Origin of the sequence: Flavilitoribacter nigricans DSM 23189 = NBRC 102662 (assembly GCF_002646595.1) — a bacterium.
GTDB lineage: Bacteria > Bacteroidota > Bacteroidia > Chitinophagales > Saprospiraceae > Flavilitoribacter > Flavilitoribacter nigricans.
Genome location: NZ_PDUD01000024.1, coordinates 1 through 230686, shown reverse-complemented (window position 1 = coordinate 230686; position 230686 = coordinate 1). Strand labels below are relative to the sequence as shown.

At 51.5% G+C, this 230686-nt stretch carries 195 protein-coding genes; 104 read left to right on the top strand and 91 right to left on the bottom strand.

Going from position 1 to position 230686, the window contains the following annotated elements; genetic code table 11:
• Window positions 1-300: 300 nt before the first annotated feature.
• On the bottom strand, window positions 301-2379 hold the full coding sequence (locus CRP01_RS20145; protein ID WP_170110464.1) for a penicillin acylase family protein: 2079 nt from the start codon (window positions 2377-2379) through the stop codon (window positions 301-303).
• Window positions 2380-2662: 283 nt separating this feature from the next.
• On the opposite strand from CRP01_RS20145, the gene CRP01_RS20140 reads away from it, so the two are divergent.
• The 10 genes from CRP01_RS20140 to CRP01_RS20095 all read left to right on the top strand — a co-directional run bounded on the left by CRP01_RS20140 (window position 2663) and on the right by CRP01_RS20095 (window position 14559).
• A complete protein-coding gene (locus CRP01_RS20140; RefSeq protein ID WP_143473464.1) occupies window positions 2663-3790 on the top strand; it encodes a mandelate racemase/muconate lactonizing enzyme family protein in 1128 nt (375 codons plus the stop codon).
• A 283-nt stretch (window positions 3791-4073) separates the two neighbouring features.
• A complete protein-coding gene (locus CRP01_RS20135; RefSeq protein ID WP_099151888.1) occupies window positions 4074-5321 on the top strand; it encodes an efflux RND transporter periplasmic adaptor subunit in 1248 nt (415 codons plus the stop codon).
• A gap of 49 nt (window positions 5322-5370) precedes the next feature.
• A complete protein-coding gene (locus tag CRP01_RS20130; RefSeq protein WP_099151887.1) occupies window positions 5371-6831 on the top strand; it encodes a TolC family protein in 1461 nt (486 codons plus the stop codon).
• A 41-nt stretch (window positions 6832-6872) separates the two neighbouring features.
• Window positions 6873-7538: an ABC transporter ATP-binding protein gene (locus tag CRP01_RS20125; RefSeq protein ID WP_099151886.1), complete on the top strand. Its 666-nt coding sequence runs from the start codon at window positions 6873-6875 to the stop codon at window positions 7536-7538.
• 95 nt (window positions 7539-7633) lie between these two features.
• On the top strand, window positions 7634-8875 hold the full coding sequence (locus CRP01_RS20120; protein WP_099151885.1) for an ABC transporter permease: 1242 nt from the start codon (window positions 7634-7636) through the stop codon (window positions 8873-8875).
• Window positions 8872-10062 carry an ABC transporter permease gene (locus CRP01_RS20115; RefSeq protein ID WP_099151884.1) on the top strand — a complete coding sequence of 397 codons (1191 nt, stop codon included), beginning with the start codon at window positions 8872-8874 and terminating at the stop codon, window positions 10060-10062. The genes CRP01_RS20120 and CRP01_RS20115 overlap by 4 nt, the downstream gene beginning before the upstream one ends.
• A gap of 130 nt (window positions 10063-10192) precedes the next feature.
• Window positions 10193-11557 (top strand): sigma-54-dependent transcriptional regulator, encoded by a 1365-nt coding sequence (locus CRP01_RS20110; protein ID WP_099151883.1) that lies wholly within the window; start codon window positions 10193-10195, stop codon window positions 11555-11557.
• Window positions 11558-11699: 142 nt separating this feature from the next.
• Complete coding sequence (locus CRP01_RS20105; protein WP_099151882.1) at window positions 11700-12209, top strand: DinB family protein; 510 nt, start codon at window positions 11700-11702, stop codon at window positions 12207-12209.
• A gap of 50 nt (window positions 12210-12259) precedes the next feature.
• Window positions 12260-13555, top strand: coding sequence for a sensor histidine kinase (locus tag CRP01_RS20100; RefSeq protein ID WP_099151881.1), 1296 nt, complete (start codon window positions 12260-12262; stop codon window positions 13553-13555).
• Between the two features lie 161 nt (window positions 13556-13716).
• Window positions 13717-14559 carry a sterol desaturase family protein gene (locus CRP01_RS20095; RefSeq protein ID WP_099151880.1) on the top strand — a complete coding sequence of 281 codons (843 nt, stop codon included), beginning with the start codon at window positions 13717-13719 and terminating at the stop codon, window positions 14557-14559.
• 97 nt (window positions 14560-14656) lie between these two features.
• On the opposite strand, the gene CRP01_RS20090 is transcribed toward CRP01_RS20095, so the two are convergent.
• The 4 genes from CRP01_RS20090 to CRP01_RS20075 all read right to left on the bottom strand — a co-directional run bounded on the left by CRP01_RS20090 (window position 14657) and on the right by CRP01_RS20075 (window position 21274).
• Window positions 14657-15139 carry a hypothetical protein gene (locus CRP01_RS20090; protein ID WP_143473463.1) on the bottom strand — a complete coding sequence of 161 codons (483 nt, stop codon included), beginning with the start codon at window positions 15137-15139 and terminating at the stop codon, window positions 14657-14659.
• 238 nt (window positions 15140-15377) lie between these two features.
• A complete protein-coding gene (locus CRP01_RS20085) occupies window positions 15378-16244 on the bottom strand; it encodes a hypothetical protein (RefSeq protein ID WP_099151878.1) in 867 nt (288 codons plus the stop codon).
• Window positions 16245-16328: 84 nt separating this feature from the next.
• Window positions 16329-17948 (bottom strand): SusD/RagB family nutrient-binding outer membrane lipoprotein, encoded by a 1620-nt coding sequence (locus tag CRP01_RS20080; RefSeq protein WP_099151877.1) that lies wholly within the window; start codon window positions 17946-17948, stop codon window positions 16329-16331.
• Between the two features lie 71 nt (window positions 17949-18019).
• Window positions 18020-21274 (bottom strand): SusC/RagA family TonB-linked outer membrane protein, encoded by a 3255-nt coding sequence (locus tag CRP01_RS20075; RefSeq protein ID WP_099151876.1) that lies wholly within the window; start codon window positions 21272-21274, stop codon window positions 18020-18022.
• Between the two features lie 692 nt (window positions 21275-21966).
• Here CRP01_RS20075 and CRP01_RS42370 point away from each other — a divergent pair.
• The 5 genes from CRP01_RS42370 (at window position 21967) to CRP01_RS20055 (ending at window position 29636) form a co-directional block, all read left to right on the top strand.
• Window positions 21967-22107 (top strand): hypothetical protein, encoded by a 141-nt coding sequence (locus CRP01_RS42370; RefSeq protein WP_170110463.1) that lies wholly within the window; start codon window positions 21967-21969, stop codon window positions 22105-22107.
• A gap of 74 nt (window positions 22108-22181) precedes the next feature.
• Window positions 22182-27098 (top strand): hypothetical protein, encoded by a 4917-nt coding sequence (locus CRP01_RS20070; RefSeq protein ID WP_143473462.1) that lies wholly within the window; start codon window positions 22182-22184, stop codon window positions 27096-27098.
• Between the two features lie 53 nt (window positions 27099-27151).
• Window positions 27152-28108 carry a hypothetical protein gene (locus CRP01_RS20065; protein ID WP_099151874.1) on the top strand — a complete coding sequence of 319 codons (957 nt, stop codon included), beginning with the start codon at window positions 27152-27154 and terminating at the stop codon, window positions 28106-28108.
• Window positions 28109-28159: 51 nt separating this feature from the next.
• Window positions 28160-29038 (top strand): HD domain-containing protein, encoded by an 879-nt coding sequence (locus CRP01_RS20060; protein ID WP_099151873.1) that lies wholly within the window; start codon window positions 28160-28162, stop codon window positions 29036-29038.
• Between the two features lie 49 nt (window positions 29039-29087).
• Entirely contained in the window at window positions 29088-29636 is a 549-nt protein-coding gene (locus tag CRP01_RS20055) for a GNAT family N-acetyltransferase (RefSeq protein WP_099151872.1), read from the top strand.
• Window positions 29637-29649: 13 nt separating this feature from the next.
• Here CRP01_RS20055 and CRP01_RS20050 read toward each other — a convergent pair whose 3' ends face one another.
• Window positions 29650-31065: a hypothetical protein gene (locus tag CRP01_RS20050; protein WP_099151871.1), complete on the bottom strand. Its 1416-nt coding sequence runs from the start codon at window positions 31063-31065 to the stop codon at window positions 29650-29652.
• A gap of 218 nt (window positions 31066-31283) precedes the next feature.
• Here CRP01_RS20050 and CRP01_RS20045 point away from each other — a divergent pair, with 218 nt between their 5' ends.
• The 4 genes from CRP01_RS20045 to CRP01_RS20025 all read left to right on the top strand — a co-directional run bounded on the left by CRP01_RS20045 (window position 31284) and on the right by CRP01_RS20025 (window position 34307).
• Entirely contained in the window at window positions 31284-32396 is a 1113-nt protein-coding gene (locus tag CRP01_RS20045) for a T9SS type A sorting domain-containing protein (protein ID WP_099151870.1), read from the top strand.
• Window positions 32397-32419: 23 nt separating this feature from the next.
• Complete coding sequence (locus tag CRP01_RS20040; protein ID WP_099151869.1) at window positions 32420-32941, top strand: PepSY-like domain-containing protein; 522 nt, start codon at window positions 32420-32422, stop codon at window positions 32939-32941.
• A gap of 335 nt (window positions 32942-33276) precedes the next feature.
• Window positions 33277-33807, top strand: coding sequence for an NADPH-dependent FMN reductase (locus tag CRP01_RS20030; protein WP_099151962.1), 531 nt, complete (start codon window positions 33277-33279; stop codon window positions 33805-33807).
• Entirely contained in the window at window positions 33804-34307 is a 504-nt protein-coding gene (locus CRP01_RS20025; RefSeq protein WP_099151867.1) for a hypothetical protein, read from the top strand. The genes CRP01_RS20030 and CRP01_RS20025 overlap by 4 nt, the downstream gene beginning before the upstream one ends.
• An 8-nt stretch (window positions 34308-34315) precedes the next feature.
• Here CRP01_RS20025 and CRP01_RS20020 read toward each other — a convergent pair whose 3' ends face one another.
• Window positions 34316-34684 (bottom strand): YraN family protein, encoded by a 369-nt coding sequence (locus CRP01_RS20020; protein WP_099151866.1) that lies wholly within the window; start codon window positions 34682-34684, stop codon window positions 34316-34318.
• A 747-nt stretch (window positions 34685-35431) separates the two neighbouring features.
• Window positions 35432-39376: an HYR domain-containing protein gene (locus tag CRP01_RS20015; RefSeq protein WP_170110462.1), complete on the bottom strand. Its 3945-nt coding sequence runs from the start codon at window positions 39374-39376 to the stop codon at window positions 35432-35434.
• Between CRP01_RS20015 and CRP01_RS42365 the strand changes: the two genes are divergently transcribed.
• On the top strand, window positions 39375-39641 hold the full coding sequence (locus tag CRP01_RS42365; RefSeq protein ID WP_170110461.1) for a hypothetical protein: 267 nt from the start codon (window positions 39375-39377) through the stop codon (window positions 39639-39641). The genes CRP01_RS20015 and CRP01_RS42365 overlap by 2 nt on opposite strands.
• 167 nt (window positions 39642-39808) lie before the next feature.
• On the opposite strand, the gene miaE is transcribed toward CRP01_RS42365, so the two are convergent.
• The 4 genes from miaE to CRP01_RS19990 form a co-directional block, all read right to left on the bottom strand.
• Window positions 39809-40393: a tRNA-(ms[2]io[6]A)-hydroxylase gene (gene miaE, locus CRP01_RS20005; protein ID WP_099151961.1), complete on the bottom strand. Its 585-nt coding sequence runs from the start codon at window positions 40391-40393 to the stop codon at window positions 39809-39811.
• Between the two features lie 324 nt (window positions 40394-40717).
• A complete protein-coding gene (locus tag CRP01_RS20000; RefSeq protein ID WP_099151863.1) occupies window positions 40718-41284 on the bottom strand; it encodes an HD domain-containing protein in 567 nt (188 codons plus the stop codon).
• The gene (nadC, locus tag CRP01_RS19995) at window positions 41284-42138 is read right to left on the bottom strand and encodes a carboxylating nicotinate-nucleotide diphosphorylase (protein WP_099151862.1); all 855 of its coding nucleotides are present in this window, start codon (window positions 42136-42138) and stop codon (window positions 41284-41286) included. The genes CRP01_RS20000 and nadC overlap by 1 nt, the downstream gene beginning before the upstream one ends.
• A gap of 117 nt (window positions 42139-42255) precedes the next feature.
• Complete coding sequence (locus CRP01_RS19990) at window positions 42256-42999, bottom strand: outer membrane beta-barrel protein (protein ID WP_099151861.1); 744 nt, start codon at window positions 42997-42999, stop codon at window positions 42256-42258.
• 217 nt (window positions 43000-43216) lie between these two features.
• Here CRP01_RS19990 and gldB point away from each other — a divergent pair, with 217 nt between their 5' ends.
• Window positions 43217-44251 (top strand): gliding motility lipoprotein GldB, encoded by a 1035-nt coding sequence (gene gldB, locus CRP01_RS19985; protein ID WP_099151860.1) that lies wholly within the window; start codon window positions 43217-43219, stop codon window positions 44249-44251.
• Window positions 44252-44526: 275 nt separating this feature from the next.
• A complete protein-coding gene (locus CRP01_RS19980) occupies window positions 44527-47115 on the top strand; it encodes a tetratricopeptide repeat protein (RefSeq protein WP_099151859.1) in 2589 nt (862 codons plus the stop codon).
• 345 nt (window positions 47116-47460) lie between these two features.
• Here CRP01_RS19980 and CRP01_RS19975 read toward each other — a convergent pair whose 3' ends face one another.
• Window positions 47461-48171, bottom strand: a complete 711-nt coding sequence (locus tag CRP01_RS19975; protein WP_099151858.1) for a zinc ribbon domain-containing protein — start codon at window positions 48169-48171, stop codon at window positions 47461-47463.
• A gap of 189 nt (window positions 48172-48360) precedes the next feature.
• Between CRP01_RS19975 and CRP01_RS19970 the strand changes: the two genes are divergently transcribed.
• Both CRP01_RS19970 and CRP01_RS19965 read left to right on the top strand, forming a co-directional pair.
• Window positions 48361-49401 carry an aldo/keto reductase gene (locus CRP01_RS19970; RefSeq protein WP_099151857.1) on the top strand — a complete coding sequence of 347 codons (1041 nt, stop codon included), beginning with the start codon at window positions 48361-48363 and terminating at the stop codon, window positions 49399-49401.
• Window positions 49402-49461: 60 nt separating this feature from the next.
• Window positions 49462-49659 (top strand): hypothetical protein, encoded by a 198-nt coding sequence (locus tag CRP01_RS19965; protein ID WP_099151856.1) that lies wholly within the window; start codon window positions 49462-49464, stop codon window positions 49657-49659.
• Window positions 49660-49700: 41 nt separating this feature from the next.
• Here the strand turns inward: CRP01_RS19965 and CRP01_RS19960 are convergent, their stop codons facing one another.
• Both CRP01_RS19960 and CRP01_RS19955 read right to left on the bottom strand, forming a co-directional pair.
• Window positions 49701-50351, bottom strand: coding sequence for a response regulator (locus CRP01_RS19960; RefSeq protein ID WP_233752719.1), 651 nt, complete (start codon window positions 50349-50351; stop codon window positions 49701-49703).
• Between the two features lie 420 nt (window positions 50352-50771).
• A complete protein-coding gene (locus CRP01_RS19955; protein WP_099151855.1) occupies window positions 50772-52736 on the bottom strand; it encodes a tetratricopeptide repeat-containing sensor histidine kinase in 1965 nt (654 codons plus the stop codon).
• 92 nt (window positions 52737-52828) lie between these two features.
• Between CRP01_RS19955 and CRP01_RS19950 the strand changes: the two genes are divergently transcribed.
• Window positions 52829-53527 carry a hypothetical protein gene (locus tag CRP01_RS19950; protein ID WP_099151854.1) on the top strand — a complete coding sequence of 233 codons (699 nt, stop codon included), beginning with the start codon at window positions 52829-52831 and terminating at the stop codon, window positions 53525-53527.
• Between the two features lie 163 nt (window positions 53528-53690).
• On the opposite strand, the gene CRP01_RS19945 is transcribed toward CRP01_RS19950, so the two are convergent.
• Window positions 53691-55031 (bottom strand): aspartate kinase, encoded by a 1341-nt coding sequence (locus CRP01_RS19945; protein ID WP_099151853.1) that lies wholly within the window; start codon window positions 55029-55031, stop codon window positions 53691-53693.
• A 126-nt stretch (window positions 55032-55157) separates the two neighbouring features.
• Here CRP01_RS19945 and CRP01_RS19940 point away from each other — a divergent pair, with 126 nt between their 5' ends.
• The gene (locus CRP01_RS19940; protein ID WP_099151852.1) at window positions 55158-55817 is read left to right on the top strand and encodes an aspartate kinase; all 660 of its coding nucleotides are present in this window, start codon (window positions 55158-55160) and stop codon (window positions 55815-55817) included.
• A 25-nt stretch (window positions 55818-55842) separates the two neighbouring features.
• Here the strand turns inward: CRP01_RS19940 and CRP01_RS19935 are convergent, their stop codons facing one another.
• On the bottom strand, window positions 55843-56619 hold the full coding sequence (locus CRP01_RS19935) for a hypothetical protein (RefSeq protein WP_143473461.1): 777 nt from the start codon (window positions 56617-56619) through the stop codon (window positions 55843-55845).
• A 321-nt stretch (window positions 56620-56940) separates the two neighbouring features.
• Between CRP01_RS19935 and CRP01_RS19930 the strand changes: the two genes are divergently transcribed.
• A complete protein-coding gene (locus CRP01_RS19930; RefSeq protein ID WP_099151850.1) occupies window positions 56941-58194 on the top strand; it encodes a hypothetical protein in 1254 nt (417 codons plus the stop codon).
• Window positions 58195-58390: 196 nt separating this feature from the next.
• Here the strand turns inward: CRP01_RS19930 and CRP01_RS19925 are convergent, their stop codons facing one another.
• Complete coding sequence (locus CRP01_RS19925; RefSeq protein ID WP_099151849.1) at window positions 58391-59893, bottom strand: hypothetical protein; 1503 nt, start codon at window positions 59891-59893, stop codon at window positions 58391-58393.
• Window positions 59894-60584: 691 nt separating this feature from the next.
• Window positions 60585-62087 carry a hypothetical protein gene (locus tag CRP01_RS19915; protein ID WP_099151847.1) on the bottom strand — a complete coding sequence of 501 codons (1503 nt, stop codon included), beginning with the start codon at window positions 62085-62087 and terminating at the stop codon, window positions 60585-60587.
• Between the two features lie 588 nt (window positions 62088-62675).
• Between CRP01_RS19915 and CRP01_RS43205 the strand changes: the two genes are divergently transcribed.
• The 13 genes from CRP01_RS43205 (at window position 62676) to CRP01_RS19855 (ending at window position 74071) form a co-directional block, all read left to right on the top strand.
• The gene (locus tag CRP01_RS43205) at window positions 62676-62798 is read left to right on the top strand and encodes a hypothetical protein (RefSeq protein ID WP_262510331.1); all 123 of its coding nucleotides are present in this window, start codon (window positions 62676-62678) and stop codon (window positions 62796-62798) included.
• A 79-nt stretch (window positions 62799-62877) separates the two neighbouring features.
• Window positions 62878-63375 carry a hypothetical protein gene (locus CRP01_RS19910; protein ID WP_099151846.1) on the top strand — a complete coding sequence of 166 codons (498 nt, stop codon included), beginning with the start codon at window positions 62878-62880 and terminating at the stop codon, window positions 63373-63375.
• A gap of 218 nt (window positions 63376-63593) precedes the next feature.
• Window positions 63594-63914 carry a hypothetical protein gene (locus CRP01_RS19905; protein WP_099151845.1) on the top strand — a complete coding sequence of 107 codons (321 nt, stop codon included), beginning with the start codon at window positions 63594-63596 and terminating at the stop codon, window positions 63912-63914.
• Window positions 63915-63955: 41 nt separating this feature from the next.
• Window positions 63956-64273 (top strand): hypothetical protein, encoded by a 318-nt coding sequence (locus tag CRP01_RS19900; protein WP_099151844.1) that lies wholly within the window; start codon window positions 63956-63958, stop codon window positions 64271-64273.
• Window positions 64274-64481: 208 nt separating this feature from the next.
• Window positions 64482-65258 (top strand): GLPGLI family protein, encoded by a 777-nt coding sequence (locus CRP01_RS19895; RefSeq protein WP_099151843.1) that lies wholly within the window; start codon window positions 64482-64484, stop codon window positions 65256-65258.
• 18 nt (window positions 65259-65276) lie between these two features.
• Entirely contained in the window at window positions 65277-67970 is a 2694-nt protein-coding gene (locus tag CRP01_RS19890) for a carboxypeptidase regulatory-like domain-containing protein (RefSeq protein ID WP_099151842.1), read from the top strand.
• Window positions 67971-68181: 211 nt separating this feature from the next.
• A complete protein-coding gene (locus tag CRP01_RS19885; protein ID WP_143473460.1) occupies window positions 68182-68652 on the top strand; it encodes a hypothetical protein in 471 nt (156 codons plus the stop codon).
• Window positions 68649-68918: a hypothetical protein gene (locus CRP01_RS19880; RefSeq protein WP_099151840.1), complete on the top strand. Its 270-nt coding sequence runs from the start codon at window positions 68649-68651 to the stop codon at window positions 68916-68918. Before CRP01_RS19885 ends, CRP01_RS19880 begins: the two co-directional genes overlap by 4 nt.
• Window positions 68919-68998: 80 nt before the next feature.
• On the top strand, window positions 68999-69745 hold the full coding sequence (locus CRP01_RS19875; RefSeq protein WP_099151839.1) for a GLPGLI family protein: 747 nt from the start codon (window positions 68999-69001) through the stop codon (window positions 69743-69745).
• 36 nt (window positions 69746-69781) lie between these two features.
• Window positions 69782-70549 (top strand): GLPGLI family protein, encoded by a 768-nt coding sequence (locus CRP01_RS19870; RefSeq protein WP_099151838.1) that lies wholly within the window; start codon window positions 69782-69784, stop codon window positions 70547-70549.
• 6 nt (window positions 70550-70555) lie between these two features.
• On the top strand, window positions 70556-73225 hold the full coding sequence (locus CRP01_RS19865) for a carboxypeptidase-like regulatory domain-containing protein (RefSeq protein WP_170110460.1): 2670 nt from the start codon (window positions 70556-70558) through the stop codon (window positions 73223-73225).
• A 32-nt stretch (window positions 73226-73257) separates the two neighbouring features.
• Entirely contained in the window at window positions 73258-73623 is a 366-nt protein-coding gene (locus CRP01_RS19860; RefSeq protein ID WP_099151836.1) for a four helix bundle protein, read from the top strand.
• Between the two features lie 115 nt (window positions 73624-73738).
• Complete coding sequence (locus tag CRP01_RS19855) at window positions 73739-74071, top strand: hypothetical protein (RefSeq protein ID WP_099151835.1); 333 nt, start codon at window positions 73739-73741, stop codon at window positions 74069-74071.
• A 60-nt stretch (window positions 74072-74131) separates the two neighbouring features.
• Here CRP01_RS19855 and CRP01_RS19850 read toward each other — a convergent pair whose 3' ends face one another.
• Window positions 74132-75181: an endonuclease/exonuclease/phosphatase family protein gene (locus CRP01_RS19850; protein ID WP_099151834.1), complete on the bottom strand. Its 1050-nt coding sequence runs from the start codon at window positions 75179-75181 to the stop codon at window positions 74132-74134.
• 491 nt (window positions 75182-75672) lie between these two features.
• On the opposite strand from CRP01_RS19850, the gene CRP01_RS19845 reads away from it, so the two are divergent.
• Both CRP01_RS19845 and CRP01_RS19840 read left to right on the top strand, forming a co-directional pair.
• Window positions 75673-77895: a patatin-like phospholipase family protein gene (locus CRP01_RS19845; protein WP_099151833.1), complete on the top strand. Its 2223-nt coding sequence runs from the start codon at window positions 75673-75675 to the stop codon at window positions 77893-77895.
• Window positions 77896-78139: 244 nt separating this feature from the next.
• Complete coding sequence (locus CRP01_RS19840; RefSeq protein WP_099151832.1) at window positions 78140-79186, top strand: aldo/keto reductase; 1047 nt, start codon at window positions 78140-78142, stop codon at window positions 79184-79186.
• A 41-nt stretch (window positions 79187-79227) separates the two neighbouring features.
• Here the strand turns inward: CRP01_RS19840 and CRP01_RS19835 are convergent, their stop codons facing one another.
• From CRP01_RS19835 to CRP01_RS42855, 5 genes are all read right to left on the bottom strand, one after another.
• Window positions 79228-79581, bottom strand: coding sequence for an iron chaperone (locus CRP01_RS19835; protein ID WP_099151831.1), 354 nt, complete (start codon window positions 79579-79581; stop codon window positions 79228-79230).
• Window positions 79582-79588: 7 nt separating this feature from the next.
• A complete protein-coding gene (locus CRP01_RS19830) occupies window positions 79589-80158 on the bottom strand; it encodes a dihydrofolate reductase family protein (RefSeq protein WP_099151830.1) in 570 nt (189 codons plus the stop codon).
• Between the two features lie 91 nt (window positions 80159-80249).
• A complete protein-coding gene (locus tag CRP01_RS19825) occupies window positions 80250-81182 on the bottom strand; it encodes a 2-hydroxyacid dehydrogenase (RefSeq protein ID WP_099151829.1) in 933 nt (310 codons plus the stop codon).
• A 122-nt stretch (window positions 81183-81304) separates the two neighbouring features.
• On the bottom strand, window positions 81305-82198 hold the full coding sequence (locus CRP01_RS19820) for a serine hydrolase (RefSeq protein ID WP_099151828.1): 894 nt from the start codon (window positions 82196-82198) through the stop codon (window positions 81305-81307).
• Window positions 82199-82290: 92 nt separating this feature from the next.
• Window positions 82291-85116, bottom strand: a complete 2826-nt coding sequence (locus tag CRP01_RS42855) for an alpha/beta hydrolase domain-containing protein (RefSeq protein WP_222845780.1) — start codon at window positions 85114-85116, stop codon at window positions 82291-82293.
• Between the two features lie 186 nt (window positions 85117-85302).
• Between CRP01_RS42855 and CRP01_RS19810 the strand changes: the two genes are divergently transcribed.
• Complete coding sequence (locus tag CRP01_RS19810; protein WP_099151827.1) at window positions 85303-85881, top strand: hypothetical protein; 579 nt, start codon at window positions 85303-85305, stop codon at window positions 85879-85881.
• A gap of 14 nt (window positions 85882-85895) precedes the next feature.
• Here the strand turns inward: CRP01_RS19810 and CRP01_RS19805 are convergent, their stop codons facing one another.
• The 3 genes from CRP01_RS19805 to CRP01_RS19795 form a co-directional block, all read right to left on the bottom strand.
• Window positions 85896-87866 (bottom strand): choice-of-anchor Q domain-containing protein, encoded by a 1971-nt coding sequence (locus CRP01_RS19805; RefSeq protein ID WP_143473459.1) that lies wholly within the window; start codon window positions 87864-87866, stop codon window positions 85896-85898.
• Between the two features lie 47 nt (window positions 87867-87913).
• Window positions 87914-89590, bottom strand: a complete 1677-nt coding sequence (locus tag CRP01_RS19800; protein WP_099151825.1) for a choice-of-anchor Q domain-containing protein — start codon at window positions 89588-89590, stop codon at window positions 87914-87916.
• Between the two features lie 186 nt (window positions 89591-89776).
• Window positions 89777-91972: a DUF5916 domain-containing protein gene (locus CRP01_RS19795; protein ID WP_099151824.1), complete on the bottom strand. Its 2196-nt coding sequence runs from the start codon at window positions 91970-91972 to the stop codon at window positions 89777-89779.
• A gap of 305 nt (window positions 91973-92277) precedes the next feature.
• Between CRP01_RS19795 and CRP01_RS19785 the strand changes: the two genes are divergently transcribed.
• The 4 genes from CRP01_RS19785 to CRP01_RS19770 all read left to right on the top strand — a co-directional run bounded on the left by CRP01_RS19785 (window position 92278) and on the right by CRP01_RS19770 (window position 94648).
• Window positions 92278-92676 carry a helix-turn-helix domain-containing protein gene (locus tag CRP01_RS19785; protein WP_099151822.1) on the top strand — a complete coding sequence of 133 codons (399 nt, stop codon included), beginning with the start codon at window positions 92278-92280 and terminating at the stop codon, window positions 92674-92676.
• Window positions 92677-92723: 47 nt separating this feature from the next.
• Window positions 92724-93107 (top strand): VOC family protein, encoded by a 384-nt coding sequence (locus CRP01_RS19780; RefSeq protein ID WP_170110459.1) that lies wholly within the window; start codon window positions 92724-92726, stop codon window positions 93105-93107.
• Between the two features lie 158 nt (window positions 93108-93265).
• Window positions 93266-94063 carry a nuclear transport factor 2 family protein gene (locus CRP01_RS42850; protein ID WP_222845779.1) on the top strand — a complete coding sequence of 266 codons (798 nt, stop codon included), beginning with the start codon at window positions 93266-93268 and terminating at the stop codon, window positions 94061-94063.
• A gap of 27 nt (window positions 94064-94090) precedes the next feature.
• The gene (locus tag CRP01_RS19770) at window positions 94091-94648 is read left to right on the top strand and encodes a GNAT family N-acetyltransferase (protein ID WP_099151820.1); all 558 of its coding nucleotides are present in this window, start codon (window positions 94091-94093) and stop codon (window positions 94646-94648) included.
• Between the two features lie 8 nt (window positions 94649-94656).
• Here CRP01_RS19770 and CRP01_RS19765 read toward each other — a convergent pair whose 3' ends face one another.
• Window positions 94657-95226 (bottom strand): DJ-1/PfpI family protein, encoded by a 570-nt coding sequence (locus CRP01_RS19765; RefSeq protein ID WP_233752718.1) that lies wholly within the window; start codon window positions 95224-95226, stop codon window positions 94657-94659.
• 137 nt (window positions 95227-95363) lie between these two features.
• Between CRP01_RS19765 and CRP01_RS19760 the strand changes: the two genes are divergently transcribed.
• The gene (locus CRP01_RS19760; RefSeq protein WP_099151819.1) at window positions 95364-95801 is read left to right on the top strand and encodes a VOC family protein; all 438 of its coding nucleotides are present in this window, start codon (window positions 95364-95366) and stop codon (window positions 95799-95801) included.
• A 59-nt stretch (window positions 95802-95860) separates the two neighbouring features.
• Here the strand turns inward: CRP01_RS19760 and CRP01_RS19755 are convergent, their stop codons facing one another.
• Window positions 95861-96340 carry a toxin-antitoxin system YwqK family antitoxin gene (locus CRP01_RS19755; RefSeq protein WP_099151818.1) on the bottom strand — a complete coding sequence of 160 codons (480 nt, stop codon included), beginning with the start codon at window positions 96338-96340 and terminating at the stop codon, window positions 95861-95863.
• 148 nt (window positions 96341-96488) lie between these two features.
• Entirely contained in the window at window positions 96489-97388 is a 900-nt protein-coding gene (locus CRP01_RS19750) for a winged helix-turn-helix domain-containing protein (protein WP_222845778.1), read from the bottom strand.
• 170 nt (window positions 97389-97558) lie between these two features.
• Here CRP01_RS19750 and CRP01_RS19745 point away from each other — a divergent pair, with 170 nt between their 5' ends.
• Window positions 97559-98782 carry a metallophosphoesterase gene (locus CRP01_RS19745; RefSeq protein ID WP_099151817.1) on the top strand — a complete coding sequence of 408 codons (1224 nt, stop codon included), beginning with the start codon at window positions 97559-97561 and terminating at the stop codon, window positions 98780-98782.
• A gap of 55 nt (window positions 98783-98837) precedes the next feature.
• Here CRP01_RS19745 and CRP01_RS19740 read toward each other — a convergent pair whose 3' ends face one another.
• Window positions 98838-99518 (bottom strand): transposase, encoded by a 681-nt coding sequence (locus CRP01_RS19740; protein ID WP_099151816.1) that lies wholly within the window; start codon window positions 99516-99518, stop codon window positions 98838-98840.
• 192 nt (window positions 99519-99710) lie between these two features.
• Here CRP01_RS19740 and CRP01_RS19735 point away from each other — a divergent pair, with 192 nt between their 5' ends.
• Window positions 99711-100319 carry a HupE/UreJ family protein gene (locus CRP01_RS19735; RefSeq protein ID WP_099151815.1) on the top strand — a complete coding sequence of 203 codons (609 nt, stop codon included), beginning with the start codon at window positions 99711-99713 and terminating at the stop codon, window positions 100317-100319.
• Window positions 100320-100496: 177 nt separating this feature from the next.
• Here the strand turns inward: CRP01_RS19735 and CRP01_RS19730 are convergent, their stop codons facing one another.
• Window positions 100497-101327 carry a mechanosensitive ion channel family protein gene (locus tag CRP01_RS19730; protein WP_222845777.1) on the bottom strand — a complete coding sequence of 277 codons (831 nt, stop codon included), beginning with the start codon at window positions 101325-101327 and terminating at the stop codon, window positions 100497-100499.
• 85 nt (window positions 101328-101412) lie between these two features.
• Window positions 101413-102102 carry a DUF2461 domain-containing protein gene (locus CRP01_RS19725; protein WP_099151814.1) on the bottom strand — a complete coding sequence of 230 codons (690 nt, stop codon included), beginning with the start codon at window positions 102100-102102 and terminating at the stop codon, window positions 101413-101415.
• Between the two features lie 331 nt (window positions 102103-102433).
• Here CRP01_RS19725 and CRP01_RS19720 point away from each other — a divergent pair, with 331 nt between their 5' ends.
• The 3 genes from CRP01_RS19720 (at window position 102434) to CRP01_RS19710 (ending at window position 108422) form a co-directional block, all read left to right on the top strand.
• On the top strand, window positions 102434-103429 hold the full coding sequence (locus tag CRP01_RS19720) for a sugar phosphate nucleotidyltransferase (RefSeq protein ID WP_099151813.1): 996 nt from the start codon (window positions 102434-102436) through the stop codon (window positions 103427-103429).
• Between the two features lie 103 nt (window positions 103430-103532).
• A complete protein-coding gene (locus CRP01_RS19715; protein ID WP_099151812.1) occupies window positions 103533-104369 on the top strand; it encodes a tetratricopeptide repeat protein in 837 nt (278 codons plus the stop codon).
• Window positions 104370-104567: 198 nt separating this feature from the next.
• Window positions 104568-108422: a metallophosphoesterase gene (locus CRP01_RS19710; RefSeq protein ID WP_170110458.1), complete on the top strand. Its 3855-nt coding sequence runs from the start codon at window positions 104568-104570 to the stop codon at window positions 108420-108422.
• Between the two features lie 121 nt (window positions 108423-108543).
• Here the strand turns inward: CRP01_RS19710 and CRP01_RS19705 are convergent, their stop codons facing one another.
• From CRP01_RS19705 to CRP01_RS19695, 3 genes are all read right to left on the bottom strand, one after another.
• Window positions 108544-109188 (bottom strand): ClpP family protease, encoded by a 645-nt coding sequence (locus tag CRP01_RS19705; protein ID WP_099151810.1) that lies wholly within the window; start codon window positions 109186-109188, stop codon window positions 108544-108546.
• A gap of 119 nt (window positions 109189-109307) precedes the next feature.
• Complete coding sequence (locus CRP01_RS19700) at window positions 109308-109574, bottom strand: hypothetical protein (RefSeq protein ID WP_099151809.1); 267 nt, start codon at window positions 109572-109574, stop codon at window positions 109308-109310.
• Window positions 109555-110097 carry an RNA polymerase sigma factor gene (locus CRP01_RS19695; protein ID WP_099151808.1) on the bottom strand — a complete coding sequence of 181 codons (543 nt, stop codon included), beginning with the start codon at window positions 110095-110097 and terminating at the stop codon, window positions 109555-109557. The genes CRP01_RS19700 and CRP01_RS19695 overlap by 20 nt, the downstream gene beginning before the upstream one ends.
• A 380-nt stretch (window positions 110098-110477) precedes the next feature.
• Between CRP01_RS19695 and CRP01_RS19690 the strand changes: the two genes are divergently transcribed.
• The gene (locus CRP01_RS19690) at window positions 110478-112166 is read left to right on the top strand and encodes a DEAD/DEAH box helicase (protein WP_099151807.1); all 1689 of its coding nucleotides are present in this window, start codon (window positions 110478-110480) and stop codon (window positions 112164-112166) included.
• A 244-nt stretch (window positions 112167-112410) separates the two neighbouring features.
• On the opposite strand, the gene CRP01_RS19685 is transcribed toward CRP01_RS19690, so the two are convergent.
• Window positions 112411-114210, bottom strand: a complete 1800-nt coding sequence (locus CRP01_RS19685; RefSeq protein ID WP_099151806.1) for an acyl-CoA dehydrogenase family protein — start codon at window positions 114208-114210, stop codon at window positions 112411-112413.
• A gap of 256 nt (window positions 114211-114466) precedes the next feature.
• Window positions 114467-115246, bottom strand: a complete 780-nt coding sequence (locus CRP01_RS19680; protein ID WP_099151805.1) for a DUF547 domain-containing protein — start codon at window positions 115244-115246, stop codon at window positions 114467-114469.
• A 165-nt stretch (window positions 115247-115411) separates the two neighbouring features.
• On the opposite strand from CRP01_RS19680, the gene CRP01_RS19675 reads away from it, so the two are divergent.
• On the top strand, window positions 115412-116212 hold the full coding sequence (locus CRP01_RS19675) for an alpha/beta fold hydrolase (RefSeq protein ID WP_170110457.1): 801 nt from the start codon (window positions 115412-115414) through the stop codon (window positions 116210-116212).
• Between the two features lie 3 nt (window positions 116213-116215).
• Here the strand turns inward: CRP01_RS19675 and CRP01_RS19670 are convergent, their stop codons facing one another.
• The 5 genes from CRP01_RS19670 to CRP01_RS19650 all read right to left on the bottom strand — a co-directional run bounded on the left by CRP01_RS19670 (window position 116216) and on the right by CRP01_RS19650 (window position 120091).
• Window positions 116216-117337: a DUF4097 family beta strand repeat-containing protein gene (locus tag CRP01_RS19670; RefSeq protein WP_143473456.1), complete on the bottom strand. Its 1122-nt coding sequence runs from the start codon at window positions 117335-117337 to the stop codon at window positions 116216-116218.
• Window positions 117321-117869, bottom strand: a complete 549-nt coding sequence (locus tag CRP01_RS19665; protein WP_099151802.1) for a hypothetical protein — start codon at window positions 117867-117869, stop codon at window positions 117321-117323. The genes CRP01_RS19670 and CRP01_RS19665 overlap by 17 nt, the downstream gene beginning before the upstream one ends.
• A 74-nt stretch (window positions 117870-117943) precedes the next feature.
• On the bottom strand, window positions 117944-118540 hold the full coding sequence (locus tag CRP01_RS19660; RefSeq protein ID WP_099151801.1) for an RNA polymerase sigma factor: 597 nt from the start codon (window positions 118538-118540) through the stop codon (window positions 117944-117946).
• 231 nt (window positions 118541-118771) lie between these two features.
• Window positions 118772-119449, bottom strand: coding sequence for a metallophosphoesterase family protein (locus tag CRP01_RS19655; protein ID WP_170110456.1), 678 nt, complete (start codon window positions 119447-119449; stop codon window positions 118772-118774).
• Window positions 119450-119590: 141 nt separating this feature from the next.
• Complete coding sequence (locus CRP01_RS19650) at window positions 119591-120091, bottom strand: GNAT family N-acetyltransferase (RefSeq protein WP_099151799.1); 501 nt, start codon at window positions 120089-120091, stop codon at window positions 119591-119593.
• Between the two features lie 237 nt (window positions 120092-120328).
• Here CRP01_RS19650 and CRP01_RS19645 point away from each other — a divergent pair, with 237 nt between their 5' ends.
• The 6 genes from CRP01_RS19645 (at window position 120329) to cutA (ending at window position 123717) form a co-directional block, all read left to right on the top strand.
• Entirely contained in the window at window positions 120329-120952 is a 624-nt protein-coding gene (locus CRP01_RS19645) for a GyrI-like domain-containing protein (RefSeq protein ID WP_099151798.1), read from the top strand.
• 85 nt (window positions 120953-121037) lie between these two features.
• Complete coding sequence (locus tag CRP01_RS19640) at window positions 121038-121490, top strand: DUF1801 domain-containing protein (RefSeq protein WP_099151797.1); 453 nt, start codon at window positions 121038-121040, stop codon at window positions 121488-121490.
• A complete protein-coding gene (locus CRP01_RS19635) occupies window positions 121487-121954 on the top strand; it encodes an NUDIX domain-containing protein (protein ID WP_099151796.1) in 468 nt (155 codons plus the stop codon). Before CRP01_RS19640 ends, CRP01_RS19635 begins: the two co-directional genes overlap by 4 nt.
• Window positions 121955-122085: 131 nt before the next feature.
• Entirely contained in the window at window positions 122086-122601 is a 516-nt protein-coding gene (locus CRP01_RS19630) for a peroxiredoxin family protein (RefSeq protein WP_099151795.1), read from the top strand.
• Window positions 122598-123155 carry a GNAT family N-acetyltransferase gene (locus tag CRP01_RS19625; RefSeq protein WP_099151794.1) on the top strand — a complete coding sequence of 186 codons (558 nt, stop codon included), beginning with the start codon at window positions 122598-122600 and terminating at the stop codon, window positions 123153-123155. Before CRP01_RS19630 ends, CRP01_RS19625 begins: the two co-directional genes overlap by 4 nt.
• A gap of 247 nt (window positions 123156-123402) precedes the next feature.
• Window positions 123403-123717, top strand: coding sequence for a divalent-cation tolerance protein CutA (cutA, locus tag CRP01_RS19620; RefSeq protein ID WP_099151793.1), 315 nt, complete (start codon window positions 123403-123405; stop codon window positions 123715-123717).
• Here cutA and CRP01_RS19615 read toward each other — a convergent pair.
• The 5 genes from CRP01_RS19615 to CRP01_RS19595 form a co-directional block, all read right to left on the bottom strand.
• Entirely contained in the window at window positions 123714-125126 is a 1413-nt protein-coding gene (locus CRP01_RS19615) for an alginate O-acetyltransferase AlgX-related protein (protein WP_170110455.1), read from the bottom strand. The genes cutA and CRP01_RS19615 overlap by 4 nt on opposite strands.
• Entirely contained in the window at window positions 125123-126535 is a 1413-nt protein-coding gene (locus CRP01_RS19610) for an MBOAT family O-acyltransferase (RefSeq protein ID WP_099151791.1), read from the bottom strand. Before CRP01_RS19610 ends, CRP01_RS19615 begins: the two co-directional genes overlap by 4 nt.
• 74 nt (window positions 126536-126609) lie before the next feature.
• Entirely contained in the window at window positions 126610-127599 is a 990-nt protein-coding gene (locus tag CRP01_RS19605) for a T9SS type A sorting domain-containing protein (protein ID WP_099151790.1), read from the bottom strand.
• Window position 127600: 1 nt separating this feature from the next.
• Window positions 127601-128143, bottom strand: coding sequence for an RNA polymerase sigma factor (locus tag CRP01_RS19600; protein ID WP_099151789.1), 543 nt, complete (start codon window positions 128141-128143; stop codon window positions 127601-127603).
• Window positions 128144-128328: 185 nt separating this feature from the next.
• Window positions 128329-128973 carry a porin family protein gene (locus tag CRP01_RS19595; protein WP_099151788.1) on the bottom strand — a complete coding sequence of 215 codons (645 nt, stop codon included), beginning with the start codon at window positions 128971-128973 and terminating at the stop codon, window positions 128329-128331.
• 109 nt (window positions 128974-129082) lie between these two features.
• On the opposite strand from CRP01_RS19595, the gene CRP01_RS19590 reads away from it, so the two are divergent.
• A complete protein-coding gene (locus tag CRP01_RS19590) occupies window positions 129083-129457 on the top strand; it encodes a bleomycin resistance protein (protein ID WP_170110454.1) in 375 nt (124 codons plus the stop codon).
• Between the two features lie 28 nt (window positions 129458-129485).
• On the opposite strand, the gene CRP01_RS19585 is transcribed toward CRP01_RS19590, so the two are convergent.
• Window positions 129486-130139, bottom strand: coding sequence for a porin family protein (locus tag CRP01_RS19585; protein ID WP_099151786.1), 654 nt, complete (start codon window positions 130137-130139; stop codon window positions 129486-129488).
• Between the two features lie 179 nt (window positions 130140-130318).
• Here CRP01_RS19585 and CRP01_RS19580 point away from each other — a divergent pair, with 179 nt between their 5' ends.
• Window positions 130319-131095, top strand: coding sequence for a cobalamin-binding protein (locus tag CRP01_RS19580; protein WP_099151785.1), 777 nt, complete (start codon window positions 130319-130321; stop codon window positions 131093-131095).
• Here CRP01_RS19580 and CRP01_RS19575 read toward each other — a convergent pair.
• Window positions 131085-131624: an OsmC family protein gene (locus tag CRP01_RS19575; protein WP_099151784.1), complete on the bottom strand. Its 540-nt coding sequence runs from the start codon at window positions 131622-131624 to the stop codon at window positions 131085-131087. The genes CRP01_RS19580 and CRP01_RS19575 overlap by 11 nt on opposite strands.
• Before the next feature lie 395 nt (window positions 131625-132019).
• On the opposite strand from CRP01_RS19575, the gene CRP01_RS19570 reads away from it, so the two are divergent.
• On the top strand, window positions 132020-133075 hold the full coding sequence (locus CRP01_RS19570; protein WP_099151783.1) for a hypothetical protein: 1056 nt from the start codon (window positions 132020-132022) through the stop codon (window positions 133073-133075).
• Between the two features lie 4 nt (window positions 133076-133079).
• Here CRP01_RS19570 and CRP01_RS19565 read toward each other — a convergent pair whose 3' ends face one another.
• Window positions 133080-133670: a GNAT family N-acetyltransferase gene (locus CRP01_RS19565; protein WP_099151782.1), complete on the bottom strand. Its 591-nt coding sequence runs from the start codon at window positions 133668-133670 to the stop codon at window positions 133080-133082.
• A gap of 347 nt (window positions 133671-134017) precedes the next feature.
• Here CRP01_RS19565 and CRP01_RS19560 point away from each other — a divergent pair, with 347 nt between their 5' ends.
• The 4 genes from CRP01_RS19560 (at window position 134018) to CRP01_RS19545 (ending at window position 139995) form a co-directional block, all read left to right on the top strand.
• Entirely contained in the window at window positions 134018-134491 is a 474-nt protein-coding gene (locus CRP01_RS19560; RefSeq protein WP_099151781.1) for a hypothetical protein, read from the top strand.
• Window positions 134492-134626: 135 nt separating this feature from the next.
• Window positions 134627-138031 carry an amidohydrolase family protein gene (locus CRP01_RS19555; protein WP_099151780.1) on the top strand — a complete coding sequence of 1135 codons (3405 nt, stop codon included), beginning with the start codon at window positions 134627-134629 and terminating at the stop codon, window positions 138029-138031.
• 612 nt (window positions 138032-138643) lie between these two features.
• The gene (locus CRP01_RS19550; RefSeq protein ID WP_099151779.1) at window positions 138644-139219 is read left to right on the top strand and encodes a Crp/Fnr family transcriptional regulator; all 576 of its coding nucleotides are present in this window, start codon (window positions 138644-138646) and stop codon (window positions 139217-139219) included.
• Between the two features lie 155 nt (window positions 139220-139374).
• Window positions 139375-139995, top strand: coding sequence for a hypothetical protein (locus CRP01_RS19545; RefSeq protein ID WP_099151778.1), 621 nt, complete (start codon window positions 139375-139377; stop codon window positions 139993-139995).
• Between the two features lie 189 nt (window positions 139996-140184).
• Here CRP01_RS19545 and CRP01_RS19540 read toward each other — a convergent pair whose 3' ends face one another.
• The 8 genes from CRP01_RS19540 to CRP01_RS19505 form a co-directional block, all read right to left on the bottom strand.
• On the bottom strand, window positions 140185-142116 hold the full coding sequence (locus CRP01_RS19540) for an adenylate/guanylate cyclase domain-containing protein (protein ID WP_143473455.1): 1932 nt from the start codon (window positions 142114-142116) through the stop codon (window positions 140185-140187).
• 157 nt (window positions 142117-142273) lie between these two features.
• Window positions 142274-142768: a T9SS type A sorting domain-containing protein gene (locus CRP01_RS19535; protein ID WP_170110453.1), complete on the bottom strand. Its 495-nt coding sequence runs from the start codon at window positions 142766-142768 to the stop codon at window positions 142274-142276.
• A gap of 179 nt (window positions 142769-142947) precedes the next feature.
• Entirely contained in the window at window positions 142948-144696 is a 1749-nt protein-coding gene (locus tag CRP01_RS19530; RefSeq protein ID WP_099151775.1) for a tail fiber domain-containing protein, read from the bottom strand.
• 215 nt (window positions 144697-144911) lie between these two features.
• The gene (locus CRP01_RS19525) at window positions 144912-145991 is read right to left on the bottom strand and encodes a winged helix DNA-binding domain-containing protein (protein WP_099151774.1); all 1080 of its coding nucleotides are present in this window, start codon (window positions 145989-145991) and stop codon (window positions 144912-144914) included.
• Window positions 145992-146063: 72 nt separating this feature from the next.
• On the bottom strand, window positions 146064-146492 hold the full coding sequence (locus CRP01_RS19520) for an SRPBCC family protein (RefSeq protein WP_099151773.1): 429 nt from the start codon (window positions 146490-146492) through the stop codon (window positions 146064-146066).
• A 140-nt stretch (window positions 146493-146632) separates the two neighbouring features.
• Window positions 146633-147451: an SDR family oxidoreductase gene (locus CRP01_RS19515; RefSeq protein WP_099151772.1), complete on the bottom strand. Its 819-nt coding sequence runs from the start codon at window positions 147449-147451 to the stop codon at window positions 146633-146635.
• Window positions 147452-147513: 62 nt separating this feature from the next.
• A complete protein-coding gene (locus tag CRP01_RS19510) occupies window positions 147514-148266 on the bottom strand; it encodes a helix-turn-helix transcriptional regulator (protein WP_099151771.1) in 753 nt (250 codons plus the stop codon).
• Window position 148267: 1 nt separating this feature from the next.
• Complete coding sequence (locus CRP01_RS19505) at window positions 148268-148621, bottom strand: MmcQ/YjbR family DNA-binding protein (RefSeq protein ID WP_143473454.1); 354 nt, start codon at window positions 148619-148621, stop codon at window positions 148268-148270.
• Between the two features lie 178 nt (window positions 148622-148799).
• On the opposite strand from CRP01_RS19505, the gene CRP01_RS19500 reads away from it, so the two are divergent.
• Complete coding sequence (locus tag CRP01_RS19500) at window positions 148800-149378, top strand: outer membrane beta-barrel protein (protein ID WP_099151769.1); 579 nt, start codon at window positions 148800-148802, stop codon at window positions 149376-149378.
• A gap of 81 nt (window positions 149379-149459) precedes the next feature.
• Here the strand turns inward: CRP01_RS19500 and bla are convergent, their stop codons facing one another.
• Window positions 149460-150236, bottom strand: a complete 777-nt coding sequence (gene bla / locus CRP01_RS19495; RefSeq protein WP_099151768.1) for a subclass B1 metallo-beta-lactamase — start codon at window positions 150234-150236, stop codon at window positions 149460-149462.
• 63 nt (window positions 150237-150299) lie between these two features.
• Here bla and CRP01_RS19490 point away from each other — a divergent pair, with 63 nt between their 5' ends.
• Window positions 150300-150764, top strand: a complete 465-nt coding sequence (locus CRP01_RS19490; protein ID WP_233752717.1) for a GNAT family N-acetyltransferase — start codon at window positions 150300-150302, stop codon at window positions 150762-150764.
• A gap of 3 nt (window positions 150765-150767) precedes the next feature.
• Here the strand turns inward: CRP01_RS19490 and CRP01_RS19485 are convergent, their stop codons facing one another.
• The 3 genes from CRP01_RS19485 to CRP01_RS19475 all read right to left on the bottom strand — a co-directional run bounded on the left by CRP01_RS19485 (window position 150768) and on the right by CRP01_RS19475 (window position 153272).
• On the bottom strand, window positions 150768-151109 hold the full coding sequence (locus tag CRP01_RS19485; protein WP_170110452.1) for a darcynin family protein: 342 nt from the start codon (window positions 151107-151109) through the stop codon (window positions 150768-150770).
• Window positions 151110-151296: 187 nt separating this feature from the next.
• The gene (locus CRP01_RS19480) at window positions 151297-152670 is read right to left on the bottom strand and encodes a Gfo/Idh/MocA family protein (RefSeq protein WP_099151766.1); all 1374 of its coding nucleotides are present in this window, start codon (window positions 152668-152670) and stop codon (window positions 151297-151299) included.
• Between the two features lie 314 nt (window positions 152671-152984).
• On the bottom strand, window positions 152985-153272 hold the full coding sequence (locus CRP01_RS19475; RefSeq protein ID WP_099151765.1) for an antibiotic biosynthesis monooxygenase family protein: 288 nt from the start codon (window positions 153270-153272) through the stop codon (window positions 152985-152987).
• A 437-nt stretch (window positions 153273-153709) separates the two neighbouring features.
• On the opposite strand from CRP01_RS19475, the gene CRP01_RS19470 reads away from it, so the two are divergent.
• On the top strand, window positions 153710-154774 hold the full coding sequence (locus CRP01_RS19470) for a YncE family protein (RefSeq protein WP_099151764.1): 1065 nt from the start codon (window positions 153710-153712) through the stop codon (window positions 154772-154774).
• Between the two features lie 222 nt (window positions 154775-154996).
• Here the strand turns inward: CRP01_RS19470 and CRP01_RS19465 are convergent, their stop codons facing one another.
• The 3 genes from CRP01_RS19465 to CRP01_RS19455 all read right to left on the bottom strand — a co-directional run bounded on the left by CRP01_RS19465 (window position 154997) and on the right by CRP01_RS19455 (window position 159383).
• The gene (locus CRP01_RS19465; RefSeq protein ID WP_143473453.1) at window positions 154997-155932 is read right to left on the bottom strand and encodes a coiled-coil domain-containing protein; all 936 of its coding nucleotides are present in this window, start codon (window positions 155930-155932) and stop codon (window positions 154997-154999) included.
• A gap of 506 nt (window positions 155933-156438) precedes the next feature.
• Window positions 156439-158676 (bottom strand): ATP-binding protein, encoded by a 2238-nt coding sequence (locus tag CRP01_RS19460; RefSeq protein WP_099151762.1) that lies wholly within the window; start codon window positions 158674-158676, stop codon window positions 156439-156441.
• Window positions 158677-158681: 5 nt separating this feature from the next.
• Window positions 158682-159383, bottom strand: coding sequence for a LytR/AlgR family response regulator transcription factor (locus CRP01_RS19455; RefSeq protein ID WP_099151761.1), 702 nt, complete (start codon window positions 159381-159383; stop codon window positions 158682-158684).
• A 271-nt stretch (window positions 159384-159654) separates the two neighbouring features.
• On the opposite strand from CRP01_RS19455, the gene CRP01_RS19450 reads away from it, so the two are divergent.
• Window positions 159655-160593 carry a serine hydrolase gene (locus tag CRP01_RS19450; RefSeq protein ID WP_233752716.1) on the top strand — a complete coding sequence of 313 codons (939 nt, stop codon included), beginning with the start codon at window positions 159655-159657 and terminating at the stop codon, window positions 160591-160593.
• A gap of 320 nt (window positions 160594-160913) precedes the next feature.
• On the top strand, window positions 160914-163754 hold the full coding sequence (locus CRP01_RS19445; RefSeq protein WP_099151760.1) for an Npt1/Npt2 family nucleotide transporter: 2841 nt from the start codon (window positions 160914-160916) through the stop codon (window positions 163752-163754).
• 68 nt (window positions 163755-163822) lie between these two features.
• Here CRP01_RS19445 and CRP01_RS19440 read toward each other — a convergent pair whose 3' ends face one another.
• Window positions 163823-165082, bottom strand: a complete 1260-nt coding sequence (locus tag CRP01_RS19440) for a serine hydrolase (RefSeq protein WP_099151759.1) — start codon at window positions 165080-165082, stop codon at window positions 163823-163825.
• Between the two features lie 45 nt (window positions 165083-165127).
• The gene (locus tag CRP01_RS19435) at window positions 165128-168028 is read right to left on the bottom strand and encodes a PEP/pyruvate-binding domain-containing protein (protein WP_099151758.1); all 2901 of its coding nucleotides are present in this window, start codon (window positions 168026-168028) and stop codon (window positions 165128-165130) included.
• Window positions 168029-168295: 267 nt separating this feature from the next.
• On the opposite strand from CRP01_RS19435, the gene CRP01_RS19430 reads away from it, so the two are divergent.
• The 3 genes from CRP01_RS19430 (at window position 168296) to CRP01_RS19420 (ending at window position 171460) form a co-directional block, all read left to right on the top strand.
• A complete protein-coding gene (locus CRP01_RS19430; protein ID WP_099151757.1) occupies window positions 168296-169210 on the top strand; it encodes a hypothetical protein in 915 nt (304 codons plus the stop codon).
• Between the two features lie 186 nt (window positions 169211-169396).
• Window positions 169397-170572 carry an adenylosuccinate synthetase gene (locus CRP01_RS19425; protein ID WP_099151756.1) on the top strand — a complete coding sequence of 392 codons (1176 nt, stop codon included), beginning with the start codon at window positions 169397-169399 and terminating at the stop codon, window positions 170570-170572.
• A 102-nt stretch (window positions 170573-170674) separates the two neighbouring features.
• Entirely contained in the window at window positions 170675-171460 is a 786-nt protein-coding gene (locus CRP01_RS19420) for a hypothetical protein (RefSeq protein WP_099151755.1), read from the top strand.
• Here CRP01_RS19420 and CRP01_RS19415 read toward each other — a convergent pair.
• From CRP01_RS19415 to CRP01_RS19405, 3 genes are all read right to left on the bottom strand, one after another.
• Entirely contained in the window at window positions 171447-172253 is an 807-nt protein-coding gene (locus CRP01_RS19415; RefSeq protein WP_099151754.1) for an enoyl-CoA hydratase/isomerase family protein, read from the bottom strand. The two genes, CRP01_RS19420 and CRP01_RS19415, sit on opposite strands and share 14 nt — an antisense overlap.
• An 83-nt stretch (window positions 172254-172336) precedes the next feature.
• Window positions 172337-173287 carry a bile acid:sodium symporter family protein gene (locus tag CRP01_RS19410; RefSeq protein ID WP_099151753.1) on the bottom strand — a complete coding sequence of 317 codons (951 nt, stop codon included), beginning with the start codon at window positions 173285-173287 and terminating at the stop codon, window positions 172337-172339.
• Window positions 173288-173682: 395 nt separating this feature from the next.
• Entirely contained in the window at window positions 173683-173964 is a 282-nt protein-coding gene (locus CRP01_RS19405) for a hypothetical protein (protein ID WP_143473452.1), read from the bottom strand.
• Between the two features lie 26 nt (window positions 173965-173990).
• Here CRP01_RS19405 and CRP01_RS19400 point away from each other — a divergent pair, with 26 nt between their 5' ends.
• Complete coding sequence (locus CRP01_RS19400) at window positions 173991-174452, top strand: Hsp20/alpha crystallin family protein (RefSeq protein WP_099151751.1); 462 nt, start codon at window positions 173991-173993, stop codon at window positions 174450-174452.
• 991 nt (window positions 174453-175443) lie between these two features.
• Here the strand turns inward: CRP01_RS19400 and CRP01_RS19395 are convergent.
• A complete protein-coding gene (locus CRP01_RS19395; RefSeq protein WP_099151750.1) occupies window positions 175444-176028 on the bottom strand; it encodes a DUF3109 family protein in 585 nt (194 codons plus the stop codon).
• Window positions 176029-176295: 267 nt separating this feature from the next.
• Here CRP01_RS19395 and CRP01_RS19390 point away from each other — a divergent pair, with 267 nt between their 5' ends.
• The 5 genes from CRP01_RS19390 to CRP01_RS19370 all read left to right on the top strand — a co-directional run bounded on the left by CRP01_RS19390 (window position 176296) and on the right by CRP01_RS19370 (window position 182001).
• Complete coding sequence (locus CRP01_RS19390; RefSeq protein WP_099151749.1) at window positions 176296-177630, top strand: citrate (Si)-synthase; 1335 nt, start codon at window positions 176296-176298, stop codon at window positions 177628-177630.
• Between the two features lie 275 nt (window positions 177631-177905).
• A complete protein-coding gene (gcvH, locus tag CRP01_RS19385; protein WP_099151748.1) occupies window positions 177906-178298 on the top strand; it encodes a glycine cleavage system protein GcvH in 393 nt (130 codons plus the stop codon).
• A 170-nt stretch (window positions 178299-178468) separates the two neighbouring features.
• Entirely contained in the window at window positions 178469-178822 is a 354-nt protein-coding gene (locus tag CRP01_RS43465; RefSeq protein ID WP_099151747.1) for a VanZ family protein, read from the top strand.
• Between the two features lie 12 nt (window positions 178823-178834).
• Window positions 178835-179752, top strand: a complete 918-nt coding sequence (locus CRP01_RS19375) for an energy transducer TonB (RefSeq protein WP_099151746.1) — start codon at window positions 178835-178837, stop codon at window positions 179750-179752.
• Window positions 179753-180195: 443 nt separating this feature from the next.
• Window positions 180196-182001, top strand: coding sequence for a tetratricopeptide repeat protein (locus tag CRP01_RS19370; protein WP_233752715.1), 1806 nt, complete (start codon window positions 180196-180198; stop codon window positions 181999-182001).
• Window positions 182002-182104: 103 nt separating this feature from the next.
• Here the strand turns inward: CRP01_RS19370 and rpmH are convergent, their stop codons facing one another.
• Window positions 182105-182260: a 50S ribosomal protein L34 gene (gene rpmH, locus CRP01_RS19365; RefSeq protein WP_099151745.1), complete on the bottom strand. Its 156-nt coding sequence runs from the start codon at window positions 182258-182260 to the stop codon at window positions 182105-182107.
• Between the two features lie 344 nt (window positions 182261-182604).
• On the opposite strand from rpmH, the gene CRP01_RS19360 reads away from it, so the two are divergent.
• The 3 genes from CRP01_RS19360 to CRP01_RS19350 are packed head-to-tail and all read left to right on the top strand — an operon-like array spanning window position 182605 to window position 185604.
• On the top strand, window positions 182605-183069 hold the full coding sequence (locus CRP01_RS19360; protein ID WP_099151744.1) for a DUF2141 domain-containing protein: 465 nt from the start codon (window positions 182605-182607) through the stop codon (window positions 183067-183069).
• Complete coding sequence (locus CRP01_RS19355) at window positions 183054-184529, top strand: glycosyltransferase family protein (protein ID WP_099151743.1); 1476 nt, start codon at window positions 183054-183056, stop codon at window positions 184527-184529. The genes CRP01_RS19360 and CRP01_RS19355 overlap by 16 nt, the downstream gene beginning before the upstream one ends.
• 31 nt (window positions 184530-184560) lie before the next feature.
• A complete protein-coding gene (locus CRP01_RS19350; protein ID WP_099151742.1) occupies window positions 184561-185604 on the top strand; it encodes a zinc-dependent alcohol dehydrogenase family protein in 1044 nt (347 codons plus the stop codon).
• Window positions 185605-185642: 38 nt separating this feature from the next.
• On the opposite strand, the gene CRP01_RS19345 is transcribed toward CRP01_RS19350, so the two are convergent.
• The 4 genes from CRP01_RS19345 to CRP01_RS19330 all read right to left on the bottom strand — a co-directional run bounded on the left by CRP01_RS19345 (window position 185643) and on the right by CRP01_RS19330 (window position 190445).
• Complete coding sequence (locus CRP01_RS19345) at window positions 185643-186134, bottom strand: hypothetical protein (protein WP_099151741.1); 492 nt, start codon at window positions 186132-186134, stop codon at window positions 185643-185645.
• A gap of 316 nt (window positions 186135-186450) precedes the next feature.
• The gene (locus tag CRP01_RS19340; protein WP_099151740.1) at window positions 186451-187332 is read right to left on the bottom strand and encodes an aldo/keto reductase; all 882 of its coding nucleotides are present in this window, start codon (window positions 187330-187332) and stop codon (window positions 186451-186453) included.
• Between the two features lie 172 nt (window positions 187333-187504).
• A complete protein-coding gene (locus CRP01_RS19335) occupies window positions 187505-189214 on the bottom strand; it encodes an FAD-dependent oxidoreductase (RefSeq protein WP_099151739.1) in 1710 nt (569 codons plus the stop codon).
• Between the two features lie 40 nt (window positions 189215-189254).
• Window positions 189255-190445 carry a tyrosinase family protein gene (locus CRP01_RS19330; RefSeq protein WP_099151738.1) on the bottom strand — a complete coding sequence of 397 codons (1191 nt, stop codon included), beginning with the start codon at window positions 190443-190445 and terminating at the stop codon, window positions 189255-189257.
• 233 nt (window positions 190446-190678) lie between these two features.
• Between CRP01_RS19330 and CRP01_RS19325 the strand changes: the two genes are divergently transcribed.
• Window positions 190679-191830, top strand: coding sequence for a serine hydrolase domain-containing protein (locus tag CRP01_RS19325; protein WP_099151951.1), 1152 nt, complete (start codon window positions 190679-190681; stop codon window positions 191828-191830).
• Between the two features lie 19 nt (window positions 191831-191849).
• Here CRP01_RS19325 and CRP01_RS19320 read toward each other — a convergent pair whose 3' ends face one another.
• The 7 genes from CRP01_RS19320 to CRP01_RS19295 form a co-directional block, all read right to left on the bottom strand.
• A complete protein-coding gene (locus CRP01_RS19320; protein WP_170110451.1) occupies window positions 191850-193589 on the bottom strand; it encodes a SulP family inorganic anion transporter in 1740 nt (579 codons plus the stop codon).
• Between the two features lie 162 nt (window positions 193590-193751).
• A complete protein-coding gene (locus tag CRP01_RS19315) occupies window positions 193752-194132 on the bottom strand; it encodes a DUF983 domain-containing protein (RefSeq protein ID WP_099151736.1) in 381 nt (126 codons plus the stop codon).
• Window positions 194133-194148: 16 nt separating this feature from the next.
• Window positions 194149-194322 (bottom strand): hypothetical protein, encoded by a 174-nt coding sequence (locus tag CRP01_RS42360; protein ID WP_170110450.1) that lies wholly within the window; start codon window positions 194320-194322, stop codon window positions 194149-194151.
• 49 nt (window positions 194323-194371) lie between these two features.
• Window positions 194372-195664, bottom strand: a complete 1293-nt coding sequence (locus CRP01_RS19310; RefSeq protein ID WP_143473451.1) for a porin — start codon at window positions 195662-195664, stop codon at window positions 194372-194374.
• Window positions 195665-195668: 4 nt separating this feature from the next.
• Window positions 195669-197402 carry a SulP family inorganic anion transporter gene (locus CRP01_RS19305; protein WP_099151734.1) on the bottom strand — a complete coding sequence of 578 codons (1734 nt, stop codon included), beginning with the start codon at window positions 197400-197402 and terminating at the stop codon, window positions 195669-195671.
• 72 nt (window positions 197403-197474) lie between these two features.
• Complete coding sequence (locus CRP01_RS19300; RefSeq protein WP_233752714.1) at window positions 197475-198128, bottom strand: Crp/Fnr family transcriptional regulator; 654 nt, start codon at window positions 198126-198128, stop codon at window positions 197475-197477.
• 323 nt (window positions 198129-198451) lie between these two features.
• Window positions 198452-200989 (bottom strand): WD40/YVTN/BNR-like repeat-containing protein, encoded by a 2538-nt coding sequence (locus CRP01_RS19295; RefSeq protein ID WP_170110449.1) that lies wholly within the window; start codon window positions 200987-200989, stop codon window positions 198452-198454.
• A 250-nt stretch (window positions 200990-201239) separates the two neighbouring features.
• Here CRP01_RS19295 and CRP01_RS19290 point away from each other — a divergent pair, with 250 nt between their 5' ends.
• From CRP01_RS19290 to CRP01_RS19250, 9 genes are all read left to right on the top strand, one after another.
• The gene (locus tag CRP01_RS19290; RefSeq protein WP_099151732.1) at window positions 201240-203756 is read left to right on the top strand and encodes an OmpA family protein; all 2517 of its coding nucleotides are present in this window, start codon (window positions 201240-201242) and stop codon (window positions 203754-203756) included.
• A 134-nt stretch (window positions 203757-203890) separates the two neighbouring features.
• Window positions 203891-204355: a hypothetical protein gene (locus tag CRP01_RS19285; RefSeq protein WP_099151731.1), complete on the top strand. Its 465-nt coding sequence runs from the start codon at window positions 203891-203893 to the stop codon at window positions 204353-204355.
• A 699-nt stretch (window positions 204356-205054) separates the two neighbouring features.
• On the top strand, window positions 205055-205648 hold the full coding sequence (locus CRP01_RS19280) for a hypothetical protein (protein WP_099151730.1): 594 nt from the start codon (window positions 205055-205057) through the stop codon (window positions 205646-205648).
• A gap of 216 nt (window positions 205649-205864) precedes the next feature.
• Window positions 205865-206551 carry a DUF6090 family protein gene (locus CRP01_RS19275; protein ID WP_099151729.1) on the top strand — a complete coding sequence of 229 codons (687 nt, stop codon included), beginning with the start codon at window positions 205865-205867 and terminating at the stop codon, window positions 206549-206551.
• Window positions 206552-206562: 11 nt separating this feature from the next.
• A complete protein-coding gene (locus tag CRP01_RS19270) occupies window positions 206563-207561 on the top strand; it encodes a 2-hydroxyacid dehydrogenase (protein ID WP_099151728.1) in 999 nt (332 codons plus the stop codon).
• A gap of 106 nt (window positions 207562-207667) precedes the next feature.
• On the top strand, window positions 207668-208363 hold the full coding sequence (locus CRP01_RS19265; protein ID WP_099151727.1) for a pseudouridine synthase: 696 nt from the start codon (window positions 207668-207670) through the stop codon (window positions 208361-208363).
• Window positions 208364-208495: 132 nt separating this feature from the next.
• The gene (locus tag CRP01_RS19260; RefSeq protein WP_099151726.1) at window positions 208496-209596 is read left to right on the top strand and encodes an alkaline phosphatase family protein; all 1101 of its coding nucleotides are present in this window, start codon (window positions 208496-208498) and stop codon (window positions 209594-209596) included.
• A gap of 124 nt (window positions 209597-209720) precedes the next feature.
• On the top strand, window positions 209721-210590 hold the full coding sequence (locus CRP01_RS19255) for a tetratricopeptide repeat protein (protein ID WP_143473449.1): 870 nt from the start codon (window positions 209721-209723) through the stop codon (window positions 210588-210590).
• A 96-nt stretch (window positions 210591-210686) separates the two neighbouring features.
• Window positions 210687-211631 (top strand): carbon-nitrogen hydrolase family protein, encoded by a 945-nt coding sequence (locus CRP01_RS19250; protein WP_099151724.1) that lies wholly within the window; start codon window positions 210687-210689, stop codon window positions 211629-211631.
• 42 nt (window positions 211632-211673) lie between these two features.
• Here the strand turns inward: CRP01_RS19250 and CRP01_RS19245 are convergent, their stop codons facing one another.
• Together CRP01_RS19245 and CRP01_RS19240 are read right to left on the bottom strand one after the other, a co-directional pair.
• Window positions 211674-212963 (bottom strand): hypothetical protein, encoded by a 1290-nt coding sequence (locus tag CRP01_RS19245; RefSeq protein WP_099151723.1) that lies wholly within the window; start codon window positions 212961-212963, stop codon window positions 211674-211676.
• 171 nt (window positions 212964-213134) lie between these two features.
• Window positions 213135-214103: a sugar phosphate isomerase/epimerase family protein gene (locus CRP01_RS19240; protein WP_099151722.1), complete on the bottom strand. Its 969-nt coding sequence runs from the start codon at window positions 214101-214103 to the stop codon at window positions 213135-213137.
• Between the two features lie 219 nt (window positions 214104-214322).
• Here CRP01_RS19240 and CRP01_RS19235 point away from each other — a divergent pair, with 219 nt between their 5' ends.
• Window positions 214323-215744 (top strand): purine-cytosine permease family protein, encoded by a 1422-nt coding sequence (locus CRP01_RS19235; protein WP_099151721.1) that lies wholly within the window; start codon window positions 214323-214325, stop codon window positions 215742-215744.
• Between the two features lie 98 nt (window positions 215745-215842).
• Here the strand turns inward: CRP01_RS19235 and CRP01_RS19230 are convergent, their stop codons facing one another.
• Window positions 215843-216865: a hypothetical protein gene (locus CRP01_RS19230; protein WP_099151720.1), complete on the bottom strand. Its 1023-nt coding sequence runs from the start codon at window positions 216863-216865 to the stop codon at window positions 215843-215845.
• Between the two features lie 86 nt (window positions 216866-216951).
• Window positions 216952-217764 carry a helix-turn-helix domain-containing protein gene (locus CRP01_RS19225; protein ID WP_099151719.1) on the bottom strand — a complete coding sequence of 271 codons (813 nt, stop codon included), beginning with the start codon at window positions 217762-217764 and terminating at the stop codon, window positions 216952-216954.
• A 181-nt stretch (window positions 217765-217945) separates the two neighbouring features.
• Between CRP01_RS19225 and CRP01_RS19220 the strand changes: the two genes are divergently transcribed.
• On the top strand, window positions 217946-218941 hold the full coding sequence (locus CRP01_RS19220; RefSeq protein ID WP_099151718.1) for a phosphotransferase: 996 nt from the start codon (window positions 217946-217948) through the stop codon (window positions 218939-218941).
• Between the two features lie 36 nt (window positions 218942-218977).
• A complete protein-coding gene (locus CRP01_RS19215; RefSeq protein ID WP_099151717.1) occupies window positions 218978-220315 on the top strand; it encodes an ADP-ribosylglycohydrolase family protein in 1338 nt (445 codons plus the stop codon).
• A gap of 173 nt (window positions 220316-220488) precedes the next feature.
• On the opposite strand, the gene CRP01_RS19210 is transcribed toward CRP01_RS19215, so the two are convergent.
• Window positions 220489-221136: a GNAT family N-acetyltransferase gene (locus tag CRP01_RS19210; protein ID WP_233752713.1), complete on the bottom strand. Its 648-nt coding sequence runs from the start codon at window positions 221134-221136 to the stop codon at window positions 220489-220491.
• 339 nt (window positions 221137-221475) lie between these two features.
• Here CRP01_RS19210 and CRP01_RS19205 point away from each other — a divergent pair, with 339 nt between their 5' ends.
• The 6 genes from CRP01_RS19205 to CRP01_RS19180 all read left to right on the top strand — a co-directional run bounded on the left by CRP01_RS19205 (window position 221476) and on the right by CRP01_RS19180 (window position 230234).
• Window positions 221476-222183 carry a hypothetical protein gene (locus CRP01_RS19205; RefSeq protein ID WP_099151716.1) on the top strand — a complete coding sequence of 236 codons (708 nt, stop codon included), beginning with the start codon at window positions 221476-221478 and terminating at the stop codon, window positions 222181-222183.
• Window positions 222184-222245: 62 nt separating this feature from the next.
• Window positions 222246-222896 (top strand): PAQR family membrane homeostasis protein TrhA, encoded by a 651-nt coding sequence (trhA, locus tag CRP01_RS19200; RefSeq protein WP_099151715.1) that lies wholly within the window; start codon window positions 222246-222248, stop codon window positions 222894-222896.
• A 482-nt stretch (window positions 222897-223378) separates the two neighbouring features.
• Window positions 223379-224002: a TetR/AcrR family transcriptional regulator gene (locus CRP01_RS19195; protein WP_099151714.1), complete on the top strand. Its 624-nt coding sequence runs from the start codon at window positions 223379-223381 to the stop codon at window positions 224000-224002.
• 152 nt (window positions 224003-224154) lie between these two features.
• Complete coding sequence (locus CRP01_RS19190; protein ID WP_170110448.1) at window positions 224155-225552, top strand: TolC family protein; 1398 nt, start codon at window positions 224155-224157, stop codon at window positions 225550-225552.
• A gap of 55 nt (window positions 225553-225607) precedes the next feature.
• Window positions 225608-226786 (top strand): efflux RND transporter periplasmic adaptor subunit, encoded by a 1179-nt coding sequence (locus tag CRP01_RS19185; protein WP_099151712.1) that lies wholly within the window; start codon window positions 225608-225610, stop codon window positions 226784-226786.
• A complete protein-coding gene (locus CRP01_RS19180) occupies window positions 226779-230234 on the top strand; it encodes an efflux RND transporter permease subunit (protein ID WP_099151711.1) in 3456 nt (1151 codons plus the stop codon). The genes CRP01_RS19185 and CRP01_RS19180 overlap by 8 nt, the downstream gene beginning before the upstream one ends.
• Window positions 230235-230316: 82 nt before the next feature.
• Here CRP01_RS19180 and CRP01_RS19175 read toward each other — a convergent pair whose 3' ends face one another.
• Window positions 230317-230559, bottom strand: coding sequence for a hypothetical protein (locus tag CRP01_RS19175; RefSeq protein WP_099151710.1), 243 nt, complete (start codon window positions 230557-230559; stop codon window positions 230317-230319).
• Between the last annotated feature and the right edge of the window lie 127 nt (window positions 230560-230686).

The window sequence follows — 230686 nt, the reverse complement described above, 5'->3', positions numbered from 1 at the left end:
CAATTTGTAATAAAGATATCTTTGAGCTCTCTTATTAAACACCGTTTAGCCGGAAGAGTTGGTTTTTTATCCCATGGTTTGAATAATGCGTAATATAATTGATTAGCAAAGTTTTGTGTTTAATTTTTCGGCAAAATGATAGCCTTTTACAGGCTACTTCCAAAAAACCTTATTGGGTAGAAAATGAGATCTGTGATAGCATATTTTACCGGTCCGAAAAGCCGCATTTCGGCAGGGTAGGCAGGGGCCTGCAAAAGTTTTTTATTATTGCCAATGCCGGAACGGAAAAAGTACCTGCAATCACTGCGGATGATAGATCCGTTTGGCTTCGGCCAGGATCTTTTCTTTATCCAGGGTCATGGTTTTGAGCTGTTGTTGGGTAAAGAGCGGCATCTGGTCGGTGTAGTGTGTGCTGCCGGCTTTAGACGAGGCTCCGAAAGCGTTGACGGTTTCCAGTTCCACCCCCTGTTCGGAAAAGCGAGCTAGTTGAATGTAGGACTCTCCAACGAAGGGGCGGATCACTCCGTTCTTTTGGGTTTGACTGTAAATGGCGCCGAGCACATCCGGCGCTCCCGGCATCGGTAGGGAAACGTCACCGCGCGAGTGCCGCTGCAATTGAGCCAGCGGAACGGTACGACTCCCGAAATGCTCCTGAAAATAATCCCGGGAATGGCGTATGGCTTCTACCAGCTTGGCCTCATCCAGTTCCGGGCCCGTGCGCAGGCTGCTTTCACCCCGCAACTGTGGGTGTTGTTGCAGATATTTCAGCGAAACGATAAAAAGGGAAGCGGCGTGGCTCTCCAGTGTAGCGGCCCGGTCCCAGTTGTGGAGCAGGTCGATCTCGGCCCGGATATCCGGGTATTTTTCGGCAGCGAGGTGGAAGATCGGTTCCAGACGCGGATACGCCTCGAGCGGGCTGGTATAACTGACATCGTATTTAATCTTTTTAAAATCCTCGTAATCGAGTTGGTCATACTGTTCGATCAACTCAGCGAAGCGCACCCCGCGATTGGTCTGAACCTCAGCGGGCCGGTAGCCCATCGTGGCGGGCACCTGATCCGGGCGGGGATTTTCCTCCGGAGCGGTAGAAAGGAACGGGGAATGGTTACAATTGTAAACATAGCCGGCCGCCGGGTCGAGCACCTGCGCCAGGCTATCCAGCGGGTAGTAATTGTCGGCCCAGAGGGTAGCGGAAGTATCTCCGGGCAGCACTCCGCGCCAGTTATACTTTGGGTCTCTCACCGGGAAGCGACCGTTGCTCACGTAAAAGATGTGGTCGTCCCGATCGGCGTATACAATATTGGTGCTGATGATGGCCTGCATATTCAGGGCGGCGCGGAAACTTTCCCAGTCGGTAGCCTTATTCATGCGGTACCACTGTTCGGCGGCCCGGATGTCACGATTGGCGGGGAAACGCAGTGCGAAAACGCCCTGGCCGGTCTTAAAGGTGACGCCGTATTTGCTTTTGTAGAATTTTTGTTTCGCTCCCACCGGGATCAGTCCCAGTAGTTTGATGCGGGCTTTGGTATGGTAGGGCTCCAGGCTAAGCCATTCCCCGTCGAAGCGGTACTGATCTTCGTTTTCCGGATGCATCGTGAGTTGGTAGACATCCGCAAGGTCGCCGTGATTAACGGTATGAGCCCAGCCCAGATAGGGATTGGCTCCCAAAAAGATACTGACCCCGCCGGGGAAGGTAGCACCGAGAATATTCCAGCCTTCTTCGCTGCACAGGTGGGCCTCGTACCAGGAGTTCATACCTTCCATCGGCTGGTGCGAATTAATAGCGAGATAGGTTTTGCCGTCCCTGGTTTTTTGGCGACTGATGGCGAAAGCATTGGATCCGCGACCTTCTTCCGACGTGATCACCGGGAGCCGTTCCTGCAGTATTGCACCGAGGTCGCGGTCGATCCCGGACATCAGACTCATCCCGAGAATGTAGATCTCGATGATCTCCTTCGGATGAACGGGAAAGAGTTTTTTGTGTAGTACTTCCTGGGGATGCGCTGCGGCGTAGGCATTGATCCCGGCGGCGTAGCCGGCCAGCACCTCCCGGAATTCCGGACTGAGGTCGCTTTCGAAACGTTCTTCCACGATCTCCTTACTGTCCATCAGGTGTACGGCGACATCCATAAATGCCCCCTGTTTTCCCATAACCAGTCCGGCCAGGTTTCGGACCGGAAGGAGTTGTTCCTGGATGGTTCGGAAGTCGTCTTCGGCCGTAGCCCAGGCAAAACCGTAGGCAACTTCGGCATCCGTAGGCGCGAAAATATGCGGTACGCCCCACTCGTCGCGGGCGATAGTGATGCGCTCCGGATCAACCTGCGCACTGACGGTAAAAAAGAAGAATAAAGCGGGGATGGAAAAAAATATTCTGATCATCATCATTTAACACTTGGGAAGGAACAATTTTTTCTTTTTGAGAATTGATTTAAGAACAATGTAGTCGTATAGAAAGACCTGATAACCAAAACCCAATACCTATGAAACTATTTATTTGCCTATCTTTCCTGTGTGGCGTCATTTACGAATACCGGCGCAACAAACACAATGCCTGGTAAAGGATTGCGGAATGATCAAATATACGGAATAGTACCCTGCTGGCGCAATCCTTCCGGTAGACAAATTTGGGCCATCTTGGCCGTTACTTTCTAAAAGCATTTTTGTGGAAATTGCGTCTGTGCGTTTTCGGGCTATTCAGATCCCGCTTAACTTCCGCTTTGAACAATCCAACAATAGCGGTACGTCCAGTTCCCGGTCGGCGATCGTAGAGATCCGGACCCGCTCCGGCGTTTCCGGCTTTGGCGAATCCTGTCCCCGCACTTACGTTACCGGGGAAAGTATGGAAGACGTGGCCCGGGAAATAGGAATACTGGAGGAGGAACTGCTCCGGACTCCCATCGAATCTTTGGAAGCGCTACACCTCCGCCTGCAAGCTTGGGCGGCGCGCGGCATTGGCCCGAGTACCCGTTGCGCCCTCGAACTGGCCTGGCTGGATGCCTGGAGCCGCAGCGAAAGCAAAAGCCTGCGGGAGTTGCTGGGTATCTCTTACAGCGGTTCTCTGCAATACAGCCTCATCCTGCCTTTTCTTTCCCTGAAAAGTATGGAAAAATTGCTGCCCCTGTTGCAACGATTGCAACCTGCGGCCATAAAGCTCAAAGTAGGCACCGACCAGCCGGATACTATCGCCAAGATAGATCTGTTGCGGAATTTTTTCGGAGAGGACATGCCCATTCGCTTCGATGTGAACGGTGCCTGGGATCTCGATCAAGCCAGGCAGTTTATTCCCGAATTACTGGCGCTCAACATCCATTCTTTCGAACAACCCACCCCGCCGGAAGACCTGAAAAGTCTGCAAATACTCACTCGCCTGTACGGTAAAGATGCCCAGATCATGGCCGATGAATCCCTGCTTGATCTGGCTGGGGCCCGTCGACTGGCCGCAGAAAAGATATGCAATCATTTTAATCTAAAGATCTCTAAACTGGGAGGTATCCAGTCCAGCCTGGAAATCTACCGGCTGGCCCGGGAGAACGGCATCCCCTGTCAGTTGGGTGCCCATTTCGGAGAAACCAGTATACTCACCGCTGCGGCCGCTTTGCTGGGTAGTCTGGTGGACGGAGCGCTGAGCAATACGGAAGGTGCACTGGGAGAGTTGCTGCTGGCGGAAGATATCGTGCAGCCTCCGATTCAGCATCGGGTCGGCGGAGTGCTGCCTCTGGCCGGTCTTTGGCCGGAGCCCGGTCTGGTCGGAAAGATCCACCCGGAGCGCCTGGAAAAGTATACGGTTTAACCATTTTTACTCCCTGCTTAACGAGCTTTACCACTCCTACATTAAATTCCGCATTGGTGTAGGGCTTAGCATTTTCCAATTCCATTCTTACCTGCCGATCCATTTCCCGTACGATAGGCGCCTCTTCGTAGTTTAAATCCATCGTCCGATATCGGACAATCCGTTCGGAATCAAACGCTTTCGTGATGATTGGTTTAATTTAAATACCTGATTTTCATTGCTTTATGTTTTGGCACGCTGCTTGGATTAGTATAGGTGAAAATCGAACAAAAACATTGAGTATATGGATCGTCCGGTAGAAGAAAGAATTCAGCGACAACGAACGTACAGGCGACTTTGGCAGATCGGCCTGGCCCTGATCGTAGTGGTGGCTGGTATTTGGGGATTGCGCAAAATGCTGGGGGGAAAGGTAGACCAGGATCGTCTGCGGGTAGCGGTGGCCGAAACCGGACCGATCAGCAATACGCTGAGCGCGATGGGGGAGGTGATCCCTGCCTACGAGCAGGTGGTGACCAGCCCCATCCAGGCAGACATCCGGGAAGTACTCATTGAAGTCGGCCGGCAGGTAGAACCCGGCGATCCGATCCTCCTGCTGGACAAATCTTTTTTCCTACTCAATTTTGATAAGCAGAAGCAGGAACTGGATCTCCAGGAGAACCGGATTGATAAACTCCGTTTTGCCCTTGCCAAAGATCAGTTTGACCTCGAGATCAAAGACTCCATCAAAGCCCTGGAGATTTACAGCCTGGAAGCTGCGGTGGAAAGTGCAAAGCGCCTGAAACAGATCGGAGGTGGCACGGACGAAGGAGTAGACGAAGCGGTATTGCGCCTCAAGATCGCCCGGCTGGAGAAGAAACAACTGGAGAATGACCTGCTCATTCGGCGGCAGTCTACCAGTACGGAGGTAAAGGAACTGGAGATCCAGGCAAATATTCAGCGCAACAGTATTCAGGAAATGGAAGAAAAGCTGAAGCGGGCCGAAGTGGTGGCATCGCGTCCGGGAGTACTGACCTGGGCCAACGAAAATATTGGATCCACCGTCAGCGAAGGAGAAACCCTGGCCCGCATCGCCGATCTGGGCAGCTACAAAGTGACCGGTACGCTATCGGACGTTTACGCCGAACGGATCAGTCCGGGCCAGGCAGTAAACATCCGGCTGAGTGAAGCGGAAACCATCAGCGGCCGGATCACTAATATCCGGCCCACCGTGGAAAACAACCTGATCAGTTTTGATATCCAGCTGGATGAACCCGATCATGCTGCCCTGCGCCCCAATATGCGCGTGGAGCTCTTCATCATCACGGCCACCAAACCGCAGGTGATCCGGGTGGCGAACGGTCCGGCTTTCAAAGGACGCAACGAGCAGGCGCTATTTGTAATGCGCAACGGTGTGGCCGAAAAACGTATGGTCCGGATCGGACTGGCCAATTCCGATTACGTCGAACTGGAAAATAATATTGCTGCGGGAGAAACCATCGTCATCAGCGACATGAGCCGCTACGAGCACATGGATAAGGTCGACGTCAGATAAGTCCGTTCCATCCGGTATTTACGTTCCGGTGAACCCATAAAAAGATAAAATGCACTGTAAGATCACCCTGTTGTTTTTATTCATCATCGCCTGCTGCGGTCCGAACGTACGGGCTCAGGAAGGCACCCGACTGTCATTAGAGGACGCTATCCGCCTGGCGCAGCAACAATCCATCGCTGCCCGGCGGGCAGCTACCCGCAAGACCTTCAGTTACTGGGAGTGGAGAAATGCCCGGGCGGACCTCAAACCCCAGATCGTACTGGGCGGCACCCTACCCGGTTTTACCCGTACTTTTCAGGAGATCGTGCAGCCGAACGGATCGGTTGATTTCCAATCGGTCTCCAACCATAACGGGGTACTCGATCTGTCGATCAATCAGGAAGTGCCGTTTACCGGCGGAAGCCTTTTCATCGGGACCTATCTACAGCGGTTTGACGACTTCATTAAGGATACGACCCTCTACAATGGGGCACCCATTCAGATCGGATTTTCCCAGCCGTTGTTCCAGTTCAACGCGCTGCGCTGGCAAAAAAAGATCGCTCCCCTGGAATACCAGGAATCCCAACAACAATTTGCTGCGGATATGGAGGAACTGGCCATTGATGCCGTAGACCGCTTTTTCAGTCTGATGGTCGCCAGTATCGATCTGCAGATGGCCCGGACGAACGAAGCGAATACCGATACGCTCTACCGCATTGTACTCGAAAAAGAAGCCCTGGGAAAGGCCTCCCGCAATGATGTGCTGCAAACCAAACTGGAAGGTCTGAAAGCCCGTAAGTCGGTAGCGGTGGCTGAGCAGGATTATGCAACCGGACTGCAGCAACTCAATGCTTTTTTCGGCGGCACACCGGTTGAGGCCCGCCGGCCGGTACTGCCCGAGGAATTGCCGGAACTGACCGTATCTTTGGACAGGGGACTGGACGAGGCGATGAAGAACCGGCCGGAATACACGGCTTTTCAACGCCGTCTGCTGGAAGGGGAACGGGATGTCGCCGAGGCGCGAGGGAATACCGGTTTTTCTGCGGAACTGGTTGCCAACTTTGGTCTTTCCAAAAGTGGCGGCAGACTGAATGATGTGTATACCCGGCCGCAGGATCAGGAACGCATTTTTCTCCGCTTTACCCTGCCCATTGTGGACTGGGGGCGGGCTGCCGGGCAACGGGAACAGGCGCTGGCCAATCAGCAGTTGACTATTTTTGAGGTGGAACAGGACCGGCAGAATGTCGAACAGGGACTGATCACCTGGATCACTTTACTGGAGATGTACCGGCAACAGGTGAGCCTCAACCGCGAAGCGGATGAGATCGCTTCGGACCGCTACCAGATCGCCCAGGATCGCTTTGTACTGGGCAACCTCAGCATTACCGAATTGGGGATCGCGCTGCAGGAAAATGTGAAGGCCCGCCGGGACTATATCCAGTCGCTCTGGAATTTCTGGCGTACCCACTACACCGTGCGCGCGCTGACCCTTTACGATTTTGAACAACAGCAAAAAATAAGCTATCCGTAATTATCCGGTACCGAAAAACGTACCACATACCTCTTAACATCATGATAGAACTAGCGAACATCGAAAAGATCTACCGCACCAAAACGGTGGAGACCGTAGCGCTCAACAACATCAACCTGGAAGTAGACGGCGGAGAATTTCTCTCCATTATGGGTCCCTCCGGTTGCGGTAAAAGTACCCTGCTCAACATCATCGGACTACTGGACGAACCTTCCGGGGGGCGGGTCGCCATCAGCGGGGAGGATTTTGCCCGCTTTACCGACAAACAACTGGCGCGGTTTCGCAATCAGACCATCGGATTCATTTTTCAGAGTTATCACCTGATCAGTGATCTGCCGGTAGTAGATAATGTAGAACTCCCGCTGCTGTACCGGAACATTTCCGGCAAGGAGAGAAGAAGACTGGCGGCGGAAGCCCTGGAAAAGGTCGGCCTCAGTAATCGCATGCAGCATTTCCCGAATCAGCTTTCCGGGGGGCAGAAGCAACGGGTGGCCATCGCCCGTGCCATTGTCGGGCGTCCTAAACTGATCCTGGCCGATGAACCGACCGGCAACCTGGACAGCGTGATGGGCAACGAAGTAATGGACATTCTGCTGCAACTCAACGAGCAGGACGGTACCACCATCATCATGGTGACCCACGATGAAAGTATGGCCCGGAAAACCAATCGGCTGGTGCGTTTATTTGACGGCAGCCAGGTAGTATAAACCGGATGTCGATCGGTGATCGATTATTGTAATAAAAAGTTAGGCGAAGGGCAGATGGATCTACCTCCTGCTCCTGGCTCCGCAAATACTTAATTATGTTAAAAAATTATCTCAAAATAGCCTGGAAAGTACTGGGCCGGAATAAGTTTTTCACTTTTGTGAGCTTATTCGGCATCAGCATCACCCTCGCCATTTTAATGGTCGTGACGACTTTCATGGACCATATCCTCAACCCGAAATATCCGGAAGTGAACCGGGACCGCTCTACCATTGTACGCCGCGTGCAGCTCAGTACCGAAGATGGGAACAGTATGTCCATCAGCGCCGCCAGCTTTTACTTCATGGACCGCTACGTGCGCAAATTGAAAACGCCGGAGCTGGTTGCGATAGCATCCAACAACAATTCGGTCAATACCTTTGTGGACGGCCGAAAGCTATCGCTCCAACTGATCCATACCTGCGAAAACTTTTGGAAGGTCAACGAATTCAAATTCCTGGAAGGAGGGCCGTATACCCGGCAGCACATCGAGGATAACGCCTTCGTAGCCGTTATTTCGGAAGCCACCCGGGATGCCTATTTCGGAGAAGGGACGCAGGCCGTCGGAAAATGGATAGAGGCAGATAATACACGTTACGAGGTGGTTGGTGTAGTCAAGAATGTACCGATTTTCCAAAATTTCTCCCACAGTGACCTGTACGCCCCCTACAATACTTCCAAGATCGATCTGCAGCAGTACGGATTCACCGGAAATTACGTGGCGATGCTCATGGGGCACGACGAATCGGACATCCCGGCCATTAAAGCGGAGTTCGACGAAATGGTGGCCGGTATAGAGATCCCCAAAAGCGAATGGTACGACAAACTGGATACCTATACAGATACCTATCTGGGTGTGATGACCCGGCAGATGTTCCGGAGTGAAAAATCCGAGGAGGGATTATTTTATACGCTGCTGTTTGCCGCCATGTTCCTGTTCATGCTGTTGCCGGCCCTTAATCTGGTCAACCTGAACAGCAGTCGCATCATGGAGCGGGCTTCGGAGATCGGCGTGCGCAAAGCCTTTGGCGCTACTTCGGCGGTACTGACGGTGCAGTTTATCGTGGAAAATATTCTGCTGTCCCTGCTCGGCGGAGCCATCGGCCTGGTCATGGCCTGGGGCATCCTGGAATTATTCGAAGCTACCGGCTGGTTGAAGCACGCCGAGTTGAGCATCAATTTCAATGTCTTCCTGATCGGATTGTTGCTCACCGTATTCTTCGGTTTTCTGTCGGGGGTATTACCGGCTTTGAGAATGTCTAAAATGCAAATTGTTCACGCTATAAAAGGAGACGTATGATCCGGCACTTATTCAAACTGATGTGGAATCAAAAGCGAAAGAACCTGGGATTGCTGGCGGAGGTCTTCTTTTCCTTTCTGGTGATTTTCGCGGTATTTACTTTTCTGGTACACAATTACCAGCGTTATCAGGAACCGTTGGGGTTCTCCTACGACCGGATCTGGACCCTGCGCTTCAATCCCAACCGGGAAAAAGACGCCACCCAGGAAGCATACGAGAAGCGGGTGGCCGGTCAGTTGAAGCAGATCGACCAGATCCTGAAAAATTATTCGGAATTTGAATCGTATACTTTTTTCAGCGGCAACCTGCCCTATGTGGGTAGTCAGCACCTGGTGGGCATGACCTACGACGGCAAGGAGACCAATCCGTACGTATACGCTACCGACGAACGCTTTCCCGCAGTGATGGACATTTCCGTGGAGCAGGGTAAATGGTTTCGCGATGCCGAAGCGGTGCAGGAGGGCATTACACCCATTGTGATCAACCGGCAGTTCCGGGACTATTATTTTGCGGAGGAGAATCCGATCGGCAAACGGATGACCAATGAAGACGAGGAGGCTACCCACGTGGTAGTGGGGATGATCGATAACTTTAAGCAACAGGGAGAATTCTCCAAAGCTTATCCGGCATTTTTCAAACCGCGCCGCGAGGATCCTACCACGGCCATGCTGATCAAGGTGAAACCGGGAACGGATGCGGCGGTAGAAGCCCGCCTGTTCGATGATATTCAGCAGATCACCAAAGACTGGACTATCGATATTCGCTACCTGGATGAACTGCGCCGCCTGGTGCTCATGGAAACCTGGATCCCGTCTCTGCTTTTCCTGATCATCTGTGGTTTCCTGATCTTCAACGTGGCGCTCGGCCTTTTCGGGGTGGTTTGGCAGAACATCAACAAACGCAAACAGGAGATCGGGGTACGGCGGGCCATGGGGGCTACCAAATTCGGTATTCGCACCCAGATCATCGGCGAGACCGCCGTGCTGGCGACCCTGAGCCTGGTGTTGGGGATCTTTTTTGCGATCCAGTTCCCGCTTTTAAAAGTCTTCAATCTGCCGGCGGAAGTCTATATCGTTGCAATTCTGATGGCGATTGTGTTTATTTATCTCATTGTATTCATTTGTTCCTTTTATCCGAGCTTGCTGGCGGCGAAATTACAACCGGCCGTGGCTTTGCATGAGGAGTAGCGAAGTGTTGGGGTGATGAAGTTTTGATGTGTTAATGTTTTGAAGTGTTATGGTGTTGGTGTGTTGCGGTTTGTCGATGTAAGCATATCAATTGCTATATATCACTACATTACAACCTTAAAGATCCAGAATGGTCCTGATTATCGATGACGACATTGCGGTACAAAAATCCCTGGCGCTACTCTTACGGCAGCAGGGGCTGGAATCCGATACGGCGGGTAATGAGCGGGAAGCTCTTGCCAAATTAGCGGAGCGGATGCCGGACCTGATCCTACTCGATATGAACTTTACGGTCGATACCACCGGGGCCGACGGTCTGGCTACCCTGCGGCGTATTCGTGCACTCAATCCGGTGGTGCCGGTGATCCTGATCACGGGTTGGGCAACCATGGAACTGGCCATAGCGGGCATGAAGACGGGGGCCAACGACTTCATTGCCAAACCCTGGGATAACCAACATATGCTCCAGTCGGTAAAAACGGCCCTCGAACTGCAGCGGCCACCGGCTACTTCCAAAAACCGGAAACAACTCGATCAGCAGTTTAATTTTGAGCACATTGTCGGGCAGGATCCGGCCTTCCTGCAGGTCCTGGAAACCATCGGCCGGGTAGCGGCGACGGATGCTTCGGTCCTTATCCTGGGCGAAAGCGGTACGGGAAAAGAGCTGATCGCCGAGGCCATTCACGAAAATAGCCGGCGTCGGCAGCACCCCTTTGTCAAGGTCAATCTGGGGGGCATCTCTACCACCTTATTTGAAAGTGAACTCTTCGGGCACAAACGCGGGGCATTCACCGATGCGCGTTTCGACCGGAAAGGGCGCTTTGAAATGGCGCATACCGGTAGTATATTTCTCGATGAGATCGGCGAGCTGGATCTGACCAGCCAGGTGAAACTGTTGCGTGTATTGCAGGACCGGAAGTTTGAGGTGCTGGGCAGCAGTCAGACCCGGAGCGTGGATATTCGCCTCATCAGCGCGACCAACCGCGACCTCGCCGAAATGGTGGCGGAAGGTAACTTTCGCGAGGATCTTTTTTACCGGATCAATCTCATCACCGTAAAGTTGCCGCCCCTGCGGGAACGACCGGGTGATATCCCGTTGCTGGCGCGCTTTTATCTCGACAATCTCCGGGAATTGTACGATCGCCCCGATCTGGAGATCTCTAAAACAGCCATGGCCTGGCTGCAGCAGTATCCCTTTCCGGGAAATATCCGCGAATTAAAAAACCTGGTGGAACGTACGGTTCTGATCACACCGCGAAATTTTTTGGAGGTGGAAGATTTTCGGACCCAACTCAGCGCTACGGCCAAAAGGAGCGGCGCGGACGACCTGCCCGTAGTGGGCAGCATGACGCTGGAGGAAATGGAAAGAGAAATGATCCAGCGGGCTCTGGACCACTACGACCAGCACATCACCAATGCGGCCAGGGCGCTGGGTCTGACCCGAAGTGCTTTATACCGGCGACTGGAAAAGTACGGGATCGATTTTGAGCGGTAGTCTCACCTGCTTAAACGCATTTGGCCGCCAGCCGGACGGTTTAAGGAAAGTTTCTAAAGAGAATGGAGTAATTTTAGGCTGGTTCCATATTGGGAGCCCGACTGTTTAAAACCATCCTTATTCTTCACTGAATCCATTCGCCATGACCGCAGCACAAATTACCCAACGCCTTGAGGACAATGCCGCCGTATTCCAGGCCCTGCTGGAGCCCGTACCCGAAGCGCAATATCGCTGGAAACCTACACCCGAAAAATGGAGCCTGTTGGAGGTGATCTGTCATTTGTACGATGAAGAGCGGGAGGACTTTCGCACCCGCACCCGTTACGTCCTGGAACAACCGGAAGTAGCGCTACCGCCGATCGATCCGGTGGGCTGGGTGACTCAACGTAACTACGGCAACCAGGACTATACTCAAAAAATACAGGCCTTTCTATCCGAGCGGGCGCAGTCTGTAGAGTGGTTACGCGGACTGGAAAGTCCGGCCTGGGGCAACACCAACGTTCATCCGCAGGGGGGAGAGCGCTCGGCCTTTTTCTTTCTGAGCAACTGGCTGGCCCACGATTACCTGCATATCCGGCAGATCAATCGCCTGAAATACGAGTATTTTGAGACCCACTGCAACAATTCCCTGGCCTATGCCGGAAATTGGTAATTCGCCCGGGATACCGGATCTTGCGTCTCCACAGCTTTAACGTTCTGTATATGACCCTACGCTCCAAATACATTCTCTTTATTACGCTCATCCACCTGGTAGCGCTCGTGATGTCCTTTCTGATCTTCGAGGAGCAGAAGTTATGGTTTATCCTTTCCGAGGGTATCTTGCTGATCTCGCTTTATTTTGCCATCCGCCTGTACCGGGAACTGGTGCAGCCTATTGGTTTACTAAGTCGGGGTATGGATGCCCTTCAGGATCGGGATTTCAATGTGAAGTTCCAGCCTACCGGTCAGATCGAGACGGATAAACTGATCAGCGTTTACAATCAGATGGTCGACCGGCTCCGGGAGGAACGCACCGCCCAGGTGCAGCAGCATTTTTTTCTGGACAAACTCATCAGTACTTCCCCGGTGGGAACTATTATCCTTGATTTTGAAGAGCATATCGCTACCCTTAATCCCCGTGCGGAGCAATTCCTCGGGCTGACACAAAAGCAGGCGAAAGGAAAAAAACTTGACGACCTGAACCCCGAGCTGGCCGGCGCTCTGGCCCAACTGGCCCCGGATAGCTCGGAAACCTTTTCCATCGATGGGATCGCTACTTTTAAATGCCATAAGGCCCATTTTATTGACCGGGGATTCCCGCATTATTTTATCACCATTGAGGATCTGACGACCGAAAAACTGCGGATCGAAAAACAGGCCTACGGCAAGGTGATCCGGATGATGGCGCACGAGGTCAATAACTCCATCGGGCCCATCAATTCCATTCTGGAATCTTTACTCCATTACGATACGGATCTGCCGGAAGGGGAGCGGAGTACCTACCGGGAAGTGATCGAGGTGGCACGCGACCGGAATCAGCGACTTAACGTATTCATGCGGAACTTTGCCGATGTGATCCGGCTGCCGCCGGCCCGTCTGGAACGGCAGGATATCCGGCCGCTCCTGCAGCAGGTGACCACGCTGATGCAGTACCAGACGGAGGAACGCCGGATAGAATGGCGGCAGGAATTGCCCGATAAACCGGTGATCCTGGCCATCGATAAAGAACAACTGGAACAGGTGCTGATCAATATTATAAAAAATGCCATCGAGGCCATTGAGCGGGAAGGGACCATTATCATCCGCCTGGACCGGCATTCCCTCCAGGTGATCGATAATGGCATCGGTCTGCCACCCCGGGACGACGGGCAATTATTTTCTCCATTTTTCAGTACCAAATCCCAGGGGCAGGGGGTAGGACTTACGCTGAGTAAAGAAATTCTGATCAATCACCACTTTACGTTTTCCCTGAGAACGGCAGCAGACGGACAGACCGTTTTTTCCATACAGTTCGGATGAACAAAAATTATTAATTTTGGTGGAAGATTAATTGAATTCAGGGAGAGGTTTAGGTTATAGCACCATGATTTTACCGCGGTTCCCGGCAGGGCAACCTGACACCGGTACCTGCCCGTAGCGGGAAACTTCTTCCGGCCAGTATTTCCGACAACAAAACAAATATGGAAGCTCTAATCGAGTATTTTACCAATATTCCTTCCTCGCACCGGACACTTTTTCTGGTGAGCGGTCTGACGATCTTCTGGATGATCGAAAGTGCCGTTCCGCTATTCTCCTTCAAGTACAATAAGTGGAAACACGCCGGAATCAATATTTTTTTCACCCTGACTACGGCTATTATCAATTTTGCCATGGCTTTCATCCTGGTGAAATCCAGCGACTGGGTGGTCGCCAATGAATTCGGCCTGATCCAATGGGTGAGCATGCCGGTGTGGTTGTACACGATAGTGGGGCTGATGTTGCTGGATCTGATCGGGGCTTATGCCGTGCACTATATCGAACACCGGGTAAAATGGATGTGGCGTTTTCACCTCATCCACCATACGGATCAGAATGTGGATACGACCACGGCCAATCGGCACCATCCCGGAGAAAGTGTATTCCGTTTCGTCTTTACCACAGTCGCCGTATTTATCGTCGGTGCTCCCATGTGGATGGTATTTTTATACCAGACCCTCTCCGTGATCCTCACGCAATTCAATCATTCCAATGTGCGTATGCCGGAATGGCTGGATCGTACGCTGGTCTGGGTGATCTGCACGCCCAATATGCACCGGGTACACCACCATTATCGACTTCCGTATACCGACACCAATTTCGGGAATATCTTTTCCATCTGGGACCGGATCTTCGGCACCTATATCGAAGCGCCCAATGAAAAACTGAAATACGGGGTGGATACCTTTATGGCCCCGGAGGAAGCAAACAATGTCGGCACGCTATTGAAAATCCCATTTATGCGGTATCGGAATACGATCCAGTATGATGAGGATGAAAAATTGTAAAACAGGAATGCGTAGAAATGGGAACCGGTCCTGAAGTTATCCTAACTCCAGAACCGGCATTATTATCTAACCCAGGTGATAGATTTACCAGAAGGATCTATTTATTCGCCGTGGCCAACTTGGTCGAGATCTTGATCACGCCATTTTTACCGGTTTCTCCGTACGCATTGGTTTCCGAATAGCTCTTCAGTACCTTGATCGAAACTATATCCTGGACATTGATACTACGAGCCGCATCCGCATAGGTATTGCCTACGATGGTCTCATCTACAATGAAGAGGGGCTCCACATCCTGAAGGACGGTAGTCTCTCTTTGCTGAGGCGAGCTTTTACCTGCTTCCTGCACAAATGTGGTACCTTTTGAAGATCGACTGGAATTAACTCCCCGTACCGTGACTTTAATATTATTGGAAGAACCGACGACTTGTAGCCCGCTTTGTACCCGTAAAGCATCGGCCAGCGTGCTCATACTGGAGTAGTCGACCTGGCGGTCTGTACTACCCATGGATTGGTTAGATCCGCAGGCTACCCAAAAACAAAGGCAAAAGAATAAACCAAATAGTTGATATCTATTTTTCATAGAGTTTGTAATTTTTAGAATAGGGCTGACCGGTAAATTCATCTTACTGTATTATTGGACAAAATGAAAAAGACAATGTGATCCCCACTAAAGCTAACCTCAAAGCGGAGCAGGCTCACCCCCTCACCCCATCTCCTCGTCTCCCCCTCTCCCGCTCTCCCACATCCCACATCGTCCATTTACTCTGAAAAAATACACCACAATACAGCACTCTACCCGTCAGCCCAATTGAATTAATCTAACTAGCCAGAGGAGGCCAGTCGTTCCCATCCTGACGGGTCAATTCTACGGTACCGCCATCGCCATACGTATTTTCCCACTCTATCGTTAGGGTAGGGCCATCCACGGCAATGATGTTGTAGATATAAGAATCGCCGTACTGATCTTCTCCGGATACGGTAATGATATTACAGGCATCCCCAATCGTAATGCCGGTAACGGGAGTATCCGCCCAGCAGTTGGGGAAGAGGCCGAAAGAACCGTCTGTCGTCGAGTACTGTCCCTCGGAAACTTCCTCCCAGGTGACCGTGGTCATCAGGGTAGATTCCGTACAGGGACCGCCACCCGGTCCGGTGACCTGATTGGTGTGCACCACATCAAAAGTACCGGCCAGTGAAGAAGGGCAGATCAGGTTGATGCTGAAACTCATCGCGTTGCGTTGCCCCGGATTATTAAGGTCGCCGGTAAAGTCATTGGAAGTAAAAACCGTACCGTCTTCCCGGGTCACGGCCGCTTCAAAATCCAGGCGTCCTTTAAATTCATCCAGATCCAAACCGGCTACCGTGGCCAGTTCCTGCGCCGTGAAGGCGAGAGTAGCCGGTAAGGTGCGGGTTTCGTAAAGATCGAAGGGCCCGATATTTCCCGTAGAGGTGACCAGGGTAAACTCCAGCTCATAAGCCGTTACATTATCCGAAGGAGCTACCAGCGTAGCTTCGAAAGCTGGATTGGGATCGGTAGTAAGGTCAAGGATAAAGGTCAACTCTTCGTCAAAACGAACGAAGCCTCCCTTGGGAACACTATCGTGGAAGGCCACATAATCGCTTTCACATCCGGCCATTAACAGGGCTACGATGCAAAGTGGTATATAAAAAAGCGTTTTTCTCATTATCAATTGTTTTATGGTAGTTGGATAAGTTTACAGATACGGATCAGGTCTATTTGATGAGTATCTGCGGGAACACAGCGCTATTTACTCGACAAAACCAGGAGGGTTATTGTCCCAGAAAACCTGGGTGGCCACCGTAGTTTTAGCGGTAATATTCTGGTTCCGGTTCACGACTACACTTGGATACAGGAAGGACCGGATAAATGGTCCGGACTGCTGGTTAAGCGGCAGCTGAATATCCGCCGGTTTGCCGGTCCGCCGGTAATTGTTATATGCTTCCAGACCATTGCCGTACAGCGCGATGTAATACTCGTCAATGATTATGTTCAGGCGCTCATCGTCGGTAGTGGCGGCATCATAAGCCGTAAGTACATCTTCCACGTAGGTATCGATATCCGATTCGGTGGCTGCAAAGTCGGCATCGATCAGATTATCCGGAGCAAAGCTGACAACCTTGTCAATGGCCTCTCGTATCCCGGATTCCAGCAATTCGCGGGGATCACCGTCGGTACCCAAGGTCAGGGCTGCTTCCGCGAGCATAAACTTCACCCAGGAGGATTGCATGTACGGATGGATCCCCGCTCCCTGCAGACCATCGCTAAAGGAAGCGATCGCATCGTCATCAGCGTCAAATTTGCCACCGGCCGGATAAATACCAAAAACAGTACGTAATTGATTATCCGGAGGAATACCGTCGTTGTCGATATGATCACGACCCCAATAGCCGCCACCTGCGTTACAGAATACCATACCCTCTGGATAGTGATCCGGCATCCGCTCTACGATGCAGGGTAATTCGTTTACATCGGAAGAAATGGTAAGGGTTTGCCGGTAGAAGTAGTAACGGGTCCGGGGATCGGGAATACTTTTATCGGTCAGCAGCTTATTCATGAAGTAATTGGACATATAATCTGCCGCTCCTCCGTAATTGTCGCTAAAGTAAGGATGCCGGCTATCCGGGATAGTAGTGGTATTGGAAGAAAAAGGGTGTTCCCAATCACCGGAAGCATCTTCGATCAGGCTTCCGGCCGCCAGCGTATTGATCTCGGAAGCGGCATTGCTGTCTACCAGACGGGTAGTAAGAGCGATGCGCAGTTTCAGTGTATTCACCAAAGCCGTCCATTTGTCTACATCTCCGCCGTAGTAGAGATCATTGGCGGGGGTGTTCAGGGACGTAGCTGCAAAATTATCCAGGGCCATGTCGAGCAGACTTTTTGCCTCTGCGTATACATTGGCGCCGTCATCCACCGTCGGCAAAAAGTTATCGCTTCCGGCAAAAGCCTCACTCAGCGGAATATCACCGAAGAAATCGACTAGTGAGATCAAGGTGTAAGCTTTGATCGTCCGGGCGATCCCGGCGTGGATAAAGAGTTCACGCTCTTCCGCCAGCGTCATTAGATTATTGGCGTCACTCATGATCCCGAGATAGGCCTGCTGCCACATATCATCGAAGTCCTGCGGCTGATAGGCCGATTCGTAGGTGGAAGCCCGGGGCTCCATGGCTACCATGCGGGCCGCTTCCATGGTGTAGTCCGTAATCTCAAAGAAAAATTCGTTAAGACCGAATTGAATACTATTGAGGATAAAGTCCGGATTGGCCGTATCCGGAGATAAATTATTGGGGTCCGTCTGTAAGTCCAGGTCACAGCCACTCGCCAGACTTAGCCCAATTGCCAAAAATAATATATGAAATATTTTCTTCATTTGTCTTTTGTTTTGTATTGTCGATCAGATTATTGAGCCACAAAATCTTTTAGGATTCTGCAGATCGGTCTCTAGAACTGCACGCGAAGACTGGCACCATAACGGCGAACACTAGGTCCGTTTAGGAACTCAAATCCCAGACCGTTCCCATCTGCACCAAAACCTAGTGCATCCGTATCCACATTCGAATTTGGTGGCATATTGATGGCATTAAACCAGAGGTTTTGCCCGGAAAGGCTCAGCGAAATTCCACCGAACGGAGAATTTGCCAGGAAGGATCTGGGCAGCGAATAGGACAGCGTTACGTCACGCAGACGGATCGTCGTGGCGTCAAAAACGGAGAGCTCATCCGGCCCGAAACCAATGTTGTCGAAATAAAGATTGGTTGCGGTGATCATGGTCGTATTGGGCGTACCGTCAGCCGTTACCCCATCCAGCACAAAAGCCTGGGTGCGGTCGAAGTCGGTGTCCTTGGTCAGGCCGCGGGCAAATAGTGCCTCCGCCGTACCGGAAAACATGTCGCCTCCATGGCGATAATCGAGCTGAGCGGACAAGCTCAAACCTTTCCAGGTGATCGTATTGGTGATACCCATGGTGAAATCCGGGTGAGGATTACCGATGATCTGAATGTTGGCAGCCTGGTTGTAGTATCCATCACCATCAATGATGGCCCGACCCTGCTCATCGCGGTCGATAACCGTGCCCTTCATGATGCCGTACACCTCGCCTTCCACGGCAAAGTTGCCCTGGTTGGTGAAACCGGCGATCTGGACTTCATCCAGCCCCTGACCCAGTTCATTGACCACACTTTTGTAAGCGTAGAAATTGGTGTAGATATTCCAGCGGAAATCACCTACCTGAACGGGAGTAAGATCTAATCCTACTTCAATGCCCCGGTTCTCGATCTCACCGATGTTGATCGTCGTCTGGCTAAATCCGGTGGACGGATCCAGAGGAGCATCCGTGATCAGATCGTTGGTGATCCGGCGATAAAGCGTCAGATCCAGCCCCAGACGGTTATTGAATAATTGCGCATCGACCCCGAATTCCAGTTCTTTATGCAATTCCGGTTTCAGGTTCGGATTACCCAGGATAGCGGAAGCTCCGTTATCTTCAAAGTAGGTAGCGTTACTATTGGTCGTGATGACCGCACCGGTGCGATCTACAAACTGACGGGCATTGGAGGAAAGCGTGCTACGCGTACTGTAGGGGTCGGGGAAACCGGCAGAAGTACCGTATCCCAAACGCAGTTTCAGGTAATTCAGCACGCTCGATTGCGGCATTAATTCGGTAGGAATAAAGGAAAGGCTGGCACTGGGGTAAAAGAGGGTGTTGTTCTCTTTTTCCACGGTAGAAGACCAGTCATTCCGGCCGGCCAGGTTGACGTACAGATAATTTTTATAGTCGAATGTGATCGACGCATATCCTGCAACCAGGCGTTCCAGCTGACTGAACTGAATGTCCAGCCCCGAAAGGCTATTTACCGAAGACTGGTTGGTAAAATTGGAATGCTCAATAAATCCGAATACCAGTTGGTTCGTACTTTCGATACCATTCCGACCGAACTCATCCTGCCGGTAATTCAGACCAGCGGTAACGTCCATATCCAATTCGGGTAGTATATTAGCGAAGCTGGCAGTAGCAAAGGCATTCTGATCAAAAATGGTATTGACTATATCCGTAGTCCGGTACATCCCGTTGTTAATGGCGGCGTAGTCGTTGCTGGCCAGGCCAATTCGGTTGACGATGTACTCCTGCCGCTCGGTATAGGTATCAATACCCAGTCGGTAATTCAGACTCAGCCAGGTCGTCGGCTTGTAAGAAAGACTGGACTGACCATAAAAGCGATCCACCACACTGGTATTACGGGCGTACTTGGTCGTCCAGCGCGGATTTAGGATGTCATTACCACTACGGTAATATACCGGTCGGTTATCCGCCGGAGCTTCGAAAGGCAGGCCGGAAAGATCGACCCCTCTCGGTACGTAGAATACATCCGAAAATACGGAAAGGCCACCTCCCGCAAAAATACCGCTACCGTCGCCGTAGCTGATCGGTGGGGTGGCGTAGTCGGTTTTTACGTAATTGAAAGTACTGTTCAGCATCAGATTATTGGCAAGTTCTACCCTGCCGCCGATGCCGAGGTTTAATTTCCGAACACTGTTACCCGGTAGGAAACCTTTATCGTCGGTATAACCGAAAGTTCCGCTAAAGGTCGCTTTATCACTTCCTCCCTGGATGTTGAGGGAAGTATTGGTCACGTAACCTTTTTCAAAGAATTCCTCCGTACTGTTGTAATTGCGGTAGTCGTAACGGGCACCGGCATATTCCGGAAATTGCGCCTTCAGGGATGGATCCGTAAGGGCATCCAGTGGGTGGCGTACCTGGCCGCTGGCATCGATACCACGGCCACCGCGGGTATTAAAATTGGGTCCCCAGTTACTGAAGAAGAAGCCGAAATTCTGGTGGAAACCGCCACCGTAATTAGTTTGATAATTGGGCAGTGATGCGATTTCGGTAGAGAAATAAGACTGGCTCAGCGTAACCGAGGTTTTCTGGCTAGCTTTGGAAGCACTGCCGTTTTTGGTAGTGATCAGGATCACCCCGTTGCGGCCCTGTTCTCCGTAGGTAACCGTCGCGCTCAATCCCTTCAATACGCTGATACTGGCAATATTGTTGGGGTCGAGATCCAGGAAGCGGCTGGAAGTAGCCTGACCGCCTTCCAGGAAGTCGTTGGTGCCGTTATCCTTATTGGTATTGGTGTTGAAAGGCACTCCGTCTACCACGAATAACGGCTGGTTGGAGCCGGTCAGGGAAGAATAGCCCCGGATGACTACGTTGGTCCCACTACCGCTCACCCCACTGGTGGAGGTAATATTCACCCCGGCAACCTTGCCTTTCAGCAGGCGGGTGACGTCGGATTCCGGTTTTTGTTCCAGCTCCCCGCCGTCTACGGTACTGACCGCATAACCGAGGGCTCTTTTTTCTTTCTGGATCCCCTGGGCCGTAACGATCACTTCGTCCAGTGCCAGTCCCTGTTGCAGGGTGACATCGACGACATTGGACGCGCCGACGGTGACTTCCCTGGCGCTGTAGCCCGTGTAGGTAAAGACCAGCACGGAATTTCCGGCCGGTAAACTGAGTTGATAAGTTCCGTCAAAGTCCGTAACAGTACCCGAAAGGGTACCTTTTACCAGGACGCTGGCCCCGATCAGGGGTTCTCCGTTACCGGCATCGGTTACGGTTCCCGTAATGGAGCGCTCCTGTGCAAAGGACCAGCTAAGAAGGCTTAGCATAAGCATTGCGAGTAGCGACACTCTCTTCATAAAACAGTGGTTTTAATAATAAAAAAAGTCGAGGGAATAGGAATTCCTTATTGCGGCCGGCACCTAGCCGGGCAATGACTCGAATGAATTAGTCTTATTGGAGCTACAAGACTTCAATGTTTGGAATAAGGAAAGTGCAGGGTACATTTTGTTGGCACGTACTTTACCCTGCGCCATGAAAGGTATCACCGGACCTTTGGCTTAACGTACATTGTCCTGAACTATAGTTGTTACTGTCATTGAAAACCCTAAAATACAATGACAACGAGCCGTGCGGCCTAAATGCCGAACTGCCCGACAACTACCGTCAGGTAGAAATCAAAGCTATACCAGTCTTGTAGTGAACTAATGAGAACCTAGTGGAGTCCGTCAGAAACGGTACATGAAGAGAATTTTTCACTAATCCTTTTAAATGGAGCTATTACTAATCCGAAAGGTCTTGCTTGATGAGTAACGTCTGACTTTCGTCAAACGCTGTCGCTAATTTAAAAAAAATGTTAATAAGGGGTTAACCCAGAATGAAGGTGTGGCTTTCAAATGACAATTTTTTTTGACCATGAGGGGCAGGGTGGCTTTCTTTCAAAACGCTGCATTTATCAGATTTTCCGGGAGTTATTCCGCAATTGGAGCTAAAATTACTCGCCGGATATTCTACCAGCCGCAGCAGTGATGAAACAGCAATGTTTTGCCGTGTGCACAGCCGGCCACCGTACCGGGGCACTGAAACGGACCTGGCGATCGTTAAAAAAATGATGGAGCGTCCGGAAGGCAGGATCTTTTGGGAAGAGGGCAGCGGAAATAAGGTGAGCTGTTTTCGACTGGAATTTTTCTAAGCTTTTACCGGATTGCCTGAATTATATTTTATCTTCGCTAGACCTATAACGATACACCTAAACCCATAATCCCTATGGCCATTTCTCTAACTGCCGAGGCAATAATCCTGGCAATTAACTCCGCAATTAAACTGGGGGACCGGTTGCAGCGGGCTTACGCCAATAGTATTAAAGCCAAAGCGATCCTCTTACCGCTTCCCAAATTTGATGCCCGACCTAATTTCGAACGGGCCCACCGCTTTTTTAAATTCGAAGAACAAGGCAAACATTTCCGATCCCGGATCGAACGTATTCAGCATTTATTCGATGAACACGAGGAGTTCGGTCTAGGTAGCACCGATCAGGATGAATACATCGATTATTACATCCAGCTTCATTTTCAACTGGACAAGGACCGCCACGAGGATACCGCGGAGGATGCCGAGATCAACCTGGACAGCTTATTGGCCCTCCTGCAGGTGCGCCAGTGGGAAACGGGAAAAGCACCGCGAAACTCTCCGGTAAAATTGGTTGCCGGCACCCTGGTAGAGATCGGTATTGATTACTTCAATCAGGTGCCGGGAGCGCTGAATCCGAAATCCTCACTGGGCCAGGTCATGCAACATTTTTTGTCCGCGCTGGACGATATCGAGATCGCTGAATCCGAGGACTTCGGAGCGCTGTCGGCCCAGATCGTACCCCAGTTGTTTATCGCGACGGCCGAATCGGTCCAGACCCTGAGCAAAGAGATCAGCAGTGACGAAAAGATCCAGTCGTTCATTGCCGCTACCAGTAAGCAGATCGCCGATGACCTGATCCGGAGGGCCCGGGATCACGGACCGGGTGAGAGCGCCGAAGCGGTGAGATGGGGCCAACTCGTACTCCGCAGTATGGTGAAAAATGCAGGCCACTATGTCTTCAATGCCCCTGCGGATTTCTTTCGTACTAATGCCGGCGCATCCGGCCTGATCCAGGCTACCGGAACGGTCTTGCTCGATGCCATTCTCAGTGATCCGGATAAACTGGACCTCAAAAACGGGTTCAACAGTGAGACATTGGACCGGGTTGTTCGTTCGGCTCTCCATGTGGTATCCGAACACCCAAAAATGATCAGTGGGAAGGACGGTATCCGGGAAGTAGTGGTCGGCGTGAGCGCGGCCATGGCCGAAGCGGGCATCAAGAACCGTCCGGATCTGTTGCCGGAACTGGTCCGGATCATCCTGGAGCATACGGCCGGCAATTTCCACCTGATCGTTCGCGGCGGACCCGGCGAACCGGGAAAACATCTCCTCGTAATCGCCGTTCAGCAGTTGTTGCTGGCCGTATCCCGGCCGGTACCCGAAGGCAACTGGAAATTGCGCTTACCGAAAGGACAATTGATCGGGATTGCCGAAAATATACTGGATGAGGTAGTCATGAACCCCGACTGGGTGCTGGCTACGGTGGCCGATCGGACCCTGTTGCGGGAAACACTGGACGCCACCTTTCAGGCTCTGTCCGGACTACCCAAAGATCAGCGACTCAACAAGGAGGTCCTGGATCTGATCATTCGCATCAACATCCGTACGGTTGTAACGAACCAGGGGGTTCTGGACCGTGTACACTGGGGATCGGATGAACAGGAAGTGATCATCCTGCAAAAAGGACTGGACCTGGTCTTCCATTTTGTATTCGTGAGCGGCACAGTTGCTCCGGCCGAACGGATCCACCTGCTCAGCGAACTGCTGCGCTACATCTCTAAAGTGATCCTGACCCACCATCCCGACGAACGCGGTCTGCTCCTGATCGACATGATCCTTTTCCAGGATCCGAATGTGGATTATTCGGCGGGATTCAATCCCAAACTGGCCGACGATCTGATCAATGCTGCCCTGACTGTCATGCAAACTCATCCCGAACTGGTAACGGGTCAGGTGTCTTTGCAAAATATCCTGTCGGGCGTGGCGGGTGCCCTGCATGCGACCAGTTTCAAAAAGGCCGGTATCCTGTCCGAACTGGCGAGATTAAGCCTGTTGTATACTGCCGAAAATATCCATCTCGTCATTCTGGCGGATGAAGAAGAACCGAAATATCTCCTGGTGCTGGCTCTGCGTCAGCTGTTATCTACGCTGACCGTCCGGGAAGAGGCCGAACACTGGCAACCCCGTTTGACGGCAGCCCAACTGCTCACCATCACCGAGAATGTCTTCGATCAGATCGTACATTACCCGCAATGGCTGCTGCCGGACGATGCGGGAGATACCGTTTTCGGAGCGGTGCTGGAAGCTACTTTCAGCGCCTTACGCACCCTGCCGAAAACCGAACGATTGCAGGCGAAGACGCTGGAACATGTTGTTCAGTTATCCCTGACAACGGTGGTAAGTCACCCTCAGCTTCTGGACAAGGTCTCCTGGGGTACGGAGGAAGAAGAAGCTGCCATTCTGCAGCACGCGATGAATCTGGTGGTAAGTTTTGTTTTCGAAAGTTCGGAAGCCATCGGCGGAGACCGGCTGCAGCTGCTGGTAGATCTGCTGCACTACATTCTGGAAGTGGTGATGCGGCAGCATCCCGGGAAAAAAGGTCTGCTGTTTATCGATCTTATCCTCTTCGAAGATCCGGATGTGGATTTCCGGCAGGGTTTCCGGCCGGAACTGGCCGATCAGTTGTTCCAGGCAACCCTCAAGGTGCTGGACTACCGGCCCGATCTCATTACGAATGATCAGGCTTTGCAGCGGATCATCGAGGGTTGCGCGGGCGCCCTAAAAGAAACGGATCTCCGTCGCAAGGGATTGTTGCTGGAGGTGATCCGTCTGGTATTGGAATCTACGGCAGATAATCTGCTGCTCATCATTAAGACCGATTCGGATGAGGCCGAATACCTGCTCGTACGGGCGTTGCGGGAGCTGCTTTTTGCGCTGACGCGGGATGTGGAAGACGGTCACTGGCGACCGAAACTTACGGTGGACGAGGTACTGACCATTGTTGAGGACCTGTTCGACGTTCTACTGGACCATCCGGAATGGGTAACGCCCGACGAAGGAGGGACCACCCTGTTCGGAGAGGTGACCCGGACCTGTATGGATGCCCTGAAAGTATTGCCGAAGGATCAAAGATTAAATGCCGCTACCCTGAGCGATCTGCTGCGCTTATCCCTGCGTACGGTGGCGGCCAGTCCTCGTCTGCTGCAGAAGATCCATTGGGGGACGGATGCCGAAGAGGCCGTTATCCTGGATCATGCCCTGAAACTGACGGTTGCCTTTGTATTTGAACGCTCCGGAACTACCGGTGGCCAGCGCCTGCTGTTGCTTACCGAGTTGTTGCATTATGTGCTGGAAATGCAGATGAGCCGTTATCCAAATCAGAAAGGACTGTTGCTGCTGGATCTGATCCTTTTCGAAGATCCGGGAGTCGACTACAGCCAGGGCTTCCAGCCGGAATTATACGAAAGACTGATCGAAGCGGCGATCAGGGTACTGGATTACCGACCGGACCTGGTGACCGACGATCGCTTATTCCAGCACCTGATCGAGGCGGTGATGGGAACCCTGAAAGCCTCCGGTTACCAGCAACCGGGTTTGTTGATGGAACTGGTGCGGCTGGTACTGGCCTGTACTGCGGAAAATGTGCAATTGATCATTCGCACGGAGGCCGGGGAGGTCAAATATCTGTTGGCCATAGCTTTGGAATCGCTGCTGGAGGAACTTAGTGCTCCTCCGGAAAGTTCGGATCAATGGCATCCACAGTTGAATCTGGCCCAGTTGCTGAGCACGGTGGAAGACGTTTTGGATTACCTGGTCATTCATCCGGACCTGCTGACCGATCAATTGCGGGAGGGCACCATTTTTGCGGAGACCCTGAAAGCATTGTTCCGCGGATTGCGTCAACTACCGAAATCCCAGCGATTAAATCCGGATAGTCTGGAATGGCTGTTGCGGACCTGCCTGCAGGCGGCCGCCGGTAGTCAGGAGATCCTGCAGAAGATCAAATGGGGACCGGACGAAGAAGAGGCGGTCATTCTCGAAAAAGCGCTGGAACTTGTTTTCGCCTACGTTTTCCCGGAAGAAGGCCCCGCGCGGGCGGAGGCACTGGAAGACCTGTTGGAATATACGCTGGAGTTCATTATCCGGCACCATCAGGATAAGAAGGCGCTGTTGTTATTGTACCTGATCCTGTTTGAATGGCCCGAACTGGGCAGAAGGCCCCTGCCGCCGGATCAGCAGGTGGAAGCACTCGTTGAGGCGGGATTGCAGCTACTCCAGGCGCGTCCGGAACTGATCACGAATGATGCCATCTGGCAAAAGATCATTCAGGATACGGCTAAAGCGCTGAGCGACTCTAAACTGGATATGCCCGAACTCTTGCCGGAGATGCTGCGGCTTACGCTGGTTCATACGGCCGAGAATATCGACCTGCTGACGGACGTAAAACCGAATAGCCGGCAATATGTCCTCACGGTAGCTATGGAACAGTGCCTGCGGGCTATTGCCCAGAAGCCGAAGCGCGGTAAGTGGAAGCCGCAGTTGAGCCGCCCCCAGATACTGGAAATATTGACCCTGTGCCTGGAAACGATGTTGCAAAACCCACTCTGGACCAAAGACAAGCTATTGCAACTTACCCTGGAAGCCATATTCGAAGGGCTACAGGCCGTTCCGGAAGAGCGAAAATGGGCTTATGCTTCCATTCGCCTGTTGATCGAGCACGGTTTGACAGCAGTTAGTTTCCGGAAAAACCTGGTGATCGAAGTTGTGCACCGGCAGGGCCGGCGGCAGGTTATTGCATTGACCTACGCGCTGGAAGGACTGCTGGTGACACTGTACAACGAGGACGATTCCGCCGCAACGGCATCCTGGACCCTGACGCAAACCAAAGTGCTGGACGAGATCCTCGATAGTTTTCTGCAGGGACTGGTGGAAGGCCCGATTACCAAAGAGGCGATCAACGATGCGCTGGAGCCGGTGCGAGAGGCCATGGAGGACCTGGCGGAAAACGCGGCCTTTAGCCTGGAGGAATTGTTGGGAGAACTGGAACAGTAAAGTCATAAGCAGTCGATATCCGAAATTAACGACAACTGTTTAAAAAATACACCATGAAAAAACTAAATCTAGTCAACAAGGCGATACTACTTCTGCTGATCGTATGCCTGTTCGGAAGTTGTGCCAAATCGATCCTCTATTGGAATCAGGCTATCAAAAGCTTCGAACAGGGAGCGGAAATGGAAATTAAAAGCCAATTCGCAGACCGGCTCGGAGTACAGGGCGATCTGCCACTGGATGCGCTTCCCAATCTGGACGCGCTGGTGCCGGCTACTACGGCCGAAGTGCCGGTAGGCACCAGTCCGGAAGAATACTACCGGATGGCCGATGAAAAGATCACCATGGCTCTGGCCAATCCGGCTCCTCTGGTGAAGGAAGAAAAAATGGGCAATGCCCTGACGATTAAAGCCCTCACCGCCTGGAAAACGGGACAGCTCGATCTGGCCCGCACCAATGCCGGCGCTGCCTTGGAGGCTCTGGCCGGTGTCGGGCAAGAGAGCCCCCGGGACGCTGCCCTGGCGGAAGCCATTCCCGGACTGGTAGCCCTGGATATCGCCTATGACAGTACGAAGGCTACCATTGCCCAGCTAAAAGAACGCTCGGACACGGCTCCGGACGCGGAGCGATCCGCGAATGAGGCCTTTATGCAAAAAAGCAGTGATCTGTACCGGAAATTTGTATCCGATACGGAAAGTGAGCAATCCATCGCGGCCGGTCGGGCGTTTATCGAGGGCGCTATCGATTCGAGTGGAGAACACGAAGATGTGAAGATGTATCTGGTCTTAAGTGAACTAACAGGACTGAAAAACCGCTTCGATTTCTGGGCCCAGCTCAATAATTTCGCCAAACGTTCCCGTCTGAAGTCCGGTGATGAAGACTTGAAAAACTGGCTGGATGAGGAAGAGGAAGATTACATCAATGAAAAAGATGCCGCTCTGGCAAGATTGAAAACGCTTCTGGGCGGAGATGAGCGGCACGCCGTTTATCGCTTTTGGGATGGAATACTTTAGACTGTGGACCGGCCAGTTTCGGAAGCCAACATAAATACTGCCCAAAAAGCGATGATATACCGCGATAAAATATACGGCACATTTGAACTGACCGGCGTACTGGAAGCCATCATCAACACCCGGGTGTTTCAGCGTTTGCGCCGTATCCATCAGGGAGGAGCTGTTTTTTTGCTCAATCCCGGGATCAATCAGACGCGCTACGAGCATTCGATCGGGGTAATGCTGTTGATCCGTAAACTGGGAGGAACGATGGAATCCCAGATTGCCGGCCTGATCCACGATATTTCCCATACCGCATTTTCGCATTTGATCGACTATGTGCTGGAAAACGAGCGGGAAGACTACCACGAAACCCGCTACCCCGAAGTTTTGGCGGATCCGGAGTTGGCCGCAGTTTTGCGTCAATACGATTTTGCTCCGGAACAGTTTCTGGATCTGGAACTATATCCGCTCCTGGAGTATCCGTTGCCGAATCTTTCGTGTGATCGCATCGATTATACCCTGAGGGATCTTTTTCAGATCGGTTATCTGCAGCCGAAGGATATCGACTGGTTTCTGGCGGGCCTGGTTGTTTACAATGGAAGGGTAGTGGTGCGTTCTAAGGAATACGCCAAATGGTTTCAGCAACAATACGAGTACCTGGTCCGGGAGTATTTCGAAGGAGAAGAAAATGAACTGGCCAACCGGATCATGAAGACCATGGTCGGAGACTGCCTGGCCCGGGGTGTACTGGCCGTGGAGGATTTTCACCGGGATGATCTTTATGTGATCGAAAAAATGGAAGCATCCCTGGGCATTGAATTACCAGCGCACATGCAGGCCATACGAAGCGACGATTCGGGGATCGAACTGATCCGGCACAAAAAGAGAGTCATCGATCCGGAAATACTGGTCGGAGACCGGGTGATCCGACTTTCCGCAATAAATTGAAGGATCCATCCCGTCAGGAGGAGCAATACCCACCTTACACTACCAGATCATGCAAAGTGAATCAGAATTTATCGTAAGGAATGCCACACCGGATGAATACCGGGATGTTGGTGTTCTCATGGTTGAGGTTTACGCACAGTTGGCGGGTTTCCCCAGCCCTACCGAGCAACCGGCTTATTATCAAATGCTGCGTGACGTGGGTACTCTCACCGATCGTCCGGATACCGAATTGCTCGTTGCGGCGGGTCCCGGAAATGCAATCTGGGGAGCAGTAGTCTATTTTGGAGATATGCAGTACTACGGCTCCGGCGGCACAGCGACCCGGGAGCCAAATGCAGCCGGATTTCGTCTCCTGGCGGTGAGCCCCGCAGCCCGTGGACGGGGCATCGGACGTCGCCTGACGCAGGCCTGTATCGCGAAAGCCAGACAGGCGCAGCGTCACCAACTTATCATTCATACGACGAAAGCGATGATGATCGCCTGGGGGATGTACGAAAAAATGGGTTTCCAGCGCTCGGAGGACCTGGATTTTATGCAGGGCGACCTTCCGGTATTCGGATTTCGCCTGATGCTGAACCAGAAGACCGGAGCTGACTGATGGCCAGGACTTATCATTTACCCATCGCTTCCGAATAGATTTTTTGCAACCAGGCCCGGTCCGTCAGCAATTCGGAATTATCAATACTCGCCTGCAGCTTTTTCATCTGGCTGGGAGCGCGTCGGACGATCTGGAACAGGATCTGACAGAAGTTAAGATAGGTGCGCTTCAGGTTTGCGGATAGTTCTTTATTGCGTTTCAGAAAAACGGTAAAGGAAGAGATCAGGGACAAGAGGGCCTCTTCTTCCCCAGATTCGTAATAGATCTTCGCCAGCAGTACCCGGGCTCCCAGATAATAGTTGAGATCCGAAAATTCAACCCGGATCAGGTGCTCCTGCGCCTGGTCAAAGCGATCGGTATAGTAGTACAATTCCGCCAGATTATAATGCAGGGCATTTTCCCGGAACTGTTCCGGCAGCAAGGGCGCATAACGATGAATGAAGGAACCGATCCAGTGATATTCCTGCCGGCGGAGCGCCAGTTTCACCACATTGGTAAAGGCCCAGGGAGAGATGCCCCGCTCGTTCAGCAGCGGCCCTTTTTCGATGCCGTCCCGGTACAACTGCAGCGCTTCCGCAACGTACTTTTCCTTGCCCTGGCGGATCTTCCGGGCGCAATAGTTAATGGCAAAAAGATAAATGTCCCGAAGGTCAATATCGGCCACCGAAAGTCCGGGCTGGCGCAAGAAGGTGACCAGTGCGGTAAAATGGCTTTCTTCGGATTCGTCCCGCAGTGCCTGGAAGATGGTATAGTAGATCTGGATGAGTACGCTGCCGTAAAACTGATTCTGTTCGAGGTGCTGTAGCCAACCGGAGGAAATATTGAGATCGTATTCGTCCTGAAAAATGGTTTGCCGGTCCAGCATGGCGCAGACGATCTTCAGGCGATTCAGAAAATAATACTGATCCAGGTCATTGGCGAAGTGTTGCAAACTGAGGTCAAACTTACGGATCCGTTTTTTCTGGAAATGCCTCTCCCGGATCTCCGACCACTGCATTTTGGTAAAAAACACATCGCTGCTTCGCTGCCCGCCGTCTTCCAGTTCCCGTTTCAGTTGCCGGTTAACGCGGCGAAACCCCTTGGGCAGGCCCCGCCCCGACAAGCTGTCCAGTAGCGCCAATTGCAATTGGTGGGGCTGGGACCGGATCTTTTGTACGGCAAAGAAGGTTTCGATCAGCTTGGTAAGGTCACTAAACAGATAGCGAAGTCGTTTGTCGTTGTAGGCCTGATCGCCGTAGACGGCGCGGTAAATGGCGTGTTTGTTCAAGCCCGCTCCCGAGAAATCGGGATAGTGTGGGCGCAGTATTTTAAATAGCTGCCGGACCTCCGGATCCTCGTTATAAAAGGGTGAAGCCAAAAATTTTTCGAACTCGACCAGCTCGTCGGTGTCACAGGACTGGATGAATTGAATTAATTTTCGGCTTTTCATCGGGCTGGGTTTATTTTATTTGTTCGACAAATTTTTAATTCAAATAATGAATAAATTTAATTTGAATAAAAAATAGTATTGATTTACAGGTGTTTAATTTTAAAATTGAATTTACATATTCTTTATTGTTGACTAAATATAATGACAATATTGAAAATGTGTATCTTTTTTTCAATTCTCAATCCCTTAAATTTGTTCCGTAAGTCAATTAATAATCCATGCAGCTACTGAGATACGTTTTTGTTTTTTGCTGTTCCACACTCTTCTTTTGCCAGACGGCCTCCAGCCAGGAGATCTGGCCGGGTGACATCAATAACAACGGCATTGTGAACGGAGTGGACCTCCTGTATTGGGGTGTAGCCTTCGGCAGTACCGGTCCGGCCCGTCCGGAGATCTCTACGGAATGGCAGGGTATCCCGCTGGCGGCCACCTGGAACGATAGTTTTGTGGACGGTACGAATTATGCGTACGCGGATTGCGACGGAAGCGGCCTGGTAGACGAGGATGATTATGACGATGCGATAGAAGATAATTTCGGTCTCACCCACGGAACGATCCTCCCGGACGGCTACCGGAATGGACAGGCGGGGCAGGCACCACGGGTACGACTGATCCCGAGCGCTACCCTGGTCGAATTCGGAGCGACGGTGACGATCAGCCTGAGCCTGGATGATTCGGCTATGCCATTGACGGATTTCTACGGCCTGGCGGCCAGCCTTTCCTATACAACGGGAGTACTCGCCGGTGATGACGGCCCCGATTTCGATTTTGTGGAAAACAACTGGATCGAAGGCGATAACTCCTACGTACAGGGCCTTTATGAAGATTTTAGCGGCAGCGGCCGGGCGGAACTCGCCGTCAGCCGGACCAATCAGGAGACCATTCAGGCGATGCCGGACGATATCGGCAATTTTTCCATTGTGATCGAAGATATCATTGTGGGCCGAAACGTGGATACCTTCCAGTTGAGTATCGACAGCATCCTGGTGATCGGCAAGGATATGGGAGCTATTCCGGTAGTGCCCGATACGGTAACGATCATCATTTCCAACGATGAAAATGTCACAGCCGTATCGCGGGCGGCGGAACCTTCGGAAATGAAGATCTATCCCAATCCGGCCCGCGGAAGTTTCTATCTCGAGCTTCCCGCCCCGGCCTCCGATCTCGAAGTAGTGTTGATCGATCAATGGGGGCGGACATTCCCCCTGCGATCGCAACTCCGGCGAGCCGGTACCTATCGGATTGAACAACCCACGCTGCCGGCCGGGATATATTGGCTCAACGTTCGAACCGATCGCGGGTGGATTGGTAAAAAAATCACTCTTTTTTAAACTACATAAAGCATTATTAAATCATGAGAAGTTTCATTAATTATCTGCCCGTTTTGGGCCTGACCCTCCTTTTGACCTCCTGTAGCGGGATCTTCACCGGCGACGATGACGACAGCGGCGTCAACCCGGGCGATCTGGCTGCCAGTATTACCGATTATATCAAGGATAACTACTCCGGCTACAATATTGAGGACATCGAGATAGAAGATATTTGTGATGTATTGTATTACGAAGTAGAGCTGGAAGACGGCCCCGGTCCGGACATTGAACTTTACTTTAACATGGCCGAAGAATTCGTCTTCGCCGCCACGGAGGTCTCCAAAGATGTGCTTCCACAGGCCGTTCTGGATGTCATTGCCCAACAATATGCTAACTACAGCATTGACGATGACAAAATAGAGCAGTTTGAGCTGGTGGACGGAAGCCTGCAGTTTGAAGTAGAGCTCGAAACCGATAGTGGCTCTGATCTCGAGATCGTTTTCAATGCCGACGGTAGCGTTTTTTGCCAGGACGATTCGGACGATGACAAAGGCGATGATGACTAAAGCACATCATCCCGATCGGATGGATAGGAAGTAAGGACCAGACAAACACTATGCTATCAATTACCGGAAGGTAGCTTTGGCCGGAAGGAACGGACGAGATCCGCTGGTGATCCTGATGATCAATAGTCCATCCGGCATAGTCCCAAAAACCGGATTGCATCATCGCTCTACTGGTGCCCCTAAACGGATCACCCTGAATTTTGCACGAAATCATCGGGAAAAGTGGCCGCAAAAGCCCTTTCCCGGAGATGCAAAATTTGGGGTGATCTTCCTTTTTTATCGGGTTTAAGACAGTTGCTTTATGCGGGGCATTGTATTTTCCCGAAAAAGCACCCGTGAAGCAAAAAGAGATATTTGCCCTCAATGGCAGTGCCAGCCAGAACTCCTCCAATTTCAGGCTACTGCAGGTGATAGAAGCTGCCATGTCCGAAGACTACCGTTTTTCCATCATGGAAGACCTGGCCTTGTTGCCTCATTTTCAAACAGAACTAACCGATACCAACACACCGGCAGCCGTCACTCATTTTCGCCAACGTATAGCCGAAGCGGCCGGAGTGCTCATCTGTACACCGGAGTATGTGTTCAGTATTCCCAGCCGACTGAAAAATGCATTGGAATGGTGCGTATCCACTACCGTCTTTTCCGATAAGCCGATCGGTCTGATCACGGCCTCGGCGAGTGGAGTAAAGGGCCAGGAAGAACTGAAACTCATCATAAAAACGATACAGGGGATATACACCGAAGAGACCACCCTGCTGATCCAGGGAGTGAAAGCTAAGATCGACCGGTCCGGTAAGCTTACCGATCCCAGGACGGAAGCGGCATTAGGCCGGTTTATTACTTCATTTAAGGATCTGGTCGGATGAGTAATATTGGAGACTGGCAATCGGAGGCCTGCCTGTTTTCGGAATCCGTGCAGGGCAGTTTCGCGGTAGAAGAACGCCAGTTCCCGGGTGGAGATGGGGAACGTATCACGATCAATGTCCTGATAATGGGTATTCCGGTAAGATTCCAACTCAGCCGGAGAAGAAGTTATACCGCTGCGGGGGGCAGCCCCGTATTTATCAAAGTACAGGCTGCAATTTCGTCGGATAAAGCAGTCGAATGCCGGATCCTACGCCGGCGGTTTATTTTCCGGAACCAGCTTAGGATCACCTCCCCGAACCGGGACTGGGCGACCCAATTGCAGCATGACAGCAACCTGATCGGACATTTTTTACAGGCTGGCGCAGACCGGGCGGTGATCGCGTCCGCGGAACCGCAGAATACATACCAACTGCTTATCCAATCTTCGCCGGATAGGGGAGCGGCCGTCCGCCTGCGGGCGATCTATGATCTTTTGGAACTGCTTTTCGGTTATTTGTAAACTAGGAATCACCAACTCCCCGGCCAGAAAGCATCCGGTAAATGCCGGATCTCGTAATCTTCCCGGCTTCGGCTCACTACACTGATGACATCAAACCGGATTTCCCACTGGTGGTCGATCTGCTGCATATAGGCATGGGCCGCCCGAACCAGCAGTTTTTCTTTTTGGGGCGTTACGAAGGTTTCCGGCGGCCCAAAATATTCGGAAGTCCGGGTTTTTACCTCCACGAAGACGAGAATATCACCGTCCATTGCGATCACGTCCACTTCCGCCCGCTGGTAGCGCCAATTGGTTTCCAGTACGGTCCAGCCTTTCTCCCTGAGCAGGGATACGGCCAGCGATTCGCCCCAGTTGCCTAACTCCTGGTGGTGTGCCATCGGAAGGTTTATTTTATAATGATCATTCCGTTAAGATCAATCTTTTGGGGCTTAAATTCAACTCATTACTTCCCCGGCCGTTTCCCGGCCATATGCTTTTTCATTTGGTCTGCCCACGTATGGTTTTTCACCAGGCTGATGTACCCAACGGACCCAACGAAAAAAGCCCCCTCCTAAAAAATAGGAAGAGGCCATCCCAAAAACCGTTTTTCTTCGTAAAATTTACATTTAATCGTGGAATCAAACCTATAGTGAGATTAAAATTGCTCATATAGGGCACAGACCTTTTCCAAACGCTTGGCGTCTGGTGTAAAGACGACGTCAGTGCAATCTAGTGATTAAAACAAGATTGGCGATCGGATTGTAAGCGATTGAGGGCTGTACCGGGACCCGTGTAATTTGGATATTAAATCAGGTTTGTGACTTTTACGCAGTATGCTTTGAACGGGGGAAAAGCTGCTTATTTTTTAGATCGATGTTGCACGCAAATATGCAGTATACCCCTCCATAGATCAGGAAGACGATAAAATCTATCAATAGTTTTCTCTAAATGTATAGGGATGGAGTTATTATGTCAATTTGTCTAAGTATTACCTCACAAATATATAAAATCTTCTTTTAATGTTTGTATTTGACCCGCTACTAATTTATTTTTTATCCTTATAAAATTTTTTGCATAAAAAAAAGGTCTCGTCCTTCCCGAACGAGACCACAACAAACATCTCACATTAGAATTAATATCTTAGTCTACTCCACGAGGAGCATTTTCTTGGTTTCTTTAAAATTCCCTGATTCCAGGGTGTAGTAGAAGATCCCCGCTGTGGGCAGGTCCGACCGAATGATCGTGATGGCGTTATAGCCTTCTTCGTACACATTGCTCTGTTGCCAGACCACTTTACCGGCCAGATCGTAGATCGTCAGATTGGTTTCTGCCGTTTTAGGCAGATGGAAACCGATGGTCGTCTGATCCTGGAACGGATTCGGTTTATTTTGCAGCAGTTCGTAGCCCGGGTTGAGATCTTCCTCGAACTCGAGTTTCAGATCCTGCGGATTGCCTTCCCGCGGGTAGCCCTCGGCTTCGGTCAGCCGGGAATTGATCGCGATCAGATCACTCAGTTTGCCGGGCTGCAGGGTATTAAAGGTCAGCGTAAACAGTTCGCTTTCCTCATTCAGGCGGATGGCGGTGGTCTCATTCCAGCTCACCGTCAGGAATCCGTCCGAGTCGTATGTGCGACCAAAGTTTTCCTCACCCATATTAGAGAGGGACGATCCGGCTTCCGTTGATACCAGTTCGAGGGCATTGGTCTCGTAGGCGAGGGTGAACTGGTAGGCTTCGTAGCGATCCATATCCTTCGCCCGGAAAGTGACCTTGAGCTCTTCGCCGGCCTTCCATTCCTGATTGGCGGTAAGGAAGGTCATTTTGCCTACGCCATCTCGCCGTTCTACATCCGGTAGGCTGTTGGCTTTAGCCGAGGCATTGACGTCCCCGATCTTGATGGCGATAAAGTCCGCTTTCATTTCCGCATCGGCAAAGTCGTTGATGTTGTAGACTTCCGGGAAATAAGTGGCAAACGGATTTTCCGGCATCGGGAACTGGAAAGAGGCGTCGACAAATCTCCAGCTTCCACTCTGCGAGGGTAATTCGTTTTCAATATGCAGGATCAGTCGCCGCAACCGGATCAGGTCAAAGGTCGAGATATGACCGGAACGGTCAACATCCGCCGCGATGATCTTGTAGGGTGTATTCAGTTTCTGGATACCCAGAATATGTTTCGAGATCAGGATCAGGTCCAGCGTACTTACACCGTTCAGGGCATTATCGTCCTTGTAGGGAACTACCGTATAATCCTGACCGAATGCGAGATCCGGGAATTCGAAATGTCCTTTGGCATCGGTCATGATCTTATGAGGTTCCGGACCGTTGATCTGTACGTGTACATCTTCCACCATATCTCCCATTTCGTTCTGGATCCCCCCGGCGATCATACCGGATGCGAAGCCGTCACAGAGATTGCTGTTATCCTGAACGTTGACGTAGGTCAGGCAGTAGTTGCTGTTACCGGCATCATCCGTTACCCAGAATTCTACCAGTTGCGTTCCTATATGTTCGCAATTGAGGACCAGCTCGGATTCGGTGGGAGCTACCAGCCCGTCACCGTCACCCAGCCGTACTGTTTTGATCAGGGCCTCGTCGGGGGTACAATTATCCGAACTACCGCCGTCAAACGTCATTGCCGGAACGATGGCGGTGGGTTCGCCGCTGATATCGAATAAGGGCGCGGAGATCCCAACGATACAGATCGGCGAGGGTTCCTTATCATCCAGTACGGTGATACTCACCTCGCAGGTGGCTACATTACCGCATTTATCGGAAGCAGAAATCGTCACTACGGTAGTGCCCAGGGGATAAGCGCCGCTGATATTTGCGCCGCCATTGGCCGCATAGGGCGAATTATTGGTGATCAGCACGTTCGGACTACAATCGTCCGCTACGATCGGCTGCAGACTGAGATTACCACTCACGCAGTCATTATCGACACTGATCGTCATGGGGTCCGGACAGGTCAGGATCGGTTTTTCGGTATCCTGAACTTTAATGATCTGGATCCGGGAATATTTACCGCCCCGGTCCGGATAATCCGGGTCAAAAGAACACCAGTCAAGTACCGTCCATTTACGGAGGATTTTATAGCAGGCGGGAGGAGCCAGGCTGAATAGTTCATCCACATAATTTACACTGATGGTACCGCAAAGCGTATCCGGTACGGACGGGCGGGCGAAACCTTCGGGTAGATCATCGGGATCGGTAGCGCCACCACATACATCGGTCGAGTAATTTTCCGGCCAGGTGATGTGTTCTTCCGTCAGCGGATTTTGGTTCTCGATCGTGATCATTTGCAGGCAGGTGCTGGCATTCCCGGCATCGTCGATGGCGGAAAAAGAGCGGATGATCTTGCCTACACCGCAGTCATTCACATCCACCATTTGGGTGGAATCCAGTGTGAAGCTACAGTTGTCCCGTACTTTCGGGCTGCCGAAGATCGACAGGTCCGAGTAATCGTCCCGGCAGTCGATGGTCATCGCCGGCGGGCAAAAATCGAATACGGGTTTGAGTTTATCCTGTACGGTCGCCTGTACCATACATTCACTGTAATGGCCGTACAGGTCGCCGCCTTTTTCTTCCCGTGCGGGGTCTACCGGTCCGGAGCCGGGGTCTACCTCGTACACGCGCAGCAATATCCGGATGGTGCCGTTGCCCATTTCATCACAGCAGAACAGTACATCGTCGTCGAACCATTCCTGCACTCCGGTCAGTTCGGCATCATCGTCACCGTTCAGGCCATCACAACCGCCGATGGTCATCCGGCGGGCCTTGTAGTAGAGTACATCGGCACAGTTGTCCGAGCTGCCTTCGTCAAAACTGATCGCCTTAACGGAGGCAATTCCACCACTGGCGGCCGAAATGATCAGAAAATCATTACAGACAGCGGTCGGCTCGTCGGAATCTTCCACCGTCAATTGGGTGGTACACTGTCCGACATTGCCGCAGGCATCGGTTGCAATGTATTTGATCACATGCAGACCAGCCGGTACGGCGGGGTGGGGACCGGCACCGACGGCACCGTAAGAAGTATTGATCTCTATATTTATTTCGCTACTGCAATTATCCGTGGCCGTAGCCGTGGGCAGATTGATGGTAGCGGAGCATTTATTCGGGTCGGTCCGTACCGTGATCGGATCCGGGCAGGTCACTACCGGAGCGTCGCTGTCCAGTACATTGATCGCCTGGGTATCTTCGCGGCTGAAACCGGTACAGGGATCCGAAACCGTCCAGGTCCGCAGGATCTGGTATTCGATCAGTCCGCACAGAAATACGGTATCCTCTTCCATGCTGATCTCAAACTGACAGGGGCCGTTATTTTCCAGATCTACTCCTTCGTATTGAGGGCGTCCGGAAAGAGCCCGGATACTATCCGGCGTAGTACAGCTGAAGTTGATCTCGGCGGGGAAAATGACATCGTCCAGGCTTGGCCGCTCTACCGTGATCTGCTGCACACATTCGGTTGAATTACCGCTGGCATCGGTGGCCGTCCAGGTCCGTTCAATGATCAACAGGTTGTTTTCGAGGCAGTTCCCCTCCTGCACTACATCGTTGAAGGTCAGGTCGATCTCTCCGATACAATTGTCCGCCACCAGCGGCGAGCCGATGATCTCCGGATCTGTTTCGTTTACACAGGTAGCCGTCACCGGACTGCAATTGGTGAAAAACGGAGGACGGGTATCGGACAAGCGCAGATAACCCACACAGAAATCCTGCGTGGCCTGATCGGTGATCGTTACACTGACGATCTGGTTGACGTATTCGTCCGCCTGGAATTCAATCATATTGGTTGCCTGCGCGAGGAGATTGTTTTCGAGGTCCCTGATCGTGATCAGTTTATCTCCCGGACAGGTTTGCGGCGCTTCCAGAATATGATCCGGATCGATCCTCAACATACAACCGGTACCCAGAGAAGCCTCATTGGGCGCTTCCAGGGTGCCGTTACATACTAAGGTGCAATTATCCTGAGCATTACTTTGGAAGGACAAGCCTCCTAATAGGAAAAGACACAGGGCCAGATGGCGCCAGCCGGTGCGGGTGCGGCCGCTTACCTTCCCCGTCGAAGTGGGCTTGGTAAAGATTTGTTTCATGGACCTTTTCAAGTGTTTCATGATTGATGTAGTTTTTCAACTTGGAGAATTCATGGTAAATGGACATAGATATCCAGGCTTTCCCGTGGCACGGAAAAGGGGGTATTCACCGGCCGAAGGCCCGGAAATGATCTATGATGGATTTACAATTAGAGTTACAAAAGCCAGTTTTCCCGGAAGTAGTTTTTCATTCTTCCTGAACACACATATGGGGGGGCATATCCGGAGGGATGCTACCGGATACGAGTTAAAAACATATAACTGATTTTCTACATGAAAATATCGTGCCAGTTTTTAGGCAGCGGAGATTTTTTTGTGAATACTTACCATCGGAGTACGGGGAAAGGCAATCTGTAAGGGAACAGCAAACCCAGAGATGACTTATAAAAGAGCACCCGCAAAGTAATGGTCCTGGCCTTATTATTAAGGTGATCAGTGGAGGGCCGGCCGGATCTCCAGATTGCGGACGATCTCCGCCTCCTGATCCAGCCACCAGTCGAGCCGTTCGTATACTTTTTCCTCCGGAAAGTAGTGCAGGGCCATTTTTACGAAGATGTGGCCGTGCTTGGCTTCGGAGGTCCAGAGCATTTTATAAAATTTTTGCAGGTGTTCTTCTTCCACCGCTTCGGCTACCAGGCGAAAGCGTTCGGCGCCGCGCGTTTCTACCACCGAGGCGATCAGCAGACGGTCCAGGAATCGCTCCTCCAGGCCGGAATGCATTTTTTTGATCAGTTTTTTAATGTAGGGATCTTCGGGGATCGAATGCGCTAGTTGGATGCCCCTTTTTTCCATCTCGGCGTAAACCTGTTGAAAATGTTCCAATTCTTCCACGGCCGTTTCGATCAACTCGGGAATGATCTCCGTGCGGTTCGGATATTTGGCTACCAGGCTCATGGCGGTAGCTGATGCTTTGCGTTCACAATCGGCGTGATCCTGTAAAAAGCTGGGAAAATCATTAATTACGGCCTCTACCCACTCCTGCGGACTGTCCACTTTGATATCGAGGTTCAATTTCATCTTGAAAGGATTATGTGTACCTAAAAATAGGAAACTTCGCAGGAAAACAGAGTTTGGCATCTTTTTTGGAATAGAGTGGGTAACACTGAACAACAAACGTCTCGTAAAATCCAACAAAAATGTCTTCTTTAGGAAAAAACACGCGAACCCAGGATCCGCGCTTATGGCTGATCGCTCTCGCTCTCATGACGCTTGTATTCATCTTTGTACGGGCGTATCCGTAACGTACTAAGATCAAGAGAAGAAAGGAAGCAAAGGGCGGAAAGAGAAGTGTGAAGGATGTTGGAAATGAGCAATGAGCGGGTGGAATGCACCCCTCATTGCTCACTCCTCATCGGGTAGCCCTCCCGGAGGGTAAGCGTCGATCTTATCCTGCAGGCGTTGGCCCAGATAGTGGCTGGCGCTGTGTAGGTGCTGGTGGATGAGTTGCGCCTCCGCGCGATAGGCCTTGATCTTTTCAGTATTCCAGTAATAGGGAGGTTGGGAAAGGTTGATGATGCGATCGGCCATTTTCACCATCCAGACTTCTTCGGGTTGTTCTTTGATCCGGCGGAGACTATCGAGCATGGACGCTTCTTTACCCTGAAGCGCCGGATTCTTGGTGAGCGCCGAAACACCGGAGGCAATGGAACTGCCGAACTGATCGAACAGATAGGAGAGGGAGATCTCACTATCCTCGACGGTGTCGTGCAGAATGGCACAGGTCAGGGCCAGCTCGGCGTCGGCTTCCGGATGGTGCACCATTGCCTGCATGATCTCGAGGGTGACCCCACCGATGTGTTTAAGATACTCAATTTGCTCACCGGGCTCCGAACCGCCGTACTTCTGGCCATCGTGGGCCTTGGCGGCAATGCTCCAGGCGGTCCGGATCAGGTCTATATCCCAGCTCATCACTCAATGATCTTGAGACTCAGGTCCAGGCTGGTAGCCGAATGGGTCAGTGCACCTACCGAAATGTAATTCACTCCGGACTGTGCTACCCGGCGTACGTTGTGGATATTGATGCCCCCGGAAGCTTCCGTTTCAAAGCGACCCGCAACGATAGCGACCGCTTCGTTCAGGATGGGGATCTCAAAGTTATCCAGCATAATCCGGGTAACCTGCCCGATCTCGAGTACTTCGTAGAGCTCCACCAGGTTGCGCACTTCCACCGTAACGCCCAGATCCAGCTTTTCTGCTTTCAGGTACTGATTCACCGCTTCGATCGCCTGGTGAATACCGCCGCAGGCTTCGATGTGGTTATCCTTGATCATGATCCAGTCGTAGAGTCCGTCCCGGTAGTTGTAGCACCCACCCAGACGCACGGCCCACTTTTCCAGGAAGCGGATCAGCGGGGTAGTTTTGCGGGTGTCGAGGATCTTCACCGGCAGGTCTTCTACCTCGAAATGGAAACGATTGGCGAGGGTAGCGATACCGCTCATGCGCTGCATGATGTTCAACACGAGGCGCTCCGCCATGAGTAGCGCCCGTGAATTACAGGTCACTTCAAAGGCGATATCGCCGTAGCTCATGGCGCTGCCGTCTTCCATGTGGAGATCAATTTTGGCGGCGGGATCTACCTTTTGAAAGATCCTTTCGGCCACCGCTACGCCCGCGAGAATACCCGGGTCTTTGACCAGTAATTTCGCTTTGCTTTGGGCGTCTGCGGGAATACAGGCGCGTGAGGTGTGATCACCGTCGCCTACATCTTCGGCGAGGGCCTGCTCGATGAAGGTGTCGAGCAACTGCTGGGTCTCTTTATCCATGCGTTTCTAATTGGCAAATGTTTCTGTAAAAATGTCGGGGTCAGTTTATTGGCGATCCGGCCGCAGCCTTCCGCTGGTATCCTTGTAGATCCGCCGGTCTTCGCTTCGGCGAAAACCTTAGAACATGATGCCTACCCGAAGGGTAATGGAATTGACGGTACCTTTTGATTTTTCCTCTTTTTCGAGGTTGCCGTCGCGGCTGTCAAAATAGGTAGCCCTCCGGTCGTCGGTAACATCGGCAAAACCTTTCTGGAAGGCCAGGCCGGCGATCAGACTGGTATTTTCGGAAATGGTATATTCGATACCGGCTCCGAGTCCCCAGCTTAAGTTGATGCCGTTCACTTCTTTCCGTATGTTGTATTTTTCATCTTCATCGGTTACGCCCACTCCTTCGATGGTACCGCGGGCCTGGGATTTAAAGCCCAGGGTGAGGTCCGGCTGGAAATAATAGCGAATATACCCAAACTCCCGGGTTCTCATTTTCAGTCCGAAAGGGATCTCCAGATACTGGATACCGTATTTGAACTTGGTATCGGCATTAAAGGTGAGGCTGTCCGTCAGGATGGAAGTGGGGATGTCGGAATTGGGCCAGTATTTACCTTCGTTCTCGTAAAGCAGGGTGCCGCCGGCATTGAAATGAAATCCGATACCACTCACGATGGCGTAATTTTCCCGAAAGTAGAACTCGCCGAGCAAACCGAGTTTGAGCCCGAGATTGGTGCCACTGGGATTGATGTGGTTGACACTGGTGGTCATCCAGGAAAAGGAAGGGCTCATCTGGAAGCCAAAGCGAAGGTCTTCCTGAGAAAAACCCAGTAAGCTAATGCTGAGAAAGGAAAGCGTGATGATTAACTTTTTCATTATCGACGGTTATTTTTGGTCACAATTTTTTGAAATTGCCTACGTTGGATAAACGAATAAATCGCTGAAATATCTACCTGAACGGTAAAAAAACTTCAACGTTTGTAAGACGCTCCAGTGTGTATCGGTCACATTTTTTTGGAATGGCATCAAAACCGATTGCCCTTTCATCTTACAAAAGTAAAGTTTGAACCGGAAAATCTGATTTTTTAATACTATGAGTTGGAAATTTGCAATCATTATCTTCGCCGCGCTCAGTCTGGCGGGCTGTGGTAACGATAACGTTATTGAAGTCCCCAATGTTGACCACATTGACGTTTCTGTGGACATCAGACGTTTCGAGCAGGATCTTTTCGCTATCGATACCAGTCAAATCGAGGAAGGACTGGCTGCACTGGAGGCAAAATATCCGGAATTCAGTGAAGTATATTTTACCTATGTTCTGGGATCGAAAAATCCGCAGATGGCTCCTGAGGGGCACGAAGCCTACGTTAAAGGATTTCTCCAGCATCCGGCCATTCAGTTCCTGTACGATACGACCCAGGTGGTGTATCCGCGGCTGGACGACATTCAATCGGAATTTGCGCAGGCTTTTAAATACCTGAAATATCACTTCCCGGATTATCCCACTCCGAAGGTCACCACCTTTATTTCGGAATACTCCATCGCCGCTTTCATTTACGGCGAAGGGGATCTGGGCGTCGGTCTGGATTTTTTCCTGGGTAGCGACTATCCCTATGGCCGCTACGTACCGAATAATCCGAATTTCTCCGCTTATCTGACCCGGAGTTTTGACCGGAAACACCTGGTGAGCAAATCCCTCCAACCCCTGGTGAAGGACCTCGTCGGTGAGCCGCGCGGCAACCGGCTGCTGGACGTAATGGTCAACAACGGCAAACAAATGTACATTCAGCGGGCTCTGCTGCCGTATACTCCGGACAGTATTTTGCTGGAACTACCGGAAACGCAGGTGGCCTGGCTAAAAAATAACGAACTTGAAATGTGGGCCCATTTCCTGAAAGAACAGTTGCTGTATTCTACGGATTTTCAAAAATTTAGAAAGCTGGTGGATTACAGCCCGAGTTCTCCGGGCATGCCGCCGGAAGCTCCCGGCCGTACGGCCAATTATATGGGCCTGAAAATTGTGGAGGCCTTCATGCGCCGTTACCCGGAACTCAGCCTGCAGGATCTCCTCGGCCTGGAAGACGCCCAGTACATATTGGAACAATCGAAATACAAACCCCGGGGATAAAGCGGGCGAGGTATTCAGCTCTTAAATTGTTGAAAACAGGGAGTAGTAAAGTAAATTGTTCAAGATCAGGCGGAAAGGTGATGGTTGGAGCAGCACGCTGCCTTTCGTCTGCTATGGCAATTGAAATAGATATCGCGCTTGAAAAAAATGGTATGGCAATGCTTTAGTACGGAATCGCCCTGGTGATAAAGCGGGGAGACCCCGCCCCAAACATGTTCGAAACTCGCTTTTAGATCGTATATTCACGGTTCATTTAAACGGAGCAACGAGATCTTATGAAATTAAGGCTAACGATTCTATGGCTTTTGGTAGGGAGTGTAATGACGGGCCAGCCGGAATTTACACTGAAGTCTGGAGAAGAATTAAGTCATTCGAATCAGTACGGCCGATCTACCCAGGAACTCGAAGCCTTTATCCGCGCTAATCCTTCGCGATTGTACGATCAGTCGCAGGCGCTGCTCCTGATCAGCTATAACCACATGCAATTGGGCGATTTCGCCAATGCACTGGTGGCCAATGAGGCTTCGCTCAACATTAAAGCTCAGCTCCACGCCGATGACCTGGTCAATAACTATGTTCGTTTCGGGGCCATTCATCTGCTGCGGGGCAACCACCACGCCGCACTGTCCTATCTGTTGAAAGCCAAGGATTATCCGATCGAAGCCATCCAGCTTTACGCCGTGATCGACGGTTATCTGGCCGCTGCTTATCGGGGTCTGGGGCAATTTGAACAGGCTGAAACCTATTATCGCCAGTCGATCGAGACCATGATGATCGAATATCCGGCGAATCATCCCAATATCATTACAAGCTATTACAACCTGGGCAAACTCTATCTCGAATGGGGCCAGCCCGAAATGGCGCGGCAGTATTTTCAGCGAGGGCTCAATTCCGGCGGCGCCGCATCCGACCGGGCATTTCTGCAGGCGCTGTTGAATAACGGCATGGGAGAAGCTTACGCCGAACAGCCCGCCCAGGCCGAATCTTTCCACCGTAAGGCGCTGGATATCGCCACCGAATTCTTCGGAGGTTACCACCGGGAAACGGCTCTGGCCAGTTTGCTGCTGGCGGAATCGGTCTACCGCCAGGGCCGCCGCGATGAAGCCCGGGACGCGATCCAGTTGGCCGTCCGAAGCCTCAATCCGGAACAATCAAACCTGAGCTGGAATCAGCTGCCGGACACCTCCGGGCTCATTATCGACCGCCCCCTCCTGGCCCGGGCCTTGGGTTTACGGTCGCGCTGGCTGATGGATTCCGCTCTGCCGGATGAACAGCGCCTACCCCTGGCGCTGGCCAACAGTGAGATCGCCGTACATTTTCTGGAGGCCGCCATGGATGACCGCATGGATCAGGCCGATCGGCTGGAATTGTTGCCGATCGCCCGCCAGGCCATTGCCGGCGGCGTACAGGCGGGTTGGCAACTGGGGAAAAATCGCAACGATCAGCATGCACTGCGGCGGGCGTTCCGGTTGGTAGAAGCGTTTAAGGTTCTCCAGTTTCGCGCCCACACGGGGTACAGCCTGCAACTGACGGGAACCTTCCCGGAAAGGGAACGGACGATGCGCCGGACCTTACGTCTGGCAGAACTCGAATTCCGCCTACGACCTCTGGACATCACCGTTAGTCAGAAAGTACACCGCTTGCGGGAAAATTATCGCTTGATGAAGGAGGACTGGAAACGGTCCGAACCACTGGGTTATCAGCAACGGTTCGGTATGGATCGCCGGTCGCTGGCCGAGCGACAAAGCCAGCTGGGGGCTGACGAAGTTCTGCTTTCGTATTTCATCGGAGACCGGGAAGCCTACGTATTTGCCCTGGACCGGAACCGCCTGGAGGCGTTTTCTATTGAAGGGGCCGGGCTGGCGGGAGCCATCGAGCAATTCCAGTCGGCCATTGATAGTAGTGACGCTGCGGTGCTGACGGCTGCCGGACATCAATTGTACCAGCGCTTGGTCGAACCGGCAAACGCCATCCTGAAGGGAAAGAAAAAACTGTCCATCGTCACGGATGATGCGATCGGGCAACTGCCTTTTGAAGCGCTGCTGACGGAAAGTTACCGCAAGAAGCGGATCCGGCTGCATAAATTACCTTATCTGATCCGGGATCTGTCCGTAGAGTACCGCCATACCGCAACCTCCTGGAAAATGCCGACCGGGGAGGCGAGTGCGGCTTATGAATTTCTATTGGTATCGCCGGTTTTCGATCAGGAAAGGCTCGCCCGGATACCGGTAAACCGGCGTATTCTTTTCGATCCCAATATCCACGGGGCATCTTTGATGACGGATGGTCAGCGCTTCCGGCCGTTGACGACCAGTGTTGCCGCCGCCGATCGGCTGCAGGTACTGTGGGGGCAGAGTCCGCTGGAAGGCCGCTTCAAACTACGGGAGGCGGCGACCGAAAGCCTGCTGAAGAACGAAATGGGCCGTGCGCACTATATTCATCTCGGCAGTTATGGATTTGCCGAAGGGCCTTCTCCCGAAGAGGCCGGCCTGGTGCTGGCCAATACCGATCCGACCAGTACGATTGCTGACGATGGTTTACTGTTGGCTTCGGAATTGCAGTTAAATGCCACTTCGGCCACGGACCTGCTGAGTCTGGACTTTGTAGAAGTAGGCGGCGCTCCCGATAATAAATTGCACCACATTCTGCCGCTCAGCGGTAGCCTCATGCTGGCCGGTGTTTCCCACGTATTGTATACCGAAAGTCAGGAAAACAATCCGGCCTTCTATCCCGCCTTTTACGAATACCTGTTGGACGGCAATTCTATCAGTGCAAGCCTGCAGGAAGTGAAAACTTCCTTCGCGAAAGACAAAGACATGGCGGCACCCCGCTACTGGGCCCGCTACCGCCTGCTAAGCAAATAGTCCTTTTCCGGGCTTTTGTCGTCGTCGATCCGTTCGATAGGAATTAGAAAATTGGAGTCAGGGCTTTTCGGCTGAGAAGTCCCTGAAAAAGAATTGTTTATTATTCGTGAACCATTCCCTTGGGGCACTGTTAGGTCAGGGATAATTCAAAGCAAATAACTTTATCTGGATGTGTTTTAAAATTTGTGCAAAAGAGCTAACCCGTTTGTTATTAAATCATAAGTCCCTCCAAAAATTCAGGTAATTATTTGTCCTCCGGGGAGGCCGGCCGTACAGGTGGCCTCCTTTCTGATTGAATCCTACCCAACTACCTTTGAAAAAGATAATAATTTTTTTCTGGCCCGATTAGATACTCACACCATATTCTCCCTCCATAGCCCGGTCTTCGATGTGCAGGAATTTTTCGATCTGCTGCTCGATGAAGGTTGCCTGCTCCGGTTGGCGCAGCCCTTTGATCAGCGTGATCTCACTGCCCGTACGCAGGCGGGCGATCACGGAAAAGGCATGATTGGGCCGGCCGTTCGTGCGGCTGCTTACATATTTACTGATGTACAGCTGGTCGAGGTCCATGGCGCTGATGCTGCGGTTGGGATAAAAGGGCAGACGGAGCGGCCGGTGCTCGATCAGTATTTCCCGCTGGGAGACCAGGACGTACGTCTTATTCATCAGCACGGTAAGAATGTAATAGATCAGCGAGATACCTACGAGTAGGTGAACACTGGTAAAGAGCAGGATCTGTAATTCTCCGGTCAGCAGGGCGGTAACCACAAAGATGGAAAGGATCCCATTCCAGAAGAGGGCGAAAAAGATAAAAAATCCAAGCCCCTTGCTCGATTGCCGCCAGCTGAATTCGATATCCAGCGAAGAGAGGGTGGTGTAAGCCTCAAATCCGGGGGGGAGCATGATCTCCGGCCGGTTGCGGGAAGCTACTTCCAGATTATTGGAAAAATTAAAAACACTGTTACAGTGGTGACATTTGGCAACCAGACTGGTAATATTGATGTTTTCAGCCTTTATGGAGGTAGCACAGTTTGGGCAGGCCAGTTGTAGGTGCATATCGGATTTTATTGTAAACTACGGAAAATGATAGCAATGGTTGCAGTACCAATGTAATGAAAGATCGCTGCTAATGCGATAAAATCGGTGCATTTTTTGGAATTGCGGGAGTAATGCCTTAATTCGCATTTCAAAGTCTTCAAAAACGGGAGCCCTCTACCGGTTGCCCAATATCACAAAAATATATTCATGGAATTTCGTCAATTAGGCAATACTGATCTCCAGGTCAGTTTGATCTGCCTCGGTACGATGACCTTCGGTGAGCAAAACACCGAAGCCGAAGGGCATCAGCAACTGGATTACGCCCTCGAGAGAGGCATTAATTTTATCGATACTGCAGAATTGTACTCCGTGCCGGGCCGCCAGGAAACACAGGGCAGCACCGAGCGCATTGTCGGTACCTGGCTGAAGGATCGGAGCGACCGGGATAAGATCATCCTGGCCACCAAGATCGTCGGCCCTTCACCGGGACTGTTGTACATTCGCAATCCACTGGACTTCAAACCGGCTTCCATCCGGACGGCCATCGAAGGTAGTTTGCGTCGCCTGCAGACCGATTATGTGGACCTGTACCAGTTGCACTGGCCCGAACGGAAAAACAACCGCTTCAGTGTTCGCGATTTCCCCGCCGATCCCAATGATCCCTGGGAAGATAATTTCCTGCAGGTGCTGGAAAGCATGCAAAAACTGGTGGACGAAGGGAAGATCCGCCACTTCGGTATTTCGAACGAAACACCCTGGGGGGCTATGCGCCTGCTGAACCTGGCTGAACAACACGGTCTGCCCCGCTGCGTCAGTATCCAGAATCCCTACAGCTTGTTGAACCGCACCTTTGAGATCGGACTTTCCGAGATCGCCATCCGGGAAAACATGGGACTGTTGGCTTATTCACCCATGGCATTCGGCCTGCTCAGCGGGAAATACCACCGGGGTGAGGACCAGCCGGACAACCGCATCAACCAGTTCCAGCAGATGGCCCGTTACAGCCGGCCCACGGCCCACGAAGCCACGGCCCGTTACCTGAAGATCGCCGAAGCACACGGTCTGAGCCTGGCGCAGATGTCGTTGGCTTTCGTTAATTCCCGGCCCTTCACGACCAGTAATATCATAGGTGCGACCAATATGGAACAGCTCAAAGAAAATATCGATAGTTACGAACTGGAATTGAGCGAAGAGGTACTGAAAGCGATCAATGAAGTACACGATAGTATTCCGAATCCGGCACCTTGATGATTATTCGATGATCAAATTTAGGGAGGAACATTCATAGTTGATAATCGAAACCCAGAAATGAATGAATTTCACCGCAAAGCCGCCAAGACGCTAAGCTTGTTAGAGATTTTGAAGTCGGCAAAATCTCTAAGCTTTGCATTCTTAACCGTTGAAGTCGCTAAAATCGAAAAATTTGCTGATGCAAATTTTTTCGAAAGAAGGCATTGTAAAACTTTGCGGCTTTGCGGCCTTGGCGGTGAAGACAAGCATTCTTAATTTTCAATGTTCGGTACTATATTTGCTGGTCGGATGATCAGTCAATCTTCCAGCAGGCCGTATTCGATAGCGGTGCGTACGAGACCCGCGGTATTCCGGGCGCCCAGTTTGATGAGGATATTCCGGCGGTGGGTCTCGACCGTACCAAAACTGATGTGGAGCTTTTCGGCAATCTCCGCGGTGGTAAATTCATCGACAATGAGCCGGAGTACCTGCTTTTCCCGGCGGCTGAGCTGGGGAAATGGCGATTGGGGTTTTTCTTTGGTGGATTGACCGGCCAGACTGGCCATGATGATCTCCGAAACTTCCTCGCTGTAGTAATTTTGCCCCGCAAAAACCTTGCGGATGGCCTGAATTACTTCCTCCTTGCCCGCGTGTTTCAGTACGTAGGCATGAGCACCGTTCTTGAGCATCAGTTTGATCAGACTGGCTTCTTTCAGCATAGAAAGGGCCAGCACCTTTACCTCCGGATAGTCCCGCTGCAGGATCCGGCAGGTTTCCACGCCGTTCAGGTCCGGCATGTTGATATCCAGGATCACCATGTCTACCGGCTTATTTTGCAGATAGTCCAATACCTCCTGTCCGGAGTGCGCATCGGCCACACATTCCAGATCAGTCTCTGTAGATAACATCAACTTGATACCATCGATCACCAACTGGTGATCATCGGCAATAAGGATTTTCTTGATCATATTATCGGCTCCAGTGAGGGGTGGGAAGATAGGTGAAATCAACCGGGTTCCAAATTGACTGCAAAGGGATCAGTTCGACGGTAAAAATAACACCCTGACAGAGCAATACAAAGAAAAAACGCAAGGGAATAAGGAAATTGGCCCGCGCAGTGATCTGGATTTTTGGTGGCCGGTCCCTGTCGTTGCGGAGATTTTAGACGGCAGCCGGCCGAAGGTGGTAGGGCTGTTCAGTTATTAAAAATAAAAATGGCAATTTCAATGGCAATAGCAATTTCAAATAACTCAAAATCAGGCGAAAAGGTCAAAATTGGAGCAGAAAGCTGCCTTTTGCTTGCTATTGCTATTGTGCTTGACCTTGTAATTGAAAAATTCGCATTGCGTTTTTATAGAACTGAACAGCCCTGGGCCGAAGGTGGGGACCTAATCCAGCGGGATCCGGATCATGACGGTGGTACCTTCTCCGGGTACGCTGTCCACATCCCAGCTGCCCTTCAGGAATTTTACCCGCGATGCGATATTTTTCAGACCCAGGGAAGGTGTTTTACCGGCAATCGCCTGGTAATTAAATCCCCGACCGTCATCCTCCACAATGAGGCTGATCTCCTGCCCGTGCTGGAGCAACTGGATAAAGACCTGACTGGCGCCGGCGTGTTTACTGATGTTGTTACAAAGTTCCTGGATGATCCGGAATAACATGACCTTGCGCGGCCGGCCGAGATCATCCGACAGCCCGATGATCTCCAGCTCACAGTTCATTCCCTTTTGCCTCAGTTGGGTCGCCAGATCCTCAATGGCGCCCTGTAAGCCGAGCAATTGCAGTGCCCGCGGCATCATATTCTGGGAGATCCGCCGGACTTCGACGCAAGCTTCATCGATCAGTTCGTTGGTCCTTTGGTAGATATTGAGTTGTTGTAATTTATCGACCTGTTCCTGAATAGCGTAGAAGTGGGCTTTGACCGTGGTGAGCAATCCTCCGATCCCGTCGTGGAGGTCCTGGGCGATGCGCATCCGTTCGCTTTCCTGCCCTTCGATCATGGCATTGAGGGAGAGCAGTTGATTATCCTGTTCGAGCTGCCGGATCTTCTGAGCCTGGATCTCGCTGGCCTGGGCGCTGAGCTGCCGGTTGGTCTGCAGCCGCTGCCGGTAGCCGAAAAATATGGTGAAAGCCAGGATCGCCAGTACAATGGTGGCAATGAGAAAAACATTCAGCTGTTGCGTTTTTTGTTCCAGTTCCAGTTCCTGTATCCGCAGTTGTTGTTCCTGTTTTTCGGTCTGGTACTGTACCTGCAGATCGGCCAGATTATTCTCGATCTCTTCGGAGCGAAGGCTGTCTTTCAGCGTGGTGTATTCCTCCAGGTTTTGCAGGGCATTTTCCACCTGGCCCGTAGCCTTATAGAGTTTATACAGTTCGTACTGGACGGTGCCGGCCCGCACGGTGCGGTTGGCCTCCCGGTAAACCGGCAGTACGCCTTCCAAAATATCGATTGCCCGCTCGTATTGACCTTCGCGGTGCAGGTAAAATCCCAGGTTTTCCAGTGTCCAGGCTTCGTTAAAAAGTTTGCCTGACTGGCGATAAAAAGCGGCGGCCCGTTCCAGGCGGGGAATGATATCGGGTTTGATCTCCCCGAAAAGATATAAGAGGCTGGTATGTTCCGGAAGCTCCATGAGTTCCCGGGCGGTCCTGCGTTTGGCCTGTCTTTCGTCCCAGATGGTTTTCATTTCCGCCAGTTGCGCGAACTGGTCGGTGGAAAAATAGAAGTCGGCGATCTGGAAAAGCACAAATCCGAAGTCTACGGCCTTATTCCGGTCGGCGGTCAGATCGTAGGCTTTGCGCAGATAGCGTTCGGCATTTTCCAGGTCATTTCGTTCCCAGTAGAGGTTGCCCATGCCCAGGTAGATCCTCCATACTTCGTAGGGAAGATCTACCTGGGCCTCATAATACTTCTCCGCTTCGGACCAGTAGTAGAAAGCAGAATCCCGCTGGCCCTCGCGCCGGTAGATCAGGGCCAGATTGTTTTGCAGCACCGGGATCATATCGGATACCGCCCAGGCATTCGCATTGCGAAGAGCTGTCAGTAGGATCGTTTTAGCGTTCTCCGCATCTCCGATACTGTGGTAAAAGAGTGCGCGGGTAGCTGTGGCCGCCAGTGCGCTTTCGTAATCTTCCAGTTCCATCGCCAAGGCCTCGGCCTGCTGGGCCAAAACGAGTGTACTATCATTTTTGCGCATCCGCAGGTAATCGCTCAGATCCAGTAGCAGGCGGAGTTTTTCCGGCGGGTCTTCGCTGTGGCGGATCAGGGTACGCAGGCTATCCGGATAAGTGGATGCATGTCCTGTCCGGAATGAAAACAGCAGGAAAATTATGAGGAAAGCAGTTACCTTCATGGATATGAGTTTGGCCGACTTCAACAAATTAAGGGAAATTTGGCCTAAAAGTACTCCATGAATTCATAGATTCGCGGCATAAACCGAACGGGATGCAAGTCACCAAAATACAGGAATCATTTCAGGCCTACCGCAAATTCCTGAGCGGCCCGGATGCCCACGAGCGGATCTACCTTTGGGAAATTCAGCAACATTTTCAGGATAACTGGGATCTGGATGCCGAAGATCTGGCGGAGATGTACGATCGAAGTTTGCAGAGTAAGCACACGCGTCGGCACTGGCGGCGGGAGAATTACGAACCCAAACAGATGATGCTTGGCTTCATGAGTCTGGAAGATAATTATTTGCGACAGGTGTTTAAGGATCTTTTCAACGAGCGGACGGAGATCAGCGGCCGGGTGGATCGCTTCGTATTCCACTGCGACCAGCTGTTGCAGGAATACAAACGCAAACATCCCCGGAGTATTGATAACAACCATTACCACGATGACGGCTACCAGATGATCTCATTCTACCTGGCGATGCGTTATCCGGCGGAGTATACCCTGTATGAAGGACCGGCTTTTGTGCGCCTGCTGGAAATACTGGGTACGCGAAACCTGCCGCAGTTCGATGATTTTGAACGCTTCTGCAAGATCTCCCGGACTTTATTCAAACTGATGCAAAAAGAAGAGGATTTGCTCGCCCTGCACCGCGCCCGCCTGGATGAGGAGCGCCACTACATGGAGGACAGCCTTCTGCTGGTGTACGATTATTACCAATTCACGGTAGGGAGTAATTCCCAAAAATAGATCCCCAAGTGCGGAAATGCAGGATAATGGGATCGGTACTTACGCGGATCCGGATGCCTATGGTCCTTCTAGGCTCATTCCCAAGCCGAATCGACTCCAAATAAAAACCCCGATGAATAGAATCTATCCATCGGGGTACTATGGGTTTTAAGACTAGTATGCTCTAAACATGTTCTCCAACTGAAAGGCGCTGGCCGAACAACTGTGCATTCAGAGATTTCAGGGCCAGCTTTTTGTAGGAGCTCGCCACCAGAATGGACAGGTTGTTGTTGCTACCACCGTAGGAAACCATCCGCAGTGGGATGTCTTCCAGCGCATCGAAAATATCGCGGGTGAAGCCCGTCTGGCGATGCAGATGATCGCCAACGATACAAATAATAGTTTGCTCGGTCTCGTAACTCACTTCACCGAAAGGCTCCAGAGCCCCGATGATCGCATCCAGATAAGTATTATTGTCAATCGTTAGAGAGACGGCCACCTCGGAGGTGGTGATCATATCGATCGGCGTCTGAAACTGCTCAAATACGCTGAATACCTGGCGCAGGAAGCCGTAGGCGTTCATCATGCGGCCCGAACGGATCTTGATGGCAGTAACGCCGTCTTTGGCGGCAATCGCAGTAATGCTGCGGCCGGAACCTTCGGAAGAGATCAGCGTACCCGGAGCTTCGGGCGCGAAAGTATTTTTCAGGCGGATCGGCACCTGGGCCTGTTCGGCCGGGATCACACAGGTAGGATGCAGGATTTTCGCACCGAAGTACGCCAGCTCGGCGGCTTCGCGGTAAGACACTTTCCGCAGCGGGAAAGTTTTGTCTACAATCCGTGGATCGTTATTGTGAATGCCGTCGATATCCGTCCAGATCTGAATTTCATCCGCTTCCAGAGCGGCACCGATCAGGGTGGCGGAATAGTCGCTGCCACCGCGTTGGAGGTTATCGATCTCGCCATTGCAGTTGCGGCAAATATATCCTTGAGTGATAAAGTAGGGGACACCCGTTCTGTCACTTAAGAGATGCTCTAGTTCCTCCAGGATGTAGGACAAATCGGGGTCTCCCTGCTCATCTGTACGCATAAAATCAAGAGCAGGCAGCAGGCGGGAAGGAACGGACTGACTCTCCAGATAAAGGTGGAACAATTCCGTGGAGATCAGTTCTCCCTGCGCCAGGATTACCTTTTCGTAACTAGGGATAAACTCTTTTTGTGTCAGACTCCGGATCTGGTCCCAGATGGTGCTGAGGACCATCTCCGCCCGGCGCTGGTAAAAAGCCGAAGGCAGAAGTTCATCAACAAATTTTCTATATTCTTTCTCCAGTTCACCCAATTGGGCGGTCGCCTGTTCCCGTTTGCCTTGCAGCAGGGAATCGGCGAGTGCAACTAATTTATTCGTTGTGCCGGAAACAGCAGATAAAACCACAATTTTCGGTTGGTCATCGTGAATCAGCTCGGCAACAGCACGCATTCTTTCCGCACTTCCTACTGACGTCCCTCCGAATTTGAGAATTTTCATGAATAAAATCGATTGAATAAAATGGTTAGTAATTATTTGATGCTGCAAAACTACGGGCAGCACCAAAGGCGTGCAAAGAATTTGGATATTTGCACACTATTTCACATTTTGTGAAAAATTTAACAAATGGTAAAAATTGCAGAGATCGTGGAGGAGTTGGTACGCCGGTCTCCGTTTTTGATGGAATCGCTGGAGGAAGGTCTGATCAACGTATCGGCACTGGCCAGGAAGCTGCAGCCGGATGTAGAAAGCATGTTGGGGAAACCCATTAAGACCGGCGCCATTGTCATGGCCGTCAACCGGATGCCCGCCGGGAAGCTGGCTTATGAGAAGCGTTCGCTGCAGAGTTTTTTCCGAAAATTGAGCGATCTCAACGTCCGAACGGATCTCATCGATTATACTTTTCGAAACTCCGATACGCTACCGACCTGTCAGGCACGCCTGCTGCGGGATGTAGAAAACCGGCCGAATCTGTTTTATTCCGTATCGCGCGGCGTGACCGAAACGACCATCCTGGTTACTTCGTCCCTGGAAGATCAGGTCGCCAGCTTTTTTTCCGACGAAAAACTACTTTCCAAAGAGACGGACCTATCCGCCATCACGCTTTTGCTGCCGATTGAGAACCGGAATCTGTACGGGGTCTACTACTATATATTAAAGGATCTGGCCTGGCGGGGCATCAACCTTATCGAATTGATCTCGACCTCCAATGAATTTACCATCATCGTTCGTAATGAAGACCTGGATCGCGCCTTCTCTACCGTTGCCGGCCTGCGGGGAAATTAATGCCTTGGGTTACTGCCTTCAAGGTCTATTTATCAAGCAGATTTTTCAGATAAAAGGACATCCGGATCACGCTGTCTCGCTGCATTTCCATTTTCAGAGTAGGCAGGCCGATCGCCTGGCGTCTTTCATCCAGTCGACGTTGATCCTTTACCGGAAAGAGCCCGTTCGGGCCGGTCATGGTCGCGTACATCTGATAACCTTCCCGGTTCAGGTGATACTGATCGATCACCAGGGCCAGATCTTTGGGAGGACAGGTTCCGGCTTTCACAAATTCCCTGAGTTTAGGAATAAAATATTGCTGGCGCATATCTCCGGAGGTGCGCATGAGAATGCTCCGTACGCTCAGTTGCTCGGTGCTGTCCGGGGGAATGTGTCCGATGAGGTCCGCACCCGGGTAGCCCCAGGTCTCGAAGATATCTTTCAGTTGCCTGGCGTTGAGTGAATCCAGACGCAGTTGCTGGTTGCGGTACATTTGCCGGTCCGGTCGGGAGCGATACAACTGATCCGCTTCATTCATTTTCCGGATCTTATTGCGTAGCGGGAGATTTACCCGTTCCAGGTAGGCTGCTCTTTTCTCCGGATAACGCTTCACTAATTCCTGCCAGGCCGGCAATTCCTGCAGCCCGTTGAAGCTGGTATCCCGCTGGAAAGTTTCCAGTTCGTATCCCCGATCGATCAGTTGATCGATATACGTCAGGGCATTTTCCGGCTCTCCCAATTGGGCCGACAGGAAGGCGAGTTTTTCCAGTTCCCGGTACGGTTCGAAATTGGTGGGTTCTAAAATTGCTACGGCTTCTTCCAATAGCTCATAACTTTTTTCGTAATCCTTTTCAAAAAAGGCGAGATCCCCCCGGTAGACGAGTGGATAGTAGTCCTCAATGTAACTTTCTGGTTTTTTTGAACACCCGCAGATGAAAAAAAATCCTGGAAGAATAAAAATTGCCCAAAGTGCTGTAAACAGCGGGGATCTGACTGAAATTCGCTTCATGAACTGATAATATTTCGACGCTTCAAAAATATACTTTTCGGAGATTCTGGAAAAAAAAACGAACACGACTTTTCCTCTGCGTGTTTGTAAGATGAATTATAATTAGTGAAAAAACCAAATTAAAACTAACTGATAATGAAAAAGTTATTATTCATTTGCGCGCTGTTTATGGGCGCCATCCCTATGCTTAATGCCCAGGAGGCAAGCACCACAACAGAACCCACGCCCGAGCAGTACGAGACCATGATCGAGAACTATTATAATGTAAAGTTCCGGGAAATGGCATTTGAATCTCTAGAGCTGACCGAAGACGAAATCACCAAGTTTGACCCCCTCTATGCCGAGTACATCTCCAGAAAAAAGGACATCGTTCAGAGAAGAAACAAACTGGTAGAAAAGTACCGCGACGAGATGATGGAAGACGATGATGCCGAAGAAAAAGCGGACGAAAGAGCGGACTTCATTGAAAACTACTGGGAAACCCAGATCAAAGAAATGGAACTGAAAAAAGACTTTTTCGACCGTTTCGAAGACATCGTTTCTAATGAGAAAGCCATCAACTTCTTCCTGCTCGAAGAGAAAATGCAGAGTCGCGTAGAAGAAGCCAGTCTGATCCAGATCGTTCCCATGATGATCGAAGTACGGGAATACTATCCTACGAAAAAACATAAGGATACTTCCATGAACTGGGATGAAAAGAAAGACATGTCGACTGACAAGACCACCACTACTACCACAGATAAAAAGGAATGGTCTTCTGACGACAAGAAAATGACTGACAAAAAAGAGTGGAACAATAAGTCTACCGCTACCACCACTACCACTGGAATGGACAAAAGCATGACCGACAAGAAAGATACCAGCAAAGACTGGACTTCTAAAGGAACTGCTACCTACACCACCAACACCTCTAACATTAGTGCGCTAGCTGCTTACAATAAGTGGATTGAAAAAGCAGACAACAAAGTAGCACTCAATCACCAATATACCCACAACGGTCTGCAGAAACTAGTATCTGCTATCTGGGCAGTTGCCGGTGCTCATGACATTGACGCCAGCGCCTGGTCTGACAAGAAAGAGAAGATCATGTCAGTAACCACAGAACTGCAGAAAGACCCGATGTCTACCGACCACGCTGACATTACTCGCGAAGCATTTGAAATGACTGCTGTAATGATCAATGCGATTCAAGACAAAAAAGGTACCGACAAAACTAAAGATGTAGCTACGAAGGTAACTTCAGCTGCAAACGCGATCAATCCGGATCGCCTGATGACTGACCAGGCTACTGAAATTTATAATTTCTTTGGTCAAGCCAACAAAGCACTGCACGCACTGGCTGACGTTGATGCCTGGGGACGTAGCTCTGCATCTACACAGAATAAGTAGTAGTAAGTAACAAGTAATATCAGTGATTACTTTGTAACCGAGGTAAGAAGAGGTTTGCTGGATCTTTAGATCTGGCAAGCCTTTTTCCTCGCCCTTTCCCAACCTATTCGGACACAAAAAGTAATTTATACACTGTTCAAGTTATAGATTTACGGTCTTAGTTCACCTAGTGTGGGCTAAGGCTTTTTTTATTGCCTCAGTACAGCATTTCCAGTAAGATCTCCCAGGCATCCTCGTAGGGAATGATCTCCAGATCGTGACTTTGATTGGCCACTTCCAGGCGTACCCGCTTCAGTCGGGCATTTAATCTTTTGGTCTTTTGCACCACTCTCTTCCTACGAAAATGAAATTTGGGCACCTGCATCAGCATATCTATAAATACATTGCTGCGGAGGTTGTGGTGTCGGTCCAGGTACCGGCTTTTGTATTTTTCAATGGCATCCAGCCGGTCGAGCAGGACGTCATGCCGTTTCTGTTGCAGCAGCAGGAAGATATGGGAGATCAGGATCGGCACGTTCAATCCCCGTTTGTCCTTGGCAAAAGTGGGAACATCATTGAGAAATTTCTGGATCCGGAACCCGTTGATCGCCTGTCCCGGCTGACAGGGGATGTTGCCGGTGGCTTTCAGCAGATAGATCCAGGCACCGTAGATGATCCAGGTTTCCCGGGTATTGTCCACGAGTTGGCAAAAATTGGGCTGTCGCTTGACCAGCCGGTAGATCTCATTGGCCTCCCGGTAATTTTTGGTGTGGAGCGAAAGGGTAAAATGCAATTCCTGGATCTTGTACCAGTTAAAGGTGCCCGGATCGATCATTTCCTGCAACTCCCGGATAATGGCCACCCCTTCTTCGTATTTTTTGAGCTGAATACAGCAGGCGATGTACTGAAAGGAAAGGGTACCGAAAGCCCGGGTATTGAAAAACCGGTAATGCCGGATACCTTCCAGAGCTTCGAAAGTTACTTCGTAACAGGCCTGATAGTCGTTGATGCTCATGTACTTGATCGTGCGGAGCATATTGTAGGCGAAGAGAAAGTTGGAGGTATGGACTTTGTCCCGGTAGACCTGCAATTGTTTCAGATGGTCGGTCGCCAGCTGGTAAACGTAGGTCTTTGTGGACTTATCCTTGACGTAAAGCGAGAGTAGGTCCGTGAAGAACATTTCGGCCATCGTCTCGGCCAGAAAAACCTCCCGTTTGGCAAAAACCTTTTCGGAAAATTCGCAATATTTCTTGCGGTTGCCGTAAATGGAAGCATAGTTGGACGCCAGGTTGCGGGCCAGGAAGATCACCTCCTGCGTAAATTCGTACTTCTCGGCGATCCTCAACGCTTTTTCCCCGATATACAGCGCATTGGTCCGTGCACCTTTGGTTAGGAGCAGGTTGAAATGACCGATCATTTTCTGACATTCGAGATAGGCCCGTTTGATGTTGCTGAATTTGTTCTTTTTGATATCAATAAAGAACAGCGTATTCCGGAGGCGTTCATTCAGTACGTGTTTCAGCTTGTAATAGGCGTTCCGGTTGTCCATATCGGGGTAAAGGTATTCGAAAGCCTCCCGGTCATTCTTAAGTTTGCCGCTGTGAACACCCTGATAGAACTGCATAAGTTTGGTATCGCTATCCATCCCGTTCCCAATGATCTCAATGGATTTGACCTTGTTTTTGGTAACAATGTCGACTAGTTCAATTAGTCTTTTCAAAACAATTGACGTTTGAAAGGTTACAATTATAGTTTTGTCTGCCTGGTATAAAATGAATGATGATCTTACCTGTATCCGACGCAAAGTGGTTTGGGATTGGCCCAATCACCTTCGGTCAGCATATGCTGCACTTAATTGGTCCGAATGTCCCGAACCAGTTTTACGTCCGTATAAATTTTAATCAGCGGGTGTTGCAAAATTGGAGCTCTGAAAGCCCGGTTGGGTTAGAACGAATAATGCTACAGGGTAGGATTAGAGAATTGCTTGCGATCAATATAGGTAAAATTTGGCATTCGGTCAAATAGCCTAATTTATATTTTGATGTAGGAGATGATATTATGTGTTTTATTTCGGTTGTGATCGCTTTTGGGGAAAGGAATTTGGGTAGTACTTTATTGTTTAAGTAATTGGTTTTCAGTTATTTGTTTTGGTAGGTTAGATTTCATGCCGTTTTTCTAAGGGAAAGAAATCATGCAGATTTGTCCGTGACCGGTTGGAACATACCACCTAGTTTTGTAATCATTCTACAGCACTAAAACCAAAAATCATGCGCTCGAAGAAAGAATTACAGCTAACTATCTCACCTTATTTTTTCCCGGTAACCGACCGGAGATCCGATGTGGTAAATGCCGATACCATCGTGTTCAGCCGATCCTCTAAAGTTGGCGGAAAGGGGCCGTCATCCTCTGCTTTATTCCAGTAATTCCAGCAGTATTTTCCAGGCGTCTTCGTAGGGAATGATCTCCAGATCGTGGCTCTGACTGGCAATTTCCAGCGGGACTTCATCCAGGCGGGGGCGTAGTTTTTCCGTCCGTTTGATCACCTGCACCCGTCGGAAATTGCCCTTGGGTACTTCGAGCAGCATCCGGATGAAAATATTACTCCGGAAATTCTGCTCGTAATTCAGATAGCGGTATTTGTACTGGGCAATTGCTTCCATCCGGTCCAGGATCGTATCGTATTTCTTTTGTTGGAGCAGCAAAAATATCTGAGAGATAAGGATGGGAATATTCAATCCCTGTTTGTCTTTGGAAAAGGTAGGGACCTCGTTCACGAATTTCTGGATCCTGAAGGTTGGAGGGCGTTCTCCTGCCGGAGGTTGTGCCCTGCCGGTGATCAGGAGGAGGTGGGTCCAGGCCCCGTAAATGATCCAGGTTTCTTTCACGCTGGGGATCAGAGAGCGGAACTTCTTTTGGGCCCGCACTTTCTGGTAGCACTCGTAGGCCTGCTGGTAATTTTGGGTATGCAGCGACAGGGTAAAATACAGTTCATTGATCTTGAACCAGTTGATCGTCGATAGTTCCACCATCTGCATCAGGTCCGCTACCAGCTGTTCTCCTTCCTGGTATTTTTTCAATTGGATGCAGCAGATCAGGTGATTCCCCGACAGGGCAAAATAAGCCCGGGTGTTCAGAAAGTGGTGGCTCCGGATCTTCGCAATACTCTTGGTACAAACCTCCAGCGCCCGCTGGTAATCGTTCACACTCATGTATTTTGCGATCAGTAGCATGGCGGTAAAATACACCAGATTGGATGATTCCTTTGGGGTACTATAATCTTCCAGATCCCGGATGTAATTACTGGAGATCTCGAATACTTCTTCCTTGGTAGACCGGTCGTTCGCGTACAGGGAAAGGATCTTCTGGTAGTGATTTTCCGCAATGGTTTCCTTCAGATAGAGTTCGATGTGCTCCTCGATAAGCTGGTGCAGATATTCCAGCTTTTTGCGATCCCCGACCAGCGGAGCGTAGTAGTTGGTCAGACTCCGGGAAATAGTGATCACCTCGTGGGTGAACTCGTATTTTAGGGCGATCTTCAGCGCTTTTTCCCCGCAGGAAAGGGCATTTTGTTTAGCCCCTTTCACATTGAGGATATTGAATAATGACAGCAAACGCTGACATTCCAGATAGGCCCTTTTCAGGTCCGTAAATTTGCTCTCCTTGGTATCGATGAAGAACAGCGTGTTGTGGAGCCGATCCTTCAGGACGTGTTTGAGTTTATAATAAGCATTCCGGTCGTCGGAATCGGGGTAGAGGTAGGCCACCGCATCGTCGTCCGAATTGATCTTACCTCCCTGAATGCCGTTGTAAAGCTGCATCAGTTTGGTATCATTGTCCGTGTTGCTGCCAATGATCTCAATAGACTTGATCTTGTTCTTGTTTACCACCCGAACTAGTTCAACGAGTTTTTTCACCTTCCATATTTTATATAAAAAAATAGGGCTCGATAATGGACAGGCATATCGAAATAAAACGCGGATAGATCTGAATTTCGGGGATTGGACTCAGCGTGTTTTTGCCTACTATTGGTCGACGGCAAAGCCTTGTCCGGTCTGCTCCCACAAAAGGCAAACCTATTGCGTAGGTACTGCATTCAAATTGATCGGGTCCTGACGGTGTTTGACCTGTCAGGGCTAAATCCATTTAACGTCAGTATAACTTTAAAAGTAGTTTATGGTTGAAAAGGCTGAATACTGTGCTGGTCGGATGATTGAAGTCGGGTAAAATTATGTAAAATAAGAGACTTACGCCACCCCTGTTTTTAATTTGTTGATAGCGTTTTTTGGTGGTTTTTTATTTGGAAATAGCTTGATTAGACGAAAGAAATAAACTCACTTTCTGATTTTTTTACAACTTAATATTCAGGTGGTTAGCCGGTTTTAGCCCGGTTGTTATGGCTCATTCTGCGGGAAAGATGAGGTAAGATTCTGTTGGTGGTGCGGGCAGAGATCGCCCCTAGATTTGTGATGTAATCAACAACAAACAACCAAAAAACTTACATCATGATTGCACTGGTAAACCTCCTGATCAACCTCGGACTAATTGGAAGCCTCGACGCCTTTAACGCCCTGAGCCCCGCCGAGCAGCAAGACCTGATCTTCATCAGTGAAGAAGTCGTACTGTAGCCGCCGGTTGCTCACCGGCAGATATCTATCGAACCAGGCGGACGGATCACCCGCTCCGCAGATTTACAAACTCTTGATCATGACGACTATCCACCAACCCGCAGCACCATACCGGGAATACCCCCGCCGGGCCCCGGATCGAAAAAAGACCGGTCTCCGGGTAGACATCATCCTGGGAATGCCCAAATACAAGTGCCGCTTTCACGGGATTTGCCGGATCGAAGCGGACGAAGAAGAACTGCTGGAGGGCTGTTCAACAAACTGTTGCCGGAGTAAAGGCAAACTGTTTTACCATGCCTCCGGCGGTTGCCTGCTCTACTTTGAAAAGGCCGGTATGTCGGCCCGCACGCGCCGCTATCACTTCTCCGGGAATTGGTTTTGGCTCCGGGAAGGCCTCGAACTCCCGGAATCCGTCTGCCGGGCTCTGGATCTGGATGGAGCCTATCTGTTACCGGGACGCTACCGGCTCCTGGAAGACCGGCGGTTTTATCGGATCTACATCTATACCCGCAAGAGAAATGCCAAATCGGTAATGCATTATAAGGAAAGATTTGGCTCAAAAAAAGTATTGAAATAACTAGTTAGTGCCTATTAGAGCTGAAAAATGGAAATAAATCTTCAGAATCTGAGGGTAAGAAATTGTGGATTTCTGTTGGCGGAATAAGTAAGCCAAGCCACCACATTTGTACCGGAAGAAAGATTATATGCACTTCCGAAAACAAGTAAACTGTAACTCAGGGGATAACTCCCCAATCCATAACAATTCATTTTTAAACCTTTAAATCTCTATTTATCATGAAAACCAAAATGATCTTCGCTGCACTGTTCTTCGCTTTTTTCGCAATGACCAATGTTGCCTCCGCGGCTAACCAAACCGAAATGCCCAAAGCAGAGGTGGTCAATCTACTGGACCTGAATGTTGATCAGAACCTGACCGACGTTGTCCTGGATGTAGAACTGTCCGGTGATTTTGAGATCGTAGCCTGCACGCTGGAAGGAAAACTGACGGTAACTACCGAAAGCGGTGATTCCGTAACGATCGAATTCAAAGTAACCGGCGATGACTGTAAAGAAGTAGCCAGAACTTTCCAAAACATCATGTCGGCCTTCGAATAAGGATCAGAAACCTCATTTATTGACCTTTTAAATACGCACTTATGAATGCCATCAAAACCATGTGCGGCCTGCTGGCCCTGGCCCTGACCGTACTCTCTACCTCCGTTTACGCCGGCAATGCGATCCCACAGGATTACGAGGCGGTACAACAAGCTGCCCTTACGCCACTCAGTTCGGATCATGCCCAACTGACGGTGGAGCGGATCGAATTCTCCGAAGCATTCGGTACCTGTACCATCGATGTGAGCACTACGCTGGACAACGGCACCACCATTGAAGGTACCGTGACCATCGACGGGATCAAATGGTACGAGTGCTGGGGACTAAAGATCAAGGATTTCTTTAGTAGCGATTTTTAAAATCCGGAGCAGTATAGCGCCGATCCCGATCCCGTCACTGGGGCAGCAAGCCATGACCGGGAAATGGTCCGCACTGCCCGGTGAATATTCTCAGGATTTGCGCTCAAACCGTTCCTCCTTACTCATGCGAGAATTGATTTTGGGGCTGTAATGAGCACTTAGCTGCCAATTGGGCAGCCCCAAATCAATTTTCCTAATCACGCATCCAATGAAAACTTTTATCGTCATCGCCCTATTGGGGCTCAGCCTGGGTGTTCAGGCCCAGCAAAGCAGCTTATCCGCTGAATACTACGTCATTCTCAACAACCAGGAAAAAAAGGCGACGCTCAGCCTGGAGAGCCAGCAGGCCTTGTTCTGTTACCACCAGCCGGCTGCAGGGGAGGGGACCAGCGCCGAAGAGGAAGTAAACGAATACGGTGACAGGAACTGGAATATCAATATCGTAAGCAAAGACTCACTGGGAACCCGTTATTTCACGGATCTGGATCAGAAGCAGATCGTCTCCCGGGAACTCTTGTTTACCGACGGAAAATCCCGTGCCTTTATCGTGCAGGAAGATCTGACCGCCATCGACTGGGAACTGACCCGTTCGTCCAAAAAGATCGGTGAATTCCTTTGCCAGGAAGCGATCGGCGAATTCCGGGGTCGTACCTATCATGCCTGGTTTGCACCGGAAGTACCCGTACGGATCGGTCCCTGGAAATTGCACGGACTGCCGGGACTGGTAGTGGAAGTATACGATGAAGAAAAGGTGGCCTACTTCCAACTCCGATCGCTGCAGATTCCCAATGCCTCCGCAATGATTATCGAAGCGCCCACAGTCGGTGAATCGGTTAGCCTGCCCGAACTGGTATCGATCAAAGAAGGGACGGGAGAGGATTTCGGTAAATACCTGCAATCCAAACTTCCGCGCGGCGTCACCTTTAATATCTCTAAAGTCTCGCACAACTGGCTGGAGAAAGAATACGAATTCCAGGAAAAATAATCGCTAATCCGCTGCCTTATGAAAAATGCCGTAGCAATTGCCCGCCGGGCGGGCCTGTGGATCGTTTTGTTGCTCCTGGGCTTTGCGGTCCGTGGACAGATCACCATTAAGGGAACGGTTCGCAATACCGCGCAGGAAATAATTCCTTTTGCCAATGTGTATCTGCAAACTGCGGATACGACCACGGTCCTGGCTTTTGCCGGCACGGATGAACAGGGACAATTCCTGCTGGAACACGATACTCCCGGGCATTTTATCCTGAATGTGGTCAGTCTGGGCTATACCGCCTACCGGGAATCGGTAGCCCTGACGGCGGCGGGTATGCAACGGGATATCATCCTGGAAGCTCAGGATTACACCTTGCGGGAAGTCACCGTTACGGCCGAAGTGCCCATCATCATCCGGGAAGATACCCTGATCTTTAATGCCGCTTCTTTTGCGGACGGCAGCGAAGCGGTAGTTGAAGATCTGTTGAAAAAGCTCCCCGGCTTCGAAGTGGCCGAAGACGGAGGGATCCGGATCAACGGCAAGAGCATTGAAAAGGTCATGGTCGAAGGAGACGATCTTTTCAAAAAAGGCTACCGAATGCTTACTAAAAACCTCAGTGCCGAACTGATCGACAATGTTGAGGTACTGAATGATTACCACGAAAATGTATTGCTGAAAGATATTGAAGATAGCGACAAAGTTGCCGTAAATCTCACCCTAGATAAGGAACGGGTGGCCGTGTTTTTCGGCAATGCGGAGCTTGGCCACAGCGCCGCTGAATTCTACGAATCCCGCATTAATCTCATTTCCTTTCTGGGCGACTGGAAATTCTATTCGCTCACCAATATGAATAATACCGGTAAGGATCCGAACGGAGATTTTTCTGATTTTTTGCCGGCCAATGCCTACCAATCCGGTGAGGAAAGCGTATTTGGAGCCGAATCGGGCGCCCGTTATTTGATCGAACGCCGACCCCAGGTACCGGAGCTGAAGGCCGAACGCGTGAACTTCAACAATGCAGAATTTACGTCCCTCAATTTCATCCACTCCCCACACGAAAAGACCAAGATCCGGGGTATGGCCTACTTTTCGGCCGATGAGTCGGATTTCTTCCGCGATATGCAGCAGGAATACTTCCTGCCGAACGGTAACCTGAGTATTGAGGAGCGCTTTCAAATGCGCAACCGGCAAAAGGCGGCCGCGATCGAGTTGGATATCCGGCACGAGATCGGCGAACAGGAAAGCCTGGACTATACCGGTAAATATTCCCGGGCAACATCCGGGGCCTTCAGCCAACTGCAGTTTAACGACGACCGTATCCTGGAAAGTCTGGACTATGATCAGCAAACGCTGGAACAGCGACTGAACTACACGCGTAAATTGAATGATCGCCAGGTGCTCTTGCTGGACGCTTTTTACGGTCGGGAAGACAAACCCCAGTGGTACCGGGTGGGGAACGCTGCATTTGCCGGCCTGTTCAACGATGATCACACGGTGGACAGCCTGCAGCAATTGAGCCGAAACCGGGTCAATGTCAGCGGACTGACGGCAAAATTACTGAGTAAAAAGGGCGCGGCCAACTGGGAACACCGACTGGGGCTGACTCATTCTACACAGTATTTTCGTAGTGATCTTTCGGCCTTTGAGCAATCCCTGGAACTGGGAATACCCGCGGATACCTATACCAATGACCTGAAACTCGGACAAACCGACCTGTGGGCGGCTTCCGCCTACCGGCACCAGCTATCCTCCCGGTTTAGCCTGAGCGGTACGCTGGAGGGACATTATCTGCTCACCCGCCGCGATGATCTCAACCGCGAACAACCTACTCCCGGGCAATACCGGGACCTCTACCTGATTCCGAAAATTGGTTTTAAGTGGGAACCCGACAAAAAGAATAAGATCGTAGGTCGCTACACCTACGGTACGGATCTGCCGAGCCTGCTGGATATTTTTTCGGGCAAGGTACTCACCGGTTACCGGAACCTAAAGCAGGGCGCAGACCGCTGGCAACCGCTAAAGACCAGTACTTTATTTGCTAATTATGCTTACGGTGGCTGGAGCAGTAGTTTTTTATTCAATGCCAATATACTCTACGCCAAAGCGCACCAGTATTTCAGTTCCCGTACCGAGATCGGTCCTGAGTTGATCCAGGCCTCGGGTACTATCCTGGAGAATGCCGGCTTCCTCAACGCGGGGCTTTCTCTGGACAAATATTTCAAATCTTTGGGTAGTAATGTAAAACTGACAGCCTCCTACGCCCGGAACACTTACCAGAACGCGCTGAACGATGGGGCACTGCGGCAGGTTCATCTGGATGCAATCAGCCTGGGTGGAGAAATTCGCTCTGTATTTGCCGGTATTTTTAATTTCCATACGGGATTCAATCAGCAGGCCAGCATTTACAATGCGTCCGGAAGTAATAAAATCGAACGAACTTTTCTGGATATCCAAATACAATTGGGTAAGCGATTTTCCCTCCATTGGGAAAATGACCGCTATACTTTCCGGCGCAGCTTCCAACCGGGACAAATCGCCTACTTTTCGGACCTCGAACTACAATACAACTTCAAAAAAGAAGGCCTTCTGCTGACTTTCCTGATCAACAATATCTTTGATAATAAGGTGTTTATGGCCAATACCGTGACGGATACCGACATTGCCCAGGTGTCCTTCCGGCTGATCCCCCGTTATGCTTTACTGAAGCTTCAGTTTCGATTCTGAACCGCTATTTCAGTCCACCGGGGCAAGATCGATTTTACCTATTTCTACGCCGGATCTCTGACGGTAGTATAGCCCTGAAAACGGTCGATCTGTGGGTAAGATTTACCGCTGAACTGTCCGTGACCCGCCCTCCTAAAACCGGCAACTTTGTATTCGAAAGATCCGAAGTATTTATAACATCGGATCTCCACTGTAAACCAAGCAAGTTGCCGTGAAATCACTGAAAATTCATACTAGTCCGTTGAAGATCGTTCGGAAGACCGGCAGGCCGCCCGCGGATGCCTGGTCTTTTCGGACGGGTGTCGGCGTCGATGTGCGGTTCGGCATGCCTAAGTACCATTGTCGTTACCACGGTATTTGCCGTTTGGACATCGACGAGAGTGACTGGATGCGCAGATCCGCGGCTCGCTGCGGTACCGGAAAAGGCTGGCTTATGATCCCCCATGCGGGATTTTGCCTGATCTGTTTTAGCCGGGACAGTATGACGGAAAAGACGATACAAACCCATTTCGATGGGAGCTTTTTTCGACTGGAAAACGAGATTGCTTTCTCCGATGGACTGATCCACAGAATAGGTTATCGCGTAAAATTACAGGCCGGCAACTACCGCATCCTGGAAAAGGAGCAGGGATACAGTGTATTGTTCAGAATTATTTCAAACCTAAATACTTCGACATTATGAAAATTTTACTCGCGATCTTCTTTGGTGTATTACTTAATGGATTAGGAGCGGTTACCGCTTCGGAGCAAGCCACTCGTAGTGACACCACACTTTTGCAGCCAGTAAGCATTGAGGCTGAATATTGTTTCCTGTCCATCACCGGCTACGCCAACTTTGACGGCATGAGGATGGAGATTACGCTGACGGCAGAAGCGGAAACCTGTGAAGAGGCTGCCGCCGCCATGAAGAAAGATATCATCGAACGGGAGATCCGAATCGCTTATTAATACTGGGTTTAGGATAGTCTGGACCTATGCGATAGAGGTATGGTCCAGACGTTTTTCAAACTGACTTCAATCGTCTTGATATGCGCAACATTATCCTGCTGCTCTTATGCAGTATACAACTGGTGATTCCGGGCCGAAGCCAATCTGGAATTGAAATTCAATACTATACACCGGATGCCGAAGCAAAGGATCCCGCTGCCCAAAAGGTAACGATCTTCACCCTGAAATGTGGAACGGAGCGATCTGTTTTCTTCAAAGAGGAGACCCCGCGCAGTGTCTACCTCAATACGGCGGAACAGAGCGTGACGCTCAATTACGCTACGGGTAGAAGCTGGATCTTCAAAGAGATGCGGCAGTCCCGGCTGACCAGCCTGGTCACGTCGATCCGAGAGCGACAGTATATCATCCGGGAGGCATTGCCTACTATCCACTGGGAAATTTTGAAAGAGGAGCGATTTATTCAGGGCATTCCGGTAAGAAAGGCACGCGGCACATTTCGGGGCCGTCATTATACCGCCTGGTTTGCTCCGGGTATTCCCCTGGCCAATGGTCCCTGGAAACTGGGTGGCCTGCCGGGCCTGATCCTGGAAGCGTACGATGATGACAAAGTAGTGGTCTTCCTTTTCCGGGCGCTCCAGTCGGCCAGTGAAATGGCGCTTGTGGAACCGGAAACGGATCAGCCGGAAATAGACCTTCCGTCCTACCAGCGACTATACCAAAAGGAGGTTACCCAGTATTTTGAATTTTTGAACGCCAGGTTGAGGAAGGAAGGCGCTTCCGTCAGCTATCAGACCGGCGCTTTTGAGTTGTGGGAACGCCTGGATTAAGACCTAACACACATTTTTAACCTTAATAGCAAGAACATGAATAAGGTGATACTGAGCCTGCTGCTGTTGATCTTCAGCATCCTGTTTGCGACCGACAGCTCGGCACAACCGGTGATCGAAGTGGAATATTACAGACCCCTGGACGCTGCCGATGGCGGATACCTGGAGGGAAATTTCTCCTATCGACTGCACTGTAATTCGCGGGAATCGCTGTTCGTATTCCTGACCCAGGATGATATTGCCAGTGATCAGCGAAACAATCCCGGGCAACTGAGCCTGACGATCTGGCTGGGAGACAAAGAGCACTGGATCTACAAAGATCTGCCGGGAAAAATGTTGACGGAATTCCAGATCAGCATTCAGGAAAACAAATACCTGATCGAGGACGAAGTCCATCCAATGCAGTGGGAAATTACGCCGGAAACTAAGGTGATCCAGGGGATGCCGGTAAAAAAAGCGCGCTGCGAACATCGCGGACGCCACTATACGGCCTGGTTTGCGCCGGGCATACCGCTGGCCAACGGCCCCTGGAAACTGGGTGGATTGCCGGGGCTGATCCTGGAGGCCTACGACGATAAGAAGGAAGTCGTTTTTCTTTTCAAAGCGATCCGGCAACTGGAGCGTGTGCCGATCAGTAAGCCGGCCTCCAAAGGCAGGAAGGTGTCCCTCACTAAATTCCTGGACTTAAACAAAAAGGAGACTAAACAGTACTTCGAGTTCATCGAAGCCCGGATGAAAAGCAACGGTGGTGATTTCAATATTGATTTCGATTTAAAATATAAGTCCTGGGAATATTTGAAATAAATGGATATGCGCGCTTTGGAAAAAACTCTTTTCGGTGTATTGATGCTCTGTTTTCCAGGAGTGGTGAACGGCCAGGAAATAAGCGGATCGGTCCGCGATCAAAACGGGGAGCCGATCGAATTTGCCAGCGTGGTCTGGTGGAATGAAAGTGGCGAACAGGTACTTACCTTCACTACCACTGATCAATCCGGACAGTATCGGCTGATGTTGGAGGTGCCGAAGGGCTTGCTGGTCGCGTCTTCCCTGGGTTTTCAGCCGGATACCGTGCTGGTGGAATTTGACCCTGCGGGAACCGACCGGCAGATCGACTTCGAATTGCAACCGACCACTTTTGAATTGAATACAGTCGATATCTCGGATTCGAGGATACCCTACAAAACCACCGGGGATACAGTCACCTACCAGTCCGAATTCTTTTCGGATGGCACGGAACAGGTCATAGAAGATCTGGTTAGAAAATTGCCCGGCGTGTCGGTAAGTGACGACGGTACCATCTATTACAAAGGAAAAATGGTGGATAAGGTCCTGCTGGAAGACGATGAGCTTTTCGGGCAGAAGTATACCATCGGTACCCGGAGTTTAAGTGCGGACGTAATAGATGAGATCGAGTTCATCGATCACTACGTGGAGAATCAGCTATTGAAGGAAGTGCAACAATCGGATCAGTTGGCCATGAACATTACCATAAAAGAAGACCGGAAAAAACTGCTTTTCGGTGATGGTATGGCCGGAGCGGGTGTACCCGAAAAGTACGAATCGAGGGTCAATCTTTTCAGTCTCTACAAAAAGCACAAAGGCGTACTGGTGGGAGATGCCGGGAACACTTCCGGATCACTGCTGGACCTGTCGAGTCTTTTCAAGGAGGGTTTTAGCCTGGACGCTCCCTACGAATACTACCGGCCGGCGGACTATCTGGTGCATCTGCCCAACTACCGGCCGTTCGAACTCAGAAAAGAAGAAATAAAAAATGGGAACATTTACCAGGGAGCGACCAACCTGATCTTGAATCCCGGGGATAAACTGAAGATCCGTACTTACGGCTTGGGCTTCAAAGATCGCTGGAACCTGGATCAGTACAGCTACAACCGGGACCTGAACCTGGGCAATCAGTACGAATACGAAGATCGTTCTTTTTATTCCGAAAAAAATGAAGGCCTGGAATGGAATGTGGAAGCCCTGGCTCAGCTTGCGGAGCGGTCCAATATGAAATACAACTTTCGGGTCGGGATCAATGAGATTGCCGCTCAGGCCGGGACCACTGTGCTCTTACCGGAGCAAGATACGATACAGCAATTTTTGCAGAATCAGGCTTACACCCATCTCCATCGTTTGAACTGGGTGAGCAAATTGAAAAATAAGCAGGTGCTGGTATTCGACGGAGCCTACGTGAACAACCGGAAGACGCAGGATTTTTACTTCCGTCAGGCACCAGGCGGCCAGGCACCGCAAAATGACATTGACCAAAAGTATGAACATATCGTAAAGGATGCCGATCTGTTGGCAAGTCTGTTGGGAAAAAGCGGGCCTCTAAAATACGCGCTCAATTTAAAATACCGCCTACAAACCGACCGGGTGGAAGCCAGTCCTTCCGCCAATAGCTTGCTGAGTCAGGATCTGGAGTTTCGGGAACATTTGCAAAATGATTACCGGCAACATCTCCTGGCGTTGATCGGCTCCTTTTCTACCCAGCTAGGCAAAGCCCGGATTTTCTCCAGGCTGGAACTGGGATACCGGAAAGCCAGCCTGGAAAAGCCGGATGAGGAGATACAATTGAATACCGGGTTTTATCCCGGCTTGCGCTCGGGGCTACACTATCAGCTCAGCAAAAAAACGGCAATTTTACTGAACGGCAGCGTGGCATCCGAAATGCCGGAAATGGAGCACCTGATCACCGGACCGATCTGGGCATCCTACCGCAGCATTCTGTTGGGTACAGACCGGATCACACAGTTTTTAAGTTATTCCGGAGTGCTTGCGATCAATCACAGCAATAATGCCAAGCTCCTGGAATGGTCCGCAAACATATTGTACACGAATAATTCCCGGGCTTTTCAGGATCGCTACTTTTACGACGGGCTCTTCGGGATCCGGCAAAAACAACTGATAAATGGGGGCCACGTCTGGAGTTTCAACGGAGATCTGGATAAGTATTTACCGGCTTTGTCCGCCAGTATCGGACTGCAGCTTTACGGCGGGATCAATCAGACCTTTGTGATCGACCCGGAGGGACTTCCCAAAGCAGTGGTACTGACCAACCGGGCGGTGACGCTCAGTTACACCACCGTCTTTGACGGACCCCTGGATTTCGGGTTGAGCGGAGAACAAAGCTGGAGCGTTTACCAGCAAATCCGGTCCGGATCGTCCGCGGTGAAGCCGAATAAAAGGACCAACCTCAACTACTTTTTGGTCTATAAACCGGGGTCGAACTTTCTGCTCAGATTGAGTACGCGTCAGGTATTCACGCAAAACCAGGGACAGCCTGCCGGTATTTTTTACCTCGGCGGACTGCGGTCGGAATACCGTTTCGGATCCGGTTTTCGACTGGGTTTCAATGTGTATAATTTATGGAATACCCGTGGGTATAACCTGCAGAACTTCAACGGCGAATCGTACAGTTTTCAGCAGTGGCGGTTAAACCCCCGAATGCTAATTCTGAGTCTGGGCTTTCGGTTCTGATAATTGGTTGATCACGATAAAAAGTATGGTATATGACATCTTTTGACTTCAATGAAAAGTTTCGGCGAAGAACGGAAAACCTATCGCTGACCATCATCGATTGGTATAGCAAGCTGGACCAGTCCAGTGAAGAAATACAGCTACTCGGCCGACAGTTGATCCTGAGTGCAACCTCTACAGCCTCCGGTTTTAGGGCCGCCTGCCGGGCTAATTCCCGGACCGAGCGTTACCAGAAGCTGCATGCCGTAGTGGAAACCAGCGATCAGACCCTGCTCTGGCTAGATCTCTTAAAGCGCATACAGCCCCATGAACAACAGCATCTGGGACCCATTTACGAAGAAGCACTGGAAATTTTAAAAGTGATGGCGACGCATCGCCGGAACCTGCAGATTTCCTGATCTTACGAAACTCACTATTCATTCCTCATCGCTCACGCTCCGCTCCTCACACCTCACCTCTCACGGCATTCCCATTCGGCAATTATTCATTTCTATAACTTAAAAATCTTTTACCATGAAAATCAGAATTTCTCTACTCCTGCTTGCACTGGCGATGAATGTAATGACTTACGCTAATGCCGCTCCGGCCGGCAACTTTGCCGCCGAAGAAGTGAGCCTGGAACAAACCACTTATTCGTTGGAAACGAAAGGCGACTTCCACGAATCGTTGAACAGCTTCATCAACGACCTGGATGAAGATGCCGAATGTTCCGTTACGGTAAAGTTTAAGCTGGGGACTTCCGGCACCGGGATCGAAGCCAGCTTTACGGTTACCGGAGATTGCGATGAAATTATGGAGATCGCCGAAGCCAAATACGATGAGGTGAAAAGGTTGCTCTACCGATAGGCATTTCATTTATTCAATACTCATTTTTGGAGCAGGCAGCCGGATCTTCCGGCTGCTTTTTTATTGCACGTCTTCGATCTTCTTTTCCGCTTCTTTCAGGTCTTCGGCGGTAGGTTTAGGCGGTTCCTGCTGGAAAACCGCTTCGGGTTCCAGAGATATGTGAGCAAATATGGGAAAGTGGTCCGAACCAATATCCGGCAGCCGCACCATGCGCACCAGCTTGAAATCTTCCGAATGGAAAACGTGGTCCAGCGGCCAGCGGAGCAGAGGGTAGTTGGCGTTAAACGTATTGAAGAAACCCCGGCCGATACGGGGGTCCAGTAGCTGACTGACTTCCTGAAACAGTTGGGTCGTACTGGACCAGGCTACGTCGTTGAGATCCCCAATAACTACTACCGGCAGGGTATCCTTGACTACCATCTTTCCACAGATCATGAGTTCACCGTCCCGCGGAGTACTGCTCTCGCTTTCGGTAGGGGTAGGAGGCTCGGGGTGAATGGCATACAGTTTGATCCGCGCACCGGACGCTAATTCCATTTCCGTATGAATGGATGGAATATCATCTTTTACCAGATATTCCACGGCGGGGTCGATCAGCTTGTGCCGGGAATAGAGCAGCATACCGTAGGTATTATCGATCGGTACTTCTACGAAATAAGGATAGTCCTGCTTAAGGGAAGATACGGCATCGGCCCACCACTGATCGGTTTCCAACAGCAGTACGATATCCGGATTGTATTCTTCTACTTTTTCCAGTAAGCGGTCCGACTGACGGTTTTCCATGTAGATATTTGCGGAAAGTACGCTCAGTGATCCCTCAATATCTTCTCCGTCGGTTTTCACGACCTGCGGTTTTGCCAGAAAAGTATAAGGCACCATCAGGGTGATCTGATACAGCAGCGCAGCTGACAGCAGAGCCGCCAGTACGGATCCCCGGATACTTTTTAGAGAATAGTAATACAAAACGCCCACCAGGCTGAGCGCCGTAAGCAGGCTGACCTGGGCGTGCGGAAAATCAAATATCCTGATCGACCAGTGCGGGGTTGGAATAAAGGGTAATAGGGTTGCGATAATGGAAAAAGCTCCTACATATCCGACGATTTTTTTCACTTTGGTTTGATTTTATAAAAGTTGAGACTCTTTGATCTGGGTAAGCAGCGGGTACCTGTTTCGTACAATAACGGCCCCAATAAATTGAACCTTTTAAAAGACCTTGGAGTTGCTAAACTACCTGCTGGAGTACGACGGTTATCCGAAGTTGCTACTGCTGCTTTAAAATTGCTTGTGATCCTTTTAGGCGGTAGGCCATTTCCAGGCCTGAACTGCTTAGGAGGAATTACCTATAACAACCTGTTTTTCAGCGGGTATGTTTGCTTTTACGGAGCTTGGAGTAACGTAGATTTTTCCTTCTGGCTTAGGTACTGGTAAGCGATTGAATTTCAGTTGCTTGTGTGGCGATGGTTCGATGGGAGAGCTCAAGAACAGCTTACCTACAGATCGTGGTCGTAGCCATTAGGGAAATAGCGGGTCTAAATTTAGCGGCAGTTTAGCGCTGTCCTTTAAAGGTTTCGTAATTTTGGATCTTCAATTGCCAAAAAACTATGAGGAAATATTTATCCATTCTGTTTAGCCTTTTCTTTGCGATACTGACATTCGGGCAAAATACTCCGCCCAAATTGGGGTTCGCTCTTTCCGGCGGCGGGGCCAAGGGGCTGGCGCATATCGGTGTCCTCAAAGTACTGGAAGAGAACGGGATCTACCCGGACCTGGTGACGGGTACCAGTATGGGGAGCATTGTGGGAGGTTTGTATACGATCGGCTACAGCCCGGAAGAGTTGCGGGAATTTGCGACCAGCCTGGATTGGAACGATTATTTCAACGACACCTACCCACGTGCATTTTTGCCGGTCGAGGAGAAGGCACGGGCTGATCGTTATCAATTGACCTTTGCTATTCAGGATGGTAAACTGAAACTTCCCCGGGGACTGATCCAGGGAAAAAAGATACAAACGCTGCTGGCCGGCTTGACCGCATCGGCCCACGGCACTCCGGATTTCGATAATTTCTGCCTGCCGTTCCGTTGCGTTGCGACCAATCTGGAAAACGGAGAAGCCGTCGTTTTTAGCAGCGGCCCGTTGCGCCGGGCTATCCGGGCGAGTATGTCCATCCCATCGGCATTTGAACCGGTAGAGTACGAGGAAAGATTGCTGGTAGACGGCCTCGTCGTACGCAATCTCCCGGTGCAGGACGCTTTCGATATGGGAGCGGATTTTGTGCTGGGCGTTGATGTCGGTAGCCCGCTGTACGAAAGAGATGAGATCACCTCCGTCCTCACGGTGCTGGATCAGACGAGCAGTTTTGGTTCCGCTTCCTCCACCATGAAGCAGCGCGAACTGGCTGATTACCTCATCATGCCGGATCTGGAAGGTTTTTCCACCCTGAGTTACGATAAAGCGGATTCCCTGATCCTGCGCGGTGAGGAAGCGGCTCGTAAGGCCTTACCCGGCTTGCTGGCCCAACTGGATTCGTTGGGGGTAGAATTGCCTATGCCCAGTTGGCGGTGCGAACATAATCTGCAGCGGGATAGCTTTATGGTAACGGAAGTGGCTTTCAAAAGCGATGAAGCAATGACCCGGCGCACGCTGAACCAGTTGTTTCACGCGCACATCCCGCGGGTATTTACCCTCGAACAATTGAGTGATGAGATCAGTCGCCTGTATGCTTCCGGTTTCTTTAAGCTGGTGGATTACGAATTGCAGCCCGTTGCCGATGGTTACCGGCTGGTGTTTTCGGCCAGCGCAGCGCCGGCCTGGTACTTTCGCACCGGAGTGAATTACGATACCGATTACAAAGCCGGCTTACTGCTTAATCTGACCGGTCGCAATCTGGGTTTTCGGGGAGCAATTCTGTCTACCGATGTCCGGGTGTCGGAAAACCCCGCCCTTTTGCTGGATTATCTGGTCTACACGCGTTCTTCTCCGAGTATCGGTCTGAAGTGGCACGGTGGCATCAATTTTTTCCCTGGAAAGAAATACGAGGAGTGGAGACTGGTAGACGAGTTTAGTTTCCACCATTTCAGCTCCCGACTATCCTTCATCTCCGGGATCAGCCGTACTTGGTCTATGGAAGCGGGATTGTTTGCGGAACGGCTTTCGCAGAATCTGAAATTCTTCAGCCGGCAGAACGATGAATCCTATTCCGAACAGGTCGGCATGTTCCTAAAACTCAGCCGGGATACTTACGATCGAACTTATTTCCCAACCGACGGATCACTGACGACCCTGCGTGCCCAGTGGACGTTCGGTGGGCGCATAACGGAGAACGATGAAACCGGCGGCACCATTCCTTTGGCCGATAATATTATGATCACCGCGCGACTGCACAAGGTGTTTCCCCTCGGGAAGAACTGGTGGTTATCCTGGCTCAACGGTGCCGGCGCGGTGAACTATCGCCAGCAGGCCTTTCTGAATCAGTTGTACCTGGGACGGGAATTGCCCAACGAAGAACAATTCTTCGAGATCATCGGCCTGCGATTTATGGAATTGCCCGTTACGGCCTTTGCGAGTACGGGACTCCAGTTGCGCACTCGGCTTACCCGCAGCACCTTTATCGGGCTGACTTACAATACCCTCTGGTACGCATCGAGTGAAGGGCGGTTTTTCCCGGGGGCACTGGACTCCGGCAACTACCTTTCCGACTGGACCAATGGTGTGGGCCTGGAACTGGGTGGCCTGACACCCTTTGGCCCCTTGCGTTTCACGACCGAATACAATTTGGAATTGGGGCGTTTTAACTTCTCCATGACCGCCGGCTACCGTTTCTGATGGCTAAGGGCGGGGATTTAAAACTTCTGACCGCCCGGACTTGTTATGCGGGTATTAAAACCCATTGTCAACATTCCGTGCAGTTTTAACCGGGAAAGTGCTTGCCCCGGTACCATCATTCATTACCTGCCGGATGGTCTTACTGACCGTTGCGGTCTTGCTACTCATAAATTGGTGGAAATGATCGGATGATAACTATCGCGCAAAGCGCTGCACAGCATGTTGGCGGTAAAAAGTCAATGTCATGAAATACAATATTCTGGGAAACACGGGCCTGCTGGTTTCCGAACTATGCCTGGGCACCATGACTTTCGGTGGTCGCGGATTTTGGACCGCCATCGGTGAACTGGATCAAAAGCCGGTAGATGAACTGGTAAAGCGATCGGTAGATGCCGGCATTAATTTTATCGACACAGCTAACGTTTATTCCGAAGGTTTATCCGAAGAAATGACGGGTAAAGCCATCCGCAATTTAGGGCTGGACCGGAAATCACTGGTCATCGCCACTAAAGTGAGGGGCACCATGGGTGAAGGGCCCAATCAAACCGGTCTGAGCCGGGGCCACATTATCCAACAAGTAGAAGATAGTCTGCGCCGCCTGGATACCGACTACATTGACCTCTATCAGATCCACGGGTTCGACCCCTTTGTTCCGCTGGAAGAAACCCTGCGCGCGCTGGATGATCTGGTACGTAGCGGGAAAGTACGCTACATCGGCTGCAGCAACCTGGCGGCCTGGCACATTATGAAAGCGCTGGCTTATTCGGAACACCGTAACCTGGCTAAATTCGTATCGCTACAGGCCTATTACACCATTGCCGGCCGCGATCTGGAGCGGGAGGTCATTCCACTTTTGAAAGATCAGAAAGTAGGCCTGATGGTCTGGAGCCCGCTGGCCGGGGGACTACTCAGCGGCAAATTCAAACGCGACGGAGAAGGACCGGAAGGTGCCCGCCGGGTGAACTTCGATTTCCCACCGGTCAATAAGGAACGTGCCTTCGATATTCTCGATGTGATGCGGCCGATGGCGGAGGCTAAAGGGATTTCCGTGGCCCGGCTGGCCCTGGGCTGGCTGCTGCAGCAGGAAGCGGTGACGACGGTGATCATCGGCGCCAAAAAAATGGAACAGCTGGAAGATAATCTACAGGCGGTAGACGTCACTTTTACCGAAGAAGAACTGCAGCAATTGGACGAGGTAAGCCGTCTGCCGGAAGAGTACCCCGGTTGGATGCTGTATCGCCAGGGTAGAGACCGCCGCGGACAGATCGAAAACCTGGGCGTTAAATTCTAACTCACCCTGGTTTCGGATGTTGCTGCCGGGCGCTACATCTACTATTTATTCGTAACGTCATTTATTCGAAAGACCACGATCTTTTTGATGAGGTCCGAAGGAAGGGGCTCCGTGAGCGGAAATTGCACGGAGCCCTTTCCCTGTTTATAAGCTGAGAGTTCTTTCTGAAAAGCGGCGTGCCCGTTCGGAGTGGCGTAAAACCCGATGTGGTTCTTATATCCGGCAAAATAGACCAGTGGTTTTCCGTTCAGCTTGTAGGCCGGCATTCCGTAGCTGATCATTTCTTTGGCATCAGGAGCCGTATTTTTGATGATCGTTCGGATCGCGCGCAACCGCTCCTGGATATCGGCTGGAAATTTTTTAATGTACGCGTCAACGTTTTTTACTGCTTCCATGGTGGGTTTAGATTCTGGTATAATGTAATTCTACAATTCCGTTTTTAAAGGTCCGGGTATTTTCCAAATGTAGTTGAATTTTATTGCATATGTTTTCAAAAAAAGTTTCTCCGTGCACTGCGAGTACCGGATGTATATAGAGCAGCAATTCGTCGAAAAGATCCAGATCCAGGAATAGTTTCCAGACACCAAGGCCGCTTTCCACGGAAATGTTCCGCCGGCAGTCGGCCTTCAGGGCGCCGATCTCTTCCAAAAAAGAAGAAGTATCCCTGAATTCCAGCCAGGTAGAATTTTGCCAGTTCAGTTCCGGCGCGGAACGGGAGAGTACACGTTTGGGGATCTCGTTGATCCGAACGGCAAAATCCTGTTCAACGGTAAAAGTGGTGTGCTGCCCCGCTGTCTGCCAGTATTCCGCCAGACCGGGATAGGTGTTACTGCCAAAGATCACGGTGTCCAGCGTATCGTAATAATCCATAGCTGCTTTCAATACGTCATCACTGAATTCCACCATCCAGTTTTCCGGATCGGAAACGACCTGATCCAGTGACATGTGCAGGTGAATGATCACTTTCCCCATGATCGGATTTTTCTTGCAAAGAACGGGATTGGCTTAGGTTTCGACAACGGGGAAATCCGGCAAAATCAGGGGGTAATTGCGTAGCGGATGATCAATAACCGGCTTTCCGGCTTGCTGCAAAAGCCAAAGGCTGCCCGTCTTTGATATTCCGGTAATTCTGAGCCAGGATCCGGGCCGCTTCCTCCTGGTTGGTTACACTGGCAATATGGGGAGTGATGACGATCCGTTCGTGCGCCCAAAAGGGATGGTCTTTGGGGAGGGGTTCGTGCTGGAATACATCGAGCCAGGCTTCCTGGATAAATCCCTCATCGATCGCGTGTAGTAGATCTTTTTCCACGAGCTGACTACCGCGGCCTACATTGATCAGAAAGCTTTGCTTATGCAGCATGGAGAGAAAGAGGTAATTGAGAATACCTTCCGTATCCGGTGTATGGGGCAGAACGTTGATCAGGGCATTGATTCCGGAAAGAAAAACGGGAAGTTGCTTGTCTTCGGCCGAGTAGGTATCTACGCCGGGAATGTCTTTCTTTCGTCGACTAAATCCGGATACTTCGAAGTTCAACCGGGCCAGATCGCGGGCGATACGACCACCAAGCGCGCCCAGCCCCAGGACGCCAACCCGCAGGGGTAATTCAACGGTTTCGGGTTTCTCCCACTTGGCTTCGCTTTGATTTTTCTGAAGCTGCCGGAATTGCCGCTGGATATTTAAGATGGCCATCAACACATAATTACGCATCGAAACACTCAGCGAATCATCTACGATGCGGGTAACGGCCACGTCCGGCGGCAGGCTGTCATCCTGCATGATGTGCTCCACGCCGGCCCCGAAAGAGCTCACCAGTTGCAGATTCGGAAACTGGCTCAATACCCGGGGAGGGTGTTTCCAGACCACCGTCATGATCACGGCCGCCGGATCGGGAATGTCGGGGTAGATCCACACGGGAACCCGGCCGTTCAGGTGTTCGGTCAGTTGATCGCGAAGCGCGGATACATCGCGATCGGTAATAATCAGTGCAATTGCCATAATTCGAAAGTTCAGTCGTTCGGTCCTTCAGTAGACCGGTAGTACAATTGATCCATTATCGGTAGTTCGAAAGTAGCGGGTTATGCAGCATTACTCATCCGTAGTAGCCCCACTACTTGCCGTCACTTTACGTAATCGTAAACCATTTTGGAAACTCCGGCCAACAGCTCGGTCCCGGCCGCAAAGTCCCCCAACTCCTTGGAAAGCAGCACCAGGACATATTTGCGACCGTCCGGTAACATAACGATGCCCGAATCGTGATGGACGCCCGTGATGGAGCCGGTCTTGTGGGCCACTTTAACCGCTTCCGGCAAATGAGCGGGAATGATGTCATTGAATTTTTGATCCAGCAGGATATCGATCATGGCTTCGGAAGCCTCCGGACTGACGACTTCGCCCCGGCCAAGTTTTTCGTAGATAGCCATCAGATCGTAGGCCGTAGTGGAATTGCTCATGCCCAGCTCGTAGGCTTTGATGTCTTCCACTCCGCGCAGCACCTGGATATCGGGCGCGCCCAGGTCCCGCATGGTCTGGGTAACTTTTCTGGCGTCTACCAGGTCAATAACCAGATTGGTGGCCAGATTGCTGCTCACGATGATCATATCGTAAGCCAGGTCCGCAACGGTGCGCTTACTCCCGACGACATCGTAGAGACCGGATTCACTATCATCGCCCACATTGAGGCTGTACAGGCTACTATCCACGATACTGTAGAACTCGTTTTTGACGAGGATAGAATCTTCGAGAGAGAACTTTCCCGCTTCGGACTGTTTGTAGAGCTCGATGAGTACCGGGGTCTTCATCGTACTGGCCGCGTGAAAGCTTTCCCGGGCGTTGATCAGCAGTTGATCGCCGGTGGTCAGGTCCATAAAGGCCATCGCAAAGGTTCCGTCGCCCTGGTCAAATTCTTCCTTCACCTGTTGTTCCAGATCGCTAAGCTGCATCTTCGACGCACAGGAGAAAAACAAGGTGGCCATGAAGGACAGAAAAACGAAGAGTAAAGAGGGTGCTCTCATAAGTACAATGTGCTAGAATGATAAAAATCTTATAGTTAGCGGTAATTCCGCCAAGGATCGATGTGCCTCCTACAGCTGAACAGAAAGATCGACTATCTGTCTATAACGCGCCGCTCCCGCATGTTGTAACGTGCCCCCGCCGGTAGCAGGTAAAAACGTTTGTCCTGCTTGCTGAGCGGGAAGTAGGCGCGGCGTTCCGGCGACCACTTTTTCCCATCGTACACCGCTATATAGCTGGCTCCGATCACTTCAAACTCATCCTTCTGTACCACAATGCCGGTATTTTCGTCCAGCCCGATCCCCAGAAGTTCCGGATGTACATCCAGTATCTCGAAAAGGTCGAATTGCCGGTTACGGGCCAGCAGGTGCTGATCGATGGCAATATTGGAAATAAAACCAAGACCTTCTTCGTGATCGCCCATCATCAGCGTATTGGTTTGCGTATCTCCCCGGGCGAGGTAAGATCCCTGAATGGTAGCTCCCGCCGAAGTGCCCGCGATCACTCCGCCCCGCTCCAATAGATCGTTGAGGGCTTCCTGGGTAGCCGTGCCCAGATAGCTGTCAGCCAGCCTCCACTGACGTCCGCCCGGGAACCAGACGCCCTTAGCTTCCCGGATGGCCCGGACAAAGGCTTCCTCATTCGCCTCTTTCGGATCCCGGGTGTGGCGGACGCTAATATTGGTAAATCCTTCTTCCCGAAAACGCTGCTGAAGCCGCTCGAATTTCGGATCCCGGGCCAGCCCGCCGTCACTGTTTGCTGTGGGGATAATGACGATCGGAGCATCGGGGCCACCGGCCAGTTCCTGAAATTTTTGGTAAAATACCGGATCAAGCCGCCCCCCGCCGATCACAATTAAAGATCCATTCGCCGGTCCGGTAGTAACGGTTTCCAGTTCCGGTTCCCGGTGAACCCATTCCCAGTAAGATTGCGCCCGGGCCTGCACAAAATCACGATCCCGCTCCAGAACGAAACCTTCTTCGATCAGTGCATCCAAGGCCGCCGTTGTTTTATCGGAATAGTCCGATGCTTCGGGATACAGTTGGTCTACGCTGGGTCGGGGATCGCCTTTTTCCTGACTTTCGACTTCGGTTTGGGCCAGAGGGATAAATAATCCACGGAAATCAATGAGTTCATGCTGATTTGCCGGAGCGTCTAAACGTAAACTCCAGGGAGTATAGGTAGCGAGCGGAACCCGAACTTCCAGGTTGCGGATGCCTCCCAGTTCGTTGCCCAGGCTATCTACCTGGGGAACGAGATTGGGGAACGCATATCCCAGTACGGGCGGCTGCCGGTCAATGATGCCCGCTTCCTGCCAGCGTGGTCCGTAATCTACCCGATAGGGATTCTGGATTGTAGTGGGAAAATCAATGCCGGGCAATGCCGGAAAACGGACGGCCTCTTTCGGTACCAGTGTACCGTCGGCGATCCGGGGATAGCGACTGGCGGGCGGGGCCTGGTCCTGGTCCACCCAGTTGGTGAGATGCAGGAGCAAGGCCCGGTAATTCACCCGGAATTCCAAAGGGTCCCCTAAAAAAGCATTCAGTGGCCCCCGACCGTAAGTTCTTCGGGGTGGCCACTGATCGACAAAGTGCTGCCCGGAGGCTATGTGGTAGATCCGTTCGTTGGGTAAAAGCTCCAGGTCGGCGGTACCATCGGCAGTGGTATGGATCAGGCTGGCGGAGCGGCCCCAGTATTCATATCCGGTATTTACCTGAAAGATCTTCGGAGCGTGTTCTTCGCGGTAAAGGTGACTCAGTATGCCGTCTGTGCGGTTGCTAAGTGCATCCTTCTGTTCCGCCATAGCGAAAGGGAAAATATCCGTGGGGTAAAAGAAGGCCGAAAAGCGGTGCGCATCCCGGGAAGGCTGGGCGAAGCGGTGGTTGAAACTTCCGCGCCCTCCGCCGGCGGTGATGGACAGAATACCATCGTAGGCCTGGCGGCCCGCTTCGTCGGTATTAAATCCCCGATACAGGAAGTATCGCAAAAAACGACCGGTTTGGGAAACGCCGGCGGCCAGTCCCCGTTTTACCGGAAAAGGGCAATCCGGATCGTATTTGGCGTAAGCGATAATGTCGCGAATGGCGGCCGGGCCCAGCCCGACGAGTACTGGCTCCCGGGACCGATAAACGAGTTCGTAGATCTTGCCGGCCCGAAAACCGTCCTTCATGATGATACTTTGCCGCTCCGCTCCGAATGTCCAGGCCGAACGCGGTACCGGGATGCGGGGCGCATCGCGACCATCGCGTACGGTCAGCTGGTGTTCCTCCGAATCGGGGCGTACGGCGGGGTAGGGGACCTGTCCGTTGTGGCCAAGACTCAGCTCCCGGCTGATCTGGTCTACGGTCCAGTCACTCCGCACCCAACCTTCAAGCGGTTTACCATCGGGGCCACTTATTTTTTGAGTATGAAAATTGAGCGTATGTTCTTCTTCCGGAACGTCAAACTGCCAGCCGATCCAGATGACGGTCAGTCCGGATTCCATAATTAGGCCATCGCCCCAATACGCGGGATCATCGGCCAGGAGTTCCCGTCCTTTATCCGCCTGATTGAAATAGAGCGGGGTGAATTTTCCTCCACGGTTGCTTACTTCCACCAGGGCCGTTTTCCGGCGCTTTTCCGGATCTACCGCCTGCAGGACGACCAGGTCTCCCCAGGCTTCGACCAGCCCGTCCGCATTGACCGGACCCAACTTCAGGTCCGTGATCTGCTGGTTGTAAGGATTGGCAGGATCGAACCCGTAGTAGACTTTTCCTTTAAGTAGTTCGTAGGCTCCGTAGTTGCCAAAACTTTTACCATCGAGAACGGTTTCCCGGGACTCGATCTCCACCCGCAGTACGCGGGTGTGTGCTTGGATGACGAAACACAGAACCAGGCTGAATAACAATAGTAGGCGGAAGCGAGAGGATGTAAGTGCCATGTGTAGGAAGCTTTTGCCAAAGCTAATGAAAAAGCCGCAGAGCAAAATTAGCGAAGCGGTATTTATGGGGGTGCGGGCCCTAAATTTTCATCCTTCAACAAAGTTCGTCGAGAAACTCCTAGGCTTATTCGTGTTTTTTGGTGGAAGCCGGGACCGACTGATATCTTTTGACAAATTTTTTACGCAATGAGAGACCTGGTTAACTTCGGACTACATACAGAGCTGTTCCCTATTCAATTCCGGGAGGAAGAGTTGCTGTGGTCGCATGATCTAAAGCGGCGGTCCAGCGAATGGTTTCGGGCATTGCGCAAAGTTTTTATCACGGTTTCCTTCGTACCCATCATTTTGCTGGGAGTTACCTATCTGTACGTTTTAGTAATGGGCTTCGACCTGTTGCTATGCCTGCTGATCAGTGTCTATTTCGTTTCGCTGTTTATCCGGAACAGTGAATCTGTATTCTACCACAATCTGGAAAATAACATGCGTTACGCAATCGCCGAAGATCGGGTCATCTTCCTCGAAAATGCGAAACAGAATGCCGGGCACGAACTCTTTTTTCAGGATATTGCCCGGATTGATCTGGTCGGATACGAGGGAGAAGAGCATTCCACGATCTACTTTCTGCCCAAGCATCCGGTTAATTTCCGGGGGTATGACTTTGAGAAAGAAGAACCCCGGATGTATCCAACCTTTGAGGATGTTCCCAACGGGAAAGACGTTTACAAAATACTGCTGGACCAGTGGCATGAGGCTCACCGAAGCTGAGCGCCTTAGCTTGCTTACCGGGTGGAGCCTTTCACCAATCGGAAGAGCTGATCTCCTACCCGCATAAAATAGATGCCGGCCGGTAAGCTCCCTTCGAGATCTTCCAACCGTGCCCGACCGGATTGCAGCGATAAGATACCGCTTTGCACTTCCCGGCCCCACTGATCGATCAGGCTGTAGGGCAAGGTGGTATCGATCGATTCCGTCCAGTTGATCTCCAGGTAATCACCCACCGGATTGGGATAAAGCCGCGCGGTCTGGGAGGAAGCGGATATACTGGCCACCCGGATCTCACTGTAGGTAAAAGTGCCGTCGAGATCGGTCTGACGCAGGCGATAATAATTATTGCCGCTGACCGGATGCAGATCGGTAAACTGGTAGCGATGGCTTTCCTGACTGGTCCCGAAACCGGGTACCCGCTCCAGCTCCTTAAAATGGACACCGTCGCCGGCGTGTTCAATGGCGAAAAAGTCATTATTGAGTTCCGTGGCGGTCTCCCAACGCAGATTTACCTGCTGACCTTCGGCCCGGACCTGGAAAGCAACGAGGTCAACGGGCAGCACCGCTTCCACTTCATCCGCTCCCAGGTCCACATCGGATTGCTGGATGCGCATCTGGCCCTCAAAATCCGTACTGCTGTTCACTAGGGCATTGGAGCCGGCGTTAACGGCCGGAGATTCCGCCCGCAGGTGGTAGTCCCCGTTTTCGGGATCGTTAAAAACCGGCGTTTCGGGATCAGTGTAGAACAGCAGGTCCGAACAGTCAACACTGCCGGCACCATCTCGGATCAGGTTGTCACAGTCGTCGGTATCCACCAGCGAAAAGGAAATGTTGATATTGGGCAGCGCACCCGCACCGGCGCTACTGTAGTGGAAGATGGGATCGGTGTTGGCGGAGCTGTTCCAAAAGATACTATTTCTGATCGTAGCCGAGTTGTCCCCGTTATTAGAAGCATTGAGATACACGGCTCCCCCGACGGATGCCGTATTCCCGTAGAAGGAGCAATTTTCGATATTGGAAACGGAATTAGCGGTTCCGCCGGTCCCGTCGGCCAGAAAATAAAGGGCTCCGGCATTACCTTCCGCGGTATTCTGGGCAAAAATGCAGTTGCTGAAGTCCGGATATACGCTGCCGGGGTACAATGTGCCGTTGTCCGTACCGGCCCGGGAAAAACTGTACAGCACCCCGCCGGTTGCGCTGCTACCAACGACCTCATTTTCGGTAAAACTACAGCGGCTGAACACCGGACTGGCCACATTCGAATTGCCATTGTTATAGCAGGCGCCACCACTTTTCGCCTGGTTGCCGGTAAAAGTGCAGTCGATGAATACCGGACTGGAGGTTCCGTAATTGCCGCCATTGTAAAAGGCTCCTCCGTCGTTCTGGGCCCGGTTATTCAGAAAAATGCAGTTGCTGATTGTGGGGCTGGAAACGCCCTTATACTGCGAGTTGTACCAACCGCCACCGTCGTCCTGCTTAGCGTTGGAGGTATTATTGGCGTTGCCGCCACGGATAGTAAAACCGTCGACGTACAGGTCCGCGCCAATCCCATCGGTGGTCACTACATGGTAGGAGTTATCCGTGTAGGATCCAAAATTGGCCTGGTCATCATTGTTGAGATCACCACTGAGTACCGATGGGTAAAAGGTAGTGCTGCGGGCATCAGGATCCGAACCTTCACCGGCAAAACTGCCAATAAGTGAAATATCACCGGGAATATCGAAAGAAAGGGATCGGTCGGACACCGCCGGCCGGTAGGTACCCTGGGCAACCCAGATCTCTTCGATAGTAGCGTTACTTTCTGCTGCGGATAGTGCATCCTGCAGGTCAGGATAGGCATTGGCCCAGCTACCGCCACAGGCAGTTACGCAGGTAGAGGTGGCCCGGACGTACAGCCGGGTTTGCGCCTGGAGGTAGAATATGTTCATCAGAAAAAGGGCGCAGCCTAAGAGCTTTTTGTAATCATTCAGCATAATGGACGTCAATAAGATGGTTGTTCATCAACCGGGGTGGTGGGTCAGGGCGCTTAATGTTATTGTTTTATGATCCGGAAAGTTTTATCCGCGATCTGCAAAAAATATACGCCGGCGGATAAGCGGCCGTGCAGGTTTGCAATAGTGGCATTTCCGTCGGAAAAATCGAGATTGCCGGTACGAACTTCCTGCCCGATCTGGTTGAGCAGTCGATAGGTAAGACCGGAAGGAGAAGCTCCCGACCAACGGATCTGGATCTGTTCCCGTACGGGATTAGGGTAGAGGGTGATCGCCCCATCGGGCACGGGCTGCCGGGTATCCGTCAGCGCCTCTACTTCGTCCGCTCCCATATCAACAGTAGTTTCCTGGATGCGCACCTGTCCTTCGAAATCCGTGCTGCTGTGGACCAGGGCGTTGGAACCGGCATTAATGGCCGGAGAACCGGTCGCCAGATGGAAGTCATCCCGGTCGGCATCCACAAACATCGGCACCTCGGTATCTGTGATAAACAGCATGTTGGAGCAACTGACCTCACCCGGTCCGTCCGGAATAAGGTGGTCGCAATTATCCGTATCTACCAGAGAAAAAGTGATATCAATGACGGGCGGTGCTCCGTTACCGGCGTGACTGTAATGGAAAATCGGATCGTTGATGCTCCGGCTGTCCCAGAAAACACAATTCTGGATCATCGCCACATTGGTTCCGTCGTTGGAGGCATTGAGGTAGACCGCACCGCCGACCGCCGCATCATTGGCGTAAAAAGTACAACTTTGAACGGACGGGAAGGCGCGGGCCGGACCGCCACCGCCATCGGACAGAAAATAGAGCGTGCCGGCATTGAATTCGGAATAATTCCGGGCGAATATGCAATTGTCGAATTCGGGAAGGGTAGCGCTTTCGTAAAGGGTGCCGTTATCGGAATTGGCGCGGGCAAAGCTGTAGATCACCCCACCGACCGCACCGGAACCCAGAACCGAATTATCATAAAAGACACAACGGCTGAACACCGGACTGGCGACATTGGAATTGCCGTTATTATAGATCACCCCGCCGGTCTTGGCCTGGTTGTTGGTAAAGGTACAGTTGGTAAAGGTCGGACTGATCGTGCCGAATTTTCCACCGCTGTAGATGGCGCCACCGTTGCGCAGCGCCCGGTTTTCGGTGAAGATGCAGTTGCGGACCGTTGGGCTGGAAGTGTCTTTGTACTGAGAATTGTACCAGCCGCCGCCGTCGTCCTGATCCATACCTCCGGCATTGTCGGCATTACCGCCGCGGATGGTAAATCCGTCGAGGATGGTGGTCGCATCCACTGCGTTCGTATAAATGACGTGGTAAGAATTATCGGAATAAGAAAGAAAATCATCCTGATCGTCGCCCTGGAGATCGCCACTCAGTATGGTGAGGAATTGCTGGGGATCCCGGGCGTCCGGATCCGGTCCGTCGCCGGAGAAACCACCCCGGATCGCTACTCCGTTGGGCAATTCAAAGGATACGGACCGATCTGCGTCCGCGGGACGGTAAGTTCCCTGAGCGACCCAGATCTCTTTTACTTCGGACGTTTGCCGGGCCGCACTTAAAGCAAGTTGCAGATCGCCATAGGCGTTACCCCAGTTTTGACCGCAGTTCGAATTGCAGTCGGAACCAGCCCGTACGTATAACCTGGTTTGCGCGGGAAGGAGTGTGACACTCAATAGCAGGAACAGACAACTTATTACCCCTTGGTATAAATACAGCATGACAAATACACTAATCTTAAGGTAACAACGGACCCTACAGCCGGAAACTGATCGAGGCCGCCAACCGGTCTAAAAATGGGTGAATGGGGGGTAAGTTGGGACTCGCTTCAAAATGCGATCAGGCCATTCCGGTCTGACATCCAGGCAAATGTATCAATTCTCGCCGACTCGGTCAAATATTCAAATCTACTTTAATACATCAAACATTCTCGAATATTTGATCGTGATACTGCGATTGCTGATCCCCAACTCGTTGTGGTTCTCGTTCCACACCAGAAACAGGCCGGTATTTGCCTGCTGCAGAAGCCCAAAACGCACGTTGGCGGACCACAATTTGACCACGCTGTTGTACTGGATCAGACTTTGCAGATAGATGCGCGGTGTAAAAGCGTACGCCAGTCGGGACCGGAAAACATTAGTCGTGAAATTGCCGCCGGGCAGGCTGATATCGTTGTTGCTCAGGGCAAATTCGGAATTGAACTGCTCGCCCAGGCGCAACATCAGCGCCACCGTATTGGCCTTGCGGGTGCCCCCAAAAAAACCTCCCATTACCGAACGGATGTTGATGGACACAGGTTTGCTCTGGTTGGTGAAAAAAACGATCTGAGCTTCCCGGTGTCGGTAGGTCCCCACGGGTACGACGATCTCGTCGGAGATCTCAAAGTCTTCGGTAACGCCTTCCGTGGTGAAGTTGATGCCGGTATGGACTTCCATGCCGCTTTTAAATTCCCAGTGATTGTCGACATGCAAAAAGCCGGTTTGCTGGAAACCGTCGAAATCCCAGTAACCGCGATAGGTAACGTGAGGACGCAATTCCAGAATGCCGATAAAGTTCTTTGGCCGGATCTGTTTCAGTACCCGGAATTCCGGTTTGCGGAAAGCACTGCGCAGGAGAAAACCCACTTCTGGATTGAAACCTTCGCCCACTTCCGTATAGGCGGCATTGAGGTCGAGGCCGTTCCACTCGTACTGAGACTGGAACTTGAAGGAATGGGTCTGCTCCTCAATGCCCGGCGTAACCGACTGGGCGTAAAAGCCGGATAACTGGGCTTTCTTACCGATGCCGAAGCGACCGTCGGCAGCGAAGACCCGGTTGAAATCATCTTCGGTACCCTCTCCCATACCGGCCCGGTTGATGAATGCGCCTCCGATGTAGGACCGCTGGGCAAATTCGTGATTGAAGCGGGCGACGGTAAAATTATTCTTTTGGATACCGGCATCCTCCACCTCGTCCGTGAACATGCTCAGGAATCCGATATTGGATTTATTGATCTTACCCGATACCCTCGCTCCGCCGATGATGGGCACCTGTTGCCCGGCATTGCCGATGCCGATGCGGCGACTAAAGAACAGGTCCACTTCGCCGGGACTACCAACGGAGAACAGACCGGCGTTTTCCAAAAAGAAGGGACGTTTTTCCGGGAAAAACAGGTTGAAACGGTCAAGGTTAACCTGTTGTTCATCCACTTCTACCTGGGCGAAATCCGTATTATAAGTGAGGTCCAGGGTCATGCTGGGCGTGATGCTGTATTTGAGATCCGCCCCCACATCGGCCCGAAAGTCCGTCTCGGGATCCGGAGCCTCGTAGTCTTTGGACGTCTGCCCCAACACGTAGGGGATGAGTTTCAGATTGCCCGGATTTTGCAGATTAAGGCCGGTCAGTTTGCCGGCCAGTGACAGGCGATTGAGATCGAACTGGATGGGCAACTGCGCCCAGTAGGCGATCTCATTGCTCTTGCGAATGTTGCGGCGAAAGTTGATCCCCCATACCCGGTCGTTGCCGGAGGCGAAGCGGATCGTACGCAGGGGGATGGCAAATTCTGCACTCCAGCCGTAGTCGCCCACTTCGGCCTTTACTTCCCAGGAGGCATCCCAGTTGATGTTGAAACCACCGATGGTGCCGCCCTGCTGCCGGTTGGAATTAAAGTTACCCTGGCCTTCGTTATTGACCTGGGCGTCGTATTCCACTCCCTGGGAATTGGTACCGAATACAAATCCGTTCTGCCCGTCATTGTAGGTATCCAGGATGAACATGAAACAGTCCGTATTATCCAGGGAAGCATCGCGGCGGGCATCGGTTACCACCAGTCCTTTAGGGTTGGCGTCGTAGGCCACCACGGATACGTAGAAAGTTTCCTGATCGTAGGCGATGCGGACCTCAGTGCGCTCCGAAGCCGGCTGTCCGGCATTGGGCTGCGTTTGCCACAGCTCCGTAATGGGCGTCACGGCCTGCCAAACGGGATCGGTGCGTACATTACCGTCAATAACGGGAACCTGTTCGATCGTAGTGGCCTCAGTGGAGGGGCGCTCGCTTGCATAATTTGCATTTCCGTTACCCTGAGCGAAGGCGTTAATGGAAAAGCAGAGCAGTAAAAATGCCAAACGGCATTTTAAAGTGGATGGAGTAGTTTGCAAGACCATGGTTTTTTCATACTGTTTTGAATGGGTTAATATAGGGAATTAAAGCGGATAACTGTCCAGATGAAAAAAGGCGATCCCTATCGAAATCAGGCCCGTAGCTATAAAAGCAGCCGTCAAAATGAATGCGATCGTTTGGGAATTGAGTAATTTTAGGTATTCACTGTTCGCAGGAGCGGTACTGAAGCCCTGAATATTGATTTTATCGGTAATTTTCGGCCTGCGAAAAAACGAATTCAAATAAGATAAAAACAGATTTTTTCCCGCCTATGAACCTTTACCAGCAACACCTGCTTGCTTACCGCCAAGAGTTATCGACCAACGACCACCAGATCGATCAGATCGTCGGTGGCCGGCAATTCATGGATCGTCATTTTCGGGAAAATATTGATCTGGAGCGGGTGGCCCGGGCGGCCTGTTGTTCTAAATACCACTTTATCCGTCTGTTTAAAAAATACTACGGCCTTACGCCCCACCGATATTTGACGGACCTGCGCATAAGGGCCGCACGCGAAATGCTGGCTGCGGGTGTTTCCGTCATTGACACCTGTTCCCGTTTAGGATTTGAGAGCGCTACCTCCTTTACCGGCCTGTTCAAAACCTATACCGGACAAACACCGTCTGCTTACCGGCAAATCAAGCAACATTCGAGAGCTTTCCGCAACTAACCGGCCTTAACTTTGCCCATTATCAGAACCAATCAAATAGTGGAATTATGAAAATAGCCGTAACCAGCGTGATGGTCGACGATCAGGAAAAAGCGTTACATTTCTATACGGAGATCCTGGGGTTTGTAAAGAAGCGGGATATCCCCATGGGAGAACACCGATGGCTGACGGTGGTATCCAAAGCGGATCAGGACGGAGTGGAACTGCTGCTGGAACCCATGGGATTTGAGCCGGCAAAAGTTTTCCAAAAAGCCCTGTTCGATGCGGGCATTCCCCTGACCAGTTTCAATGTGGATGATCTCGACCGGGATTACCAGCGACTTCTGGATCTGGACGTTGAATTCAGCGTGCCGCCCACCCAGATGGGACCGGTCAAAATAGCGGTACTGAAGGATACCTGCGGCAACCACATCCAACTGGCTCAGGTTTAGGCACACTCAATGGTTGCGGGCTGTCCGAAGTAACCCGCAACAGTATTCCTCTTCCCGTTTTTTTGCCTTCTGGCGCATTTACCGCCCAAAACTGGCGTTTTGGGCCACGTCATGCCTCCCAAATACCCCTTAACTTTGTGCTATACCAAGAGGAAACCATGACTGAGCAGATAAGCATCGAAGAAGACATTACAGTTGGCTACATCACCGCCCGTACCTTTCCGGAAGGGGCACTGGAGGCCCACCAAAAACTGCACGCTATTGTTCCATTTGACCCGGAAAAAAGGTATTTCGGTATATCACGGCCCGAGAACGGAAAGATTATCTACCGGGCAGCCGTGGAACTGAAACCTGCGGAAGCAGACCGGTTGGAGTTGGACTCCATGAGCCTGAAAAAGGGGGAATACATCCGGCAAAAGATCGAGCATTTCAGGCAGGACATCAGCAGCATCGGCCGCACTTTTGAGCAATTGCTGCAGCGATCTGATCTCGATCCGCAGGGCTATTGTGTGGAACTTTACGATAAGGAAGGGGACGATGTGTGGTGCATGGTCCGCTTAGACCAAACGGATTCGGCGCGGGTAGAGGTCGCTGTAGATTGCGGGAATTCTCCCAAAATGCAATTCCTCAAAGATTTCAACATCGCTTTTGCCCGGGCGGATATCGATGCCCTTTCGGCAGCAGTGACGGAAGATATCCGTTGGAATATGGTCGGTGATCAATTGATCGAAGGGAAAGCGGGGTTTACCGCTGCCCTCCGGGAGATGAGTGGGGAAAAGCCAAAAGCTATGAGCATTTCGAAGGTGGTTACCCACGGAAAAGCCGGAGCTGTAAACGGCCAGCTGATCATGCAAAACGGCAAAAAATATGCCTTCTGCGATGTCTACGAATTTAAAAGTGTGAAAGGGGACCGCATTGCATCCATCGATTCCTATGTGATTGAATTAAAACCGTAAATTGACTGCCAAAAACCGCGTTTAGCCATGGCAGTATATTTCGGCAACCCGAACGGGATAGAGGATATCCATCAGATCCTGGGATTGCAGCGGGTCAATCTACCCACCAGCATTTCGAACGAAGAGCTGGAAGACCAGGGGTTTGTTACCGTTCGCCATACGGTAGAACTCCTGTCCGACATGAATGCAGCGGAACCGCAGATCATCGCAAAAGACGGGGACCAGGTAGTGGGCTACGCCTTGGTGATGCTGCCGGCCTTCGCCGAACGGGTTCCGGTACTGGTCCCGATGTTTGAATTGCTGGATAGCCTGAGTTTCAAAGATCGCATACTGGCGGACTGCAATTATTACGTGATCGGTCAGGTATGTGTGGCTAAAAGCCACCGGGGGCAAGGGGTTTTCGATGGGCTGTACGTCCAGCACCATAAGCAAATGTCCGGGCGATACGACTTTGTGATCACGGAGATCGCTACCCGAAATCGGCGCTCCCTGCGCGCGCACGCCCGGGTGGGATTCAAGACGATCCACCAGTTTACTGCCCCGGACGGGGAAGCGTGGGATATTGTGCTCTGGGACTGGAGCTGAACGCCTGCCTAAACCTTATAGTGCATTCGTGTCTGGATGGCCCGTGCGGCCTCCGCTCCGGCCCAGCGTTCGCACATATACAGACCGAGATCGAGAGAAGTGGCTACCGCACCTCCGGTAATGATCTGACCGTCCGCGACGATGCGTTCCCGAACGACTTCGCCGCAGTAACTACCGAGGGTATCGTATTCGTCGAAGTGGGTGGTGGCCCGCTTCTGTTCCAGAAAACCGGCGGCACCTAACAACAAACTGCCGGTGCAAACGGATATTTTCCAGGGTACCGTTTCCGCCGTTTTGATCCAGGCGATAAATTCGTCATCGTACTGGAGCGGGCGGGATCCCAAACCACCCGGGATAAAAATAGCATCGAACTCAGCGAGGTCGGGCGTGACCTGATCAACCCGCAGATGCATACCGAAGCTATCGGTAACCATCGCTTTGGTCGCGCAGAGCCGCCAACTGAGATCCGGCAGGAATTTCATGGACCGCAGCCGGGAAACGGGATCGTAAAAACCGATAAAATCCAACAGGGTAAGATCATCGTAAAGGATAAAAGCAATTTGCATGGTATCGTGCATCCGGGGCTTTAGGTACCGGAGTGACGAAAGATAAGAAATCTCCGAGTGGGCGCACAACCAGAAGATCGTACGGCGAAAATCCGGCTATCGGTAGAAGTCCACCCGACATTCATTAATCACTAAAAAAACGCTAATCAATGTCTACAGTTAGCACCTACCTGAATTTTCCCCGCAATACCGAGGAAGCATTTAATTTTTACCGAACAGTTTTCGGAACAGAATTTGACGGAGAGGGTATCATGCGCATGGGAGATGTGCCACCCCCGGAAGGAGCTCCTCCGATGGCGGAAGCCGACAAAAATCTGGTCATGCACGTTTCGCTGCCTACTTTGGGCGGTCACCGGCTGATGGGCACCGACGCTCCGGAGTCTATGGGCTTTCAACTCACCAGCGGCAATAATTTTTATATTAACCTACAACCCGATACCCGGGCGGAAACCAAGAAACTATTCGATGCGCTTTCCGCCGGAGGGAAGGTGACGATGGATCTACAGGACATGTTTTGGGGAGACTACTATGGGAGCTGCACGGATCAATTCGGCGTGCACTGGATGTTTAACTGCCGGGAACAATAAGGCGAAAACGCAGGGGCCGGTGGAGTCGATCTGGCCTGCCGATCCCTGCGTTCCCCCGATTAGTTTTTGATCATGGGTTTGAAACCGCCGGGCGGTGGATAATCCATGCGCATCATTTCCAATCCGTTTTTGTATTCGGCAACGAAGCGGACCGTACCGTCCTTTTCCCATCCGTACTGCAGGCCGTGCATCCGGCCCGACTGGTAGCGGTGTTCCACATATTTCTGGCCGTTTCCGAAGTATTTGAGGTACACCCCGTCCAGGATACCGTCTTTAAATTCGACGTGTTCGATCTTTTGCCCATCCCGGAAACCTTCCTTTAGAGTAAGCAGGCCCTGCTCCAGATGGTGTTCCAAAGCTATATTTTCCTGCTCGTAAAAATCATAGGTCTTACCGGAGAATGCCTGTCCGTCTAAATAATAAACAGTTACACCATTCGGATCCTTCTTTATTTCCAGATCATCCAACGCAACCGGCCGGGATTGAGCACTAAGACCCAGGCTGAAGCAGAGGGCAATAAAAATGCTGAACACTCGCATACGAATGAATTTAGAGAGGGAAGCAGTTGAAGCTCGCTCAATCATCTAGCGATAAAAGGAACTATAACTTCCGGTCTTTAGGAAAAGTCTTCCTGAGAAAATTTACCCGGTTTGATCGGGTCCAATCCTGCCGGATGTAACATTTGTATTATCCCAACAGCAGCTTGTAACCCACGCCGTGCACATTGGTGATCTGTACGGCCTCATCTGCTTTCAGCTTTTTCCGCAGCCGGGAAACGAATACATCCAGACTACGGCCTACGATAACGCCTTCATCTTCCCAGACGGATTCCAGTATGCGTTCTCTTTCGAGCACCTGGTTCTGGTGATCGTAAAAGAATTGAAGGAGTTTGGCCTCGCGGAAGGTAAGGTCCAGCGTGTCTTCGCCGACCTGCAGCGTCTGGTTGGCGGGGTGAAAACGGGTTTGTGCCGTCATTCCGAGCCAGCCGTCGTCTGTATTGGCGGGTTGGTCCACCGGGGTTTCCCGCTTCCAGAACATCCACAGCACGGGAAAACTGATCGCCAGGCCCAGGAACAGCCACTGCAGGCGTTTCATCGGCTGGGCCGGTGGATCACCGGCGATCGGCTCGTTCGAATCGATCAGGGCCAGTCGTAAATTATAGCAGTCATTTTGTTGTTCCCGGGATTGACAGGGAACCTCTTTATCGATATCCGTGGCCCGGGCGAGAAAACCGAGGCTCACTTCGTTGGTCTCACAGTTTAATAAGCTGATCCGGTAATCCGGCCGGATGCGGTGCTTTTTCAGTACATCGTCAACAACGGATCTCAGGTTGAAATAATTAACGGGGATAGCCATGTTGATCAAATAGACGTTTTCCCCTTCCCGGCGGATCGGAGGGATCAGCGTCGTAAAATCCTGATTGATCTGCAGGAGCTGGTCGGCGATTTCCCGTAGGGCCAGATTAATCTCATGTTCTACATCGGCTTCCGTTGGAGCCGTCACCGGAGATTTGGTAACGCTGGTCATGATCAGCAATACCAGTACGGCTGCCGTACCGAGTATCCATGCAATTACATTATTTTTCATGGCGCTAATCTACGGCTTTTATAAGCTCAATACCAGGCTTTTACATTTCGTTTACAATTTTTTATTGCGCATTTCGTCCATGGTGGGGGGTACTCCGTCGATAATCAACGACGTTAACCTAAACTATTGGATCAGACCTGACGTTTTCTTTCCGATCAAATGACAAACCTATGCGGCTCTTATTATTAATGGCAGTTTTACTGGGATTGGACCTATACGTTTTTCAGGCTTTTCGCCTGCTGAGCTCGAATTGGTCCTCAACGGCACGTTGGGTGCTGTACGGGGCGTACTGGCTCATCCCGGTGGTATTGGTGATCTGTTTACTACTGGTCAGTAGCGGGCAGGTGATCGACTGGAACAAACCGTTTAACAGCTTTCTCCGGGCTTTCCTCTTTATCGCTTACCTCTCCAAATTTGTGATCGGCGGGGTGCTGCTGATCGATGATATCCGGCGTTTACTGTTTGCCGGCTACCAGAACATCGCGGGGAGCGGTACTCCGGTGGATGCGGGCCGTTCGAAATTCCTGACGCAGTTCGGCGTATTACTGGGAAGTATCCCCTTCATATCGCTGACTTACGGGATACTTCGGAATCCTTATCGCTACCAGTTATTTTCCAAAAAAGTGAGTATCCCCAATCTGCCGGAATCCCTGCGCGGATTGAAGGTGATCCAGATCTCCGATATTCACTCGGGAAGTTTTACCCTGAAGGAGCCGATCCGGAGAGCCATCGAAATGATCAACGGCGAACGTCCGGACCTCGTATTTTTTACCGGAGATCTGGTCAACAACGAAGCCCGCGAAATGGAACCCTATCTGGACGTATTCGATAAGATAGAGGCCAAATACGGGGTCTATTCGGTTTTGGGTAACCACGATTACGGCGACTATATCCGCTGGGAGAGCCGCGAGGCCAAACTGGAAAATATGGAACGCCTGTACGCTACCCACAAACGGCTGGGATGGCAATTGTTGCGCAATGAGAACCGGATGGTGGAAGTGAACGGCCAGCAGGTAGCTGTGCTGGGCGTTGAGAATTATTCGGCTCATCCCCGTTTCCCGAAATATGGCGATCTGGCCCGGGCCAGTGAGGGCACCGAAGGCGCTGCCCTGAAGTTGCTGCTTTCCCACGATCCTACCCACTGGGAAGACCAGGTGGTCAAAGAATTCCGGGATGTGGCGGTTACCTTTTCAGGGCATACCCACGGTATGCAGTTTGGGGTGGAAATCCCCGGATGGTTTAAATGGAGCCCGATCCAGTATATCTACAAACAGTGGGCCGGACTCTACGAGCGCGAGGGACAATATCTGTACGTCAACCGGGGCTTCGGTTTTCTGGGATATCCCGGCCGGGTCGGTATTCTACCCGAGATTACGGTAATGGAACTGGTGTAACCGAAAAGGAGGCGGTATCCGGAGAAAAAACCTTCCCGAATACCGCCTCCAACCATTAAAGCTCTTCCAGTTCGTCGAGGTCAATTTTATTCAGGGCCCGACGCAGATCATCGGCGTCAATGCCTTTGCCTTTCAGCGTGATGATGAAGCGATCCTGATAGAGGACTACCAATTCGCCCTCTTCCCAGCGACTATTGTATTTTTCAAATGCTTTGTGGCCGTCGATCACCGTGGTGCGCTCGTAGCCATTTTTAGTTTCTTTATCCACTTCGGCCATTGACCAGCCCATGTTGGCGAGACCGGCCAGCGGCAGACTGCCTCCGTCAACCAGGGCTACTTCCAGGTAGCGGTCATCGTCTTCGTATTTGGCTTCGGCTACCGAAACCTGTAGTCCTTTTACCCCGGAGCGTTCACCGGTATGCTCAATGCGATCCATGCGGAGCAGGCGATCCGGCAGGATGGCCTTCAGGTCGCGAAAATCAGCGGCAGGTATATTTTCTCCCTGATCGTTGGTCGTAAAGCTCTCCACCATTTTGGCCAGTCCGCTGGTCATTTCGGAGAGTCCCTCGTTGAGGTCGTCCATGCCATCATCAATATCCTTTTTAATTTCGTCCGTATCGGCTTTAATTTCGATCTTGATGCTATCGGTATCCTGGTCCCGCTCCACTTCGGAGCTACAGGACGTAAGGGAAAAGACCAAAACAAAAGTGCCTAAAAGGAATTGAAAACTTTTCATCTGTTTAATTTTGTGATTAAATCGCATGGCCGCAAACTACGGGGCGTAGCGCAATGATGCCGGAAATTTCGACTAACCTGGAAGGAGATAATATAAACTCGGTTTTTGGAGTACACGGATCGTTTTACATTTGCGGGAAAGAAGAGGATAACGGCCGTAATCCAAAAGCCGATCAAATAACAAGAACAAGCTATGCAATCCGAATTTCAAACCTATATGGAGCTGGGCTTCGAGCACATTGCCGATCTGGCGGCCTACGATCACATTCTGTTTATCGTAGCGCTTTGTGCGATTTACCGGATTAGCGAATGGCGTAAGGTGGGCATCCTGGTCACGGCTTTTACGCTGGGGCATTCATTGACCCTGGCTCTGGCGGCGCTGGATGTGATCCGGGTACCTGCGGCTTGGGTGGAATTTCTGATCCCGGTCACGATCTTTCTGACGGCTCTATATAATACCGTGATCCATAAGCTGGGAGAGGAGCGGGAAGGGACTTTCAGTCGCAAGCTGAATCTCAACTACCTTTTTGCCCTGTTGTTTGGCCTGATCCACGGTATGGGATTTTCCAATTTCTTCCGTTCGATGCTGATGCCCGGGGAGGAGAACAGCCTGATCAGGCAGTTGCTGGCGTTCAATATCGGGGTAGAGTTGGGGCAGTTGACTATCGTCGCCATTATCCTGGTGCTGGCCTACATTGGCATGAACCGCCTGCGTATTCCCCAGCGGGACTGGAATTTGTTCATTTCGGGTATGGCGGCCGGCCCGGCCCTGATCATGATGATGGAGCGGTGGCCGTTTTAAGGGTGCGGTTACCAGACATTTAATTCCGGTGATTTCCACAGCAGTAGCACCTGAATGGAAGCGGCTGGGAAATTTACCTCAGCAAATTTTCTAAAGAAAAGCAATATCAACTCTTGGCGGCTCGCGCCTTTGCGGTGAAGAAAAGATACCAAAGACCTTTACTCCTTTGGAAGGCCGTTAATCGCCAATGCTGCCCATTTCCACCCCTTCCGAATAAGCCACCTGGATGCCGTGTTGATTGAAGGCCGCCTTGATGCGTTCGTGGGCGGCAAAGGTGACATCCCAGTAGTTATCAGGATGCGTGTAGGGGCGAACGGCCAGTACGATATTATGACTGTCGAATGTCTCGATGCCAATCTCCGGCTCCGGATCTTCCAGCACGTTGGGAATACCCTGCAGTACCTCCATGATGATCTCTTTCACTTTGGGGAAGCTCTCGGCGTAGGGCATCGTAACGTTTAATTCTACCCTAATGAACCCTTTCTCGGAATAGTTGGTCACGATACTTTCCACCACCTGGCCGTTGGGAATGATGAGGGTTTTTCGGCCGGGAGTCACAATGAGGGTATTGAAGATTTGGATCTCTTCCACCTTACCGAATTTATCATTTACTTCGATCCAGTCCCCGGCTTTGTAGGGCCGGAAGATCAGGATGATGATGCCCGCTGCAAAATTGCTCAGGCTCCCCTGGAGGGCAAGACCCACCGCAAAACCCGCAGCGGCCAGTACGGCTATGAACGAGGCCGTCTCGATCCCGACCATCCCCGCAATACTAAAAAACAGCAGTACCTTGAGCGAAATACCCAGGATAGAGGACAGGAAAGGGGTGATGTTGTTGCTGATGCCGGCTTTTTCCATAGCCCGGCGGGCCAGTGTCGCCAGCTTATTGATCACCTTGATCCCTACGATCAGTACGATGATGGCCAACGCCAGTTTGGGAGCGTATGCCAACACCATATCAGTCAGCTTGGCTACCCATCCGCTGACTTCCTGCATTTGTTCTTCCATAAGCTGTGTATTTGCTATCGCAAATGTAAAGAACCGCCAAGGAATATGGAAAGAGTCGTCCGATTGTTTGACCGACCGGATGTGCTTACACAATGGGCACGCCGTTACTGTCTGTAGTCAGTACTTCGCTCATGTAATCGAAAAAGGGGCGCATGGCCTGGAAGGTATCGACCACCTGATCCAGAAAATCGGGCGACATGACCTGCTTATCCGTGAATTCCCGGGTTACAATAAATTGTTTGTGCCGGATCAGGTCGATGTTCGGATGATCCTGGGTATAACCCTTGGGAGAGGTTTTGACCTTAACGCCTTTCATGTCGCCAAAAGTTTGCTGAAAAGTGTCATCGGCGATGATATCGCGCAAAGGCTGGGCGTCAGCGGCAATTTCCTCCCTTATGCGTTGCAGATCGGCACTGCTGGGGCCCCAGAAGCCGCCCCCGAGGAAAGATCCTCCCGGCTGGATGTGGTAGTAGTAGCCGCCGCGGCGTAACTTAGTCGCTCTTTTGAGAGATCCGCTGAAATGAGATTTATAGGGTGTTTTGTCTTTGGAGAAGCGCGTATCCCGGTAGATCCGGAACAGCGACTTTTTACCCGACATGGGTTCCAGCAGGTCGTGTTGCGTCATGCGCGCGATCAGGTTCTCGGCAAATTCCACCATATAGGCGTGTTCCTGCTGGTATCTTTCTTTGTGGTCGTTGAACCAGGGACGATTGTTGTTATCTTTGAGATCTTCCAGAAAGGAAAGTGTGGATTTAGGTATAGCGGTAATGGGCATGATTTTGATAATATGGTTTTCGATAATGCGATAATGTAATGCTTGGTGCCGACCTGCTTTAGAAGATATTGGGCAGAGTCTAGATTATCCTTCCGTTTTTACAAGCCTTTTCCAGGCCGATCAGCCATCCTGGACATCCGTAACTCCGTTCGCTTAAGCGACAAGAAAAAAACGGTAACCGGAAAAATATTGAATCGGTTACGGACAAAAGCACGGACTGCCAATTTTCGGCTGTATATTGACAATTTATATTATCACCAATAAATCAACAGGGCGGAAAAAAAATAGTTGAAGCCTTTTCCGATCTTGTGCACGAAATAATAAACGGATTATGAAAGCGATCATCCCCGTTGCGGGGGCAGGCACCCGATTACGACCTCTGACTTATACGCAACCCAAGCCTCTGATCCCGGTAGCGGGTAAACCCATCATTTCCTTCATCATCGATGATCTGCAGCGCGTAGGGATCCAGGATTTTATCTTCGTCATTGGTTATTTGGGAGAAAAGATCCGCAATTTCATTGAAGACGAATTTCCCGACCTCAACAAGACCTTTGTCAATCAGGAAGAAAGATTGGGATCGGCCCACGCGATCTGGATGGCCCGCGAACACTATGCCGACGCCGAGGAAGTTTTTATCTTTTTCGGGGATGCGATCATTGATGCCGATTTTCAGCGCATGGTCGATCTGCCGGTTTCCTGTCTGGGCGTCAAAAAAGTACCCAACCCCCGGGAGTTTGGTGTCGTAGAACTGGGCTCGGAAGGAGAAGCTACCCGGGTGGTGGAAAAACCCAAGATCCCCAAGTCGGATATGGCCATGGTCGGCATCTACAAGATCCGCGAAGTGAAGGCCATGATCGAAGCGCTGGATTTCAATATTACCCACGAACTGATGTCCAACGGAGAATACCCGCTGACGGATGCCATTATGCGAATGATCAACAAGGGCATTTCTTTCCAGCCCTTCCCGGTCGATAACTGGTTCGATTGCGGAAAGAAAGAAGTATTGCTGGAGACCAACGCCACCCTCCTGGACCGCGAAGGTTACGCCTCGAACGATCTGCCGAATTACGATAACACCATCATCATTCATCCGGTAAGCATTGGGGACAATTGTAAGATCACCAATTCCATCATCGGCCCCCACGTGACCATCGGCAGCAATGCCCGCATTGATAACGCCATTCTTAAAAATTCCATTATCGGCAATTTTGCCGCGCTCCAGGAAGTGATCCTGCAGAAATCCGTTATCGGCAACGATACCTCCGTCACGGGGCTGCGGCAAAGCCTGAATATTGGGGATAATACGGAGATCGATTTTAGTTGAGCAAATATTAAAATACTTCTTTTATTGTTTATTTTTTTTTATATATTTACTTCATTAATAGTGTATTCTACCCCGTTTTCCCTTTAGCTTAAAACGCTTTTTAATGAAAAAAGGGATATTTTCTTTACTCATTTTAAACTTCCTGGCCTTGGGCGTGACGCTGGCGCACGGTGATCTGCACGAACAGATCCAGCAGGTCACCAAAGCTATTGAAGAACGTCCGGACAGTGCTTATCTGTACTTTAAGCGGGGTAAGCTATATTTCCACCATGAGGATTTTAGGGAATGCCTGGCTGATCTCCAACGAGCCCAAAGTCTTGGCCACCACGATCTCATTCAGCAACTCATTTTTGCGAAAGCTCACCATCAATTAGGCCAACCGGAGCTGGCTTTATCCTACATAGACCTTATTTTAGCGGATCATCCTCACCATGTCAATGCTTTAAAAACCAAAGGAAGGATCAGCTTCGATCGGGGAAATTATCAGACCGCTGCCCTGGCTTTTGAACAGGTTATCGCACACAGTATCCGAAGCATCCCGGAAAATTATATGGATGCCTGCCGGGCCTGGGAATTGCTGGGTACTGAACAAGGGCAAAATAGAGCCATCGCTATTTTGGAAAAAGGTATTGAAGCATTGGGGCCGATCATCAGCCTTTACGAAAAGCGTACGGAACTCCTTATTAATTACGGCCGTCTGGAGGAGGCAATCGCCGCTCAACAAGCCATTATAGATATCTCCCAACGCAAAGAAGCCGCCTACTATCGGATGGCGGAGATCCATCTGATGCGTGAGGATCATTCTTCAGCCGCACAATACCTACAGCTTTCCCGCTCCGCTTTCGAAAGTCTGCCCCAACGCATACAGCAAACAACCGCTATGACGGATTTATTAAAGGATATCAACAAACACTTACAGCAGTTAAGGCAAAAAAAATAGATTTCTTCAACCTTAGAAGCTGCCTGGATTTGGCTTTGGAAATTTGTTACAGCGCATTTTTTTCGGCTATTGAGGCACCAATGCCGGAGTCCGTACGGATGAAGGCTTTGGGAACGATAGGAGGCGAAAAAGGGCTATAACAAGATCTGATCGTTGAATTCAAATAGCTTCTCAACCATTCTAAAGCCCATGAATCAATTGAAACTAACCTTATACGGCCTGACCGTATTACTGCTGATGCAGACTAATTTCCTACTAACCGGCCAGACTACCCTGGTCAATTACGGTGCTAACTGGAGTTATTTTGACGGTCAAACTGAACCACCGCTACAAGGCGCTCAGGACTGGACCGATATTGGATTTGATGCAACCTCCTGGTCGGCGGGTAACGCTCAGTTAGGATACGGCGACGGGGATGAAGCCACGGTGGTCAATAGCAGTACACTTACCCTTTACGTTCGGCACGAATTTGCCGTTGCCGATCCCGCAGTTTTTGCTAATCTGGACCTTAATCTTACTTATGATGATGGTGCTGTGGTATATTTAAATGGGGTAGAGGTCTGGCGGGTCAATATGCCGACCGGGACCATTAGTTACGGGACTTTCGCTGCTTCAACGAGTAGTGATAATGCTCAGGCTACTGCCAATATTGCCAATACCCTGGTCAGTGGCAACAATGTACTGGCCGTAGAGATCCACCAAAGGAGCACCACCAGCTCGGATATTAGCTTTGATCTGCAAATGGAGGGCTTACCGCCCGGTTCGGTCAACGTAGCGCGGGGACCTTACCTGCAAAAATCCAGCCCCACCCGCATGGTGGTAAAGTGGCGTACCTCCCAGGCAACGGAAACAGTGCTTGACTTCGGGACCACCCAGGGCAATCTTTCGCAGCAATACACCGAGAATACTCCAAAAACCGAGCACGAAGTAGAGCTGACGGGCTTAAATCCGGATACGCGTTATTTCTACCAGCTATCTAATGCTTCTGTCGTTTTGGTACCCGCTGCTGCTGATCTCTATTTTCAAACAGCTCCGGTTACCGGTACGGATCAGCCGACAACGGTTTGGGTACTGGGCGATTGTGGTACCGGTACCAACAATCAGCGCAATGTACGGGATGCTTATTACAATTATATCGGATCCCAGCATACCGATGCCATACTGTTTTTAGGAGACAATGCCTATAATAACGGTACGGATAATGAGTACCAATACGCCATTTTCGAGAATATGTACGAGGATAAACTGAAAAATTCAGTATCCTGGTCTTGTCTGGGTAATCACGACGGGTATTCAGCAAATTCCAGTACCCAAACCGGGCCGTACTACGATATTTTCTCTTTTCCAACCGCTGGAGAATCCGGCGGTATGGCTTCCGGTACGGAAGCTTACTATTCCTTTGACTACGGAAATATTCACTTTATTTCGCTGGACTCCTACGATTCGGATCGTTCCATCGGCGGGGCTATGTACAACTGGTGTTTAAACGATATTCAGAATACTACTCAGGACTGGATCGTGGCTTTCTGGCACCATCCTCCCTACAGCAAGGGATCGCACGACTCGGACAGCGAAACCGCCCTGGTGCAGATGCGGCAGAATTTTTTACCTATGCTGGAATCTAATGGCGTAGACCTGGTCCTTTCCGGTCACAGTCATTCCTACGAAAGATCTTATTTTTTGAACGGGCACTACGGCAATTCCGATTCGTTTAACAGCAATACGCATACCGTGGGTACCACCGGTGCTGGTGATGGCCGGGTGAATGGCACGGGTGCCTATGAAAAAACAGTTACCGGACCGGACGCCGGCAGCGGAGCGGTTTATATCACTGCGGGATCCTCGGGCAAAGTTTCGGCTGCGGCTCTGGACCACGAAGCCATGTACTATTCCGTTGCAGCTTTGGGTTCTTGTATCCTGGAAGTAGACGGTGATCAGATGGATGTGAAATTCATTCGTGAGACGGGGGCGGTCGAAGACTATTTTACGATCAATAAGGCTCCGCAGTGTACGATCGGTAGCAGTTGCGATGATGGCGATGCCTGTACGATCAACGATGTATACAATAGTGATTGCAACTGCGAGGGAACGCCCGTTCCCGATAGCGATAATGACGGTATCTGTGATGACCTGGATCAGTGCCCGGGCCTGGATGACAACCTGATCGGCCAGAGTTGTGATGACGGTGATCCCTGTACCACCAATGATGTATACGACAGCAATTGTGGTTGTTCCGGTACGCCCGTTGGGGATGCGGACAACGACGGTTACTGTGATGCTATTGATCAATGTGCCGGTTTGGATGATAATCTGATTGGCCAGAGTTGTGATGATGGCGATGCCTGTACGGGCAATGATGTGTACGACAGCAATTGTGGCTGCGCCGGTACGCCTTTGGCGGATAACGACGCCGACGGTTTTTGCGTAGGGCAGGATCCGGACGATAATGACCCCTGTGTACCGGATGCCGGCGGACAAGCCTGCGATCCCTGCGATGTACTGATCAGTGATGGATTTGAGGCCGGGTTTGGAAATTGGAACGACGGTGGTAATGATTGTAGCCAGATAGCCAGTAATGCGAATAGCGGTAACTACAGCATTCGCCTCCGGGATGGATCGGGGGCAGCCTCTTCCATTTTTACCGATCCGCTGGATCTTTCTGCTTTCACCGAAGCGAGGATTGATCTATCTTTTTACCCTACCGGTATGGAAAGCGGAGAGGGCCTGTTACTGGAGGTCTCCACCAACGGCGGCGGCGCTTTCGTGGTTTACCAATCCTGGGCCAACGGTGCTGATTTTGTGAATGACACCCGCTATAACGTATCAGTGGAGATCACGGGTATTCCTTTTACCGGCGCCACCGTATTTCGGTTGCGTAGTAATGGTTCCAATAATTCCGATATTGTCTATATCGATGATGTAGTGGTGAATACCTGTGCGGTAAGCTGTACGGAAGGCGCACCGTGTGATGACAATGATCCTTGCACCGTCGACGATAAGTATGATGCGGAATGTAATTGTATTGGAACGCCTGCACCGGATAGCGATGGTGATGGCGTATGCGATAGTTTGGACCAGTGTCCGGGGCAAAACGATAATCTGGCCGGACAGGCCTGCGACGACTCGGACGACTGTACTACCAATGATATATATGACAGCGAATGCAATTGTACTGGCACCTACACGGACAACGATAATGACGGTTTTTGTATCGGTCAGGATCCGGATGACAATGACGGCTGTAATCCGGATCCGAATTCTGGTGCTTGCAGCCCCTGCTCGGATATCATCGCCGATGGTTTTGAAAGCGGTTTCGGAAACTGGAATTCAGGTGGTGCCGATTGTGAGCGAACTACTTCTTATCCCAATACCGGATCGTATAGTATTCGGCTAAGAGACGGTTCGGGTAGTGCGTCATCCCTTTTCACTAATAATCTAGATCTGAGTGCTTATCAGGAATTGGAGCTTTCCTTTTATTTTTATGCATTTGGCATGGATACCGGTGAAAGCTTCTCGTTGGAAGTGTCTACCAATGGAGGAAGCACTTATACTACCTACCGGACCTGGGAATCCGAAATTGATTTCGTAAACGGGATCTCCTACCAGGAATCAGTTTTACTCAGCGGCCTGAGCTTCAGCAATAATACCCGCCTCCGTTTTATCTGTAATGGTTCCAATAACGGAGATCAGGTCTATCTAGATGATATTACGGTCAGTAACTGTGGGCTTGCTGCATTGCAGGCGCTTCGTGCCGGTTCTACCACAAATTTTGAGCTAAGTGAAGACATTCGGATGAACACCCCTAAGCTGAAAGTTTATCCAACGCCGGCTGATCAGCAATTATATCTGGAAGTTTCGGGGATATCGAATACGCCACTTCATTTAAAATTGTACAATACCAACGGTCAGATTGTGATTCAGCGGACCTATCCAGATTATGAAAATGGGGTATGGGAAGTTGAGATGGGAGATCTACCGGCCGGATTATATTTCCTTCAGCTTAGTTCTGACCGGGAGGTCTTTCCGGTACAACGGGTAATTATTGGCCGGTAATAGATCATGTCCTATTCTGTAGTCCGTCTGCTCCGGGTTGATCTTGGAGCAGACGGATAAAGTTTTTCGCCTGTTTACGAAGTAGCGCTACGATTTCTTGCAATTTATGCTTGCCTGAGCCCTAGTTCTTGATCTGATCAAGGGTACGGACCTGCAGATCCCGCAATTGCGGAAGCAGTACGATGTCGCTGGTATCCCCCAGAATTTCGTCGATCAGTCCGTACTCCATGGCCTCGTGCGCATTCAGGTAACGGTCGCGCAGAAAATACGCTTCGATCTCCCGCCAGTCGTGCCCGCTGTGTTTTCCGATCAGATGGAATAGTTGCGCCTGTACTCTTTCCTGCTCCCGGTAGGCGATCCGGACGTCTTCCGTGTAGCCCTGCGCACCGCCGCCCGTCGGATGCATGTGAATGGTGGAGTGGGGTAGGGCGTAGCGCCTGCCGGTCGCTCCCGAGCACAGTAAAGCCGTACCCATGCTGGCCGTCACCCCCACAGCCATGGTGGAAACCGGGGCTTTCACCATTTGCATGGTATCGTAAATGGCCAGTCCGGCGTAGACGTGCCCGCCCGGACTGTTGATGTACATCTGAATGGGAGCCTTGGAATCCTGGCTGTCCAGGTACAGTAGCTGCGCCACTATAAGATTGGCGACCTGATCGTTGATCCCGGTGCCCAGAAAGATGATCCGCTCTTTGAGCAACAGGCTGTAAATGTCGTAGGCGCGCTCACCGTGCCCCGAACTATCAATTACCATTGGAATAGTCATAATGATGGTTTGCTGTGGCGACGCACGCTTATACGTCTTCACATGGTGATATAAAATGGGCTTGTCAAACCGGAGTGTAATCCGGCTTAACCAATGTTGGATAAAGAAAAATTCAGTTATTAGCGAAAGAGGGACAGGATACGCTCCCGCCAGCTCAAGGGAGCCTGCTCACTGAACAGTTCGCAGTGGATCTTTTCCAGCTCCCGTTTCAGGCGGCGGCGGCCACTCCTTCGAATGAGACGATAAGTTTGTTTTTGTTGTTGGAATTGGGCGTAGAGTTCCGGTTCCAGCAGCAGCCGTTGCCGAAGGTGTTCCCGCTCCTCCGCCGGCAACTGCCCGCTGAGGTAAGCTTCTAATTGTTGTATGTCACGCAGAGACGGTCTCATCGGCTCGTTTGGCAACTTCGTTACGGACTTTTTCCATGCATTTATACTTCTGTACGGTGGCGGAACGGACGGAGCGAAATCCGAATTCCTCGGCCACTTCCTGCATGTTGTAGCGGAAATAATAGACGGCCTGCAGCAGGTCGAGACATTTTTTTCCGGCTTTTTCCAGGTAGCGGATCAGTGATCCGGATCTTTCGGGCGCATCCGGTTCCGCTTCGTATTCGTTCTCCGAAAAATCGTCGGTCGGGATCTCCCGCTGCTTCTTGCGCAGGTAATTGGACCACTGATTGCGGCACATGCCCACCACATAGCTGATGACAGAGCCGCGGATCTGCAGTTCCTCCGTCTGACATTTTTCAAAGAGGGCGATCAGGGCTTCGTGGAATACGTCCTTGGCTTCTTCCAGGGTGCCTTTGCGCCGGGCGATCAGGGCGGCCACCTGGGGAAAAGCATCCCGGTAGATCTCCCGGAAAGCCGACTCCCGGTCCTGCCGGAAAAGCTGTATCAATTCGCTTTGGTTCATGATTTATTGGGTCTGTTCATATAGTAGTAACAAGCCGGAGGAAAATATCACCCAGACCGGTGGAATTTTTTTTGGAAAAAATCCCTTTCCTATTAAATAGCGACTACCTGTGTGAATTTACAGCTTTTTAGCGTACCTTTGCACGCTGTTTCGGGAGAGGGGCGCGAAAATGTTACTTTTCGGAGAATGCCCGTCCCAAGCAAAAGTCGTTTTTGACTATTTTTAACCCGAGTTGTGGGTCCGTTGGCCGGTTCGTGAAAACCGGCATCTTGAACCATGAAGTTGAGTAGGTGTGTGAGAACCCGTTCGGCTTTATTAATGGGAGCAGGGTAGCCAATATTGCTCGCCGTACCGGAATCGCAACTCCTAGACAATACTTCATGAATCAATTCTCCGAGCTGGGGCTTTCCCAGCCGATCGTAGATGCCATTGCCGAAATGGGCTTTGAAGAACCTACACCCATTCAGCGGCAGGTTATCCCAAAATTATTAGAAGAAGAAACTGATGTGGTGGGACTGGCCCAGACCGGGACCGGTAAAACCGCAGCTTTCGGTCTGCCTTTGATCGAACTGGTCGAGGAATCCGAACTATATCCCCAGGCGCTGGTACTGGCGCCTACCCGTGAGCTGTGCCTGCAGGTATCCAACGAACTGGCTGCTTTCGGGAAAAAGATCAAGCAACTGCGTATCACAGCCGTTTACGGCGGTACCGATATTTCCCGTCAGATCAAGGAACTGAGAAGAGGTACCCACATCGTGGTGGCTACCCCCGGACGACTGCGGGACCTGATCAACCGCAAAGCGGTCGATCTGAGCAAATTGTCTTTCCTGGTACTCGATGAGGCCGATGAGATGCTCAATATGGGCTTCAAAGAGGAGATCGACGAGATCCTGGAAAATACACCGGAAGACAAGCTGACCTGGTTGTTTTCCGCTACCATGCCGCCCGAAGTTCGCCGGATCGCCAATGACTACATGCTCGATCCGCTGGAAGTAAGCGCCGGCAAACCCAATACCTCCAATGCCAATATCGACCATCAGTACGTGATGGTGCGTCGGCACCAGAAGTACGATGTGCTGCGCCGTTTCCTGGATTACGATCCGGACTGCTTTGCACTGGTCTTTACGCGTACCCGCCGGGACGCGCACGAACTGGCCGAACAACTCGTGAAGGACGGCTACCACGCCGATTCCCTCCACGGAGATATGAGTCAGGCCCAGCGTGATCACGTGATGCAGCGCTTCCGCGATCAGCGTTTACAGATCCTGGTAGCTACCGATGTGGCGGCCCGGGGTATTGACGTGCAGGAGATCAGCCACGTATTTCACTATAACATCCCCGATGATCTCGCCTTCTATACCCACCGAAGCGGCCGTACCGGCCGGGCGGGGAACGAAGGTATTTCTCTGGTGATCGCGAATCCGAAAGATCGCGGTCTGTTGAGAAACGTAGAGCGTCGCCTGAAGATCGATTTCTCGGAAGCACATATCCCAACCGGTGAAGCCATCTGCGCCCGCCGACTGTTGCACGAAGTGCGTAACCTGAAGGAGATCCCCGTACAGGAAAGCCTGGAAACTTACGTACCCGGTGTCAGTGAAGAACTGGAATCCCTGAGCCGGGAAGATCTGATCCGTAAGATCACCGCACTGACCTTCCGCGGTTCACTGAAGGAATACCTGAACGCACCGGACCTGAACCAAAAGGGTGGAAGTTCCGGCCGCGATCGTCAGGATCGTCGCACGGGTGGTCCGATGGAGCGTCTGTTCATCAACGTCGGTCAGATCGATCTGAAGAGCAAAGGTGATTTCCTCCGTATGATCTGTGACGAAGCTCAGATCACCGGCAGTGTGATCGGCCGGATCGATTTCCGGGCAAAGCATACTTTCTTCGATGTGGAGACGGACGTAGCTGAAACGGTCATCCAACGCCTGGGTGAGATCGAACTGGACGGTCGTTCCATTCGTGTCAACCGGGATGGTGGCGGAAAATTCGGAGGAAAAAAAGGCGGCAAGGGCAAACGCCATGGCGGCTTTAAGAAAAAATCTTCCCGCGGCCGTTCTTACGCCTAGAGGATTAACCGAACGATAGCGGAATGGGGTAGGGTGTGGTACCAACGCACGCTCCTCATTCCGAAAGAACATACCCGTGAAAATATCAAAAAAGCGCCCGCGGACCTACCGGTCCCGGGCGCTTTGCATTTTGGTCAGTACAGTAGAAATGCGGCACGGGGTTTGGGCAGCGAGAAATTATTAACAAAACTAGTCTTAAAACCCATGGCCGGCTGCCCGTAAACCCAGTACCTGAAAGCTTCGTTTAGAAGCAGTATTCGTTCGCTTCAATCAAAGTATCGGCGATCAAACGGCGGGCCGTTTTCACGTTGGTCATTGGATATTTGGTGAAACGCTTGAGTCCCATCAGGAAGGTACGCAGCAGATCACCTTCGGCGAAAGACAGCAGTGCATCCGTAGCGGATTTGTGGATCCGGGCCGTGGCATCCGTGAAAAATACCCGGAGCATGGCGTCGTATACCTCCTGATCGATCTTGGTATGCATATTGCTGAGTTTTTCAACCCGCAGCAGCAGCGATTCCGCCATCAGGATATCGATCATAATATCCGCAACGTCCATCAGGATCTCCTGCTCTTCTTTTAGTTTAAGCTTACCGTCCATTTGCATTTTGGCGGCCGCACCGGCGGTCATCAGCACGATCTTTTTAAAATCGGCCAGGGCTTTATGCTCTTCGCCGTAAGCTCCTTCGGCTTTGTCCATGCTCGGCATGGAGGACAGTTCCTTCTGAACCTCCCAGGCCGGACCAACAATGTCGATCGCACCTTTCAGCGCCCGCTTGAAGAGCATATCTACGGTCAGCAGGCGGTTGATCTCATTGGTCCCTTCGTAAATGCGGTTGATCCGGGCATCCCGGTAGGCGCGGGCGGCGGTTCCTTCTTCCGAATAGCCCATACCTCCGTGTACCTGTACCGTTTCGTCCACCACATAGTCCAGGGTTTCGGAACCGGCTACCTTCAGGATCGCACACTCAATGGCGTACTCTTCGGCTGCTTTCAGTTTGGCTTCGCCGAAAGACGCCCCTTCGGATTTGAGTTCCTGTACTTTTTCCTGGATCAGATTGGATACGCGATACAGGGCGCTTTCCGTAGCAAATACGCGGATCGCCTGCTCGGCCAGTTTGTACTTAATGGCTCCAAAGCTGGCGATGGGCACCTTGAACTGATGGCGTTCATTCGCGTACCGCACGGCTGTAGAGATACTTTCCTTGGCGCCACCGTTGGATAAAGCGCACAGTTTGAAACGACCGGTATTCAGGGCATTAAAGGCGATGAGGTGTCCCTTACCGATCTCTCCCAGCACGTTTTCCGCCGGAACTTTTACATTTTCGAAAAATACCTGACGGGTAGAAGAACCCTTGATGCCAAGTTTTTTCTCTTCCGCACCGAGGCTTAGTCCTTCGGAGTTCCGCTCTACAATAAAGCCGGTGAACTGATCGCCGCCCACCTGGGCGAATACGATAAAGATATCCGCAAACCCGGCATTGGAGATCCACATTTTCTGGCCATTCAGCAGGTAATGCTCACCGTCATCGGTCAGATCGGCACGGGTTTTAGCCGCCAGTGCATCCGAACCCGAACCCGGCTCCGTCAGACAGTAAGCCGCTTTGAGTTCGCCGTTGATCAGGCGGGGCAGGTATTTTTCTTTTTGTTCTTCCGTACCGAAATAGAGGATCGGCAACATACCGATACCGATGTGCGCGGCGTAGCTCACGGTGAAGGCACCGGAAGGACCGAGTACATCGCTGATGAGCGTATTGGTATTGGTGTCCAGAGCCATGCCGCCGTATTCCTCCGGCATATGCGTACCAAGTAATCCCAACTCGGCCATTTTTTCGAGCAGAGTCACGGAAATATTATCTTCCTGGTGTTCGATCTTTTCGGCATTGGGCAGGATCTCGTTGTGGAGAAAATCGCTGACCATGTCGCGGATCATCAGTTGTTCTTCGTTGAATTCTTCGGGGATGAAGGTGTCTTCAGTTTTGGAGGATTTGATGATAAATTCTCCGCCCTTCAGAACATCTTTTTTAGCTATGGTATCTTGCATGGAGATGTAGGATTTTTAACTTTAGCGAAAATTCGCTATAAAAATAACCCCTTTCCCCGATTTAAGAAAGTTATGAAGGGGTTAATTTGCGAAAATTCGCTAAAATTCTGTTCCCAGAGCAGAAGAATGCAGTTGCAACCGCTCAATTTAGATGTGAAATAAAGCAAAAAACAAAAAGCGCGCAGACCGTCGACCGTCCACCATCAACCGTCCACCGACCGTCAACCGTCAACCATCGACCGTCCACCATCAACAATCATTTCTGCCCATTCAACCCCCAATCATAATCCAAATAATCCACTTCCGCATCCGGAGCAACCTCGATCTCATCGACGTATTCATTAACCAGTTCCACCCGGGAATTGTACTGGTCCTTAAAATCGCCCCAGTACCAGTTCAGGATCTTGGACAATTCCAGCTTTTCGGCGGACAGTTTGTTTTTCGCCGGGTCGTTCAGAAAATCCCGGGCCGCCTGGTCCAGTTGTTTGTCCAGTTTATCGCCGGTATAGGCAAAGCGTTGCAGTTTCGGGCAGGAAATGGAGGCACAGTTTACCGCAAAGTGGATGCGGGGTTCATTGTATTTGGGCCGGAGAATACCATGCTCAATATTGTTGAGATCGTATTCCGCACCTTCGATATTGATAAATTTGATATCCCAGACCGTATTCACGAAGGGGATACCGCTCTTGATGTCCTTGATACTGGTCACCGGATAATAGTCCATGATCAGTTTGATGGTAAAAGCATTGTAAGCGTTGATCCAGTAAGCGATCCGCTCTTCGCGGGTCCAGTTCTGATCGTTGGGGTGATGCCGGCTCAGCAGTTGAAGATATTCCTTGAACTGTACGCTATCCTGGATAAAACCCTGATAATCCACCAGTCCGGCTTCGTCTACGTGCCGGCGCAGCAGCGAATCGAATACGGAATGACTGATGGGCTGGGAATTAGAATCGTAATCCTTTACGGCACAGGCGCTGAAGATTATACTGCTCACAAGCAGGAGGATCGAAGTTTTCCAATATCTTTGAAAGTTCATTTCGGATTTCTGGTTTAATGGATTAATGTTTGGTCCTGATAATGCGGACATCTTATAAACATACGGTTTGGTCTCAATTGTTGGTTGTGGGGATCGGATTATGATGATTTGTCCCGATCGGGACGGCTGGACCGGAATGGTATTGCTTTATTTCAAACTTGGATCTTGACGCAGCGCAATTTACAACTCGGGGAATACCACTGGTCCGTTCGTACCTACGGGAACGGCCCCCGCCTGTTGATCGTCCTGCACGGATTCGGGGAAGACGGAAGTATTTTCTCCGACTGGGCGGATCCGCTCGGAGACTACTATACGATCCTCGCGCCGGATCTCCCGCACCACGGCAATTCCACTGCCGTCCCCGGAGCCGACTACGGCCCGCAAGAAGTGATCCGGGTGATCAACGCAATCCTGGAAGATCGAAAAGATCCCTACGCTCTGGTCGGGCACAGTTTTGGAGGTCGTATCCTGATCGGAATCTGGAAGCAACTCTCCCGCCCACCGGAAGCCGTCTGGTTGCTGGCGCCGGACGGACTGGCTACCAAACGTATGGGCCTGGTCGGCAAACTGCCCGGAAGTATCCGAAAATGGATCGCGCAACGGATCGATACCGGTTACCGGGGGTGGATCCGGCTCGCCCGTCGCCTGCACCGCCTTGGTTTGCTGGATGCCTTTTCGGTAAGGTACATGCAACACCATCTGTCCGACGCCTCCAAACGCCGTCGGCTGATGTCCACCTGGATCGCCTTGCCGCATTTTTCGGTTAACCGCGACCAATTGTTACGGGATGCCCGGGAAGCGCAGTCGCCTATTCATCTGGTGATTGGAAAATCAGATCCATTGATTGACTGGGAATTACTGGAGGACTGGCTAAAAAAATGGCCCGCATCCAGACTTCATGTTCTGGATGCGGGCCATAATCTGATCCGTGCGGAAGTTGCCGAAATGATCCGGCAGGGATCCTGAAGATTATTTTTTCCGCACCTTCAGCGCTCCGTATTTGAGCCGGGCCTTAATGGTACCGCCCGAGGAGCCTACATGCCCTTTCACTTCGTGGGCATTCATTTTTTCCTTTTCGTATACTACCGTCAGGTCCTGCGGATATCCGATACCGGCGTAGGTCGCGTTGGCGTCCAGCTCAAAGTTGGTACCGCTGGCTACGCCCAGCTTAAAATCAGAGTATTCGCCGAGTAGGGTAGCGGCCGAGAAACCCCGGGTCAGTTCTTCCACCGTGACGTCGCCATAGCTGATCTCCAGGTCGATGCTTTTGGAGACAGAGCGGGCGAAGAAATGGGTGTAATCGGAATCCAGGTAGACCGATTCGGCTTTCTGGATCTCCAGGTTGTCGTATTTACCCGTGTTGCGAAACTCGCCGACCTGACCCAGTTTGTACGTATCGTACTTGGTGTCGCAGCGGATATCGCCGGCTTTTTCGACCGTAATGGTGGAATATTTACTATCGATCTCCAGGTCCTGCGCCTCCATCATTTTCAGGGTGCAGTGCGCTGATTCGATATTGGCGTTGCCAACCCGATTGATGGTACCGTTGCCGTAAGCCAGCGACAGATTGAGCTCATCACCCAGTCCTTCCATGATCAGATTGCCGTATTTGACCTGTACGTTGGCACTGCCGCGCAGCGGAGCGACTTTGGAGTCGCAGTACTTCGCGTCCAGTTCCAGTTGATTGGTCGGCGGCATCCAGACCTCGTAATTGATGGAGTAATCAGCCTTATTGTTGTTATCTTTCCACCAGGAATTTGACGTGGAGGAGATCTCCGTTTTGGCGCTTACGTAATTGCTGCTATTGCTGAAATTAACGTCGATGCGATCAAAAATGGATTGGGCGACCTCTTCGCCACTGGCCTTAACCACGATCATTACCTCTACTTTCACCCGGTTTTGGTCCCAGGTATTGATATTTACCTTGCCGTATTTATTGTAAATACCGGTGGTGCCGTCGGCGCTGATCTCAAATTCCTTTTTAATGGTTTTGGAAAATTCCCGCCGGGCCTGGGAAGATAGGCTGCACAGGGTAAACAGTGCGAGCGCCATGCCCAGGAGCTGGAATCTGTATTTATATACTAGTCTCATCTAATGTAGGATTATTCAAATCACCCTCGTTGGCCCGGATGCGTTCCAGCACTCTTTCGAGGATTTGCACTTTTAATTGATAACTGCGCAGCAGGTTGGTTACGATCTCTTTTTCCATTCCTGCGGGGGCCTTGACAATTTCATTGCGCAGTTCTTCCATGGTTTCATCGATCTGGGCCAGGTCTGCTTTCACCGTTTCCCGTTGGGGATAATTAGCCAGTTTGGCAAATTTGGCGTTGATCTGTTGGTTGTAATGGGCCTCTAATTCGGCCAGTTCCGGAGAAATGCGGGCGAGGGTTTCCGCGGCGGTATTTTCTTCCGTACCGCGGCTGATCTGGTGCCCGATCAATCCTCCTGCCAGTAGCAGCAACAGCACTGCCGCCGCTGATTTCAGGATCTTTCTCCACTGGAAGGGTCTGGATTTTTTTTGATCCAGCGCCCGGTCGATATCCGCCCAAACCTTCAGACTGGGGCGGGCGTCATCAAACGCTTCCCGATTAGTCCGAACGAATTGTTCCAGATTATCTTGCATGATGTATAAGTTTTCTACAGTAACCCCCGCAAGGCGTCCATTGTTTATCGGACGCGGAGGGTCCCCTGGTTCTGTTAATAGTTGGATGATTGTTTTCTGGTCATCAGTATTTCCTGCAGCTTCCTTTTGGCCCGGCTGTACTGGGACTTGGAAGTTGCTTCGGTAACACCGAGAATTTCACCTATTTCCTTGTGGTCGTATCCCTCCAGCATGTAAAGAGAGAATACGATGCGATATCCGTCCGGTAGTTCCATCATTGCACTTTTGACGGCTTCTACACTCAGGCCAATGACCACCGGGGTCACGGCCGGTTGCGGCGAATGATCGTGACGTTCTACGTCCAGTTCTTCGAGCGGCAGTCGGCGTTTTTTCAGAAAGTTGATGCAGTTATTGATCACGATCCGCTTGATCCAGGCTCCGATGGAGGACTGAAAACGGAAAGAATCCAACTTGGTAAAAATATCAACGAATGAATTCTGTAATAAGTCTTCGGCATCCGTTTCATTTTTCACCATCCGCAGGCATACATTGTACATAGCTTTACCGTACAATCGATACAGCTCGAATTGCGCCTGGCGGTCTCCTTTCTTACACGCCTCTACGATTTCTCGATGGGTGCTGGCGTAGTCCAATTTGATTACAGCGGGTTGCTTAGAGCCGGCTGTCAGCATGGCTCGACTATTTAATTTAACAGTAGGGTGATTATCGGTCGGACCGAAAGTGTCAAAAAAGGTGCTTATGACTACTTTGCTAGCTAGTGAGCTTTTTACATACTCCAGTGTGCTTTTAGTCTGAACCGAACTGCAAAAATAATGACAAGGGCCAATTTAAAAGGTTGCACCGATCGGTAAAAAAAAGGTCGACGGTATAGGTATGGTTTTCGACGGGCGAAATTCCCCCGCTTATAAGTCGATATTTTGCTGGAAATACAGGCGGCGGTTGGTCATATCAAAAGCCGTCAGCTGATTGAGTCCCTGCACCCGGAAAACGCAGCCACTGTCGAGGATCAGCGCGGACATATCGTCCATCTTTTCGTACATGCTGAGTATCTCATCCACCCGGGTCGGAGTATGGCCGTGCAGAATGATCCGCCTGCCTACCCATTCCTTATTGACCGATTCGTACCAGTGCCTTTCCCAGATCATGGCGTGCTGGTCTTCCAGGGGATCCGGAATGCTGAAATTAAATCCGGCGTGTACGAGCCAATAGTCTTCCACCCGGTGGCAGGAGGGGAGGGAAAGGATAAATTCCAGATGTTCCGGTGGGATATCCTTCGGGTGGCGGCAGTTGTAAGAGGCGAGTGTTTCCGCCAGTCCGGGATAAAGATAGAGCGGGCGCCCGGGAGGGGATAAGCTGAGTTCGAAAAACATCTGCTCGTGGTTGCCGAGCAGGCAGGTCAGTTGGTAGCCATCTGCTTTCAGCTTGAGAATGGTATCGATCACTCCTTTACTGTCCGGGCCGCGATCAATGTAGTCGCCAAGCAGGAACAATTCGTCCTCCCGGGAGAGCGCGACCTTGTCCAGGAGAGCCCGAAAGGTTTTATGGCATCCGTGAATATCAGTAATGGCAATCTGGCGCATAGTTTTGAATAGCTTTGGGTTGAGAAGCGGCGAGCCGCAAATATCCGTAATTTTCGGGACTGGATGAGCAATTTGGTGGGGTGGAAGCCGGAGCATTCGGAGTCAAGGATCATCTCCTCTATTCTATCATCCCATTTCCTTTCATTCACTCAAATAAAGCTGTAAAAACATCAGGTCCAGCCATTGGCCGAATTTGAAACCTACTTCCCGAAAATGAGCGACCGGTTCAAAGCCCATTTTCTGATGGAACAGGAAACTACCCTGATTTTGCGTATCAACTCCCGCGATCATAATGTGCATTCCCTGGGCTCTGGCCAGACGGATCAGTTCTTCCAGTAGCTTCTGCCCGATACCGAGATGATGGTGATCCCGGTGCACGTATACCGAATGTTCCACGGTGAATCGGTACCCTATCTTATTGCGGAACGGCCCGTAACTGCCAAAGCCGACCAGAATACCATCGCGTTCGGCTACGATCACCGGCATATCGGCGGCCTGTTGCCTGGTCAGCCAGGCTTGCCGGTCGGCCAGACTTTCCGGCTCGTAACTGTAGTTAGTCGTGGTAGTCAGGATAATGTGATTGACGATGTCCAGGATAGCCGGAAGATCGTCCGGCCCGGCCGGTCGGATGTTAAGATGCATGCGAACAGGATTTAAGCGGATCTTTTTTGCAGGAATATGGCCAGGGCGGGAATGAAATTACACATTTAAGTACCCGACAAAAATAACTATTGATCACAATACTTTATCCAGGCAATTGCAGAAAGGTGAAAAAGTTACGCCAAATGCCCGGTAATCTGACTTTCCCCATCGAACTCATTTTTTGAAAATTACTGACATAGGGCTGTCAGCGACTGCTACTTTCTTTGTGGAAAAAGCATGGAAAAACTTGATCTGAAAAAGCGGTACGCTCCCTACTATTCGGCGGCGCGGCAACCGGAGATCCGCCAGATTGAAGCGGCCCGCTACATCAGCATTACCGGTCAGGGAGACCCCGACGGACCGGAATACGCCGCTAAAGTACAGGCCCTGTTCACTGTCGCCTATTCTCTCAAATTCGCGTTCAAGCAGGAAGGACAGGATTTTGTAGTACCCAGGCTCGAAGGTTGTTGGTGGTTCGATGAGGATGCTTACGGTTCGGTCACCATGGAGGAAGCGCCCACCCGAATCCCCCGTAGTGAATGGCACTGGCGCATGATGATCCGGATGCCGGAATTTGTCCACGCTGCGGCCTTAACCGTAGCCATTGATGAGGTCATCCGGAAAAAAGCCCTGGAAACGGCCCGGTCAATAGCGTGGCTGGAAACTCCACCGGAAAAAGTAGTCCAGATGCTGCACGTCGGCCCCTTTGAGCGCGAACCGGAAAGTCTGCGCATCCTGCAGCAATTCATCGAGCAAAGAGGATTTAAAAAAGCGGGATTGCACCACGAAATTTACCTGTCAGACATCCGGCGGGCGGCACCGGAATCCTGGAGGACCATACTGCGGGAACCGGTTTCCTGAGCGCAAGGGAACGCTCGAGTGACGGATTTTTTATAATTTAAACCAGACATTGGCCACAATGGTAATTAACCCATAGATCCAACGCATGGACCAGGAAAGAAAACGCATGCAAAATGTCCGCTTTCGCAACATCGCTGAAATGCTGGCCTACCTTCCGGAAGATCAGCAACTGATCACAGAACGCCTGCAGGGCCTGATCTGGGAAACAGTACCGGGCGTAAAGGAAAAACTCTCCTACAACGTTCCCTTCTACGCTCTCCGAAAGAATATCTGTTTCATCTGGCCCGGTGCGGTGCCCTGGGGCAGCACTACCAAAGCCGGGGTCATGCTAGGATTCAGTTACGGTCATTTGCTGCACGATGCCAGTGATTACCTGGAAAAGGGTAACCGGAAGCACGTTTACACCAAGACATTTCTGCAGGAGGCGGATATTGAGGACGAGATCATTCGGCATTTTTTGCTCGAATCGATGGAAATTGACGAGATGTTGTATCGGGAAAAACATCAGCATCGCAGGAGCCGAAAGAAAAACAAATGAGCAATAAATCATTTCATCGCACCCTTCCACAGAAGCGGATGGGATCCGGAGCGCTGTTTCTGAACGAAAAACAGGAAATATTGTTGGTCAAACCCAGTTATAAACCAGGCTGGGAGATACCCGGCGGGATTGTTGAAAAGCTGGAGTCTCCACTTAATGCCTGTCGGAGAGAGGTCTGGGAAGAGATCGGTATAGAGCCGGCTGTACTCCGTCTATTATGTGTAGATTATCTATCGGAAAATGACACTAGAACGGAGGGCCTGATGTTTATCTTTTACGGTGGTACCTTGAACCCGCAGGCTATCCGGCAAATCCGGATCGATGGGGAGGAGATCATCAATTTTGCTTTTGTCCCAGCGGACGGTATTTCGGAAAAAACTTCAAAGATCCTCGGCCGAAGGATCCTCAAATGTATCGAGGCTTTCAAAAAGGGGGATACGCTTTATCTGGAAGATCAGGAGTAGCCGATCGCTTTGATCTCTGGCGATTTATATTTAAATTGCAATACGCTCTGATTTTTACATTTTCGGTACATTCCCGGCGTAATAGTGAATACCGATAACTCCCGGATACTGTACCCCATAAGTTTTATGATATGAAAAAAAATGCTCTGCTCTTTGGTGCTCTTCTTTTTGTATTTCCTATGCTCGGTCAGGTAGCAAAATTACAGGTTGGCGATCCGCTGGGACTCACCGAGATCCAAACCCGGCAAGGGACCCCTTATTCTCTGGATGATGTTAAAGACAAAGTGATCGTAATGAATTTCTGGATGATCGGGTGTAAAGGTTGCCTGCTCGAACAGCCCTACCTGAATGAATTAGCCGGAAAATACCGTGACCGGGAAGATATCGTCTTTTGGTCCGTCACGCCGAACCAGTGGAAGGATATGAGTGACTACCTGCGTAAACATCCGATCACCTGGGAGATCAAGGACGGAGTCGATTTTAGCGGGATCAGCGGCGATAAGACTTTCGAAATAAAATGTATGCCGACCACTCTGGTGATCGATAAACAACGTAACATCCGATATTTTAAATGTGACCTTCTCATGAGTGATGAAGAGGGAGGCAATGACTTTATGGCCCTGCTGGATAGTGCTCTGGCGGAATGAGAGCTACATTTTTAATTACCGGCGAACGTTTGCAATTACGCCCGCTGGAGTTGGAGGATGCACCTGATCTATACCACTACGCCCGGGACCCCGAGGTCGCCCGGCATACGGCCTGGACTGCTCACCAGGACGAAACGGAAAGTCGGGATTTTATCCATCATGTTCTGAGTCGGCACAGCGAGGAACCGGGAAGTATTCATCTGGTGTGGGGCATCCACCCGAAAGCGCAAACCGGAATGATCGGGACGGTAAGTTTTGTGCAGGACTCCCCATCGGAAGCCCATATCGATTATGCACTGAGCCGCGAACACTGGGGAAAGGGTTACGTCACCGAAGTGGTCCGGCGGGTGGTCGACTGGGCTTTTCGTGAACTCCCGGACCTGAAACGGATCAATTCCGGTTGTCTCAGCCGCAATATCGGTTCCGTCAAAGTGCTGCAAAAGTCCGGTTTCTCCGTCACGGAGCGCTACGAAAGTCGCAGAGGTGGCAAATTCGGCGGTGCCCTCCTGGAAACTACCCTCTTTAGTCTGGAGCGAACGGATTTTCTGGAATAAGCAGAAATTAGCGCGTGGATATGCGGGAAACTGTAAAAGCAAATATTTTAATTAATCTAAATTGCGATGCAACTAAAGGGTATAAAGTAGAGGGTTGAAGGATTACCTATCGTTAAAATGGAGCAAAATCGCTCATTTTAACGGTTGCAGTCTCTCTACGCTTTACCATCTACTCTCTACAATTCAAGTATCGAAACTTGAATTAATTAGCGGCCAGCTTTTGCGAAATCAAAAAAAATCCACGCGTATGGAGATCCAAATTCAGGTCACCACTCCCGATAAGGAGATAGCCCAGGCCATAGCCCACGATCTGGTGGCTAACCGGCTGGCCGCCTGTGTGCAGCTTATCGGGCCGATCACCAGCACCTACTGGTGGGAAGGGAAGATCGAGTCCGGCGAAGAGTGCCTGCTGCTGATCAAAACCACTCAGGACCGGTATCCGGAGGTGGAACAAACTATACTCGAATTGCACCCCTACGAAGTGCCGGAGATCATCGCTACGGAGATCCGCTTCGGACTGGCACCTTACCGGGAATGGATCCGTTCGGAAACCGGAGCTTAGTACAGGCGCACTTCGACTTTGATGGTATGGGGAGTCTGATTTTCCACTCTGAAATTTTGTACCTGCTTCGAATCGTATTCCAGGTAATAAACATCTCCTTCCTCCCGCAACCAGTAATATCCCTGTTCCGTTCCGTAATCGATTACCAGTTTGTCCGTTTCCCGGGGTTTGGAATGGATCCGCAGTACGGCGATTCGGTCAGTGGGCAAGTCCAGTTTTTGCAAAGCGGGGATCAGTTCGGGGAAACTCAGATCATCGAGCTGAATGAACGGCGCTAAGGTGTCGAAATGCTCCGCCCAGAATTCCTGAATGACCGGCCACTCGTTGCGGGGCGTGGGGCCGATCAGGGCGCGCTCCACAAACTCGTCTACCACCAGGTCGACCTGCTTGCGCCGGATCAGATCGGCGTGGAAATCCTGAAAACCCCAAAGGAAAGTACTCTCCGAAAAATGTTCCGCAAAAAGCGGTTCAAAATCTTTCAGATAAGAATCGTGATCGAAAACTACCCGGGCTAGACTGGTATCGGCCTGGGTGAATACCTGGGTATTAATGGAAACACCGGCGCTTTCGGCTTTTTCTTCGCGAGACTGAGTTCGGGTCGAAACTGGCACCGGATAGTCTACTTTTTCTCTGCGGTCACTGATTGCTAATGCCATGCGGTTCAGGTCTCCGTTGCGCTGCATGGAATCCCGAATGTAGAGTTCCGTGCGGCTCAGGGGAGTGGTGGCATAGGGCGGCGGTAAGCGCTGCATTAGCGCCCGGTAGCCCCAATAGGCTCCCGTTGCATTCCAGTGGGTATCGGTCGGGTAATAGAGCAGACCCTGTGATTTGCGGTTCCGGATACTGTCCGTCAGGTCAATAATCGTGATATCCGGCAGGTCTGCGATCAGTTGATCCAGGCTGCGGGATCGGGTGGGGGAGTGGAAGCGTTCCGGCAGGTATTCCGGGTATATGCTCGCCTTATTCGGGGCGATGGCCAGTACGTAGTCTATCCCGTATTTATGGGCCCAAAAATTCCGCTGCCGGATGTTCAGGCACCAGGATCTCAATTCGAGGGGCGTGTAGCGGTAGATCCTCAGCGACTGGTGGAGGACCTTGCGACCGTCCTCTTCCTGTAGAAACAACCAGTCGTCCTGCCCGATCAGGACCTTGGACGTGATACCGGTTTTCAAAAACTTGTGTTTCAGGTAGGCCAGCCCGTGCAAAGACCAGTGCTGGTCCCGACTAAGGGTGCGGCTAAGTTCCGCCTCGTAGGGCCCGCTAATTCGGGAGGGCTGGATCAGGTGGCGGAGGCTGAGCTTTTTATAGTGCCCGTCGATGACAAAATGACTCACATACAGCCAGCAACCGTAAGCCAGGCACAGGCTAAAGGCGCTAATGAAAACGATATGTATTTTTCGGTCCGTCAAAATCTAAAATAGATAAAGGGTTGATAGCTGTTCGTCAGGATCGTGGTCAGGCTCCACAAAAATAAACCCATTAGCAGACTGAGGTACAGAGCCTGCATAGATTGCCCCCTTTCGGATACCCTTTTTTGCAAATAAGGAAAAAGCGGTCCGGCAAAGGTGATCGCGAATACAAAGCTTAACAGGATCTCCCGGTCAAGATAAAGTCCAGCGTAATAAGCAGGACGACCGGCCTGCCCGATCATGGCACCCAGATACTGTATGGCCTGCGAAATATCCGCTGCCCGGAAAAACACCCAGGCGATGATCACGACAGCCAGTAAATAAAAGTGTTGGATCCAGGACGAACGGCGGCTGAGCCAGGCACCGAATGCCGTACGCTCCAGGATCAGAAAACAGCCGTGAAACAAGCCCCAGACAATGAAATTCCAACTGGCGCCGTGCCACAGGCCGCAGAGGAAGAAAACCAGCCCCAGGTTGAAAAAGGTACGGGCGGTACTCCCGTGGTTACCGCCCAGCGGGATGTAGAGATAATCCCGGAACCAGGTGGATAGCGAGATGTGCCAGCGTCGCCAAAACTCCCGGAGTGATCGTGAAATATAGGGATAATTAAAATTTTCCGGGAAGCGGAAGCCAAAGACCTGTCCCAGTCCGATAGCCATATCGGAATAGCCCGAAAAGTCGTAGTAGATCTGAACAGTATAGGCCAGAATACCCAGCCAGGCGGCCGAGGGTTCCAGTTCAGTTGCGGGTAAGGCGAATATCTGGTCGGCTACCCGGCCGAGGGTGTCGGCGATCAGCATCTTTTTGGCCAGTCCGATGATAAACCGCTGGATCCCGTTGATCCGCTCTTCTACAGAATTGGCACGTTCATCCAGTGCTTCCCGGATCTGGGTATAACGCACGATTGGGCCGGCGATCAGTTGGGGAAAAAGGGCAATGTACAGCCCCAGTTTGAAAACATCCCCCTGGGCGGGTATCTTTCGCCAGTAGACGTCCAGGACGTAAGCAATGGCCTGGAAAGTAAAAAAGGAGATCCCGATGGGCAAATGGATCGGTGCGAGATACACCAGTGGTAGTCCGATGCCGTCCAGCAGGTCATTGAGATTGTCCGTGAGAAAATTGGCGTATTTAAAAAAGGCCAGTAACCCCAGGTTGAAAACAAGCTCGGCGGTGAGCCAGTGCTTTCGCCTAAGGCGATCGTGTTGCCGGTCCATTTGCCGACTGAGCGCGAAATTTACACCGATAGAAGCCAGCATGATCAGCAGGTAAGCGCCCTCTCCCCAGGCGTAAAACAGCAAACTGGCGATCAGCAGAACCGTATTGCGCCGACCGATGGAGGCTGCCGCAAAGTACCCGATAAGGACCAGCGGTAGAAACAGAAAGAGGAATGTGGTGGAGCTGAATACCATCTATAGCGTCGATCGATAAGTAGCCTGGCGGCAAATTGATATTTCCCGCCTGCTACCTGCTAAGATGGTAAAAATTATTGGATCAGTATTTTTTCCACCAATACCTCACTGCCCCGCTCGATCCGGATGATATAATATCCCTTCCGGACGTCGGAGAGGTCGAAACTTTCTTCCCAATCGCCCCGCACGGCGTCGATGTGTTGTTCGCGAACCATTTGGCCGTGGATGGTACTGATCTGAACCTTCGCGGCAAGCCGTTCGGGATTGTTGACCCGGATGGTAAATGGTCCCTGACTGGGGTTGGGGGCAATTTTAAAAGTTCGGGGGCGGTCCGTGATCTCAACGTACGGACCGGTCACTACTTCCTGCTCCGCTTCCTTTTCCGGAATAGTGGCGCCGTCCAGTACGGCCTGCAGGGTGGTCTGCATGTCAGTGGCATTCCGGAATCCCTGGATGCGATAGGTGATCAGGCCCCGCTCGTTGATGACCACCAGCGTAGGGGAGACATTGAGGTTATTTCGATTCAGGAAGGGCGCGTTCTTCTCATCTCCGTATTCGAGGGTGATCATATTGAAGTGGTCCTCGATGAACTGGTCCAGCCCGGGGTCGGTAAAAGTTTCTTCCTCCAATCGTAGGCAATACTTACAATCACTACGGATATACAGCAATAAAACACGCTCATCTTCCAGCCAGGTCCGGACAGGTTCGGGAATGCGGTCCCTCACGGCCATGACCGACTCCTTTTCAGCACTGATCCCGATCAGCGCGGTATCTACCTGAACCACCCTAAATTCCCCGGATGCTCCCAGTCCGTAAACCGTATCGTATCTGACCTCATTTTCGGCCTGGATCACTGATGGATCAGCCGGCCGGAGGAGCAGAAGTATAGCCGCCAGCGCAACGATCCCCGCTGCTGCGAGTCCGAGCCACTTTCCCGGTCGGAATGGGGCGGGCGTGCCGGAACCGAGTTGATGATCGAGTTGGTCCCAGATCTTATCCGGAGGGGATGTTTCCAGGGCATCCAGGCGGTCTTTTATATCCGTTTCGAATTGATCTTTTTTCATGCTAACTTACTTTTTGATCCTGCAGCAGTTTTCGGAGGGCCGCTTTGGCCCGCAGATACTGCGATTTGGAAGTGCTTTCACTGATGTCCAGCTGCTCGGCGATTTCCCGGTGAGAATATCCCTCTATGGCGTAAAGGTTGAATACCGCCCGGTAACCCGGGGGCAACTGGCGCATCATCCGCAGGATGTGCTGAGTATCCATCCCCGGCGGAAGGTGGGCATCTGGTTCGTTGTCTCCCGGCCAGTCGGTCTCGGGTAAAGTGGAGATCCAGCGTTTATTACTACGCAATTGCATCAGGGCGGTGCGGACCATCACGCGGCGTATCCAGCCTTCCAGCGAATTGCCGGGGGTGAACTGGTGCAAGTCCCGGAATACCTTAAAAAATCCCTGTAGCAACATGTCTTCCGCTTCGGCCTGCTGGGTGGCATAGCGGAGACAAAGCGCGTACATTTTGCCTTTAAAGTGATCGTACATGGCCTTTTGGGCCAGTCGATCCCCCTTGATACAGGCTTTGATCAGTTTTTCAGGATCCGGAATTGACATAGCTTGTGTTGGCGTTTTGTAGAGATTAGGTGCAGCGGTCGGGCGACAGGTTGCATCCCAAGGGGAAATTTGTAATTTTTTTCCCGTTTGCCAACAGAAAAGCGGGGAAATTGGTCGATCGAAAACAGGCTGGCCAGGAGACCGGCTACCGGTATCTGCCGCGGTAGCCGGTGCAGACTCTCCGGTTAATTAAACAGCATATAGGCCAATGCGATCTGCCGGGCAATATTGTATTTTCGGAGTTTGCCTTCTTCCTGACCGTTGCTATCCAGCAACTGGCGCTTGGCGATGGGGGTGAGCCCCCGGCTCAGTCGCAGGCTCAACTGCAATCCTTTCCACTGCACGGCAGCTTCCGCGCTGACATTAATATTCCACTGGGGGGCGTTGAAATTCGGATCATTGCGGTAATCATCGTCGTCGAGCTTTGATGTCATTTTGAAAATGTGTTCGAATTCCGGGCCGGCAGCAAGCTGGATGAAGCCGAGTTTGGCTCCCAATAGTACGGGGACGTTGATGCTCTGGAAGCGCCGGGTAGTCTCCTGGTATTCCCCGCTGGGTAGTTTGCTGACGCCGTGTGAACCCTTCTCCAGGTAGAGCAGTTCCGGCTGGATGTAAAACCGTTCATTGAAATGCGTCCGGAATAACCATCCGAAATGAATCGGTTTGCGGTCGCCGGATCGCGTTTTGAAACCATCCGGAGAAAAAGTCTCCAATACCTGGGCTTTGGTGCGGCCGATCTTAAAACCGTATGCCGTCTGCGCCCGTAATGGCAGGAGCGAAAATATAAAGCAGAAAAAGCTAAACGAGACCAGCGTTTGTAATGTTTTCATGAATAAGATCTTATATATTTGGAGAATAAACGGTGGTTTGTCATGTTTGTCTCACTTGACGCTTTTCGACGGAGACACCTCTTTTCTAATGCTTCTCAAAACCACCGAAATGTCGAAAATTACCCGTACCCGTTACGTTTTAGCCGTTCAGGATCTGGATGCTTCCGTCCGGTTTTACACCCAACAATTGGGATGCAGGATCCTGTTTCAGTTTCCCGGCTGGTGTTATCTCGGCCGGGATGCCCTCGTGCTTATGCTGGGCGAATGTGCCGATGAACCACCGGCCTCCGACCTGGGAGATCACTCCTATATGGCCTACCTTGAAGTAGAGGATATCGAATCCCTCTACCGGGAATTTCAGCAAAAAGAAGTAAAGATCCGTAAGTCGCTGCGTACCGAAGACTGGGGCATGAAAGAATTTGCCATACAGACGCCGGACGGGCACCGCCTCATGTTCGGGGAGGAAGTACCGGCGAAAACCTAATCCTTGCCGGACGATAGATAGCAATCGACTACTGGAAGATCATATAGGCAATGGCGGCCTGCAGGGCCTGATTGTAATAGGTGAAAGAGCCGGCCGTAACACCGTTCACATCCGTCAGATTCCCCTTCAGGAAAGGCTTGAGACCGAGGCTGCCGCGCAGGCTCAGCTGGAAGCTATTGATCTGATAGGCGAGTTCGAGATTACCGTTGAACAGCCATTCATTCTTACCGAAAAAAGGATTCTCGGCAAATTCGCCGCCTTCACTTTTGGTATGGGCTTTTAGGAAATAAGTAATTTCCGGACCGGCTGCAATCTGAAAATTTCCGAATTGAACGCCCAGTAGCAGCGGCAGACTGATATTCCGAAAACGGACAACGGTGGTCGATTCGGCACCAGTAGCGTTCACTGATCTCCCGCGAAATCCCTTTTCAATGTAGAGTAGTTCGGGTTGGAAATAAAATCGGTCGGACAGGTACGTTCGCAGCAGGTAGCCGAAATGAGCCGAAAAACGCGGATCATTATCCGGTTTTTCCGATGCAATACTGGATTGGAATTTAACTTGGGAGTTCGAAGCGGTCAGGCCCGCTTTAAGGCCCAGGGCGGTTTGCGCCGGTAGTTGACCGCTAAAGAGGAACAACAGCAATAGGCCGGCGAACGAGTTCAGAGCAAGAGACGTTTTCATGGAAATGCTTTAGTGAGTTAGAAAGAGTGCTTTGGTAAAAAAACGGTGGACAGGGGTAAGGATTACTCTTTAACACATGTTAAAATGGCGCCCGCAATGGATGCCCATCAATCGCAGGGAAGGGCACCATGTTGAACCAGTGAACAACCGATCCATCGAATTAAACGAACTTTCAACCTATGTTTCACCCACAACGCATCGTCTGTTTAACCGAAGAGACCACCGAATGGCTATACCTCCTGGGGGCCGAAGATCGTATTGTCGGCATCAGCGCCTACACCGAACGGCCACCCCGGGCGAAACAGGAAAAGCCCGTCGTCTCCGCCTTTATCGGGGGCAGTGTGCAAAAGATCAAAGCGCTGGAACCGGACCTCATCATCGGCTTTTCCGATGTACAGGCGGATCTGGCGCGGGATCTGATCAGGGAAAACCTTCAGGTATTTATTACCAATCAGCGATCCGTAACGGATATTCTTAATCAGTTACTATTATTGGGACGCATGATCGGGGCCGGGGATCGGGCCGAAAAAATCGTGAAGGAATACCGGGAACGGATCGATAGCCTTCGTCGGGCAGCATCCGAACGAAAGGTCCGTCCGCGGGTCTATTTTGAAGAATGGGATGATCCCATGATCAGCGCCATCCATTGGGTAAGTGAGTTGATCGGGATTGCCGGTGGACAGGATATTTTTGCCGATCGGGCAAGCGGTGCGGCTTCCCGCGAACGCCATGTGCGGACGGAGGAAGTGATCGACCGGGCGCCGGATATCTATATCAGTTGCTGGTGCGGCAAACCGCTGGACCGGCAAAGTGTACTGGACCGTCCGGGCTTCGACCGGCTTCCCGCGATACAAAACGACCGGATCTACGAAATGGATCCCGCCATCATTTTACAACCGGGCCCGGCCTGTCTGACAGACGGCCTGGATGCGTTGCTCGGGATGATCAATGATTAACAGAGGTGTTGATCTGCGTACCGTGCCGGAGGGTCTGCATATTCACGCAGCAGTGCTCCGCCGTTGAGATCAGGGTTTGCACCACTTTCGGATCGGTACCCGCAACGGCCTGGATATTAACGGCACAGTTGATACTTTGAAATCCCACCGGTACTTCCCGGCTCACCATCAGCGTACCCCGGACATCCACATCGGCAGTCACCTCAACCGTCAGTTTTTCCAGTTTAACCTTCATTCTTTCGGCAATGATGCGGATGGTAGAATCCAGACAGGCCGCCAGCGCAGCACATAAAAAGTCTCCGGGGTTGGGGGCATCGTGGTAGCCGCCCACCGCCCGGTGAATGCCAAACCGGATGCCGGGGGTATCCGCTTCATTCCCGGCTTTCACCCAGCCGTTAAAGGGGTTGTCCTGTACTGCATCGGAGGTTTCGGCCCGGTCGGTGATCTGGGCTAATTCTGCCTGGGTTCGGTAGGCTTGTCGCAATGGATCCTGGCGTTCTCGTACGGAATGGGCATTGGTATTTATCATTTTTATCTCTTTTGATCAGCTAATCGGGTGGTATTAAAATACAGCCGGAAGCAAACGTCTGCTCCGTTTCTTTTCAATTTAAGGGTATTCCGGATGCGGGGCACGCCGGATTTAGTGAAAGCACGTTCCCTGTGTTTGTGATGATGGTAAAGGTTAGCGGGGGGCGCAAGATCTGGCCGGTAAGCCGAATGGAACGCTTGGTAAATAGTGGACCGTACGCCCGGGATCGCAATAGGATGGCAGCGTTTGCGGTCGATAGCCGGGATTAAATCCGATGGAATTGTCAGCTATTGGCAGTACAATGGTTTTCGACTCCGATAATTTTCAATAGATGGGTAAAAGCAGTAATTTAAAAGAGCTTATTCATCAAATTATTCAAACAAACTACTAAAACCATGATGCGCTGTCTTCTTGCACTCGCACTCCTCTCGAGTGCCCAACTACTCTATGCCACTCACAATCGAACCGGCTACATCAGCTACGAGCAAACCGGACCTTTAACCATTGAGGCGGAGATCATTACCTACACGCGGGCCAGCAGCCGGCCGGCCGACCGGGATACCCTAACGATCTGTTGGGGAGACGGGGTCTGTGAGAAAGTGATCCGGACCAATGGGGATGGGGTTCCGCCCAGCGGGGTAGAACTGGGTGATGACTTTAAGTTCAACATTTACCGGGCCGAACATACCTATGCTTCCCGCGACACTTATGTGATCTCCATGACCGATCCCAACCGAGACACCGGAATTCTGAATGTCAATCCCCCGGATTCCGAACAAATTGCATTTCATTTACAGGCAATGGTCAGACTACTGGATCCGGATACGGAGGGCATCAATACTTCTCCCCGGATACTCAACCCAACGATCGATTTGATCAATGTGGGGCAAGTCTACGCCTTTAACCCGAACGCTTATGATGTTGACGGAGATAGTATAGTCTACGAGCTGGTTGCCCCCCTGCAGGGTATTAACGAACCGGTGCCGAATTTTTCTCATCCCAACGAAATTGATTCGGGAGGTAATAACCTCTTTCAAGTTGATCCTATCACCGGACAACTGACCTGGGACACACCCAATCTTATTGGTAAATACAACATTGGTATTCTGTTCAAATCCTATCGGAACGGAGAGCTGATCGATCAGTTTATTCTCGATATGGAGCTGCTGGTGCGGGCCCAGACGACCGACACGGAAGAACTGGAGTGGGCCAGACAGAACCTACGGATCTTTCCCAACCCGGCTTTCGGCCAATCGGTTCAGGTTGAATTTAGTAATTGGCAGGAGGCGGTGCCCTACCGGATCTTTAACCCGCTGGGGCAATTTCTGCGGGAAGGCCAGCTTCGGGATCGCATCTCCCGGATTGAACTGCCCGTACAAGCCGGAGGGACCTATATCATTTCCTTCTGGAACGGCCGGAGGTGGGTGCCGCAGCGATTCCAGTTGCTGTAACTACCTACAGCGATTTCTGCCAGAATTGTAAAGATTTGGACGTCTCTTCCGGGGCGTCCAGATCTTTCCAGTCCATCGTACAGCTCATGCCTTCTACCTTCCCGAAGCCACGGCGGTGCCAAAAATCGTGTAGGGGTGTATAGGATTTCGGCCGCAGCGGATGATCATCCGGCCGGATCACCGCGCAGAAGGTAAGTCGCTCGAACCGACCCAGTTGCCGGGCCCATTTTTCCCGTTCCTCAAAAAATCGAACGCCGATGCCCTGCCCCCGATAAGAATGCCGTAGCACGGATTCTCCGTAGTAGAAGATCCGGGCCGGATCGTGACCTGCCGCCCGCCAGGGGCTTTTTATGTTTTCGGTTTCGTGTTCCAGCGGCATGCCGGTAGAAGCACCCACGATCTGGTCCTGGTCGAAGGCTACCACGATCAGGCTATCGGGCGCAGCGAAAAAGGTTTTCAGATAGGCCTCTTCGTAGGCCATATCGCCATCGTAGAGGTAGGGGAATTCCCGGAATATTTCGATGCGCAGTCGAGCCAGTGCCGGTATATACGTGTTGCCGGCTAAACCTGTAAATGCTTTGATCTGGATACTCATGGAATGATCGGCTGGTGGTGAAAGACGTAAGTTTATCGCTGCGATTTACAAATTAAGTTTTAGTTTCCGGATACTCCATTTCTTTTTTTGGCATACAGGCCGGCCGATCAGTGCCAATCGTGCCACCTACGGCACCAGATGGCCTTCATTCCGAATGATTCTCAATCATCATTCATTCTGCCGTTTTCTTTGGGACAGCAACTGTCGGATATGCGGGTCCGGAGGATGTGATCTTTTCCTTTATCGGAGTCCGGTGGGTACAAATTTTTGCCTGGGTACACTCTATTTTACCAAAAGCGGGAAACAATTTTCCGCCTATTTCATCACCCGTATTCAAATGTAAAAAAATGACCCTAAAAGACCTGTTACCCAGTATGCAGAATTCCTTTCGCACGGACCTGAACCCCGAAGAGATCCGCGAAAGATTTGAGACCGCCAGACGACTCATCGGTCGGGGCCGGATAAATGGAAGCCAGTTTTCCCTGACCCGGATCCGGAATCGTTCTGCGGCCTACCGGATCATCGGTAAACTGGAAAGCACCAGTACCGGCTACCGCATCAGCTACGACATCCGTTTGCACTTCGCTCTGCAGTTGGTATTCTTTCTGGCACTGCCCGTAAACCTTTTGATCTTCCTGCGCTATAGCGCATTGACCTTTACACTGGGATCTTTCCTAATCCAGTTCATCATGTCCATGGCGATTGCTGTGGGTAGTTCCGTTGCGATCTATTACATCTTCAAAACGGATATGGAGAAGGCAAACGATATTCTGGTGGAAGCCTTTGACGGCCAGACCAGTTCGGTTCGTACCCTGCGGTAAAAGCGCATCGCGCACCCATGGGGTTGGCCGGAAAACTAATACCGTCCAGGATGGGGAAAAGGGATCAGTGATTATTCGCCACATCTTGTTATTTTGCTAGCTCAAAACCTTTAATTCTGTATTAAAAGAGCTAGTATGAAAACATTCCGATTGTTGGTGATCTGGTCAGCTTTGCTGATCCTGCCCCCATGCGCACTGTTGGCCCAGGACGGTGAACCGCCGGCCGATAGTACCAAAACCGAAAAGAAAAAAGATAAAAAAGCCGGATTGCCGCTGGAGCCCGGCCGTACGCTCGACCTGGAAACCACCGAAGGCAGCTGGCTTTCGCTGGACGTCAGTCCGGACGGGCAAACCATTCTTTTTGATCTCCTGGGAGACATCTACAAGCTGCCCATTACCGGCGGTAAAGCCGAACGGGTCACCAAAGGCCTAGCTTACGATACCCATCCGAAATACAGTCCGGACGGTAAATACATTGTCTATACTTCCGATCAGGACGGCAACGAAAACATCTGGATCAAGGAACTGGCTACCGGAGATTCTACCCAGATCACGAAGGAAAAGACCGATTATGTGCAGTCGGCCGAATGGACGCCCGACGGGCAATACCTGATCGTTTCCCACGGTCGGCGGAATCTCAAAGTATCCATGTACCACAAAGACGGTGGCGGTGGTGTCCAGCTGATCAAAAAACCGGAGAACGCCAAATTCATCGAACCAGCATTCGGTCCGGACGGCCGTTACCTCTGGCTTTCCCAACGGAACAGCGACTGGCAGTACAACGCCCAGCTACCCCAATACCAACTCACCGTATACGACCGGGAAACCGGAGAAATGGAGCGGCAGACGAATCGCTACGGATCGGCTTTCGCACCTACCCTGTCACCGGACGGCAAATGGCTCGTCTACGGTTCCCGCTACAACACTGAAACGGGCCTCGTAAAACGTAACCTGGAGACCGGAGCCGAAGACTGGCTGGCCTATCCCGTGCAAAGAGACGAGCAGGAGTCGCGCGCCCGCCTGGGTGTTTATCCGGCGATGTCCTTCACCCCGGACAGCAAGCATCTGATCGCTTCCTACGGTGGCAAGATCTGGAAACTACCCATCGCCGGTGGCGCGGCCGTTGAGATCCCCTTTGAGGTAAAGGAAAGTCTCGATCTGGGGCCGGAGGTGCGTTTTAATTTTCCCATTTCGGATGATGCTGAAATGACCGTTACCCAGATCCGGGATGCGGTCTTGTCGCCGGACGGCAAGCAGGTGGCCTTTACGGCGCTCAACCGCCTGTACGTAATGGACTACCCGGATGGGCCGGCCCGCCGGATCACTTCCTCGGACTACACGGAAGCCATGCCGGTCTGGTCGCCCGATGGCAAAGATATTGCTTATGTAACCTGGGACGGTAATACCGGACACATCTACAAAGTAGCGGCCAGCGGCAACGGTCAACCCCAGCGACTTACCCGGGAAAACGGTACGTATTCCCAACTAGCCTGGGATCCGAATACCCGGCGGATCGCTTTCTTAATGGGCCCGGCCCGGGCGTATCAGGATGCGATCGGTCCGAATGCTTTCGGCGCTACCCAGTTCATCGCCTATATCCCCGCTGCGGGGGGCGCGGTCCAGCGGGTGGAACGGGTGGCCGGCCGGCAGAACCCACATTTTGTGCAAGGAAAAGAACGGATCTATCTGTACCATGGCTCTAAAGGGCTCGTATCCATACGCTGGGACGGGACCGACGAAAAAACGCATTTAAAAGTTGCCGGTATTACCACCTTTCCCTCTCTAAACCCGGTGGACGATCACCTGCAGGGCGGAGACGGCCTGTTTGTCGCCACCGTCACCGAACCGGCCCCCAAGCCTTCGGATGCTTCTCTGATCCTGATGGCTCCGGAAGGGGATAAGGCGATTGCCCAGATCAACAATGAGATCTACGTAGTTACCGTGCCGATGGTAGGTGGAGAAGTGCCGGAGATCAATGTCGCCAATCCGGAAAGTGCCGCTTTCCCGTCCTGGAAACTGACCGAATTCGGCGGTGAATTTCCCCAGTGGAGTGCGGATGCCAAAAGCGTACAGTGGTCACTGGGTAACGCTTTCGTTCGTTATGATCTCGAAGAAGCCAGGGCTTTCGCCGAACGCGTGAAAGCGGAAAAGAAGGCTAAAGAAAAAGAGAAAAAAGCGGAAGGGGACGACAAAGAAAAAAAGGAGGAAAAGAAAGAAGAGGAGAAAAAATACGAACCCAAAGAGATCCGGATTAAAGTACAGGTAGAACGGGATATCCCTCAGGGCAGCATCCTGCTGCAGGGTGCCCGCCTGATCACCATGAAAGGGGCGGAAGTGATCGAAAGCGGTGATATCCTTATCGAAAATAACCGGATCAAAGCGATTGGTGCGAGTGGGACGCTTGATGTCCCCGCCGGCACCACCACGCGGGATATAAGTGGTAAAACCATCGTTCCCGGCTTCGTGGATACGCACGCCCACATGTGGCCCAACTGGGGGATCCACAAAAATCAGATCTGGATCTACGCGGCTAATCTGGCTTACGGGGTTACCACCACGCGGGATCCGCAAACGGCTACCACCGATGTGCTTACCTATGGCGACATGGTAGAAGCGGGACGGATGATCGGCCCGCGGGTCTATTCCACCGGCCCCGGGGTTGGTTACTGGGCCTATCGGATCAAAGATCTTGATCACGCCAAGAAAGTACTGAAACAGTACTCCGAATACTACAATACCAAAACCATCAAGATGTACATGGCGGGCAATCGCCAGCACCGGCAATGGATCATCGAAGCGGCCAAAGAGCAGGGACTCATGCCCACTACCGAGGGCGCGCTGGATTTTAAGCTGAACATGACCCAAGTGATGGACGGCTATCCGGGCCATGAGCACGCTTTCCCGATCTATCCGCTGTATAAAGACGTACTGGATCTGATGGTAACGACCCGCACCGCCTACACGCCTACGCTCTTGGTAGCCTATGGCGGCCCCTGGGCGGAAAACTATTTCTACGCGACCGAAGATGTGCAGGGCGATACCAAACTCGCTCACTTCACGCCGAAAGCGGAGCTGGATGCCAAGTCGCGCCGTCGGCCGGGCTGGTTCATGGAAGAAGAGCACATCTTCCAGCGGCACGCGGAATTCGCCAAAGAACTGGTGGAGGCCGGAGGCATCGTCGGCGTCGGTTCGCACGGCCAGCTGCAGGGATTGGGCTACCACTGGGAACTCTGGGCGGTTCAGTCGGGCGGGATGTCCAATCACGATGCCCTGAGGACAGCCACTATTCTCGGCGCTGAAGCAATCGGTTTGCAGCAGGATCTGGGTTCTCTGGAAGCCGGTAAACTGGCCGACCTGCTGGTCCTGGATAGTAACCCGCTGGAGGATATCCGCCATACGAATACCATCCAGATGGTGATGAAAAACGGCCGCCTGTACAATGGCGATACGCTGGATGAGATGTATCCCACGCCCCGCAAAGCTCCGGATTTTGAATGGAGTAGCGGCGCGCCGATGGGTGTGCCGGGGATGAAGCGGTAATATTTATGCCTGAGTAACTATATCGCTCAAGGGCTAACATGAGTCATCCCGGATTTTATAAAAGGCGGTGTATGACCTCAGAGAGGTCGAATATTCGTAGAATTTAGCCTGGATAAGCGTTTTCCGACCTCAGGGAGGTCGCACATTTACCACATTGCTCCATGTTGTGCGACCTCCCTGAGGTCGAAATCAGCATTTCTACTATTTTTCTACGAATGTTTAACCTCTACGAGGTCATTTTTGAGTCCTAAAAAAATTCAGGATGACTCATGTTATTTTTTTGGCGGTATCCCCTTGCCGCCAAAATGAAGTCTGTCTTTTGCATCCCTGATAAATGGCGGCGGCTTTATTGCTATCTCCGGGTACATGTTCCTACGGGACTTTTCACCCCCTGATTGACGTACATGTTCTTGAAAGCACCGTTCCCCGACCGATTTAAAAAAGAATTATCTTTACCTGGTTCTCGCCTGAGAAAAATTCTTATTGCCAGACTGATGGATGGTAAGCAATTTTGAATATAGCCAATGGTAATGAGCCAGATCGCATGGACCAACAGAGTCGCTAGCACCATCATTCTCCCGTTCAGTCCACCCAACATCAAACCGAGGAAAAATGAAAGACGAACTGTTCAACTTCATCTCCAGCTATATTTCCATCACGGACGAAGAAAAAGAGGCCATCATCGCTTTAGATGTTTTCCGTTCGGTGAAGAAAGGAACGGTATTACTCCGGGAAGGGCAATATTCGGATCAGGGATACTTTGTACTGAAGGGTTGCTTACGGGCCTATTACGAGATTGATGGTGAAGAGAAAACGACCGCATTTTACACCGAAATGGACCCTGTGCTTCCGCACTGCGTGATCAATAAAGAACCGTCCAGGTACTATATTTCCTGTGTTGAAGACGCGGTCATCACGGTGGGTAATCCGGAGATGGAAGAAGAGATGTACAGAAAATTTCCCAAGTTCGAAATCATCTGCCGGGCCTTCTCCGGAGAGATGCTGGCTAAACAACAGATCGATTTTGACGAGTTCAAAACCTCGTCTCCCGAACAGCGATATTTAAACCTATTAGAAAAAAGACCCGATCTCATTCAACGCGTGCCCCAACACCAGTTGGCCAGCTATCTGGGGATCAAACCCCAATCCCTCAGTAGATTAAAAAGAAGGATCCTCGAAAACAGTTAGAAGTTAACTTAAGTGAATGTTTTCGGTAAGCATCCCCTATAATTTTGCAGTATTGTTCAACCAAGAGCCTGTCTTTAAACCTTTTATCGGGCTGCGTAGCGCCGCTTTTGCCGGCAGCAGCAATTCCCAAGACAGTTTCTACCAATTGAAAATACATGCAAAACAAGATCGCCATGCTGGTCCTTTTTCTGCTTTTTGCCGGCATTTCCCCAATGACCGCTCAGTACGCCGCTAAGGACCGCCACCACAAGAAATTCTTCATCGGAAGCACGCTGTTCATGCTGGGAAATCTGGCTCCGGAAAACAAACCCGATTTTGTACAATTGAATCTGGGCTACCGCCTAACCCAAAGAGATGCCGTTTCTCTGGAACTTAAAACCTGGAAATATGCCTGGCCATTGGGAATTCCCTACGGTGATGCCTTTGAAGCCAGCGAAACGGGATTTCCGGGATACATCCGCGAGCGCGGATTTGCCCTTGCCTACCAACGATTTTGGTGGAAGGGCTTATACAGCGGTATCCATGTCATGAGTGCCTGGCAATCTTTTGTGGATGAGCACGGCAGTAAGGTTGATAATGGATTTCAGATCTTCAATACCTACCGGGTCGGATATCATTTCCGGCTTTTTGGTGATCGGTTCTTCATCGAGCCGTCCATTGCGGTTACCCACCGTCCTTATCATACCGAAATGCCGGATTCCTTCAAACGGGTAGACGACGAGTGGTCCAAATTCTTTTTCGGAGAACCCGGACTGCACTTTGGGTATAACTTTTAGCTGGCACTGCTATGGGATAACATCCGGGCCTGTTCCGTACTTCCGTCGGGATTCAATAGCTAAACAACTACCCAAATGCAGCGCACCGTCCTATCTTCAGCCCGAAGGGATGAAGATAAATAGAGCTACAGCGTAGCGATCCATTGGTATATAGTACAGAATTAATATCGGCCGGATGTTAAAGGTAAATTACACCGTGGCAATTTCCACCGGTTCACTACGTCCTTTCACCGGTACCGGGGAGAATGCCATGGGTGCTTTGACCTCTTTCGGCAAATGATCACAGACCTCTTTGGAGATCACCATAGTACTGCCGAATTCCTTATTCAGCTGTTCCAGGCGCGCGGCTATGATAACCGGGTTCCCGGTAATGGAATACTGTTTCCGGTCCCGGGTACCGACATTGCCGGCTACGACCTGGCCGGCGTGGAGGCCGATCCCGATCCGCGTGGGCGGGATCTCCCCGCTTTCACTTTTTTCTTTTACGGTACGGATGATCTCTTCGGCCGCCAGATAGGCCTGTTCGCAATCATTGCCGGCCGATACCGGCGCGCCGAAGGTGGCCATGAAGCCGTCGCCGAGGATCTGGTTGACGATCCCTTTACGTTTGTGGACGGTATCGATCATAAAGCCCAGCACCTTATTTTGGTATTCGATGATCTCTTCCGGAGACAATTTTTCCACGTAGGGCGTGAAGTTGCGAATATCGAGGAACATAATACAAACGAATTTCCGCTGCACGGCCGATACGCCGGTGCCGGTCAGCAATTCATTGGCTACTGCGCCCGACAATTGCTGGTTGAGCAGGCTTTTGATGCGCTTTTCGGCGCTCTTCAGCTGGATTTGGGTACTTTCCAGATCCTGGTAAGCGACGCCCAGCTTTTGGTGATCCCGCTGTTTGTTGCGGTACAGGAAGAAGAGGGAAAACGCGAGCATACCCGAAAGCGCCAAACCGCCAACGAGACTTCTTTTAAGCACAAGCTGCCGTTCGAGTTCTACCTGGCTTTTGGTCAGGTTCAACTGACTGATCTCATCGTTCTGGCGCAGCAGGGTGATCTCCTGCTCCTGGCGCTCGATCTGGTGGGCCTTTTCCAGCAAAGTGAGTTCCTGGAGGCGTTCCTGTTCCGCCAGGGTTTGTTCTATGGTCAGGTATTGCTTGTAGTAGTTGAGGGAAGCCTGGAAATCCTGATTATTTTCAGCCCGTTCGGCAATCCCGCGCATACGCAGGGCCTGCTTTTCCGCATTGGCGATCTCGATATCCTGGGGAAGTACGGGCACGGGGGGCGCAATCGGCGGTTTTGCCGGTCTCAGTTTTACTTCGTCGATCCGGTTTTGGATCACGGCGGCTCCGCGGTCGTCATTTTCTTTTTGTTTTTCCTGTTTCAATTCGGAAAGGGCGATTACCGCACCGGGAATGTTGCCCTGGAGGGCCAGTATTTCAGCCAGATGTTCGCGCAATTCTTCTACCTGCTCCCAATCGCCCTGATCGCGCAACTGGTTGATCACCTGCTCGTACTTTTTGGCCGCTTTTTCGTAGTTCTGATTGTTTTCGTGCATTTTGGCCAGCTTGAGGGTCGCCACAATGCCCAGGTCGTCGGATGTTTTATCGATAGCCACTCCGATGTCCCGAATGGCCCTTCCGAGAAAACCCTTTTTTTGCTTCTCGTCCACCTGCTCAAGCGCAGTGACGTCCCGTAAGCCCTGCAGGGCTGATTTGGCAATGTCAGGTGTTTTGTTCAGCTGGGCCTCCGTCAGGGCTTTTTCGTAGGCCACTTTACTATCCGCGTATTTTCCCAGTTGCTGGTTCACCTGGCCGAGCTGAAGAAAACTTAGGGGCTTCAGATAATGATCTCCCGCCTGGATGAGCTGGTTATCCGCCGAGATGATGGTCTCGGCCAGCGAGGTGGCCAGGCGGGCATACCGCAGCGCCTCTTTGGTATTCTGCTCCGCCAGATGGAGCGGGATCAGCTCATTGAGCAGGACGAGTTTATCTTTCCCAAAGCTTTGATCGAGCTGGGTTTCCAGACTGTCCAGTTTGTTTTGGGAAAAGGCAAACGGTAATAAGGTCAGGCAAAATAGACCCGTTAGGATTAGGGCTTGAATGGAGTTTGTAGTCTTCACGGTACTTGGTAAATGTTGCCGCAAATGAGTACCCAATTCCCGGTATAGTCAACTTTATCCGATCAAAACGGGGGATTTTTGGACGGACTAGCCAACCGGTCATGGCCAAAAGGATCATTGGCTACAATTGCCCTCGTTAATATGAAACAGTTCGCATCTAAAGTTTCAGCACCTTATGAGATTGCAGCCAGGTGCCGCGCTCATCCATGATCACCACCAGATAAGCGCCGGGTGTCTGCCGGGAAAGATCAAAGGATTCCTTCCAGTGACCGGCAGCTTTAATCTTACGAAAAGTTCCCACTGGCTGACCGGCAGCATTATAAATTGCCACCTGGAGATCCAGATCCGACCCCTCCAGATTTAGCCACAATTCCGTAGTGACCGGGTTGGGATAGATCTTATAGGAGACGCTCAGGGGCAGCCCACGCAAACCGGTAGTTTGCAACGTGCCCTGGTGGAAACCCTGGGTGATGGTCAGATCACCGTCGCTAAGCGTACTGATTACGGCTTCTCCCGCCGTGTATTCGAGTTGTAGATCACCGGCCTCAGCGGAGGCGCCTAATACTGCGATAACCGAGCGTTCGATAGATTGGGCGAAGAGGGATGCTCCGGAAAACAACACTGTTATGATGAGGATTGAAATAGCTTTCATTGTACAGGAATTGAATGGTTTGATTGTACTGCTGAATGGATGGTTTTGCAATAGCGGACCGAAGATTTGGAGAACGCACAGGCACTGCCTGACTTGCGCTCTCCAGATCTTACACATCAGTAAACAGGTCCGGGCGGTCATTCCGCTTCTTAGCCTATAAGCCCCCGGACGGCAGGGTGTTATTTATTCCCCAGATTCGCCATTGCTTTTTCCAGGAGTTCCAGCCGTTTGTTTAAGTCATCTATGGTTGCTTGTTGCGATTCGATCACGGCCTGTTGTTCCTGGATGGCTTTGATGGCCACTACGCTGAAGCCGGCGTAATTGATCCCGTACAGGTCATCGGCTTCCGAGTAGTCTACCAGTTCGGGGAATACCGGCGCTACTTCCTGGGCAATGAATCCGATCGTGGTGGTATTGGGCGCTGCGCTTTTGTAGCGATAGCTCAACGGCTGCAATTTTTTTACCTGTGGCAGTACACTTGCCATTTTTTGGATGTCGCTTTTCAATCGCCCATCCGAACTCTGAGAGTAAGCGCCCGTACTGGCATTGAAAAAGCCCCGCAGATCGCCTCCGTAGTGGAGACGCAGACCAAAGCCGTGGGTAATATCCCAGTCCTGATTAATGCCGTCATCGAAACGTAAGCCGGTCCCTACCGTCTGGCCACCCTGACTGAGGTGCAGGCGGGCGGTAGGGTTGAATTCCATCAAACCGATGTTGCCGTTACCGCGGACGGTCAGGATATCGCCGGTCTCATTGTGGAAGAAATTGAGCCGCTCGTTGGCCGTAGAGGCGGCATTAACGGCAGCGATCGTCCAGAATTTATCATCAATGGCCGTATTGCGAAAACTCAGTCGGGCGTAATCATTTTCGGATTCCGTGAGCGTGATCTGAGCGCTGGAAATGTTACTGTTGTGGGCCACTTCCAGTTTTCCGTTGGGGGAGGTGGTATTTCCGATGCCTACGGCTCCGTTCTGCTTAATGATCATTCGGCGGTTGTTGGTCATGGAGCCGCCGGCCTTGCTAAAAAACTGTAGATCTTCGCCGGCATTGATGGTGGACATACGCCATTGGTTCCCGTTATTGGGATAACCCAGCATAAAACCACCCTGGGAAGAATTGATAAAAAGATCGCCTTCCACGTGCAGTAATTGTTCCGGATTATCCGTGCCGATACCTACCCGGCCATTCCCGGTGATCAGCGCCCGGCCCGGCGAACTGCCCAGCGCTTCGAAATAGCCGCCGATACCTCCGTTGCCGGCATTACCGTGGATACCAAAGCCGTTGACATTATTGGTACGGCCCCATACCCCAGCGTAGGCTCCGTCGCCGGAAGTGTAACCAACGATTCCGTGGCCGGTAGCGGCCGATCCCCAGATCGCCGCCCGGCTCTGGCCGCCGACGGAAGAGCCTGCTCCCTGAATGGCCGCCAGGGCCAGCCCGTTCCCGCTATTGGTGTTGGCTATCCGCAACGCCGTCGTGCCTTCGGCGGCAATGCTGCCGTCGTACGGAAGCGAAAAGCTATTACCGGATTCCCGGGCGTACAGGGCATAGGGGACGGAAAGAAAAGGCAGGGTCCCCATATCTACGTAACCGCTGCCGATATTGATCTCTACCTGTAGCTGGTGACCTTCACCACTCCAGTTAATGTTGTTAAAATCGCCGGTATTGGGCGTGCCGTCCCCGATGATGAGGGTAAACAAGCCGGTACTGCTCGTGTTTACGGCGTGTTCTTCCTCGTAGACCTGGGCGCTGGCTCCGTTGAGAATACTCAACCTGACCTGGATAGCCTGCTCCGAAATGGGATTACCGGAACTGTTGCGGGCCACCGCTTGGTAATTGATCCCGGTAGCCGGTTGGGCGAAAAGCTGCACGCATGACAAAGCAAAAACAAAAAGAAGGAGGACTTTGGTGAAAATCTTAGCTTTCATTATTCGGTTTTTAAGATCGATGAAAATGATGCAATAAGTATGGGGGATGTATTGCTTTATCCGACAAAAATTGAAAGGGTTACGGAAGGAGAATAAAAATTTAGTTCCGGTTGGAACCGTCCATGATTGGATCGGGAAAAGTAGTGGGATGCGCTACCGATAGACCGGCGCAACGACGTGGGGGAGATCAAAAACTGCGTGGTATGGAAAGCGCATTAAAAAGGTAGCAGGTCCAGTTCCATTTCGTGAAAACGGACGTAATCACGGGCCGCAGCCCGGGCAGCCTGCTCTTGTTGGGAAGTAAGCGATTGGAAAGGAAAGAACTCTAATTGTAGGGTATTTTTTTGGGTCTTTCGGTTCCAGCGTCCGATCACCTGGCCCTCCTGCAGCAGGGCGGGTTTGAAAATACCATTCTTTGTGATCAGTTCCGGCTGAAGTTCGGGAGGAATGATCGCATCGCGATCCGTATAGCTGATAATGTATTCATCAAAACCGGGAAGGAGCGAGACCGTCGGGTGATCACTCTTTGCGTTTCCGGAAGCGCCGGAAAACCAATACTCCTTCCCGGATACTAGGGTTTGGACCAGTTGAGGCCGGGCGGCTTCCAGCCCTCGCTGGGCGTCGGCCTTATTGAGCCCCGACCACCACTGAAAATCTTTAAGGGTTGCGGGAGCGTGACTGGTGAAATAGCGCTGCCCGAGTGCGGCCAGCGCAGTTTGCCGGTCAAAGGAGCCCGCTACCGGCACACGGTCGTCCATCCAGGCGAAAGTGTTTTTGTTGCCCTCCCGCGGACCACTACAGATCAGGGCATCTATTTCGGCCCGGTAAAGCAGCAGGTTGGCCCGGCTGCTATTCAGCGTCAGGCCGAGCTGGTTTAAGGCTTCCAATAGGGCCGGTCGGGTGAGGGCACGCTGGCCGGATAGTACTCGCTCCAGAAATGTATAGGCCCGATCGTAAAAAGAATTATCCAGACCGTGCTGGCGTGCCATCGAATCCACCTGCCTTTTGATCTGCGGGGCGGATAACTCCAGCATCCAGCGACTATCTTGCGCCGCGATCAGATGCCAGGTGGGCCGCAGAACGTGCGTCCGGATAATGGCTCCGCTATCGAGAGCCTGTTCGACCTGAGTGACTGTTGCCTTAGATTGCCGGAGGCCCACCGCCCAGCGGCTATGGGAATAATCCTGAGCCTGCACGGCGCCCATATACGCCACTACTTCCGCCACGCCGTTCAGGCCGGACGGCCTGATCAGCTGATTATACATTCGCTGTTGCAACAACTCGGTATAAGGCATCGTAAGTTGAAAATTTAGGCCATTACAAAGCTTCGAAGCAATTATTCCCGGCGCAGGTTCTCTCCCCGCAGCTTAACCCTCTACCAATTTTTTCAATTCCTGCAGGACCATATTCCAGTTTTCTTCGGAATGGTCTTTTTGCTCGGTTGTGGGCACATTGGTCTGGGTGATGCTGAGTAAAGTTTTGCCGTCCCGGGGCTCCACTTCGTAGGTGATCGTCTGGTAATTTTCCGGAAGATCCTCCTTATCGGAGAAAGAGCTGAAGTAGTCGTACTGCAACTGCTTTTGGGGTTCGTAACGAAGCACGGTCCCTTTATCTTCGTAGGCCTGACCTTCCCATTCTCCGCGGAAATAGATCGGTTCTCCGACCTTCCAGCTCGTCACCAGATCCGTACCGAAAAAATACTTTTTAACTTCTGCGGGATCGGTCACCGCATTCCAGACTGTAGCCACGGGCGCATCCAGCAGAATGCTGGTCCGGGCGATAATCTCTTTGCTCATGTTTTCAATTTTTTGAGTGTTGTCACAAAGAAAATACCGATCACTGACAGCCTTATGTCAGTCTGCCATTACTTTTTTATCAACTTTATTTCTCGGAATTCCCGTTCGTAAAAACGGATAAACTCCTCCAACGTTTTTCGCTAGCCATTTTCCGTGAATCCGGGATAGCAGGTCATGCCTCCATCCACAAAAATGGTCGTACCATTGATGTATTCCGACTCGTCCGAAGCCAGCCAGGCCGCCACGGAGCCGATATCATCCGGAATGCCGATCCGTTTGTAGGGAATGAGGTCATACAGTTTCTCCAAGGATTCGGGGTCGCTCCATACTTCCTGGTTGATCGGGGTTTTGATGGCGCCGGGCGCAATACTGTTGCAGCGCACTTTTTGGGGCGCATACTGCTGACAGATACTCTGCATCAGCATCACAAGCCCTCCTTTACTGGCGGCGTAATTGGCGTGGCCGGCCCAGGGGATGACTTCGTGTACCGAGCTCATATGGATGATCTTGCCCAGCGATGCCGAAACATCCGGTCGGGGGCCGCGGCGCAAAAATTCCCGGATGGCTTCCCGGGCGCAGAGGAACTGGCCGGTCAGATTGACGTCGATAACGAACTGCCACTCCTTCAGCGGCATCTCGTGCAGGGGGAAATCGCGCTGAATACCGGCATTGGGGATGCAGATATCCACCGTCCCGAAGTGATTGATGGCCTTCTGGAACATATCCACCACCTGATCTTCTTTGCTGACATCACATTTGAAGGGGATGGCATCGCCGCAGAGGTTGTGCTTACTGATCTCGTGGGCGATTTGTTCGGCGCTTTCGGCGTCGGAGTGGTAATTGACCACTACATTTGCACCTTCCTGGCCGATGGCCATGGCAACGGCCGCTCCGATGCCCGAACTGCCGCCGGTAACGATACAGGTTTGCCCGGCCAGCCGTGTATTCGGTTTTTGCATGATGGTTATTGATTTTTACTCCATAACCATCGGGACCTGGGACATGTTTCCGTATTCAGGTCTTATTCACAGGTTTTTGCCCCATAAGTGGAGGATTCCTTCGGCCATTGTTCTTTCATAAAAACTTCTTCCAGATCGCGGAGGTATTCGTGCAGGCTGAGGTGGTCGGATTTGCGGAAGGGAATGATGGTACTTTTCAGCTGTAGTATGCGGGAAGTGCGGAAATCCCGGTAGTCCTGCCGAAGGTGGCACCAGCCGATCAGGTGCCAGTTAAGGGAATAAAAGGTGAGGCCGATCGGCTCCACTTCCCGGCTGCTTTTTTCTCCCTGATTGTTCTCGTAATCTATTTTCAGGACCGTCCGTTCGATGATGGCCTTTTGAATGGTAGTGAGATAATACGTATTGGGAATGTACTGGGTGAAAACCTCCGGCAGATAATGGGCCGTATGCTGCTGGATCTCTTCGAGCTGTTCCCGCTGGGTGGTACTGAGCACCATCTTGATCTTGTTGAGAGCCGTATCGAAATGTTGCTGAATGGAGCGGTCGGCAAAGCGCTGCACGATCGGTTCCATCAGGGCCAGTGCGTTGGCTTCTTCCATGCTCAGCGAAACCGGCGGCAGGAAATAACTGTCCAGGATGAAATAACCTTTGTCTTTTTCAAAACTGATCGGCACGCCGATCTCATTGATCGCTTTCAGGTCGCGGTAAACCGTACGAACACTGATCGTGTAATGCTCGGCGATGCGGTCGGCCGAAATATATTTTTTGGACTGGATCAGGTTAATGATGCCCATCAGGCGGTCGGTACGGTTCATATCAGCTTGGATTATGGAGGGTGGCGCGTAATTTTTTGGAGAGCTTTGCAACAATGGTGTCGTATGCCATTTGCAGGAACTGCTCCCATTCTGCGTCGGTGAGTACGTCAACGTGTTCGACCTGGATCCATTTGTAAGTCGCCCCGCCGTAGGGCGCAGGAGTGATACCGGGACGGTCACACTGGGCTTCAAAAGCTTCGTCCGGCGCTTTGAGGTTGACTTTATCCGGATCCTGCAAACGGGAAGAGCAAAAGTGTTTACCTGCTACCATAAAGCAAAGCTGATCACCGTATTTGATCGCTTCACTGGTGCCCTGCATACCCAGACAGATCTCCCTTATTTGCTCGATATTCATGGTAGCTAAGATACGCAATCTCGGGCGATGATCTGCCCGGTATGTCCTGTTGTTTGCTTACCGGTGGCTATTCCCGGCAGCCATCCTGACGAAAATCAACACTGTGGCGGACCTGCATCAGTGAAAAACTCCATAACCGGCAGTAATTTACCGCATTAGACCATTAAACCCGAAAAACATGAAAACGTCACTCGCATTTCTCGTGGCCGTGATGGTGTTCTTTGGGACATCGTCCCTTTCCGGCCAGAACGGCTTCGGCGTCGAATTTAGACCCGGCGCCAATTTCGCCACTACCGAACTGGGAGACGCAGAATTGGAAACCGGTTTTGGTTTTGAAGCTTTAGCCGAATATCGATTCAGCCGCTATCTGGGCGTTTACGGCGGATGGGGCTGGAACAAATTCTCGGCCGATCAATCCTTTGCCGGTAACAAAAAGGATTTTGAAGAATCCGGATATTTGCTGGGCTTGCAGTTCAGCTCAACCGGTAATTCCAATCTGGGCTTTTACTTCCGTGCCGGTGGTGTCTACAACCACATCGAAGTGCAGTCCGAATCCGGAAACAATGTCGCTGATTCCAAACATGGAATCGGTCTTCGCTTCGAAGTCGGACTGGATCTCCACCTGGGCTCTGAATGGTATCTGAGACCTGGTGTGAAATACCAGGAGCTGTCCCGTGATCTTACCGTTGAGACCATTACCACTCCGGTTGATCTTAAATACGTAAGCGCCGGTTTCGGTATCGCCAAGCGTTTCTAGGAAACAGTTGCAAAGATCTCTCCCCGGCCGATCCAGCTCATCTGGATTTGCCGGGATCGGGGATCAATTTTACCAGGACGATCATTTTTTTGTAGTCAAATCGATCGTATGTTGCAGCATTGTCTCGTCACCAATAGGGCCGTGACCCGGGATGACGGTGGCTATTTCCGGCAGTGCCGACTGTATTTTAGCTACTGTCGGTCCCCATTCTTCCATAACGGCATCGGCCGTATTTCCCAGTCCGTTAGTCGTTAGGGAACGAATGAGGCAGCCGCCGAACAGCACTTTCTGTTCGGGAAACCAGACCACAATGTTATCTGGAGCGTGGCCGCCGCCGAAATAGCGGAGTTCTAGCCGACTATCCCCAAATTTCAATTTTTTCTTTTTACCGAAGGATCGCTGAGGGACGACCAGTCCTTTCTCCTTACAGATCGCTACCGTCTTTTTACCGGCTATCGACTTTGCCCCTACGCTGTGCAGATAGGGCAAACCACCCAGACAGTCTTCGTGGAAATGACCGGGAACGGCCAATGTAACCTCAGCGTGAAGTTCCTCGCCTATATAGGTGACCAGATCTTCGATCAGGCTGTTATTCATAGGCGTGTCAACCACAAGGGCTTTGCCCTCGCGGATAAAAACAATGCCGTTGGAAGAAAAGCGACCGTAGGTTTCGTTCTCCAGCCAGCTAATATGGATGTAAAGGCCTTCGGCAATGAGCAAAAGCTGCAGATCGGCATTGATGAAAAGGGTGTCCCGGGCCGCCATTTGCTGATTGGCGGCCAGCATTAAGCCCAGGAAAAGTAGGTGCCGCAGCAGGAATTTGCCGCGAGCATACAGGGAGAGACATTTGTGGGTCATCACTCGGAATTTTTTTCGCAAAAATGCAGTTTTAAATATTTCGGATCAAATCCATATCGACAAATGATCGAAATACTAAATGTCCGGCGCGGAGATTACGCCATCACCTCGGACCGGGAAAAAGTTGACCTGGCGGTCGTACAAGATTATTTATGCAATCACTCCTACTGGACCCGGGGCATTCCCCTGGACCGGGTACGGACGGCAGCCGATCACTCGCTGAACTTTTCCCTATACTGCGGCAGCGAACAGGTCGGGTACGCCCGCGTGATCTCGGACTATTGTCAGATCGCCTATCTGGGTGACGTTTTTATTCTGGAGGACCACCGCGGGCAGGGGTTGGGCAAATGGCTGATCGAAACGGTGCACAGCCATCCCAATTTGCAGGACCTGCGCAACTGGCTGCTCGGTACCCGGGATGCCCACGGCCTATACCGCCAGTTTGGTTGGGATAGCCTGGTTGAACCCCACCGGTGGATGGCGCGATCGAACCGGAATATCTACGGCCAGGTGCAGGACCCACAGTAAAGCTTAAGCAATACCCTGGCGGGCGTTGTATTCCAGAAAGGCATTTTCTTTGGCTACTATAATGTCTCTGACCGCAAAGTAGGGCACGCTGTAGAAAGCGGTGTCCCGCAACTGCTCAATCAGGTCCTGGTAATCGGCCAGATTACTGGTCTCGATCAGGATGAAATCCGAGATCCGGGCGTGGAAGAATTCACTGTCGAAAAGCCGGATCCGGCAAGTAGAAGCATATTGGTGGAAAAGCGGTTGGAGATAACTATGGTAGAAATCTGCTCTTTCCGGTCGGCTCTTGGCCAGCCAGTCCGGTTGGGCATCCAGCAGGAGGAGAATACTGTAGTTTTCCATCATCTTTTTGCCCGCAAGATGAGGCGAAACCGGCGACGGAGCATTTACATAGGTTAACAAATACGGATTCATCCGCTGTCCGTTAATCTACCTAATCGATAAAAAATAAAATAGCGCAACATGCGCTTCCCGGAATACTGATTAAAGATCCGGGAGATGCTACATGTTGCGCCTATGGCTGGGCTGAGAATTATACCTTTTTCGGATCCGGGTGCTTGTAGGGATCGCGATAGGCCCGCTCCAGCATCCGGGTAGCCTCTTTGTCCTTCACCACTTTTCTTTTTACCGGATCGTAAACCAGCGGCCGGCCTCCCAGTTCCATGGACATATTGGCCATAATACAACTGGCGGTGGAAATATGACCGTGCTCAATATCAGCTACCGGACGGGTACCATTGGTAATGGCATCCAGGAAGTCGAGCATGTGCAGGCGGGTCGCCGGTGCGGCGTTCAGCTCGATACGCTCTTCGGTAACATCTTCCGGATATTTTTCTCTTTCGTACAGAACGTCGAAATGGATCTTTTCGGCATCCTTGTCCAGCGGTACGAAATCGGCCTGCATGGTACTGCCGAATAGTGTACCTTTTTCTCCGTAGAGGGTAAAGGACCAGGGGTATTCCGGATTGGGCGGCGTACCCCAGCTCCGGTGCTGCCAGACGCAGTGGAAATCACCGTAATCAAAAATAGCCGACTGGGTATCGGGGATGTTGGATTTTCCGTCCGTTTGCACGAAAATACCTCCCGTAGAGGTGATCTTTTCCGGCCAGCCGAGGTCGAGCATCCAGCGTACGGTGTCCAGCATGTGCACACACATATCGCCCATGATACCGTTGCCGTATTCCTTGAAGGTACGCCACCATCGGATGTGGGGTAGTCCGTCGTAGGGACGCATCGGTGCGGGACCCGTCCAGGTATTGTAATCGAAGAATTCAGGAACCGGCTCTACCGGCGGATTGCCGTTGGCGCGCATGTGGAAGTAGCAGCACATTTCCACGTGCCGGATCTTACCTAACAGTCCGGCATCAACGATCTGCTTTTTAGCATCGATAAGGTGAGGTGTGCTTTTTCGCTGGGTACCCACCTGTACGACCTTATTGTATTTGCGGGCGGCAGCTACCATCGCCTCGCCTTCCATCACATCTACACTGATGGGTTTTTGAACGTATACGTGCGCGCCGGCTTTCACCGAGTCGATCATCTGCATGGCGTGCCAGTGGTCCGGAGAGCCGATGAGCATGAGGTCGAACTCATTTTCGGCCAGCATTTTCTGGTAGTCATTGTACAGTTTGGGCACTTTACCCGATTTCTGACGCTGGCTGACCAGTTTGCCCGCGGCTTCCAGCATGTGGCGATCCGGATCACACAGTCCGATCACCTCCACCGGAGCTACCTGGATGAGGCGAAAAAGGTCACTTTTGCCGTACCAGCCGGTTCCGATGAGCCCCACCCGGTAAGGCTTATCGGGATGAATGACCTCTAGCCCCCTGGCGCCGAGGGCAGAGACAGCAAGAGAAGCCGCGGCCGTATAGAGAAACCGGCGACGGTTAATGTTAAAGCTATCCATTGTTGAAATAAATTTTTGACGAGCTTGCCCGGGAGTTGTCCTTACGAACCCGAACCGGCATACTTCGCGGCCGTTTATCCCCTGGCGTTGAGAGGAAAGTTGACTGCCCGAAAAATGCCGGAAGTTGCAGCGGAAAATGGTGTTTGCGGTCCAATTAATAATCCCCGGTCACGCTCTAAATGATTAAAGTTGATGTTTTCGTTCTAACGACGTGGGTGCCGTCATTTTCAGAATCCTCCTAAATATAGGGATAAATTGAAAACCAGACATTTTTGTAGGCGGAAAGCTCGATGGCGGCTTAAATATCGCGCGGCTTAGTCTGAAACCGAATATACTTTGGATTGGCGCTTTTGTACAACGTAAGGATCCAGCAGGGCGACGAGTTCGTTGTGTTCCGTACTTTTGGCCCAGGACCGCAATTGCCCTAATTCCGCGAATTCCAGCATCAAAACACAGCGGGAGGCATTTTCCACATCTTTCATCCGGCGAATGTTCAGATATCCTTCAAAGGGGGCGAGAACCGGACGAGCCCGGTCGATCCATTCGGGAAAATAATGGATGCCTTCATTGTTGAGAAAATGTTCTACGAGTACGATGATCATGAGACCTGCCGGATTTAAGGATGTTGTAGCAAATGGGACCCATTGCACGGGAAAGCGTAATCTATAAATCGACCCAAACTGAGTGGGGGATCTACCAAACTGGTTTTGCGCCCTTATACCTATTTACACCGGATTGAGATAAAGGTTGAAGAAAACGGGATAATATGGCTTGTTTTTAAGAACATTTTTAAAATTCGTTTTTGATGGCGAAAATGACCAGATAATGGTTCTCACGAAGGCATTTTTGAGCCTCATAGCAGCGCTACGGGGCGAAAAAATGGTAAAGTGAGGTTCATTAGATGGTTATTTGCAGGCCAAAGGATGAAATTTAAATATGTTCTATTATTAACGACCATGAAAATTAAAATTTCGGGCAAATCCATAGGTCATTTTCTTACCTTTTTGACCGCTAATCTCCAATCTTAAAATGAGCTAGTATGAATACCAAAATCATTTTCCGGCCGGCGCTTCTTCTGGGTAGCCTGCTTGTGTTCACGTACTGTCAGACCGCCCCGGCCGACTCGGGAGAAGTCCCAATTACCCCGGCTACTCCCTGGGAACTCATCGTTGTAGAGCAGGGCGCGGGAACGGTCAGCATCCTGGATCCGCAGACCGGGCAGAAAAAGAAGGAGATAGCGGTGGGGTATAACCCGCACGAAATTGCTTTGAGCGCCGACAACCGGACCGCCTACGTTTCCAATTTCGGGATCGAGGATTACGATCGCACTATTGGTACGCCGGGCCTGAATATCTCCGTGATCGATATCCCCACCGGGCAGGTGACGGCTACGTTCCCAACCAATCGCCGGCCGGAACTGACCGATAATCAGGCGCCGCACGGGATCCGCCTCCGGCCGGGCCGACCGCAAGAATTGTACGTCAATGTAGAAGTAGGGGACTCCATGTTGGTGTACGATACCGGATCCGGGCAGATCCGCCGCACTTTCCCGCTGCCGCCGGGTGCGCACAATTTCATTTTCTCTCCTTCCGGTGATACGATCTTTCTGTTTTCCGGCGAGGAAGGTATTTTCAGCTTCAGGCCCGAAACCGGGGAACAACTGGCCCATTTCGAGACCGGTAGTGCCAGTCGGGGACTTACTTATACCCTCGACGGAAAATACCTCATCGTATCCTGCGGGGATGAGATCTATTTACTGGACCCGACGGACCTGAGCGTACACCGGCATTATCCGGAACTCGGCGTGCGCCAGATCATTTATTCCACCCCCGCGCCGGACGGAAAGCACATTTTGGCTCCGTGTCCCTACGATGGGGTCGTACTGCTGATCGATATGGAAAGTGGGCAGATCGTGCGTCGGATGGAGACCGGTAAAGCACCGATCTACGTGCAGGTGGCTCCCGGAAACGAAAAAGCCTATATCGCCAATGCAATGGATACGCACCTGAGCGTACTGGATCTTGCGGCCTTTACGCTGGATACCATCGGCGGTGTGAACCGGCCCAACGGTTTCGGTTTTATCGGTCGGCCTGTCGATAAATAAAGAAGGAGAGCAGCTGCAGGCTGCTCTCCCTGTGTATATAAGACGTTTTCCTAAAAATTACTCGACTGCGATTATTTCCTGTACCGGGGTTGTAAAGTTTTCAGAGAGAGACTTACCAGTGATTATAATGGCTTAAGTCAGTTAAGTTTTGTGAGGACTGAGACCGGGGAAACATCCCTCCTTCCCCGCTCCCAATCCTCACCTCTCCTTCCTCATTCCTAATTAAGAGAGTCTGAAACTTGCCGATCCTACCAAACCGGTCCGGGTGTAAATATTGGCCCGGTAATAGCCGGCCGGCATTTTATCATCCAGAGAGATATGAAAGGCCAGGCGCTGACTGGTGCTGATGTTGAAATCCTTGGCAACCTGGCTGTCAAATGAGAGTGTTTGTCCGTTGGCCAGTTGAAATTGCTGGCTGCGATTATTTTCGGTTTTTACCGGCACCCCTTTGTTATCTACCAGGGAGAGGTAGATGGTTTGCTGGCCGTGCCATTCTTCCGGCACTCCGATCAGATCGAAACTTACATCCACCTGGCGGGCGCGTTTGCCCTTTACCGTGAGTTTGTCGTTGCGTCTTTGCACTTCTACCCGGAAGGCGACGCCCTGCATGCCGGCGGGTGCCATACGGTCCAGGTTGCGCTGAAGGTACTGGTTGTCGGTTTCCAGATCATCCATCCGGTTTACGAGACGTTCGTTTTCCAGTTGAGCGTCTTTAAGCTGGCGACTGAGCTGGATATTTTCGTCTTTAAGTTGTCGGTTTTCGGTTTCCAGTCGGGCCAGTGTTTCCTCCAGTTGGTTCTTAAAAGCCATCAGCTGGTCCAGTTCGGCTTGTTTGGCTTTCAGGTTTTTGCCGGATTGCCGTTTGATCTTGCTCAGTTCGGCATCTCTGGTGGCCAGTAACTGGTTAGCGTTCTCTACGCTACCCAGCAGGTCTTCATTTTCTGCACTCAGGGAGGCGTAGGCACCCATCAGACTGTCAATTTCTGTGTTCAGTTGATCGATCCGGAGGGTGTAGCCGGAGATCGCTTCGTTCATTTCGGCATTGACGGTTTCCAGATTGCGTTTGGCGTTCCAGAAGAAAAATAATCCGGCAAAAGAGAGTACGGTAAGAGCGGTAATGCCACCGGCATACCATTTGATTTGCATGTCCTTGTTCATGGATAATTTGAAAGCAAAAGTGAATAATGTTGTGAAAAGTAGGGGTATTCTATTTGCCATCATAAAAGCTTGGGAGCTGTTGGTAATGATCGGAAAAGCTTTTGTTTGACGTATTACCAACCGGTTTTCCCTCGGAAGAAGTCCCTCCTGGTTTTAGGAGCGGAAGCATATTTAACTGGCAACTGGATCTCGGGGTTTCCTACCGCTTGTTTTTTGGGGATTGTGGGAGGAAACTTCTTCCTTGGTGAACCTTTATGATATGTTTAGGGATTGTCCGTTCAGGTATAGTTTCTTAGAGGGGTGAAGATCGATCGGGCCATCAAAAAACGATCTTACTTCATTGCTCCCCTCTAAGATTCTATCGGGAATTAACTGGATCATTTAGTTTATCTTCATAACCTGACCCAAAGATACTATCGCCAGGAGGCGAAGTGGGAGATCTTCGGTGAGTGGGGTGCTTTTCTCGGTAACCGGTCCCGTTTTCTCGTTGAATTCTACGGAGCGGATCAGATGATCTGCTGCCTGACCTGTTCCATGGCGGACTGGAGCTGGCACCAGAGGTATTCCAGTTCCGTACCGAGGTCCCGGGCGGGTCCCGGTTGCTGGGCTTCCTCCTCCAGTTTCTGCAGGATGGGACCGAGCGAATGGGCCATACCCATATAGGCTACCGTAGAGCGCATGCCGTGGGCCAGGGTGGCTACGGTCTGCAGGTCTTTACTGGTACCGGCGGCTTTGAGCTGGGCGTATTCCTTGGGGATCTGCTCCAGAAAAATATCGGCCATTTCGCGCATGCGCTCGGGTTTGCCGTTGGCCAGTCCCCGTAGGTATTCCAGATCGATCAGGCTTTGCTCCCCGGCTGCGGGTGGGGTCCCGGGCTGATCGGGGGCTGCTGCCGTTGTCGATACGTTGGCGTGACCGTAGCGGACCAGCAGATCCAGCAGATCCCGCTGGCGGAAGGGTTTGGGCAGGTAATCCGTCATACCGGCCTGCAGGCATCGCTCGCGCTCACCGTGGCTCGAACTGGCGCTGATCCCAATGATCACAGTTCGGGGCGGCAGTAGCTCCTCCCGGAGTTGGCGGGCAACGCGGTAGCCATCCATTTCCGGTAGATTGATGTCGAGAAAGATGAGGTCGTAGTTGGTCCTTTCGGCCAGTCGGATCGCCTCCAGGCCGTTCCGCGCCAGATCGTAGTTGAGATTCCATTCCTGGAACAGCAGCGCCATAATGCGGCGGTTAAGCACGTTGTCTTCCGCCAGCAGTATCCGCCGGAAACCGGGCAAACGGCCGGTAGGCGGCGTGATCGCGGGCAATTGCTCTTTTCCACTGGCCGGAGCCAGCCGGTAGGGGATACGAACGGTAAAGGTGGAGCCCTGTTCGGGTTGACTGTGGCAACTGATGCTGCCCCCCTGGAGTTCCACCAACTGCTTTACGATCGCCAGGCCGAGACCGGTGCCGCCGAAACGGCGGGATATGGCGGCTTCTCCCTGTCGGAAACGCTCAAAGATCCATTCCTGCTGATCCTTTTCGATGCCGATGCCGCTGTCGCTGACCTTGATCTCCAACAGACGGCGGTCCGGGGCTGACTGGTGCAGGTGCCCCCAGATCTGTACACCTCCTTCTTCCGTAAACTTCAGCGCATTGCCGATCAGATTGATCATGATCTGATGGAGCCGGGAAGGATCTCCCAACAACATGGGTGAGCTGAGCGAAAACTGATTAAAATGTAATTCCAGTCCTTTGGCTTCGGCCTTAACCCTGAAGATCTTCTCCAGGTATTGCCAGCTTTCCGACAGGCGGAAGGGGATCTGCTCCAGATGGACCATGCCGGCTTCCAGTTTGGAAAAATCTAGGATGTCGTTGACCGTGGTCAACAGGTTCTCTCCGGAGAGTTGGATGCCCTCCGCCAGTTCCTGTTGCCTGGAATTGAGCGGCGTGGCCGCCATCATTTCCGAAAAGGACATCACGGCGTGTAGCGGCGTTCGGATCTCATGACTCATATTGGCCAGGAACTGCTCCTTGACCCGGGCGGAATGCTCCGCTTCCAGGCGAGCTTCCTCCAGTTTGAGCTGGGTGGCCTTTCGATATTCTATGGATCTCAGGAAGTAAAAGAGCGCCAGCAATACAATGCCGGTAGCCAGCAGGGTGCTGAGGTAATCGATCTGACTGACCTCCTGCGCTTCGCTCCGGTTAATGGCGATCGTCTGGGTAATGTTCTGGCGTTCCAGTTGCCGCAATTCGCTGGTAATACGGATAATGCTGTCCCGCAAACGCAGCCCCTCCCGGGTATTGATCAGGCGGATAGCGGCATCTTCACCGCTGCGGCTGAAACTGTCCAGGACGGCTTCGCTGAAACTGATCTTTTTTTCTACCAGTCCGCGGAGCCGGTCGACGCCGCCGGGCACTTCCGGCAGGTCGGCGGACATCGTGGCGATGCGCTCCAGTTTTTCCCGGGCTTCGGCCATATTGCTGCCCAGGTCTCCGAGCAGTCCACTGGCGTTCGAGATAATATAGCTCCGGAGATTGCTTTCCATAGAGATCAGTTCGTGATCCAGGTCTTCCAGGTGGTTATCCAACTCGAAGTTAAACATCACCTTTTCATCCGATGCCAACAGATGCCGAATACTGGTACTGGAAAAGATGTGGATTACCAGGGTCAGGGCCAGTGCGAGCAGGAGGCCGAGGACGATCCGCCGTTCCAGGCGGTGATCCTGGCTTTTGAGCAGGGTTTCGAGGGCCGTGCGCATAGCGATCAGAGGAAGTTTAATTGGGCCATCACCCGGGCGCGGTAGCTGTCGCTGATGGGGATGAGGTGCCGGCCGATCTGGATGGAGTTGTCCTCGATGTTATCGATCTTACCGATCGCAACGATGTAGGAGCGGTGGGTGCGGATGTAGCGGCTCACCGGCAGCCGGTCTTCAATGGTTTTCATCTTGGTATACAGGGTATAGCGTTTTTCTTTGGTGGTCAGGGTCACGTAGTCTCCCAGCGCCTGGAAGTAAAGTATGTCATTGAGCTGTACCCGGACCAGGGTATTATTGGCTTTGAAAAAAATGTGTTCTTCGTCCAGCCCCGGGCCGGCCGGCAGGGGACGGTTCTTATTCTGATGCATTTCCTGGGCCCGCTGCACGGCGCTGAGCAGCCGGGCCAGCGTAATGGGTTTCACCAGATAATCCACTACCTGCAGATCGAAGGCCTCGACGGCATATTCCCGTTTGGAGGTGACCAGAATGACCAATGGCCTTTGGGGGAGTACCTGCAGGAGTTCCAGCCCGTTCATGTGCGGCATTTCTACATCCAGGAAAAGCAGATCTACTGCCTGCTGCTGGAGGTATTTCATCGCCTGCATAGCGTCTTCACATTCGGCGCGCAGATCCAGCGAATCGATGTCGGAGATCAGGTGCCGAAGGGCCGTTCTGGCCATTGCATTATCGTCAATTATCAGACAGGTCATAGGTATGGAAATTCAATGCAAATTAGACCTTTAGCACCATTAAAAGTCACAAATAGCAGCAAATTTTTTTTGCTTGCAAAAAAATTACAATCATACTGTAATTTTTTATCTTTGAGTGCGTTATGCGGGTAGTTGTACCACCTGATAGGAAGATAATTCATTAATTATATCAAAGATTTCGGGCCATCATCACTGCTGGGAGGCCTTGGGCTTTTGTGTGCTGGATCAAAACGCAAAGCCTTCGCCCCTTCCATTGTTAAAAAACACGCAAATGCTTAAAAAATTGGGTCTTGTTTTTGCGGTAAGCTTACTTACCATGGCACTGTACGGGCAATCTGCAAATTTTGCACCGACCGCCTTCAATCTGAACAGTAACGCTGCCGCAAAAGTACCACTGAGGAGCCTCACCGACCGCCAGTTACAGGCGTCTTTATTCCGCGAATTGAGAAGTAACGAGAAATGGAGAAATCTCATCGATCAGAAAAAAATGGCGATCGGACTCGTCGATCTGCGCAATCCGTCAAATGTGAAATTTGCCCACATCAACGGCAATCAGATGATGTACGCCGCCAGCCTGCCTAAGATCGCTATTCTGCTGGCCGCCATGGATGCACTGGAAAAGGGGGAACTAAAGGAAAGTCCGGAGGTATTACACGACATGAAGATCATGATCAGCCGGTCGGATAATCAGGCTTCCACCCGGATGATCGATCGACTGGGTTATAAAAAGATCGAAAAAGTACTGACCGATCCCAAATACCGCCTGTACGACAAAAACTATGGCGGTGGTCTGTGGGTCGGCAAACGCTACGCCAGTCAGGGCGCGCGCTATCCCGATCCCATTCTGGGTCTGAGCCATGCCGCCACGGCCAGTCAGGTCTGTCGTTTTTACTATCTGCTCGCAACCGGGCAGTTGGTCAGCACCGAACGTTCGGCTCAGATGCTGGACATCATGAAAGATCCGGAGCTTCACCACAAATTTGTCAATACCCTGGATCGCGTTGCACCGCGGGCGGACGTATACCGTAAATCCGGTTCCTGGCGTACCTACCACGCCGATTCCGCACTGGTGGAAGGGCCGGACCGGCACTATATACTGGTCGCCCTGGTCGATGACCCGGAAGGAGAGGCCATTTGCCGCCAGATGGTCACTGCCGTGGAGAAGGTGATCCAGATCCGTCGGCCTACGGCCGTGCGTTCCTCTAAATAAAAGGAGCGAATACCACAGCACCACAATTTAGCCACAAATGGACGAGCGCTTTATTTCTCGGATCTTCCGAAGGGCGTACTTTCGGAACGGGGAATAAGTTGTCCATTTGTGGCTAATTTATCTACCATCCTAGACATTAGAAAATCGGCGGAAACATCCCGATAACAAGACCGCTAAATGGTCCGGCCTGTCTTTCCCGCCGGCGCGCCGACCGACCTGATTAACCGACCGCTTCCAATTAAAGTGACAAAATCATCAATAGAGTTGTTAAATAGTCCGGAACCAAAGGTTAATTTTGTTTTCTAATGGATGATTAATGAATGGCTAAGATCCGCGATTATCTGGTTGAATTATTAGGTCGGGCTTTCGATATCCGGGAAGGGGAAATGCGCAGGGCGGTGCTCATGCAGCTCAATATCTTTTTGATCATTTCCACCCTGCTTATTGTCAAGCCGACCGTAAACGGACTATTCCTGGCCAAATTCGGCGCGGAAAGCCTGCCCCGGGCTTTTATCCTGGTAGCGATCTTTGCGGGTCTGGTGTCCATTCTGTACGCACGTGCGCTCAACCGGGTATCGCTGGACCGGATCATCCATATCACCCTCCGGTCTTCGGTGATCACGCTGGTTGCTTTCGGCTTTTTTCTCCGCCTGAATTTTCTGGAATCCTGGGTGCTTTATTTGTTTTACCTCTGGGTTTCGATATTCGCCGTACTGTCGGCCTCCCAGTTCTGGGTGCTGGCCAATATGGTCTTCAATACGCGGGAAGCGAAAAGGCTGTTTGGTTTCATCGGAGCGGGCGCCATCGCCGGCGGTATTTTCGGCGGTTATTTGACTTCTCTGCTGGCTCCCACGCTGGGCAGTGAGAACCTGCCTTTCGTCAGCGCTTTTCTGCTGGCTTTTTGCATTCCGATCACTTCCCATGTCTGGCAGCGGGATGTCACCGCCGCCCCGGCGCCCATGGTGAAAAAAGAGAAACGGGGCAAACAACTGGCACCGAGTCCGCTGCGGCAGATCCGTTCGTCCAAGCACCTGAGCCTGCTGGCCGGCATCGTCGGTATCAGCGTGGTGGTAGCCAAACTGGTGGATTATCAGTTCAGTGATCTGGCGGCGCTCCACATCCCGGACCGCGACGATCTGACGGCCTTTTTCGGATTCTGGTTTTCCTCCTTTAACCTGATCTCCCTTTTTCTGCAATTGTTCCTCACCCGGCGGGTAGTGGGAATGCTGGGCGTCGGGACTTCTCTGTTCTTTTTGCCGGGCAGTATTTTTCTGGCGGCAGCAGCCCTGGTCTTCTTTCCCGAATTGTGGGTGGCGGTCATCCTGAAACTCGCTGATGGTAGCCTGAAGCAGTCCATCAATAAAGCTGCAGTAGAGTTATTGATCCTGCCGATCCCCCAGGAAGTGAAAAATCAGACCAAGACCTTTATCGATGTATTTGTGGATAGTCTCGCCACCGGTATCAGTGGCCTGATCCTGATCTTTGTGGTGAGCGGCCTGGATCTGTCTACCCGGGCGATCAGCATCATTATTCTGGTGTTGATCCTGCTGTGGGGCTGGCTGGCGCTCCAGATCCGGGGGGAATACATTCGCACTTTCAAAAAGCGGATCGATCAGGCTCAGGAGGTCAACAACCGACAAATGCTGGATCTCAGTCAGGAATCTGTAGTCAGCGGCTTGAAAAAAGTACTGGACCAGGGTGCGGAGAAGCAAATTCTCTATGTACTCGAAAAGATCCGGGAAGCCCAGGATGACCGATTTTTTGACAATGTATTACCGCTCCTGCAACACTCGTCCAGCTCGGTGCGGGCGAAGGCGATCCACTATCTGTATTATCTGAAAAAAAATTCGATCCCCGAAGAGATTGAGCCGCTGACCCACGACGAATCACAAAAGGTCAAGATCAAGGCTTTTGAATATCTGATCGAGCACCGGCCGGCGGATCGGGTGGAACTGATCACCCGCTATCTTAACGACGGGGATTACCGCATTTACGGCGCTGCGCTGGTGAGTCTGGCCTACGAGACCCGGGATAACCTGACCCTGCGCCGGGATTTCGGCCTGGAATATCGCCTGCAGGATACCCTGACGCGGATCCCCGAAGAAGAGGACCCGGATAAGGCTCGTTTTATGCAGGTGACGGCGCTGAAGGTGATCGCCTACAGCCATTTGAAGGAACATTACTCAGTTATTGCGGCATCTTTAGAAGAGGAAAACGCGGAGGAAGTGCGCAAACAGGCCGTACTTTCGGCCGGATATACCCACGACGTCAGTTTTATTCCCCGTTTGATCGAATTTCTGGGCGATAAGCAGTACGCGCCGGCGGCCAATGATGCCCTGCTGCACTTCGGTAATCTGGCACTGCCGGCTCTGGCGCAGAAAATGGCCGATCAGGAAAGTAGCATTGAATTACGGCGTACCATTCCCAATCTGGTAAAGAAAATGGGAACCCAGGAAGCAGTGGATTTTCTGTTTGCCCGCTTCGATTATCCGGATCAGGTGATCCGCTTTGAAGTGCTCCGGGGATTGAATTATCTGAATACCAATTTCGCGCACCTAAAATTCCAGAGGAAGCAGATCATGCAGAGCATTCTGGAAGAGGCCCGTCTGTATTCGGATACGCTGGCCATCCTATACGCTCAGAACCAACGGCAGATACCCGGTGAAGAGTCTTTCTCCCGGCAAATGGCGCTGGCCGAGGGGCGCAGCAGTCTGATCCGTCTGTTGGAAGGTCGGCTGGACCGCAACCTGGAACGCATCTTTCGGCTGCTCGGATTGCAGTATCCGCCGGATGATATCTTCAGTATTTATAAAGGTATTCAGAGCAAGCAGTCCGATCTACGCAACGATGCGCTGGAGTTCCTGGATAATCTTTTGGAAGCCAACCTTAAAAAGGTACTCATCCCCCTGGTGGAAACGGCTATGATGGATACCTTCTCCGAAAAAGCGATCAAACACCTGAAGCTGAAAATACCGGGAGAATACGAGTGTTTTTCCCGATTGCTCAGTGGGAAGGATACCCGGATTGCTCTGGCGGTGCTCTATATCATTCAGCAACTCGACGATCCGAAGTATATCCCTCTGGTCAAAATGGGAATTGAAAACCCGCAGGAAAAGATCCGGGATTATGCCCTGCGGACCCTGGAAATGCTGCAAAACTAAAAAAGGAAGGCAGTCGCACCTATTGATCCAATAAGCTTCAACAAATACCTTCCTTTTCCGGCCCGGCTCTATTTTCTCACCATCTGATCGATCCGGGAAGCCAGTGCATTATGATCCACATTGGAATTCTTCTTCAACACATTGGACATCAGAGCCACCATGTAGACCAGGCTGTCTCCGTGTTCCACAATAGCCACGGAGTTCATATAGTTATCCACGTTCCCCTGGTATTTGGCGCAATGGTAGCCCTCTTCCGGTTTACATTTGTACAGACTGCCGGATTTGAAATACACCGCTGCTTCCTTCAGGGCCGGAGAAGCGGCGTAGCGGATGCGGCGATCCGTCATATACATGAGCCGTTTGATCTCCAGACTGGTAGCCGGATCGATCACCCGGCCGCTTTCCAGCGCAGCCATAAATTTCATCAGGCCCACCGGTGTGCCCAGGCTGCCGCCCTGCGGGGGCACGATGGCCGTAGCGCCGCGCGTAAACATGGTGCCCAGTCGCCATTCATCGGAGGTGATACCGAGGTCGCGTAGCGGGTCATTCACCACGGAAATCGAAAGGTCGGAAAGTTCTTTCTTGGAAAGACCACGGAAATATTCATTGGCCTGCGCTTCGGTCAGCGTGGGATAATCCTGCTGGAAGGCCCGCAGCAGCATAGCTTCCCGCCAGACTACCGCCGCCGCACCGTTATTACTCACGGACAGCATGTGGTCGATCCATTCGTAGAGTGTGAAAACGTCCGATTCCCTTACCTGTCGTTTGACCAGCGTTTTGGTCTCCGGATTGTAAAACGGCACCGTGTGTTCGTCGTATACCGCCCAGGGGCCGCCCTTCACACTGCGTTCGCGCAGTAGCTGCTGACGGAGGTGGAAGGAGTCCGGGAAGAGGTTTTCCAGTTCACAGAAAATTCCGGTCACTACGGCGAGTTTTCCGACACTACCGGGCTGAAATCCCCGCCGCGGCTGCCGCTCGGCGTAACGCGGCTCCCGGCCCGGGGTGATATCCATTACCGCTACGGAGTAGCTTTCGTGCATATTAGGGAATAAGCCGTTGAGGGCTTTTTGCAGGTCCGGGTTGGTTGCCGGCAGGCTATCCATCATCGAACCGGTCAGACCGTAGAGGTTGAGTTGGATGGAATCGACCGACTTCATCGCTCCGGGGATCGGCTTGGTGCCTTTGACCTCTTCGTCCACTACGGCCTGTAGATAGGCCAGTCGCCGGATACCGGTCCGCTCGTACCCGTCAATAGGGTAGGAGTTGAGGGGCATGGGGATGGTGACCAGCAGTACGAGGAGTGCGAAAAAATAGGCAGTGAGTTTCATCTTAGTAGTACTTAAAGGTTGAAAAGGATATTGTGAACCCGCCGGTTACAATGGTTGCTTCAAGTTGACCATCTTATCGTCCGGGATCACCGGCGTGATGGATTCCAGATAAGTGGAAGCCGTTGCGCCTTTGTTCTCTACGAACGGACGAACCTGGAACAGCCAGATCTTATCGTCGCGGAAGCCCAGTTCGATATCGAAAGGACCGTCGGTTTCCACGCCCGGTGCTTCGGGCAGGATCTTTTTCACCTCTGCGGCCAGTTCTCGCAGATCGTCGAGGTTTTGCTGACTCAGAATGGGATCCTCAAAAGAGGCCGCCATCCGTTTCGTGCCGCCGGTTTCGGGCAGCCGGTTATAGTACGGCTCGCGGGCCGGTGACAGCAACTGATTTCCCCAACCGTCGTGCATGAGGTAAGATTCGGCGATCTGACCGTCAACGGCTCCGCCCGCTCCCCGGCTGAAAGCGATCGTAATGTCCGCGTCGCGGCCGGTAGTGACTCCCTTGGTGATCATCACGCCCGAATACGCTACATCCACACTCGGAATGATCAGGATGGAAGGAAATACGTTCTCCGGATTGAGCAGATAGCGTTGCCGCCATTTATAGCTCCGTTCGGTGTAGGGCGATGCCCAGACATCCTTGATGCCCTGCCAGATCCTTTCGGCATCCACCACGTTGAAGAGGGTCAGGTTGAGGCCCGCTCCGGTGAATTCCTTCAGGTCTTCCATATTGGTGTCACTCCGCAGAAAGACGGGAACGGAACCGATCTGGCCGCCCAGCACCTGCTGAAAGTCTTCGCGTAGTGCCTTTTCAAATTCGGGGAGCAAAGCGATCTCTTTGATCAGTTTGCGGAAGCTGTCCAGTTCCTCCAACATGAAAGCCTCGATCTCATTTTCGCCGGCGCCGGCCTGTTTGCGTGCGGCCGCCTGTCGGAAAATACCGTTGAGATGTTCCCAGTAACTCTGGTCGGTACCGGGCATCGTCTGATCGAGATGCTGCCGGAAAATACCGAAAGGTATGACCAGTCCTTCCACCACCTTATCGGGGAATAGTTGTTTTAACTGACCGAGGTTGGCCGCTTTGGGGCCACAGAGTTTACCGGAATCGGAAGCTTTCAGTTCCCGCAGGTTCAATACGCGGGTTTCTTCCAGCCGGATCTTATCCACCGGTACGGAGATCCGCTGTTCACTGCGTTGTTTGACGGTAAAGAGCTGCTGCTCCTCCTGCGTCATACTGGCTGCGGGTTTCATAATGATGGTACCCTTGTTGGAAACCGCATAGAAAACGGTCTGTCCGGCGTAGGCACGCAGGTCGTCCAGGTTCTGATTGGAAACGACGGCATTGGGAATACCGAGGTTGCGGGCCAGCAACTGAACGTGGGACACCATGTTCCCTTCGGAAACGGTGGCAATGCCGGCTACCGGTTTCAGATCGGCCGGTGGCCTCTCAAAAACGTAGATCTTATTTTTATCGACTTCCAGTTCTTCCGGAAAGCCTTCCACTATCACCAGCTCGCCCATAGCGTAGCCGGGGTTCAGTCCGCGCGCATCGCTCTGTCCGCGCAGGTCCATCAGCTGATTGGACAGACCGGCCTGTTCGGCCAGGAAATCTCCCAGCTGGCCCACACTTTGCCCGAGGGGCAACAGGATAGAAGCCCGGACGCGATCGTCCAGAAATCCGTAGGCTTTGGGTTCAAAGGCCGTAAACAGATTAACCGTGCCTGCGTATACGGCCCGGGTCATTCCGGCACCCCATTCTACCCGGCGGCGATTATTTTCGAAAAATTCATTCAGGGCGACCAGGGCGATCTCATCGGCTACGGGCGCAGCTACCGCCTGCGTCTCGTATTCCCAGATCTCTAAAAATCCGGCACCGGTAGCGGCTTTACCCAGATAGCAGATCTTTTCCAGCAGGGCCTGCGGGTGCTCCGCCTGCCACGATCCCGACTCTTTGAAGATGATCTCTTCCAGGTTGTTGGAAATATCCAGCAGGGCTAGCCGGGCCTTGCCGCCCTTTACCTGGTCGCCCAGGGTGCGGATATCCCACAGCAGATCGGCAGCGGCCGATACCCGGTCGGGACTGAAAGCCGTCGTCTGGTGTTGATCGATAAAGGAGCGGATGCGGCGGGTAAGCGTGTCCTGCTTGGGCAGTTTGTTGACGTATTTCCCGAGTGCGTTCAGGTCGACTGCGGCAAAAAGCAGTTCCATCTCTTCCAGGAGCTGATCCATCTTTTTTAGGTTGGCGGCTCCCAGTTTTTGCTGGTGGGTTTTCCGGAAACCGCGAACGCGTTGGATATCGGCCGCTTCGGGCTGGCCGTGGATCTTCACCCGCAGATCCTGAAAAGGAAGATAAGTATCGGAGATCTCCTTACTCAGGGCACGGACCGTCTGAGAACGGTTGTTGTCGCCCTGGTGGGGAATGTCTTTGGCGGCCTGCCGGACGAGGAAAAAATCTTCTTCCCAAACCTGCTGGTCGTTCAGCAGCCACTGAAAGAATTCTACTCCCCAGTTCTCTTCATCTTCTACCTGCACCGCTCCCCGGTAAAACTGCGCTTTGCGCCAGATCCAACCGTCGTCTACGGCCCGCAGGTATTTTTCGACCTGGTATTGTTTGAGCCGGGCGTGCTGATTAGCCGCATCCCAGAAGTCTTCCTTGGGCGTATTGGAAAGGATCTGTCCGATGAAGATATGCTGGTTCTTAGCCAGGGCCGCCACTTCGTCCTTGTAACGGGCCCGTTGCACACCGCCGGGTTCCGGGCATTTCTCTTTGGGAGGAATAACCGAACCGTCTTTGCAAAACCAGCGGATGTCTTTAAAAGGACCGCGTATGTCGGACTGATATTTCGCTACAAGCTCCTTAATCGCCTCGTTATCGGGCGTTTGAGCGCTTATTGGGTCAGTGATATAAAGGCTTAAAAAGCCCAGGAGGATGAGAAGCTTTTTCATGCTTTTGCCATTATGATGGAGTTTAGACTCAAAAAGATTTTGGGGTCACCTGATCAGCATGTTTTTTTCGTAAGGTGTTTTAAAAGTACGCCATTTTTTCTGGATATACCAGAACTCGCATATTCAGATCCACAGATTTTTGGGCAAGGATAAAAAAAACTGCACTAGTTAGCTTGACTCTTAAACTAAGTGAATGTATATTTGTAGTCATTCAACTTAGTTTAAAAAACAAACTAAGTATTTTTTCATCTTCAAAATCGTAAAATTATGGGCTACAGCAGATGGTCAAGCGATACGTACTCACAGATGCAGTCTACCTATTCTCAACAATCCAGAAGTGCCATTTTTCGATCTACTAATATCCATCCCGATCTGGATCCCCGCGGGCTGGTGGTTCGGGAGAGCCGGGATTCCGCCGCTCACCCGAATGCCCTGGCGATCGGGGTGTTCCTGGACGTTACCGGATCGATGGGGCGGATCCCGGAAATGCTGATCCGGCATAAACTGGGGTCGCTGATGGATACCCTGATCGATCACGGGATCGAGGATCCCCAGGTGATGTTTTCCGCCATTGGGGATCATATCTCCGACCGCGCACCTTTGCAGGTAGGGCAGTTTGAATCCGGAACGGAAGAAATGAACGACTGCCTCTCCAAGATCTTTCTCGAAGGTGGCGGCGGCGGGCAGAGCAAAGAATCCTACGCACTGGCCTGGCTGATCGGCGGTCGCCATACTTCCATCGACTGCTACGAAAAGCGACGCAAAAAAGGTTTCCTGTTCACGATCGGCGACGAGATGAACTGGGATACCGTAGATGCCCGGCGACTGAGCAGTATTATGGGCTACCGGGAAGCGGGATCCATGGATGCCCGGCAGGTACTCCGGGAAGCTCAGGAGAAATACCACGTTTTTCACATTCACATCAATGAAACCGGCTATCGCAACAATACTATGGTGATGGAATACTGGCGCAATCTGCTGGGAGAGCGTTTTCTGGTACTCGATAACCACCAGGCACTGGCGGAACTCATTGCCAGTACGGTAGCCCTGGTGAGTGGGGTGGACCCGGACCGACTCCTGCAGGCCTTTGATCCGTCTACGGCCGATATGGTGCAAAATGCCCTGGGGGATATGTCGATACCGAAAAGACCGGATAGTGGTAGGCGGATCTTTCGGTTCTAATGGTCCGGTTGTTGGTTGGTTCGACTGTTCGGTGGGCTGATGCAATGTCAATGATCCTTATCAGTTAACTCGCTCAGAGCAGTTGAACCGAAAGCAACCAATAGGATATCGTCAAAACCTTCAAGTATGACGACCGAATATCCCCAAAATAACTTGTCAACTATTACCTCAAGTTAAATCAAAATTATGCAAACGAATATCGTTATCGGCCTGGGCTACGGAGACGAAGGCAAAGGACTGACTACCGATTATCTCTGCCGGCAATACGCCCGGACTTTGATCGTGCGTTTTTCCGGCGGTCACCAGGCCGGACATACCGTGGTAACTCCCGAAGGACAACGGCACGTCTTTTCCAGTATCGGCAGCGGAGCGCTTTACGGAGCCCCGACTTACTGGAGTCGCTTCTGCACCTTTTATCCCATTGCCTTCCGGAATGAATACGCCGCTCTGGCGGAGCAATACGGGCTGCGGCCACAGGTTTATGTGGATGCACTGGCGCCGGTTACTACTCCTTATGAAGTATTTCTGAATCGGAAAAGGGAACGCATCAACGCACACGGAAGCTGCGGGGTGGGTTTTGGCGCTACGCTGGAGCGGCAGGAGTCCCCCTACCGGCTTTTCGTGCAGGATCTGGCCTATCCGTTTGTGCTGGAAAAACGCCTGCAGGCCATTCGCCAATACTACTGGGAACTAACGGGTGAAGATCCGCTTACCGAAGCAATGGCTTTACAACTGGAACAATTCAAACTCGCAGCCGCCGAAGCCTTGTCCTGCATCACGATCGTCCGGGAGAAGGAATTTATTCCAGAGCTGACCGGGAGGGGATTCGATCAGCTTTTATTCGAAGGCAGCCAGGGGATCCTGCTGGATATGGATCACGGCTTTTTTCCCCACGTCACCCGCTGCAACACAGTCTCTAAAAACGCGCTACAACTCATTGAAACCTACCGACTGCCCCGGCCGGAGATCTATTACATCAGCCGGGCGTACCAGACCCGCCACGGCAATGGTTATTTGTCGAACACCAACCTACCGCTGGAGCTGATCGAAAATCCACAGGAAACCAATCAATACAACGAATGGCAGGGGCACCAGCGCCGGAGCGTGCTGGATATCGATCTGCTGCATTATGCACTGGAAGCGGATGCGAACTACTGCGGTCGGGTAGAAAAACGCCTGGTGCTGACCTGCCTGGATCAGCTCCCGGGAGCTTTGCCGTATACCCGCAACGGAGCGTACCAATGGACGGATGATGCCCTGGAGATCGGACGTATCCTTAGGTTTGCTGCGGATAAAGTACTGTTGAGTTATTCAGAATGTGGAGCGGAGATCCGGGCCGGAGCCGAAGCGGTGCCAATTTGATCGGTAGATGCGCCGATTGTCAGCATTTGGACTTATTTTGGGAGTGGTAAAGGCCGGACGACGCCGGCCTGCCTCTTCGCATTGACGCTCTAAATCTCTGATATGGCCCTACGCATACTCATCGACGATAAGTGTTTTCAATCCATTTTCCACCAGGAGACCCATCTGGATCGCTTCGGGCATCCGGGCGTACCCAATCCGGTGCACCAGCGGCGGATCTCCACCTTTCTGGATATACTCCGGGAGCCGGCGGCAGGAATAAAAAACGAAGTACAGATCGGTGCGATTACCGAAACCAATTTGCAATGGGCGTCCTCTCTGGTACTGCTTACGCGTGCCGAGCCCTTCTCCGATGAAGCATTCAATCCGATTACGCAGTTTGTACTGGAAGCGGGAAACAGTCTATTGATCTTTTCCAACCACAATCCTCACGAAAAGCACGATCATTCGCTTACGCAAAGATTTGGAGTGGACCTCTGTGGAGGTTACTGGAGTGGCCGGCGGGAATTGACCACCACAATTTCCGGGGCCTGTCTCCGCGCCCATCCGCTGCTGGATGCTCCGGAATTCGGGAAACCCGTAAGCTCTCTGGTAACGAATACGACCTGCCGGATCGTTTCCACTGTCGGTACTCCTTTCCTGTATTTGCCGGATGGGATGGTCGGTCGCTGGTCCTCCGAGGGCGAAGCGCTTATCCCGGACCGGATCTTCGGACTGATCATCGACGGAAGCAAGTCTCAAAGCGATGCCGTCAAAGGAAAGATCGTGATCCTGGCGGATTCCGGCTTTATTGCCGATAAGGATTCCACCGTGCCGGGGAAAGGCCTGATCGATCAGGGAGATAATGAAGTGTTCATTCGCCGGCTGATCCGGTTTATTTGCCCTTGAACCGGGGTGGGCGTTTTGCCAGGAATGCACCGACCCCTTCGCGCAGGTCTTCGCTGGAAAATGCCGCCATTTGCTGGTCGGCTTCGAAGTCTACCGTTTCATCCAGGGTGTGATCGATCGCAAATTGAAGATCGGCCTTGGTGATACCGAGCGCGATCGGTGCTTTTTGGGCCAGCTCGTTGGCCCATTCGAGCGCAAAGGCCATCATTTCGCCTACCGGAGCGATGCGATTGGTAAGTCCCAGTTCCAGACAACGATCGGCGCCGATCTTTTCGCCGCTACAGGCAATTTCCATCGCCCGGCTGTAGCCGACGGCCCGGGCCAGAAACCAGCCGGCGCCACCGTCGGGTCCGAGACCGATATTGATGAAGGCGTAGCGAAAACTTGCATCCTCCGTCATCACCCGTAGATCACAGGCCAGGGCCAGGGCGCAGCCTACACCGGCAGCCGTACCGTGGATGGCCCCGATGATCGGTTTGGGCAGATCGCAGAACTTACGCATCAGCGGGCGGTAGTTCGATTTGATGTAATCCCGTCCCTGTTCGGGCGTAACGCCGGCAAACAGGCCAAGGTCCGCACCCGCCGAAAAACCGGGGCCGGCCCCGCGCAGAATGATCACCCGGATATTGGGATCGGCCGCGGCCTGGTCCAGACTCGTATTTAAACCCTGGATCAGGGCGTCATTGAAGGCATTGTACCGACTGGGACGATTGAGCGTGATCACGGCCACGGGGCCTTCTTCGTGGTACAGTACTGCGCTGTTGCTATTGATGGGATGCTCGGGATTGGCCATAAGGTTGAAGGATTAGTTCCGCTAAAGTTATAAATAAACCGCAATAATTTTCGGCTTAAACGCAATTGCCGGTCGCCGAAGGATTAGCCGTCTACCGTCGTTCGCTCATTCTCTTCTTTCGTTTCTACGGGCGCTTTTTTCCAGAAAAGGAATAATTTTTTAAAGGCTTTCCACTCCTCGGGTTTGACGATCAGGCCGTAGATCAGTGCGGTGAAAAACGTAAACATCGCGTATACCAGGGCCGGTTTGAGGGTGTCTTCGTTGCCCAGCAGCGTACCGCCGATCAGAAAAGCCAGCGAGGTATTCTGGATGCCGACTTCCACACCCATCGTCAGTTTATCATTGGTGCCCAGGCGTAGCAGGGTGGCCAGTCCGAAACCGGCCATGAGGTTCAGAAAGTTGCCAACGAAAGAGTAGGGGATGATCTGCCGGATATCGCTCAGGGTAATACCGGTACCACCCTGGTCTTCACCGGCAAAAAATTTGATGATAAAGAGTATGGCCAGCAAGATGACCGTGATCCATTTGAGCGGTCGCTGGGTGCTGACCGCAAAATTGGGGAAATAACGCCGGACCAGCAGGCCGGCAAAGGTCGGAGCGAGGATCACACTCAGGATCTGCTGGATCGTCTGGCCGATCGGCAGTGAGATATCCGCCTGACTGCCCATGAAATAGTTAACCGAAAAGCTAACGATCAGCGGTACGGTGATCAGGGCCAGAAAACTATTGGTAACGGTAAGCGATATGGAAAGGGCTGTATTCGCATTGAGCAGATAGGTCACAAAATTTGACGTGGTCCCTCCCGGACAGGTGGACAGGATCATGATCCCCACCTTAAATGCCGGCGGCAGATCGGCGAGTGTGGCAATGGTAAAGGCCAGGGTAGGAAGCACAATGATCTGCAGGAACAAACCTCCCAGGTAAGCTCTCGGTCTGGCGAAGGTAACGACGAAGTTACGCCAGGTAAGAGAGAGCCCTACGCTAAACATTATAAAAGCAAGAATACCACCGATCAGTATATCGACAAGGTTCATCTAGGGAAAGTATGCTCAGGTTTATTCATGAAATAACTCGTATCACCTGATCCGGTCCGGTTACTGCTTCGCAGAGCTTTGGAAGCGTGACTAAAGGGATCAGCATTTACTGCCCGGGGCAAATTTACCCGATGAACCGTTGCCGGTATCGGTAAGCCCGTGTAATTACGCTGCTCGTTGCTCTGCTATTCAAGTAGCACAACCTGAAATCAGTTTATGCTGATTGACGCTTGTGGCAACCAGCGGAATTCCGTTTTATAGAAACATCGGTATTTAAACAGGTGGAGGATTACTCTTTTTATATTCCGGATACTTCAGGAGCGGTACGATAGGGCCTGAATAGCCTGCACTTTTCACAAAAGGAGCCGGGTTTGATAACTATTTACCGTTGATCGTCAGAATTCAATCTTTGTGATGATCATATAACTGTTTAAATGGCCCACAAGTTGGCCGCCGGGCGCAAATTCGTCGCCACCAAAGATATTTAATCTTTGTAGTTCCTCACTTTTTCCAGCCGGGAATCCTTCCCGGAAGACGGCATCTGCACTTTTAACAGAAGTTTGCTGCCAAAATGGCGTGCAGTTATTGAATGTAAGTGACAAAATGGCGCAATGATGTAATTTTCTTCCTTTTTTTTCAATTGGTACGCCAATTGTACTATGGATGGTATACTTCAAATCAAAAACAAAAAATAATAACTGATATGACACTTGTAACTGCAAAACCAGTAAATCGCAGAAAACCTGTTTACTACAATGGTCTGGATCGTTTATTCGACGATTTCTTCCGTTTTGATGTTCCGGCTGCCGCCAAAGGCAAAACGCATCCGGCGGTAAATATTCTGGAAGGCGAGCAGGATTTCCAATTGGAATTTCTGGTGCCGGGTTGGGAAAAGACCGATTTCAACATTCAGGTAGAGAAAAATATTCTGACGGTTGCAGCTGAGTTGAAGCAAGCAGAAGGTGACCAGGAAACCAAAGAAGCAAAGCCGACTTACCGTCGCCGGGAGTTTGGTAAAAACAATTTCAAACGCAGTTTTGAGATCCCCGAAACGGTAAATGCCGAAGCTATCGACGCCAAATATGCGAATGGTATTTTGACCCTGACGCTTCCCAAACGTGAGGAAGCAGAGGCCGAAGTAGCCCGCACGATTGAAATTGGCTAAGGAAAGAAAGTTGCATCGCAGAGGGTACGGAGTAGAAAGGCCGCATTTGTCGGAACCCGATCACTCCGCAGGCCGGATAGAGGTTCCCGAATGTACTACGAAGTACACTCTGCGAAAGCAGATCGCCACCCGGAAGATTGATTCTGCCGAACGAGGCCGAACAAATCTCATTTAAAATGGTTTATCTGGTGTGGTTTAGGGTGAAAATGGATTTAAACCGGTGGGTCATTTTATGACAGAATATTGACGAAAAGTCCTCAATAAAAAAACCACAAAAACGGTTTAAATAAAACCAAAGATCCCGTTTGTCCCGTAAGTAATAATAAGATTATAATTGACAGACGATGAGATCGTTATCATACTGTTAAAATTCGCTTTGAAGCACGATTTGGGGCACACTTTAAGCAAAATTTGAAAACCTAAGCGGCAAAATCTTGTTTAATAGATGAAAACAGGTGATAAAGTGAAAAAAATGTGTGACTTTCTCCTTTTTGATCGTCTTAATGATGAAAACAAAAACGAAAAGATCACTCTTAAAAATATAGGTTAGTTAATAGGGTTTTAGGTGTTTATTTAGGACCGGTGCGCAAGTCGCGCCGGTCTTTTTTTATGCCCTGATCCGAGTGTTTTCAACCGGCGGTTCGATCCCGTAAATACGCTCGGCGATAATTCTATTCGCCGGAAAAAGTTGGCCTGACATCGGAACATCAGGCCACCAAAAAATCCAACTTCAAAAGGGGGTATGTTAATTCCCGTTATCCGGTATGGATAACACGATATTACAATTACCTTTTTGGATAATATCCTGAAAAGTTGTTCAGTGGGGGCTATTATCGGGAGGGTGGTGGTTGTTCCGAGGGCCTTAAGTGAGTAGGGCCGGTGTTTGTCAAATAAACAGTAAAAGTAGCCTTGTGGGTATAAGGGACTGGATGCGTTGTCTTTACAAATGTAAGCAAGTTTTTACTAAAATAGCATTTTTTACGAAGCTCGATTAATTTTTTTGTTTCAGCGCTTCCGCAACGGCTACCAGTTCTTCAAAAAAAGCTGAGCCGTATTTGCGGATAAGGGCTTCCTTCACAAACTGAAATACCGGTACCCGGTGTTTGTCGCCCAGCGCACAGGCGGCCGAGCAGATGTCCCAGCGGTCGTAGTTCATCAGATCATAATCGGTCTTGGCAGCGCGTTCGATCCGGATCGGGTAGAGGTGGCAGGAAATGGGCTTTTTGAAATCCGTCGCTCCCGCTTCGTAGGCTTTTTCGATGCCGCATTTGGCAATTCCGTTCTCATCATAGGTCAGATAGGTGCAGGCCCCGTTCTCCAGCAGGGGAGTCCCGTAGTCCTGTTCTTCCTTGTAGTAGGAGTAGAGACCTTCGGCCGCCATCACTTCCTTACCGGCCTCATCCAGAAAGGGTGCGATGCGCTCGTATTCCCTTTCCAGGATCTCGATCTCTTCCGCTTCCAGGGGGGCACCGAAGTCTCCTTCCCAGCAACAGGCGCCTTTACAGGCATCCAGGTTACAGATGAAATGCTCTTCGACCACGTCTTCACTGATCAGTACTTCCTGAATGATTATCATAAATGATGTATCTTAGAGTAAACTGCAAAATTAGGGAAGTTGGCGCGAATATGGTTGGCCAAAATGATCCGATTCTGATACTTTAGGACATTCTGGTTTGAAACCCGGAAGGCCTTTGAACAAAGTCCGGTACCGAGCTGTGTTACTATCAGGAAAATAATTTCTACATCACCTACATTTGCTCTGCCGCCTTTGAGCTTGTCTAGTAAGCGATTTTTAGTATTTTTGGGCGCGGCAGTGCAAACTTATATAAACCATAAAATATAGATGGATCCCTTAAAGCAAAAATTTATTGATAAAGCGTCTGCGCTGAAGGCAGAGATTAAGAGTTTACTACGCGAACATGGCTCGAAGAAAGTAGATGAAGTAGTGCTAAGCCAGGTGTTCGGCGGCGCACGGGGCATCAAAATGATGATCTGGGAAACCTCCAACCTGGATCCGGTGAAAGGTATCCGCTTTCGTGGCTACAGTATTCCGGAACTGAAAGAGTTGTTACCCACCCGGCCCGGTGGTAAAGAACCCCTGCCGGAAGGCCTTTTCTGGCTGATGCTGGTTGGTGAAATTCCCACCGAAGAAGAAGTGAAGTGGCTGTCGCAGCAGTGGACCAACCGGAGTAATGTTCCGGAACACGTATTCAGAGTATTGGATAGCCTTCCGGTGGAGACCCACCCGATGACGCAGTTCGTTATGGCCATTTCGGCCCTGCAGACGGAAAGTTGTTTCGCCCGCAGATACGACGAAGGCATCCACAAGAGCGAGTATTGGGATCCTACCTATGAAGATGCAATGAACCTGATCGCGCGTTTGCCGCGGATCGCAGCATATATCTACCGTCGTACCTATTTCAACGGCGACCACATTCCGCCGGATATTTCCCAGGACTGGGCCGGCAACTTCGGGCACATGCTGGGCATCGAGAACGATGAGTTCAAGAGCCTGATGCGCCTGTATATGACCATCCACGCGGACCACGAGGGAGGAAACGCTTCCGCCCACACGGTACACCTGGTCGGTTCTACCCTCAGTGATCCTTACCTGTCCTTCGCGGCCGGTATGGGCGCGCTGGCCGGTCCGCTGCACGGTCTGGCCAACCAGGAAGTGATCAAATTTATCTTCCGCATGCTGGATGCTCTGGGTACGGAGACCCCGTCCAAAGAGCAGATCGCCGACTATGTACAGACAACCCTGTCCCGAGGTCAGGTGATCCCCGGTTACGGACACGCTGTACTGCGCCAGCCGGATCCGCGTTTCATGGCCCAGAAAGCCTTCGCGGAAGACTATCTGCAGGACAGCGATATCGTACAGGTGGTCTGGAACCTCTTTGAGGTGGTGCCGCCGATCCTGCAGAGCCTCGGTAAAGTAAAGAACCCCTGGCCGAACGTGGATGCCCACTCCGGTGCGCTGCTCGTACACTACGGCTTGAAGCAATATAGCTATTACACCGTGCTGTTCGGCGTTTCCCGGGCACTGGGCGTAATGGCCGCACTGTGCTGGTCCCGGGCGCTGGGACTGCCGCTGGAACGTCCGAAATCCGTGACTACCAAGTGGGTCAAGGAATTCATTGCGGAGCAGGAACAGAAAGAAGGCGTATCCGCCAATTGATATAATGCCGTTTGGCCCGGTTCGAAACCGAAGCTCAAAGCGGACAACGGGTAGTGCAAACTGAGCGCAGGGGCGGTTTCCCCGTTCCGGCCGGTATACCTGCACTGCCCGACATTCATTTTAGCGTAAGTTCTAAGAAGCCGTTTGAATAGAACGATTGGATCTTGTTACCGTCTTTACTTTGCCGAAAGGCTTACAAAATGATGGATAACAGATCTCAAAAGCCAAATTTTAACCGCTTCAAGTTGCATCACCACTTTATTAAGTAGATCTATATGGAATTTCCTGAAAATCTGAAGTATACCGAGGAGCACGAGTGGGTGCGCCTGGAAGGAGATAACATTGCCTATGTGGGCATTACGGATTTTGCCCAGAGCGAATTGGGTGAACTCGTTTACATTGAGGTGGAAACCGTCGGGGAAACCCTGGAACAGGGGGATGAGTTCGGTACGGTGGAAGCCGTAAAGACAACGTCTGAACTGTATATGCCGGTATCCGGAACGGTGCTGGAGTTCAATTCCAAGCTGGATGACTCCGAAGGCGATGATCCCACACTGGTCAACAGCTCCCCCTACGGTGACGGCTGGATCGTCAAAATTGAGCTCTCCCATCCCGATGAACTGGAGGATCTCATGGACGCGGAGGCCTACCAGGCGAGCATCGCCTAAAATAATACTGGCGAACTCTGTTGCGCAAATATTTGTTTTTCAGGTGGTTATTCGGCTATTGGTCGAATATTTAACCCCGGAAATCCAATTTTTTCGCAAAAAAGAAAAAAAAAATGTACCGGCACCCACCAAAATGGGAATCGGTCACATCTAGCATAATGTAAGTTACTTTGAAATATTTTATACCAGCTATTCTTTGGGCAATATTCATTGTTTGGGGATCCACGATCGGAGGCGTTAACCTTCCGGAAACGACTCTGAACCTCTGGGAACCGGACAAGATCGCCCACTGTGCGGTATACTTCGTCTTCGGCGGATTATTTCTCTGGGCCTGGCACAAGAACGGGCGCCTGGATAAACGCCACAAGATCATGACCGTAGCGGCTTGTATAGCTTTTGGGATACTGATGGAAATTATCCAATTTTCCTTTTTCCCAGGACGATATTTTGAAGTTAATGACATTATTGCTAATATTATCGGCTCAATTGGGAGCCTATTCCTAATTAGATTATTCATTACGTAAAACCTTGTCAGTATGCTTGTGCTCGACGTATCTATTACCGGCACGCAACTGGGCATCATCGTAGGAGCAGTGATCGTGGGTATTTTAGCCATGATCTTCCTCATGCGAAATCTGTACAAAAGCAGAGCTCAGTCATTGCCGGAGAAACATGCAGGACAGTCTAGCGCTGGTCTGGGAAGCAGAAATAAGTACCCCGAAGCTGATGTTTTCAAACTCAGTGGTACTTTCTTCAATCTCGGCCTGGCTTTGGCTCTCGGAGTAACTATTCTGGCCTTTGGTTGGACGCAGTACGAAAAAACAATCGATGTATCTCAGTACTTAGATACGTTAGAAGAGGAGATCGAGATCGAACCTCCACGTACGGCTGAACCACCACCGCCGCCACCACCTCCACCACCGCCTGTAATTCAGGAGGTACCTGAAGAAGAAATTATTGAAGAGGACGAACCCGAATTTGTCGATATGAGTGTCGACGAAGAGACGGTTGTCGAAGCTCCTCCAGTAGAGGATGCTCCGCCTCCTCCGCCACCGCCACCACCTCCACCACCTGAGCCTAAGGTTGAGGAGATCTTTAAAGTAGTGGAAGATATGCCTCGCTTCCCCGGATGTGAAGACGAAGCTGATAAAGCTGCTAAAAAGGCATGTGCGGATAAAAAGATGTTGGAATACATCTATAAGAATATCAAGTATCCTGCCATCGCTCGTGAAAACGGCGTAGAAGGTATGGTGGTAGTTCAGTTCGTTGTCGAGAAAGACGGAACTGTAACGGACGCCAAAGTGGTAAGGGATATCGGTGCTCAATGCGGACAGGAAGCACTGCGGGTTGTAAACCTCATGAACAATGAGGGTATCCGCTGGACTCCTGGTAAGCAGCGGGGCCGCCCGGTACGGGTGCAGTTTAACCTGCCCGTACGTTTCAAGCTCGAGTAATACTACTTCTTGATATATCAATATCCTCAAAAACGGCTAAGCCTGAATCTCAGGTTTAGCCGTTTTGCGTTTGGGGCGGTTCTTTCCCGGGCTTCCGTCGTTTATGGACTTGCGGCCTTGCTACGGCCGGCAGCCGCCCCGGATTTAAATTAATTCCTACCTGGATGTAACGCTATTCCTTATTTGTTTCGTAATTTAGTTGGGAGGATCAGCAAACCCGATGACACAAACTGAAAAAGGATTAAGCAACTTTTGTTTCCTAAGTACGTTTTATGGTAACAGCTAATGGGCATAACCGGTGTGCGATCCACCACTGAACGACTTATGTTATGCACCGCCGTTAGCTGGAAGAAATCTCGCATTTCTCCATTCGGATCGATCCATTCGTTTACGTTTTCACTCAATCCGGCCGGGCCGGATTTACAAAATCAGCAATCCAGACCATGAGATACCTATTTTTGACGATTGCCTTAGTTGTGGGAGGAGTAGTGATGGGCTGGGCCCAACCGGCAAAATTAGCGCAACAGTATTATCAGAACGGAGAATACGAAAAAGCCGCATCCCTGTACGAACAGCTCTACCAGGCGAATGAAAGAAATCCCTACTATTTTGATCGCTATGTAGATTGTCTGATCTACCTGGAGCAATATGATGATGCGGACAAGGTCATTTCCCGTCAGCTTCGCAAGGATCCCGAAAATGTCAATTTGTACGTAACGGCCGGTCGGCTGTACGAGCGACAGATGAAGGACGATGAGGCCAAGAAACAATACGAAGCCGCCATCGACAACCTGCCGGCCAATCAGTATACGATTACCAGACTGGCCAATGCCTTCCTCAGCCAGACCAAATACGATCTGGCGATCAAGACTTACGAAAAAGGGGCCGAACTGCTCAAGGACGAGCAGGTATTCGCCTACAACCTCGGGGATCTCTACCGCCGTAAGGGAGATATTCCCAAGATGATCGAGAATTATCTCAGCAGTATGGATGCCAATCCGGATCTGGTGAACAACCTCAAGGTGATCTTCCAGCGCTATCTGACGGATGAGGATTACCGCGAACTGCAGGCGCAGCTCTACCAGCGGATCCAGGATAATGACCGGAATCTCAATAATAACGAACTGCTGACCTGGGTATTCATTCAGCGGAAAGATTACCGCAATGCCCTGCGGCAGGTCAAGGCACTGGACCGCCGTCTGCGGGAGAACGGTGGCCGGATCTTCCGCCTGGGAGAAGTTGCCGCTGACGATGGCGATTACGATGCCGCTATCGATGCTTTTGATTACATCGTGGAGGAGAAACCTACTTCCACTTTTTATATAGATGCCAAACGCGAAGGTTTACGCAATCGCCGCAACCGCCTGGTAGAAGGATACAGCTACACCGAAGCGGATCTGCGGGAACTGGAAAGTCAGTATGCATCTTTCCTGGAAGAGTTCGGGAAATCCCGGGCTACCGCTTCCATTATTCTGGAAATGGCCGAACTGGAAGCGCTATACATCAACGATCTGGATAAGGCGACCAGCCTGCTGCAGAGCATGATCGAGCTGCCGGGCGTAGATCCGATCACCCTGGCCTGGGGAAAGATCAATCTGGCGGATTATTATCTGATGCAGGACGAGATCTGGGAATCCACGCTGCTGTACTCCCAGGTGGATAAGGATTTCAAAGAAGACCTGCTGGGACACGAAGCAAGGTTCCGCAACGCGAAATTATCCTACTACAACGGGGATTTCCAGTGGGCACAGGCTCAGTTCGATGTGCTCAAGGCGTCTACCTCGAAACTGATCGCCAACGATGCGCTGGACCTCTCGGTATTCATTATGGATAATCTCGGGCTGGACACCACAGCTACGGCGATGGAAATGTACGCACAGTCCGAATTGCTGGTCTTCCAGAACCGCTTCGATGATGCGTTCCGGAAACTGGACAGTCTGTTGATCGAATTTCCGGATCACAGTCTGGATGACGATGTCCTGTACCTGAAAGCCAGGATCTTTCGCAAACAAAGGAATTTTGAAAAGACAGCAGAACTGCTGCAAAAGATCATCGACGATTACAACGAAGAAAGTATCCGTACGGATAATTCATTGTTCCAACTGGCCGAACTGTACGAAAACCAGTTCGACGATAAGGAAAAAGCCAAGTCCCTCTACGAGACTCTGTTCATCGATTATTCCGGAAGTACCTTTGCCGTTGAGGCCAGGAAAAGGTTCCGGATACTCCGGGGAGACAAGGTGCAATAGCACCGCTGATCCCTGAGTTTAGACAAAAAATAACTTCCTGTAGTTGTGTTCGTACATCTACAGGAAGTTATTTTTTTAGCAGTAAGGATACGGCCTAAACGGCTTACTTCACGTGTTTCTCGTCAGAAACCGTCAATTTATGACGGCCCTTAGCCCGACGACGTGCCAGCACTTTGCGGCCATTCTTACTACTCATACGCGAACGAAATCCATGCTTGTTAGCCCGCTTTCTTTTGGAAGGTTGATAAGTCCGTTTCATTATCCTCTACTTTATTTAGGAATTTTGTAAGAATAACCTCTACTTTTGAAATTGTAAAAGCTATTTTTCGCCGTTCCTTTTAGCTGCAAATAAATTTCTTTTTGAAAAAGTGGCACAAAGGTAAACTTATTTCTCATAATAGCCAAACAACTTTGGCGTTAGAATTCGAAGAAGTTGAGATTATTGGTCTCGCTTCGTGGTAAAAAGGAGAGGAGGGAGGCCGGAGCTGCCGTCAGCGCGAATCGACTGAAAAGTGCAGACCTCTTGCGACCGACCCGCTCCGAACTTTACCCACTGCGGATAAAGTTAGAAATAAGTTCAGTTAAAATAACCCTTAATCACTGATGGCATTACACATAACGACACTTCTGGCCGGTGTTTTTTTCGGTATGATCTTTTCACAGCGGACCGTTCAGTCCGAACCCGATACCAGTAGTATTGCACTGGCTATTGAAAACCTGCAATCCGACCGGGGAAACGTGCATGTCGCGGTTTACGACCGCGAAGAAAGCTTTGCCAAATCCCTCAAACCTTTTCAGCTAAAGATCCAAAAGGTGTCAGCCGGTGGCCGCCTGCACATACAACTGGACAGCTTACCCCACGGCCGCTACGCCCTGGCGGTGTACCACGACGAGAACGGTAACGGCGATCTGGACAAAAACATGCTGGGCATCCCCAAGGAGCCCTACGGTTTTTCCAATAATCCACGGGCCAAGTGGAGCGCACCTACCTACGAGGAAACTTCATTTGTCCTCGGTGCGATGCGTACCAGTTTAGCCGTAAGTTTAAAAAAATGGAAAGAGCGATAGCGTCCGATCGGGCATCCTGGGTGAAGTTTGTGGTCGGAGGGATCAGCCTGGCTCTTTTGTGCTGGGTCGTCTATAAGGCCGTGACCACTTCCTTTACGCACGATGAAAGCTTCACTACGCTGCACTTTTTTCCTCAAGGCGAATGGGCGATTCTGCTTTACCAGCACCCTTTCACCAGTGTGATCACCAATAACCATATTCTCAATACGCTTTTGATGAAACTTTCGGAAAGTATTTTCGGCTTTTCCGAATGGTCACTGCGGTTGCCGAATATTTTGGCGCTGTTGCCTTATCTGTATTTTGGTTACCGGCTTTGTCGCCGCCTGCCCGTGGCCTGGATGCAGTTGGCCGGTTTTCTGGTGCTGATCGCCAATCCCTACCTATTGGATTTTTTTGGCGTCGCCCGGGGGTATGGTCTTTCCATCGGCACCATGATCGCCAGCCTTTATTTGCTCATTGCTTACGTAGAAAAGCCCGCCGCCCGCTATTTGCTGGGTTTTCATCTCTGCGGGATCCTGTCCGTAATGAGCAATTTTGCTTTGCTCAACTTTTACGTGGCGGCATTTGGTTGCTTTTACCTGCTACCGTTCTGGAAAACCCGCGGGCTGCCGAATGACTTTATCAGGAACTGGAAACTTCACGCCGGGAATTTGCTGGCGCTGGGACTGCTCGCGGCACTGCTGTTCGTCCCTTTCCGGGTGATCCTCAGGAACAATACCGTGTCCTTTGGAGGCAAGGAGGGCTTTTTTGAGAATACCGTGCGTTCGCTTATTGAGCGCTCGTTCTACGAGATCGGAATACCGGACGGCTGGATCAATGTACTGGGGGTACTCGCCTGCGCGGCGATACTGCTGCCGGCCGGACTGATCCTGCAAAAATGGATTCGGAGAGATACGGCCTTCTTTGAGCGACACACCGCACTGGCGATCACCAACACCATCGCCTGGCTGATCCCGCTGATGACCATCGTACAGCATCATCTGCTGGGGCAGGATTATCTGGAAGAGCGTTTTGCAATATTTCTCTATCCGTTGTGGGCGCTCAATCTGCTGTTTACTTGCGGCTGGCTCTGGACGCGGAGTAAAGCAATTACTACCGCCGTTCTGGGCGTATATACCCTGGGCTGGCTGTTGATCACCGCCCTGAACCTCAATGTCGGGTATTACCTCAACTGGAAGTACGATAAGGACACCAAACACGTGGTGCAATTGCTGAAAGATTACCGCCCGGAGGACGGATCATCCCGGAAGATCGGCGTGTTTCACCACCTGGAACCGACCCTGAATTTCTACCGTCGTTGGTGGGAGATGTACTGGATGGAAGAGTTCAACCGCGAACCGCCCAATGCGGAAGACGACTTTATTTTCACCGAAAGCCGCGAACTGGAAGCGCTCGGAATTTCCGCCGGACGGGAGGTCCTTTTCAGATCCGAAGAAACGGGCATGGTTTTAGTTAAATAAAGAGTATGATTCCCCATCCTAAATTCAAATCATGAAAGCACTCTTTTTTGAAGCATTCCAGGCCCCCGTGCGGGTAACGGAGCTACCTGATCCCGAACCGACGGCAGATGGAGTTGTCATCCAGGTAGCGGCAGCGGGTCTGTGCCGATCGGACTGGCACGGCTGGATGGGGCACGATTCGGATGTGCATTTACCCCATGTACCGGGACATGAATTTGCCGGAACTATCGCCGCGCTGGGGAAAAATGTGAAAAACTGGCAAATCGGAGACCGGGTTACTTTGCCGTTTAGTATGGGATGTGGAAGCTGTCCGCAATGCCGGACCGGTAACCAACAGATCTGTGATGATTACTACCAGCCCGGGTTCACCGGTATGGGCTGTTTTGCGGAATACGTGGCGGTACCCTACGCCGAGCAGAATCTGGTCCGGCTGCCGGATAAACTGGGTTTCAATGCCGCCGCGGTACTGGGCTGCCGTTTCATCACGGCCTACCGGGGCATTGCCGTCCAGGGACGTTTACAGGGAGGAGACTGGGTAGCGGTGCACGCCTGCGGCGGGGTTGGACTATCGGCCATTCAGATCGCCAAGGCGCTGGGGGGCCGTGTAGTAGCGGTAGATATCGCCACGGATAAACTGGAACTGGCAAAGAAGCTGGGCGCGGATCGAGTACTCAACGCTAGCGAAATAGATCAGATTCCGGAGGCGATCCGGGAGATCACCGGCGGCGGCGCGCAGGTCTCAGTCGATGCGCTGGGCAGCACGGTGACCTGTATTAATTCTATTGCCTGCCTGGCCAAACGCGGACGCCATATCCAGATCGGCCTGATGACCGGCACCCACCGGACACCCGCTGTTCCCATGGGACCGGTAATTGCGAAAGAACTGGAGATCATCGGTAGCCACGGCATGCAGGCCCACGCCTATCCGGGCATGCTGCAGCTAATTACAAGTGGCCGGATCAACCCAAAAGCATTACTTGGCCAGTCGATCAGTCTGGAAGAAGCCGCTGCCGCTTTAATGAAGATGGACGATCATGATGCCCTGGGAGTAACGGTTATTGATCGATTTAGGTAAAGGTACCCGAAGACTGCTTAGGGTACGCTAAACCATACCTACTGACCATTGATTTGAGTAAATAAAATGGTTTCTTCATCCGCAAACAACGGAGACCATTGTATTTCGGTCAGGATGTCCTGATCAAACCAGAAATTCATACTCTCATCGTCAGAGGTCAATAATTTATGATCAGGATTTTCTGCAGAGGACCAATCCTCCAGTTCAAGATCGCTGACCCCTATATTTTGCAGTTCAGTTTGTACTGCCTCTACTTCCTTACCGATCAAACTTACCGATTCCAACAAATAGAAAGGCGAAGTAACGGCGATAGACACCAATTGCCAGTCGTCCTCTTCATCAAACCCAAGGGATAACTCAAGTTCGTCGTAGTGCCAGATTTCCGTGAGATTTTCCCCATCATCGGTATATGATTCCGTTATCTTTTCGTTGGGCTCTCCGATTATAGCTGAAATTTCCGCTCTGGACATTCCGAATAAAATGCTTCCCAGACCCGCTCCCACTTGTATATTTTGCAATTCTTTTTTCATGCTTGTCGTTGCGTTGTTAACGTTTTAGGGTTCAATAGAATGGTATAAAATTTTATACCGATCTATAGAAACGCCAGAATTGATACCTTGTTTGCTACACGAGAGGCAAAGTAATAGAAAGCAATCTGGAATGGTTTAATTATTGATCGGTTTTGGGAGATCCAAACCTCTTCGCGTCAGGTATAAAAATTATGTTATGGATATTTCTGTACTAGCCTGGATTGGATTTGTAGTATTTATAGGGCTCATTTTGTACGCCGTTTATCACTTTTATGAAAAAGACGATGAATGGTTTTAAGCGTAAATCCCATTTCGGCTACCGGTGTTTTTCGTAAACATTTGGTGGGAGTACTTTACTGATCGCTTCTAATTCAGCTAATGTGCAGTTCCGGCCATATCCGGCTATCACCTCTTTTAATTGTTGCGGAGTACGCATACCAACTACCGCCGAAGCAACCGCAGGATGTTGCAACACGTAGTGCAAAGCCGTGGTTGTCGCTTTACCGGGATCGATTAATTGCTTTTGAAGGTGCTTTATTTCTTCCTTATTGTAATCGAGGTAATCCCTTGCTGCCTTATCGATTAACAACCCTTTAGCCAGTGTTCCGCGCGTGATCACACTAATCCCGGCAGCCTGCAATAGATCGAGGCAACTTTCTTCCGGACGCCGGTCGAGCAGACTATACTGCATCATAACACTGACTACGTTGGAGCGGTCAATATACTCCCGGATCGTATTGGGTCGAATAGAGGATATCCCATAATAACGGATCTTCCCCTGTTCGACCAGTCTTTCAAATGCTTCGATCGTTTCGTCAATGGGATCATCAATGGTACCGCCGTGTAACTGGTAGAGATCGATGTAATCCGTCTGCAGGCGTTGTAGGCTTTGATCTACGGCCTGCAGGATGTAATCTTTTCGTGGATTCCAGTCCCAGCCGCTTCCGTCCGCTCGCCACTGATTACCGACCTTGGTGGCCAGTACGATCTCCCGGCGAAAATCTTTGACCGCCCGGCCGACGGAGGTTTCATTCCAGCCCCGATCGTAGAGATCGGCCGTATCAAAAAAGTTGATGCCACGCTCAAAGGCCTCCCGGATCAGGCGGGTATTCTCCTGCTGATCCTTGCCCAGCGACATACAACCAAAACTGATCTCTCTGACGGATAAATTAGATTGGCCAAGTTTTCGATACTTCATAGTTTCTTAACTCAATGATTAGTAATTGCACAAATGAGGCCCAATAAAGAATGCCAGTTCAACCTTAGCAAAACCCCAACATCAACACCTCAAAACTTTAAAACTTTAACACCTTCTAACCTTAGTACTTTTCCACATTCACACCTTCACACTTTAGCACTTCCACACATAGTTACCAATGCGTTTCCAACCCCTGACTCCGGATCCAGGTCTGAAATTCCGCCAGCAAGCCTTTATCCTGCCGGACTCGCCGGGGGATCACCTTCCTTTGCAATGAAAAACTCACCAAAAGCCCCACCGCTTCGCCGATACTCCACTCCACCGGATGCAGCCGAAAGCAACCGTTGGTGATGTGGGTGGTGCCGATGTTCTTATTAGCCGGTAGCAGGTTATTCATGCGTACCGGGAGCAGCGCACCGAGTGGTATCTGAAAAGGCAGGGAACCAAAATCGATGTAATTATCTCCCTCCGTGGAAGGATGCAGATCGATATGGTAATAACCCGTGCCGACACTATCCGCGAATGCGGCTGATGTTTTGCCGGCTTCCGGTCCGGCAACGAGTTTCCGGTTTTCGGCGCCGACATGCTCCTCCAGCACGGTAAATTCGGCTTTGATTCGTCTGGACTCCCGGATGTAGGGATATTTGGCCATGCCGCTGGCCGTACCCATGATGTCTTTGCGCAGCCGGATACCCGGCCAACCCGTACCGCCGTCCGGTCGGGGCGCTTCCGTCTGCAGCCAGTAGAGTAGGGACAGGTTCAACTGGGTAGCGTCCTCGACATGCTTCTGGAAGGTGGCTTCATCCACATCGATCAGATTGCCGGGGAAGTAATCATTCTGCGGCCAATTGACGACCGTGACGTCTCCCGGGTACGTGCCGGGCCGGAAGTTATGGCGATTGATGATCCGCCGGTAGTTCCAGAGGTTCAGCATATCTCCGGTCTTGATGCCTTCGGGATGAAAACCGAGTTCCTTCCTTTGCAGGGTTCGGGGATTGGAATAATCGAGGTCGATGAGTGGGCCCGGCCAGGGTGGGTCCATCGTCGGCTGGAAGGTGCTCCAGTGGTCATAGTTTGCCGGTCGATCGATCGTGTGATCCTCGCCCGGCCGGTAATCCATGGCAAAACAAAGGGTAAAGGCCTGGTGATTGCGGGGGTTGCCTTTTTCCGGAGCGTGCAGTTCGCCGGTTGCTGACCGGGCTTCGGTGCCAGTGACGTATTCGGTGCCGGTGAGTGGCAGCAGATCGCCCAGTTCCGTGGCGTCGATGAAATAGGGAGCGGTGAGGATCGGAGTGTCGCCCGTTTCCAGGTTGATCAATTCTACGGCCTGGACCTCGTCTCCGTCGCCCTCTGCCGCTTTTATTTTGTGTCGCGTCAGGATCTGTAGCTGGCCGGAACTGAGGTAGGGGTTGAGCATTTCCAAAAGCACCGCGACACAGACCCGGGGCTCGTGGCAAATCCGGGACACCGCTCCATCTCCCGGGTTGAGTAACTCCCGGGCGCGGGCTTCATCGGTCAGCGGATAATTTCGCCGGTAATAGTCGCGGACCCGGTTTCGGTAATCCCGGTAAGATTGCGGAGCGCCGTGGGTTTCGATCCATTGGTGTTCATCGGGAGGTACTCCCTGCTGGGCGATCTGCCCTCCGAGCCAGTCCGTTTCTTCCGTCATGATCACCCGCAGGCCGTTGCGGCAGGCTGCGAGAGCGGCGGCACACCCGCCGAGACCACCCCCGATAATAACGGCATCGGCCGCAGCTTCTGCTCCCGCAATAGCCCGACGAGCTGGTAAAGAACTTATGTTGGAGGTTACACATGCAGGAATGGACACACTCAGGCCGGCGCCCGCATAGGTAAGTCGTTCAATGAAATTCCGTCTTTTCATATGTTGCTTCTAGTCTTAAAATCTTTTATCCGGCAGCGGCTCAGAGCTCATAATCATAACCCAGATCGGTCGTGCTCAGCATACTTTCCGGAGTTAGTCCGTGGCGGTTCATGCTGCCCCGGTTCTGAAACTGCGGCAGATCGAATGGATACATCTCATCGGTGAGGTTGTAGCCATTGGGAGCGCCGGAAACGGGCTCGTATTTTCTTTCATTGCCGGGGATCTGCTGCCATTCGTACCAGATGCGGTCCACATTGCAATGATGCATAAAAAATGCCGGATCATTGGGCGAAACATCCAGTGGTTCCATGGAGCCCACCCGGATATTATTGGGCACCGTTCCCGTCATGATCGAATCGCAAAAGGAATTAACGGCTTGTACCGGCAGCATTTTTACGGTATCCACGGGGACCTCAAAAAAACCGGCTACCCAATCGTGGCCGATATTGTGCATCGCCTGGGCTCCGTCGCAGGTCAGTTGCAGAAAGCCTTCTAGGCAAAAGCGGAAGGATTCCTGTTGGCGACCGTCACCGCAACCCCAGGGCTCAACGTCATAGGTCTCAATATCGAGACAACCGTTAATATCGGCGATCGTGGGCAGACTGACCGGATAACCGGGGTAGTCCGGTCCGGGCAGCGTTGCACCAAAATTGCGGACCAGCCAGGGATGTGGATTAAGCCCGATGTAATTCGTGCGGATGGTAAAGAGATTGACGGTCCAGTTGTCCTTGCGAAAGGGGCCGTCCATTACGGCGTATTCCTCATTGGGATCGCCGTTACCGCCCATTAACTGGGGCGAAAATACCGCATCGGTACTGGCCTGATCGGTCCAGTCCCAGTAGGGGAGGGCCACATCCAGACCGCTGACTTCCCGCAGTGCATCTTCGTAAAGGATCAGCAATTTCCGGTGCCAGGCCGGGAAAGCGGGATTGGCGTGGGCCACTCCAAAAGTAGTACAGAGTTTCTTTTCTACCGCCATTTGGTGCCATCGTACAAACTGGTCGTAGTAGGACAAGGTATCCGAATAGGGCGAAGGAGTTGCTTTGAGCGTCAGGATGGCGTCGACATAATCGGCCATTTCCTGGGAACTCAGGTCCTTGGCATTTTTCCGAATGCGGATATTGTTATCGGGTAACTCGATATCATCCTTTGAATTGCAGGCGGTAAAGAATACCGTAACCAGCAGGATCGCGCAGAGCCTGCCGGGCAGGGAGTTGGGTAGTAAATGCATCTTAAGGTTTAGTTAGTGAACGGGTAATGGTATTGCTGTATCCGGACTGATCTGTTTTAGTGTCGGAATACAAAAGCCAAGATATAAAATTGGTCTGTGAACCGGGCAATAGTTTAAAGGTAGTAGCTGCTTTCTGATTTCCGTTCTACTCTTAATATCTTGTGTCGGTCAGCCGGGTTCCTGAGGTGATTTGAAAATCCCCGGTGCCGAAATCTTCAAAAATGATCCGTCCGATGCAGCTTAGAAAACTCTTTTTTTCAATAGGTATAGGAACGACCGTCGGTATCGTTCTTTCTCTTTTAGCGTGTAATGCAGGAGAATCCACATCCTCTTTTGCGGAAAAAGTAAATGATCTCCTCACCGAAGAACTCGGTGCCGGCGGACCGGGAGGTGCCGTACTGATCCTGAAAAACGACGAAGTGGTGTTTTCCGAAGGTTACGGTACGGCCAATCTGGAAACGGGGGAAGTCATTACAACGAAAACCCTGTTCAACCTGGGCTCCATTTCCAAAACATTCGTCTCCAACGGCATCCTCTTACTACAGGAGCGGGGGAAACTGTCGGTGGAAGATCCCTTGTCCGCCTACTTCCCGGATTTCGCTCATCCGGAGATCGCCCAAAAGATCAAGATCAGCCATTTACTGACGCACACATCCGGCTTACCGGACAACCGGCAGGTCAGCCGGGATCCGGAATTCTACCTCACGGCGAAAGATGAGGAGAACTGGGCGCCGGAACTGCTGGTGGATTCCCTGAACTTTGCACCGGGAACTAACTATCAATACTCCAATCCGGCGTTCAACGGACTGGCTCTGATCATCGAGCAGGTGAGCGGGCAGAAATGGCAGGATTTCATTATTGAAAATATCATCCGCCCGTCGGGCATGGCCAGTAGCACAATTACGGACGGTCCCCATCCGGAATCCGGAGTAGCGCACGCCTATGTGCAGGGCGATGGTGGGCAGTGGGCGGAAGATGACTACGGGGAGGAACCGACTTTTGCGGCGGCGGGCAACGGTGGCGTGTGGAGTACGGTGGAGGAACTGGCCCGCTACGAGCAGGCCCTCCGGGCAGCGGTATTTTTACCCGCCGCAGTAATCGAAAACTCAAGGACACCAAAAAACGATCTTCCGGTAAAGGCGCTGTCCTGTCTGGAGGACCGAACCTGGAATCTCGGATACTCCTGGTTTATTTCCCAAACGGACAGTGGGGTGAAACTGGTTGGGCATTCCGGCACCCAGGGCGGTTTTTACGCCAACTATATCGCCGTTCCGGATCAGCAGATCCTATTCGTCATGCTGGCTAATTTTCCCTGCGACCGGCAAAAAATATCGTTACAGATCATGCAGTGGATCGAAGAAGAGCTTTTCGAAACCGCGGATTGAAATGCATCTGGTTCGGGCCTTATTTCTGGATCTCGCGTTCCTTCCAGGTCCGGATCGCTTCGGATTTCCACTGCCGATCCCGTTCTTTGCCCACCGTATTCCAGGCCTTTACGGCTTCGTTGACGGTAAGGAAATGATTTTTGGGCCCGATCTTTTCAACCAGTCCGGTTTCCTGGAACAGGTCCCGCACGGGCCCCAGCACTCCACAAATGTAAAAGTTGATATTGGCCGATTCTATATTATCCACAACGGTATTGAGCATTTCGGCTCCGGAAGCATCCATATCGGTAATGCTACTGGCGTCCAGGATGACCAGGCGGAGGCCGGGATCCTTGATGATCTCTTCCATCTGTTGTCCGAAATAGGCGGCATTCATAAAGTAAAGCGGGGCATCAAAACGGAAGATGATCACCCCTTCTTCTTCCTGAGCCTGCGGAAATCGGAGGGTATTCCGAAAGTACTGGGTATCCGGTAAGCGTCCGAGAATGGCGGAATGAGGGCGCGCCGCTTTCAGCAGAACTACACCGATGGACAGCAGGACGCCGGTCAGCACCCCCTCGGCAATGCCGATAAACAAGGTAGCCAGGAAGGTAACCAGCATCATGTAAAAGTCTTTCCGGTGTACCCGCCACAGGCGCATGGCTTCCTGCCAGTCGAATAAACTGCGCACGGCCAGCAGCACAATGGCCGCCAGAACGGCATTGGGCAGATAGTAAAATAATGGAGTTAAGAAAATGAGGGTCAACGCTACCAAAATAGCGGTAAACACCGAAGACATTCCCGTTTTTCCACCCGCTTCGCTGTTTACGGCCGAGCGGGTAAAACTACTGGAGGTTGGCAGCGCCTGAAAGAACGCACCGGCAATTTTGGACAGTCCGGTGGCAAACATTTCCTGATTGGGCCGAACGGTGTGGTCCCGGTGCTTTTTTTGGAGGACCGTACCGATACTGATAATTTCCACCGCTCCGATAATAGACACGGACAGCACGGTGGGGATCAGTTCTTTGATGGATTCGAGACCCAGGATGGGTATGCTGAAATGGGGAAGTCCTACCGGAACATCCTGTACAATATCCACTCCGTAACGGTCCAGTCGAAAAATGTATACGATCAGGATACTCAGCGCCGTTACGAAAAGCGCCCCGGGGATCTTCCGGTTCCAGCGACGAAGTCCGATCATCAGGAGCACCCCACCCAGGCAGATGAGCAGGGTAGGCCAGTGGATCTCACCCAGATGCCGGCTGAGGTGGGTCAGTTTTTCCAGAATATTCATCTCCCGAGGGATATCCATGCCCAGCGCATATTTGATCTGACTGAACACAATGATCACCGCGGCGGCCGAGGTAAAACCGGTAATGACCGGCTGAGAGAGGAAATTGAAAATGATCCCCAGGCGGAATACGCCCATGAACAACTGAAAGAAACCCACTAAAAGGCTGGTGAGCAGCACCAGTTCGATATAATGCGGAGTGAAAGGTTCGGCGAGTTGACTGACCCCGGCCAGTACCAGCAAGCCGGAAACGGCTACGGGGCCGATACTCAATTGGCGGGAAGTACCGAGAAAAGCGTAGACGAGCAACGGGATCAGGCCCCCGTATAGGCCGTAAATAGGCGGCATCCCAGCCAGCAAAGCATAGGCCATTCCCTGCGGGACGAGCATGACACCAACCGTCAGACCGGCGAATAGATCGTTTTTAAGCCAATCCGAACGATAATTGGGCAGCCATTCCAGCGCTGGAATATATTGCTTTACTTTCATAAGAACAGTCATTTCTCCGTTTCGGAACACGACGAAATTTACGGCGCCGTGCCCGAAACACTTTATTGGTCAGCAGGAGGTCTGTACCTCCGGTCGTTTAGAGACGCTTTCAAGATCGCTCACCGGGTTTTCCACCGGCAGCATAAGTTTCAAAAAAGTCTCTTAGACTTTACTGGGATCGTACTTGGTCACAATGTGTAACCACACGGAGCGGGAAAACCGGAAAAACCAAACAAAAATAATCGCCAGGATGGCCAATAGTACGGCAAACGAGGCATTTAGGCTCCAGTCGAGTACCCAGTGGAAAAATAAGATAAATAGAATGCAAAACCAACCGGAAATGATGTAGGAAATAAACATGGCCCCAAAATAAAAGCCGGGCTCCGGTTCGTAGTCGAGTCCGCAGTGGGGACATTTTTCGTACATGTCGAACGGTTTGTTAAAGCTGAAGCTTCCCGTTGGGAACAGATCGCCCGTATGACATCTTGCGCATTTCAGGGCCAGTATACTGCTCAGTTTTGAGCGCTTGTGATCGTTATTCATGTCAGGTACTTTTGAATTATTCTCCCGTTTTTTGTTCGAGTCGTTCCAGTCTTCTGGATATTTCCTCCAGTTTCATCAGAATGAGGATGTGGGTTTTTTTCGCATCTATACCCACCGGACTGGTGTCACTGTGGATCATTTTGGCAATGGCATCGTAAGTTGCCTGGTCGATCTTCGCGTTGTTATCCATGATCAGGTTTTTATGGTTATTTAATCAGCTAATTGTCCAATCATCAACCTTATACGATCAACACCAGCCCCAATCCCAGCCAGTTGCCGCGCCGGATAGCTCCCAGACCGGATTGCTGGAAATAGTTATTGAAGGTGACACCTTCGCCGCCCGTTCCGGCATCGCCCCAGCGCCAGGTGTAATGCAGGCTGATCTTAAAGTCGGGGTTCCAGTAGAGGTTGGCGCCCAGATCGAAAGTTTCATCCTTTCCGGCAAAGCTTTTCAGACTTTGAGCCTGACTCTGTGCGCCTTCTTCCATCGCTCCCCGGAAAAAGGAATACATCGCTACCGGTTCGAGCACCATCCGCCGGGGAAGGTTCAGATCGTAGCTGACCCGGGCGTATCCGGTACGACCGTGGGTGGCAAATGACGGACTGGCATCCAGGTCGAAAGAACTGCGGGAAAGGTAATAATACTCCCCGTCGATGTTCAGCCCTCCGTAATTGAGCAGTACATCACCGCCCAGGGCCCGGTTTTGCCGGAAAAGATCCGTTCTTCCTTGTTCCGCTACCGCGAATGCCAAAGATATTCCTTTTCGCTTGCCGAAGTAATTGATCTTATGGTTCATGCTAAAAGTCTGGGACTCCGGATCCCCGATATGAATGATGGCCCGACCGGCGATCATCGGAGAAGACCGCAATCCGGTAGAGTTGCCGTTGACGGCTTCGAAAACCGGATTGAAGACTCCCAGATTGTATTCAAAATGCACATTGGAGTGCTCATTGAGGAACAGGCCGCCCAGATTGAGCCCCATCGCCCGGCCCGGTCCGATACCCGTCAGGTGACGGCGCAGGTAATTCTGGGACCAGGATTTCTCCATAGAAGTACTCCGCAGCGCACTGGTGATGCTTTCGCGGCCGATGGGCAATACCTGATATCCAGCCACCAGATGAGCGTACTCCTTTTTGGGGAGCAGTCGCCACTGAACAAAAGCGTTCCAGACCCGAAAGGTCGGGGAAGAACCGTTATTGCCGCCCGCTTCGGTAGCGGAGAGCAGATCCTTACCTACGAGGTCGAGCGCCGCCGTGAAGTTGAAGGAAAGATCCTCAAACGGCTGCCCTTTAACGCCCAGACGGGTGCGGCGCAACTGGGTATTCAAACGGTTTTCAGCTACTTCGTAAGTTTCGGTTGCTGCGTTGTAAACCTCCATGCCGTCGGTGTAGGTCGTCCACATCTGGAAGCCGACGGATGGTTTGATCTTATACTTTTCCAGCAGTTCACTGAATTCGGAGGTTTTGTTCTGGGCGTTCAACCCCAGACCGGACAGTGCCAGTAACAATAGAACGATAATATTTTTGCTCACGGGATTATTTGTTTGTTTGTAGAGTATAATTTTCGAGACGGCCGTTTAACGCGTTGGGCGCGCCCTCGCCGTCGATCACATCTACGGCCTGCTGAACGGTCATGAACAGGCGATCTTTTCCGATCTCATCGAGTAGGTGAGCGCGGTTCAGCGCATCCCGCACCGGGCCGATCACGCCGGTGAAAAAGATCTTGATATTGCGGGCTTTGTATTTCTTGACAAATTCTTCCAGTGCATGCATTGCGCTGCTATCCATGTAACCGATACTTTCCGCATTGATGATAATAGCCTTCAGGTGCTCACCTTTAGCCCGGATCAGTTCACTCATACGTTCCTGGAAAAAATTGATGTTGGCGAAATACAACTGAGCGTCAAAACGAACGATCAGGATATCATCCCGCTTTTTCAGATCCGTAAAGCGATCCAGGTTCCGGTAGACTTTCGCTCCGGGCACCTCTCCGAGTTCCACCATGTGCGGGCGGGTACTCCGAAAGATCATCATGGCCAGTGACAGGATCACCCCGATGCCGATACCCTGCTCGATACCCAGGCTTAAGGTGGCTACAAAGGTGACGATCAGCATCCAGAAATCTCCGCGATCCGTGTGCCAGAGATGGATAGGTTCTTTGTAATCGATCAGTCCGAAAACGGCTACCATGATCACGGCCGCCAGGATCGCATTGGGCAGATAGTAGAACAGCGGTGTCAGGAATAACAGGGTCAGGATGATCAGCACGGCACTGATGATGGAAGCCATACCCGTACGAGCGCCGGCCTGGTCATTTACTGCCGTACGGGAAAAACCGCCCGTTACCGGATAGGACTGGAAAAAGGCACCACCGATGTTGGCGGCTCCCAGAGCGATCAGTTCCTGATTGGGAATGACCTTATAGTTTTTGTGTTTAGCCTGCACGGCTTTGGCTACGGCTATACTTTCCATAAAGCTGACCAGCGAAATGGTCAGAGCGATCGGAAGCAGTGTCCCCAGCATATCCATCGAGAAGGTAGGAATGCCGAAAGAAGGCAGCCCCTTGGGTACTTCTCCGACGATCTTTACTCCGCTTTCGGTCAGCCCGAAACCCCAGCTAACCAGGATACCGAATACCACCGCCAGCAGCGAGCCGGGAATGGATCGGTTGAATTTTCGAACGGCAATGATCAGGGCAATACCACCGAGCCCGATCAATAAAGTGGGTATGTTGACGCTTGCGATCTTTTCAATGGCTTCGAGCAAGATCTCGTGAATGTGATGACTCCGGCCGATATTGACTCCCAGCAGGTGTTTCAACTGACTGATACCGATAATTAAAGCGGCGGCCGAAGTGAAACCGGAAATAACCGGGTGGGAAAGAAAGTTAACCAGAAAACCCAATCTAAACGTCCCCAAAAAGAACTGGATCAAACCCACGATCAGGGCCAGACTGATGGCCAGCGCGATGTAGGAACCTGAACCGGTCTCGGCCAGCATCCCGACACTACTGGCGGTCAGGAGTGATACCATAGCTACCGGCCCAACGGCCAGTTGGCGGGAGGTACCAAGTATTGCGTAAAGGATCAAAGGAAGCGTGGAGGCATATAGACCGTAGATGGGCGGCAATCCGGCCAGCATGGCGTAGGCCATACCCTGGGGGATCAGCATTACACCAACAGTTAGTCCGGCCGAGATATCACCCTTGAACTGATCCCCGGTGTATTGGGGCAGCCAGTCCATTATGGGAAAGAAAGATTTCAGTTTCATAAAAGTTTAATTGTTTGGCTAGTCTACCAAGTATTCTGTTAAATCCAATCCCGAACCGGAGCGGCCGACGCCTCAGAGTTTCTTCAAGGTGATCTGGTTCCGACCCAGTTCGAGTTTGTGTTGTTTTTCCAGGTTTTTTAATAAGCGGGAAATGGATTCCCGGGTCACGTTGAGGTCATCAGCGATATCCTGATGGGTGGTCTGTAAGGTGTTTTGCCCGACGGCCTGCGCTTTTTTGCGCAGGTAATTGAGCAGGCGCTCGTCCAGTTTTTTGAATACGATCTGGTCAATGGTATCGATCAGTTCCAGCATCCGGCGGTCGTAGGCGGTCATGACGAAATTCTTCCAGGTGGGGTATTTCATCATCCATTCGTCCATGTAGCGGGTTGGAATGGCGATGATCTGGGTATCGTCTTCCGCAATGGTCCGGATGGCACTTTGTTTGTCCCGCATGCAGCAGGTAAAGGTCATGGTACAGGCATCTCCGCCCTGGAGGTAGTAGAGAAAGATCTCTTCCCCGTCATCTCCTTCGCGACTCACTTTAATGCTGCCCTGGATCACCAAGGGGATCAGTTTGATGTAACTGCCGTAATCCATGATCATTTCTCCGGCGGAAAAAGTCATCACCTTTCCTACCTGAGCGATCTCTTCCCGTAGCCCTCGCTCGGAGAGTTGGGGGAAATAAGTCCTTAATAATTCAGTAACATTGCCTTGTTCTAAGATCACATTCCTAAAATTGAGAGGGTGCTGTAAATGGGTTTAAATCACAAAATATGAACATTTTTTCATGTAATGTAGTTGAACCTTTTTCATTTACGATACAAAGGTAAAGGCTTTGCAATGGCGGTATAGTGATGTGGATCACACAGGCCAATAGTTTCTGACCGGAACTACCGATTAAGCAGCCCGTTTCAGGAGCCCGGAAAAGCCAAGGCCTTCCTCTGTCGGGTGTTCAGAAATTTCGGAAAAGGGCAGGGCGGTTACTTGCGCTCCTGCGGGAAAAGTTTCGATGCCGGGGTTATATGATCTGGTTTCAGGTGTTACTGACTCTACAATCTGGACAACAAAAGAGTGGCCCGGCTCTCCCGCCCGATGATCCGGCAAATGTAGCTGCCGCTGCCGCCGGCCCGAAAGGAAAATTCGTGCACTCCCGCCGCCAGTTGCCCTTCGTGCAGCGTTTGGACCAGCCGGCCATCCAACTGATAAATGCCTACATTCAGATTTTCCGCTTTTTCCAATACTATCCGGATCCGGCTCTGTTCCCGGAACGGATTGGGAAACGCCCGGGCCGATTGGATCAGCCCCCGTACCTGCTGGTCGACGGCCAGTGGGCTGTCCTCGATCGTGATCTGGTACATCGAACGACCATAGGTTCCGGCTACGAGGGTTTGGGTGGGCTGGTGGTAAACGAGATCATTCACGACCACCTTCGGAAGGCTCTGCCCGAGCACCGACCAGCTGAGTCCTTCATCTTCCGACCGGAATACACCGGCATCCGTAGCCAGAAACAGTTCTTCCGGGCGGTCGGGCCGGATCACGATATCATTGACCGGCACTTCCGGCAGTCCGGCGGAAATATCCGTCCAGGTCTGCCCCTGATCGTCCGTCCGGAAGACGTGGGGCAGATAGTCATTCCAGCGATACCCGGAAAAAGTCACGTAGGCGACCCGCTGATCGGTCGGGTGCGCGCTGATACTGGTGATCCAGCGTCCGGGCAAGTTTTGATCGATCGGTTCCCAGTCATTGCCGTCATTTGTGGTAAGAAACAAGGAACCTTCGTCCGTACCGGCGTAAAGCACACTGCTGTTGGCCGGGGAAACGGCCAGACTGGTAATGGAGCCGTATACCAGATTGCTTCCCGGAGGCGTATTGGCCAGGATGGGACTGATGGCTTGCCAGTTGACGGCCCGGTCGGTTGACCGGAAAACCCGCTGGGCACCGTAGTAAAGTGTACTAGGTGTATTGGGATCCAGAATAACGGGAGTTTTCCAGTTCCGATTCTCGGAAAGGCTTTCGATCGGAGTGCCGTTAGAGAACTGATTGCCGCCGGAAGTAGAACGACGGAAATTGCCGTACTGAGATTCCGCATAAACGAACCTGGGGTCGGAAGGATCCACCAGATTGACGAAGCCATCGCCGCCGAGGATCTGTTCCCACTGGCCGGAGTCCGTCCGCCGCCGCAGGGAACCGTTGTCCTGAGTGCCCCCGAATAGTCTTGAGGGTTGCTGGAAGTCGATCTCGGCCGTATAAAACTGCGTGATCGGTAAGTTGTCAAAATGTGTCCAGGTAGTAGTGAAGTCCCCGGTGCCCCGGTAGAGACCACCGTCATTCCCCAGCAGTAGATAACTGGCATTATCGGGTTCGATATACAGCACGTGCTGATCCACATGACTGCCCCGCATGATGGTTTCCCACTGCTCATCTCCGAGTCGATATTGTTCCACTTCCAGCCCGCAGATATAGACGCGGTCGGCATCGACCGGATCGGCGTAGATCTTTCCGAACCACCACATAAAGGGCACCTGGGAGATGCCGTCGAGCGGAAGGTCGGTCCAGCTTTGGCCCAGGTTGTCACTGCGATAGATCCCCAGCAGGAGATCATTGTCGCCATCCACTACAGAAGCATAGATCCGATTCGGATTGACGGGAGAAATAGCGAGCCCGATCCGCCCCAGTCGACGGTTAGGTGCAATGGGCAGGCTGAGCTGTTGCCAGCTGTCCCCTCCGTCATTACTGCGGTAGATCGCGGAAGTAGTACCGCCGTACTGCCTTCGGTTGGGGCGCCGGATGCGTTCCCAGCTCGCTGCAAATAAAATATCCAGCTGGTCGGGATGGATCGCCAGATCGATCACTCCGGTAGAATCGCTGATGTAGAGGACCTGTTCCCAGCTCTGTCCGCCGTTGATCGTACGGTAGAGCCCGCGTTCTGAATTGTTGGCAAAGAGCTCCCCCATTGTGGCGACGTAGACCCGATCGGGGTTCTGGGGATGGACGATCATCTTACCCGTGCTGCCGCTGTTTTCCAGACCGAGTGGGGTCCAGTTGGTTCCCCCGTCGGTACTTTTGTAGATACCCGCTCCGTCGTAGGCCAGAGAACCACCGCCGGCATTGGCTTCGCCGGTACCGACATAAATGATCTGTGGATCGGAAGGCGCCAGGGCGAGGTCTCCGATAGAAAGACTGGCCGCACCGTCAAAAACGGGAGACCAGTTCTGTCCGCCATTAGTCGTTTTGAAAACGCCGCCCGAAGCTGCGCCGATAAAGATCGTTTGGTCATCCGTCGGGTCTACGGCCAGACTGGTGATCCGACCGCCGATCGCCAGTGGGCCGACCGGCTCCCAATCCTGTTGCCCACCACTTCGGGCATTACGGAGGGCCTGCCACTGGTGCATGGCCTGCAGGTATATATCCTTGCGGATCCGGCCGTGGGGATAGGCCCTTTGCCGGTACATCCAATCCTCCGGACTATGAGGAGTTGATTCGTCTGATGAAGGTGCTTGCAGCAGATCTGAAGATTCCTGACAGCCATTGAAACCCAATGAACCGATACACAGTATAAAGGCCAAAAAACGTACAACTCTATTCATACCCAAGATGGAAAATGGATGGATTAAAAAAAATCGAATATAAGGCAAATTAGAGGGAAGCACCGCCTGTTCGATCATTTTCACTACAACTCTTGAAAAAATATACCACTATTCCCCTTTCTCGCGTTAAATTTGTCTTAATAAGCCAACCAAAAGCGGTAATTTTTTTGTATTATCTATAGAGCAACTTACGGAGCTTATATTAGGCTTCGATTTGCCGGCGCTTCGCCTTTCCAAAATTCAGATTTAAATGTATCGAAATCTACTTGTGGCAATTTTAATGGGGGTCGCTTCCTTGTTGGAAGCTCAACCTCAGGCTCCCGCCTTACCCATTAAAAGGAAAGCCGTAGTAGAATTGCCGGCCGGCTTGAATTTATTGCCGGGATTCATCAATTCCAATTCGGAAGAGAGCGCTCCCCTGATCAGTGCGGACGGCAATACGCTGTATTTTACCCGGCGTCGGCATCCCCAAAATTTTGGTTTTGATAAAGCGGGGGATATCTGGGTAAGTAAAAAGAACGCTCAGGGAAAATGGAGCCGCCCGGTAAACGCCGGAGCGCCACTCAATAATATTTATTCGAATTCGGTGGTGGCGCTGGATCCGAGCAACCAGATTATTTATCTGCAGGATACCTACGGGCAGGGCGGCGAAGGCCTGGCCTGGGCCCGGCGGGAAGGTCGCTCCTGGTCTAATCCCGAGCCTTGTGAGATCGAAGATTTTTATACCATCGGCGACGGTGCCACCTTCAATCTCTGCCCGGACGGCAACATCCTGATCATGGGGCTGGAGCGGCAGGAAGGACTTGGCCGCCGCGATCTTTACGTTTCCTTCCGGGAAGGAGATTTCCAATGGAGCGCTCCCCTGCATCTGGGAAATGTGATCAATACGAACAAAGAGGAATCCCGGGCATTTCTGGCGGCGGATGGTCAGACCCTGTACTTTGCCAGTCGGGGCCACGCTGGGAAAGGCGGTTTTGATCTTTTTTATGCCCGCCGGCTGGATGATTCCTGGACCAATTGGAGCGAACCGCAAAACCTCGGAGAAAATATCAATACCCCTTTCGATGACGAATACATCAGTCTGCCCGTTACCGGAGATCCGGCCTATCTGGTTTACCGGGATACCGGCTCGCTGAATATTTACGCGGCTCACCTGCCGGAAGAATTCCTTCCGCAATCGGTGACTCTTGTTCGGGGAAAGATCAACCTGCAGGATCACCAGTCTATTCGTGACCTGGAAGTGACCAGTCTCGACCTGCAATCCGAAGGCAGTGTGCGCAATTTGCCGTTACAACCGGATGGTACTTTTACCGTGGTCGTTCCTCCCGGAGCGGAACTGGGCATCCAGGCGGCTGCACCCGGGCATTTTCCCACCAGTACGTACCTGCGGGGAACCGGTGCTCCCAAGGCCTCCGAGATGGACCACCGCACTCTGCTGGCCTCTACGCAGTTCAGCCCGGAATATCTGCTGCGGGACGGAGAGATCCAGAACCTGAAACTACGTCTGGATCAGGTGGATGAAGAACTGGAAGAAATGCGCAGGTTGCGCGAAGCCTATTTAAAAGAAGAAAATCTGCCCGATCCGCAGTTAGGCAGCACCCTATACAGCGATCCGGAACTGGATGCGCTGCGTCACCGCTACGAAACCTTGAACCGGCCGGTGGAGATCGATACCATTCCGACCCGGGCACCCATACCCGCGGAATACGACTGGGACCCGAAAGGAAGTGCAATCCCCGAAAAAGACGCCAATCGCGGAACGCCGGATGATGAGCTGGCGGATATGAAAAAACGCTTCAATCGGTTCTATCAGCCCGAAGTGAAAAAGAGTGCTCCCAAGCAGGAAGAATTCCTCTGGGAAGAGGCCAAGAACTTCTCCGATTTCCAAACCGGTATCCACGAACAAATGCTGGAAGAGATGCGGCCGCGCATCGGCCGGGAACTGGCTAAAGAACTATGGCCGCAGGTCAAGGCTTCCATGCGCAGCAGCGTAGAGCCGGACCTGATGGAAATACTGGACGAAAAAGAATACGAGATCCGCGAGCAGATTGCCCAGCAACTGGAGGATGCCATGATCGAGGTTGGCCAGTCCCGGATAGAAATGCCCTCCTGGCAACAGGATCTGGAATCGGAATTGCGCAGCAATATGGAAGCGAAAGTCCGGCTGGAATTACGCGAAGAATTGCGGGATGAAGTCCGAATGGCCCTGCAGAACGAGGCCTACTACCAGGTCCGTCAGCAGGAAGCGGTTGTACTGAGTGAGCAGCTTAAAGAAAAGGTCGAACTGCAGGTCGCGGAAGAACAGCAGCAACTGGCCGGAGCCGCTTACAATGAAAGTGAACTCGGTGTCAAGGGCATCAATGCGGAAAATACCGGTTATCGGGAAGAGGAAAGAGAGCTGGTGCTGCTTAGTCCGGAAAAAGGGTCCTCCTTCCTGCTGAATAATGTATTCTTTAAGCCTAATACCGATCAGCTAAAAGAAGTTTCTTATCTGGAACTGGACCGCGTAGTTCAGTTTTTGGGGGCAAATCCCCGATTGCGCATAGAAATTGCCGCCCATACCAACGGTTGGTTGAGCCATTCCTTATCTTTGCAGCTTTCCGAACAGCGGGCCAAGGTCATTGCCGATTATTTGTTTACCCAGGGAACAGATTCCCGACAGGTGAATTATAAAGGATACGGTAAGACCAGTCCGATCGCGTCTAACGATACACTGGAAGGCCGCCGGAAAAACCAAAGGATCGAATTGCATATTTTGGAAAACTGAGATGCAGTGGTTTGCATCCGGTCCCAGCGACTATCACCGATCCGGATCTAAGCAGATCAGGAGGTGATGAGAGCAAAAGATCGGACAACGGCATCTTTTGAAACCCAGTGCCCGGGTGGTGCTGAATCTTGCCTATGAAGTTTGTATCAGAAGAAGTTATTGATCGGGTTGCCGAAGAACTTGGGGAATCCGAAGCGGTATTTGAAACGGCCTTAAATGACCTGGAAACCAGTCAGCCGGTACTGCTGGCGTACCTGTTTTCCGAGAACTTCTCCCTGTTTACCAATCAGGAGCGGGAGTTCCTGCTTTTCCTGGTGATCGTGATCTACCGTTCCGCCAAAAAAGTGAATGGCGATCTGCCCCGGATAGAGGAGGACGAGCTGAGCGGACAGGAAGAAAATAACTGGCAACTTCTGCAGGGGGTGAAGGGCCATAAATTCCACGAACGCCTCGATGTTTTCTTTCGGGATCAGCCCCAGGAGGACCTGCTGGCTTTCGCGGAAGACGCCCTTTCCGATGTGGAAGACGGCTACGTAACCAAGGAAGGACGGGAAGCGATCTTCGTAGCGGTAAAATCCATTATTGATTGCTGGCGGTAGTGCCCGACTTGCAATAATCCTTTTCTAAGCTCACTTTAGCATTTTCAATATAGGATTCAGTGCCCTCACCAAGCTGTAATCTAATTTTAAAACATACTATCATAAACCTGATGTCTTAAAATCGCTCTTTGAATTCGCCGTCTCATTTGATGGAGGAACCCCCTTTTATCTCCAGGGCTATGCCCTTCCCCGATCTGATCTCAATCATGCAGCTACAAATATTTCAGGGCGATGCCCTGACCCATGTAAGCGGCGTAGCTGCGAAAATATCTGTAGATCAGTAAGGAGTTTTACATTGAAGGGCGTAGCCCTGGCCATATATTGATCTATAATGTCCGTTTTCCTATTCTATTTACTAGACGCAACATAAAATGCTAAAGTCGAGCGAAGAAACTGCCTTAAAAATAAATACTGGTTTACGAAGCGCGCATTTTTTCCCTGCATAGCCTTGCAAAAAAGATCACGTAGCTTAGGCTCCCGAACTAACGTTTTCCCTACGGCGGGATCGAGATATGCTCACTTTTTCACGCCTTGTTCATGAGAAGAATCCGGGCTTCTCAACGGCAGCACCATTTTTAAAACAGTTTCTAACACAATAATTACTCGCACTTTTTCCTTTACTTTATCGCATACTATTCAATGTGGGTAAAAAAACACCCATTACGCTGATTGTTGAAAACATAAAATCTTCGGATCGTGATGAAGGGAAGATACAAAATTGGCCTCGTCCTGACGCTGGCCTTTTGGATGACGGTGCAGGTGAATGCCCAGCAGCCGGATGGACTGTCGAAGGGAAGTCTGCAGGAACAATTTGATTACCTGGTAAATGAATCCAGCCGATATCAAAACTATAAGGTGGTCCCCCAAACCTGGTTGAATACTTTTTGGACGAATGTGCAGGACTCGCTGCGGGCCCAACAGGGTACCCTGAAGCAGAACGAGATCACCATGAAGGTCCAAAAGGATGATATTGAAGAATTTAAAAAGGAAGAAGAAACACTCAATGAAGAGATCACTACGCTGAAAAACGCTAAGAACAGCCTGAGTTTATTGGGAATTCCCATGGATAAGGCCGTTTATCACGTTTTGGTCTGGACCATTATAGCCGCTCTGGCTGTCGGCCTGGTATTTTTCCTCGGCCGGTTCCGTTATGCTAATACCGTAACGAGGCAAAAGAAGAAGGATAACGCAGAGCTCCAGGAAAAAGTGGATCAGCTCCGCAAGCGCATGCTGGAAAAAGAACAGGAACTCCGGCGGCAACTGCAGGATGAGATCAACAAACGACTGGGATAGATCTGGAGATCCGCTCCTTTTCATCGAAATATAGTCGTACGGTAGCATGATCTGTGCGAACGGAACGCTTCCTCCGGCCGTCGTGGCCCCGGGGACTGGCGTACGAATGCCCATCAGGATATGCAGTGCGAAGCGCTTTGGGAAAATCCCAAACTACTTTTCGTCGAGTATAGTTCCAGTTTCTTATCTTAGCCGGAGTCAAAGCCCGATTGTATTATGGCTCTACGCATCTTCAAAAAAATAGGCTGGCGCTACGCTTTGGGCGAGCTCGTGTTGATCTTTCTGGGGATCACGATGGCGATCTGGTTTAACAACTGGAATGAGGCCAGAAAAGAAGTGAGCGTGGAGATCAAGTCCCTGGAAGAACTTCGGGATGCACTCCAACAGGACCTCCAGGATATCGAGCTCAATATCCACGGTTTCGACGGCCGGGTAAAGGGTTACAAGCGCCTGTTGAAACATATGGAGCAACAACTGCCGCTCAGCGATAGTTTACTGCGGGCGATCCCCTACATTCGGGGATTCACTTTCCTGGTATCCAACGACGGGCCCTACGAAACCCTTAAGTCCCGGGGGCTGGAGACTGTCACCAATGATTCCTTACGCCTCCAGATCGCTACCTATTACGATCTGGATTACGATAAACTCCTCACCAACGAGAGCGAACACCGGCGGCATTACGCCAACTACATGAAGCCCAAACTCATGGAGCATTTCCTCCTGAAGGATTACCAGATGCAGCCGATCGATTACAATGCCCTGATCCAAGATTTTGATTTCCGGCAGATCCTTTACTGGGCATCCGCTACGGATGAATATCTGCTTCACTTTTATCAACACCTAAATCGTGAAGGCAATCGCTTGCTGGCTAACATTAAGACAGAGATCGAGCGATTGGAATAAAAAAAGCTTGTATGAAAATCGCTATCTTCAGCAGTCACAAATTTGAAGTTCCCTATCTGGAAAAAGCCAATCGGGCAGGACACGAATTAAAATATTTTTCTACCAATCTCAATCTGAATACCGCAGGTCTGGCCCGCGAACACGATGCCGTGTCCCTGTTCGTAAATGACGACGCCTCCGCTCCGGTCCTGGAACAGTTACACGAATACGGGATTCGGTACGTCGCGCTGCGTTCGGCCGGTTATAATCACGTCGATCTGCAAAAAGCCAAGTCCCTGGGGATGAAAGTGGCGAATGTGCCGGAATATTCGCCCTACGCCATCGCCGAGCATACCGTGGCTTTAATGCTGGCCCTCAACCGCAAGATCATCCGTGCGAACAATCGTATCAAGGACCTTAATTTTTCCCTTGACGGACTCACCGGTTTCGATATGCACGGCAAAAAAGTGGGTATCCTGGGCATGGGCAAGATTGGGGCCATTGTCGCCAGGATCCTCCACGGTTTCGGTTGCGAAATTCTGTCCTTCGATATGAAGGAAGATCCGGACATGGTGGACAAGTATGGAGTGAAATATATGGATATCGATTCGATCTGCAAACAGGCCGATATCATTACCCTACACCTGCCGTTAATCCCCCAGACCCGCTACATCATCGGTAAAGAGGCGATGGATAAGATGAAGGATGGCGTCATGCTCATCAATACCAGCCGGGGTGCCCTTTTGGATACCAAAGAAGTGATCAAGGCACTGAAAAACGGGAAGATCGGCTATCTGGGGCTCGACGTTTACGAAGAGGAAAGCGGGCTGTTTTTCGAAGATCATTCGGAAGACGATATATTGCAGGACGATATGATCGCCCGCCTGATGACGTTCAAGAACGTACTGATTACCAGTCATCAGGCCTTTCTGACCGATACGGCTTTGCAAAACATCTCCGATACCACTTTCTACAATATCGATCAGTGGGCAGCGGACCAGGAGTCCGATAATGAATTGCAGGTCGACTAGGCTTATAGGCTGGAAAGGGAGCGGTTTTCCGCGTGTGGGGACCGGGCACGTGGGATCTCACCGGCACTTTGGTAATAATCCCCTAAATTTTGCGTAGTCTTGCAAGATGTCAAACATCCCAATACTTTACCAGGACGAACACCTCCTGCTGGTTGATAAACCAGTTGACCTGCCGATCCATAAAAACGATCATATGGCCTACGATGCACCCTATCTGACCAAACTGGTAGGGGAGATCACCGGGCAGTGGATCTACAATGTGCACCGGCTGGACGCCAAAACATCCGGGGTCGTCCTGCTGGCCTTATCTCCGGATATGGCGCGGCAACTGACGCAGCAATTCGAAAAAAGGACGGTGGAAAAGACCTATCTGGCGCTGGTAAAGGGCAGCCCCGGCAGCGGTACTTTTGACGAACCGGTACTGGACCGGAAAAAAGGCAAACGGGTAAAGGCCAGTACGGATTACGAAACGCTCGAAACGATCCGGACCGATCTGAGCAGTAAAGGGGTGGACGATCTCGAACTTAGTCTGGTGGCCCTCCGCCCGCACACCGGTCGCTGGCACCAGTTGCGCCAGCACTGCGCGCGGCAGCGCTACGATATCATTGGCGATACCCAGCACGGCGACTGGACGCTCAATCGACTAATTACTGATCGAACCGGAGCGCACCGGCTGTGCCTGCACGCCCAGAAACTGCGCTTTCAACACCCGATTACCGGAGCGGACATGGAAATGGAAGCGGAGATGCCGGCCCTTTTTCTCGAGATAATGGATCACTGGCGGGATACTTCCGTTGCATAGTCTCTTCGATGGAAGCTTTATTTTCCCGCCGGGAAAATTCATCCGGGTACGATTAATTGTTAAGTTTGCGCCATTGGGGAAAAAGCATTGGGACAGTGAAATGGCATTATGAATTTTAAAAAACCATTTCCAATGCAGAAAAAATTAGTGCTTGTATTACTGCTGATCGGCTGGCAATCCCTTGCCTCGGCCCAGACCGCAGCGATCACTTCCGAAAATGTCATTTTGATCACCCTCGACGGGATGCGGTGGCAGGAAGTATTCGGCGGTATTGATTCCGCCCTGCTGAATCACCCTGAATTTACACCGAAACCGGAAGAACTACAGGAACATTTCTGGGCGGAAACGCCCGAAATGCGCCGGAAAAAACTGATGCCGTTCTTTTGGAATACCATCGCTGCCCACGGTCAGCTTTACGGTAACCGCTGGAAAGGCAATAAAGTGGATTGCTCCAACAGTATGTGGTTCTCCTATCCGGGCTACAATGAGATCCTGAGCGGCTTCGCCGATGATGATCGCATTGATTCCAACAAGAAGATCAATAATCCGAACGTAACGGTCCTGGAATTTGTCAACCGTCAGCCGGGTTTCAAAAATCGCGTCGCTGCTTTCGGTAGCTGGGATGTGTTTCCGTATATCGTGAATGCGGAACGCAGCGGAGTGCCCGTAAACGCCGGTTATCCGGAACGACCGGAAGGTCCGTTATCCGAAAAAGAGGCCCTGTTGTACGAGATGCAGACCCAGATCCCGGAAGAATGGGGCTCGGTGCGTTTTGATGCGTTTACTCACCATTTCGCCCTGGAGTACATGCGGCAATGGCATCCCCGGCTGGTGTACATCGCTTACGGTGAGACGGATGACTTTGCGCACGACGGAGCTTACGACGAATACATCACATCCGCCCACCGCACGGATGCCTTCATCGCGGAGCTCTGGAACTACGTACAGCAGGATCCGGTCTATTCCGATAATACCACTATTCTGATCACTACGGACCACGGCCGGGGAACGCAGCCGCTGGAAACCTGGAAACACCACGGCGATGAGATCCCGGATGCAGGCCAGATCTGGATTGCAGCCATGGGGCCGGAGCTTAAGCCGCTGGGGGAAGTAAGCCAGGAGCAGCAGCTTTACCAAAACCAGGTCGCCAACACCGTCGCCCGGCTCCTGGGATTGGAGTATAAGAACGAACGGGAGGTTGGTGCGGCTCTGGAAAGTGTATTGAAGCGATAGATACTCCGGATATCGGACTGGGGTATTTCATTTGGAGTAGTGTGGCAAACGGGCTAAATTGCCGGGACTGCAACCGCTGTTATTTATTTACGTACACCACTTTCGGTATCCCAAATCTGAGTTCATGAGTATTGACCTTCTTGCCAAGCAACTGAAAGAACTGATCACGGAAGACGATATCCGTGGTGTGATCGAGGCCCTGCAGGCCAACCTGGATGACCTGCAGGGGCAGATCCTGGAGGCGGACCTGATGCAGTACGCCGCCCGCCTGAGTAATATGGAACGTGAAAAGGACCTGGGGATCATTATGCAGGAACGCTACAATATCGAGCGTAACCAGTTGCGACAGATCCTGATCGAGAAGATTGTCCAGTTACAGAAGGAGGAGAAAGCGGAGATCCGCAATCCGGTGATCCAGGTGGAAGACGGCGACCTCTTACTGGAAAAAGCCGCCCGCCTATTTCAGGACGGCAATTACCGGGAGGCAGAATTGGTGATCAAGCAGGCCATGGATCAGGAATTTGTCCGCTACGACCTGGCGGAAGCCTACGCCATTCTCGGCAATATCTATCTCGAACTGGATTACCATCAGGATGCGATCGAAGCCTTCCAAAAAGCACTGGAACTGGACGCCAACTCCGGTAAATACTGGACCAATCTGGGCGTAGCTTACCGCCTTACGGCACAGTACGACAAGGCCGAATCCTGTTATATGCGGGCCCTGGAGCTGAATCCGGATTACGCTAAGTTGTACACCAGTCTGGGTGCTTTACATCTGACGCATACCATGAAATTTGAGGAGGCCATCCGCTTCCTGGAAAAGGCGATCCAACTGGATCCCGGGCAGGAAGTTGCCTACGCGAATATGGCCCTGGCCCAGGCGTCAGTGGGGAATTTTGCCAGTGCCGAACAGTATCTGGTGAAGGCTACCATGAAAGGTTATCGCAATACCGCCAAGGTCAAGCAGATGATCGACAACCTGAGGTCCATATAATACAGCATAGCCCGCATGCCCGGGAGGATCCACACTCCGGAAGTTTTGTTTTCCAGAGCAATAGCTTAACCCATTACCCGCAACAATACCACATCTATGCATACACTCCGCGTCGGACTGGCTCAGATCGCTCCGGTCTGGTTGAATAAAGCCGCCACCCTCGAAAAAATTGAGCGCACGATCGAAGAGGCCGCTGCGGCCCGTTGCGAACTGCTCATCTTCGGTGAAGCCCTGTTGCCGGGTTATCCATTTTGGGTGTCTCTGACCAACGGTGCCGAATTCAATTCCCGGGTACAAAAAGCCCTGCACGCACACTACGCCCGCAATGCGGTGCAGATCGAGGCCGGCGATCTGGAATCTATTTGCCAATTGGCCGCCAAACACGAGATGGCGATCTATCTGGGCACCATCGAGCGGCCTGCGGACCGGGGCGGCCACAGCCTCTACTGCACGCTGGTCTTTATCGATCCGCAGGGCAAGATCCGCTCGACCCACCGAAAATTGCAACCTACCTACGAAGAACGACTGACCTGGGCTCCGGGAGACGGACACGGACTGCGCGTACATCCGCTCAAGCAGTTTACCGTCGGGGGCCTGAACTGCTGGGAGAACTGGATGCCGCTTTCGCGAACGGCACTGTATGGTATGGGGGAAAACCTGCACGTAGCAGTCTGGCCGGGCAGCGATTACAATACCCGGGACATTACCCGTTTCATTGCCCGCGAAGGGCGTTCGTACTGCATTTCGGTTTCTTCCCTGATGCGGCGGGAAGACTTTCCGGAGGATACGCCCCACCTGGATTTGATCCTGGAAAAGGCACCCCCGGTACTGGCCAACGGTGGATCCTGTATTGCCGGGCCGGACGGCGAATGGCTGATCGAACCGGTACTTGACCGGGAAGGCCTGATCACCGCCACACTGGATTTTAACCGGGTATTGGAAGAACGGCAAAATTTTGACGTAGTGGGGCATTATTCCCGGCCGGATGTGACCCGGCTGACGGTCAATCGGGAGCGACAGGGGTTGGTGGATCTGTCGTAACACCGGCTTCCAGTCGGCTGTGTCACCGACTGGAAGTCGGTGTTACATAAACTTCACCCCCAGCACCAATGACCATCGATCGATCTGCAGATCATATCCGGTAGTAGGATTGATATCAGTACCGGAACCGTACCGGAACTCCGTGAAGAACCGCCTGGACTGAATACCGATCCCGAGCAGGGAAGTCATTTCGGCTTTTTTCAGATCGTGCCGGGAGAACACGTAATTATTCGGACGGTTGTCCTGGACGGTGAAACTGTTCTTACGGTAGTGGAATATACCCAGTCCCGCTTTGATGTACGGAGCGTATTTGACTTTAAAGGGAATAAATTTTCCGTACAAACTAAACTGACTCACATTTTGTTCCAGCTCGTACCGAATGGAGCGCCGGGCGCCTTCAACAATGAAAAATTCGTTACTGGCAATCGACCGACTGCTGAAAAAACCTAACTCCAGACCCAGAATGAATTTATCCCGGGTGCGGGGAACGGCAAATTCATAGCCCAGCCCCAGGTAAGCGGAAAGGTCTTTGGAGAGTTTGATCGTCTCCGGATGGTTCTGGTCATTAGCGGAGAAGCCGGCGTTCAGGATACCCGCCTGGACAAAAAATGCATGGTAAGACTTTTGCCTGGGCATGACGTAAGTAGAATTATCCAGACATTCATTATAACTCACCACCAGATTTTTAATGAGGTTGGAGTAGGGGAGTTGGCCGATAGCACTCTGGAGTTTGGGGCAGCCGTTGGTCATCGCTTTGGCCAGTTCCATTTTATAGGTTTCCAATATTACAATGTGGGCATTGTCCGTGCGGCGCATACCCGCCTGCAGTACAGGTTCGGCCTCGAATAGCTTGACCACCCGGTAGGTAAGCTCTTCGATTGGTCCGGTCCCCTTTTGCAGGTAATAATGAAGGCGATGATTCTGATCGATGAACTGATAGAGATTGAGGGTTCCTTCGGCGAGCACCCGCAGAAATACCGTTGCTTCTACCCGGGGTATCCGGTGATCAATGGAAAGTACGTTTCGAAAGAACGGTAATTGATCAAATTCGATTGATTCGTCAATAATGCTGATTTCGGCCCGTATGTATTTTTCCTGCTGCTCATCGATCTGAAAGCCGGCAACTTCCCGCACGCTCAATTCCTGGATCTTTCCATCCGCCGACGGCCGGAACCGGATGTGGTCCGGATTGATGGTCCATTCCCGGAAATCAATCTCCCCGACATACGTACGGCCGTCGAGAGTCGTCAGGTGGGCGGGTACAAAATTTTTCTGGCTAAAGACAGTCAGCGTACAGAGACTGCACAGCAGGAGGGTAAACATTCGGTACATGAGAGGAGCAGTTTGGTTAAGGTGGATCCAGACCCTTAAGTGTCCGGTTATCAGTGTTTAAGATAGTGAAAATTATCCTTTTCAGCAGTTTAATTAAAACAGATGATCTCCAAAACCGCTACCACTTCCCCGTTTTATTCCGTTCGCCGGCTTTTAGTTCGCCCGATGGGCTTACTGCACCAGATCAAAAGCCTTACGCATAGCCGCATAGGTCGCTTTCAGGGCCGCCTGATTGTCCATTTCATTCAATTCCTTGTTAAAGGGCTCGGCGCGGACCGGACCGTCATAGCCGATCTCGACCAGGGCCTCCAGAAAGGGTTTGAGATCGATCACACCGGTGGTCATCGGTAGTTCCCGCGAGCCGTCCTGCTGGGTATCGGGCGTGAGGCCATAACGCGCATCGTTGATATCGCAGGTGATGATATCCTTTTTGTCCAGTGCGAGTATATCCTCTTTCGTATCTCCGGCGCAGTACCAGTGAAAACTATCCAGTACCAGCCCTACGTTTGGCCGTCCGATCGCAGTGATCAGTTCCCGGGCTTCGGCCATGCTGCGTACGAAAGGATATTTGAACCGCGTCATCAGGGTTTTGGGGCTGACGTATTCCAGGCCCAGACTGATGCCGTGTGCTTCCAGTATCTCGGCGCAGGCCCCCAGTCGGTCCGTGTGTTGCTGAAAGTTGCGCAGGTAAGTTAGCTCATTATCGCCGTTCAATACCCAGGTATTCATGCGGGTGGCGCCGGCTCTTTTCAGGGCCTGGGCGGCAGCCGGGAGTTTGGCGAGGTCTTCCCGAAACCGGGCTTCCTCTTTGCGGAATTCAACCGGCAGATTGGTGGAACCCCAGCTGATCTTATGCCGCTTCATTTTCTGGCGAAATTCCTTCAATTTCTTGTCGGACATAGCCGCCAGATCATTAGGCATCGAAATAATGGATTCGAAACTGTACTCGACGGCCATATACAACAATTCCTCCTGGCCGGCCTGCACGCCAATGATACCCGGATTCAGACACATTTTGAATTTGGGCGGTTTATAACCCAGATTCAGTTTTTGTCCAAAGCCGGGAGCCAGACCCGCAGCGGTGATCAGTCCGGCGGTAGCCAAAAATTTTCTTCTTCCGTTTGCTTGGTGCTTATCCATGTTGCTCGTTTTTACATTTTAAAGGTAATAATCCCTGGCGGTTTTGGAAAAGATCGCCGGATGGCGGTGATGATTTATTTGCCGGACCAAAGCGGGCAGAACACACCGGAACGGGATTCTCAACTAGAATACCCATATTGGTCCGGATTTAAAACCTTTTGACTATTTTGACGTGATTTTCCCCAAAGACCAGGACGCCTTCAACAAAACAAAAACGAAATGCAACCTAACAAGTTAGAAGAATTCGAAGAGCACGTGGAACACGTGGACGAATTTGAAAAGGAACCTGTTCCCTCGAGTCACCTGAAAGACTGGAGGAGTTTTTTGGGGATGTACGCCGGCGAGCACGCTGCGGGTACGGAGTTCGTGATCGGACCCTTATTTCTCACCGCCGGAGTCAGCGCCTTTGATCTCATTGTCGGTCTATTGATCGGTAACTTTCTCGCCGTATTGAGCTGGCGGTTCCTGACCGCCGAGATTGCCGTGAAAAAACGTCTGACCCTATACTACCAACTGGAAAAGATCTGTGGTAAACGCCTGGTCACTTTTTATAACCTCGCCAACGGGGTGCTGTTCTGTTTCCTGGCCGGAGCGATGGTCACCGTTTCCGCTACGGCCGTCGGGATCCCCTTCGATATGGAGATGCCGCAACTGACGGATACCATGCCCAACGGTCTGACCTGGGTGATCGTAGTCCTGGTAGTCGGTGCAGTGATCTCCATTATTGCAGCCCGGGGGTACGACTCGGTCTCCCGTGCGGCCAACTGGATGTCTCCTCTGATCGTTCTGGCCTTCCTGGCCTGTGGATTTGTCGCATTGGGCCAACTGGGTGTAAGTAGTTTCTCCGAGTTCTGGAATATCTGGGGCTCCGGTTCCGAGCCTTTCCCGGGGCAGATCAAGTATACCTTCTGGCACGTGGTGATCTGGTCCTGGTTCTGCAACGCCGCCATGCATATCGGGATGTCGGACCTTTCCGTTTTCCGCTACGCCCGCAATGCCAGTGCCGGTTGGACCACCGCAGCGGGCATGTACGTCGGCCACTATATTGCCTGGATCGCTGCGGCCCTGCTGTACGCTGTTTACCTGCGTTCTCCGGAAGCCCAGGAATTCCTGGCTAACGGACAGGCTCCGTCGGTAGCGCCCGGCCCGTTGGCCTACAATGCCATCGGTATTTTCGGCATCCTGGCAGTAGTGATCGCCGGCTGGACGACGGCTAACCCGACCATCTACCGGGCCGGTCTGGCCTTCCAGGCTATTTTTCCGAAATCTTCCACCTTCTGGATGACTCTGCTGGCCGGTGGAGTAGCTACGGTTGCCGGTCTTTTCCCGGCTTTTGCCATGAAGCTGCTGGATTTTGTGGCTGTATATGGGTTTGTACTGGCCCCGATGGGAGCTGTCATTGTGTTTGAATATTTCTTCGCGGACCGCATGGGCGTCATGCAAAACTTTGCGGAACGAACCGGAAGCAGTTTCAATGTAGCGGTTTTTCTGGCCTGGGCCATCAGCTTCGGCGTGTTCTATTACATTTCGGCCTCTCAGGGCGTATTTCTTTCTTTTTTAACCCTGCCGGCCTGGCTGAGTTGCGGTGTGCTGTATTTGCTGTTCAGCCGTTATCAACAAAAGGCTACGGCTGCAGCTTAAGGCCGTTTTCTGGCAAGCCGATCGATGACCGACGGACTTTAGGATCCCGAAGCAATGTTTTCACTACACTTAGGATCCTAAAGTTCGGTTCATCAAATCTATTCCCGGGGGTAGGCAAGGAGCAGTGCCTGGCTACTTTCCAGTAAAGTACTTTTTCCTTCCAGATAAGGCGATAGGTATTCTTTTAGAAAAGGATGATAGTCGGCGAATACCCGGTTGCGGATCATGTACAATTCGTAATCCGGCAGGCCGTGGTCCCGAAATGCTTCCTGACAGGCTTTCCCGGAAAAGTAGAACAGGTAGGCGTGCCAGAGACCACCGGGTAATTCTTGGCTGGTGTCCCGGGCGGCCTGCTTCAGCACTTCACTTACTTTACCGTTATTCGGCGTAATAAGATGGTGGCTGGCCTCGTGAAAGAGCAGTTCCACCCAATTCCCATCTACCTCATGACCGGTAGCATTCATGACCACATGCGTAGGATGGAGTGTGGTAAAAGGCCGGTCCCGACCGTAGTTTCGGTAAGATTTAGCGTAATAGGTAATGTCCACGCGGATCTTTTCCGCCGGCCATTCGGCCTGGGCCCAGGCACTCAACTGCCGATGCACATCATCTTCAATATTGCGGATGAGGGGCAGATTCCGTTCCATTATCTCCCGGTTAGCCTGGTTCTGCTCCGGCCAGAAATGTTGACGGTAAATGGGAGCAAACGCCAGTAGATGATCGGCATGTTGCCGAAAAGGATCGGGTATGCTGCTGAACTGATCTTCCGGTTGTTGGCCCGACCAGCTTTTAAAAGCGGTCATATAATCACTGGTGCGAAGATCCTGATCGACCAGTTCCCTTTGGTAATATTTGACGGTTTCCCGCACGATGGCTTGCTCCGCCGGGTCGAGTTGTGCCATCCACCGGGTCGGAAAGACGTCCGCCCGGGCAGTATCCCGATGCAGTACCTCGTGGTGTAAGAAGTGATGGAGATTTAACCAGAACGGGTTGTAAAAGCTGAAATGTTCACTTTCGTGCAGCAAACCCGGCAGTTGATCGGAAGTCATATTATTAGATGCATTGGGATTCGAGCGACAGCTGAGCACCGCCAGCAGGAATGGTAAGAACAGGTATTTCATGCGTTTTCCCCTAAAGTTAAGGGCGCCTGTCGCCGGTGTATAGGAAAAATCGGAACCGATCCGGCGGCTAAGACGGCCTTATCCGCCTATTGACCATAAAAAAATTGCTCCGGACTCGCGCCCAGAAATCGTTGGTATTCATCGATCATGTGGGATTGATCGAAATAGCCGGCCGTGTCGGCAATGGCGGACCAGGAGAGCCGTCGGTACGCCTGGCGGATTTGCAAACTTTCCCGGAAGCGTAGGATACGAAGTGCCATTTTGGGGGAAATTCCGGTCTGGTTTCGGACAATTCGCTGGAGGTAGCGTTCACTGAGGCCGATCTGCCTGGCGATCGCACTTACCTTTAGTGGAGGATCACCGACGGTTTGAACCTGTAAAAAGCGCTGGACCTGCATTGATCGCGGACTCGCTGGTCTCCGGGATCCCAAAACGGATAGCTGTGCCAATAGGCTTTCAATTATAGTTGCCGGTTTATCCACGAGCCAGTTGCCGTATGATAGCTCTTGTCGTCCAGCTCCGTTCAATTCATTGAATGCCAGAGAACGGTCGGTCAACTCATCCACCGGGAAAGGCAGGTAATTTGCCAGGGCGGTCGGCTGGAAACGGATCACATAGGTGCGTTGTCGTTGTTGTCGGTTAATGAACAGCGCACGTGTGCGCGGGCCGATAATCCGCAGCCGCGTCCGTCCGTCGGTAAACACATGGACGATCAGGTGACCGCAAAGATCCGGCAGGATCACTACCGGTGTGGGGATCAGGTCCGGATTGGAAATGATAAATATATGCTCGATACCGTATCCAGCCGCTGGTGGGTGGTGGATGTGGAAGGGCGGGGAATAGCCGGGAGTATCATTCGCCCATAGCTCGTGACAGTCACGGTGATAGGTATAGTTCATTCCCGGAAGATAGGCGTTTTACCGCACGGGATGCAAATCAAAACGGGGGAGGCTGTCCGCGGCCAGACGCAATACGGTGAAAATAAGTCATGCTCACCGGGGCAAAATGCCGGGAATTACTGATATTAGGCCTCCGGCTAACGGCCGAACCTTCAACACTCTTAAAATCTATTGTACCGAAATGACGGAACTCAACGTTCACACCCTACCGCAGACAATTGAATTGTACCTGAAAGAACAACAGTGGATCACCCCGGAAGACAAAGTCCTGACTCTGGAAAAACCGGGAGAAGGCAATATGAATGTCGTAGTGCGCGTCCAACTGGAAGAAGGCAGTCTGATCCTTAAGCAATCGCGCCCTTTTGTTCAGAAATATCCACAGATCCCGGCACCCATCGAGCGCGTAGCGATCGAAAGCCAGTTTTACGATCTGGCCAGTGACAACGACATGCTCGATACTTTCCTGCCGGGGGTGATCGGCTATGACGATGAGCACTACATCTTTGCCCTGGAGGATCTGGGTGCGGGAGCCGATTACACCTTTTTGTACCAAAAGGACGAGAGCGGTGCTCTGCCCGAGATCGAAGCGGCCGTAAAATTTTTGTACGCTTTGCACCAGACCCGCTTTTCGGAAAAAGAAATGCGCAGTTTCCCGGATAATCTGGCCCTGCGCAAGCTCAATCACGAACACCTGTTCGTCTACCCCTATCTGCTTGATAACGGCTTTGATCTGGATACGGTCCAGGAGGGGCTGCAGGCGGTAGCGATGGCGTATAAAAAAGACGAGGCGCTGAAAAAGGAGATCGATCAACTGGGAGCGATCTATCTGGGTTCCGGTTCGGCGCTGCTGCACGGTGATTATTATCCGGGTAGTTGGCTGCGGGTGAAGAATGGCTTTCGCGTGATCGATCCGGAATTTACATTTTTCGGTCCGCCGGAATACGACTACGGCGTCATGGTGGCGCACTTCAAGATGGCCCGTTTGCCCGAAACGATGGTCCGTACAGCCTTGGAACAGTATCCTTCCGGTTCGGATTTCGATGCTGAACTAGCTCGTAAAATTACCGGAATGGAGATCCTGCGGCGGATTATCGGTCTGGCCCAGTTACCGCTGGAACTCAGTCTGGAAGAAAGAAAAGCATTGCTGGCGGAAGCCGCCCAGTTAGTAAAATCCTAAATTGTCACCGCTCAGAATACCCGTAAAATCCGGATCATGCATTCCCATCCATACTATTTTATTGCGCTTCTGCTGATCGTTTTCATCCTGCCGGCCTGCAACGACGATCGGGCGGGAGACGACAATCGCACCGATTACAGCCTCAACGCCCCGAACTGGCCCGCAGATACGATCGAAGAATTCCAGCTGCCAAACGGGCTCAGCCGGGAAGCCTACTACAATAAGCTCCTGGGGTCTCTGGTGGGTTCGGCCATCGGTGATGCCATGGGCGCTCCGACGGAAATGTGGCACCGGGACGATATCCAGGTGATGCACGGCTACGTGGATAGCCTGGATGCTCTGATCCGGGAAGGCTCACCCGAAGGCCCCTGGGAGGTCAATCTGCCGGAAGGCGGCACTACCGATGATACCCGCTGGAAGTACCTGACCGGCGGCTGGCTGACCGGATACGGCCGGCACCAGGCCCGGCTGGATGCCCGGGATTTTGCCCGGCTGATCACCGATCATTATCTGGAAGATACGCAGACGGCCCTGGACGTGCGCTCCTTTGATCCCGGACCGCTGGAACGCGAACTGCGGCGCGTCACGTGGTTGCAGGAATGGGCGAAAGTGGCGAAGCCCTATTACGAAGAGGACCTCGATGCCTACAGTTACGCCCTCAATCGATTTTACGGGGGCGAAATGGCCTGTGCGGGTATGTTGTACGCTCCTATGCTGGGTGCCTACTATCCGGCTCATCCCGAGCGGGCGTATACGGAAGCTTACCGATTGGGCATCTTTGACCTGGGCTACGCCCGGGATATTACCGGCCTGACTGCGGCCTATGTAGCCGAAGCTATGCGGCCCGGAATTCCCTTTGAACGGATCACTTTGCTTTCCCGCTCTACCGATCCCCTGAATTATTTCAGTTCCCGACTGGTCGGCCGGATCAGTTACCGGCTGTTCCGGGATGCGAAATACATTGTGGACGAAGCCCGCGGCCTGACGGAAGCGGACATTCCGGCCGATCTGGAAATGCCGAAGAATTTCAAGCGCGGCCCTTTGTACCTCGCCCAGCTCCAACGAGCCTACGAGCTGCTGGATGAAAAACTGCAGGATATTCCCTTTCACGCCGGCGAAGTGCACCTGATCAATCTGACGGCCCTGGAGTTCGGTCGGGGCGACTTTGGGGAAACCCTGGAATTTGTCACCAATTACGGCCGGGATAACGATACCGTAGCGGCGGTTACGGGCGCTATTCTGGGCGCTTACCTGGGTTTTGAGGCCTTGCCGCAGGACCTGGCCCGCACTTCCCTGCAGGCCAATAAGGAGCTCCTGGGAATCTCCCTGGAAGATCTGGCCCGGGACCTCACCGAGCAGCTATACGGGAAGTAGGTTCGGCAAGGAGGAGTAGGGGCGTTCAGTTCTCAAGCTACCTTATGGAAAAATGGTAATAGAGGCCGACCGGGAATGACCGGATCTGGTAAGTTGCACAAACTTACCAGATTTTGCCAATGGGGGTTATGGCAACTTGCAGATTTGCAAAATTTACAAAATTTTGTAAATCGTTATTCACTCAGCTTTTCAAAGGCTTTACGGGTCAGGCCGTAATGGATCAGATCGAAGTAGGCCCCGTCTTTAAATATGTGCTCCCGCAATGTACCTTCCTGCACCATCCCATTTTTCAGCATCACCCGGCCGGAAGCCGGATTCTTATCCAGATGGGTGGCCATCAGTTTATTGAGCTGTAGGTTCTGAAAGCCGTAACCGATAATCGCCTCCACCGCCTCGGAGGTATACCCACGGTTCCAGAAGGGTTTTCCGACCCAGTAGCCGATCTCGGCCCGATGGTAGTTTTCGGACAGGGTCAGACCGATGCCCCCGATGAAATCCAACTCCGGTTGGAGGCGGATGGCGAAGATCAGTTGCGTCCCGTTCTTAAAACCCTGGTTGGATTGGTTGATCCAGAAAATAGCGTCCTGCTCCGTGTAGGGGAAGGGGATGTTGAGCGTGTATTGTGAGATCTCCTTCTCAGCGGCATAGGTTACGATACGCGGGATATCGGCGGCGCTCAGTTGACTCAGCACCAGCCTTTCGGTCTTTATGGTTGGAAATTTCTGCATGGTGTAATGGATGTTCGTAATTAACTGCAGCCGCGGGGCATTTAGTTCCACGAATTTTATCGTACGGGCAAAGTACTGGTTTTCGGGCTGCATTTCGTCAGTTAGGTAGAAAAGCGGACGCTCCTGCTACTAGTGAGGAACATTAATAGTTGGAAATTGAAAACCAGAAATGACTGAATTTCACCGCGGAGGCGCAAAGACGCTAGGCTTTTTAGTGAATTTGCCGACGGCAAATCCACTAACCTTTGTGTTCTTAACCGTTAATGTTGCAAAAGATCGAAAAATTTGCTGAAGCAAATTTTCTCGAAAAAAGTCATTGTAAAACTTCGCGGCTTCGCGGCCTTCGCGGTGAAGACATGCTTTATTAATTTTCAATGTTCGACACTATTGGCAGTAGCGTCCTGTAGTACTAAACCATCAAACCACGCCGGTATGCACCCACGTCTTCGATACTTTCCGCAGCAGATACCACTCGTATTTTTATTTTCCCTGTTTACGACCCTTGGCCTGCAGGCCCAGGATTATCCGCTGTTGTACGAAAATGATTTCGAGCACGGCATGAGCATGCAGGATTTTGATTTTACCGATCCGTCTGCCTGGCGTTTGTCGGACACGCTGGATAATCAGTCGATGGAGCTATTCGGGAAAAGCCAGTACGCTCCCCGGGTACGCTCTCCGCTCAACATCGCGATGCTGAACAAGGTGAAGGTCGGAAATTTTGTCCTCGAAGTTAAGCTGAAGCAGACCGGCCGCGAATACGGCCACCGGGATATGTGCCTGTTCTTTGCAATGAAGGACCCGGCCAATTTTTACTATGTCCACATGGCTTCGATCGCCGATCCGAATGCCCACAATATTTTCATCGTCAATGACGAGCCAAGGCGCAATATTGCCAAAAAGACTACCGACGGTATCCGCTGGGGAAAAGCCTGGAACACCGTGCGTATCGAGCGCAATGTAGAGACCGGGACCATTAAAGTATACTTCAACGATATGAACGAGCCGATCATGGAAGCCGAAGACACCCACTTCAACGCCGGCTACATCGGTTTTGGGTCCTTTGACGATACGGGAATGGTGGATAATATCAAACTCTGGGGCGAGGTGGCCGGCGGCAAAACTGACTTTTTTCGCCAATAAGTCCCGGTCTCACTTAACAATCCCGGGTATTGCGTCGTTCTTATGGGAAGAAATCGCCTGACATGTCAAAAAATACGATCCCTTCTTTTCCCGATTATACCCGTACGGAGGAACTGGTAAACAGTCTGACCCACGGCGCCGGTCTCTTGTTCGGCCTCGTTGCGGTGCCCTGGCTGATCTACACCGCTTCTACCGGAAGCTGGAACGACCTGCTGGGGGCTTCGGTCTATGGCTTTAGTTTCCTGCTGATCTATGCGGCCTCCACATTATACCATAGTTTTCAGAAACCGCGACTCAAACATCGCCTGCGGATCTTCGATCACGTAGCAATCTACGTCATGATCGCCGGTAGCTATACGCCTTTTGTGCTGATCTATGTCAATAACTTTACCGGTTACACCATCCTTTCGATCCTGTGGATGCTTACCCTGATCGGGCTTTTCTTCAAGGTCTTCTACGTGGGGCGCTTTGAGAAACTTTCCGTGGCCATTTACATTTTAATGGGCTGGATGTTGATCTTCGGTGCCCGCAGTTTCTGGGAAAATCTGCCCGGATTCACCATCGCTCCCATTGCCATCGGTGGTTTGCTTTATACCATCGGGGTGATCTTTTACCGATGGGAAAGTTTGCGCTACCACCACGGTATCTGGCACGTTTTTGTGCTGGCTGCCAGTCTTTTCCACTTTACTGCGGTATACTGGGCGGTGCAGTAGCGCATTTTACCCATTTTATTCAGATTGAGGATGTCCTTTTCTGTCCAATTAGGTCCTTTCCATTTGTCATTATCCTGAAGAACATTTGGCGCCATTTATCGACCGTTTTCATGGATTTGTAGAAAAACGCAGAATACTCAGGAAACTTTAGAACCAAAAAAAGTTTCCTTTGTTAAAATGATCTACATTTGCACCGAAATTCGGTGAAAACGAATGACGGGCTTTACGGAAACTGTTTGAAACAGCTTCCAACAGCGTAGTAGGTATAATTAATTCATATTGCAATCCTGAACCAATAGCAAACAGTAAGCAAGGCGTAGAGGGGAAGTAAGCAGCAGAACGGACGCCGGCGGTCAGCAAAAGTGGAGCAACATGCTTCCTACAAATGCCTGGCCGGCTCTTTATTCACAAAGTTTTATCCTCTATGGACGTTCAGAACGACCTGGATTGCAGCTAACAAAAGCCCTTACAGCAGGAGGATAATGGATTCCAAACAGCAGATTATCAGCAAGGCAGCAGACCTGTTTATGCGCTATGGTATCAAAAGTGTTACCATGGACGACATAGCACGTGAATTGGGTATTTCCAAAAAGACGCTGTACGAACACGTAAGCAACAAGTCGGATCTCATCGAACAGATCTTTGAGCAAAAGATTTCAGAAGAAAAAGAGATGATGGCCCGCTTTCGGGAAACTTCGGAAGATGCGATTGACGAAATACTCAATATCACCAAGTTTGTGTTGAAAACGTTGCGGCATTTGTCACCCACTACGGTTTACGACCTGCAGAAGTACTACCGGAGCACCTGGAAGATGATGGAGTCCCTGCACTGCAATCATTACTACGATCTTATCCGGGATAATCTGGAGCGCGGGATCGCCCAGGGCGTTTACCGAAGTGATCTCAATCCGGATATTATTGCCAAACTGTACGTGGGAAGTAGTGATTTTGTGACCAATGATCAGTGGTTTCCGGTGCGGGAATACCGGATGGATGATCTTTTCATCCAGCATATGAACTATCATTTGCACGGGATCGCTTCCGCCAAAGGTTTGGTATTACTGGAGCGACATATGCCGACCATAGGGACACGCAGTGAAGAATAGGCAAAATGCGGAACGATTTTCGCAGGCTTTGATGTTGTGGAAGGGTAGATCAACGGCCCGCCGGAAAAACACATCAATCGGCATGTATGCTTCTAACCCAACCTTTCAACACGCTTAAACGAGACATTAATTACCAAACTGTTTATACCATAATGAAACAATCCGGGAAAAGGCTTGGCTTCGCGCTGGTGATGCTTTGGATGGTGACGGGACTTAGTGCCCAACCCAACACGGTATCTCTGGAAGATGCGATCAGTTATGCCATCAATAACAGCACCTCCACCCAAAACGCCCGTTTAAACATCAGTGATGCGGAAGCGCAGATCATTGAGCGGCGTTCTACCGGTCTGCCCCAGCTGAACGGTAGTGTCAATTTTCAACACTATCTGAAAGTACCGGTGCAGCCTCTGCCGGAAAACTTTCAGACTTTCGGCGTGGTTTTCGCCGATCTGATGCCCTATTTATCCGAATCGACCCGGCAACTGCTGCTGGAACAGAATTCGGGTGACGATTCCGGCGGGGTGGCTTTCGTATTGAAAAACAATCTGACGGCTTCGCTCAATCTGGAGTCCATGATCTTTGACGGCAGCTATTTTGTCGGTCTGCAGGCCGCCAGAGCCTACCGCAAATACGCCGCCGTGGACCTGGCGGTGAAAGAACGGGAAGTCCGCAATCAGGTGATCGATGCCTACTATCCGGTGCTGCTGGTGGACGAGAACCTCGAGCTTCTGGAAAAAAATATCACCAACCTGGAACGACTGCACTTTGAAACGGAAGAACTGTACAAAGCCGGTTTTGCCGAACAACTCGACGTCGATCGGCTGGAGCTTTCTCTGACCAACCTACAGACCGAACGGGATAACCTCCTGCGCCAGAAAGAACTGGCCATTGCCGGTCTGAAGTTTGCCATGAACTATCCCCAGGACAGCGAACTGGAGGTCACCGGAGATCTCGATGAGATGATAGTAGAAGCTCCCGCCGGATCCCTGACCGATGCGGTCAATTTTCAACGCCGGCCCGAGATCGGCCTGATTGACGAAGCGCTGCAGCTCAACGAATTGAATATCCGGGTCAATAAGATGGGGTACCTGCCGAGTCTGAGAGGTTTCGCTACTTACCAGCAGTCGTATTTCGGAAATGACCTGAAAAACGGTTTCTGGGCGCCGGCTGCCTTCGTCGGCCTGACGCTGAACGTACCGATCTTCGACGGCTTTAACAAAAAAGCCAAAATACAGCGAGCGCAGTTAGATCTGGAAGAGGCGATCAACCAGCGGAATGAACTGGTGCAGGCCATCAGCTTTGAGGTGGAAAGCGCCCGCACGAGCTATATGAACGCCCAGGAGCGGCTGGCCAACCAGCAAAAGAACCTAGAACTGGCCGAAAGGATCTACCAGACCACCCAGGTGAAATACCGGGAAGGAGTAGGTTCCAGTCTGGAGGTGTCCCAGGCCGAGCAAAGTCTGTATACGACCCAAAGCAATTACATGCAGGCTATGTACGATCTGGTTGTGGCCCGGGCCAATCTCGAAAAAGCATTGAACATCCAATAGAAAACAATCTTAGGGTCCTGCCCGCGGGCGGGACCCGACCTTTAAAGCGTTAACAATGAAACATCTTTTTAGCTTTTTAGCTATCGCCCTGCTGTTCGTAGCCTGCAATCCGACGGTAGAAGAAGTTCCCGCCGATCTGGAAGGCAAAAAGGCTTACCTGCAAGAAAAAAAGGAGGAACTCAATAAGCTGACCCTCCAGATTGCCCAGTTGGAATCCGAGATCGCCAAGGAAGATCCCACCTTCGGGGGCAAAAAAGTAAGGCTGGTGACCATCGATTCGGTCAATCGCTCCGATTTTGAACATTTTGTAGAGATCCAGGGAAGTATCGAAGCGGACGATATGGTGGACGTGACCAGCGAAACGGCCGGCCGTATCCTGAGCCTGAAAGTCAAAGAAGGCGATCCGGTAAGACAGGGGCAACTGGTTGCCGAACTGGATCTGGAATCTTTGAAAAAACAGATCGCCGAGCTGGAAACCTCCCTTAGTCTGGCCAATACGGTATACGAACGCCAGAAACGCCTCTGGGATCAGAATATCGGCTCGGAAATGCAATATCTGGAAGCCAAGAACAACAAAGAGCGACTGGAGAAAAGTCTGGAAACCCTGCAATTCAATCTGACCAAATCCAAAGTCTACGCTCCGATCTCCGGAGTGGTGGAGAACGAGGTCCTGCAGTCGGGTGAAATCGCCTCTCCGGGAGCTCCCATCGTTCAGATCCTGAACACCAATCGACTGAAGGCCAAGGCCAGCGTACCGGAAAGCTATCTGAAATCCGTCACCCAGGGCGCAATGGTTAAGGTTAGCGTACCCGCTCTGGACTGGGAAACGGAAGCCCGGGTCACGCAGATCGGACGGGTGATCGACCCCTCTAACCGGACGTTCGCGGTAGAGGTGGCACTTTCGGATCCGCAGCGCCGACTCAAACCCAACCTGCTGGCATATGTGTACTTTAAGGATTACGAAGAGGAAGATGTCGTTACCATTCCGCTGGACCAGGTGCAGGAGGAAGTCGGCGGTAAAAAATATGTATTCGTAGTGGATCGCTCCGGCGAAGATCCTATCGCCCGGAAAGTCTACGTCAAGATCGGCCGGACCAATAGTGAGGGAGCCGTGGTGATCACCGAGGGCCTGAACGGAGACGAAGAACTGATCATGGACGGGGCCCGCGGCCTGGTAGACGAAGATCTGATCGATATAACCAATAATGCGAAAACCGAAGCAAACAATGGCTGATCAACAGACAAAAGATAAAAAAAGACAGTTTAGCCTCAGTTCTTTTGCCGTCGATAACGGGACCAGCATTTTCATCCTCACTTTGATGATCATGATCTTTGGCCTCCAGAGTTATAACCGGATGCCGAAAGAACAGTTCCCGGACGTGAAGTGGCCGACGGTCTACATCAATACGCCCTATTTCGGTAACTCGGCGGCCGATATCGAGAACCTCGTAACCCGGCCCATTGAAAAGGAGCTACAAACTGTAGAGGGGGTAAAAGATGTCAAATCCACCTCCGTACAGGACTACTCGGTGATCACGGCGGAATTCGAAACGGACGTTGATCTCGATGAAGCCGTGCGGAAAGTGAAAGATGCGGTGGATAAGGCCAAACCGGAATTGCCGAACGACCTGGATCAGGAACCCACCGTATTGGACATCAACCTGTCCGAGATCCCTATCGTAGTCGTCAATATTTCCGGTGATTACGGGAACGACGAACTGAGGAGTTACGCAGAATACCTGCAGGACGAGATCGAAGAGCTGGATGAGATCAACCGGGTGGACCTCAAAGGTACCATGGACCGGGAAATGAAAGTAGAGGTGGATCTGCTCAAGATGGAATCCATGCAGGTGAGTTTCACCGATATTGAGAATGCCATCGCTTCGGAAAACGTGACGATGTCGGCCGGGGAGATCCTGAATGATGAGGACTTCCGCCGGGCCATTCGGGTGAAAGGAGAGTTCGAATCGGTAGAGGAGCTGGAGAACATGATCGTGAAGAGTGAAAACCAGCGTCCGATCTTCCTGAAAGATATCGCTAATGTAGAATATGGTTTCAAGGAACGCACCAGTATCGCCCGCTCGGACGGCCTGCCGGTCATTTCTCTGGATGTGATCAAACGCCAGGGGGAAAACCTGCTGGACGCCGCCGATAAGATCAAGGTACTGACCGATGAGGCTCGCGAAAAATTGCCCGCAGATCTGAAGATCAGTTTGTTCAACGATCAGTCGGTCAATACCCGCAACCAGGTGAACAACCTCGAGAACAGTATTATTTCCGGGGTGATCCTGGTGGTATTGGTACTGCTGTTCTTCCTCGGTATCCGGAACGCGCTATTCGTCGGTCTGGCGATCCCGCTATCCATGCTGATGGGTATCCTCTGGTTGTACCTGACGGGAGTGACGATGAACATTGTGGTGCTATTCTCGCTCATTCTGGCCCTCGGACTTCTGGTCGATAATGCCATTGTGGTAGTGGAGAATATTTACCGTTATATGCAGGAGGGTTATTCCAGTTCGGACGCGGCCAAATACGGAGCCGGTGAGGTAGCGATGCCGATCATCGCTTCCACGGCCACCACGCTGGCGGCTTTCGTTCCGCTGGCTTTCTGGCCGGGTATCATGGGTAGCTTTATGCAGTATATGCCGATCACCCTGATCCTGGTGCTGACGTCTTCGCTGTTCGTAGCGCTGGTGATCAACCCGGTATTTACCAGTCGTTTTATGAAAGTGGACGAGCGGGCGGACGATTCCGAAGTACGCCTCCGGCGCCGGAATAATGTCCTGATCGCTGCGGCCTCCATGCTCATCCTGGCTATCGTTTGCCACGCTATGGGTATTGCCTGGGGACGGAACCTCCTCGGCGTGGTATTCATCGTTACCCTGCTGAATTTTTTCTTCCTGCGGCCGGCGGCCTTCTCTTTCCAGAACCGCTTCCTGCCGCGACTGGAAACATTCTACGACCGCTTTGTAGCCAAGGCACTGGGATACCCGAAAACCATTTTCTTCGGTACTTTCCTGACCTTGTTCATCGCGATCGGCCTGTTGGCGGCATTTCCGCCGAAGGTGATCTTTTTCCCTTCGGCGGACCCGATCTATGTAAATGCTTTCGTCGAACTGCCGCTGGGTAAAGATATCGAAGCGACCAGTGAACTGATGGAAGAGCTGGAAGTCAAAGTGGCCGAGGCGGTGGAACCCTACGAGGGCATCGTGGAAGCAGTACTGTCCCAGATCGGGGAAAACACTTCCGATCCGAACGGTCCGCCCGAACCGGGCGTGTCGCCCCATAAAGCCCGTCTGACGGTATCTTTTGTACCGACCGAAGAACGGGGCGGAGTTTCGACCTTTAAGGTAATGGACGATATTCGGGAAGCCGTACAGGGATATCCCGGCGTATCGATCTCCGTTGATAAAAACGCCGACGGTCCGGCTACCGGAAAGCCGATCAACCTGGAGATCCAGGGAGAGGACATCAATCAGCTGGTGACGATGTCCGACGAGGTGATCAGTTACATCAACAGTAAGAGTATTCCCGGTATCGAGGAATTGCAGTCGGATGTAAAGATCGGAAAACCGGAACTGATCGTGAATATTGACCGGGATGCGGCCAGACGCTACGAAGTATCGACCTCCAGTATCGCCATGGCGATCCGGACGGCGGTTTTCGGTAAGGAAGTATCCAAGTTTAAGGACGGGGAGGAAGAACATCCGATCGTAGTCCGGCTGGACGAACGCTATCGCTACAATATTGATAATCTGCTGAACCAGAAAGTGACGTTCCGGAACCCGTCTAACGGACAGATCGTACAGGTGCCGATCGCCGCTGTAGCGGACGTCGATTACACTTCTACTTTCAGTTCCATCAAGCGGAAGAACCTGGACCGCGTCGTCACCATCTATTCCAACGTGATCGAAGGCTATAACGCCAATGAGATCATCGCCCAGATGAATGACTACATGCAGCTCTATCCGTTCCCGGATGGTTTCAGTTATGAATTCACCGGGCAGCAGCAACAGCAGACAGAGGATATGGCCTATCTGAATGTTGCCTTTATGGTAGCCCTGTTCTCGATCTTTATCATTATTGTCGCCCAGTTCAACTCGATCTCGTCTCCCTTCATCATTATCCTGTCGGTGCTCTTCAGTACCATTGGGGTATTTTTGGGCTATGTATTTACCAATCGCGATATCTCGGTGATCTTCACCGGGGTGGGGATCATCTCGCTCGCCGGGGTAGTGGTAAACAACGCGATCGTATTGATCGACTACATTAACCTGATGTTGAAAAACAAACGAGAGGAACGCGGGGTGGAAACTGACCGGGAACTGTCTTCTGAAGACATTAAGGACGCCATCGCCAAGGCCGGTGCGATCCGTCTGCGCCCAGTGTTGCTGACGGCGATCACGACGGTACTGGGACTGATCCCACTGGCGATCGGCTTCAATTTCAACTTCTTTACCTTTATTTCAGATCTGGATCCCCATATTTTCATCGGTGGAGATAATACCGCTATTTGGGGCCCCATGGCCTGGACGGTTATTTACGGTCTGACGTTTGCTACTTTCCTGACTCTGGTGGTAGTACCGGTAATGTACTGGCTGGCTTTTCAGATGAAGAAAGGCGTTTATGGCCTTTTCCGGAGCAAACCCAAAAGGAAAGTGAGGCCCAGCACCGCATCCTGATAAAAAATATTTGATTTATAAAAAAAGAGAGGCCCACCGGTCTCTCTTTTTTTTTATTTTTAAAGGGTTGATAGTTAGTTGTTTATAAAAATGCCACATATCGGACTTTTGTCCATGGCAGTGTTGCGAAAAGGGCCGCTTTTTTCATAAAATGTGACATGTGTTTTAAATCTAATTTATAATCTGCTGTATTTATATCGTTTTTGGGCAATTTATAGAGCCATCCGTTTTGTTTAAAATTTATTAGGTTATTTACTATGTCACAATTATCTGGATTTTCGTTAGCTTGACTGGGTTTAAAACCTTTTTTTTGTAATGTGTTCAATGAAAAGCATTTAAGAATCAAAATTCGAAATTTCGCGCAAACTCAAAACGAAACATTCACTTATTTTAGCTTTTAATAGTACTCAATTTTATACCTTTTCCCAGCCAATTTAAGCTTATTGATCATC

Bases quoted from the DNA above. Each gene is read 5' to 3' on its own strand.
- CRP01_RS19455 (WP_099151761.1), bottom strand. From the start codon at position 159,383: ATGACCTGTCTGATAATTGACGATAATGCAATGGCCAGAACGGCCCTT.
- CRP01_RS19410 (WP_099151753.1), bottom strand. From the start codon at position 173,287: ATGAACCTTGTCGATATACTGATCGGTGGTATTCTTGCTTTTATAATG.
- CRP01_RS19640 (WP_099151797.1), top strand. From the start codon at position 121,038: ATGGACCAGGAAAGAAAACGCATGCAAAATGTCCGCTTTCGCAACATC.
- CRP01_RS20065 (WP_099151874.1), top strand. From the start codon at position 27,152: ATGAAAAAACTAAATCTAGTCAACAAGGCGATACTACTTCTGCTGATC.
- CRP01_RS19490 (WP_233752717.1), top strand. From the start codon at position 150,300: ATGATCGAAATACTAAATGTCCGGCGCGGAGATTACGCCATCACCTCG.
- CRP01_RS19580 (WP_099151785.1), top strand. From the start codon at position 130,319: ATGTTTCACCCACAACGCATCGTCTGTTTAACCGAAGAGACCACCGAA.
- CRP01_RS19825 (WP_099151829.1), bottom strand. From the start codon at position 81,182: ATGGCAATTGCACTGATTATTACCGATCGCGATGTATCCGCGCTTCGC.
- CRP01_RS19295 (WP_170110449.1), bottom strand. From the start codon at position 200,989: ATGAATAGAGTTGTACGTTTTTTGGCCTTTATACTGTGTATCGGTTCA.
- CRP01_RS19645 (WP_099151798.1), top strand. From the start codon at position 120,329: ATGGAAAAACTTGATCTGAAAAAGCGGTACGCTCCCTACTATTCGGCG.
- CRP01_RS19180 (WP_099151711.1), top strand. From the start codon at position 226,779: ATGGCTGATCAACAGACAAAAGATAAAAAAAGACAGTTTAGCCTCAGT.
- CRP01_RS19460 (WP_099151762.1), bottom strand. From the start codon at position 158,676: ATGCGCACGGCCCTCGAAACCCTGCTCAAAAGCCAGGATCACCGCCTG.
- CRP01_RS20020 (WP_099151866.1), bottom strand. From the start codon at position 34,684: ATGGCACACCACCAGGAGTTAGGCAACTGGGGCGAATCGCTGGCCGTA.
- CRP01_RS19265 (WP_099151727.1), top strand. From the start codon at position 207,668: ATGTCAAACATCCCAATACTTTACCAGGACGAACACCTCCTGCTGGTT.
- CRP01_RS19525 (WP_099151774.1), bottom strand. From the start codon at position 145,991: ATGCCTTATACCGAGTTGTTGCAACAGCGAATGTATAATCAGCTGATC.
- CRP01_RS19370 (WP_233752715.1), top strand. From the start codon at position 180,196: ATGAGATACCTATTTTTGACGATTGCCTTAGTTGTGGGAGGAGTAGTG.
- CRP01_RS19600 (WP_099151789.1), bottom strand. From the start codon at position 128,143: ATGTCAATTCCGGATCCTGAAAAACTGATCAAAGCCTGTATCAAGGGG.
- CRP01_RS19960 (WP_233752719.1), bottom strand. From the start codon at position 50,351: ATGATCAAGAAAATCCTTATTGCCGATGATCACCAGTTGGTGATCGAT.
- CRP01_RS19755 (WP_099151818.1), bottom strand. From the start codon at position 96,340: ATGCGAGTGTTCAGCATTTTTATTGCCCTCTGCTTCAGCCTGGGTCTT.
- CRP01_RS19910 (WP_099151846.1), top strand. From the start codon at position 62,878: ATGACGACTATCCACCAACCCGCAGCACCATACCGGGAATACCCCCGC.
- CRP01_RS19205 (WP_099151716.1), top strand. From the start codon at position 221,476: ATGCACCCACGTCTTCGATACTTTCCGCAGCAGATACCACTCGTATTT.
- CRP01_RS19970 (WP_099151857.1), top strand. From the start codon at position 48,361: ATGGAATTTCGTCAATTAGGCAATACTGATCTCCAGGTCAGTTTGATC.
- CRP01_RS19765 (WP_233752718.1), bottom strand. From the start codon at position 95,226: ATGCACGATACCATGCAAATTGCTTTTATCCTTTACGATGATCTTACC.
- nadC (WP_099151862.1), bottom strand. From the start codon at position 42,138: ATGGATAAAGAGACCCAGCAGTTGCTCGACACCTTCATCGAGCAGGCC.
- CRP01_RS19435 (WP_099151758.1), bottom strand. From the start codon at position 168,028: ATGAAAAAGCTTCTCATCCTCCTGGGCTTTTTAAGCCTTTATATCACT.
- CRP01_RS19355 (WP_099151743.1), top strand. From the start codon at position 183,054: ATGGAAAGAGCGATAGCGTCCGATCGGGCATCCTGGGTGAAGTTTGTG.
- CRP01_RS19220 (WP_099151718.1), top strand. From the start codon at position 217,946: ATGACGGAACTCAACGTTCACACCCTACCGCAGACAATTGAATTGTAC.
- CRP01_RS19415 (WP_099151754.1), bottom strand. From the start codon at position 172,253: ATGGCCAATCCCGAGCATCCCATCAATAGCAACAGCGCAGTACTGTAC.
- CRP01_RS19940 (WP_099151852.1), top strand. From the start codon at position 55,158: ATGGTAAAAATTGCAGAGATCGTGGAGGAGTTGGTACGCCGGTCTCCG.
- CRP01_RS19705 (WP_099151810.1), bottom strand. From the start codon at position 109,188: ATGACTATTCCAATGGTAATTGATAGTTCGGGGCACGGTGAGCGCGCC.
- CRP01_RS19245 (WP_099151723.1), bottom strand. From the start codon at position 212,963: ATGTACCGAATGTTTACCCTCCTGCTGTGCAGTCTCTGTACGCTGACT.
- CRP01_RS19965 (WP_099151856.1), top strand. From the start codon at position 49,462: ATGAATGAATTTCACCGCAAAGCCGCCAAGACGCTAAGCTTGTTAGAG.
- CRP01_RS19240 (WP_099151722.1), bottom strand. From the start codon at position 214,103: ATGGATAAGCACCAAGCAAACGGAAGAAGAAAATTTTTGGCTACCGCC.
- CRP01_RS19760 (WP_099151819.1), top strand. From the start codon at position 95,364: ATGTCTACAGTTAGCACCTACCTGAATTTTCCCCGCAATACCGAGGAA.
- CRP01_RS19215 (WP_099151717.1), top strand. From the start codon at position 218,978: ATGCATTCCCATCCATACTATTTTATTGCGCTTCTGCTGATCGTTTTC.
- CRP01_RS20070 (WP_143473462.1), top strand. From the start codon at position 22,182: ATGGCCATTTCTCTAACTGCCGAGGCAATAATCCTGGCAATTAACTCC.
- CRP01_RS19770 (WP_099151820.1), top strand. From the start codon at position 94,091: ATGGCAGTATATTTCGGCAACCCGAACGGGATAGAGGATATCCATCAG.
- CRP01_RS19390 (WP_099151749.1), top strand. From the start codon at position 176,296: ATGGATCCCTTAAAGCAAAAATTTATTGATAAAGCGTCTGCGCTGAAG.
- CRP01_RS19335 (WP_099151739.1), bottom strand. From the start codon at position 189,214: ATGAAAAGACGGAATTTCATTGAACGACTTACCTATGCGGGCGCCGGC.
- CRP01_RS19230 (WP_099151720.1), bottom strand. From the start codon at position 216,865: ATGAAATACCTGTTCTTACCATTCCTGCTGGCGGTGCTCAGCTGTCGC.
- CRP01_RS19210 (WP_233752713.1), bottom strand. From the start codon at position 221,136: ATGCAGCCCGAAAACCAGTACTTTGCCCGTACGATAAAATTCGTGGAA.
- CRP01_RS19780 (WP_170110459.1), top strand. From the start codon at position 92,724: ATGAAAATAGCCGTAACCAGCGTGATGGTCGACGATCAGGAAAAAGCG.
- CRP01_RS19785 (WP_099151822.1), top strand. From the start codon at position 92,278: ATGAACCTTTACCAGCAACACCTGCTTGCTTACCGCCAAGAGTTATCG.
- CRP01_RS19270 (WP_099151728.1), top strand. From the start codon at position 206,563: ATGAAAATCGCTATCTTCAGCAGTCACAAATTTGAAGTTCCCTATCTG.
- CRP01_RS19590 (WP_170110454.1), top strand. From the start codon at position 129,083: ATGTCGAAAATTACCCGTACCCGTTACGTTTTAGCCGTTCAGGATCTG.
- CRP01_RS19345 (WP_099151741.1), bottom strand. From the start codon at position 186,134: ATGAAAAAAGAATTGCAAAATATACAAGTGGGAGCGGGTCTGGGAAGC.
- CRP01_RS19930 (WP_099151850.1), top strand. From the start codon at position 56,941: ATGAAAAAGTTATTATTCATTTGCGCGCTGTTTATGGGCGCCATCCCT.
- CRP01_RS19955 (WP_099151855.1), bottom strand. From the start codon at position 52,736: ATGAAGGTAACTGCTTTCCTCATAATTTTCCTGCTGTTTTCATTCCGG.
- CRP01_RS20085 (WP_099151878.1), bottom strand. From the start codon at position 16,244: ATGAGAAAAACGCTTTTTTATATACCACTTTGCATCGTAGCCCTGTTA.
- CRP01_RS19735 (WP_099151815.1), top strand. From the start codon at position 99,711: ATGCAATCCGAATTTCAAACCTATATGGAGCTGGGCTTCGAGCACATT.
- CRP01_RS19840 (WP_099151832.1), top strand. From the start codon at position 78,140: ATGAAATACAATATTCTGGGAAACACGGGCCTGCTGGTTTCCGAACTA.
- CRP01_RS20060 (WP_099151873.1), top strand. From the start codon at position 28,160: ATGATATACCGCGATAAAATATACGGCACATTTGAACTGACCGGCGTA.
- CRP01_RS20075 (WP_099151876.1), bottom strand. From the start codon at position 21,274: ATGAAGAGAGTGTCGCTACTCGCAATGCTTATGCTAAGCCTTCTTAGC.
- CRP01_RS19665 (WP_099151802.1), bottom strand. From the start codon at position 117,869: ATGCAAGATAATCTGGAACAATTCGTTCGGACTAATCGGGAAGCGTTT.
- CRP01_RS19185 (WP_099151712.1), top strand. From the start codon at position 225,608: ATGAAACATCTTTTTAGCTTTTTAGCTATCGCCCTGCTGTTCGTAGCC.
- CRP01_RS20055 (WP_099151872.1), top strand. From the start codon at position 29,088: ATGCAAAGTGAATCAGAATTTATCGTAAGGAATGCCACACCGGATGAA.
- CRP01_RS19330 (WP_099151738.1), bottom strand. From the start codon at position 190,445: ATGCATTTACTACCCAACTCCCTGCCCGGCAGGCTCTGCGCGATCCTG.
- CRP01_RS20050 (WP_099151871.1), bottom strand. From the start codon at position 31,065: ATGAAAAGCCGAAAATTAATTCAATTCATCCAGTCCTGTGACACCGAC.
- CRP01_RS20090 (WP_143473463.1), bottom strand. From the start codon at position 15,139: ATGAAAAATAGATATCAACTATTTGGTTTATTCTTTTGCCTTTGTTTT.
- CRP01_RS19250 (WP_099151724.1), top strand. From the start codon at position 210,687: ATGCATACACTCCGCGTCGGACTGGCTCAGATCGCTCCGGTCTGGTTG.
- CRP01_RS19445 (WP_099151760.1), top strand. From the start codon at position 160,914: ATGGCTAAGATCCGCGATTATCTGGTTGAATTATTAGGTCGGGCTTTC.
- CRP01_RS19565 (WP_099151782.1), bottom strand. From the start codon at position 133,670: ATGAGTATCCAGATCAAAGCATTTACAGGTTTAGCCGGCAACACGTAT.
- CRP01_RS19895 (WP_099151843.1), top strand. From the start codon at position 64,482: ATGAAAACTTTTATCGTCATCGCCCTATTGGGGCTCAGCCTGGGTGTT.
- CRP01_RS20135 (WP_099151888.1), top strand. From the start codon at position 4,074: ATGGATCGTCCGGTAGAAGAAAGAATTCAGCGACAACGAACGTACAGG.
- CRP01_RS19375 (WP_099151746.1), top strand. From the start codon at position 178,835: ATGCTTGTGCTCGACGTATCTATTACCGGCACGCAACTGGGCATCATC.
- CRP01_RS20100 (WP_099151881.1), top strand. From the start codon at position 12,260: ATGACCCTACGCTCCAAATACATTCTCTTTATTACGCTCATCCACCTG.
- CRP01_RS19350 (WP_099151742.1), top strand. From the start codon at position 184,561: ATGAAAGCACTCTTTTTTGAAGCATTCCAGGCCCCCGTGCGGGTAACG.
- CRP01_RS19195 (WP_099151714.1), top strand. From the start codon at position 223,379: ATGGATTCCAAACAGCAGATTATCAGCAAGGCAGCAGACCTGTTTATG.
- CRP01_RS19905 (WP_099151845.1), top strand. From the start codon at position 63,594: ATGAAAACCAAAATGATCTTCGCTGCACTGTTCTTCGCTTTTTTCGCA.
- CRP01_RS19555 (WP_099151780.1), top strand. From the start codon at position 134,627: ATGAAAACATTCCGATTGTTGGTGATCTGGTCAGCTTTGCTGATCCTG.
- CRP01_RS42360 (WP_170110450.1), bottom strand. From the start codon at position 194,322: ATGGATAACAACGCGAAGATCGACCAGGCAACTTACGATGCCATTGCC.
- CRP01_RS20120 (WP_099151885.1), top strand. From the start codon at position 7,634: ATGTTAAAAAATTATCTCAAAATAGCCTGGAAAGTACTGGGCCGGAAT.
- CRP01_RS19835 (WP_099151831.1), bottom strand. From the start codon at position 79,581: ATGGAAGCAGTAAAAAACGTTGACGCGTACATTAAAAAATTTCCAGCC.
- CRP01_RS19360 (WP_099151744.1), top strand. From the start codon at position 182,605: ATGGCATTACACATAACGACACTTCTGGCCGGTGTTTTTTTCGGTATG.
- CRP01_RS19500 (WP_099151769.1), top strand. From the start codon at position 148,800: ATGAAAACGTCACTCGCATTTCTCGTGGCCGTGATGGTGTTCTTTGGG.
- CRP01_RS19595 (WP_099151788.1), bottom strand. From the start codon at position 128,973: ATGAAAACATTACAAACGCTGGTCTCGTTTAGCTTTTTCTGCTTTATA.
- CRP01_RS19535 (WP_170110453.1), bottom strand. From the start codon at position 142,768: ATGAAAGCTATTTCAATCCTCATCATAACAGTGTTGTTTTCCGGAGCA.
- CRP01_RS19275 (WP_099151729.1), top strand. From the start codon at position 205,865: ATGGCTCTACGCATCTTCAAAAAAATAGGCTGGCGCTACGCTTTGGGC.
- CRP01_RS19610 (WP_099151791.1), bottom strand. From the start codon at position 126,535: ATGGTATTCAGCTCCACCACATTCCTCTTTCTGTTTCTACCGCTGGTC.
- CRP01_RS20040 (WP_099151869.1), top strand. From the start codon at position 32,420: ATGAGAAGTTTCATTAATTATCTGCCCGTTTTGGGCCTGACCCTCCTT.
- CRP01_RS19810 (WP_099151827.1), top strand. From the start codon at position 85,303: ATGAGAGACCTGGTTAACTTCGGACTACATACAGAGCTGTTCCCTATT.
- CRP01_RS19290 (WP_099151732.1), top strand. From the start codon at position 201,240: ATGTATCGAAATCTACTTGTGGCAATTTTAATGGGGGTCGCTTCCTTG.
- CRP01_RS19285 (WP_099151731.1), top strand. From the start codon at position 203,891: ATGAAGTTTGTATCAGAAGAAGTTATTGATCGGGTTGCCGAAGAACTT.
- CRP01_RS19730 (WP_222845777.1), bottom strand. From the start codon at position 101,327: ATGGAAGAACAAATGCAGGAAGTCAGCGGATGGGTAGCCAAGCTGACT.
- CRP01_RS19440 (WP_099151759.1), bottom strand. From the start codon at position 165,082: ATGAAACTCACTGCCTATTTTTTCGCACTCCTCGTACTGCTGGTCACC.
- CRP01_RS20015 (WP_170110462.1), bottom strand. From the start codon at position 39,376: ATGAAACAAATCTTTACCAAGCCCACTTCGACGGGGAAGGTAAGCGGC.
- CRP01_RS19520 (WP_099151773.1), bottom strand. From the start codon at position 146,492: ATGAGCAAAGAGATTATCGCCCGGACCAGCATTCTGCTGGATGCGCCC.
- CRP01_RS19320 (WP_170110451.1), bottom strand. From the start codon at position 193,589: ATGAAAGTAAAGCAATATATTCCAGCGCTGGAATGGCTGCCCAATTAT.
- CRP01_RS20105 (WP_099151882.1), top strand. From the start codon at position 11,700: ATGACCGCAGCACAAATTACCCAACGCCTTGAGGACAATGCCGCCGTA.
- CRP01_RS19720 (WP_099151813.1), top strand. From the start codon at position 102,434: ATGAAAGCGATCATCCCCGTTGCGGGGGCAGGCACCCGATTACGACCT.
- CRP01_RS19425 (WP_099151756.1), top strand. From the start codon at position 169,397: ATGCAAACGAATATCGTTATCGGCCTGGGCTACGGAGACGAAGGCAAA.
- CRP01_RS19725 (WP_099151814.1), bottom strand. From the start codon at position 102,102: ATGCCCATTACCGCTATACCTAAATCCACACTTTCCTTTCTGGAAGAT.
- CRP01_RS20095 (WP_099151880.1), top strand. From the start codon at position 13,717: ATGGAAGCTCTAATCGAGTATTTTACCAATATTCCTTCCTCGCACCGG.
- CRP01_RS19325 (WP_099151951.1), top strand. From the start codon at position 190,679: ATGCAGCTTAGAAAACTCTTTTTTTCAATAGGTATAGGAACGACCGTC.
- CRP01_RS20000 (WP_099151863.1), bottom strand. From the start codon at position 41,284: ATGAGCTGGGATATAGACCTGATCCGGACCGCCTGGAGCATTGCCGCC.
- CRP01_RS19860 (WP_099151836.1), top strand. From the start codon at position 73,258: ATGACATCTTTTGACTTCAATGAAAAGTTTCGGCGAAGAACGGAAAAC.
- CRP01_RS19660 (WP_099151801.1), bottom strand. From the start codon at position 118,540: ATGCTGACAGCCGGCTCTAAGCAACCCGCTGTAATCAAATTGGACTAC.
- CRP01_RS20115 (WP_099151884.1), top strand. From the start codon at position 8,872: ATGATCCGGCACTTATTCAAACTGATGTGGAATCAAAAGCGAAAGAAC.
- CRP01_RS19655 (WP_170110456.1), bottom strand. From the start codon at position 119,449: ATGCGCCAGATTGCCATTACTGATATTCACGGATGCCATAAAACCTTT.
- CRP01_RS19465 (WP_143473453.1), bottom strand. From the start codon at position 155,932: ATGAACAAGGACATGCAAATCAAATGGTATGCCGGTGGCATTACCGCT.
- CRP01_RS19550 (WP_099151779.1), top strand. From the start codon at position 138,644: ATGAAAGACGAACTGTTCAACTTCATCTCCAGCTATATTTCCATCACG.
- CRP01_RS19515 (WP_099151772.1), bottom strand. From the start codon at position 147,451: ATGCAAAAACCGAATACACGGCTGGCCGGGCAAACCTGTATCGTTACC.
- CRP01_RS19880 (WP_099151840.1), top strand. From the start codon at position 68,649: ATGAAAATTTTACTCGCGATCTTCTTTGGTGTATTACTTAATGGATTA.
- CRP01_RS19870 (WP_099151838.1), top strand. From the start codon at position 69,782: ATGAATAAGGTGATACTGAGCCTGCTGCTGTTGATCTTCAGCATCCTG.
- CRP01_RS19670 (WP_143473456.1), bottom strand. From the start codon at position 117,337: ATGAGACTAGTATATAAATACAGATTCCAGCTCCTGGGCATGGCGCTC.
- CRP01_RS19190 (WP_170110448.1), top strand. From the start codon at position 224,155: ATGAAACAATCCGGGAAAAGGCTTGGCTTCGCGCTGGTGATGCTTTGG.
- CRP01_RS19625 (WP_099151794.1), top strand. From the start codon at position 122,598: ATGAGAGCTACATTTTTAATTACCGGCGAACGTTTGCAATTACGCCCG.
- miaE (WP_099151961.1), bottom strand. From the start codon at position 40,393: ATGAAATTGAACCTCGATATCAAAGTGGACAGTCCGCAGGAGTGGGTA.
- CRP01_RS19225 (WP_099151719.1), bottom strand. From the start codon at position 217,764: ATGAACTATACCTATCACCGTGACTGTCACGAGCTATGGGCGAATGAT.
- CRP01_RS42850 (WP_222845779.1), top strand. From the start codon at position 93,266: ATGACTGAGCAGATAAGCATCGAAGAAGACATTACAGTTGGCTACATC.
- CRP01_RS19865 (WP_170110460.1), top strand. From the start codon at position 70,556: ATGCGCGCTTTGGAAAAAACTCTTTTCGGTGTATTGATGCTCTGTTTT.
- CRP01_RS19305 (WP_099151734.1), bottom strand. From the start codon at position 197,402: ATGAAACTGAAATCTTTCTTTCCCATAATGGACTGGCTGCCCCAATAC.
- CRP01_RS43205 (WP_262510331.1), top strand. From the start codon at position 62,676: ATGATTGCACTGGTAAACCTCCTGATCAACCTCGGACTAATTGGAAGC.
- CRP01_RS19400 (WP_099151751.1), top strand. From the start codon at position 173,991: ATGACACTTGTAACTGCAAAACCAGTAAATCGCAGAAAACCTGTTTAC.
- CRP01_RS19475 (WP_099151765.1), bottom strand. From the start codon at position 153,272: ATGATCATCGTACTCGTAGAACATTTTCTCAACAATGAAGGCATCCAT.
- CRP01_RS19745 (WP_099151817.1), top strand. From the start codon at position 97,559: ATGCGGCTCTTATTATTAATGGCAGTTTTACTGGGATTGGACCTATAC.
- cutA (WP_099151793.1), top strand. From the start codon at position 123,403: ATGGAGATCCAAATTCAGGTCACCACTCCCGATAAGGAGATAGCCCAG.
- rpmH (WP_099151745.1), bottom strand. From the start codon at position 182,260: ATGAAACGGACTTATCAACCTTCCAAAAGAAAGCGGGCTAACAAGCAT.
- CRP01_RS19685 (WP_099151806.1), bottom strand. From the start codon at position 114,210: ATGCAAGATACCATAGCTAAAAAAGATGTTCTGAAGGGCGGAGAATTT.
- CRP01_RS19830 (WP_099151830.1), bottom strand. From the start codon at position 80,158: ATGGGGAAAGTGATCATTCACCTGCACATGTCACTGGATCAGGTCGTT.
- CRP01_RS20145 (WP_170110464.1), bottom strand. From the start codon at position 2,379: ATGATCAGAATATTTTTTTCCATCCCCGCTTTATTCTTCTTTTTTACC.
- CRP01_RS19605 (WP_099151790.1), bottom strand. From the start codon at position 127,599: ATGAAAAAAGATCAATTCGAAACGGATATAAAAGACCGCCTGGATGCC.
- CRP01_RS19800 (WP_099151825.1), bottom strand. From the start codon at position 89,590: ATGCTGTATTTATACCAAGGGGTAATAAGTTGTCTGTTCCTGCTATTG.
- CRP01_RS19480 (WP_099151766.1), bottom strand. From the start codon at position 152,670: ATGGATAGCTTTAACATTAACCGTCGCCGGTTTCTCTATACGGCCGCG.
- CRP01_RS20110 (WP_099151883.1), top strand. From the start codon at position 10,193: ATGGTCCTGATTATCGATGACGACATTGCGGTACAAAAATCCCTGGCG.
- gcvH (WP_099151748.1), top strand. From the start codon at position 177,906: ATGGAATTTCCTGAAAATCTGAAGTATACCGAGGAGCACGAGTGGGTG.
- CRP01_RS20125 (WP_099151886.1), top strand. From the start codon at position 6,873: ATGATAGAACTAGCGAACATCGAAAAGATCTACCGCACCAAAACGGTG.
- CRP01_RS19820 (WP_099151828.1), bottom strand. From the start codon at position 82,198: ATGAGAGCACCCTCTTTACTCTTCGTTTTTCTGTCCTTCATGGCCACC.
- CRP01_RS19530 (WP_099151775.1), bottom strand. From the start codon at position 144,696: ATGAAAGCTAAGATTTTCACCAAAGTCCTCCTTCTTTTTGTTTTTGCT.
- CRP01_RS19505 (WP_143473454.1), bottom strand. From the start codon at position 148,621: ATGAATATCGAGCAAATAAGGGAGATCTGTCTGGGTATGCAGGGCACC.
- CRP01_RS19855 (WP_099151835.1), top strand. From the start codon at position 73,739: ATGAAAATCAGAATTTCTCTACTCCTGCTTGCACTGGCGATGAATGTA.
- CRP01_RS19430 (WP_099151757.1), top strand. From the start codon at position 168,296: ATGGGCTACAGCAGATGGTCAAGCGATACGTACTCACAGATGCAGTCT.
- CRP01_RS19235 (WP_099151721.1), top strand. From the start codon at position 214,323: ATGCAACCTAACAAGTTAGAAGAATTCGAAGAGCACGTGGAACACGTG.
- CRP01_RS19315 (WP_099151736.1), bottom strand. From the start codon at position 194,132: ATGAATAACGATCACAAGCGCTCAAAACTGAGCAGTATACTGGCCCTG.
- CRP01_RS19570 (WP_099151783.1), top strand. From the start codon at position 132,020: ATGATGCGCTGTCTTCTTGCACTCGCACTCCTCTCGAGTGCCCAACTA.
- bla (WP_099151768.1), bottom strand. From the start codon at position 150,236: ATGACCCACAAATGTCTCTCCCTGTATGCTCGCGGCAAATTCCTGCTG.
- CRP01_RS19635 (WP_099151796.1), top strand. From the start codon at position 121,487: ATGAGCAATAAATCATTTCATCGCACCCTTCCACAGAAGCGGATGGGA.
- CRP01_RS19980 (WP_099151859.1), top strand. From the start codon at position 44,527: ATGAAATTAAGGCTAACGATTCTATGGCTTTTGGTAGGGAGTGTAATG.
- CRP01_RS19630 (WP_099151795.1), top strand. From the start codon at position 122,086: ATGAAAAAAAATGCTCTGCTCTTTGGTGCTCTTCTTTTTGTATTTCCT.
- CRP01_RS19715 (WP_099151812.1), top strand. From the start codon at position 103,533: ATGAAAAAAGGGATATTTTCTTTACTCATTTTAAACTTCCTGGCCTTG.
- CRP01_RS20025 (WP_099151867.1), top strand. From the start codon at position 33,804: ATGAGTAATATTGGAGACTGGCAATCGGAGGCCTGCCTGTTTTCGGAA.
- CRP01_RS19890 (WP_099151842.1), top strand. From the start codon at position 65,277: ATGAAAAATGCCGTAGCAATTGCCCGCCGGGCGGGCCTGTGGATCGTT.
- CRP01_RS19420 (WP_099151755.1), top strand. From the start codon at position 170,675: ATGGCCCTACGCATACTCATCGACGATAAGTGTTTTCAATCCATTTTC.
- CRP01_RS20045 (WP_099151870.1), top strand. From the start codon at position 31,284: ATGCAGCTACTGAGATACGTTTTTGTTTTTTGCTGTTCCACACTCTTC.
- CRP01_RS19900 (WP_099151844.1), top strand. From the start codon at position 63,956: ATGAATGCCATCAAAACCATGTGCGGCCTGCTGGCCCTGGCCCTGACC.
- CRP01_RS19485 (WP_170110452.1), bottom strand. From the start codon at position 151,109: ATGATGGAAAACTACAGTATTCTCCTCCTGCTGGATGCCCAACCGGAC.
- CRP01_RS19280 (WP_099151730.1), top strand. From the start codon at position 205,055: ATGAAGGGAAGATACAAAATTGGCCTCGTCCTGACGCTGGCCTTTTGG.
- CRP01_RS19560 (WP_099151781.1), top strand. From the start codon at position 134,018: ATGACCCTAAAAGACCTGTTACCCAGTATGCAGAATTCCTTTCGCACG.
- CRP01_RS19975 (WP_099151858.1), bottom strand. From the start codon at position 48,171: ATGCACCTACAACTGGCCTGCCCAAACTGTGCTACCTCCATAAAGGCT.
- CRP01_RS19470 (WP_099151764.1), top strand. From the start codon at position 153,710: ATGAATACCAAAATCATTTTCCGGCCGGCGCTTCTTCTGGGTAGCCTG.
- CRP01_RS19690 (WP_099151807.1), top strand. From the start codon at position 110,478: ATGAATCAATTCTCCGAGCTGGGGCTTTCCCAGCCGATCGTAGATGCC.
- CRP01_RS20130 (WP_099151887.1), top strand. From the start codon at position 5,371: ATGCACTGTAAGATCACCCTGTTGTTTTTATTCATCATCGCCTGCTGC.
- CRP01_RS19845 (WP_099151833.1), top strand. From the start codon at position 75,673: ATGAGGAAATATTTATCCATTCTGTTTAGCCTTTTCTTTGCGATACTG.
- CRP01_RS20080 (WP_099151877.1), bottom strand. From the start codon at position 17,948: ATGAAGAAAATATTTCATATATTATTTTTGGCAATTGGGCTAAGTCTG.
- CRP01_RS19875 (WP_099151839.1), top strand. From the start codon at position 68,999: ATGCGCAACATTATCCTGCTGCTCTTATGCAGTATACAACTGGTGATT.
- CRP01_RS19680 (WP_099151805.1), bottom strand. From the start codon at position 115,246: ATGAACTTTCAAAGATATTGGAAAACTTCGATCCTCCTGCTTGTGAGC.
- CRP01_RS19260 (WP_099151726.1), top strand. From the start codon at position 208,496: ATGCAGAAAAAATTAGTGCTTGTATTACTGCTGATCGGCTGGCAATCC.
- CRP01_RS42365 (WP_170110461.1), top strand. From the start codon at position 39,375: ATGGACCTTTTCAAGTGTTTCATGATTGATGTAGTTTTTCAACTTGGA.
- gldB (WP_099151860.1), top strand. From the start codon at position 43,217: ATGAGTTGGAAATTTGCAATCATTATCTTCGCCGCGCTCAGTCTGGCG.
- CRP01_RS19990 (WP_099151861.1), bottom strand. From the start codon at position 42,999: ATGAAAAAGTTAATCATCACGCTTTCCTTTCTCAGCATTAGCTTACTG.
- CRP01_RS19340 (WP_099151740.1), bottom strand. From the start codon at position 187,332: ATGAAGTATCGAAAACTTGGCCAATCTAATTTATCCGTCAGAGAGATC.
- CRP01_RS19650 (WP_099151799.1), bottom strand. From the start codon at position 120,091: ATGCATCTTAACATCCGACCGGCCGGGCCGGACGATCTTCCGGCTATC.
- trhA (WP_099151715.1), top strand. From the start codon at position 222,246: ATGTCAAAAAATACGATCCCTTCTTTTCCCGATTATACCCGTACGGAG.
- CRP01_RS19450 (WP_233752716.1), top strand. From the start codon at position 159,655: ATGCTTAAAAAATTGGGTCTTGTTTTTGCGGTAAGCTTACTTACCATG.
- CRP01_RS19255 (WP_143473449.1), top strand. From the start codon at position 209,721: ATGAGTATTGACCTTCTTGCCAAGCAACTGAAAGAACTGATCACGGAA.
- CRP01_RS19740 (WP_099151816.1), bottom strand. From the start codon at position 99,518: ATGAAAAGTTTTCAATTCCTTTTAGGCACTTTTGTTTTGGTCTTTTCC.
- CRP01_RS19950 (WP_099151854.1), top strand. From the start codon at position 52,829: ATGCAAGTCACCAAAATACAGGAATCATTTCAGGCCTACCGCAAATTC.
- CRP01_RS19700 (WP_099151809.1), bottom strand. From the start codon at position 109,574: ATGAGACCGTCTCTGCGTGACATACAACAATTAGAAGCTTACCTCAGC.
- CRP01_RS19585 (WP_099151786.1), bottom strand. From the start codon at position 130,139: ATGAAAACGTCTCTTGCTCTGAACTCGTTCGCCGGCCTATTGCTGTTG.
- CRP01_RS42855 (WP_222845780.1), bottom strand. From the start codon at position 85,116: ATGGCACTTACATCCTCTCGCTTCCGCCTACTATTGTTATTCAGCCTG.
- CRP01_RS19575 (WP_099151784.1), bottom strand. From the start codon at position 131,624: ATGATAAATACCAATGCCCATTCCGTACGAGAACGCCAGGATCCATTG.
- CRP01_RS19395 (WP_099151750.1), bottom strand. From the start codon at position 176,028: ATGATAATCATTCAGGAAGTACTGATCAGTGAAGACGTGGTCGAAGAG.
- CRP01_RS19510 (WP_099151771.1), bottom strand. From the start codon at position 148,266: ATGAACCGTACCGACCGCCTGATGGGCATCATTAACCTGATCCAGTCC.
- CRP01_RS19695 (WP_099151808.1), bottom strand. From the start codon at position 110,097: ATGAACCAAAGCGAATTGATACAGCTTTTCCGGCAGGACCGGGAGTCG.
- CRP01_RS19545 (WP_099151778.1), top strand. From the start codon at position 139,375: ATGCAAAACAAGATCGCCATGCTGGTCCTTTTTCTGCTTTTTGCCGGC.
- CRP01_RS19750 (WP_222845778.1), bottom strand. From the start codon at position 97,388: ATGAAAAATAATGTAATTGCATGGATACTCGGTACGGCAGCCGTACTG.
- CRP01_RS19945 (WP_099151853.1), bottom strand. From the start codon at position 55,031: ATGAAAATTCTCAAATTCGGAGGGACGTCAGTAGGAAGTGCGGAAAGA.